The sequence below is a fragment of the Aquamicrobium terrae genome, from assembly GCF_040545735.1.
Taxonomy (GTDB): domain Bacteria; phylum Pseudomonadota; class Alphaproteobacteria; order Rhizobiales; family Rhizobiaceae; genus Mesorhizobium; species Mesorhizobium terrae_A.
The window spans coordinates 226116-450646 of the sequence record NZ_JBEPML010000001.1 but is presented as its reverse complement, the minus strand read 5'-3'; the positions used below and the strand labels follow the sequence as shown (position 1 = coordinate 450646).

Genomic DNA, 224531 nt, shown 5'->3' with positions numbered 1-224531 from the left:
GCAGGAATGTCGTCGACGACAAGGATGCGTGCGGTCATGCATCCCCCAGATAGGATTTAATCGTCTCGATGAAACGCGGCACCGAGATCGGCTTGGAAATATAGGCCTCGCACCCGCCCTGGCGGATGCGTTCCTCGTCACCCTTCATGGCGAAGGCGGTGACGGCGATGACGGGAATGACGTGGAGTTCGTCATCCTCCTTCAGCCATTTGGTCACTTCCAGCCCCGACACTTCGGGAAGCTGGATATCCATCAGGATCAGATCGGGCTTGTGGGTGCGCGCCAGTTCGAGCGCCTCGAGGCCGTTGCGCGTGCGCACGGTCTCGTAGCCACTGGCCTCGATGAGGTCGCGGAAGAGCTTCATGTTGAGCTCGTTGTCTTCGACGATCATTACTTTCTTCGGCATCGACTTCCCGTCCCGACAGCCATTCCCTCGAATGACGTCGCCCCTGCGCCCAGCCGGACCGCACCAAACCCGACTGCCACGCTATCCCAAGATGATTGATGAAACGGAAATCAACCGTCGAAAAAGCGTCGGATCGGCCAGCCTTCCACAGGCGGCGTGCAAAACTTGCCGTGCGTGGCAATTGGCATACCCTGCCGGAACGATTCGACCATCCCGGCAGGAAGAAGGGTAACAATGGCAGACAAGGCGTCAATGCACCAGAACGCGGAGGCGTTGGCCATCGAAGCGCTTGGCTTCATTGCGGCCGACCCCGAACTTTTGCCACGTTTCCTTGCCATCACCGGCATCGGCGCGGATTCGATCCGGCGCGCGGCCCGCGAACCCGGCTTTCTGGCTGGAGTCCTCCAGTTCATACTGGCGCATGAGCCCACCCTGATGCGTTTCTGCGACGCAGCGGGAATACCTCCCGCTGCGGTAGGCCAGGCGCTTCGCCACCTGCCACTAGGCGACACCAACTATGAAAGTTCGATATGAGCGTCGATCCCGAAACCCTTCGCCAGATTGAAGAACTCTCCTCCGACGACAGGCCTCTCCTGATCCTCGACGTGGATGACGTTCTGCTGGAGTTCATCCGCCCCTTTCCCCGCTTTCTCGAAAAGCGCGGCCTGCACCTGACCATGGCTTCCTTCCGGCTCACCGGCAATATCGCCGAGAGGACGACCGGCAGGCTGGTCGAGCAGGCCGAGGTCACCGCCCTGCTCGACGATTTCTTCACCGGCCAGGCGGATTGGCAAAGCATCACCGATGGAGCACCGGAAGCGCTGGCCAGTTTCGAGGACCGCGTCGAGATCGTGCTTTTGACGGCAATGCCGCACAAGCACCGCGAGGCGCGCCGGGCGCATCTCGATGCGCTTGGCCTGTCCTATCCGCTGCTGACCACGGAAATGGCCAAGGGCCCCGCCGTCGCAAGGCTACGCGGGCCAAGCAACCGGCCCATCGCCTTCGTCGACGACCAGCCGCCAAACCTGATTTCGGCGCGCGAGTCCGTGTCAGATGCCAATCTTTTCCACCTGATGGCCGACAACAGCCTGCGCGAGTTCCTGCCCCCGCTGCCCGACGACATCACGGTCGTGCACGACTGGCATGACGCCAGGCCGAAGATCGCCACGGCGCTCGGTTTCTGAACGCAGAAAGCAGCCCGGATTTCAATCCAGCGGGTGTTCGGCGTAGAACTCCACCACCCGTTTCTTGAACGTCTTGTCGCCCACGGCCAGCATGTGGTCACGCCCTTCGATGGGGAACGGCGTGGCATTCGGCATCAACGCCGCGAGTTCCTCCGCCGAACCGCCGATATCGTCCCTGGTGCCGACGGCGACCAGCGTCGGCTGGGTGATGCGCGACATGTCTTCCTCGGTGAGCAGTTCGCGCGAGGTGGTGATGCAGGCGGCCAGCGCCCGGCGGTCGCTGCGCGTCTGGTCGGCGAAGGCACGGAAAGACCGGCCCTGCGGATGGGTGATCTTCGAAGGGTCCTCCGCAAGCAGGGCCGCCGCAATCGGGTCCCAGTCGCCCACACCGTCAATCATGCCGATGCCGAGCCCGCCGAACACCAGCGTCGCGACCCTTTCCGGCGCTTCCAGTGCGAGGAAGGCGGAAACGCGCGCGCCCATCGAATAGCCCATGACATGGGCCTTATCGATGCCCAGATGATCGAGCAGGGCGACCGCATCGGAGGCCATTTTCGTCGGCGTGTAATCGGCCTCGTCATAGCTCTTGGACGATGCGCCATGGCCGCGATTGTCCAGCGCGATTGCCCGGTAGCCGGCATCGTTCAGGGTCTTGAACCAGCCCGGCGACACCCAGTTCACATAGTGGCTGGAAGCGAAGCCATGAATGAGCAGGACGGGATCGCCCTTTCCCCTCGCCGGCTGGCGGTCGAGAAAGGCCAGATCGAAACCATCGTGCGCGAAAAACTGCATGCTTACACCCGTTCTGCTTCAGCCGCCCGACGAGGACTGTCCTGACCCGGACGCCATCACCCTCGGATGGTTGACGACATCACCCTCGGCAATGCCTTCTCTTTCGGCCGTTCCGGCCTTGAGTTCAAGCACATAACGGGCGGGTTTGCCCGGCGATATGGGAGCGATCGAATAGGGCTGTCCCGGCAAGACCGCCTCGATGCGGCCATTCTCCGCGATGAACACGAGATCGAGCGGCATCGGCGTGTTCTTCATCCAGAAACTGACCGGCCGGGTTTCCTCGAAGACGAACAGCATGCCGCGGTCGTCCGGCATGGACTGGCGATGCATCAGCCCCGCCGCGCGCTCGGAAGCATCCGCCGCCACCTCGATGGTGAAAGAACGCGGGCCGGCCTTTGTCGCGATCACCAGCGGTTCGGGATCGACAGGCAGGAGCATGGGTTGCTGAACGGCATCGCCCGAATTCTGGGCAAAAGAGGGCGGCGGAGCGCTCACCAGAACCGCCAGCCACGCCAGAGCGCCGGCCACCGAACTCCAACGCCTTGCGGTCATGAAACGCCTCGCTCGCAAACTCTCGGCCGCATTCTAAAGCACTTTTACAGCCAAGGGACAGGCTCGGCATCGCATAAATGCGGCTCAAATAAAGGGTTAGCGCGATTATCCGATCCAGCCTGACCGCATCCTGCTCAAGGAAGCGGCAGAAGCGCCAACCGGCTTCAGTGCGATACCGGCAGGGTGCCTACATCGGGGTGGATCTCGGCCGCCATCAGGCCCTTGTCCCCGCGCCCGAAACGCACCAGAACCACCTGACCCGGCCGCAGTTCGGTCACGCCGAAGCGGCGCAGTGTCTCCATGTGGACGAAGATGTCCTCGGTGCCTTCCCCGCGCGTGAGAAAGCCGAATCCCTTGGTGCGGTTGAACCATTTGACCAGCGCGCGCTCAAGGCCGCTCTCCGGCGTCACCGTCACATGGGTGCGCTGGCTCGGCAGCTCGGTGGGGTGCACGGCGGTGGACATGTCCATCGACAGCACCCGGAACGCCTGTAGCCCCCGCTCGCCCTGCTTGACGAGGCAGACCACGCGCGCGCCTTCCTGCGCGGTCTGGAACCCGTCGCGGCGCAGGCAGGTGACATGCAGAAGAATATCGCCGAGATGGGCGTCATCCGGCAGGATGAAGCCATAGCCCTTGGCGACGTCGAACCATTTTATGGCCCCGGAAACCTCGGTCAGATCGGTATTCGCACTGCCGTCCTGCCCTGCGGCAGTATCGACCTCGCTTCGACTCCGATCTGTGAAAGAGGCCTTTTCCCCCATAAGAATGCCCCCTTTGTATCTAGCACGCGCAACTGATTCTTCTTTGGAAGGATAGCATTGCCGCTTCGCATCTGTGCAAGAGCCGAGATGCATTTTGCACGTATCATTCGGTTGCGGCGCAAGCGCCCGTGGTTGCCGCCCGGTGCGAGCGACCCTATGTTGCGGCTCCGTTCAGGAGGTTTTCATGCGTTATCTGCACACCATGGTCCGTATCGCCGACATCGACGCCGCGCTCGATTTCTACTGCAACAAGCTGGGCATGAAGGAAGTGCGCCGGCAGGAGAACGAGCAGGGCCGCTTCACCCTCATATTCCTGGCAGCCGCACATGATGAAGCCAGCGGCCGCGCCGACAAGGCGCCTCTGCTGGAACTCACCTATAATTGGGATTCCGAGGCCTATTCGGGCGGCAGGAATTTCGGCCATCTCGCCTATGAGGTCGATGACATCTATGAAACCTGCCAGCGGCTGGTGGATCAGGGCGTGACCATCAACCGCCCGCCGCGCGATGGCTACATGGCGTTCATAAAGTCGCCGGACGGCATTTCGATCGAATTGCTGCAAAAGGGCGCGGCGAAGGAAAAGGCCGAACCCTGGGCCTCGATGCCCAACACCGGAAGCTGGTAACAAAAAAGGCCGCTGCATTCACAGCGGCCTTCGAATGCGGTTGGTGCCGGTTCAGGCGCGTGCCATGCACACGGATGTATGGCCCGAACGGATGAAGCCGAGCTGGCTTGCCGCTCCCTTGGACAGATCAAGCACCCTGCCCTTCACGAACGGGCCGCGGTCGTTGATGCGCACGACGACGCTCTTGCCGTTTTTCTTGTTGGTCACCTTGAGGCGGGTGCCGAACGGCAGCGTGCGGTGGGCGGCGGTCAGCGCCGAGGGGTTCATCCGCTCGCCCGAAGCGGTCTTGGAATGCAAGGCGTACCACGACGCGCGGCCACACTGCATCGCCGCCGAGGCATCAGTCGTGGAAGCAGCCATCATCATGCCCGCGGCAATGGCGGCCAAGGCCAGCGCCTGCCCTCTCCTTCTTGTCATTAAAATTGCTCCATTAATCGTGTGGAGCCACTAGACAAGGAATGAGGCGGCAAATAAGGCGTTCAACCCCCTGATTCGCCGCGTCGGCACACTTTTGGAGACCGGTCGAAACAGTTTGTCAGGGTGCCGGCCGAGATCGGCTCTCACCGCAGTTGGCGATATTAATCAAGTATTAATATGCGATATTTCCAACACCCTGGGGCAGTATTTCCATCCGCCGAAAGTTATTCTTTGGAACTATTACACACCAAGCGATTTAAGCTTTCGATGCAGCGCAGACCGCTCCATGCCGATGAACTCGGCGGTGCGCGAGATATTGCCGCCGAACCGGTTGATCTGGGCGATGAGATAGTCCTTCTCGAACTGCTCGCGGGCCTCCCGCAGCGGCAGCGCCATGATGTGCTGATCCGACTGGCCGGGCGTGCGCGGCATCACGTCACCGATCTCGGCCGGCAGGAGATCGGCGGTGATCGGCGCCTCGATGTCGTCGCCGCGCACGAGGATCATCAGCCGCTCGATGTTGTTGCGCAACTGGCGCACATTGCCGGGCCAGTTGTGGGCCTGAAGCACCGCCATGGCATCGTCACCGATGCGGCGCGGCTTCATGCCCACCTGCCGGGCCACCTGCTTCATGAAGTGATCGACCAGATAGGGAATGTCCTCGCGCCGTTCGGCAAGGCCGGGCACCATCACCGGCACCACGGCAAGGCGGTGGTAGAGATCCTCGCGGAAGCGGCCGTCGGCGATCATCGCCTCGAGGTTCTGCGCAGTGGAGGAGATGATACGCACATCGACCTTGACGCGCTTGGTGCCGCCGACGCGCTCGAACTGCTGCTCGACCAGAACGCGCAGGATCTTGTTCTGCGTCTCGCGCGGCATGTCCGCCACCTCGTCGATGTAGAGGATGCCGCGATGCGCCTCCTCCAGCGCCCCGACCTTGCGCTCGGTGCCGTTGGACTCGGTGCCGAACAGCTCGATCTCCATGCGCTCGGGCGTGATGGTGGCGGCGCTCAGCGTCACGAACGGACCGCTCTTGCGCGACGACAGCGCATGGATGGCGCGGGCCGTCAGTTCCTTGCCGGAGCCGGAGGGGCCGATGATCATGACGCGGCTGTTGGTCGGCGCCACCCGCTCGATGGTCTGGCGCAACTGGCTCATGGCCGACGACATGCCGATGAGATCGAACGTCTCGCCGCTGCGCTGCTTGAGGTCGGAAACCTCGCGCCGCAGCTTCGAGGTCTCCAGCGCCCGCTCCGCCACCAGGATCAGGCGGTCGGCCTTGAACGGCTTTTCGATGAAATCATAGGCGCCGCGGCGGATGGCCGAAACCGCGGTTTCGATATTGCCGTGGCCGGAAATCATCACCACCGGCAGGTTGGGATGCAGCGTCTTGATCTCGTCGAGCAGCGCCAAGCCGTCCAGCCGCGATCCTTGTAGCCAGATATCGAGGAAGATCAGGCGTGGCGCGCGTTCCGCTATCGCCGCCAGCGCGCTGTCGGCGTCATGCGCCGTGCGCGTCTCGTGGCCTTCGTCGCTGAGGATGCCCGCAACCAGCTCGCGAATGTCTTCTTCGTCGTCGACGATCAGAATATCAGACGCCATTTTCGACCTTTACAGCTTCTTTTTCAGAGGGTGGGTTGCCGGAGGCGGGGGCGATATCTCCGGCGGCCGGTAGAATGATGGAGACCATGGCGCCCTTGCCGCCATGGAATTCCTGTGGTGCGTCGTGGAGTTCCAGGCGCCCGCCATGGTCTTCCACGATCTTCTTGACGATAGCGAGGCCGAGCCCGGTGCCCTTGTCGCGCGTCGTCATATAGGGCTCGAGCAGCCTTTGGCGATGCTCGCGCGGCAGGCCCTTGCCGTTGTCCATCACGTCGATCCGGATGCCCTCGCCCTGGCGGGCAGCGCGTATCCGGATCGTGTTCGGCGTGCCGTCCGGGCGCTCGACGCCCTCCATGGCCTCGGATGCGTTCTTGATGACATTGCCGAAGGCCTGCGATAGAAGCCGGCTGTCGAAGGTGCCGTAAAGCGGCTCGCTGCCGAAATCGCGCTCGAACCTGATGTCAGACCGGCTGACCTCGACAAGGAACGAGGCTTCGCGCAGCGGCTCGCGCAGGTCCAGCGGCTTCATGTCCGGCTTGGGCATGCGGGCGAAGGACGAGAATTCATCGACCATGCGCCCGATATCCCCCACCTGCCGGATGATGGTGTCGGTGCACTGGTCGAAGACCTCGCGGTCCTCGGTGATGACCTTGCCATAGCGGCGCTTGATGCGCTCCGCCGATAGCTGGATCGGGGTCAGCGGGTTCTTGATCTCATGCGCGATGCGGCGCGCCACGTCCGCCCAGGCGGAGGAGCGCTGCGCCTGCACAAGATCGGTGATGTCGTCAATCGTCACCACATAGGACTTGGAGGCGTCGTCCTCCTCTTCCTCTTCCATGGTGACCTGGATGTTGAAGGTGCGCTCGGCCCCGGCCCGGTAGAAGGTCACCTGCTCGCGGTAGACCGGCTTGTCGGACTTGCGCCCGATCTCGAAGGCCCGGCCGACGAGCGGCAGCAGAACGGAGAGGTTCTGGCCGATGGCCGTCTCCGCATCGATCGCCAGCATGGTCTCGGCCGAACGGTTGACGATGGTGACGATGCCTTCCGCATCCACACCGATGACGCCGGCCGTCACGCCTTCCAGAACCGCTTCGGAGAAGCGCCGGCGCTCATCGATCTGGTCCTTGGCCGTCAGCAGTTCGTTGCGCTGTGACTTCAGTTCCAGCAGCATGTTGTTGAAGGTGGCGCCGAGCGAGGCGACATCGCCATCGGAAGGCCGCACCGGAACCGAGACGTCGAGATTGCCGGTGGCCACCTCATCGGCCGCGCCGATGAGTTGGCGGATCGGCCGCACCAGCCGGTCGGCGACGGCAATGCCGGTCCAGACGGCGGACAGGATGATGATGAGCGTCATCGAAAGGTAAGGCAACGCGAAGGCGATCTGCGAGGGACGCCGGTTGGATTCCAGCCCCCGATATTCATCGACATTGGACCGCACGATCTGCCGGGCCTTGATGACCTCGGGATCGATCACCCGGATCGTGTAGAGGAACAGCCCTTCCAGTTCCCTGAGCTTGACGATGGCGCCCATGATGTTGCGGGTTTCGGGTGCGATCAGCAGCGGCGGCCCGTTTTCCGCCTCCTGGATGGCGCCTTCGGGCGGCTCGGGCATGGCGAAATCGGCACGGGTCTGCGCGCTCATGACGAAGGAGCCGTCGGAGCGCACCAGCGCCGCATGGGCAAGCCCCCGGCCGGCCGCCTCCTTGTTCATGAGGTCTAGAAAGCCGGTGCGGTCGAGCCCGTAGAGCGTGCGCGCATTGTCGAGGTCGTAGGCCATGGACAGCGTGGTGCCCTGCAGGTTGCGGGCATTTTCCTGCACATAGGCGTCGGCGATCGACAGCGAGGAATTGATGATGGTCTTGGTGCGGATCTCGAACCAGCGGTCGAGCCCGACATTGAGCGTGATCGAGGCAACGATGGCGACCATGATCGCCGGGATAGCCGCCACCAGCGCGAACATGGTGACGATGCGCACATGCAGGCGCGACGCCGCCTTGCCGACCCGCCTTGCCAGCACGATGCGGTGGATCTCGCGGCCGATCAGCGCCGTCAGAACCAGGATGAAAAGGGCGTTGGCGGCGATCAGCGTGAGCGTGATCTGGCTGTCCGGCACGATCGGCGTCGCACCGACAAGGATCGCGAACGATACGCCGGCCGTCAGCAGCGCACCCAATATTGCGAGGATACCCGGCAACGCAAGCAGCCGCCGTCCCTCCTGGGCACGGCTTTTCGGCAGGCGCACTCGGCCGGTGCTGAGTATGTGAGTCGTCATACCGCCTATGGCATCATGAATCGCGTTACATGTATGCAACAATGTGGCGATTATGCAACAAAACAGGCGACATTGTGGCTCGCTCTCCGGATACTATCCGTGCGCGGCGAATGCCGGATCAGCCGGCCGATTTGTAGACGCTGATGCCCAGTTCGCGGATCTTCTTGCGCAGCGTGTTGCGGTTGAGGCCAAGCAGTTCCGCCGCCTTGATCTGGTTGCCGCGTGTCGCCGTCATTGCCGCCAGCACAAGCGGGTGCTCCACCTCCGCCAGAATGCGCTGATAGAGCCCGGCCGGTGGCAGAGACGGGCCGTAGGAGGCGAAATAGCGTTGCAGATAGTGCTCCATCGCCTGTCCGATGGAGAGGTTTTCCGGGATAAGGGCAACGCCCGCCACAGGGTCAGGCCTCTCGCCAGCGCTCAGTTCGGCATCGACGATATCGGCGGAAATCTCGTCCTGCGCATAGAGCGCCGCAAGGCGGCGCACCAGGTTTTCCAGTTCGCGCACATTACCCGGCCATGGATAGCGCTTCATCGCCTCGATCCCGGCCGGGGCAATGCGCTTGGCCTGCAAGCCCTCCTTCTCGCCCTGCTTGAAGAAATGCCGCACCAGATCGGGAATATCCTCGGACCGCTCGCGCAGCGCCGGCAGCCGCAGCGGCACGACATTGAGCCGGTAGAACAGGTCCTCGCGGAACAGGCCCTGATTGATCAGGGCGCGCAGATCCTTGTTGGTGGCGGCGACGATGCGCACATCCGTGCGGATCGGCGTGCGGCCGCCGACGGTCGTGTATTCGCCCTGCTGGAGAACGCGCAGCAGCCGTGTCTGCGCCTCCATCGGCATGTCGCCGATCTCGTCGAGGAACAGGGTGCCGCCCTCGGCTTGCTCGAAACGGCCGGTCGAGCGGTTCTGGGCGCCGGTGAAAGCTCCCTTCTCGTGGCCGAACAGTTCGGATTCGATCAGGTCGCGCGGGATCGCGGCCATGTTGATCGCCACGAAAGGCCCGTTGCGGCGGCGGCCATATTCATGCAGCGCCCGCGCCACCAGTTCCTTGCCGGTGCCTGATTCGCCGGTGATCATCACCGTGAGGTCCGTCTGCATCATGCGCGCCAGCATGCGGTAGATGTCCTGCATGGCGGCGGAGCGGCCGACCAGCGGCATGGTGTCGGGCTGGTCCTCCAGCCGCGGCTCGGCTTTCGGCCGGCGCGGCTCGGCCAGCGCGCGCTGCACGATGCCGAGCAGTTCGGTCAGGTCGAAGGGTTTCGGCAGATATTCATAGGCGCCGGCTTCCGAGGCGCGGATCGCGGTCATGAAGGTGTTCTGCGCACTCATCACCACCACGGGAAGTTCCGGCCGTGCCTTGCGGATGCGCGGCAGCATGTCGAAGGCGTTCTCGTCCGGCATCACCACGTCGGTGATCACCAGATCGCCCTCGCCCGCCGCCACCCAGCGCCACAGCGTGGCGGCGTTGGACGTGACGCGCACCTCGTGCCCGACCCGCGACAGCGCCTGGTTGAGAACGGTGCGGATCGCAGCATCGTCGTCAGCGACAAGGATCTGGCCATGCACGCTCATCTGTTACTTCCTTCGCCAAGGTCCTGTTCGTCCGGCACCGTCTCCTTCCATGCCGGCATCAGCACGCGAAAGGTCGTTCCGCGCGGGTTCGACTCGCATTCGACGATGCCGCCATGCTCGCCCACGATCTTGGCGACCAGTGCGAGGCCGAGCCCCGAGCCGTTCGGTTTCGTGGTGATGAAGGGGTCGAACAGGATCGGCAGCAGGTCTTCGGCAACGCCCGGCCCGTTGTCGCGCACGCAGAACTCCAGCGGCAGCGACACCCGCTCCTGCGTGCCGGGCACCGACATGCGGATACCCGGGCGAAAGGCGGTCGTCAGCACGATCTCGCCCAGCGGATCGCTGCCCACCGCCTCGGCCGCGTTCTTGATCAGATTGAGGAACACCTGGATCAACTGGTCGCGATTGCCGTAGACCGGCGGAAGCGACGGGTCGTAGTCCTCGACAATGGTGAGGCCCCTTGCGAAGCCATTCCTGGCGATCGCCTTCACCCGGTCGAGCACGACATGGATGTTGACCGGATAGCGGTCGATCGGCCGCTCGTCGGAAAACACCTCCATGCGGTCGACCAGCGCCACGATGCGGTCGGTCTCCTCGGTGATCAGCCGCGTCAGCGCCCTGTCCTCGTCCGAGGCCGACTGTTCGAGCAGTTGCGCGGCGCCGCGTATGCCCGAAAGCGGGTTCTTGATCTCATGCGCCAGCATCGCGGCAAGGCCCGTCACCGAGCGCGCCGCCCCGCGATGGGTCATCTGGCGGTCGATCTTGTCGGCCATCGAGCGTTCCTGGAACATCACGACCACCGACCCCTGGAACTCCGGAACCGGCGCGACATAGAGGTCCACCATCTTCTCGATGCCGAGGCGCGGCGAGGAGATATCGACGCGGTATTCGTTGACCGGCGCGCGGCGCTCGCGCACCTGATCGACAAGGGCAAGCAAAGGGCTGCCGAAGGGAATGAGCTTCGACAACGTGCTGCGCGCCAGAACGGAGGCGCTGGAACGGAAAAAATCCTCGGCATCTGCGTTGGCGAAGGAGATGTAGCCCTCCGGATCGACCATGATCACCGGCCGCCGGATGGTGTTGAGCAGGATCTGCGCGGCGTCGTCCATATCCCCCGGCTGGATCGGCAGCGCGCTCATGCCGCACTCCTCATATTGCTGTCCTGCCCGGAAAAAATATGGCGAAGCAGGGTAACGACCGCCCCAGGCTCGCCGGACGTCAGCAAGGCCTTGCGCTGCTCCGGCGCGACGGTCGGCGCATGGCGGTCGAGATACCAGCCAAGGTGCTTCCGCGCCTGCCGCAAGCCGCTTTCAGTGCCGTAGAGCGACAGCATGTCCTCGTAATGCGCAGTCACGTAGTCCGCGAGTTCGTCGCGCGCGTGGGGGATACCGGACATGGATGCGCCGGAGACGTCGGCCAAGATCTCGCCTGCCGTCCACGGTGCGCCGTAATGGGCGCGGCCGACCATGATCGCATCGGCGCCGGACTGTTCAAGGATGGCGGCGGCATCGCTGGACGATCCGACATCGCCATTCGCCACCACGGGAATGGAAACGGCAGCCTTGATGCGCGCGATCGCCCGCCAATCGGCCTTGCCGTTGTAGAACTGGCAGCGGGTGCGGCCGTGCACGGTCACCATCCGCACGCCGGCCTCCTCGGCGCGGCGCGCCAGGATGGGTGCATTCAGCACGTTCTCGTCCCAGCCAAGCCGCATCTTGACCGTGACCGGCACCTCGACGGCATCGACAACCGCTTCGATCAGCGACAACGCATGGTCGAGATCGAGCATCAGGGCCGATCCGGCATAGCCGCCGGTCACCTTCTTGGCAGGGCAGCCCATATTGATGTCGACGATGTCGGCGCCCTCGCCCACGGCGATGCGCGCCGCCTCCGCCATATGTGCCGCCTCGCGCCCGGCAAGCTGAACCATATGCACCGGCAGGCCGGAATGGCGGATACGCAGGTTGAAGCCGGCGCGCCCCCTGGCCAGTTCACCGCTGGCAACCATTTCGGAAACGACGAGGCCCGCCCCATGGGCATAGGCCCGCTTGCGAAAAGGCTCGTCCGTGACACCCGACATCGGCGCCAGAAAGACGCGATTGCGAATTTCGACACCACCAATATTCAAAGGCGTGGACAGGATTGCCCGCTCAGGCATGCACAAAAACCATGCAAATAATTTTGATGCCCATTGTTTAAACAATCCTCGGAAATGATGCAATGCACAATCACGCCTGTTCCGCATCGGGCGCGTGAAAAGACTGGCCTTCCGGCCGTCGCCCGACTAAGCCTCCGCAATGGCTGAGGGAACCGACATTTCCGTGGGACAAGAAAAATGCCGGATCGCGGCGGTTATCGTCGCCGCCGGCCGCGGTGAGCGGGCCGGACAGGCCGATGGCCCCAAGCAATACCGTCTCATCGGCGGCCGCGCCGTCATTGCCCACACGCTGGAAACGTTCCTCTCCCACCCTCAGGTGGACACGGTGGTCGTCGCCATCCACGCCGACGACGGTGAACTGCTGCGCAAGGCGGCGGAGGATTACCACGATCGCATCACCATCGTCATTGGTGGGCCGACGCGGCAGGAATCGGTGCGTCTCGGCCTTCTCGCCCTTCATGAGCAAGCACCCGCCAAGGTCTTGATTCACGACGCGGTGCGCCCGTTCTGCGATCTGGAACTGATCACCCGCACCATCGACACGATCACCGAGAAGCAGGGCGCCTTGCCCGCACTTCCCGTTGCCGACACGCTGAAGCGGGAAGCGTTCGGCGGCATGGTGGGCGAGACGGTGCCGCGCGCCGGCCTGCACGGGGCGCAAACACCGCAGGGCTTTCCCTATGGGCCGATCGTCGCGGCGCATGAACAGGCACATGCGCTCGGCCGCCACGACTTCACCGACGACGCGGCCATCGCCGAATGGGCGCGCCTGCCGGTCATGCTGGTGCCGGGCTCGCCGGACAATGTAAAGCTCACATGGGCAAGGGATATTTCAATGGCAGACCAAAGGCTTAAAGGCACCGGCTCAAGCTTTCCCGATGTGCGCACCGGAAATGGCTACGACGTGCACTCCTTCGAGGCCGGCGACCATGTGGTGCTCTGCGGCGTCTCCATCCCGCACAATCGCAAGCTGTCCGGCCATTCCGACGCCGATGTCGGTCTCCATGCCCTCACTGACGCCCTGTTGGCCACCTGCGGGGCCGGCGACATCGGCACGCATTTCCCACCCTCCGATCCCCAGTGGAAAGGCGCGGCCTCACGCCGGTTCGTGGAACATGCCGTGGCGCTGGTGCGCGCACGCGGCGGCCGCATCGCCAATGCCGACGTGACGCTGATCTGCGAAGCCCCCAAGGTCGGTCCGCATCGCGAGGCGATGGTGGCGGAACTATCATCCATGCTGGGCATTGCGGGTGAGCGCATCTCCATCAAGGCCACTACCAATGAGAAGCTGGGTTTTGTCGGCCGCGAGGAAGGCATCGCCGCGATCGCAACGGCCAGCGTCATCTATCCGGGGGAGGTTCCCGCATGACCGAGGCAGGTGTCGGAGAAGTCAAGCAGGCTGATGTCGGCGAACTGGCCGACCACTTCCTGAAGGCGTGCCAGCGCAGCGGCATACTGGCTGCCACCGCGGAGAGTTGCACCGGCGGCCTCATCATCGCCGCCATGACCGATATCCCGGGCTCCTCCTCCATGGTCGACCGCGGTTTCGTCACCTATTCCAACGAAGCCAAGATGGAGATGCTGGGCGTATCGGAACAGACGTTGCGCGACCATGGCGCGGTGTCGGCCGAAACGGCCGCCGAAATGGCTGAAGGCGCCCTCGCCCATTCGCGCGCCGGCATCGCGCTTGCCGTCACCGGCATCGCCGGGCCGGACGGCGGCAGCGCGGAAAAGCCGGTCGGGCTTGTGTGGTTCGGACTGGCGATGACGGATCGTCCCGTCCATGTCGAAAAGCGCATCTTCGACAATCACGGCCGCGACTTCATCCGCCGCGAGACGGTGAAGCATGCGCTGAACATGGGTCTCAAGGCGTTGGGGTAGAGCAATTCCGGTGGGGGTGGCACTGCCTGCCTTCTACTCCTTGCTATCCGTCATCCCGGCCAAGGGAGCGATAGCGACCGCGAGCCGGGATCCATTCCGTAACCTTCGAGGGTCTGGCATGGATTCCCTACACTCTCCATTCGCTTCTCTCATTTCGAGGCCGGGAATGACGGAAAGGTTTTATCCTCGTCATTCTCGACTTTGGAGCGACCGGCGAACCTTGAGGGCCGCAACCCTTCAGGCCGTCTCCGCCGAGCGCCCGTAAATCGCATCGGCGCGCTTTTCGAAGGCTTCCGCGAACATGCGGAAGGCACGGTCGAACATGGAGCCCATCACCGCGCTGAGCAGGCGGCTCTTGAATTCGTAATCGATGAAGAAGCGCACCAGGCAGCCGGCGCCGTCCGGCTCGAATATCCAGATATTGCTGAGGTATTTGAATGGACCGTCGATATATTTGACGTCGATCGCCCGCTCGGCCGGCTTCAACAGCACCTGCGTGGTGAACGTCTCGCGGATCGCCTTGTAGCCGACGCTCATCGAAGCCACGAGCAGCGTCTTGCCGTCGCGCTCGCGGCGTGACTGGACAGTCAGCGCCTCGCACAGCGGCAGGAATTCCGGATAACGCTCGACATCGGCCACGAGTGCAAACATCTCGTCAGGCGAATGGGCGACTTGGCGGGTGGCCTCGAACTTGGGCATGAAACGGAAAGCTTAGGCCGACTTCCGAAGCGCGGCTTCGCGGGCCGCCTTCAGCCGCGCGAAGTCCTCGCCGGCGTGGTGAGAGGAACGCGTCAGCGGGCTCGACGACACCAGAAGGAAGCCCTTGGTCTTGCCGACGGTTTCGTAGGATTTGAACTCCTCCGGCGTCACGAAACGCTTGACCGGGTGATGCTTGCGGCTCGGCTGGAGGTACTGGCCGATGGTCATGAAATCGACATTGGCGGTGCGCAGGTCGTCCATGAGTTGGAGCACTTCGTTGCGCTCCTCGCCGAGCCCCACCATGATGCCGGACTTGGTGAAAATGGATGGATCGAGTTCCTTCACCCGCTGCAACAGGCGGATGGAGTGGAAATAGCGCGCGCCGGGGCGCACCGTCAGATAGTTGGACGGCACGGTTTCCAGGTTGTGATTGAAGACGTCGGGCTTGGCGGCAACCACGATCTCCAGCGCATTGGCTCCGTCCTTGCGCAGGAAGTCCGGCGTCAGGATCTCGATGGTCGTGGCGGGCGATGCGGCACGGATGGCATGGATCACATCGGCAAAATGCTGCGCCCCGCCATCCGGCAGGTCGTCGCGGTCTACCGAGGTGATGACGACATGCGTGAGCCCCATCTGGCGCACCGCATGGGCCACCCGCTCGGGCTCGTTTCCGTCGAGCGCGGTCGGGATGCCGGTGGCGACGTTGCAGAAGGCGCAGGCGCGCGTGCAGATCTCGCCCATGATCATGAAGGTGGCGTGCTTCTTGTCCCAGCACTCGCCGATATTGGGGCAGCCGGCCTCCTCACACACCGTCACCAGCTTGTTGGACTTCACGATCTCGCGGGTTTCGGCATAGCCCTTGGACACCGGCGCCTTGACGCGGATCCATTCCGGCTTGCGCAGAACCTCCTGGTCCGGGCGATGCGCCTTCTCGGGGTGCCTTACGCGCGGCGGATTTGCGATATTGTCGAGAATGGTGACCATGTCCGATCCAATTCTGTACCGGGGCGGAGAACGTCCGCGCCCACTGTCATCTAGGACGTTTTGCCGGAATAAGAAAGGCCATGGCGGAGGGTGCCGCCATGGCCTCGTCTGAACGCAGATCGGACGGAAGCGCTACTGGCGCACCATTCGTCCCACGAAAATGAGAATACACGCGCCGATGAAGCCTGTGATGAGATAGGCCAGCCAGCCGACGCCGAAGGAGCCGATGTTCAGAGCCTGCAATATCGCGTTCAGCACTATCGCGCCGACGATCCCCAGAACGATGTTCATGAGGACGCCCATGTTGCTTTTCATCACCATTTCGGCCAGCCAGCCGGCGACCCCGCCGACCACTATCGCCGCGATCCAGCCCACACCGTTGACGTCCATATGAATGGTCCTTCCGCAAAGGATTAGAATTCATATGCAACGTCTTGCCTCGCATCTTGTTCCACCGCCGGCCGGAGCATCGGGCTGAAAAGTGGCGTCCGCTTTTCGGCTCGTTCCGATGCCCTTCGAAGGCCGGCTCAGGCGTTCAACGCACGCCCATAGGCGTCGAGCACGCTTTCCTTCATCATCTCCGACAGGGTCGGATGCGGGAACACCGTGTGCATCAGCTCCTCCTCGGTGGTTTCGAGGTTCATCGCCACCACGAAGCCCTGGATGAGTTCGGTCACTTCCGCGCCGACCATGTGGGTGCCGAGCAGCTCGCCGGTCTTCTTGTCGAAGATGGTCTTGATCAGGCCCTGGTCCTCGCCCAGCGCGATGGCCTTGCCGTTGGCGGCGAACTGGAAACGGCCGACACGGATGTCACGGCCTTCCGCCTTGGCCTTGGCTTCGGTGAGACCGACGGAAGCGACTTGCGGGCTGCAATAGGTGCAGCCGGGGATCTTCGACTTGTCGAGCGCATGCACGCCCGGCACGCCGGCGATCTTCTCCACGCAGATCACGCCTTCATGCTCGGCCTTGTGCGCCAGCATGGGCGGGCCGGCGACATCGCCGATGGCGTAGATGCCCGCCACATTGGTGCGGCCATAGCCGTCCACCGCCACGCAGCCGCGGTCGGTCTTCACGCCGAGCGCTTCCAGCCCGAGATTCTCGATATTGCCGACCACGCCCACGGCCGAAATCATGCGGTCGGCGGTGATCTTCTCGACCTTGCCTTCCTTGGTCTCGACATGGGCGGTGATGGAGTTGGCGCCCTTCTCGACCTTGGCGACCTTGGCCTCGAGCAGGATCTTCATGCCCTGCTTTTCGAACTGCTTCTGGGCGAATTTGGAGATTTCGGCATCCTCGACGGGCATGACCTGCGGCAGCACCTCGACCACGGTCACCTCGGCACCCATGGCGCGATAGAACGAGGCGAACTCGATGCCGATGGCGCCGGAGCCCATGACCAGCAGCGATTTGGGCATTTCCTTCGGCACCATGGCCTCGAAATAACTCCAGATCAGCTTGCCGTCCGGCTCGATGCCGGGCAGCGCGCGCGGCCTCGCACCGGTGGCGACGATGATGTGCTTAGCCTGGTACGTGCCCTCGCCCTTGACGCCTTTTGGAACCGGCGGCTGCGGCTCCATGGGCTTCTTGGAGCTTTTTGACACCACGATCTCGCCGGCTTTTCCTTCAGCGGGAGCCTTGGAAAGCTTCGCTTCGCCCCAGATCACGTCGACCTTGTTCTTCTTCATAAGGAAGGCGACGCCGCCGTTCAGCCGGCGCGACACGCCGCGCGAGCGCTCCACCACGGCACCGATGTCGGCGCTGACCTTGCCATCGATCTTCAAGCCATAAGCGCCGGGATTTTCGGCATAGTGCTTGATCTCGGCCGAGCGCAGCAGCGCCTTGGTGGGAATGCAGCCCCAGTTGAGGCAGATGCCTCCCAGATGCTCGCGCTCGACGATCGCCGTCTTGAGGCCGAGTTGCGCAGCACGCACGGCCGTGACGTAACCGCCCGGACCGGAACCGATGATGATGACGTCGTAAGTGTCGGCCATGGATATCTGCCTTTCCTCAAGCAGCGCTGCGCGTCAGCAGCACCCAATCATGTTGCTTGCCGTTTTCGGAGAGCGGCACGGCCGGCCGCCGCATCACCTCCGAAAATCCGTTGGATTTGTAAAGTCCGAGCGCGGTTTCATTGTCGCTTTCGGTTATGAGGCTGACCGGCCTCTCCCCACCACGCGCGATCTCGTGGGCAAGCAGCCGCTTGCCCAGCCCCTTGCCGCGCTGGTGCCGATAGACGCCGAGGCTGTCGATGAACCAGTGGCCCGCGATCGTCTTCTGCAATTCCAGGATCGGCTCCACCACCGGATGCGGGGCCTTCTCATCCATGATGGACGGCTCGATCGGATGGCCGATGATCACACCGGCGATCTCGTCTCCGACCATCGCGACGCTTGCGTCCTTCCAGGCGGCCGCAAGCGTGTCGGAGCGCATGAAGCAACGGCCCTGCTCGAAGGCGGTTTCCTTGGTTCCGTCCAGAACCGCGCCATACCAGAACCACGAGGCGAAGCCGTGCGAGGAAATATCTACCAGTATGGCCAGTTCAGCCGCATCGCTTTTCTCGGCCGGCCGGATGATGGTGTCCTGCGACATGCTCAAAGCTCCAGCATGACGCGCACGACGGGCGCCAGCGCCTCGCCGAGCTTGCGCGTGTTCTCGGCATCGAGATGCACGCCGTCGAGAGGCGTCACGCCGGCAGCGGCGGAAGCGTCGAAAAAACCGCAGCCCGTTTCATCGGCTAGGTTTTCGTAGTAGCCGGCGAGTTCCCCCATGCCCTTTTCGCCCGGCGCGGCGACGGGAGGGGCCACGATGAGGATTTTCGGCTCGGGATGACCCAGCGGGTCGTCATGGCCGCGCACGATGCCGATCAGGCGGCGCATGCCCTGCCGGGCCGCGAAAGGCTGGCCATGGATCCACGGCTTCATGTCGTTGGTGCCAAGCAGGAAGATCACCAGATCGAGCGGCGCATGCGAAGACAGCACCGTCGGGAGGAAGCGGGCGCCGTTGCGATCGGCGCCGGCCAGATGATCGTCGAACGCGGTGGTGCGTCCGTTCAGCCCCTCGGCGACGACATGAACGCCCTCGCCGAGTTCCCGTTGCAAGACGGTCGGCCAACGGTCCTCCAGTGCGTGGCGCGACGGACCTTCGACATTGTAGCCCCAGGTCAGCGAGTCGCCATAGCAGAGGACCGTCCGCATGCGTTGCTACACCACCAGGCTCATCGGGTTTTCGATGAGGCGCTTGAAGGCGCCGACGAGTTCGGCGCCGAGCGCCCCGTCCACCGCCCGGTGGTCGGTCGACAAGGTCACCGACATCACCGTCGCGACCTTGACCTCGCCACCCTTCACCACCGCCCGCTGCTCGCCCGCGCCGATCGCCAGGATCGTCGCATGCGGCGGGTTGATGACGGCGGCGAAGTCCTTGATGCCGAACATGCCCAGGTTCGACACCGCCGTGGTGCCACCCTGATACTCTTCCGGCTTCAGCTTGCGGGTCCGCGCCCGCGCCGCCAGGTCCTTCATCTCGTTGGAGATCGACGACAGGCTCTTTTCCTCGGCCTTGCGCACGATCGGCGTGATCAGCCCGCCGGGGATGGAGACGGCCACGCCGACATCGGCATGCCGGTGCTTGACCATCGCGCCCTCGGTCCACGACACGTTGGCGTCGGGCACCTCCTTGAGCGCCAGCGCCAGCGCCTTGATGATCAGGTCGTTGACGGAGAGCTTGTAGGCCGGCTCCTCGCCCTTTTCGGTCTTCTTCACCGGGGCGGCGTCGTTGAGCTGCTTGCGCAGCGAAAGCAGCGCATCCAGCTCGCAGTCCAAGGTGAGGTAGAAGTGCGGCACGGTCGACTTCGCCTCGACCAGCCGCCGTGCGATGGTCCTGCGCATATTGTCGTGCGGGATCAGCTCGTAGGAGCCTTCCTCGAACAGCTTGAGCACCGCCTCGTCCGACATCGGCTTGACAGCCGGCGCGGCTGCGGCAGGCGCGCCGGCTTCCGCAGCCGGAGCGGCAGCCTTGACCCCGCCGCCGGCAATCGCAGCTTCCACGTCGGCCTTGACCACCCGCCCCTGCGGACCCGAACCCGAAATCCCCGAAAGGTCGAGGCCGGCATCCTTGGCGATGCGGCGGGCCAGGGGCGAGGCGAACACGCGATCCGTCTCCTTGGCCGCGGCCTTCGCCTCCGGCTTGGCGGGCGCGGAAGCCGCCGCCTTGGGTTCTTCGGCCGGAGCGGGCGCGCTTTCGGTCTTGGCCGCTTCCGCCTTCGGTGCATCGGCCTTGGCCGGCGCACCGCCGGCGGCCTTGGCGGCCGCTTGCGCATCCTCGCCGTCTTCGGCCAGAACGGCGATCAGTGCATTGACCTTCACGCCTTCGGTTCCGGCAGGCACGACGAGCTTGGCCACGGTGCCCTCATCGACCGCCTCGACCTCCATGGTCGCCTTGTCGGTCTCGATCTCGGCGATCACGTCGCCGGGTGAGACCTTGTCGCCTTCCTTGACCAGCCACTTGGACAGGTTGCCCTCTTCCATCGTCGGGGAGAGCGCCGGCATGGTAATGTTGATCGGCATATCGTCCTCCCTCGCGCCTTACCGGTAGGTGACGGCTTTGACCGCCTCGACGACCTCATCGACGTTCGGCAAGGCCAGCTTTTCGAGATTGGCCGCATAGGGCATCGGCACATCCTTGCCTGCGACGGTGATGACCGGCGCGTCGAGGAAATCGAAAGCCTGGCGCGACACCTGATTGGCGATGAAATCGCCGACCGAGGACTGCGGATAGCCTTCCTCCACCGTCACCAGCCTGTTGGTCTTCCTGACCGATGCGATGACGGTATCGAGGTCCATCGGCCGGATGGTCCTGAGGTCGATGATCTCGGCATCTATGCCCATCTTGGCGAGTTCCGCCTCGGCCTTGATCGCATAGGTCATGCCGATGCCCCACGAGACGATCGTGACATCCTTGCCGACCTTGTGGATACGCGCCTTGCCGATCGGCAGCACGAAATCATCCAGCTTCGGCACATCGAAGGAATGGCCGTAGAGGATTTCATTCTCGAGGAAAATGACCGGGTTGGGGTCGCGGATCGCCGCCTTGAGCAGACCCTTGGCGTCGGCCGCCGTGTAGGGCTGGATGACCCTGAGGCCGGGAATATGGCTGTACCAGGCGGCATAGTCCTGGCTGTGCTGGGCTGCGACGCGGGCCGCGGCACCGTTCGGCCCGCGGAAGACGATCGGCGCGCCCATCTGGCCGCCCGACATGTAGAGCGTCTTGGCCGCCGAATTGACGATCTGGTCGATCGCCTGCATGGCGAAGTTGAAGGTCATGAACTCGACGATCGGCTTGAGGCCCGCGAAAGCGGCGCCGACGCCGACGCCGGCGAAGCCGTGCTCGGTGATCGGGGTGTCGACCACGCGGCGGTCGCCGAACTCCTGCAACAGCCCCTGCGTGACCTTGTAGGCGCCCTGATATTCCGCGACCTCCTCGCCCATGACGAAGACGTCCGCGTCGCGGCGCATCTCCTCGGCCATGGCATCCCGCAGTGCCTCGCGCACCGTCATCGACACCATCTCGGTGCCGGCCGGGATATCGGGATCGGCGGCGACTTCGACCTTGGGCGCGGCGGCGACCGGGGCCGGCTTCGCGGCTTCCGGCTCAGACTTCTCTTCGGCCTTCGGCGCCTCGGCCTTGGCAGGAGCGGCCGCATTGCCGATATCGCCGGCGCTTTCGCCGTCCTGCAACAGGACCGCGATCGGCGTGTTGACCTTGACGCCCTCGGCGCCGGCCGGGATCAGGATCTTGCCCAGCGTGCCTTCGTCGACCGCCTCGACCTCCATGGTCGCCTTGTCGGTTTCGATCTCGGCGATCACGTCGCCGGCGACGACCTGGTCACCCTCGTTTTTCAACCATTTGGACAGATTGCCCTCTTCCATCGTCGGCGAGAGAGCTGGCATGAGAATTTCGATCGGCATGTGCCCCCTCCCTTAAAGGACGATGTCCGTCCAGAGCTCGGAGGCATCCGGCTCGGGATCGTTCTGTGCGAATTCGGCGGCGTCGGCGACGATGTCGCGCACCTCCTTGTCGATAAGCTTCAACTCGTCCTCGCTCGCCCACTTCTTGGCGAGGAGACGCGCCTTCACCTGCTCGATCGGGTCGTGCTCGGAGCGCATCTTCTGCACTTCTTCCTTCGAGCGGTACTTGGCCGGATCGGACATGGAGTGGCCGCGATAACGGTAGGTGTTCATCTCCAGGATGATCGGGCCGTTGCCGTTGCGGCACCATTCCACCGCCATGTCGGAGGCGGACTTGACCGCGCGCACATCCATGCCGTCGACCTTGACGCCGGGGATCTTGAAGGAGGCGCCGCGTTGCGAGAAGTCGGTCTCGGCCGAGGAGCGCGTCACCGACGTGCCCATGGCGTAGCGGTTGTTCTCGATGATGTAGACCACCGGCAGCTTCCACAGCGAGGCCATGTTGAAGCTCTCGTAGACCTGGCCCTGGTTGGAGGCGCCGTCGCCGAAGAAGGTCAGCGACACGTTCTTGTTGCCGCGATAGCGGTTGGCGAAGGCAAGGCCGGTGCCGAGCGGCACCTGCGCGCCGACGATGCCGTGGCCGCCATAGAACTGCTTCTCCTTGGAGAACATGTGCATGGAGCCGCCCTTGCCCTTGGAGTAGCCGCCCTGGCGTCCGGTCAATTCGGCCATCACCCCGCGCGGCGACATCTCCATGGCCAGCATATGGCCGTGGTCGCGATAGGCGGTGATCATCTGGTCACCCTCGATCAGCGCCATCTTCATGCCGGTGACGACGGCTTCCTGACCGATATAGAGATGGCAGAAGCCGCCGATGAAGCCCATGCCGTAAAGCTGGCCGGCCTTCTCCTCGAAACGCCGGATAAGCAGCATCTCGCGATAGGCGGAGAGTTCCTGTTCCTTGCTGAATTCCGCCGGCTTGGGCGCGGCTATGGTCGGCGACTTGCTGTCGCCCTTCGATCTGGCAGGCGCTTTTCTGGCTGCGGTGGCCATATACTTCTCCCTAAGGGCGTCTCTTGTCGGACTTGCGGGAGATTTCCTCCCCACTGATAGAGCGGGAAGCTATCATGCATATCTGCATTTCGCCATGTAGAAAATGCATGGCTGACATGCAGCTAAGCATTTATATTTATTGAAATTTATAGTGATTAACCCAAATTCGGTTAACTGGCTTTTCAGCGCAGCATGATGATCACTTCGTCCGGGTTGGACAGATTCAGCGCCTTGCGCGCCAGTTCGTCCAGCATGTCTTTTTCCAAGGTCCCATCATGCAACAGGCGCACCCGCTTCTCAAGCTCCGCGCGCTCGGCCTGCAACTTGCCGAGTTGAGCCTGCAGGCGCGCGGTCTGCTCCTCCATGCGCTCGCGAGAATTGATGCCGTACTGGCCGTGATAGGCATGGAAGCCGAAATAGGCGACAAAGGCCGCGCACAGGACGGGAATGATCAGCCGTCCGGTCTTTCTCTGCTTGTACTGACGCGTCCACATGGTTCGGCTCAAGGTCCCTTTCACCTTCTTGTCGCCGATTGTGCTTAATGGACGGTTACGCCGCGTGCCCGCAGCACATACGGGCAATGAAAAAGGGCGGGTTGCCCCGCCCTTTTCGATCCGTCGCTATGGAAGTGTGTCTGGCTCAGCCCTTGAGGATCGAGCTGCCGGCGTAACGCGCCTGACGGCCGAGTTCTTCCTCGATGCGGATGAGCTGGTTGTACTTGGCCGTACGGTCGGAGCGCGCCAGCGAGCCGGTCTTGATCTGCCCGCAATTGGTCGCCACGGCGAGGTCGGCGATGGTGGAATCCTCGGTCTCGCCCGAGCGGTGCGACATGACCGCGGTGTAGGCCGCCTTGTGCGCCGTCTCGACCGCGTCCAGCGTCTCGGACAGCGAGCCGATCTGGTTGACCTTGACCAGGATCGAGTTGGCGACGCCCATGCGGATGCCGTCGCGCAGGCGCGCCGAATTGGTCACGAACAGATCGTCGCCGACGAGCTGCACCTTCTTGCCGATCAGGTCGGTCAGGTACTTCCAGCCTTCCCAGTCGTCCTCGGCCATGCCGTCCTCGATCGAGATGATCGGGTAGTCGGCCGCCAGCTTGGCCAGGTACTTGGCCTGCGCCTTGGGATCGCGGGTCTTCTTCTCGCCCTCGTAGACGTAGTTGCCGTCCTTGAAGAACTCGGTCGAGGCGCAGTCGAGCGCCAGCGCCATTTCCTCGCCGGGCTTGAAGCCGGCCTTCTCGATGGAGGCCATGACGAAGTCCAGCGCGGCCTGGGCGCTCTTCAGGTTCGGCGCGAAGCCGCCCTCGTCGCCGACATTCGTGTTGTGGCCGGCTTCCTTGAGGCCCTTCTTGAGCGTGTGGAAGACTTCCGAACCCCAGCGCACCGCCTCGCGGACGGACGAGGCGCCGACCGGCATGATCATGAATTCCTGGAAATCGATCGGGTTGTCGGCATGGGCGCCGCCATTGATGATGTTCATCATCGGCACCGGCAGCACATGCGCCTGCGCACCGCCGACATAGCGGTAGAGCGGCAGGCCGGCGGACTCGGCCGCGGCCTTGGCAACGGCGAGCGACACGCCGAGAATGGCGTTGGCGCCGAGGCGGCCCTTGTTCGGCGTGCCGTCCAGCTCGATCATGGTGCGGTCGATGTGGATCTGGTCCTCGGCCTCCAGTCCGCCGATGGCCTCGAACAATTCGCCGTTGACGGCCTCGACCGCCTTCTCGACGCCCTTGCCGAGATAGCGCGGCCCGCCGTCGCGCAGCTCGACGGCCTCATGCGCGCCGGTGGAGGCTCCGGAAGGGACGGCGGCGCGGCCCATGGAGCCGTCTTCGAGCACGACATCGACTTCGACGGTCGGGTTGCCCCGGCTATCGAGAATCTCGCGGCCTACGACGTCGACAATAGCGGTCATTCGAAATCCCCGTTCCGGCTGTTGAAAAGATGGGCCACGTCATAGCCAATGAGGAGGCCAAAAGGCAATCGCTTCCTGAAGGACTGCCCGCCGCTTTCGGGCGAAACAGTTCAACCCTTGGCGATGCTGTCGAACGCCATCAGCTTTTCGAGGAGCGGCGGCAGGTCCTTCAACGGCACCATGTTCGGGCCGTCGGAAGGCGCATTGTCGGGGTCCTGATGGGTCTCGATGAACACGCCGGCGACGCCCACGGCCACCGCCGCGCGCGCCAGCGTTTCCACGAAACGCCGCTCGCCGCCGGAGGAACCGCCCTGCCCGCCGGGCTGCTGCACCGAATGGGTCGCATCGAAGATCACCGGCGCGCCGAGTTCGGCCATGATCGGCAGGGCGCGCATGTCCGACACCAAAGTGTTGTAGCCGAAGGAGGCGCCGCGTTCCGTCACCAGCACGTTGGGATTGCCGGAGGCCACGATCTTGGCCACCACGTTCTTCATGTCCCAGGGCGCGAGGAACTGGCCCTTCTTGACGTTCACCACCTTGCCGGTGCGCGCCGCCGCGATCAGCAGGTCGGTCTGGCGGCTGAGGAAGGCCGGGATTTGCAGGATATCGACATGCGGCGCGACGATGGCGCATTGCTCCTCGGTGTGGATGTCGGTCAGCACCGGCAGTCCGAATTCCTTGCGGATGTCGTCGAAGATCGGCAGCGCGGCTTCCAGCCCGGCCCCACGCTTGCCCGAAAGCGAGGTGCGGTTGGCCTTGTCGTAGCTCGTCTTGTAGACGAGGCCGATGCCGAGCTTTCCGGTCATTTCCTTGAGCGCGCCGGCCATGTCGAAGGCATGCTGCCGCGTCTCCAACTGGCAGGGGCCGGCAATCAGCGCCAGCGGCGCGCGATTGTCGAAGGTGACGGCTCCGGCTTTCACCGCGGCGTTTGGCGTGCTCATGAATGCTCCTCGAAAATAAAGGCTGCGCCCTGTCCCGGCGCGGCTGCAGCGACGATGCGATTGCCCCGCATGTCGTGATCGATATTGCCCGACGCAAGGTGCGTGCGCAGGAAGGTGATGTCGCGCACCGAAAACACCACGGCGGCAAAGGCAAGGCTGCCGTGCGGATCGCATGGCAGGCCGAAACGCTGGCTATAGCGATCGGGCGTCAGTGTGGCGATACGGGCATTCGGCAGTTCCAGAATGCCGCTGCCGTTAGCCGCCGAACCATCCGCATCGGCGGCAACGCGCAGGAAGTCCGCCATCCCGGCCGGGTCGCCGCTCACCGCGACGATTTCCGCGATCCCCGTTGCGCCATTGGCATGAGCCTGAAGGGCCGCGCGATCGACACGCGGCGCATTGACCCGCTGGCAGGCAAAGACGAAGGTGCCGCGCATCCCGGGCTCCGCCGCGAAGGCAAGCCGAAAGGAAGCGATGTCGCTTTTGCCGGACGCATCGACGAAGGGTCGGGAAAAATCCAGTCGGTCGCCCGCCGAAATACCCGACTCGACATAGCGGCGGTGATCGTCGTCCGCGTCCTCGCTACCGAAGACGACGGCGGAAAACCCCTCAGGGCCGAAACTCTCGCGATAGAAGCGGTCGCGCGCGACGAAGACGTTGCCGGTCTTCGCTGCCGCAGCAGCGGCGGCTTCATCCGCCACGGCCAGCGGCTCGATGAAAGTGCCGCCCTCGAAATAGACGCAGCAATTCTCGGTGCCGAAGGGGTGCACGCCGCGCGGCGCCACGGTGAAGCCCAGACGGCCCAGCCGCTCGCGCGCGATCTCCAGATCGGCGGTCGGCAGAACGAGGTGATCGAGAGGGCGAGCCATTCCCGGCGGTGTGCCTCATTCCGGCGCGCCGTTCAAGCCGGCACGCGCCACGACCCCGTGGAACCTGCCGGAATGTTCAGGCCGCGCGGGCCTGTTCCAGCACTTCCTGATAGGTGTCGAGATCGACATAGAATACGCGGATGATCTCCCTGATCAGCTCGTCGTCCTGATATCCCTGCGATTTCAAGATATTGATAGCTGTGAGTATATCGAACCGGTCCGTCAGCCGGCGTTTCTGATAATCCTCGACAAAACGATCCATCCCTTTTCCCCTGCCCGTTTGTCCAACCCCATGAACAACTCCCAGACACGGAACGAATCCTAGGCAGACTTGCTTGCGCGGAACTTGCAGGCGCCTGAAACGCCTCCCCCAATCCATTCCCGGTTGACGCGGAAAATCAGCCGACTCACAGTGGCTGGAAAAAGGATAGCATGCATTCGCCGACACGCCACAGTTGCACCGAATGGCGCGATTGGCCTTGCGCGGCAGCGCTGCTATCGAAGGGAGGAACAGTCGGAAAAGGCAATGAAGATCTTTCTGCCGCTTGCAACCAGCCTCGCAATGGCCTGCGCGATCGCCTCGCCGGCAGACGCCGTCGAGCGATTGCCGGACGGCGTCTATCATTGCGAGGTCTATCTGCTCGGGCAGTTCCTCAGCCTCGGCGACATCACCATCAAGGGCAACGTCTATACCGGGCCGAGCTATTTTCCGGTCCCGCAGCAGGGCTACAACTACCAGATCGAGCCGAACGACGAGATTTCCTGGCTCGGCCCGCTTGGCGGCTTCACGTCGGGCGGCAACAGCATTTCGCTGACGCAGGTGACCTCGCGGGACCCGCGCAGCGCCTCCTTCGACATCATCATGCGCCAGCCGGACGGCGCCTTCACTGCCTCCACCTGCACGATCCGCTGAGCAAAAAGAGACCCGGAACCTTGGGGTGTCCGGGTCAATCGGCGGGAGGGTTTTCAGATGTTGTTCGCCGCCATCTCCTGGGCAATGTAGTCGGCCTGCCGGATCGCCAGCGTCACGATGGTCAGCGTCGGGTTCTCCGCGCCGCCGGTGGTGAACTGACTGCCGTCCGAAACGAACAGGTTCTTGATGTCGTGGGTCTGCCCATGCTTGTTCACCACGCCGTCGGATGCCTTCTCGCTCATGCGGTTGGTGCCGAGATTGTGGGTCGAGGGATAAGGCGGCGTCGGCATGGTGCGCGTCGCGCCGACGGCATCGTAGATCGCCGCGCCCTGCCGGAACGCATGATTGCGCATAGCGATGTCGTTCGCATGATCGGTGAACCACACATCCGCCACCGGCATGCCGTGCTGGTCCTTGAGCGTGGGATGCAGCTTGATGGCGTTCTGCTCCTGCGGCATGTCCTCGCCGACGATCCACATGCCGGCGATATGGTCGTAATGGTCGAGCGCCGTGGTGAAACCGCGGCCCCAGCAGCCCGGATTGAGGAAGGCCGCCATGAACGGAATGCCGAGCGCCAGCGTCTCCAACTCATAGCCGCCGACGAAACCGCGCGAGGGATCGTGGCGCGCCTCATCGCGGACGATGCCGGCCATGGTCGTGCCACGGTAGAAATGCACCGGCTTGTCGAAGATGGCATAGACCGAGCCGGTGGTGTGGCGCATGTAGTTCTTGCCGACCTGCCCAGATGAATTCGCCAGACCGTCCGGGAATTTCGCGGAGGCCGAGTTCAGCAACAGGCGCGGGCTTTCGATGGAGTTGCCGGCCACGCATACGATGCGCGCCTTCTGCTCCTGCAACTTGCCGTCCTTGTCGGCATAGACGACGCCGGTGACCTTGCCGCTGTCGTCATGCTCGATCTTCACCACATGGCTGTTCGGGCGCACCTCCAGCTTGCCCGTCGCCTCGCCCTTGGGGATTTCGGTGTAGAGCGTCGACCATTTCGCACCCCATTTGCAGCCCTGGAAGCAGAACCCGGTCTGCTGGCAGGCCATGCGGTCGTCGCGGTCGGCCGAATTGATGGCCATGTTGCCGGTGTGGCATTCCTTGTAGCCAAGCTTGTCGGCGCCGGCCTTCATGATCTTGAAATTGTTGTTGCCCGGCAGGCCTTCGATGCCGTGGGTGCGGGTCACCCCCATCTTGTCCTCGGCCTTGTCGTAATAGGGCTCCAACTCGGCAAGCGTCAGCGGCCAGTCGAGAAGGTTGGCGCCTTCCACCTTGCCGTAATGGGTCAGCGTCTTGAACTCATGCTCCTGAAAGCGCAGCGAGGCTCCGGCCCAGTGGGTGGTGGTGCCGCCCACCGCCTTGACGATCCACGCCGGCAGGCCGGGAAAATCCTTCGCCACCCGCCAGCCGCCCGATGCGGTGCGCGGATCGCCCCATGAGAGCTGGGCGAAGCTGTCCCATTCGTCGTTGATGAAATCCTCGTATTCGATGCGGCTGCCGGCTTCCAGGATGACGACGTCGACGCCCTTCTGTGCCAGTTCGTTGCCCAGCGTTCCGCCGCCGGCGCCCGAGCCGATGATGACGACCACGCTGTCGTCGTTGAGATCATAAGGTGCTGCCATGGTTTCCTCCCATGTATCCGTATTCGAGCTTCAGGGACCGGAGCGGCGCTAGAGCCACTCGATGTCGTCGAAGCCGCGGGTGATGTAGCCGCCCTTCGAATAGGACTCGCCCTCGTAGCCGAAGATCGGCCACAGCTCTTTCTGGTTGTAGAGGCCCACCACGAGCCCGCCCCGGATCGCCTGGAAGAATGGCGTCTCCTCGATCTGCTTGAGCACCTCGACGCGCTCTTCCTCCCAGCCGAGCCTGCGATAGCCGCCCTCGCCGGCGCGCTTGTCGAGATCGGCGATGCCGCTTTCGATGAGGTCCTTGTGCGCGGTGTCCTTGCCGGCCTGCTCGTCATGGGTCTTGACGGCAATGGCGTAGAACCTGTCCGGCACCTGGTCGTGCGGGTAGATGTCGCGCGCCATCTGGATCAGCGTCGCCATCGTCTCCGGCTTGAGCGCCGAGGTCTCCAGCCCCCACGCATGTTCGGGGCTGATGACAGCGCTGCCGGTGATGACCAGCAGCGCACCGACGCCACCGCGCTTGAGCAGTTCACGCCGTGAAAGCCCCTGCTCGCGCCTGTAAACCGTTACCATTTTCTCCTCCCTTGCTTGCTGAAGCGCCTTGGAAAGGCGCTGTGGCTGGCGCCGCGTCTCCCGCGCGGCACGACCTCCTATTTGAAGCGGCCTCCCCGCTGCAAAACCTCGATCTTGTAGCCGTCCGGGTCCTCGATGAAGAAGAACCGGGCTAGCAGCGTGCCGTCGCGGTTGAACTCGACGATGTTCTTCGGATTGAGGCCGAGTGCGCCGAGCCGGTCGTGCTCGCTGTCCAGGTCGACAACCGAAACGGCCAGATGGCCGTAGCCGTCGCCAAGCTGGTAGGGCTCCTCGCGCCCCTTGTTGACGGTGAGCTCGAGCTCGAAACCGGTCTCCGTGTTGCTGAGATAGATCAGGGTGAAACTCTCGAAATCGAGCCGCTCCGCGACGTCCAGCCCGAAGGCCTTGTTGTAGAAGTCGACCGACCGGGCCTCGTCGAGCACCCGGATCATGCTGTGGATTGCCTTCGCCAAAGCGCGCTCCGCCTTTCACCTGCGTTTGTCGTTGCACGGATTATGCGACCGCCCCGGCAAAGATGGTGGCAGCGGGTTACCACGGGGCATGAAACTCGAAAGTGTGATTGCCGTTTGGGATTTTTGGACCCAGAATGGGCGCAAGAAGGCAAAATGGTGCCTTTGAGAGACCAGAGAACTGATCCTGCGCGGCCGTGCCAAACAAAATCCGGTGGCCAGGATGGAATGACAGGGAGGCCTGATCATGTGCAGGGTTTTTGCCGGCCAGGATCCGGAGGGTTATCGCCAGATCAACAGGTCGATTCGCATCGGCGGACATTCCACCAGCATCCAGCTCGAAGCGACCTTCTGGACATTGCTGGACGAAATCGCCGAGAGCCAGGGGCTGACGACCCCCAAATTCATCTCGAAGCTCTATGACGAAGCGATCGAAATTCGCGGCGAAGTGCCGAACTTCGCATCGATGCTGCGTACCACCTGCGCGCTCTATCTGCGCGGGGCGCGGCCCACGGCTGAAGAAGCGATAGCCCTGAAACGCGAAGCGGCCTGAGCCGCCTCGCCCTAGGCTTCCAGAACTTCCTTCACGACAGTCGCCAACTGCTTGAGCGAGAACGGTTTCGGCAGGAAGCCGAACTGGGCGTCTTCCGGCAGGTTCTTGGCGAAGGCATCCTCGGCATAGCCCGAAACGAACACGAACTTGACATCGGGCTGGCGCTTGCGCAGTTCGCCGAGCAGGGTCGGTCCGTCCATCTCGGGCATGACCACGTCGGACACGACGATGTCGACCCGGCCCTCGAGAGATTCGAACAGTTCCAGCGCCTCGACGCCCGAGGAGGCTTCGTGCACCGTATAGCCGCGCGAGGTGAGCGCCCTCACACCCCCCATGCGCACCGCATCCTCGTCCTCCACCAGCAGCACGGTCGCCGACCCGGAAAGGTCCTTCGCCGTGTCGGCGGGCTTGGCCGGCGCTGCCGCCGCGGCATCGGCGCCATTGGCCGCCGGCTTCTGCTCCGCCGCCCCCGCGGGCTGCGCGACCGCGACAGGAATGTGGCGCGGCAGGAAGATGCGGAAGGTGGTGCCCTTGCCGACTTCCGAATCGCAGAAGATGAAGCCGCCCGTCTGCTTGATGATGCCATAGACCATGGAAAGGCCGAGGCCGGTGCCCTTGCCGACTTCCTTGGTGGTGAAGAACGGCTCGAAGATCTTCTTCAGCACATCCGGCGGGATGCCGCTGCCGGTATCCTCGACCTCGACCAGCACATAGTCGCCGGCTTCCAGTTCGCGATAGGGGAAAGCCTTCGCCTCGTCCGTCGCCACATTGCGGGTGCGCACGGTCAGTTCCCCGCCGCCCGGCATGGCGTCGCGCGCGTTGACAGCCAGATTGACCACCACCTGCTCGAACTGGCCGATATCGACTTTCACCGGCCACAGGTCGCGGCCGTGATCGATGCGAAGCTTTATGTCGTTGCCGACGAGGCGGGCAAGCAGCATGCGCAGGTCGGCCAGCACATCGGTCAGCGTCAGCACTTCCGGGCGCAGCGTCTGCTTGCGCGAGAAGGCCAGCAACTGCCGCACCAGCGAGGCGGCGCGGTTGGCGTTCTGCTTGATGTTCATGATGTCCGGGAAGGACGGGTCGGACGGCCTGTGATTGGTCAGCAGAAGGTCCGAGGCCATGATGATGGCGGTAAGCACGTTGTTGAAGTCGTGCGCGATGCCGCCGGCAAGCTGGCCCACGGCCTGCATCTTCTGGCTTTGCGCCATCTGCGCTTCCAGCGCCTTCTGCTCCGTCGTGTCGACGGCATAGACGATCGCCGCCTCCTCGGCACCGTCGCCATCCGCCACGGCATTGACGTAGAAGCGGATATGCCGCTCCTCGTTGTCCGGCAGCACCGTGTCGATGGGCGCAATGTCGGCCTGCCGCTGGCGCGCCTTCTCCAGCGCCGCCTCGAAGGCGGGCCGGTCGCGCTCATGGATGACGGTATCCAGCCGCACCCGCCGGTCGAGCGCGTCGCTGTCCACCGCCGACGCGAACAGCGACAGGAACGGCGCATTGGTGCGCAGGATGCGCCCGGCCTGGTCGACACCGGCAATGGCCATCGGCGTCGAATTGAAAAAGCGGGTGAAGCGAACCTCGGAAGCTCTTAGATCGGCGGAAGAATCGTCGCCTTCCGTACGGTTCAGCACGATGGTGCGTGTCGGGCCGGTGTGGCCGTCCCGGCTTGCAGTTGCCCGGTGCAGGAAGCGCACCGGCAGGGCTTCGCCCTTCATGGTGGTGAGGTCGAGGTCGATCACCGCATTGCGGGCCGTGCCGGGATCGGGCCGCACGGAGCGGACCAGCGCCATGCCGTCCCCGGCCACGATATCCGAAAGCGTCACCGCACCCGGCGTGAAGCTGGCCAGGTCGATGCCGAGCCATTCCGCCAGCGTCGCGTTGACATAGGTGACGCGCCCGTCCTCGTCGGTCGAGAAGAATCCGGCCGGGGCATTGTCGAGATGATCGATGGCCTTTTGCAGGTCGAGGAAGAAGCGTTCCTGCTCCTCGCGCTCACGCGAGATATCGGCCAGTTTCCACGCATTGAAAGGCTGGCGCTGGCCCGGAATCCGGAACGGGCGGGCCTCGACGCGATACCAGCGCGCACCGGGCTCGGCGCCGGGCCGGATCGACTGGTTGAGCCTGAACTCGCCGTCGCCCTGCTGGCCGTCGCGCAGGCCGGACGCCAGCCGATAGATGACGGAAGATGCCTCCGGCGCATCCGACAACAGCCCTTCCACGGTCCTTATGTCCGCCGCGGAGGCCGCCCCGGTCATGTCGGCATAGGCACGGTTGGCGTAGATGATGCGGTTCTTCGCATCCGTGACCACGAGGCCCTGCGCCATCGAATCGACGAAGGCCTTGGAAAGCTCGTCACCGGTGGAGCGCGGCGCCACCTGGATGAAACCGATGGCGGTGGCGAACAGGAAGCCGACGCCGATCATCGCCAGCACGCCCAGCATGCCGAGCAGGAAGGGATCGCCGAAGCGCTCGCGGAACAGGCCGAAGACGACCGCCGAGGCGATAAGGATCAGGATGAAGATGATGAGCCGCGTGACCGTTCCCGGCCGCGTGCTGTGGTCCACCATCGGCATCGGATAGAAATCGGCGCGCGCGTCCTTGGCCATTTGCCCCCTGCTTACGATTCCTGCCCTTCGCCGAACCGAACCGGTTGAATCACATTCTCCTTGCCCGGAAAAGGCCCGAGGGGCAACTGTAAGCGGAAAATGACGCCAGTTTGGCGGTCAGGAAGGGCAGATCGCGGTGCAGTCCGCCCGAAAGCCGGGAACGGCAACTTGCAGTTCCGCGTTGCAGCGTTCTACTGTCCTGCCAGTTTCCATGATCGTGCTCTCGGGGGTGCCGATGTTTGAGTTTCTCGATAGTGCCGGAGGAGCCGGATATGGCACTGCCATTTTCTGGGTTCTGGCTGCGCTGGTGCTGTTCGCGGTGGTGCTGCTCATCGTCAAGACGATCCGCAGCATGAATTTCGGCACCTTCGTCGCCGGCGGACGCAACCGCAAGACGCGGCTTGCAGTCATGGACGCCACGGCCGTCGACAGCCATCGCCGTCTTGTCCTCGTCCGTCGGGACGATGTCGAACACCTGATTCTCATCGGCGGGCCGACCGATGTGGTGGTGGAGCGCGACATCCGCCTGGCGGCTTCCAGGCGCGCCGCCGCGCCGCTCAGCGAACCGGCGCCCGTACCCCACCAGCCGTCAAGAGCACCGGTGCCGCCTGCCCCGCCTCGCGCCGCGCCGCCGCAGGCACCGGTTTCAGCGCCCGCGCGCCCGGCTCCCATCGCGCCGCAACCTCCCGCGGCAAGGCATGTCGAGCCGGCCCCGCCGCCGGTTGCGGACCCTTCGCCACGGGCGAACATCCCCGTACAGCCGCGCCAGCCGGTCCAGTCGGTCGACGACGCGCTCGACGATTCGCTGGCCAGCGAACTGGCCCTGTCGCTTGACGATCCGGCTCCCGCCAGGCCCGGGCCGTCGCTGGACGACGAGATGTCGAGGCTGCTCGGCGAACTGTCGACCGGCAAGCGCTAGCCCCGGCCTCCCCCAATGCCATGACCGCAATGAAAAAGGCCGCCTTCCGGCGGCCTTTTTCATTGTTTGCCTGAGAACAGGTTGCTCAATCGTCGCGATAGACTTTTTCGCGACGCTCGTGGCGTTCCTGCGCCTCGATGGACAAGGTCGCGATCGGCCGCGCATCGAGCCGTTTCAACGAAATCGGCTCGCCCGTTTCTTCACAATAGCCGTAGGTGCCCTCGTCGATCCGCTGCAATGCCGAGTCGATCTTCGAGATCAGCTTGCGCTGACGGTCGCGCGCCCTGAGCTCGATGGCACGGTCGGTCTCCGAGGAGGCGCGATCCGCGAGATCGGGAAGGTTGGCATTTTCCTGCTGTAGGATTTCAAGCGTTTCGCGCGCTTCGCGCAGGATATCGTTCTTCCAGGCGATAAGCTTGTTGCGGAAGTAAGACTTCTGCCGTTCGTTCATGAACGGCTCGTCTTCGGAGGGTACGTAATCGGCAGCAAGGTTTTGATTCATTCGACTCACCCGACAGCCCCAAGAATTGGCGCCTATATATTCGCGCATGCAGGGCCGCACAAGCCTTTGTCTGCCCTCATCACACGATCGTATAAGATCGCCCTCTTCTCCCCGGCGTTGCGCTTGGTTCCGTCAATCGGTAATCCTGTGAATAAGGGACAAACGGGAGGGCTGGTGGCCAGACTCTATCTCCTGAGACACGCCAAAGCCGGTTGGGCACAGCCGGGAATGCGTGATTTCGACCGTCCGCTCGATCCAACCGGCATGGAGGAAGCGGCAGCCACAGGCGCGATCATGCGCAACTGTGGCTATGAACCCGACCTGACGCTGTGCTCCAACGCCCGCCGCGCCAGGGAAACGCTGGCCGGAATAGCCAACGGCGTGGACACCGGCCGCGTGGTCTTCCTCGACACGCTCTACACGGAAGACGCCGCCTTCTATCTCGATGCCGTCAGAACGCACGGTCATGTGGGCTCGGTGCTGGTTATCGGCCACAACCCGATGATGGAGGATCTGACCGTCGCCATATCCGGCAATGGCGAGGCCGGCGCGCTCGACATGCTGAACTATGGTTTCCCGACCTCGGGACTGGCCGTGTTGCGCTTCGAAGGCAGTCTGGCGCAGGCAGCACCCGGCAAGGGCTATCTGGAAGCCTTCCTGACGCCCGTCACCATCTGACCGGGCCTTGCCCTATTGCTAGGCCGGCCCCTATTACAAAGCCGGCAACGGCGCCCTATATCGGGCAGGATATCGAATGCGGCCCTTCATCGCGATCCGTCGGGAAACGCGTAATCTCAAGTAGTTGGACAAGGTTCGGGAACCGGATTGGCAAGCTCGCTGACCACATTCACCGACGAGGCGCGCATTGCGCTCGACACGCTTTCAGGCCGCGCCGCCGGGCTGTTTTCGCCCACCTTGCGCCTTGGCGTCACCGGCCTCTCGCGCGCCGGCAAGACCGTCTTCATCTCGGCTCTTGTGCACAATCTGCTCCATGGCGGCCGCCTGCCCCTGTTCGAGGCGCAGAAATCCGGCCGCATCGCACGGGCCTATCTGGAGGAGCAGCCGGACGACGCGGTGCCCCGCTTCCAGTACGAGGATCATATCGCCACGCTGGTCGAACAGCGCCTGTGGCCGGATTCCACCCGCGCGATCTCCGAGCTGCGGCTCACCATCGAGTATGAATCCGCTTCCGGCTGGGGCCGCATGTTCTCCGCCGGCAAGCTGTCGCTGGACATCGTCGACTATCCCGGCGAATGGCTGCTCGACCTGCCGCTGCTTGGAAAGTCTTACGCTGACTTTTCCCGCGAAGCCTTTGAAATGGCAGAGCTTCCGGTACGTACGGACCTTTCGAAGGACTGGCGGACGCTTTCCGCTGCCATCGATGCGGATGCCGACGCCGACGAGGTCACCGCGCGGCGGCTGGCCGACGGTTTCGCGGCTTATCTCAAGGCCTGCAAGCTCGATGACCGCGCCCTGTCCACCCTGCCGCCGGGCCGCTTCCTGATGCCGGGCGACCTCGAAGGGTCGCCAGCGCTGACCTTCGCGCCCCTGCCGCCCGGCGAAGAACGCCGCGCACGGCCCGGATCGCTGCGCGCCATGATGGAGCGCCGCTACGAAGCCTACAAGACCCATGTCGTGAAGCCGTTCTTCCGCGAGCACATCACCCGGCTCGACCGCCAGATCGTGCTGATCGATGCGCTGCAAGCGCTCAACGCCGGCCCCGGCGCGATGGCCGACCTGGAGCGCGCCGTCACGGAAATCCTCGCCTGCTTCCGCCCCGGCCGCGGCAATTTCCTGACCGACCTCGTATCGAGGCGCATCGACCGCATCCTCATCGCGGCCACAAAGGCCGACCATCTCCATCATGAAAGCCACGACCGTTTGCAGGCCATCGTGCGGCGGCTGGCGGACAGGGCCATCGCACGCGCCAATTTCACCGGCGCCGACGTTGACGTGGTCGCCATGGCCGCCGTTCGCGCCACCCGCGAAGGCACCGTCAAGCAGGGGCGCGAAACCCTGCCCGTCATTCTCGGCACGCCGCTGGCCGGAGAAACCATCGGTGGCCAGGCCTTCGACGGAAAGACGGAAACAGCCATATTTCCCGGTGACTTGCCGGAAAAAGTTGATTCCGTCTTTGAAACGTCGAACGGCCACAGGCAGGACGATGTCGATCCGGCGATCCGCTTCGTCCGCTTCCGTCCGCCGAAGCTGGAACGCACGGCCGAGGGCGTTACCCTGTCCCTGCCGCACATCCGGCTCGACCGCGCCTTGCAGTTCCTGATCGGAGACAGGCTGGCATGAGCAGCACGCCCCGCAAACCCTCCGCATTTCCCATTGCGCCGGAGCCGGCGGAGAGCGCCGAAGAGAAGGCGAAGGTCCGGCAGGCACCGACAATGACCGCTCCGCGCAAGCCGCGTGCCGCGCCAGTCGAACTCGCCGTGGCCGTGGCTGCCGAGCATGATGTTTTCGACGAGCCGGATCTCGCCGTGGCCGAGCCGCCGCCTGCCACAGCGCCGCGCAAGCGCTCGCTGGCCGCGCGCATCCTGCTCAGCGCGCTGGGCATATTGGTGTCGCTGGCGGTCGGCCTGTGGGTCGATGGCCTGATCCGCACCCTTTTCGAGCGCACCCCATGGCTCGGCTGGCTGGCGGCGGGCGTGGCCGCGATCGGCGCGATCGCCCTCGTCATCGTGCTCGCCCGCGAGTTCTGGGCCATCGCCCGCCTGGCCGAGGTCGAGAAGATGCAGCGCCGCGCGCTGGACGCCCTCGCCCGCAACGACCCCAAGGCCGCGCGCGCCGTGGTGGATGAACTGTCCGCCTTCGTGGCCTCCAAGCCGGAAACCGCCGCGGGCCGCCGTGCGCTGGATGCGCTGCGCAGCGAGGTCATCGACGGCGCCGACCTCGTGCGGCTGGCCGAAGCCGAGATCCTCGCCCCGCTCGATGCCCGCGCCAAGGTCATGATCCTCGACGCCGCCAAGCGTGTCTCGCTGGTCACGGCGGTGAGCCCGCGCGCCGTGGTCGACATCGCCTATGTCGCCTTCGAGGCGGCGCGGCTGATCCGGCGGCTTTCCGAGCTGTATGGCGGCCGCCCCGGCACGCTGGGCTTCTTCCGGCTGGCGCGCGGCGTGCTCGCCCATCTGGCCATCACCGGCTCCATCGCGCTGGGCGACGGCTTCGTCCAGCAGATACTGGGCCACGGCCTCGCCGCGAGGCTGTCGGCCAAGCTGGGCGAAGGCGTGGTCAACGGCATGCTGACCGCCCGCATCGGGTTGGCCGCCATGGACACCACCCGACCCCTGTCTTTCCAGGCGCTCAAGCGGCCCGGCATGAGCGATTTCCTGTCGGCCCTGGCCTCCTTCGCCGGCAAGGAAAACCGCGGGAAACCGCAAGAAGACGCGCAGCGCTGACACACTTTGTGACGCCACGGAAGCTGACGAAAATTCGAATTGTCCGGCATATGGTGAGAAACCGTTAACCATTCTTGTTCATGGTTCGAGCAAGGTTCCTCTCAGTATTTCGTTGCCGGGTATCCTCGATGAAAAGCGTGATCGTGTCTTCCGTGCTGCCGCTGGCCCTGGCCATGTCGGCAACCGCAATGCTCCCGGCAACCGCTTCGGCAGGCGAGCGCGACAAGCAGTTCTTCCAGTCGGTCGAAGGCAAATGGGTCGGCCCGGGCGAGATCGTCGCCGGCAAGTACAAGGGCACCAAGTTCACCTGCACCTTCACCGGATCGACGCCTGAACTGAAGGTCGGCATGACGCTCGACGGCTCATGCCGCGTCGGCGTCTTCACCCAGCAGATGACGGCGACGGTCGAGCACAAGGGCCGTGGCGGCTACAAGGGCTCGTTCATGGGCGGCTCGTCCGGCAACGGCCTCGATATCGTGGCCGGCAATGTGGTCGACACCCGCAAGGTCGTGTTCGCCATCAACCGCAACCAGCTCAACGGCGTGATGCAGGCCCGTATCCCCGACGACCAGTCGATGGTCGTCACCGTTTCGGTCAAGGTGGACAAGCAGGTGGTGCCGGTGATCGGCATGAACCTCAAGCGCGTCGATGGTGCACCTGTCGGCAAGCTCGCCAAGAACTGACGAGCCTGCCAAGGATCGCTTAAAGCGCGTCGCGATCTTCCAGATTCGCTCCTTGCGCTTTAAGCTGCTGTTTTTACGCATATCGTTATCCCGAAACCGGTTCCCACTTTCGGGCAACATGCTTTAAGCGGCGTTGGCGCCCGATTCCTTGTCGAGAACCATGTAATCGAGCGGCAGCTCGGTGGTGTTCTTGATCTGCTCCATCGCAAAAGCCGACGACACGTCGCGGATTTCGATCTTGGCGATCAGGCGCTTGTAGAACGCGTCATAGGCCGCGATATCAGGCACCACCACCCGCAGCAGATAATCGACATCACCGCTCATGCGGTAGAATTCGACGACTTCCGGAAATTCCTGGATCACCTCGGAAAAGCGGCGCAGCCATTCATGGCTGTGCGAATTGGTGCGGATCGAGACGAAGACGTTGACCCGCACATTCACCCGCACGGGATCGAGCAGCGCCACGCGGCGCTTGATGACCCCTTCCTCCTCCAGTTTCTGGATACGCCGCCAGCACGGCGTGGTCGACAGGCCGACCTTCTTGGCGACATCGGCCACGGCAAGCGTGGCATCCTCCTGCAAGAGGCGCAGAATTTTTCGGTCGAGGCGGTCCATGAGCGCTCCTTGTAGAAAAGATGCCCAATTTTCCGCCAGAACACGCCGTTAAACAAGAAAGAAATTCCGATATATCGGCGAAAGACGAGTGATAAATTCTCAAAACCTCAGCCAATCCGTTGCCGGATTTCCGTCTTGAGGAATGGCAGCAATTCCATTTCGAACCAGGGATTGCGCTTAAGCCAGCCGGTATTGCGCCAGGAAGGGTGCGGCAAGGGCAGAACCTTGACCCTGCCTTCCGCCTGCCAGATCGCCCGCCAGTCCTTCACCGTGTCGGTCAGCGAAGGCTTGCGCAACGGGCCCATGTGCCAGTTCTGTGCATAGATGCCGATGGTGAGGATGAGGTCGAGCTGCGGCATCAGTTCCATCAGCGGCGCACGCCATGCCGGCGCGCATTCGCGGCGCGGCGGCAGGTCGCCACCCTTGGCGTCCTGGCCGGGGAAGCAGAAGCCCATCGGCACGATGGCGAATTTTACGGGATCGTAGAACTCGCAACTGGTGACACCCAGCCAGGAGCGCAACCGGTCGCCGGAAGCATCGGTGAACGGCACGCCGCTCAGATGCACCTTTGTGCCGGGCGCCTGGCTGGCAATGAGGATGCGCGCCGTGGAAGACGGCACCAGCACCGGGTGCGGCTCGTGCGGAAGCGGCTTGCCGAGCGGCCGTTCCACGCAGATGCGGCAGGCCCGCACCCGCGCCGTCAGCCGGGCGAGATCGTCGCCGACGACCGGTGGCCGCTCGCTTATGTCCATGGTCAGGCAGCGGCGCTCGGCCGGGCCGAGACAGCCTCATGCCAGCGCCGCACATTCGCGCACTCGTCCGGCACCTGTATGCGGGCGGGCTTCATGAAATCGACGGCGATCAGGCCGGTGATATCGGCGATCGAATAGGCATCGCCGGCAATGAATTCCCGGCCCGCCAGTTCACCGTCGATGAACCGGAGGAAGTCGATGACCTTCGGCTTGTTCGCTTCGCCCCATTCCGGCACCTGCGGCACCTCCCACTCCTTCATGGCGGGATGGATGTGGCGGAAGGCATGCGCCACCCGCATCATCAGTTCCAGTTCCATGCGCCGCTGCCACATCTCAACCTGCGCCTTGCCGAGCGCACCCTGTCCAAACAGTGGCGGCTGAGGCTGAAGCTCCTCGAAATAGCGGCAGATGGCGACGGATTCGGTCAAGATGGTGCCGTCGTCCAGTTCCAGAACCGGCAGGCGCTGCAAGGGATTGCGCACGCGTATCTCGTCGGCGCGATGGCCCATCGCGCCCATGTCGACCGGAACGAGTGGCACCTTCATGCCTTTTTCCGCGAGAAATACGCGCACCCGGCGCGGATTGGGCGCCCGCCCGCCATCGAACAGCTTCATCGACTTCTCCCTGTCATCGGCATGCCCGCAATATAGGGCTGCCCTCACCAGAAACGAAACAATTGCCGCAGCCAGTCACCGATGCCGGCCAGAACATCATGCTCCGGCTCGGGCTGGCCGCCCTGCCGGTCACGCCAATGCCGGGGCCGCTCGAACTCGCCGGCCCAGACGCCGCGTCCGGCAGCCCGTGCGGCCGCCTCCTCCCGTTCGAAATCGCCATAGGCGACAGCCCAGCCGGCCTCCACCTGGGCCCGGTTGAGGTCGATGCCATCCGCCGTGCAGTCCCCCAGAAGCCGGCCGTACTGATCGTTGCGCCAGCCGCTGCAGACCACCGTTTTGTTCTGCGTCAGCCGCAAGAGCGCATTCCGCGATTCCCGGCCGCAGGCAAACTCCGTGCCTTCGCGCGTGCAGTTCTGCCTATATTCCGGCGCGTCGATCCCACGCAGCCGCACGCGCTGCCCGCCAAGCTCGATGGAATCGCCATCGACGATCCTGGCCATGCCCTGCTCGGTTCGGGTGTTGACCGCGTCCAGCCGCGCCACGAGGAGCGCCAGCAACGCGAAAAGGGCGATGGTGAGCCCATAGTCGAGCCACCGCCGTGCCGGGCTGCGCCGACGCTGGCTCCGGCGCCGATCTCCGTTACGCCAACGCGATCTGCTCATATGGAAAACAAAGTCTTAAGCATTGGATCGTAGCGTGTCGGCTGAACCTGCTGGCCGCATAGATTGAACCCATTGATGCCGTTGCAACGCTCAACCACAGCGGACAAGAATATTGTGGACCGCCGCCGACCGCATCGCAACAGCGATGTGGCGCGCGCTGTGCGCAAGACCCGCGACCGTCTGGCGCAACAGGCCGGCAATCCCGATTTCGACCGCGAGATGCTGAAACTGCACGCCCGCGCCATGATGGGCGGCGCGCTGTTCATCCCGGTATTGATCCTGGTCGTCATGCTCGCCGGCGTGGCAGCCGGCGTCGGCAGCCAGATACTGGTGTGGGGCGGGCTGGCGCTGCTCTTCAACACGGCGCTGATCCTGGCGGCACAGAGGATCGACAAGACCGACGCCGCCCTCGTCAAGCCCAGGGCCGAAAAGCGCAACTTCCTGCTCGCGCACCTGCTTGCCGGCCTCGGCTGGGCGCATTTCGCCGTGCTGGGATGCGCATCCTGTGCGGTCGAGCAGTTCCATATCGTCAAGGCGGTGACGCTCCTGCTGGCCATGGCCGCCACGGCAATCATGACCGCGTCGCTCAGCGGCGCCCTGATCGCAACCTTCGCCCTGCCCGTCGCGGCCTATGCCTACGGCGCCACATGGCCGCTGGCGCCCGTCGAGATGATGATGCTGGGCCTGCTGGTCGTTGCCCTGCCCTTCCTGTCCTACGTCGCGCGGCATCTGAACCGCTCGTCGGTCATGCTGCTTTCCTTCCGCTCGGAAAAGGATGCGCTGATTGCCGAGCTGGAAACCGCGAAGGCCATGTCGGACGAGGCCCGCCACCGCGCCGAGGAGGCCAATCTCGCCAAGTCGCGCTTCCTGGCCTCGATGAGCCATGAACTGCGCACGCCGCTCAACGCCATTCTGGGGTTCTCGGAGGTCATGGCCAACGAGGTGCTGGGTCCCGTCGGCAACAAGACCTATCGCGACTATGCCGGCGATATCCACGATTCGGGCCAGCACCTGCTCAACCTCATCAACGAGATTCTCGACCTGTCGCGCATCGAGGCCGGCCGCTACCAGCTTCAGGAAGAGCCGGTGATCCTTGCCCTGCTGGCCGAAGACAGTTGCCACATGATGGAACTGCGGGCACGCAACAAGGATATCCGCATCGTCCAGGAGTTCGAGCCGACGCTGCCGCGCCTGTTTGCGGACGAGCGCGCCATCCGCCAGATCCTGCTCAATCTCCTGTCGAACGCCATCAAGTTCACGCCGACCGGCGGCGAAGTGCGCGTGCGCGTCGGCTGGACGGCCGGTGGCGGACAGTACATTTCGGTGAAGGACAACGGCCCGGGCATCCCGCAGGACGAAATCCCGGTCGTGCTGTCTGTGTTCGGCCAGGGCGCCATCGCCATCAAGAGCGCCGAACAGGGAACCGGCCTCGGCCTGCCGATCGTGCAGGGCCTCGTCGCCATGCACGGTGGAGAATTCGAGTTGCATTCGCGGCTGCGCGAAGGCACCGAGGCCATCGTCATCTTCCCGCCGTCGCGTGTCATGGAAGAGCTGCCGGCGCTGCCGACCAAGGTCGCCGCCAACGCCGGCTGGTAGGCCCGCAGCGCTCCTGCTCAGCCGCGCTGCGCCACCGCCATGCCCGACGTCATCTGCACCGCGGCCTTCACCAGACCGGCAACCAGCGCCGCGCCCACGCCCTCTCCATGGCCGATGCCGAGATCGAGCAGCGGCTGCAGGCCGATGAACTCGGCGGCCCGCCGATGGCCGGGTTCGGTCGACAGGCTGGCCAGCAGGCAATGGTCGAGCGCGCCGGGATTCGCCTTGTGCAGGACGGCGGCCGCCGCCGTGGCGGCAAAGCCGTCGATGAGGACGGGCACACGCTCGATGCGGGCGGCAAGGATAGCCCCGGCGATGGCCGCGAACTCCCGTCCGCCGACGCGCGCCAGCGCTTCCAGCGGATCGTCGAGATGCGGCCCGTGCAGGGCCAGCGCCTGATCCACGATGGCGGCCTTGCGCGCCACACCCGTCTCATCGGAGCCGCTGCCGGGACCGACCCAGTCCCTGCCCTCGCCTCCGAACAACGCCGCCAGCAGCGCGGCGGCCACGGTGGAATTGCCCACGCCCAACTCGCCGAGGCAAAGCAGGTCGGAACCGCCGGCGATCGCCTCCATGCCGAAGGCCATGGTGGCGGCGCAGCCACGCTCGTTCAGCGCCGGCTCGCGGGTGATGTCGCCCGTCGGCAGATCGAGCGCGAGATCGAACACCTTGAGGCCGAGGTCATAGGTCAGGCACACCTGGTTGATCGCAGCGCCGCCCGCCGCACACAATTCCACCGCTTCGGCCGTTGCCGAAACCGGACGCGGGGAGATGCCCTGCGCCGCGACGCCGTGGGTGCCGGCAAAGATGGCGACCAGCGGACGCGTCACTTGCGGGCGCGCGCGGCCGGTCCAGCCGGCGAACCAGACGGCGATATCCTCCATCCGGCCAAGCGGCCCCTGTGCCAGCGCCGCCTTGGCGAACACCTCGCGGACACTCGCCCCGGCCTGGCCGTCAGGCCCAGGCAGCTTGTCCAAAAGGGTTCGGAAATCTTCAAACGGCAATGCGCTGACCATGGCGCGGCTCCTTGCAAAACTGCCGTCCGCATAGCCCCGTCATGCCCGACTGACAACCGCGATCGCCAAAAACGGCAAAAGGTGACGGCGGCGGAAAGGCTTGCATCGCCCGGCCGGGTGCACCATGTGGAATGGAAGCCTGCTCTTTGTCCGGACATCGGATATTTTTCGAGAACCGATTCCCATTTTCGGTCCGGTGCCCAAGGGAACAACCATGACGGCAATTGAGTCGCCCTGTATTCTCGTCTGCTCCATCGACATGAAAACCGGCTACTGCTTCGGCTGCGGGCGCACGCGCGACGAGATTTCCGGCTGGCTCTCGATGACCCCGCAAGAGCGACGCGACATCATGGCCCTGCTGCCCGCCCGGCTCGAAACCGTGGAACGCAAGCCGCGCCGCGAAACCCGTCGTACCCGCATGGCGCGCGAACGGGCGGAGGCCTCCCGATGAGCCGCGGCCTGTGGATCATCCTCGTCGTCATCGGCGTGGCCGTGGTGCTTTTGATGCTGAACCACGATTCGGGAAGCACGCTCGGCTTCATCAACGAGGATTTCGCCAATCTCATATGGCTTGGCGTGCTCGCCGCGGTGATCGGCGCCGGGATTCTGCGCTCCGGCCACCGCTTCGGCGATATGGCCCGCAGCTTCGGCCTGTGGGTCCTGATCGTGCTGGCCCTGATTGCCGGCTACCAGTACCGCTATGAATTGCAGGACTTCGGCAATCGTGTCACCGCCGGGCTGATCCCCGGCAGCCCGTTGATGCTAGGCGTAGAGGACGGCCGCCCCACCGTGACGCTGGACAAGGGCCGCAGCGGCCATTTCGAGGCCCGGCTGGAGATCAACGGCAGACCCGTGCACGCCGTGGTCGATACCGGCGCCACGACCACCGTGCTCAGCGCCGAGGATGCGCGCGCGGCGGGCTTCGACGTCGTATCGCTGCGCTACACCGTTCCGGTCTCCACCGCCAACGGCATCACCAATGCCTCGGCCGTGCGCGCGGACGAGATCGCCGTCGGCAACATCGTGCGGCGCGACATGCCGATACTGATCGCCGCGCCCGGCGCCCTGCGGCAAAGCCTGCTCGGCATGAACTTCATCGGCTCGCTGTCCGGCTTCGACGTGCGCGGCGACCGCATGATCCTTCGCGATTGAACGGGAGCATCGGATCCGCTTTCCATATCCGATGTTCGATCAAAGACAGGAGCCGACATGGATATTTCGACTGCCGACCCGCATATGGTGACCGATTTCTGGCGTAAATCCGGCCCCGAGGCATGGTTCCGCAAGGACGTTGCCTTCGACGCCAATTTCAGGGCGCGCTTCCTCGAGTTGCACTATGCCGCCGCGCGCCGCGAACTCGACCACTGGATCGAGGAGCCGGAAGGCGCGCTCGCCCTGATGATCCTGCTCGACCAGCTTCCCCGCAACTGCTTCCGCGGCACCGGCCACATGTTCGCGACCGATCCGCTGGCCCGCCATTTCGCGGCAAAGGCCGTGGCGGCCGGGCATGACCTGGCGGTGGACGAGCAGATTCGCGTCTTCTTCTACCTGCCGTTCGAGCATTCGGAAAATCTCGCCGACCAGAAGCTGTCGGTGGAACTCCACAAGGCCAACGCCGCGAGCTATCTCGAATATGCCGTGGACCATCGCGACATCATCGAGCGTTTCGGCCGCTTTCCGCACAGGAATGGCCCGCTGGGCCGCGAGACGACGCCCGAGGAGCAAGCTTTTCTCGACGGCGGCGGTTTCGCCGGCTGAGCCGGAAGGCCGGTCCGCTCAGGCCCGCCACCACTCCCGGCCGGAGGCAAGCCGCTCAATGCCGGCAGTGTCGACAGCCGCCAGCCGCCCGTCGATGCGCCGGCCGCCGACGTCGAGGTCAGGTGCGATCTCGGCGAGCGGCGCCAGCACGAAGGCGCGCTCCAGCATGCGCGGATGCGGCACCTCCAGCCCTGTTTCCTGGATGATACGGTCGCCGAACACCAATATGTCGATGTCGATGAGGCGCGGACCCCAGCGCTCCTCACGCACCCGCTTCAGCTTGCGCTCTGTTTCCAGGCACAGTTCCAGCAATTCATGCGGCTGCAAGGTGGTGGAAAGCTCGGCGGCGGCGTTCAGGAAATCCGGCTGGTCCAGCTTTCCCCACGGCGGCGTGCGGTAGAGCGAGGAGACGGCCCTCACCTCCACCTGCTGATGCGCGTCCAGCAGCCTGAGCGCCGTTCTCATCGATTTTTCCGGATCGCCGAGATTGCCGCCGAGGCTGAGGAAGACGCGGCTATTGGGGCCAGGCAACGGTCACCTCGACATGATCGAGCACGCCGCGCACCGGCGCGTTCGGCTTGCGGACGGTGATTTCGGCGCGCTGGATTTGCGGGAAACGCGCCGCGAGCGCCTTGGCGACCTCATGCGCCAGGGCCTCGATCAGGAAGCGCCGGCGGCCGGTGATGATCTCCTCGATCACCTGGAAGGCCACGCCATAGTCGACCGTGGCGTCCATGGAATCGGCTTCGAGCGGCTTGCTCGGCTCGACATGCAGCACCGCATCGACATAGAAGCGCTGGCCGAGCCTTTCCTCCTCGTCCAGGAGGCCATGCCTTGCGAAGAAGGCGCAATTCTTCATGCGGATGACATACATGTCTATTGTCCAGACCGGGCGGAGAGATGAGCTTGACGCGTCAGCATAGCATCGGCGACGGCCAGGGCATCCATGTTGATTGCGACATCGTGGACGCGAAAAAGCTGCGCGCCCTTGAGGCGAAGGATGACGCTGGTGGCTGCCGTCCCGGCATCGCGATGCGGCGCCTCGCGGCCGGTGACCACGCCGATGAAGCGCTTGCGCGAGGTGCCCGCCATCAGCGGAAAACCCAGTGCATGCAGTTCCTCGAAGCGCGCCATCAGGTCGAGATTGTCTTCCGGCGTCTCCTTGGCGAACCCGAATCCGGGGTCGAGCACGATGCGCTCGTCGGCAATGCCGGCCTCATGGGCGATTTCCAGCGACCGGCGCAGGAACAGGAACTGATCCTCGATCGGGTCGGCAAGCTTCTCGCGCCCGCGCCCGGTGTGCATGATGACCAGCCCGGCCCCGGTTTCGGCGGCGACCCGCGCGATGCCCGGCTCGCGCTGCAGGCCCCAGACGTCATTGACGATATGTGCGCCCGCCGCCACGGCCAGCCGTGCCGTCTCTTCCCGATAGGTGTCGATGGAGATCAGCGTGCCGTGGAGCGGGGCCAACGCCTCGATCACCGGCAAGGCACGCTCCTGTTCCTCGCGCGCGCTGATCGGCGCGGCCGAGGGTCCGGTCGATTCGCCGCCCACATCGATGATCGATGCGCCCTGCTCGACCATCAGGCGCGCCTGTGCCACGGCGTCGTCCAACGAGTTGTAGCGGCCGCCATCCGAAAAACTGTTCGGGGTCACGTTCAATATGCCCATGACCACGGCACGAGCGCCGAGATCGATATGGCGTCCATGCGCCAGATGCCATCGTCTCATCATGCTTGCCGCTCAGTCTGTGGCGAATAGCCGATTTCCGTTGCGCCAAATGCCGCCGTAACGCAAGGTGCGGCCAGAGACAACATTATGAAGAAAATTTTCCTTCCCCTGATGATCCTTGCCGCTATGGCGGCTCCGGCGGCAGCCGAGACGGTTGCCAAAAGCTACAGCTATTTCGGCGTCGGCGGCACCACCTACGACCAGATCGAAAGTGAACTGTCGAAACGCGGGCCGCATGTGAAATCGACCGGACTTCGTCATCCCGGCGCGACGCGCATGAATTTCACCACCAAGATCGGCTACGCCAATGATGGCCGGCACTGCCGCATCGTCTCGGCCGACACCACGGTGAAAGCCCGCGTCGTCCTGCCCAGATGGCGGCAGCGCAGCCGGGCGGATGGGGATGTACGCATCTTCTGGGACACGCTCTTTGCCGACATCAAGCGGCACGAGGACCGCCATGTCGAGATCGCCAAGGCGCATGCCCGCGAGATGGAGCAGTCGCTGAGGAAGGCAGGGCGTTTCAAGTCTTGCGAAGCCGCCGCTGCCAGGGCTAAGGAAATCTCGACCCGGATTCTTGACCGCCACGACAAGGCGCAACTCGAATTCGACCGCGTCGAAACCATCAATTTCGAAAGCCGGCTGCTCCGCCTTCTGCGCTACCGCATCGAGCGCATGGATAAAGCTGGCCGGCAGAGCTAGGGTTCACCAGGAACCACCGCACCAAAAAATCGGAGAATAATAACAATGGACCAGCCGATCGGTGGCCAAACGAAAGGGGCCGTGCCCAGCTTCTCGCTGAGCGAGCGCGAAAAGAACGTCATCATCGCCGGCGTTCTCCTGTCCATGCTTCTGGCCGCGCTCGACCAGACCATCGTTGCTCCCGCTCTGCCCACCATAGCGGCCTCGCTCGGCCATGCCGAATATCTGTCGTGGATCGTGACGGCCTATCTTCTGACGGCGACCGCCGTGGCCCCGCTCTACGGCAAGCTTTCCGATATCTACGGCCGCCGCTCCGTCATCTTCGCGGCGATCCTGATTTTCCTCGCCGGCTCCGTCATATGCGGGCTGGCGCCGAACATGTTCGTGCTGATTGCCGGGCGTGCCGTGCAGGGGCTGGGCGGCGGCGGCCTGTTCGCGCTGACCCAGACCGTGATCGGCGACCTGGTGCCGCCGTTGGAGCGGGCGCGCTATGCCGCCTGGATTTCGGGCACATGGGCGGTGGCCAGCATCGCCGGACCGTTGCTGGGCGGCGGCTTCGCCGAGCATCTGCACTGGTCGCTGATCTTCTGGATCAACCTGCCGCTCGGCATCCTCGCCATCGCCGTAACCAGCAAACCGTTGAAGAAGCTGGCCATAGCCGGCACGACGCACAGCATCGACGGCTGGGGCGCGCTTCTGCTCATCATCGCCACTTCCCTGCTGCTGCTTGCCGTCAACTGGGGCGGAAACCGCTATGCGTGGAGCGATCCGCAGATCATCGGCCTGCTGGCGGGATCGGCCGGGATCTGGTTCCTGTTCGGCCTCCGGCTGCGGATGGCGAACGAACCGCTGGTCTCGCTGGCCGTGCTCGGCAACCGTGTGGTGCTGACGGGAACCTTCTCCATGTTCCTGCTGCAGGCTGGCAGCATCGGCCTTGCCGTCTATCTGCCGGTCTACATGCAGGCGACGCTGGGCATGTCACCGGGCGACACCGGCCTCGCCATGCTGGGCCTGCTGCTTGGCACAGTCGTCGGCGCCGGCATGAGCGGCCGCCTGGTGCCGCGCCTGGTCAATTACAAGCGCATCGCCCATATCGGCATCGCCTGTGCCATTCTGAGCCTGGGCATCCTGGGTTATCTGGCTGACCACGCCGGGCTGCTGGAAGTGGAGATCGCCACGGCAATCGTGGGCGCCGGCATCGGGACCATCTTCCCGGTCTCCACCATCGCGGTGCAGAACGCGGTCGACAGGCAGCATCTCGGCGTCGCAACGGGCCTGTTGACCTTCCTGCGTTCCCTGGGCGGCGCCATCGGCGTGGCGGCGCTGGGCGCCATCGCCCTCGGCAACGATCTGCCGCTGGCCGGCGAAGGCGCGATGGCGGCCGAACTGGCCGGCCCTCACGGTTCGTTTTCGGTGATCTTCCTGGCCACGGCGGCCATGCTGGCGGCAGGGCTGTTGGTCTTCGCTTTCATGCCGCAGAAGCCGCTGCGCGGCTATGACGCCTCGCAGGCGCCGATCATGCCCGAATGAGCTGCCGGCCGCATTGGTGCGACGCCGGGCGATCCCGTCCGGCAGAAAAACCCGTTACCCTTGCCGCTCGGGAACCGACACGACGAGACCGTCGAGCTCGTCCCTGATCCTGATCTGGCACGACAGCCGCGAGTTCGGACGCACGTCATAGGCGAAATCGAGCATGTCTTCTTCCATGGCCTCGGGCTCGCCGACGATGTCCGTCCATTCCTCGTCGACATAGACATGGCAGGTGGCGCAAGCGCAGGCGCCGCCGCATTCGGCCTCGATGCCCGGAACGGAATTGCGGATGGCGTTTTCCATGACGGTGGAGCCGTTTTCGGCTTCGACGTCAAAGCGGGTGCCGTCATGGGCTATGAATGTCAGCTTGGTCATTTAGTCACCTGAGGGGGAAGACACCGCGGAGATAATCACTCCTTCGCCCAAGTCAACTGCGGCGCAAGACCGCCATTCCATGGCGCCAGGAGACAAATTCGCCTAGCCGGGCCGCGAGACGAAAGCCAGGACTTCTTCCATGAGCTCGCCGAGCCGCGCCAGATTGTGCGCCGATCCCGGTTCGCGTTCGATCGCATCGGCACAATCGGCAAGCGCGAAGGCGCCGATGCCGCGCGCGGCGCCCTTGAGCCCGTGCGCCAATGCGGCCCGGTCTTCGGCCGAGGCATCACCGATTCGGGACCACACCATCCTCAGGTGCCCGGCAAACAGGTCCAGCACCTCGCGTTGCAGGTCCCTGTCGCCCATCGTCTGGCGCTCCAGATGGGCAAGATCGATGGGGCCGGAAGGGACTTTCCCACAGCTTTCGTCGGGCTGTCCCGAACTGGCCACATGGCCGCCTTTATTCAAGCTCCCAACTCCCGATCTGCGTCGACCGGCATGGCCGCGGTGGCGCGCAATGTGACAGGAACCGATGGACAGCAGGTTAAGAACCGATGCCCCCGCCTACCGGAAAAACGACCGTTTCCGCGGTTTCGGCCTCACATGGCCGTTAACCTTATATTTAAAGTTTTACGCATCAGCACGAATGCATGTTTTATTTACCCCCCTGTGTCATTACGATACGAGGCTCCATATTTGGCCTCTCCGCAGGGCGTGAAAAACCAAAACAAGACGCTCCACGCAGCTAGTACAGGGTAGCGAAGGCATGGCGAAGAAAACCACGACGGCGAAGTCCCTCGACAAGGACGTGGCCCAGGAACTCGAAAAAGCCCTCGATCTGGAGCTTGATCTGGACACTGCGGATATCGAGGATCTCGATATCGCGGCCTCCATGGAAGACCTGGAGGCGCAGATCGCGGAGGCGGCCGACGAACTGGCACGGGCCAGCCGCACCTCGCAGGAGAAGCAGGAACAGGAAGCCCAGCCGGCCGCTGTCGTTGCCGCGGCGCCCCCGCCTGCCCCCGAGCCCGAGCCCGAACCCGAGCCGCAGCCCCAACCCGCCGATCTTCGCCCCGTGGAAACGCCGGCTACGCAGCCGGCCGCCTTCGCCCCGGCCAACGACGATCGCCAGAAGGACTACAAGTCCCTCCTCCACAATCTGAACCGCCGCGCGCCCAACACCATTTATTGGGTCGTGGCGTTCCTGTCGCTGGCCTGGGTGGCCGGCGCGGCCGCGCTCGCCAATCTGGTGTTCGGCCCCGACGTCTGGCAGGTCCGCTCCTTCGAGCAGTTCCTGGCCCGCCCGCAGCTCATCGGTTTCCTGGTTGCGACTGTGCTGCCGATCGTCCTGTTCTGGGCCTTCGCCGCCATGGTGCGCCGCGCGCAGGACATGCGCCTCGCGGCACAGTCGATGACCGAAATGGCCTTCCGCCTCGCCGAGCCCGAAAGCCTCGCCCAGGATCGCGTCATGATGCTTGGCCAGGCGGTGCGCCGCGAGGTCGCCGCCATGGGCGAAGGTATCGAGCGCACGCTGGCGCGCGCTGTCGAGCTGGAAACGCTCGTCCACAGCGAGGTCAACCAGATCGAACGCTCCTATTCCGAGAACGAGGCGCGCATCCGCTCGCTCGTCGACGGTCTGGGCAGCGAGCGCGAGGCCGTCATCGGCCATGCCGAGCGCGTTCGGGCCTCCATCGCCGGGGCGCATGAAACGCTGCGCGAGGAGATCAATTCTGCGGGCGACGCCATTCGCGAAAGCATCATGGGCGCCTCGACCCAGCTTACGATGACGATCACGTCTTCGGGCGACAGCCTGATCGATCGCATCAACGAAAGCTCCATGACGATCTTTGACTCGGTCGAGAGCCGCCTGGATTCCATCACCGACCGCCTGTCGACTTCGGGCGAGGCCTTTGCCTCCCTGCTCGACACCCGCATCGCCAAGCTGACCGACAGCGCCGACGGCCTGACCCGTTCGCTGACCGAACTGCTGGACGACCGCACCTCCGGCATGGTCTCCCTGCTGGGCGGCGCCGCACGCACCCTCACCTCCGAATTCGAGGCGAGCCTTTCCGGCATCGAGCGCACGCTGGCCGAGCGCGGCCAGGCGCTCATCAGCGAGTTCGAGACCCGCGCCGAGGCGCTGGACACCGGAACGCAGAAGCTCAATGCCGCGCTGGAGGCCCGTGCCCGCCAGATCAACGAGACGCTGGCCGAGCGCACCCGCGATATCGCCGAGGCCTTCACCTCCGGCAAGGATTCGCTGTCTTCGCTCATCGATCAGGGCCGCAGCCAGATCGGCACCGACATGGCCGAGCTGATCTCCTCGACCTCGACCATGCTGGAAGCCCGCGCCAGCGACTTCGCCGGCCGCCTCGAGGCGGCTCGCGACACCGTCTCCTCCGCCTTCGACGCGGACATCGAGAAACTGGCCGATGCCCGCGCCGGCATCGACGAAGCGGTGCGCCAGCACAGCATCGAGATGGCCGAGAGCCGTGAACGCATGGCCGCCGCCCTGCATGACGACCTTGCGAAGTTCGCCGAAGGGCGCGCCGAGATCGACACCATGGTGTCGAACCAGATCGAGAAGCTGGCCGAAGGCCGCAATCTCATCTCGAAGGCGCTCGAAGAAGACCTGCGCAAGGTCAACGAATCCCGCGCCGCCATCGACGCCTCGCTGGGCACCCACCTCGAAACGCTGGAGGTAGGCCGCAGGCGGTTGGCCGATTCCCTGCATGAAGACTCGCAGAAACTCGTGCAAGCTCGTGCAAACATTGATGAAATGGTTGCCGGACATGTCGGCAAGCTGGCCGAGGGCCGCACCATCCTGTCGCGCGCGCTGGAAGCCGACCTGACCAAGCTGGCCGAAAGCCGCTCGAGCATCGACGGCCTCGTCGCCGGACAGGTCGAGAAGCTGGCCGAGGGCCGCGACATCCTGCGCCGCGCCATGGAAGCCGATCTCGCCAACATCAACCGCATGGTCGCCGATCATTCGCAAAAGCTGGCCGGCGACCGTGGCCAGCTCTCGCAGGCGCTCGAAGCCGACATCGCCAGGCTGGAGGAGAGCCGTGCCGGCATTGACGGCCTCGTCGCCGGGCAGATCGAAAAGCTGGCCGAGGGCCGCGATATCCTCAAGGCCGCGCTGGAGGCCGACCTCTCCAATATCAACCAGTTGATCGCCGATCATTCCCAGAAGCTGGCCGGCGACCGCAGCCTGTTGTCCCAGGCCCTGGAAGCCGACATCGCCAAGCTGGAAGAAAGCCGCGCCGGCATCGACGGTCTGGTCGCCAGCCAGGTCGAGAAGCTGGCCGAAGGCCGCGATATCCTCAAGCGCGCCCTCGAAACCGACCTCACCAACATCAACCGCATGATCGCCGATCATTCGGAAAAGCTGGCCGGAGATCGCAACCTGCTGTCGCAGACGCTGGAAGACGACCTTGCCAAGCTGGCCGAGAGCCGCGCCGGCATCGACGGCCTCGTCGCCGGGCAGGTGGAGAAGCTGGCCGAAGGCCGCGATATCCTCAAGGCCGCACTCGAACGCGATCTGGACACCATCCGCAACGTGATTGCCGAGCAGTCGCAGCAGCTCGTCGGCGAGCGCGAGCGCTTCTCGACCTCGCTCGAGGACGACCTGCGCAACGTCAACAGCCTTGTCGGCGCCCATGCCGATCGGCTGGTGCAGGAGCGCGCGGCACTGGCCAAGGCTTTGGAAGAAGACCTTGCCAAGCTGGCCGAAAGCCGGTCGAGCATCGACGGCCTCGTCGCCGCCCAGGTCGAGAAGCTGGCCGAGGGCCGCGATATCCTCAAGCGCGCGCTGGAGGCAGACCTTGCCAAGCTGGCGGACAGCCGCTCGAGCATCGATGGCCTCGTCACCGGACAGGTCGAGAAGCTGGCCGAGGGTCGCGATCTCCTCAAGCGCGCGCTTGAAGGCGACCTCGGCACCATCCAGCAGGCCATCGCCGACCAGGCCGACAAGATGGCCGAGGAACGCGCCAAGCTTTCGCAGGCGCTGGATGCCGAGCTGGCACGCGTCAACACCCTCATCGAGCAGCATGCCGGCCGGCTGGCCATCGACCGCAGCGCCCTGTCGCGCGTGCTGGAAGAAGACCTCGCCAAGCTGGCCGAAAGCCGCGCCGGCATCGACGGGCTGGTTGCCACGCAGGTCGAGAAGCTGGCCGAAGGCCGCAACATCCTGCAGCGCACCCTTGAGGCCGATCTGGAGAAGATCTTCCAGAGCCGCGGCCTGATCGAGGACGCGCTGGCCGGCCAGGTCGACAAGCTGGCGGATGCCCGCCGCGAGATCGATGCCGCCGTCAGTGACCACATCGATCGCATCGCCTCGACCAGCACCCGCATTTCCGACTCGATCACCGGCGACATCACCCGCATCGAGGATGCCTTCCAGCGCCAGACCGGCGTGATCGAGGAACGCACGGGAACCATGGAGCGGGCCCTGTCGCTCGGCGTCGACAACATCCGCGGCGTGCTGGAAAAGAGCGCCGTGTCGGTTGCCAGCGCCCTGCGCGAAAAGGTGCTGGAGGTCACGGCGGCGCTCAACGAGCAGGCCGGCATGGCCTTCTCCGATGCCGATCGCCAGATCGCCGAGCGCGCGGAACAGACGTCCGCCGCCCTGCTCGCCCGGGCGCAGGACATCTCCCGCGCCTTCGAGGAGGCCGAGGGCCGTCTGGCCACGCGTGCGGAAGACACGTCTTCCATGCTGATCGCCCGCGCCGAAGAAACCGCCGACAGCCTGGCCGCCCGGGCCGGCTCCATCGTCGAGAGCTTCGAGGTTGCCGACCAGCGCCTTGCCCAGCGCGCCATCGAGACGGCGCAATCGCTGGCCGCCCGCGCCGGCGACATCCTGCGCAATTTCGAGGATGCCGACGCCCGCCTCAGCACCCGCATCGGCGACTCCGCCGAGGCGCTGGCCGCCCGCGCCGCCGACCTTGGCCGCATCTTCGATGCCGCCGACGAGAAGCTGATCGCCCGCATCGCCGAAGGTTCCGAAGCCCTCACCGGCCGTGCCGCCGAGATGGGCCGCATCTTCGACGCCGCCGACGAGAAGCTGGTGGCCCGCATCGCCGAAGGTTCGGAAGCCCTCACCAACCGTGCGTCCGAGATGGGCCGCATCTTCGACGCGGCCGACCAGAAGCTGACGCAGCGCATCACGGAAGGCTCGGAAACCCTCAGCAGCCGCGCCGGCGAGATCGCCCGCGTGTTCGACGAGGCCGACAACCGCATGGTGTCGCGCATCGCCGAGACGGCTTCGACCATCGGCCAGCACGCCGACAGCATCGTCGGCGCCTTCGCCGAGACGGAGCGGCAGGTGGCCGCGCATGCCAGCGAAACGGGCAAGGCGCTTGCCGATCAGGCCCGTTCGATCGAAGCGGCCCTTGCCGGCGCCGACGAGCGTCTTGCCGCAGGTGCCGAGACGGTCGCCAGCCGCATCGGCGAAAAGGTGGAGAGCGTCGAGAACCGCCTCGCCCGCTCCGCCGAAGCGATGGGCGAGAAGCTCGACGAGCAGGTCGCCCAGGCAGAGAACCAACTGGTGGCGCGCGCCAACACCATCGCCGAAACCTTCAGCGCCGTCGGCCAGCATATCGGCCAGAGCACCAACGAGGCGGCGAAGACCATCGGCACCAACACGCGTGAGCTCAACGAGATGCTGGCCACGCGTTCGGCCGAGATCACCCGCATCCTTGACGAAACGGCGCGTCCGCTGGTCGAGCGTTTCGCCGATGGCGGCTCCGAACTGCAGAAGAGCATGGAGGAAGCGACCGAGCGGGCGACGGAGAAGCTGCGCCAGGAAAATGCAAGGCTGTCCAACGCGCTCGCCAACCGCACGGCGGAAACGCTGTCTGCGGTGGAGAACGCGCGGGCGACCCTCGCGGAGAACATCAACGACCTCATCGGCCGCCTCGGCGCGTCGAGCCAGGGGCTTGGCCAGCTCATCGAGCAGGCCGCTGCCAATCTCGGCGAGATCGACGAAAAGCTGGCCGGCAGCACGCAGAGCTTCGCCGCGACCACCGAAAAGGCCGCGCAGACCTTCGCAAGCTCGGCGCGCCTGGTCGACTCCAACACCTCGCGCCTGACCGAACTGTCGTCCACCACGCTGCGTGAGGTGGCCTCCATCGCCACCAAGTTCGACGAGCACAGCCGCCTGCTGTCCAGCGCGTCCGAACTGCTCAGCTCGGCCCAGAGCAATCTGGAGCACACGCTGGAGCGCCAGACCTCGCTGGACGACCTCGCCGTCGGTCTGGTGAAGAAGTCGGAGGACCTGGAAAAGGTCATGAAGTCCTTCGAGGCGCTGGTGGGACGCACCTTGCAGACCGCCGAAAGCCGCACGCTGGAATCGGCCGACAAGATCCGCTCCTCCATCGGCGACGTGGTGGAGGCCGCGACCAAGCGCTTCGCCGACGCCACCGAGGAGATGCGGCAGACGGCCTCCTCCATCAAGAGCGAGCTGGACCTCACCCGCGCCGAGCTGAAGCGCGGCGTGGTGGAGATGCCGGCCGAGGCCAAGGAATCGACGACGGCGATCCGCCGCGCCGTTTCCGAGCAGATCAACGCGCTCAAGGAACTGTCCGCCATCGTGGCCAAGTCCGGCCGCAGCGTGGACACTCCGCAGTCTGGCAACCTGCGCCCCGCACCGGCCCCTGCCCCGCAACCGGCCGAACCGCCGCGCCGGGCCGCTTCGCCCGCACAGCCGGCAGCCCCGGCCAATCCGCTCGGCGGCACCGCCCTGCGTGGCGCCCTGGACACCGACCAGCGTTCGGAAACGGCCCTGCGCGAAGGCGAAACCCGCCCGCAGCAACAGGGCGGCTGGGTTCGCGACCTGCTGAGCGGCGCTTCGCGGGATGACGGAGCCAAGCCGGCCGATACGGCGCGCGCGGCAAAGCCGGCCGAGCGTTCACCGCTGCACGTGGTGGAATCGCTCAACTCGCTGTCGGTCGACATCGCCCGGGCCATCGACCATGAAGCGTCGATCGAGTTGTGGAACCGCTACCGCCGTGGCGAACGCGACGTGTTCACGCGCCGGCTCTATACGCTCAAGGGCCAGCAGACCTTCGACGACATCCGCCGCAAGTATCAGGCGGAGGCCGAGTTCCGCGCCGCCGTCGACCGTTATTGCGAGGACTTCGAGAAGCTGCTGAAGGATGTTGCCCGCACCGACCGCGACAACATCATGACCCAGACCTATCTCACCTCCGATACCGGCAAGGTCTACACCATGCTGGCCCACGCCAGCGGCCGCCTGCGGTAAGACAACGGATCAGGGAAAACGGAAAGGGCGGGGATTTCCCGCCCTTTTCTTTTGCTCCCGTCAAACAGCAGGCCCTCCCGGGTACGCGCCTCGAATCACCTTCGCAGATCAGCAGCAGGAGCGGTTTTCGGATGAAACGGCCGAAGCCAGAATCACCCCCTCATTCTCCAGCCGGGACCTCCTTCCAGTTCATGGAGAGGAGAGTGGCACGACGCTGATGCCTTCCTCTTCCCGCTTGCGGGCAGAGGATAAGGATGGGGGCCGTTTCCGTAAAAACCAAAAGCGAAGGCACATCCAGCGCGCGGTCGAATCCACCCGACCAGGCAACAAAAAGGGCGGGGAAACCCGCCCATTTTTGTTGCCGGTTCCGGTGCCGCGATCAGGTGAGCGGCGAAAGCTGGATTTCGACACGGCGGTTCTGGGCGCGGCCATCGGCGGTCGCGTTGCTGGCGATCGGCCGGGTCTTGCCGAAGCCGCTGACGGCGAAGCGGCGCTGGTCGACGCCCTGCCCGGCCAGATAGTTTGCCACCGACAGCGCACGGCGCTGCGACAGGTCGAAATTATGCTGGTCGCTGCCCGTCGAATCGGTGTGGCCGTAAACATCGACCAGCGTCTGGTTGTACTTGCGCAGCACCAGCGCCACGGAGTTCAGCACCGGATAGAAGTCGGCGCGCACCGCGTCCTGGTCGACACCGAAGGTGATGTCGGACGGCATGTTGAGCATGATCTGGTCGCCGACGCGGGTGACGCTGACGCCCGTGCCCTGCAACTGGGCCCGCAGCTCGGCCTCGTTCTGGTCCATCTTGGCGCCGACCAGGCCACCGGCGAGCGCACCCACGCCCGCGCCGATCAGCGCGTTGCGGCGGTCGTCACCGCCGGCCAAAGTGCCGAGTGCCGCACCCGCCAAAGCACCGATGCCCGCGCCGCCGGCCGTGTTGGAGATTTTCTGCTGGCCGGTATAAGGATCCGTCGTGCAGGCTGCTGCAAGCGCGCCAACGACGGCCATGGCGATCACGGTTCTGGTCTTCATCAGGATTTGTCCCTCATAAGCTGCGACGCGCGAAGCGCCTCTTGACCCCTTCCGGCCCCTTCTAACACAAAATACGGCGAAATACGGAACCTCCCCGGACAAAAACGGCGGCCACTCGGGCCGCCATCCACTCAGTCCAGATCGGCTACCACCGCCCCCTCGCTGCCGCTGATGCGGTGCGACAGGGACGCTTCCATGAACTCGTCCAGATCGCCGTCCAGCACGTCCGAAGGGCTGGTCGATTCCACCCCGGTGCGCAGGTCCTTCACAAGCTGGTAGGGCTGCAGCACGTAGGAGCGGATCTGATGGCCCCAGCCGATGTCGCTCTTGGAGGATTCGGTCGCATTGGCCGCGGCCTCGCGCTTCTTCAGCTCTTCCTCGTAAAGGCGCGAGCGCAGCATCTCCCACGCCTTGGCGCGGTTCTTGTGCTGCGAGCGTTCCGCCTGGCAGGCAACCGCGATGCCGGTCGGGATATGGGTGATGCGCACCGCCGAATCGGTGGTGTTGACGTGCTGGCCGCCTGAACCGGACGAGCGATAAGTGTCGATGCGCACTTCCGATTCCGGAATCTCGATGACGATCGAATCGTCGATCACCGGATAGACCCATACGCTGGCGAAGGAGGTGTGGCGGCGCGCGTTGCTGTCATAGGGCGAGATGCGCACGAGACGGTGCACGCCCGATTCCGTCTTCATCCAGCCATAAGCATTATGACCCTTGATCAGCACGGTGGCGGACTTGATGCCGGCCTCTTCGCCTTCGTGGACTTCCAGCACCTCGACCTTGAAACGGCGGCGTTCCGCCCAGCGCGTGTACATGCGCAGCAGCATCGAGGCCCAGTCCTGGCTCTCGGTGCCGCCCGCGCCGGCATGGATTTCCAGATAGGTGTCGTTGGTGTCCGCCTCGCCCGAAAGCAGGGTCTCGACCTGCCTGGCCTTGACCTCGCCGCGCATGGAACGCAGGGCGTCCTCCGCCTCCGTGACGATGCTGTCGTCACCCTCTTCCTCACCCATGGCGATGAGTTCGAGATTGTCTTCGAGCGCCTGGGTCAGGCTTTTCACCGCGCCGATGCCGTCCTCGAGGCTCTGGCGCTCGCGCATCAGTTTCTGGGCTTCCTGCGGATCGTTCCAGAGACTGGAATCTTCCGCCAGGACATTCAGGTACTCCAGTCGTTTCAGGGCCTGATCCCAGTCAAAGATGCCTCCTCAGCAGGCTTATGGCCTGCTTGATTTCATCGACGATGTTCTGCGTTTCGGCGCGCATGGCGGGCGCTGTTCCCTTGGCTGTTACGGTGATTTGATTGGTTGGCGCGATACATAGGCAGCAGGGCCACGCCTGTAAAGCGAAATGGGCAGGCGCATGGCCTGCCCAACCGCATGATGCTGCCGGGATGCCGGTCAGTAAAGGCCGCCGCCGCCGGACTGGATGGCCTGGTTGGCCTGCGGCGACAGTGCCTCCCCATAGCCGTTGGAGCCGTCCTCGCCCATGCCGATGACCCAGTAGGAATCGGCGGGGCCGGTGCCGGGCTTGAAAGCCTCGACGATCGTGCCCGGCTGGCCGGGGTTGGCCTGCATGCCGGTCTTGCGGTCGATGGAGACGAGGTTCATGCCGTCCGGCACCTTGAAGTCGACATTGGGCGTGCCTTCCAGCGCCACGCGCATGAAGTCCTTGAAGACCGGGGCGGCAAGACCGCCGCCGGTGGTGCCGCGGCCAAGGCTCTTGGGCTTGTCGAAGCCCATATAGAGGCCGACAACCAGGTTCGGCGTATAGCCGATGAACCAGGCGTCCTTCTCGTCATTGGTGGTACCGGTCTTGCCGGCGATGTGGCGGCCGAGCTCGGCGACCGTGGCGGCGGTGCCGCGCTGCACCGTGCCCACCATCATCGAGGTGATCTGGTAGGCGGTCATCGGGTCGAGCACCTGCTCGGCATTGTCGATCAGCTCGGGCTCGGGCTGGTCCTGCCATTCGCTGGCATTGCACCCTTCGCAACCGCGATCGTCATGGCGGAACACGGTCTTGCCGTAACGGTCCTGGATGCGGTCGATGAGCGACGGTTTGATCGAGCGGCCGCCATTGGCCATGATCGCATAGGCGGACACCATGCGCATCACCGTCGTCTCGCCCGAACCAAGCGACATCGGCAGATAGGGCGCCAGCTTGTCGTAGACGCCGAAGCGTTCGGCATATTCGGCCACCAGCTTCATGCCCATGTCGTTGGCCAGCCGCACCGTCATCAGGTTGCGCGAGCGCTCGATGCCGGAGCGCAGCGTGGACGGGCCGGCGGCGCGGCCGTCATAGTTCTTCGGCGTCCAGGTGGTGTTGCCGCTCTGGATGGTGATCGGGCCGTCCATGATCACGGAAGCCGGCGTATAGCCATTGTCGAGCGCCGCCGCGTAGACGATCGGCTTGAACGAGGAACCGGGCTGGCGCATCGCCTGGGTGGCGCGGTTGAACTCGGACTGGGCGTAGGAGAATCCGCCCACCATGGCCAGCACACGGCCCGTATGGGGGTCCATGGCGATCATGCCGCCGCTGACCTCGGGCAACTGGCGCAGCCTGTAGGCGTTCTCGGAATCCTCGCGCTTTTCGACGAAGATGACGTCGCCTGGCTTCAGCACATCGGCCGGCGACTTCGCCTTGACGAGCTTGCCGTCGACGACATGGCGCATGGCAAACGACATGTCTTCCTTGCTGACCGTGGCCTCCACACGCTCCTTGACCAGATCGCCGGAGACCTGCCGCGCCGGCTTCAGGCCGATGCGCAGGCCGGAATCGGAGCTTTCCAGCACCACGGCCGGGGTCCACTCGGGAACATCGTCCAGGTTCTTGACCTCGCCCAGCGGCACGCCCCAGTCGCCGGAAACGTCGATGGTCGTTACCGGCCCGCGATAGCCGCGCAGCGTGTCGTATTTGATGAGGCCGGTCTGCATCGCCTTGCGGGCGACGCGCTGCAACTCGGGGTCGAGCGTGGTGCGCACCGAAAGCCCGCCCTCGTAGAGCGCGGTCTGGCCGTAGCGGGCGATGATCTCGCGGCGCACTTCCTCGGTGAAATACTCGCCGGCGAACAGATAGGTGCCGTTGCGGCGCGGCTTGACGCCGAGCCCCTCGGCCTTGGCCTTGGCGGCCTCGTCGCGCGAGATGTAGTTGTTCTCGGCCATCTGGTCGATCACCCAGTTGCGGCGCTCGATGGCCCGGTCCGTGTGGCGGAACGGATGATAGTTGGACGGCCCCTTGGGCAGTGCCGCCAGATAGGCGGCTTCCGACGTGGTCAGCTCGCTCACCGACTTGTCGAAATAGGTCAGCGCCGCGCCCGCCACGCCATAGGCGCCGAGGCCGAAGAAGATCTCGTTGAGATAGAGTTCGAGGATGCGGTCCTTCGGATAGGCCTGCTCGATGCGGAACGACAGGATCATTTCCTTGATCTTGCGTTCGTAGGTCTGGTCCGAGGTGAGCAGGAAGTTCTTCGCCACCTGCTGGGTAATGGTCGAGGCGCCGACCTGGCGGCGGCCCGAGCCCATGTTCTGGAAATTGGTAACGACGGCGCGGGCCAAGCCGGTCGGGTCGATGCCCGGGTGATTGTAGAAATTCTTGTCCTCGGCCGACAGGAAGGCGGCCTTGACGCGGTCCGGAACGGCCTGGATCGGTAGGTAAAGGCGCCGCTCATGCGCATATTCGGCCATCAGCGAGCCGTCCGAGGCGTGGATTCGCGTCGTTACCGGCGGCTCGTACTTGGCCAGAACCTCATAGTCGGGCAGGTCCTTCGCCAGATTCCCGACATAAAGGGCCACGGCGCCCGCAACCAGCAGGGCAAGCGCTGTGCCGATGCCGAAAAAATAGCCGATAAGCCGAATCATGCCCGCTCCGTCCGAGAGTCCGCCGCCTCCCCAATGGGCGCGACGGTGCGCGCAAGGCTCCTGGGAGGTCCTAGATCGGGAACCATTGTCGCCCTGATGTGGGTAAAATGCGGCAACGGGCAAACTCGATTCTCGAAGAGGCCCACAATATCGCACTGTGTTGTGCGCTTGCAACGCCGCCTTGCAACGGAAACCGGCATCAGCCGCCCGCCGCCGCCTTGGCCGAAGCGAAGGCGGCAATGGCGTTGATGATGCTGGAGGCTGCCTTGTCGCGCCATTCCGGGTTGATGAGCTGCGCCTCGTCTTCCGGGTTGGAGAGGTAGCCGAGCTCCACCAGAACCGAGGGAACGTCGGGCGCGCGCAGGACCTTGAAGCCGGCGAAGCGGTGCGGATTGTTGATCAGGCCGACGGTGGTGGACAGTTCCCCCACCAGCGTATTGGCGAAGCTCATCGAGAAGGAATGGGTCTCGCGGCGGATGAGATCGAAGAGGATGTCGGCCACCTCGGGGCTGTCCACCTTCACCTCGATGCCGCCCAACTGGTCCGCAAGGTTCTCGCGCTCGGCCAAGGCCTGCGCCTCGGCGTCCGAGGCCTTGTCGGACACGGTATAGACGGTGGCGCCGCGAATGCCCTTCAGCCGGATCGTATCGGCATGGATGGAGATGAACAGATCTGCCTCGTTCTGGCGCGCGATGCGTACCCGCTCGTCCAGCCTGAGGAAGACGTCGCTGTCGCGCGTCAGCATGACGTCATATTTGCGGGTGGCGTCGAGCTTCGCCTTGAGTTCACGCGCAAAGGCCAGCGTAACCTCTTTCTCCTGCGTGCCGCTGATGCCTTCCGCACCGCCATCGACGCCGCCGTGACCGGGGTCGAGCACGACGGTGAACCGGCGCAGCGGTGTTTTGGCCCTGCGGTCGCCCTTGTCGCCCGCCACCGTCGAGGCGGTTGTCAGGGCCTGTTCGGCAAGGGCTTCCTCGAACTGACGGTCGGATGCCGCCGAAATTTCCACCGCGAGACGATGGCCTGCGCCGTCCTCGTTCTCGAGCACGTCGAGCCGGTCGACGAGGAAGGGCCCCTTGCCGGAAATGACCAGGCGGGAATTGCCCTCGCCCGTCTTGCCGTAGCGCACGCCCGCCACCAGCCCCCTCGCCTTGAGGTCGGCGGTGGCGATCTTCATCTCGGTCGAAGGCAGGTCGATGACCAGCCGGTGCGGCGCACGCAGCAGAAACCAGTGCGGCGACGGCTCGCCGTCGAAATTGAGCACGATGCGCATGCGCGTCGCGTCGCCGGCCATCTTGTATTCCGTCGCCGTGAGGCCATCGGCGGCAAGCACCGGCGCCGGCAGCAGGCATTGCAGTCCGGCGAGGAACACCAGCAGCATGAGGGCGGCGCCAAAGCGGCGGCACAGGCCCGCCACCTTGCCGGCTGGCGCATTCGACCCTATATCGTAACGCGTGGCTTCCATTGCGGCGGCTTTGCCTGTCGTTGATCGTTGCGCCGATACGACGCAATTCGATTAACAGTTCGTAGCCAGAGAAGGTTAACCAAGCCTTTTCAGAAGCGACCTTACCCGACGTAAGGCCTATTTGCCGGCATCCGAAAACAGGGTTGCCTTCCACCTCGCCAAATCTTAAAAGCAGCGGTGGACTACCGCAATCTCGGAACCGTCCTATCGTAGCGCGCTGCATTACGGCGAAAGTCGGCAGCCTCCGCGCGGAGACGATGGGTTCGCGGTTGGTCACAAAAGGTTTTCGCAGGCATGAACCCGTGGCGGGGAGTTGTCTGCGTTCAGGAAAACGGCTCGGGTCTGCCCGGCCGGCTCTGGTCAAGAGCAAACAAGCTGGTCCGGTTTCCGGGCTTTGGTTCAAGAGGTCCACTGGCTCAAAATGCCTTCGAGCGCCATCATGGAAAGGTCCGCACCCCACCGCGCCATAACGGCAGCGGGCGGTTCCGCCATTGCGCTTCGAGGACAGCACAGGGACATACAATTATCCGGCACCCTCACCCATTCGAACCGGCAGCGGCGGGCATGGCCCGGCTGCCCGGCGCGGGCGGCTGCCGGGAGGAAACGCAGTAATGCCCAACAACAAGATGCTTATAGATGCCTCCCACCCGGAGGAAACGCGGGTCGTCGTCGTTCGCGGTAACCGCATTGAAGAATTCGATTTCGAATCCCAGGACAAGAAGCAGCTCAAAGGAAATATCTATCTCGCCCGCGTGACGCGGGTCGAACCTTCGCTTCAGGCGGCCTTTGTCGAATATGGCGGGAACCGTCACGGCTTCCTCGCCTTTTCCGAAATCCATCCCGATTACTACCAGATCCCGGTCGCCGACCGGCAGGCGCTGCTGGCCGCCGAGGCCGAGGACGCCCAGGCCGATCACGACGAGGACCATGGCGGCGAGGAACGCAAGGAGCGCGACCGCTCCCGGCGCAACCGCCGGCGCGGCAGCAAGGCCCGCGACCATGGCGAGGAAACGAATCGCGTCGAAGCCGCCAGCAACGAAAACGCTGACGAGACCGAAGCCGATGACACTGCTGGCACCGAGGAAGAAGCTTCCGTTTCCGTCGAGCTGACGGATCTGGCCGACCAGGCCGAGGAAGATGCGCAGGGCGAAGCCGAGGCCGGTGAAGCGCAAGAGGCAGCCGACGAGGCGGAATCCGGCGAGGAAACCGAAGCTTCCGGCGACAAGCCTTCCTCCATCGCGGCCGCCATCGAAACCGACGTGATATCGGAGCCGGTTGCCGAGCAGGGCGCCGCGCCCGAGGCCGAGCATGAAAACGGCGACCGCGGCACCGTCGAGGAAGTCGTTTCCTCCAATGGCGACGACCATGAGGTCGAATCGGTCGGCGCCGAAGACGCGCTGGAAGAGGCCCGCAACCGCCGCAAGCCGCCGCGCCGCCAGTACAAGATCCAGGAAGTCATCAAGCGCCGCCAGATTCTGCTGGTCCAGGTGGTCAAGGAAGAGCGCGGCAACAAGGGCGCGGCTCTCACCACCTATCTGTCGCTGGCCGGCCGCTATTCGGTGCTGATGCCCAATACCGCACGCGGCGGCGGCATTTCCCGCAAGATCACCAATGCCCAGGACCGCAAGCGCCTGAAGGAGATCATGACCGATCTCGAGGTGCCGGAAGGCATGGGCGTCATCCTGCGCACGGCCGGCGAAAGCCGCACCAAGGCCGAGATCAAGCGCGACTACGAATATCTGATGCGGATGTGGGAAAATGTCCGCAACCTGACGCTCCAGTCCACGGCCCCTGCCCTCGTCTACGAGGAAGGCTCGCTCATCAAGCGTTCGGTGCGCGACCTCTACAACAAGGACATCAACGAGGTGCTGGTCGCCGGCGAGGAGGGCTATCGCGAGGCGAAGGACTTCATGCGCATGCTGATGCCCAGCCATGCCAAGGTCGTCCAGCCCTACCGCGACACCACGCCGATCTTCGTACGCTCCGGCATCGAGGGTCAGCTCGACCGCATGGTGCAGCCGCAGGTGACGCTCAAGAGCGGCGGCTACCTGATCATCAACCAGACCGAGGCGCTGGTTTCCATCGACGTCAACTCGGGCCGCTCCACCAAGGAGCACTCCATCGAGGAGACGGCGCTGCACACCAATCTGGAAGCGGCCGAGGAGATCGCCCGCCAGTTGCGCCTGCGCGACCTGGCCGGCCTGATCGTCATCGACTTCATCGACATGGAGGAGAGCCGCAACAACCGCGCCGTCGAAAAGCGGCTCAAGGAGCATCTCAAGAACGACCGCGCCCGCATTCAGGTCGGCCGCATCTCGCATTTCGGCCTCCTGGAAATGTCGCGCCAGCGCATCCGCGCCAGCGTTCTGGAATCGACGATGAAGCCCTGCCCGCACTGCGGCGGCACCGGCCATGTCCGTTCGGATTCCTCCGTTGCGCTGATGGTGGTTCGCGCCATCGAGGAATTCCTGCTCAAGGATTCACGCCACCACATCACCGTGCGCACCCCGGCCACCACGGCGCTCTATGTGCTCAATCACAAGCGCAGCACGCTGATCGAGCTGGAGAAGCGTTTCGGCGTGCTGGTTACCGTCGAGGCCGATGAAAGCACCGCCTCGCAGCACTATGTCATCTCGCGCGGCGCGATCGCCGAAAAGCCGGAAGGTTTTGTCGAGATCCGGCCGCAGACCGGCTTTGCCGATGACGACGAGCTCGACGACGAGATCATCGTCGAAGAGGAGGACGTCGAGGAAGCCGTCGTCGCCCAAGGCGACGAGGCCCAGGGCGAAAGCCAGCGCGACCGCAAGCGCCGCCGTCGCCGCCGTCGTCGTGGCGGGCGTGATCGCGAGCATGGCGAACAGACCCATGAAGCTGGCGCCGACAGCCTGTCGGAAGACGCGGACGAAACCGGAAGCGACGACGACGAGGAGGATGCCACCTCCGAAAGCGAGGCGGCCAAGGCGGACGATGCCCAGTCCAAGAAGCGCCGTCGCGGCAAGCGTGGCGGTCGCCGCAGCCGCAATGGCGAAGACGCCCAGGCCGACGGCGAGACCGCCGAGGCCGTAGAAGCGGTCGCTGTGACGGAAGAGGTTGTCGCCGATACCCAGCCGGAAGTGGCCGAGGCCCCGGCACCCGAAGCGCCGGCGGAAGCGGAAGCCGTTGCCGAAGCAGAGGAAGCTCCCGCGCCGGCCGAAGAGGCTCCGGCGGAAAAGCCGAAGCGCGCACGCCGCACCACCCGCGCCAAGAAGGCCAAGGCCGAAGAGGCTCCGGCGGAAGCAGCCGATGCGCCTGCCCCGGCAGAACCCGCCGCCAAGGCCGAAGCGGCTGCGGATGCGCCCTTGCCGAACGGCGCCGCGGACGCAGAGCCCGCCGAAGCCCCGGCAAAGCCGACCCGCAGCCGCCGCAAGGTAGCCGCAGCCGAGGTGCCGGCCGAACCGGTCGTCTCGTCCGTCGTTGCCAATGAGGATGCCGCCCCGGCGGAAGAAAAGCCGAAGCGCGGCGGCTGGTGGCAGCGCAAGAGTTTCTTCTAAACTCTGATCTTTATTGAGAAAAAAGCCCGGCTGGTCTTTTCCAGCCGGGCTTTTGGTTTAGAACATGATCCCGAAAATCATCTCGCTTCAAAGAGCTTTTCAGGCGCCGAACACCGACCAGTTCATCGCCCGCGCCAGCTTTTCCAATGCCAGTGTGCCCAGCCGCGAATTGCCGTGTGCGTTGAGACCCGGCGACCAGACCGCAACCGAGCCGACGCCCGGCACCGTGCCCAGAATGCCGCCGCCCACGCCGCTCTTGGCCGGAATGCCGACGCGGAAGGCAAAGTCGCCTGAACCGTCATAGTGGCCGCAGGTCAGCATCAGGGCGCTGATGCGCCGCGCCCGCTCCGCCGAGACGACCGAATGGCCGCCGGCGCCACGGCCCCGGTCGGCAAGGAAGCGCCCGGCAAGTGCAAGCTGCCGGCAGTTCATGGCGATGGCGCAATGGTGGAAATAGACGCCCAGCGCCAGTTCCGGCGCGTGATCGAGATTGCCGAACGACTTCATGTAATTGGCCAGCGCGACATTGCGATAGCCGGTGGCGCGTTCCGATGCCGCCACCTGATGGTCGATGACGATGCCGTCATCGTCGGCGAGGAACTGGACGAAGCGCAGGATTTCGCCGATGGCCTCGCGCGGCTGATGGCCGGCCAGCAACATGTCGGCGACGACGATGGCACCCGGATTGATGAAGGGATTGCGCGGCACGCCGGCTTCGTGCTCGAGCTGCACGATCGAATTGAACGGATTGCCGGAGGGTTCCCGCCCGACCCTGCGCCACAGCGCATCGCCCACCTTGCCAAGCGCCAGCGTGAGCGTGAACACCTTGGAAACGCTCTGGATCGAGAAGCTTTCCTCGGCATCCCCCGCCGTCAACACCCGGCCGTCGACAAGCGCGACCGCGATGCCGAACTTGGCCGGATCGATCCTGGCGAGCTGCGGAATATAGGCGGCCACCTCTCCGCGATCCGTGCGCACCGACATTTCCGCGGCGATTTCATCCAGAACGCCCTGAAGATCCGGCACGCCCTGCCTCCCCGTCATTTCAGCCAGCGCTCAAGGCGGGCCAGCGCCTCGATCATGTCGGCATGGCTGCCGGCATAGGAAAAGCGGATGTAGCGATGGCCCTGCTGCGGGTCGAAATCCTTGCCCGGCGTGGCCGCCACATGCGCCTCAGCCAGCATGCGCCCGGCAAACGCCATGCTGTCGTTTGTGTGGCGGCTGACGTCGCAGAAGGCGTAGAAGGCCCCGTCCATCGGCGCGGCCAGCGGAAAGCCGAGTTCCGGCAGGCGGCGCATCAACAGCTCACGGTTCTGCGCATAGCGCGCCTTGACGGCCTCCAGCTCTTCGGTGGCCGAAAACGCCTCGATGGCCGCGATCTGCGACAATTCCGGCGCAGAAATATAGAGGCTCTGGGCGATGCGCTCCACCGGGCGCACCAGTTCTTCGGGAAGCACCATCCAGCCGATGCGCCATCCGGTCATGCAATAATATTTGGAGACGGAATTGATGACCGTGACCTCGCCGCCATAGGCAAGCGCGGTCCTGTCCGGCGCCCCATAGGCCAGCCGATGGTAGATCTCGTCGGAAATCACGGTGATGCCGAGCTCGCGGGCCGTTGCGACGAGTTCGCCCAGTTCGCGCTCGGGAATCACGGCCCCGGTAGGATTGGCCGGGCTGGCGAACAGCACGCCCTTGAGCGGCTTTTGCGCATGAGCCGTTCGAAGATGGGCAGCGTCCAGATAGGGAGCGCCGTCCAGTTCGATCTCGACCACCTCGATGCCAAGCGCCGCCATGATGTTGCGATAGGCCGGATAGCCGGGCGCGGCGATCGCCACGCGGTCGCCGGCATCGAACATGGCAAGGAAAGCGAGGTTGAAGGCGGCCGACGACCCCGTCGTCACAGCGATCCGGGCCGGCGACACCTCGACGTCATAGTGTTCCGCGTAGTGGCGCGCGATGGCTTCGCGCAAGCTCATCAGGCCGAGCGCATCCGTATAGCCGATGCGTCCGCGCTCCAGCGCCTCGGCGGCAGCGCGCCGAACCGCGGCGGGAGCCGGATCGGACGGCTGCCCGACCGCCATCGAAACGACGTCGATGCCCTGCGCTATCAGCCGGTTCGCCCCGGCCAGAACGTCCATGGCATGGAACGGCTCGACCGCTCCGCGACGCGACGACGACACATTCATTGGTACCAATCCTCGTTCCGTTCCGGCCCGCCGGTCGGCAGGCAGCGCCGCACAATTGCCCGATTGCTGTGGGGATCACAAGTTCATGAACTTTACGGCGGCGCCTTTTCATCGCACGAAGGCTCAGCTACCAGTGGAGCGGAAATGATGAACCTGCCCATTAACGTCCGGCCTTTTGTCCGGGCCGGCAAGGCGCTGGCCACGATGACGCTTGGCGTCGCCATGCTGGCTTCGACCACTGCGCAGAGCTTTGCCCAGGGCGTTCCGGTCGTCCGCGATGCCGAGATCGAGGCGCTGGTGCGCGACTATTCGCGGCCGATCTTCAAGGCCGCGGGGCTTTCCAAGGCCGGCATCCAGATCGTTCTGGTCAACGACAAGAGCTTCAACGCCTTCGTGGCCGGGCGGCGCATGTTCATCAACACCGGCGCGCTGATGCAGGCCGAAACGCCCAACGAAATCATCGGCGTCATCGCCCATGAAGCGGGGCATCTGGCCGGCGGCCACCAGCAAAGGCTGCGCGACCAGCTCGAACGGGCCAAGACCATGGCCATCATCGCCGGCCTCCTGGGCGCCGGCGCCATCGTTGCCGGCGGCGCTTCGGACAATCGCGGCCTGGCGGGCGCTGGCATCGGCCTTGCCACCGGCGGTAGCGAAGTGGCGCGCCGCAGCCTGTTGTCCTACCAGCGCGGCGAGGAAATGGCCGCCGACCGCTCCGCCATCACCTATCTCGATGCGACCGGCCAGTCCGGCAGGGGCATGCTCGCCACCTTCAAGCGCTTCCAGAGCGCGTTGTCGCTGTCGGGAGCAAGGGTCGATCCCTATCGCGTCAGCCACCCCATGCCGCAGGACCGCATCTCCAACCTGCAAACGCTGATCGAACGCAGCCCGAATTACGGCAAGGCCGATTCGGCCGCCTTGCAGCAGCGCCATGACATGATGCGCTTCAAGATCGCGGCCTACACCCAGGGCCAGGCGGCGGCCTCGCGCATGATCGCCAAGAATCCCGGCACTATGGCCGCCAAATATGGCGACGCGCAGGTCACCTATCTCTATGGCAACCTGCGTTCCGCCCAGAGCAAGGCGGATGCGCTGGTCAAGGCCCAGCCCGGCAATCCCTATTTCCACGAGTTGCGCGGCGATATCCTGATGAAGACCGGCAGGCCGAAGGAAGCCGCCGCCGCCTATGGCAAGGCGATCCAGCTCGATCCGGCCAAGTCCGGCCTGCTGCCGGTCATGCAGGGGCAGGCGCTGCTGGCTATCGGCACGCCCGATGCCGTGAAGCAGGCCGTGGCGCAGATCAACAAGGGGCTGGAGCGCGACCGCGAGAACATCTCCGCCTATCGCTATCTCGCGCAGGCGCAGGGCATGCTCGGCAATGTCGCGGAAGCCGAGCTTGCCACGGCCGAGGGCCACTACTATTCCGGCGCCTATCGGGACGCGGCCGTGTTCGCCGCCCGTGCCCAGACACGGCTGAAGCCCGGTTCCCCGGCCTGGCTGCGCGCGCAGGACATCATCAACCAGGGCAAGTCTGCCCGCAAGTAACGCCATGCCGCGCCACGCCGCGCACCAGAAAGGACGATCCCCATGAAGAGAACAGGCCTGCTCGGCGCCACGGCCCTGGGCCTTGCGTTGCTTGCAACCGGCTACATGGCCGGCAATCGCGGCCTTGACGTCGCGCCCGCCGCCCATGCCGAAACGCTGGATCGCGCGACCGTCGAGAAGATCGTGCGCGACTATCTGCTGGCCAACCCGGAAGTCCTGCTTGAAGCACAGGAAGCGCTGGAGACGAAGCAGCAGGAGCAGCAGCGCCTCGCCCATCTCGACACCATCAAACAGAACAAGGACGCCATCTTCAATTCCAGCTTCGACGGCGTCGTCGGCAACCCGGACGGCAAGGTCACCATCGTCGAGTTCTACGACTACAATTGCGGCTACTGCAAACGCGCCATGGACGACATGGAAGCGCTGACCAAGGAAGATCCCGACCTGCGCTTCGTGCTCAAGGAATTCCCGATCCTGAGCGCGGACTCGCAGAAGGCCAGCATCGTTTCCATGGCCTTCCACCTCATGCAGCCGGAAAAATATGGCGATTTCCACCGCGCCCTGATGAGCGGCGAAGGCCGCGCCACGGAAGAGGAGGCCATCAAGGTCGCGCTGTCGCTAGGTGCCGACGAGGCCGAACTGCGCGCCAAGATGAAGGATCCCTCCATTCCGCAGGCGCTTTCGGCGACCTACGAGCTGGCCACCAAGCTCTCCGTCAGCGGCACGCCCTCCTATGTGGTGGGCGAGGAAGTGATCTACGGCGCGCTTGGCAAGGAAGTGCTGGCCGAGAAGATCGCCGCCGCCAAGGAAGCGCTCTGACCCCGGAACGGGACTTTTGCGGACAGAGCCTGCTGTGGACAGGCAAAGAAGCGGCTTGCGCTCTTTTCGCACCGGTTTAAGCGCATTATAGAAGGTCCGGCGTGGGTGATCGACTTCCGCCACAGGACAAGGTCGGCATATTGAAAACTGTTTTCATTCTGAACGGTCCCAATCTCAACATGCTTGGAAAGCGGGAGCCGTCCATTTATGGGACGCAGACGCTTGACGGCATCGCCGACCAGTGTCGCGAGGCGGGCCGCGCGCTCGGCCTCGACGTGGATTTCCGCCAGACCAACCATGAAGGCGTATTGGTGGACTGGATCCACGAGGCCGCCGACAAGGCTGCCGGCATCGTCATCAATGCCGCCGCCTATACCCACACCTCGATCGCCCTCCTCGACGCTGTCAAGGCTATCCAGCCTCTGCCGGTGGTGGAGGTGCATCTTTCCAACATACACGCCCGCGAACCGTTCCGGCACGTCTCGATGATCGCGCCGAACGCCGTGGGAATGATCTGCGGCTTCGGCCCCCTCGGCTATACGCTGGCGTTGCAGGCGCTCGCTGCGCGACTGTAACCGGCACACAACAAGAAGGCTCGACCATGACAAACAAGAAAACCGGTGTTGACCAGCAACTGATCCGCGATCTGGCGGGAATCCTGAACGACACCAACCTGACCGAGATCGAGGTCGAGAACGAGGAATTCAAGGTGCGCATCTCGCGCCACACGCAGACGGTCCATGCCGCCGTCGCCGCGCCGGCCTATGCGCCCGCCCCGGCCCCGCAGGCCGCGCCCGCGGCTCCGGCGGCGCCGGCTGCCCCCGCCGCGCCCGACCTTTCGAAGAACGCCGTGCCTTCGCCCATGGTCGGCACCGCCTATCTGGCACCGGCCCCCGGCGCCAAGCTGTTCATCGAGGTCGGCCAGAAGGTGAGCGAAGGCCAGACGCTGCTCATCATCGAGGCGATGAAGACCATGAACCAGATTCCCGCCCCGCGCGGCGGCACCGTCACCGCAATCCTGATCGAGGACGCGCAGCCGGTCGAATTCGGCCAGCCTCTGGTCGTGATCGAGTAGGCCCTTGGGCATGTTCCAGAAAATCCTCATTGCCAATCGCGGCGAGATCGCGCTTCGGGTGCTCAGGGCCTGCAAGGAGCTCGGCATCCAGACCGTCGTCGTCCATTCGACCGCCGATTCCGACGCCATGCATGTGCGGCTTGCCGACGAGAGCGTTTGCATCGGCCCGCCGCCCTCGCGCGACAGCTACCTCAACATCCACCAGATCGTCGCCGCCTGTGAAATCACCGGCGCCGACGCCGTGCATCCCGGCTACGGCTTCCTGTCGGAGAACGCCAAGTTCGCCGACATCCTCGCCGCCCACAACATCACCTTCATCGGCCCCTCGGGCGACCACATCCGCATCATGGGCGACAAGATCGAGGCCAAGCGCACCGCCAAGCGCCTCGGCATTCCTGTCGTTCCGGGTTCGGACGGCGCGGTCAGCGAGGAGAGCGAGGCCAAGCGCATCGCTGCCGACATCGGCTATCCGGTCATCATCAAGGCTTCCGCCGGCGGCGGCGGGCGCGGCATGAAGGTGGCGCGTTCCGAGGACGAACTGGAAGTGGCGCTGGCCACCGCACGTTCGGAAGCGGGCGCCGCCTTCGGCGACGATGCCGTCTACATCGAGAAATTCCTGGAAAAGCCGCGTCACATCGAGCTTCAGGTGTTCGGTGACGGCGCCGGCAAGGGCGTGCATTTCGGCGAGCGCGACTGTTCGCTGCAACGCCGCCACCAGAAGGTGTGGGAAGAGGCGCTGTCCCCTGCCCTCAACGAGGCCCAGCGCGAGCGCATCGGAACCATCTGCGCCAACGCCGTGGCCGAGCTTGGCTATTCGGGCGCCGGCACCATCGAGTTCCTCTACGAGAACGGCGAGTTCTATTTCATCGAAATGAACACCCGCCTGCAGGTGGAGCATCCGGTGACGGAAGCCATCACCGGCATCGACCTGGTTCACGAGCAGATTCGCGTGGCCTCCGGCGGCGGACTGTCGGTGACGCAGAAGGACATCCGCTTCCACGGCCACGCGATCGAGTGCCGCATCAACGCCGAGGACCCGCGCACCTTCACGCCGTCACCGGGAACAATCACCCATTTCCACACGCCCGGCGGCCTCGGCATTCGCGTCGATTCCGGCGTCTATTCCGGCTATCGCATCCCGCCCTATTACGACAGCCTGATCGGCAAGCTGATCGTGCACGGCCGCAACCGCGTCGAATGCATGATGCGCCTGCGCCGCGCGCTGGACGAATTCGTCGTGGACGGCATCAAGACGACGCTGCCGCTGTTCCGCGACCTCGTCGGCAACCACGACATTGCCGACGGCAACTATGATATCCATTGGCTGGAAAAGTACCTGGCCAAGGGAGAGTAGCTTGCCGACGGCGCCAGACAGGGCCCGCTATTCCACCCCCCTCGCCGAGGGGGGTGTTTTCGAACAAGCGACCTGCCGGAGGGGGCGGCCATGATCCGCCCATTCGCACCCGGCTTCCGCATCCCGACCGATCTCCTGCTGAAGGCCTATGCCTCGGGCGTGTTTCCGATGGCGGAAAGCGAAACGGACCCGGAAGTGTTCTGGGTGCGGCCCGAGATTCGCGGCATCATCCCTCTCAACGCCTTCCATATTCCCAAAAGCCTCGCCAAGAAGCTGCGGCACAACCCGTTCGATGTGCGCTTCGACACCGATTTCGAGGCGGTTATCGACGCCTGCGCGGAGAAACGCGACGACCGCCCCTCGACATGGATCAACGGGCCGATCCGCGAGGCCTATGTGCAACTCCACTATATGGGCCACTGCCATTCGGTCGAGGCCTGGCGCGAAGGCAGGTTGGTCGGCGGCCTTTACGGCGTTTCGCTGGGGCGTGTCTTCTTCGGCGAAAGCATGTTCTCCAAGGAAGTCGATGCCTCCAAGGTGTGCCTCGTCGCGCTGGTCGAGCGCCTGCGCCAGCAGGGCTACCAGCTTCTCGATACCCAGTTCACCACCGAGCACCTGAAGCGCTTCGGCGCCATCGACGTCCCGCGTGCCGAATATGAGACCATGCTGGCCGAGGCACTGGTCGGCACCGTGACCTTCACGCCGAACGCCGGCCGTTGAAGCGCCGCCGCCGCTGGCGTAGGATGCCACACGTTCCTCGTATGTTCGACCGATGCGCGCTGCCGTCAATCACCCCGACCACGGCTTCTGCCGTGACTGCCTGACGCCGCAACAGAGCGGCGTGCGCCGCTGCGCGCATTGCGGCAGCCCGCGGCTCGTGCGCCATCCCGAACTGTACAAGCTGCATCTGGCCCATATCGATTGCGACGCCTTCTACGCCGCCGTGGAAAAGCGCGACAACCCGAGCCTGAAGGACAAACCCGTCATCATCGGCGGGGGAAAACGCGGCGTCGTCTCGACCGCCTGCTACATCGCCCGCATCAACGGCGTACGCTCGGCCATGCCGATGTTCAAGGCGCTGGAGGCTTGCCCCGAGGCGGTCGTCATCAAGCCCAACATGGAGAAGTACGCCCGCGTCGGGCGCGAGGTGCGGGCGATGATGCAGGCGCTCACTCCGCTGGTCGAGCCGATCTCTATCGATGAGGCATTCCTCGATCTCGCCGGCACCGAGCGGCTGCACGGCATGCCGCCGGCGCTGGTTCTGGCGCGTTTTTCACAGGCGCTGGAGAAGGAAGTCGGCATCACCGCCTCGGTCGGCCTGTCCTATTGCAAGTTCCTCGCCAAGGTGGCCTCCGATTTCCGCAAGCCGCGCGGCTTTTCGATCATCGGCGAAGCCGAAGCCACCGGTTTCCTTGCCGAACAGCCGGTCACGCTGATCTGGGGCGTCGGCAGGGCCTTCGCTTCCGTGCTGGAGCGCGACGGGATCCGCCTGATCGGCCAGCTCCAGAAAATGGATCAGGCCGAACTGATGCGCCGCTATGGCAGCATGGGCAGCAGGCTCTATCATCTGTCGCGAGGCCAGGACGAGCGCGTGGTCAGCGCCGACCGCGATTCCAAGAGCGTATCGGCCGAAACCACCTTCGACATGGACCATTCGCAGCTCGACGATCTGGTGCCGGTGTTGCGCGCCTTGTCGGAGAAAGTCTCCGCGCGCCTCAAGAAGGCGAGCCTCGCTGGCCGTACCGTGGTGCTCAAGCTGAAATCGAGCGATTTCAGGATCCGCACCCGCAACCGCCAGCTCGGCGATCCGACCCGTCTTGCCGACCGCATCTTCACCACCGGCCTCGAACTGCTGCGCAAGGAAATCGACGGAACGCGATATCGCCTGCTGGGCATCGGCGTGGCCGACCTGTGCGATTCCGGAAAGGCCGACCCGCCCGATCTGGTCGATACGCTCTCCCACAAGCGCGCCTTGGCCGAGGGCGCGATGGATGCACTGCGCGACAAGTTCGGCCGCAGCGCCGTCGAAACCGGCTACACCTTCGGCAAGGGCCATCGCGGCAAGCCCGCCCGCCCCGGCGAGGAAGACGAGCCGGAAGTCCGCCACCCATGGGAACGCATCTGAGACCGGGTGTCCCGGGTCAGTCGTTGTCGTCGGGAATATTGAGGATATGGCCGCAGGCCTTGCAATGCACGGCATCGGGCTCGTGCCGCTGCAAACCGCAGCGCGGACAGGGAAAAAAGACCTTGTTCGGCCGGAACAGCGCCCTTGCCAGCCGCACGAACAGCGTGATGCCGATGATCATGGTGACGATGGCTGTCAGCTTGCCGGCGACGCCCGGCAGCACGATATCGCCGAAGCCTGTCGTGGTGACGGTCGCCACTGTCACATACATGGCATCGACATAGCCCTCGAAGCCGGACCCGTTGCGGAAGAAGAAGGTGTAGACGAAGCCTGTGACGACGAACAGGAACGTCACCAGATTGACCACCGCGTGACTGGCCTCACGCCATGGCCGCAGCCGCTTCATCTCGAAGTGACGCCACAGGGAGCCGCTGCGCGACAGCGACCACAGCCGCAATATGCGCAGGAACGCCAGATTGGCCAGCGCCTGCGGGAACAGCAGCGTGAGCAGGATGAACATGTCGATCCATGACGTGGGCTGGCGGATCAGCCGCACCATGTCCGTGGAAGCGAGCAGCCTGCCCGCCATATCCACGGCAACAAGGGCCGCGACCAGATAGTCGATCCACAGGAAGCTCGGCGTCTCCTGCAACACCGGCGTCAGGATGAAGAAGACGATGATCGCCAGATCGATCAGGATCGTCGCGATCCGGAAGCGGAATGCGGCGGGCGAACTTCCGTGATAGAGTTTGCGCAGGCGGTCCCTAAGCCCTGCGCCCCCCGTCAACTGCTCTGCTTCGGCATGCTTGGTCATCGCCAAGCGATAGAGCATTTTGCCATCAAGTGGAATCACCTGGCGTTGCACAAATCCGGCGAAAACAACCGGATAGAGCAACATCGGACAGTCGGACTGTTGCTCCAGCCTGCCGCAGCGGGCCGGTCCAGTGACGCCGCCTATACCAGCTCGACGTCGACCACGCCGGGCACGGCACCGATGGCCGAGGCGATGCGCGGATCGATGCGGTAGCGGTTGGGCAGCGCCACTTCGACCTCGCCCTGCCCTTCCTCCTTCAGCACCACGATGCTGACCTGCCCCTCGCCGCTTTGCGAAAGACGCGCAGCCACCGAATCCACCGGCGCTGCCCCGCGCACGAAGATGCGCAGCAGCTTCTGCACCTGACTGGCGGCATCGTCCAGCGATCGTACGGCCTGGATGCGCAGATTGACGCCTTCCGGCCGGTCCTCCGCGCCCACCTCGATGACCACCGATTTGCCGGCCTCCAGAAAGTCGCGATACTGCGCCAGCGTTTCGGAGAACATCACCGCCTCGAACTGGCCGGTGGTGTCGGAGAAATTGACCACGCCCATCTTGTTGCCGGTGCGCGTCTTGCGCTCCTGCTTGGAGGTCACCGTGCCGGCAAGCCGCCCGGCCGATGCGCCGCGCTTCACCGCCGCGGCGAAGTCGGCCCAGTTCTGCACCCGCATCTTCTCCAGCACCTGCTTGTATTCGTCCAGCGGATGCGCCGAGAGATAGAAGCCGACCACCTGGAATTCGCGATGCAGGCGCTCCGCCGGCAGCCATGGCTCGACCACCGGCAGGTGCAGCGCATTCGACTGCGCGCCGAGCGAGGCGCCGAAAATATCGCCCTGCCCCGAGGTCGCATTCTGCTGGGCGAGTGCGGCCAGCCCCATCATGCGCTCGACGCCGGCCATCATGGCGGCGCGCTCGTGGCCGAAGCAATCGAAGGCGCCGGCCATGATCAGGCTTTCGAACACCCGCTTGCCGACGATCTTCGGGTCGATGCGCTCGCAGAAATCGGCAAGGCTGCGGAACTGGCCTTCCTTGCGCTTCTCCACGATGTGATCGACGGCGGCCTCGCCCACGCCCTTCAGCGCGGCCAGCGAATAGAAGATCCTGTTCTCGCCCACCTCGAAGTCGCGATAGCTGGTCAGCACCGAAGGCGGCACCACCTCGATGCCGAGCCGCAAAGCGTCCTGCCGGAAATCGGCGAGCTTGTCGGTGTTGTTCATGTCGAGCGTCATCGACGCCGCCAGGAACTCGACCGGATAGTGCGCCTTGAGGTAGGCCGTCTGGTAGGACACCACGGCATAGGCGGCGGCGTGCGACTTGTTGAAGCCGTAGTCGGCGAACTTGGCGAGCAGGTCGAAGATGAAGTTGGACTGCGGCTTGCTCACGCCCCGCTCGACCGCACCCGAGACGAAGCGCTCGCGCTGCTTGTCCATCTCGGCGCGGATTTTCTTGCCCATGGCGCGGCGCAGCAGGTCGGCTTCGCCGAGCGAATAGCCGGCCAGCTCCTGCGCGATCTGCATGACCTGCTCCTGGTAGACGATGACGCCTTGCGTCTCCTTCACCAGATGGTCGATTTTGGGGTGGATGGAGGCCGTTTCCTCCTCGCCGTGCTTGCGGGCGTTGTAGGTGGGAATGTTCTCCATCGGGCCGGGTCGATAGAGCGCCACCAGCGCGATGATGTCCTCGATGCAGTCCGGGCGCATGCCGATCAGCGCCTTGCGCATGCCCGCCGATTCCACCTGGAACACGCCGACCGTCTCGCCACGCGACAGCATGGCATAGGTCTGCTGGTCGTCCAGCGGCAGTTTGGACAGGTCGATCTCGACCCCGCGCCGGCGGATCAGCTTCACCGCCGTCTCCAGCACGGTCAGCGTCTTGAGGCCGAGGAAGTCGAACTTGACCAGCCCGGCATCCTCCACCTTCTTCATGTTGAACTGGGTGACCGGCATGTCCGAGCGCGGATCGCGGTACATCGGCACCAGTTCCCACAAGGGGCGGTCGCCGATGACGATGCCGGCAGCGTGGGTGGAAGCATGCCGGTAGAGCCCTTCCAGCTTCTGCGCCATGTCGAGCAGGGTCTGGACGATGGGCTCCTTCTCCACCTCCTCGGCAAAGCGCGGCTCGGCCTCGATGGCGTCCTTGAGCTTGACCGGATTGGCGGGGTTGGCCGGCACCATCTTGCACAGCCGGTCGACCAGACCGTAGGGCATCTGCAGCACGCGCCCCACATCGCGCAGCACCGCGCGCGCCTGCAGCGTTCCGAAGGTGATGATCTGCCCCACCTGCTCGCGGCCGTATTTGCCCTGCACATAGCGGATCACTTCCTCGCGGCGATCCTGGCAGAAGTCGATGTCGAAGTCCGGCATCGACACGCGGTCGGGGTTGAGGAATCGCTCGAACAGCAGCGAGAAGCGCAGCGGATCGATGTCGGTGATGGTCAGGGCATAGGCGACCAGCGAGCCCGCACCCGAGCCACGGCCCGGCCCCACCGGAATATCATGCGCCTTGGCCCACTTGATGAAGTCCGCGACGATGAGGAAGTAGCCGGGAAACTTCATCCGCTCGATGACGCCGAGCTCGAACTCCAGCCGTTCCTGGTAGTCCTCGACCGTGTGGCCGGCGGTCGGCCCATGCGCATCGAGGCGGTGCGCAAGACCCTCGCGCGCCTGACGTTTCAGCTCTTCCGATTCCGCCTTTTCGGCAGCCTCGGGGTCCTCGACATCGGCACCGGCGAAGCGCGGCAGGATCGGCTTGCGATTCTTGGGATAATAGGAGCAGCGCATGGCAATCTCGACGGTATTGTCGAGCGCCTCCGGCAGGTCGGCGAACAGTTTCGCCATCTCGGCCTGCGATTTCAGATAGTTGTCGGGCGAAAGGCGGCGGCGGTCGTCGACCGCGATCACCGAACCTTCGGCAATGGCAATCAGCGCATCATGCGCCTCGTAGTCTTCCCGCTCGAGGAAAAAGGCTTCGTTGGTGGCCACCAGCGGCAGTTCGTGCCTGTAGGCAAGCTCAATCGTGCGCTGTTCCACGCCGCGATCATAGCCGGACACGCGCTCCAGTTCGACATAGAGCCGGTCGCCGAACATGTCCTTCAGGAACAGGAGCCGCGATTCGGCAAGTTCGTGCCGGTCAGCCTTGAGCGCACCGCCGATCGGCCCGCGCGGCCCGCCTGTGAGGCAGATCACGCCTTCGCAGTATTGGGCCAGCATGTCGCTGGTGACATGCACCGGCTCGCCGGAAGGCGTGTCCAGATAGGCATGGCTGACCAGCCGCACCAGATTGGCATAGCCTTCCTCGTTGGCGGCGATCAGCACCACCGGCGCCATTTCCGGCCCTGCCCGGCGCCGATCGCGCGGGCCGTCCGCCGGCTCGCCCGAAAAGCTGAGGTCGACCTGGCACCCCATGATCGGCTGGATGCCGTCCTTGGTCGCCTTCTGGGCGAATTCCAGTGCACCGAACAGGTTGTTGGTGTCGGTAACGGCAACCGCCGGGCAATTGTCCTTCAGCGCATGGCCGACGATGGCGCCGAGCTGCAATGCGCCTTCCAGCAGCGAATAGGCCGAGTGCACGCGCAGATGGATGAACATCCGCCCGGAAACCGCGGCCGGCAGGGCCATCATCTTTTCACTCACGGATTGATCGTCGCTCATATGTCGCAAACCGGGGATTCGTTCACAGAGCTTTATAGTCGGGATCGGGACGGCGCGAGTCCAGCCCGTCCCTGTTCACAACCTGTGTCCCGCAGGCGGCTGAGTGTCCCAGCGTCATGCGGCGGCTTGCACGCCTGCCTCTTGCTGCTAGTTTGGCGGCAACCAGATTTGCGTTGCAGGGAGGAACTCAATGAAAACGCGTGCCGCTGTAGCCGTTGGAGCGGGCAAGCCTCTGGAGGTGATGGAGGTTGACCTTGAGGGCCCGCGCGAGGGCGAGGTGCTGGTCGAGGTCAAGGCGACGGGCATCTGCCACACCGACGAGTTCACCCTGTCGGGCGCCGATCCCGAAGGCATCTTCCCGGCCATCCTCGGCCATGAGGGGGCCGGCGTGGTGGTCGATGTCGGCAAGGGCGTGACCAGCCTGAGGAAGGGCGACCACGTCATCCCGCTCTACACGCCCGAATGCCGGTCCTGCCCGTCGTGCCTGTCGCGCAAGACCAACCTGTGCACGGCCATCCGCGCCACCCAGGGGCAAGGCTTGATGCCCGACGGCACCTCGCGCTTTTCGGTGGGCGGCGAAAAGATCCACCACTATATGGGCTGCTCGACCTTCTCCAACTTCACCGTGCTGCCCGAGATCGCGCTGGCCAGGGTCAACCCGGACGCGCCCTTCGACAAGATCTGCTACATCGGCTGCGGGGTGACGACCGGCATCGGGGCGGTGATCAACACCGCCAGGGTGGAGATCGGGGCGACGGCGGCGGTGTTCGGGCTGGGCGGCATCGGTTTGAACGTCATCCAGGGGCTGCGGCTGGCCGGGGCCGACATGATCGTCGGCGTCGATCTGAACAACGACAAGAAGGCCTGGGGCGAGCGGTTCGGCATGACCCATTTCGTCAACCCGAGCGAGGTCGAGGACGTGGTGGCCGAGATCGTCAACCTGACCAGGCGCGGGGCCGATCAGATCGGCGGGGCCGACTACACCTTCGACTGCACCGGCAATGTCAAGGTGATGCGCCAGGCGCTGGAGGCCTCGCATCGCGGCTGGGGCAAGTCGGTGGTCATCGGGGTTGCGGGGGCGGGCCAGGAGATCGCGACGCGGCCGTTCCAGCTGGTCACCGGGCGCAGCTGGATGGGCACCGCCTTCGGCGGCGCGCGGGGCCGCACCGACGTGCCGCGGATCGTCGACTGGTACATGGAGGGCAAGATCCAGATCGACCCGATGATCACCCACACCATGCCGCTCGACGACATCAACACCGGCTTCGACCTCATGCACAGGGGCGAAAGCATCCGAAGCGTCGTGATATATTGAGGAGCGAGGCATGGCGCCGGTGATCTACGTCGATGCCGACGCCTGCCCCGTCAAGGCCGAGGTCGTGCGGGTCGCCGAACGCTTCGACCTCGAGACCGTCTTCGTCGCCAATGGCGGATTGCGCCCCTCGCGCGACCCGAAAATCCGCAATGTCGTGGTTTCGTCCGGTGCCGATGCGGCCGATGACTGGATCGTCGAACATGCGCAGCAGAACGACGTCGTCATCACCGCCGACATCCCGCTGGCCGCGCGCACCGTTGCCCTCGGTGCGCATGTGCTCGGCCCCACGGGGCGCCCCTTCACGCAGGAGACCATCGGCATGGCGGTTGCCATGCGCGACCTCAAGCAGCATCTGCGTGAAACCGGCGAAAGCAGGGGTCTCAATGCCGCCTTCTCGCCGCGCGACCGCTCCCGGTTTCTCGGCGAACTTGACCGCATCGTGCGGCTGGCGCTGAATTCGGGATCACGGCCATGAGCGGACTGCCGTCAGGCTCCGGCTGGCTGCCCATCCACAGGCATGCGCTGTTCGGCATTTCGGCGGTGGTCGGCTTCATCGCCCTTGCCGCCGCACTGTTCCTGAAGGCCTCCCTGGCCTATTCCATCGGCGCCAACGCGTTCTTCGCCGTCTACAGCGCATTGGTGCTGGCCGAGATGCCGCTGCTCAGCGCCGGATATCTCAGCCGCAAGGCCCGCGAGACGGACCAGCCCGTGGCCGTCATCTTCATCGTCACCTTGGTTGTGGTCGGCGTGGCCGTCGGCGCCCTTTTCCAGGTCATCAACAACCAGGGAACGGATCCGGCCAGCCTCGTCTTCGCGCTGGCTTCGATCCCGCTCGGCTGGTTCACCATCCACGCCATGACGGCGCTGCACTATGCACATATCTACTGGATGGACGATGCCGGCTCCGATCAGGAGAAGAGAGTGCCCGCCGGCGGCCTCGAGTTTCCCGGCACGAAACGCCCGCAAGGCTGGGATTTCCTTTATTTTTCCACCGTCATCGGCATGACGGCACAGACCTCCGACACCGACGTCACCACACCGCATATGCGACGCATCGTGCTTGCGCACTCCATCGTATCCTTCTTCTTCAACACGGTGATCGTCGCGGCGGCCGTCAACCTTGCCGTCAGCCTGGGAAGCTGACGGCAAGCCGGGTTATACTGCCCTTCCCGGCCCAACCAACGCGGCATCGGGGAAGTGGCTGCGGAACGCGGCAGCGGCCTTGCCGACCCGGATGTCATCCGCCCGCAGGACGCTCACGAACACTTCGGCGCCCTCCAGGCCCAGCCGGCCCACGCCCCGCAAATCGGCCGGACCGCACTCCACCACGACGAGGTCGTAAGCCCTGGCCAAAGAGTGCAGGATGGCCGGAAGACGGTTCGCCGCCCGCATGGCCCGCACAGGGTCGGCCGTGCCGACCGGCAGGATGTGGCAGTTCGAATAGTGGTCGGCATGGATGACGTCGCTGAACCGGGCCTCGTCGGCAAGCAGGTCGGTGATGCCCGGCATGGCGGCATCATCGAGCATGGGCCGCGATGCCGCCCCTGACGCGGTCAGGTCGACCAGGGCGACGCGCAAGCCAAGATCGGCGGTTTCGCGCGCCACCATGATCGCGCTGGCTGCTGCCTCGTCCCCCTCCGGCGAGATGAAAACCGCAGAGGCCGCACCGCCATCGACCAGCTTGCGCACGACAGATTCGATGGTAAGCGGCTCCAATCCGGCCTTTTGGGATTCGGCGGCAAGGACAGGTTCGGAGGACTCATCCCTTGGTATAGATTCGCCGGAAGACGGAGAATCGGCCGTTTCCGCTTTCGGTGCATCATCGTTTGCCAAGATTGCCGAAGCTTCAGGCGCTGGCTCACGAGCACCCGGCGCTTCCGGCTCCGGTTGCCGGGCCCGGCGTCGCCGCAGTACGAAGAACGCGACGGCAACGAGTATGCCGGCCAAGGCGCCGGCAAGCAGCGGCATCATCGGCGGGCAAGGCTCCTCCGGTTTTGCAGCCTGTCCACCAGCCGTGGTTTCCGCCCCAGAAGTCTCGGGACCGCTGGCCTGGGCCATGGCGGGAGCACGTATATCCGCCGGCAAGCTCGCCTCGGCCTGCTGCCCGAGCGCTCCGGCAAGCAAGAAGGCCAGCACCGCGAGACCCGGCAAAAGGGCAGCGCGCCATCTGCGGATCGCATTGGCGGGCCGACACCTGCTATCGCTCACATCGGCCGGGGCCGACCGGGGTCCTGACATGCACCCTGCTCCGGTAACGGACACGTCACTGTAGACAGTCGCGGTAACCCTGCTGTTAAGATCGGCACAACGCCGTCTCCATCCTCCCGGAACAGAAGCGCATGCAGCCAAGGCCGGGCAAGGACTTTGCGAATTTTACCGGCCATTAACCCTAATGGGAGGATAACGGAGCCGGTTCCAAAGGTTGCCCATACACGGGCAATCGAAACTGTCGAGTCGTTCATGAGCAAACCCGCCCTCTTGCTGAGCGCCCTGATCGCCGCTTCCGCGATCCTGTCCGGCTGCTCCAGCTACAGGCCCACCCCGGCGGCGTTCCACGAGATGCTCGACCAGCCCTATCAGCTCGGCGCCGGAGACCGGGTGCGCGTGACCGTGTTCGAGCAGGAGGGCCTGACCAACACTTACAGCGTGGACCAGTCCGGCTATATCTCATTCCCGCTTGTCGGCGCCATTCCGGCTCGCGGCCACACCGCGCAACAGCTCGAGAAGCAGATCGCGAACAAGCTGCGGCAAGGCTTCCTGCGCGACCCGGACGTGTCTGTCGAGATCGACCGCTACCGCCCGATCTTCGTCATGGGCGAAGTGGGTGCGGCCGGCCAATATTCCTATGTGCCGGGCCTGACCGTCCAGAAGGCCATTGCCATTGCCGGCGGCTACTCGCCGCGCGCCAACCAGGAAAGCGTCGATGTCACCCGAGACATCAACGGCAAGGTCATAACCGGCCGGGTCCCGACATCCGACCCGATCCTGCCGGGCGACACCGTCTACGTGCGCGAGCGCCTGTTCTGACTTCCCGGCCCTTGACGTTGCCTGATCGATAGCGACAACTCGACTCTGCCACTCAACGGTTTCTTAGCTCCGCCCTGCTATGGAACCCGTGACTGGACAGGCTGCCTATGAACGATATCGATCCGGCACGCCGCTTCTCGCCGGAAGCCGTGCGCAAACTCAGGGACTCCACCGAGAGCGACCGGCCGGCCGCGCTGAACGAGATGGCACGGCAGGTTGCCGCCCAGCTCGGCCATGAAACGATAACGCCGGTGATGGTCAGCGGCACGCTGCGTATCCTGGAATTCGCCGTTCTGCTGGCATCCGGCGTTGTGCTTTACTGGTTCCTTGTCGCGCCGAACCAGATGGCCACCGACTATTGGCTGGTCATCGCCGCCGGCTCGCTGGCCGCCGTGACGTTCATGGAATTCAGCGATTGCTACCAGATAGCGGCGCTGATGCGGCCCTTCGCCACCTTCTCGCGCATCCTGCTGGTGTGGGCCGCAACCTTCGCCCTGATGGCGCTCACCGGCTTCATGCTCAAGGTCAGCGCCGATTTCTCGCGGCTGATGTTCGGCATGTGGTTCCTGGCCGGCTTCGTCGCCATCTTTGCGCTGCGCCTCGTCATGGCCCGGCTGATCCGCAGATGGGCGCGCAACGGCCGCATGGAACGCCGCGCCGTCATCGTCGGCGGCGGCAAGGCGGCAGAGGACCTGATCCGCGCCGTCGAGCAGCAGCCCTACAACGATATCCGCATCTGCGGCATCTTCGACGACCGCGACGACAAGCGCTCTCCGCCTCTCGTCGCCGGCTATCCCAAGCTCGGCACCGTCTCGGAACTGATCGAATTCGCGCGCATCGCCCGCATCGACATGCTGATCGTCTCCCTGCCGATCACCGCCGAACAGCGGGTGCTGCAACTGCTCAAGAAGCTGTGGGTGCTGCCGGTGGACATCCGCCTGTCCGCCCATTCCAGCTCCCTGCAGTTCCGGCCACGCGCCTACTCCTATATCGGCTCGGTACCGCTGCTCGACATCTTCGACAAGCCCATCAACGATTGGGATTCGGTCGCCAAGCGAGCTTTCGACATCGTCTTCAGCCTCATCGGCATCGTGCTGTTCTCGCCGATCATGGTCGCCACGGCCATCGCCATCAAGCTGGATTCCAAGGGGCCGATCCTGTTCAAGCAGAAGCGTCACGGCTTCAACAACGAGGAGATCGAGGTCTACAAGTTCCGCTCCATGTATGCGGACCAGTCGGACCCGACTGCGAAGAAAACCGTGACCCGCGACGATCCTCGGGTGACGCGTGTCGGCCGCTTCATCCGCAAAACCTCGATCGACGAGCTGCCGCAGTTCTTCAACGCCCTGTTCGGATCACTGTCGCTGGTGGGGCCGCGACCGCATGCGGTGGCCGCCCAGTCCCACAATCTGCTCTATGCCGAGGTCGTGGATGGCTACTTCGCCCGCCACAAGGTCAAGCCGGGGGTCACCGGCTGGGCTCAGATCAATGGCTGGCGCGGCGAGATGGACACCAATGAGAAGATCCGCATGCGCACCGAATACGATCTCTACTATATCGAGAACTGGTCGTTGCTGTTCGATCTGAGGATCCTGCTGCTGACGCCGATCCGCCTGCTCAACACCGAGAACGCCTATTGAGATTGCTGCCCGCGATCATCCAGCCGGCCTTTGAAGGCCATGTCCGGAGAGTCGCCACATTTTCCGGTCAAGGTCTTTGCCCGGCAAGGCGATCTTACCCCGCATACGCCGCCAACCCCTATAGCGGACCGAAAGCAGCCAGCCCCTGATGCAAGACAGAGCATTCATCAGCGCCGCCAAAATCTACGGGCGCATCATAGTTTCCGTTCTTGCCGTCATCGGCATGGTCAGCCTCGGCGCCATGCAAGGGGGCTGGCTGGTCGCGACAGCGGATGCCGATGCCCACACCAATGATGCCGGGCAGGTCCCTACGGTCACCGGCGAAGCGGCGCCTCTGTCCGGCAACGGACCCACCACCGTCACCTCGCAGCTGATACCGGTCGACCCCTCCCTCACCTACGATCTTTCGGCCGAGGTGCGCAGCCTTGCCGCCAAGGGCGACGATCGGAAAGGCGCCAGGACCTATCTGGGAGTGGTTGCCTACGACAAGGACGGCAGGCGCCTGTCCTCGAAGCCCACTCCCAATCGCTACGTTGCGGCGGACGACTATTACCTCGTCGCCGCACGAGGCTGGGCGCCCTTGTCTGGAACCGTCGGCGGCGAAGGCAACGACGTCCACAGCCAGTTCCAGCCGGGAACCCGCTTCGTTCGCGTGATAGCGCTGCTGAACCACCGGGACGAAACGATGAAAAGCGAGATTCGCAACATTCGTTTCACGCCACGCCTGCAAATGGGCATGAAATAGAAAGTCTGTCCCGCCTGGGATGATGCGGACCAGGAAGCGGCTGCCATAAAGCCCTTCGCCCGGCCGGAACCGGGCGAAGGGCTCAAATACGGGACCAGTTTCAGGCGGCAGGCGCGCCTTCGTGGATCGCCTTTCTGATTTCGGAGCGGAACTCAGGAGTATCATGCTCCCCATGCACCGAAATCGCATGTTGCACAGCGGCCTCTATCAATTCGTCTTCACCATCGGCCGAAATGGCAACCGTGCACTTCATCTCACTCGGGAATTCGCGGCAGTCGATATATTTCCTCGCCATAACATTCCTCCCGAAGTCAAAGCCCCTCCTGCCGCCACTATAAATTCGTGCCGGAAAGCCACAAAATCACAAGATATGCACGCAGCCGATTCCCGGCCTCTCGCGACAAGAGGCACAGGCTGGGGCTTCCCGGCGCCATGGCGCCACGGAAAGCTACAATTCACCGCAAATGATGGGCTTGTGTTCGTGAAAGGCGTTTTAGCCCTTGCGCCGCAAGTGCGCAGAATATAAGGCTTCCCCCGGTTCGGAGTGTAGCGCAGCCCGGTAGCGCACTTGACTGGGGGTCAAGGGGTCGTGGGTTCGAATCCCGCCACTCCGACCATTTTTCTCTTTATGATCGAAGAAGGCAGGTCCGGCCGCCGAAGCGGCCGGAACGATGATTTCATCGCCTGGAAAGCAAAAGCGAAGCGACCAGCCCAAGCACGATCAGGCCTACGGCCGCCGTGGTCGCCGGATGCTCGCGGGCGCTGTGCTCGATAGCCCGGGCCCTCTTGCGCAGATCGGGAAGATGTTCGCCGATGCGGCCGGAAATCTCGTCATAATAGTCCGAGATCGTGTCGCGATAGTCGGAAAGCGCCTCGCGGCCTTCATCGTAATAGCGATTGCCGCGCTTCGAGAGCTGCTTCTTCAGCGAAGTCAGCTCCTTCGAAAGCTGCGCAACCTGCTTTTCGAGGTCCATGTCGGAAAGGGACGAGAAAGACGCCATGCTGTTTCCTTCTTTCTGAAAACTGGAAAGAAGGACAACGACCCTCGTCGTGATTTGTTCCGATGGAGCGGCGGCCGCTGTTTCCGCTGTCAGCGCACCTGGTCCAGCAGGCGTTTGCATTCCAGAAGGTCGAACAGCGCCTCCTGCAAAAGCGCCCGGTTGTCGCGCGAAAGCCGGCCGCCATCGGCCTGCACCGGCCCGTCGTCATCGGCCTTGCCGAGCCCGAAGAACCGGCGGCTCGGCTTGGCCTTGGGCTGGCCGACCAGCTGCTCCTCCTCGCCCGGGCGCGGCTGCGAGGCGGGCGTGAGCTCCACGGCCTCGGTCTGCTTGCGCTGGGCGATGGCCTCGACGGCGGCCAGATCGCCGTTGCCGATCGCCACCAGGAACTGGTTGCCGTTCTCGCGCAGCAGCTTTTGAACGCCCTTGATGGTATAGCCCTGGTCATAGAGCATGTGCCGGATGCCCTTGATGAGCTCGACATCCTGCGGCCGGTAGTAACGACGCCCGCCGCCGCGCTTCATCGGCTTGATCTGCGTGAAGCGGGTTTCCCAGAAACGCAGCACATGCTGCGGCAGGTCGAGTTCTTCCGCGACTTCGCTGATGGTGCGAAAGGCGTCGGGGCTCTTTTCCATGGCCGATCCTCACGAAAATGCGTCAAGCAAGCGGGGCGCAAAGGCAAAGGCGGCGTGTCCCGCTGTCAGGCGGCCGGCCCGAATCGATTCACCGGCCGGCACCTGAACCGGACTTCATTCCAACCGTTTATGGATCAACATTCAAGCCCGACGAAAAGACGGGCGCATCTGTCCGGAACTTTTGCAGGCAAAAAAGCTACTTGCCGCTCTTTTCCCGGTTCTGGTGGGAGCGCAGGATGCGGTTCTTCAGCACGTTGGAGGCCTTGAAGGTCATCACCCGGCGCGGCAGGATCGGCACTTCCTCGCCGGTCTTGGGATTGCGCCCGATGCGCTCGTTCTTCGAGCGCACCTGGAAGGTGGCGAAGGAGGACAGTTTCACGGTCTCGCCGCGCACGATGGCTTCGCAGATCTCGTTGAGGACCGCCTCGACCAGTTCGGCAGACTCCGTCCTCGACAGGCCCACCTTGCGGTAAACAGCCTCGGCAAGATCGGCGCGCGTAAGCGTCTTTCCCCCCATGCGTCCGTCCAATCCGTTAAAACAATGATCACAAGAAACGACGGCGGAGCCTAAGTAATTGATCCGTAAAGGTCAAGACCGTTTGGACAGGGTTGCATGACCGCTACCAGCGCAGCAACACCGCGCCCCAGGTGAAGCCCCCGCCCATCGCCTCCAGAAGCACGAGGTCGCCGCGCTTGATGCGGCCATCGGCCACCGCGACGGAAAGCGCCAGCGGCACCGAGGCGGCCGACGTGTTGCCGTGCCGATCGACGGTGATCACCACCTTTTCCTCGGCAATGCCAAGTTTCTTGGCGGAAGCGTCGATAATGCGCTTGTTGGCCTGGTGCGGCACGAACCAGTCGAGGTCCTCGGCGGTGATTCCAGCCTGCGCGAAGGTCGCCTCGATCACGTCAGTGATCATGCCGACCGCATGCTTGAAGACCTCGCGGCCCTCCATCTTCAGGTGCCCGACGGTGCCGGTGGTCGAGACGCCGCCGTCGACATAGAGCTTTTCCTTGTGCTGCCCGTCCGAGCGCAGCGCCGCGGCCAGCACGCCGCGATCGGCAATCGTGCCCTCGCCTTCGCCGGCCTCCAGGACGATCGCGCCGGCACCGTCGCCGAACAGGACGCAGGTCGAGCGGTCGTCCCAGTCGAGCAGACGCGAGAAGGTTTCCGAGCCGATGACCAGCGCCCGCCTGGAAAGCCCGCAGCGAATATAGGTATCCGCCGTGGTGACGGCGTAGACGAAGCCCGAGCACACCGCCTGCATGTCGAAGGCGAAACCGTGATGCATGCCAAGCCGGTTCTGGATCTCGACGGCGGTGGCGGGAAAGGTGTTGTTGGGCGTGGAGGTGGCCAGCACGATCAAATCGATGTCGTCCGGCGTCAGTCCGGCATGGGCAAGAGCGGCGCGCGCCGCAGCCTCGCCCAGCGAAGCAGTGGTTTCGTCCTCGGCCGCGATATGGCGCTGACGGATGCCGGTGCGCTGTACGATCCATTCGTCCGAGGTTTCCACCATGCCCTCGAACTCGGCGTTCTTCATGATGCGACGGGGCAAGGCCGAACCGATGCCGCGCACGACTGATCTGATCAAGGTCTACCTATCCTTCTTCGTCGGTCTCGACGACGGGTTTGCTGGTCTCGGTCGCCTGGCTTTGCGGGTTGTGGGCATGGAACAGATCTATGTCGGCCTGGACACGCTCCAGCAGCCTGTTGCGGACCATGTCATAACCAAGCTCCACGGCCGCTGCAAATCCGGCCGAATCGGCACCGCCATGGCTTTTCACCACGATGCCGTTGAGGCCCAGGAACACACCGCCATTGGAACGGCTGACATCCATTTTCTCGCGCAACTGGTCGAACGCGCCCTTGGCCAGAATATAACCGATGCGCGACAGCAGGGAGCGCCCCATGGCGGCCCTGAGATAGCCGGCAATCTGGCGCGCGGTGCCTTCGGCCGTCTTGAGCGCGATATTGCCGGAAAAGCCTTCGGTGACCACCACGTCGACCGTGCCCTTGCCGATGTCGTCGCCCTCGACGAAACCGCGATAGTCGAGCGAGGAGAGCCCGGCCTCGCGCAGCATGCGCCCGGCCTCCTTGACCTCCTCCTGGCCCTTGACCTCCTCGACGCCGACATTGAGCAGGCCGACCGTCGGGCGTTCTATGCCGAACAGGGCACGCGCCATGCCGGTGCCCAATATGGCGAAATCGACCAATTGCTGGGCGTCGCCGCCAATTGTCGCGCCCACGTCCAGCACCACGCTTTCGGCCCGCACATTGGGCCAGATCGCGGCAATGGCCGGACGGTCGACATTGGCCATGGTGCGCAGGCAGAACTTGGCCATCGCCATCAGCGCACCGGTATTGCCGGCCGAGATGCAGGCATCCGCCTGCCCGTTCTTCACCGCCTCGATGGCGTTCCACATCGACGAGGTGCCGCGCCCGTGGCGCAGCGCCTGGCTCGGCTTATCGTCCATCTGGACGGCAACCTCGCAATGGACGAACTCGCTCGCCGCAGCCAGCGTGGGAAATTTCGCGAGTTCGGGGCGAACCGCGTCTTCACGACCATAGATGATGAACTTGATGTCCGGACGCCGGGCCGCGACAGTCGCCAGGGCGGGGATCACCACGCTTGCGCCATGATCACCGCCCATCGCATCGATCGAAATTCTGATCACGCCGTCCCTATCTCACTATTGGTTGTCGGGCAGGTTTGTTCGCTGGCCGGAATTTTTGGCGAAAATAGCGTTTTTGCTCGGCCACACAACTGGCTTTTGCGATATGGCCCGGCTTTCAGTCTTTTCCGAGAAGGCCACGCAATTTTTTGCGGAACTCGTTTTCTTCCGGCTCGTCCGAGCCGGAAGCCTCCAGCGTGACGCCCGGCTTGCGCGGATAGGGATCGATGGCCAGCCCGAAAAATTCTTCCGCCAGGGCGCCGGCATCGATGGTGTCGCCGGTGAACGTCTCGGGGCTGTCTGGCCCGTCCGCATCCAGCACCATTTCTCCCTGCTGCTCCAGCCGGGCGAGTTTCGAATCCTGCGGCAGGAAAAGGCCTTCGACCGCTTCGTCAATATGAGCCTTGAGCGGCTCCAGGGTCACCACGCATGCCTGCGTGATATCGGCGGCGACATGTCCGGAAACCTTCACGCCATTGCGCTTCCAGGCCGTGACCAGCATTTCGGCCCTGTAGCTGTCGACCGAAAGCAGCCCATGCGCCTCGGCCAGCGCCTTGCGCTGTGCTTCGTCGGCCTCGATGACCACCGGCAGGCCCTTCTGCGGCAGGCGCGCGACATGCACCGGGAAGGAAACGGGGCTTTTTTCTTCTGTGTCTTTCATCTCATTGTCCTTCCTCGCCCGCACGTGGGAACTGCAGCTTGCCGGCGCAGATGGCCTCGGCGGGCTGTGCGGCAAGGCCCGCGACGGCCGTTTTCACATAGGCGGCGAGCCGTCGCGATTCGGCCCATTCCTCATCCGGGCGGATGTTGCGCCCCAGCGCGGCCACCAGCGCCTCGTCGTCCCGCCTCTCCAGTGCATCGGCATAGGCTGCGGTGCGGCCGTAATACATCTTGGCCAGGCGTTTCATGCGCTTCGGCACCCCGACATCGCTGATCCCAAGCTCACGCAACGAATGGTCGACATCGAGGAAGAACTCGTCGATGAGAACCTGCGCGACCTCCTGCGCCATCCCTTCCGTGCCATGCAGGCGGTGCTGGAGAAGGAACATGTGCAGGGACAGCATCTCGAAGCGGCCAAGCGGCGTATCCGGCACGTTCCAGTGCGAATAGAAGTGCGGCTGCCGCGCCGCTGCCACGATTTCCCCGTAGAGCGCGTCGGTGATTTCGCGATTTGCCTGGCGCTTGGCGCCGAACAGACGCTTGAACATGGAAAAGACGGTCTCCCGGGGACCCTTGTTTGGATGGCCTTGTTGCATCGGCGGCTAAGCTGGTTTACCGCTTTTGCGGCCTCGCGCAAGCGGGCGTGCAAGGCTGATTGGATGGAGTTGTCGTTGCGCGTGAAGAGATTCAAGTCGACATTTTCGTCGCGCCCTGCCGGGCTCGCATCGCTGCTGGCTGTCGCCGCCGTGCTTTCGGCCTGCAACAGTTCGAAGATGATCGGCGACCTCAACCCCGGCGAAACGCTGCATCAGGGGTATGTCGTCGACCAGCAGTCGCTGGACATGGTGCCGGTCGGCTCCAGCCGCGAGCAGGTGCTGCTGGCGCTGGGAACGCCCTCCACCACCGCCACCTTCGACAATGAAGTGTTCTACTACATCTCCCAGACCCGAAAGCGGCCGGTCGCCTTCGCCAACGCCAAGGTGGTGGAGCAGAGCGTGCTTGCCGTCTATTTCGGCGATGACGGCCGTGTCAGCAACATTGCCAACTACGGCTTGAAGGACGGCAAGGTGTTCGACTTCATCAGCCGCACCACCCCGACCGCCGGCAAGGACCAGAACTTCCTCGCCCAGGTCATCAGCGGCGCCGGCAAGCTCAACCCCGGCCAGGTCGGCAGCATGATCGGCGGCTCCGGCAACTGATCGCACGCGACCGCTGCGCCCGGGCATCGGAACGATCCGATGCCGGATTTCGGTTCTTTCACAAAAAACCCGCGGAGATCGCTCCCCGCGGGTTTTTTTCCGGGATGACAGCCGGAAGGCCGAATCAGCCGTGCGCCAGAACCGCCAGCAGCAGCAGGGCGACGATGTTGGTAATCTTGATCGCCGGATTGACGGCCGGGCCGGCCGTATCCTTGTAGGGATCGCCGACCGTATCGCCGGTCACCGATGCCTTGTGCGCTTCGGAACCCTTGAGGTGCTTGACGCCGTCCTTGTCGGTGAAGCCGTCCTCGAACGACTTCTTGGCGTTGTCCCAGGCGCCGCCGCCGGAAGTCATCGACACGGCCACGAACAGGCCGTTGACGATGACGCCGAGCAGCGAGGCCCCGAGCGCGGCAAAGGCCGAAGCCTTGGAACCCGAGATCAGCAGCACGCCGAAATAAACCACCAGCGGCGCCAGCACCGGCAGCAGCGAAGGAATGATCATTTCCTTGATCGCCGCCTTCGTCAGCAGATCGACGGCGCGCGCATAGTTCGGCTTCGAGGTGCCCTGCATGATGCCGGGATCCTCGCGGAACTGCTTGCGCACCTCCTCCACGATCGAGCCCGCCGCACGGCCGACCGCCGTCATGGCGATGCCGCCGAACAGGTACGGGATCAGGCCGCCGAAGATGAGGCCGGCCACCACATAGGGGTTCGAGAGGTCGAACGAAACCGTGCCGAGGTCCGAGAAGTAGGGATACTGGTCGGCATTGGCCGCGAAATATTGCAGGTCGTTCGAATAGGCCGCGAACAGCACCAGCGCGCCGAGGCCGGCCGAGCCGATGGCGTAGCCCTTGGTCACCGCCTTGGTGGTGTTGCCGACGGCGTCGAGGGCGTCGGTGGACTGGCGCACCTCCTTGGGCAGGCCCGACATTTCGGCGATGCCGCCGGCATTGTCGGTCACCGGGCCGAAGGCGTCGAGCGCAACGATCATGCCGGCAAGGCCGAGCATGGTCGTCACCGCGATCGCCGTGCCGAAGAGGCCGGCAAGCTGGAAGGTGGCGATGATGCCGCCGACGATGACGATGGCCGGCAGCGCCGTCGATTCCAGCGATACCGCAAGGCCCTGGATGACGTTGGTGCCGTGGCCGGTCACCGAGGCCTGGGCGATGGAGTTCACCGGGCGCTTGTTGGTGCCGGTGTAGTATTCGGTGATCACCACGATCAGCGCCGTCACCAGCAGGCCGATCAGGCCGCACGCGAACAGATTGCCGCCGGTAATGACCATGCCGCTGACGGTGCCGACCTCGCCCCAGCCGATGGTCAGCTGGTTGGCGATGGCCAGGCCGACGATCGACAGCAGGCCGGTAACGATCAGGCCCTTGTAGAGCGCGCCCATGATCGAGCCGTTGGAGCCCAGCTTGACGAAGAAGGTGCCGGCGATGGAGGTGATGATGCAGGCGCCGCAGATGACCAGCGGATAAAGCATCATCTCGCCGAGATTGGGCGCATTGCCGAAGAAGATGGCGGCGAGCACCATGGTCGCCACGACCGTGACGGCATAAGTCTCGAACAGGTCGGCGGCCATGCCGGCGCAGTCGCCGACATTGTCGCCGACATTGTCGGCGATGGTGGCCGGGTTGCGCGGATCGTCCTCGGGAATACCGGCTTCCACCTTGCCGACCAGATCGCCGCCGACATCCGCCCCCTTGGTGAAGATGCCGCCGCCGAGACGGGCGAAGATGGAGATCAGCGACGCGCCGAAGCCGAGCGCCACCAGCGCATCGACCACATCGCGGCTGGCCGGGGCATGGCCGAGCGGCCCGGTGAGTATCCAGTAGTAGACCGACACGCCGAGCAGCGCGAGGCCGGCAACCAGAAGGCCGGTGATCGCGCCGGACTTGAAGGCGATGTCGAGGCCGGCGGCCAGGCTGTTGGAGGCCGCCTGCGCGGTGCGCACATTGGCCCGGACCGACACATGCATGCCGATGAAGCCCGCGGCGCCCGAAAGCACGGCACCGATCAGGAAACCGAACGCGGCGGTCGCGGATAACAGCCACCACGCAAGCACGAAGACGACGACGCCGACGATGGCGATGGTGGTGTATTGGCGGGTCAGGTAAGCCTGCGCGCCCTCGCGGATGGCCGCGGAGATTTCCTGCATGCGTGCGTTGCCCTGGTCGGCGGCAAGCACCGACTGAGTCGCCCAGATGGCGTAAAGGACAGAAAGCAGGCCGCAGGCGATGACGACATAAAGCATGGTCATTGCCGGATTTTCCTCACATGATGGCCCGCAAGAACCCCTCTCCCCGGGCCGTTGCAACCAGACCGAACTGCATTGTGCAGTGCGACCTAATGTAGCGGCTTAGGCGAAACCGGCTGCCAAGGTCAAGATATTGTTGAGCTTTTGCCCCGGTTTCGCCCGAAAGTATCATTTCGCGCCGCAAAAGGACGGAATCGTCAGCCCTTTTTCAGATCCCGGTCGGGCAGATCACGCCGCGCGGTGGCGACGGTCGGCAATGGTTTGCAGGACGAGCATGACGAGACACAGGCCCGAAAGCGGGAACAGTATCCAGGCGAGCATGTCCCAGCCCCAGGCATTGTAGACCGCGCCCGACATCAGCGAAGCGAAGGCGACGCTGGTGAACAGCACGAAATCGTGGAAGCCCTGCACCTTGCCCTTCTCTTCCGGCGTGTAGCATTCGGCCACGATGGCGGTGGAGCCGATGAAACCGAAGTTCCAGCCAAGGCCGAGCAAAATCAGGGCCGTCCAGAACTGCCAGAGCTGGATGCCGGACAGCGCCACGAGGCCGCAACCGATGAGCAGCGCAAAGCCGATGGCAACGATGGTCGGCGCGCCGAACCGGCTGATGAGTCTGCCGGTGAAGAAGCTCGGCGCGAACATCGCCATCACGTGCCAGGAAATGCCGAGCGTCGCCTCGTCCGAGGTGAAACCGCAGCCGACCATGGCCAGCGGCGCGCCGGTCATCACGAAGGTCATCATCGCATAGGAACCGACGGCGCAGGTCAGGGCCGTGATGAAACGCGGCTTTGCGATGATCTCGGTCAGTGGCCGTCCGCTCGACACGGCCTCATGCGCCTTCTCGACGAGAGGACGCGGGCGCAATTGGGCAAGAACCAGCGCACCGATGCCCGCAAGCACGATCAGCGCGGCGAAGGCCCCCGCGAACATCACCGGTTCGAGCAGGTCCTTGGTGAAGATCACCACCTGGGGGCCGATCATGGCGGTGAACACGCCGCCCGCCAGCACGAAGGAGATGGCGCGGGCCTTGAAGGCCGGCGGCGCGTTGTCGGCGGCGGCAAAGCGGAACTGCTGCACGAATGCGCTGCCGAAGCCGACCACGAGCAGGCCGAATGCGAATATCCAGAAGCTGGACTGGAACAATGCGATGGTGGCGATCAGGCCGCCAAGCGCCGTCAGGCCGGTTCCGGTCAGGAAGCCGTCGCGCTGGCCGAGCCGGCGCACGATCGCCGCTGCCGGCAGCGCACCGACCGCGACACCGACATTGAAGCCCGTCAGCGGGGCGGTCGCGAGGGACTTGTCGAGACCCAGAAGGTAGTGGCCGGCAAGCGCGCCGAGCGCGAAGCAGATCGGCGCTGCCGAACCGACGATGGCCTGAGCGGCGGCCAGGATCAGCGCTGTCCGGCGTGCCTCCCGCTCGATGGCGGGCGTCTGCGCGCCGGTGGCTGCCTGTCCCGATGCGCTCATGAAGCCTCCTTGCCCTTGCCTCGTCCTTCGCCGCGCACGCGGCGGGAAATGCGGTCGAGCACTGCATTGACGAGCTTGGGCTCGTCTTCTTCATAGAATGCCTTGGCGATGTCGACATATTCCGAGACGATCACGGCGACCGGAACATCGGCGCGCATCATCAGCTCATAGGTGCCGGCGCGCAGAATGGCGCGCAGCGTGGAATCGAGCCGCGACAGCGGCCAGTCCTCGGTCAGCGCCTGGCGGATGATCGGATCGAGCGTCTTCTGCTTCTCCACCACGCCGGCCAGGATGGCCCGGAACCATTGCGCGTCCGCCTCGCGGTAGAGCGCGCCATCGACTTCCTTGCCGAGCCGGAAGGCCTCGTATTCGGCCGTGATTTCCAGCAGCCCGCTGCCGGCGACATCCATCTGGTAGAGCGCCTGCACGGCGGCGAGGCGCGCCGCGCCGCGCTTGTTGGCATGCCGCATCTGCGGGGTCTTGTCAGCAGGTTCCGTCACGAACGTTCAGCTCCAAGCCGATCGCGAACCGCGATCATGGTCAGTGCCGCGCGCGCGGCAAAGCCGCCCTTGTCGCCTTCGCTGCGACGCGCGCGCGCCCATGCCTGCTCCTCGTTCTCGGTGGTGAGGATGCCGTTGCCGATGCAGATCGATTCCTGCACCGACAGGTCCATCAAAGCGCGCGCCGATTCATTGGCGACGATCTCGAAATGGTAGGTCTCGCCGCGAATGACGGTGCCGAGGGCGACGAAACCATCATAGCCCTCGCCCTCATCGTCCTCGGCGTCGAGCGCGAAGGAAATCACCGCCGGAATTTCGAGCGCGCCGGGCACCGTAACCACCTCATATGCGGCGCCGGCTTCATCGAGCGCCGTCTTGGCACCTTCCAGCAGGGCGTCGGCGAGGTCGTCGTAAAAACGAGCCTCGATGATGAGCAGTTTTTTCTTCTTGTCCTGGGTCATGGTCCCTGCGTCTCCGGCCGAGCCGGTCAATTAGGCCGAAGCGCGTGAGTCCGCAAGCCTCACGCGAAGAGGATGCTTTGGGTCAGGCTTTCGCCTTGTCAGTATCCCTGCGCCGCCGCTTCCGACAAGCGTGCAGCATAGCGCGCCATGGTATCGATTTCGAGGTTTACCCGATCGCCGACCTGGCGCTCGCCCCAGGTGGTCACCTGCAGCGAATGGTGGATGAGCAGCACGTCGAAGCGCCTGCCTTCCGCCTTGTTGACGGTGAGCGAGGTGCCGTCCAGCGCCACCGACCCCTTGGGCGCGATGAAGCGGGCGAATTCCGGCGGCGCCTCCAGCGTGAAGCGCACCGCATCGCCCTCGTCCTGCCGCGCCACGATCTCGGCCGTGCCGTCGATATGGCCCGAAACGATGTGCCCGCCCAGTTCGTCACCGATCTTCAGCGCCCGCTCCAGATTGATGTGCGTTCCCGCCTTCCACTGCGCGGCCGTGGTAAGGCGCAGGGCCTCTTCCCATGCCTCGACCTCGAACCAGCGCGCATTGGAGCCGTTTTCAGGCAGTGCGGTCACCGTCAGGCACACGCCGGAGCAGGCAATCGAGGCGCCGATATCGATGGTTTGCGGATCATAGGCGGTGTCGATGCGCAGCCGCACCCCCTCCTTGAGCGGCTCGACCGCGGCAACCTTGCCGACATCGGTGACGATACCCGTGAACATCAGATGGTCCTTACCCACTCTGCAAAGCCGTCCTGGTCGAATTGCATCTCGCGCAGCTTGCGGAAACCTGCCGGGATGGTATCCGGCCCGATGGGCGCGGCAATGCCTTGCCCGCCGACCTCTGTCGGTCCCCGAAACAGCACGATGCGATCGACGAGGCCCTCATCGAGGAATGACTGCGCCACCGACGCTCCGCCCTCGACGATGATGCTGGACATGCCGAGCGCGGCCAGATCCTCCAGCAGTTCAGGCAGCGCGATCTTGCCTTCGTGCACCTCCGTGCCGATGAAGCGCACGCCGTGGCGTTCCAGTAAGGCGCGGCGCTGTCCATCGACCAGCGGGTTGGAGGCGATGTAAAGTGGCACCCGGTCCACGCCCGAAACCAGGCGCGAGGCCGGCGGCAATCTCATCTCGCTGTCGAGCACGATGCGCGCCGGCGAGCGGTTTTCCAGCCCCGGCAACCGCACCGTCAGTTCCGGATCGTCCTCCAGCGCCGTGCCGATGCCGATCAGGATCGCATCCGCCTCGGTCCGCATCAGATGCACCTCGCGGCGCGCCACCTCTCCGGTGATGGGAACCTGTCCCTCGCCCCTGACGCCAATCTTTCCATCGCTGGAAAGCGCCATCTTGAGAATGACCTCCGGCCGTTTCTTCAAGGAACGCATGAGATAGCCGGCCAGCTGGTTCGCCGCTTCCGAGGCCAGCACGCGTTCGGTGACCTCGACACCCGCCTCGCGCAATATGGCGTAACCCTTGCCCGAAACGCGCGGATCGGGGTCGCTGGCGGCACCCACCACCCGCGCGATGCCGGCCGTCACCAGCGCCTCGGCGCAGGGCGGCGTGCGGCCGTGATGCGCGCACGGCTCCAGCGTCACATAGGCGGTGGCGCCGTGCGTCAGCTCGCCGGCCTCGGCCAGAGCTTCCGTCTCAGCATGAGGGCGACCGCCGATGGCGGTGACGCCCGTGCCGACGATCATCGGCCCCGCCCCATCGTCGCGCACGATGATCGTGCCGACCGAGGGATTGGTGGACGTACGGCCGGAATGGCGGCGGGACAGGCGCAGGGCCGCAGCCATGAACCTGCGGTCCAGTTTCTCTTGTGCGGTGTCAGCAGCGCCAGCCATCGCTCAGTCGATATCCTCGTCGACCTTGAGTTCGCCGAGCACGTCGTGGAAATCCTTGGCCTCGCGGAAATTGCGATACACCGAGGCAAAGCGCACATAGGCGACGTCGTCCAGCGACTTCAGCGCCTCCATCACCAGACGGCCGACTTCCGCCGAAGGAATTTCAGTCTCGCCCGAACTTTCGAGCTGGCGCACGATACCGGTCACGGCCCGGTCGATGCGCTCGGGATCGACATTGCGCTTGCGCACCGCGATCTCCACCGAGCGCAGCAGCTTGTCGCGGTCGAAGGGAACCTTGCGGCCCGACTTCTTGACCACCACCAGATCGCGCAACTGCACCCGTTCGAAAGTGGTGAAACGGCCGCCGCAATCGGGACAGACGCGCCGCCGGCGGATGGCCGAGCCGTCTTCGGCGGGGCGCGAGTCCTTCACCTGTGTGTCTTCGGATTGGCAATAAGGACAACGCATGGAAAGCCTTGTTCGCGATTCTGTCGGTGCCGGGAAAGCTAAAGCCTTTCCGCTCAGGTAGGAAGCGCGAAGGCAGAAATCCAACGTCGTCGCGTCCGCAATATGACTTCGCGCGGAAACCTGCCGTCAGGGTACATACACCGGCGAGATCGCCCAAATGAAACGGCTGCCACGCGTTCAGCGCAGCAGCCGCTCCAAAAGCGTGATTACAGGCTTATCCGAGATAGGAATAGAGCGGGAAGCGGTCGGTCAGGTCCACGACCTTCTGCTTCACGCCAGCTTCGACGGCGGCGTTGCCGTCATCGGAGTTGGCCGCCTTCAGCCCGTCGAGAACCTCGGCGATCAGCTTGCCGATCTCGCGGAACTCGGCCTGGCCGAAGCCGCGCGTGGTGCCGGCCGGCGTACCCAGACGCACGCCCGACGTGACGAACGGCTTTTCGGGGTCGAAGGGAATGCCGTTCTTGTTGCAGGTTATGTTGGCGCGGCCAAGCGCGGCCTCGGCCCGCTTGCCGGTGGCGTTCTTGGGGCGAAGGTCGACCAGCATCAGGTGGTTGTCGGTGCCGCCCGAGACGATGTCGAGGCCGGTTTCCTGCAGGCTGGAAGCCAGCGCCTTGGCGTTGGCCACCACATTCTGCGCATAGACCTTGAAGTCCGGCTTCAGCGCCTCTGCAAAGGCCACGGCCTTGGCGGCGATGACGTGCATCAGCGGGCCGCCCTGCAAGCCCGGGAAGACGGCCGAATTGATCTTCTTGGCGATGTCCTCCTCATTGGTGAGGATCATGCCGCCGCGCGGGCCGCGCAGCGACTTGTGCGTGGTGGTCGTCACCACATGCGCGTGCGGCAGCGGAGACGGGTGCATGCCGCCCGCGACGAGGCCGGCGATGTGGGCCATGTCGACCATCAGATAAGCGCCGACGGCATCGGCGATCTCGCGGAAGCGCTTCCAGTCCCAGATACGGGAATAGGCCGTGCCGCCGGCCAGGATCAGTTTCGGCTTCGTCTCGTGCGCCTTGCGCTCGACCTCGTCCATGTCGAGCAGGTGGTCGCCCTCACGCACGCCATAGGAGACGACGTTGAACCACTTGCCGCTCATGTTGACCGGCGAACCGTGGGTGAGATGGCCGCCCGAATTCAGGTCGAGCCCCATGAAGGTGTCGCCCGGCTGCAGCAGGGCGAGGAAGACCGCCTGGTTCATCTGGCTGCCCGAATTGGGCTGGACGTTGGCGAACTTGCAGTCGAACAGCTTCTTCGCCCGCTCGATGGCCAGTTCTTCCACCACGTCCACATACTGGCAGCCGCCATAGTAGCGCTTGCCCGGATAACCTTCGGCGTATTTGTTGGTCAGGACGGTGCCCTGCGCCTCCATCACGGCGCGCGAGACGATGTTCTCCGAGGCGATCAGCTCGATCTCGTGGCGTTGACGGCCAAGCTCGTTGCGAACAGCGTCAAAAATCTCGGGATCGGCATCCGCGAGGGTGGTCTCGAAGAAGGAATTGAACGAACTGGATGCAGCCGACTGTATCGCCATTACCGGAAGTTTCCCTAACTGGAGTAGACCCGGGGGCGCATTAGCACAGTTGCCCTGCCCTAGCCACTTTCACCGCGAAATTACCTGGCCCTATTGCGCCGGTTATCGATAGCCCAGGCGGTCAATTCCGGCCCGCCTGTAGAAAAGGGCCGCCACACGGACAGCCCTTTTACGATATGCTCTGGTATTTCCCGGCTACAGGGCCGAAGAAATCTTCAGTTCATCGACCCCGTCCCAACCATAGATGTCGTCACGGAATTGCGCGACGCCGTCGCCGGTCGACCAGGCCGAGACATAGAGGAAATGCACGGGGACCGGGTTGGTCACGGCCACCGGAACGGTCTCGCCACTCTTGATGGTCGCCTCGAACTGCTGCCGGCTCCAGCCGGGTGTATCGCGCAGCACCCAGGTCACCAGGTCGCGCACGTTCTGGACGCGCACGCAGCCCGAGGAGTCGAAACGCATCATCTGGCCGAACAGGCTCTGCTGCGGCGTGTCGTGCATGTAGACGCCGTCCGGGCTCGGGAAGTTGATCTTCACCGAGGCCATGGCGTTGTTGGTTCCCGGCTCCTGCCGGAAACGGTACTTCGCCGCCTCCTCGGTCGACCAGTCCACCATCATCGGATCGACCTCGCTCCCATCGGGGGCGAACAGGCGGATCTTGCTGTCCTTGAGATAGTTGGGGTTCTTGCGCATCAGAGGAATGATGTCCTTGCGCACGATGGAGGTGGGCGCCGTCCAGTAGGGATTGACGATGATCTCGTTGATCTTGGAGTTCACGATCGGCGTCTGGCGGTCGATCTTGCCGACGATTGCCGTATGACGCAGCACGACGCGATCGTTCTCCACCGCCTCGATCTGGGCTGCGGGAATGTTGACCAGCACATAGCGATTGCCGAGCGTGCCGACCTTCTCGCGTAGACGGACGAGATTGGTTTCGAGCTGGCCAAGCCGGGTCTGGGCGTTGATGTTCATGGCCAGATAGCTGTATTTGCCCAGCACGCCGTCAGCCGGCAGGCCGTGGCGCATCTGGAAGCGCTTCACCGCCGCGTCGACATAGGAATCGAAGGATTCCGACAGGCCGGCATTCTGCGGAAGATCGCCCGAAACCATCAGCCGCCGGCGCAGCGGCACCACGTCCGGATCGATCACGCCGATCTTGAGCTTCTTGGTGTCCGGCACCGGCTGCCAGCCGCCCTGGGCAACGAGGTTGCTGTATTGGGCGATGGCCTGTTCGGTATAGGCGATGGTCTGCTGGCTGAAGATGGGGCGCGTCGACAGAACCTTGGCGCTGCCGCTGGAACGCGCGTCGAACGTGTCGCGCCAGCCGCCCTGCCCCGCGGCCCTGAGAATATCGCCGACCGCATCCTGGGCGCGCGCGCCGCCCGCGATCATCGAGGCGGCAAGGGCCGAAGCCCCGGACAGAAACAAACGACGGTTCGTCTTCATGGGCGTTCCAGACATTCTTCCAGTCAGTGTTCAGGCAATGCCGCCGGGCACTCTAGGGTTGCGACCTTAACAATTCGCCAACCATGCCATCGCTTTGGCGCCGAGAAGGCGCCGCGCCTGAACGGGGTTCCTTATCGCCGGACATTCGCGCCCGATCTGCTGACATTCTCGCTTCCATCCGAATATGGCGGCAACGTGGCGCAGCCCTGCTTTCAGCCCCGCCGCAAATGACAAAGGCCGGGTCTTGTGCCTTTCCGGCACCGCCCGGCCAGTCAACGGATCACGCGATCCGTGTGCGCGACGAAATCCTACATGCGATAGGCGATGGTGTCGTTCCAGAAGCGGTCCAGGCGCTGCAAGGCCCGGTTCATCTGCTTGAACTCGTCGGTGTTGATGCCGCCGACCTGCTCGATGGAGCCGACGTGCCGCTCGTAGAGCCGCGCCACCACATCCGCCACGTCCATGCCCTTGTCGGTCAGGCTGATGCGCACCGAACGGCGGTCGAGCTTGGAGCGCTGGTGATTGATGAAGCCCAGATCGACCAGCTTCTTGACGTTGTAGGAAACGTTCGAGCCGAGATAGTAACCGCGGGAGCGAAGCTCGCCGGCAGTCAGTTCGGCATTGCCGATATTGAACAGAAGCAGCGCCTGGATGGCATTGATGTCGGAGCGGCCCGCCCGTTCGAACTCGTCCTTGATCACGTCAAGAAGACGGCGATGCAACCGTTCAACAAGCTGAAGCGATTCCATGTACAGCGAACGGATACCTTCCTGGCTTTCATTCGATACATTAGCGGGCTTCGCCGCCGAGCGCTGGTTGTTCATTGTCTTTGCCTCTCGTTTGTCGCCTGGTGATTTTTTGTTTTTCTCACCTTGATCGCGACACTATCGAATACTCATAAAATTCGACTTAAACACCAAGGCTAACAAGAGCTTACCAGCGACAGCCGTCGAAGACGCTTAATGAATAGTCACGCCTCACGGGACAATTAACCTAAAAAATGAGCTAACGGTTCGGCGGGCCCGGCAGGGCCGGCCCGCGCCTATTGCACGGCTTCGGCGCGCCGGCGCCTCTGCATCGCCGCGCGGAAGCCGCAATAGATCGCGGCGACCACCGCATGCGTGACGACGACCGAAGGCCGGTGGCCGAAATATTGCGGAAAGCCGGCATGCATGGCGATCTCGCCGGCCGCACACAGGAACCAGATGACCGGCCCCCAGGACGCAAGCATCCACAGGCCGGCGGCCGCGAAGGGAAACAGCACCGCCAGCACCGAGGCGGCGATCTGCCATTGCACCGGCATCAGGTCGAAGCGGTACAGATCGCCCGGATAATAGCCGATCAGCCGGATCCAGTAGAGAACGCCGGACACAAGGCACAGGCAGGCGATGAGGCGCAGGAACACGGCAAAGGCGATCTCGATCGTCCCTGGCTCCAAAGCGGCGCGGCCTGGAAGCTCCTCCCTCACAGGATCAGTTCCCGGTCTCCCAGCGGCGCGAAATAGGCTTCGGCCGCGGCATCGCTCACACCGTCCAGCGTCGGCGGGTTCCAGACAGGCGTCGAGCCCTTGTCGACGAGCACGGCCCGGATGCCCTCATAGAAGTCATGGCCGTCCAGCATGCGGTTGAGCACCCGGAACTCCATGCGCATGCAATCGTCCATGGAAAGGTCCGCCCCTCGCCTGATCTCGCGCCACGCCACTTTGAGGCTGGTCGGCGAGCGCGACAATATGGTCGCGAGCGTCTTCGACGCGAACGCGTCGCCCGCCCCCGCTTCCTCCTTCAGGCTGGCGAGGGCCGCTTCCAGCGTCTCCTGCGAGAAATGGCGCTCGATGGCGGCGAAGGTCGCGGCATCGGTCTCGGCCGGCACCGCGACATGAAACCGCCTCAACACCTCCTCCACCTCGCCGGAGGCCGTGAGTGCTTCGACAAACTCCTGCTGGCTCTCCGATCTGATGGTTTGCGTGGCAAGCCCGACGGCCAGCGCATCGCCCTGGCGCACGCGGTTTCCGGTCAGCGCCATATACATGCCGAAAGCGCCGGGAAGCCGCGACAGGACATGGCTGCCGCCGACATCGGGAAAGAAGCCGATGCCGACCTCGGGCATGGCGACGATGGCGTTCTCGGTCATCACCCGGTGCGAGCCGTGGGCGGAAATGCCGACGCCGCCGCCCATGACGATGCCGTCGATCAATGCGACATAGGGTTTGGGAAAGCGCGCCAGTTGGGCGTTCATCCGGTATTCGTCCGCGAAGAATTCGACATGGCGCTCACCCGCCCTGCCGGCGCGATAGACATCCATGATGTCGCCGCCGGCGCAGAAGGCCCGTCCTTCGCCCCGGACCAGCACGAGGCGGACGGAAGCGTCCTTTTCCCAGGCATTGAGGGCGGCCGCCAGCGCGTGGACCATCTGTCCGGTGAGGGCATTGAGGGCCTTGGGACGCGTGAGCGTCACCACGCCGGCCTGCCCCATGGTCTCGAAGCGGATTTCATCGCCGCCGCCAAAATCCATCGTCACAGATTCCCTCTCAAACGCTCTCAGGCGAAAGTGCTAAGGGCCACATGCAGGCGCGTCAATGCCGGCCGGCCATGAGGGGCGCGCACGATTGCGCCGTCGCACAATGATGTCGCATTGGTCAGCGACGGCAGCCATGTTAGAACGCTTCTGGAAAACGGCCTCGCTGGAGGCCCACCGGTTTGCGCAAGAGAAGGACCGGGACTGGCATGTGAAGCCGCTCCCGGGAGATTGGCCATGAACAGGTTCGCACCCACCAAAGCGGCAGGTACACGCACCGTCGACGACGTCACCGGCTCCAGAAGGCTCAGGCGCATGCGCAAGGCCGCGTGGTCGCGGCGGCTGGTGCAGGAGAACCATCTCACCGTGGACGACCTGATCTGGCCGATCTTCCTGGTCGAGGGCGAGAACGTGCAGGAGCCGATCGCCGCCATGCCGGGCGTCTTCCGCCTCTCCGTAGACGTGGCGGTGCGCGAGGCCGAGCGCGCGGCAAGGCTCGGTATCCCGGCGATCGCCACCTTTCCCAAGGTGGATGTCTCGCTTCGCGACACCACCGGCTCGCTGATCCTCGACCCCGACAACCTCACCAACCGCGCCACCCGCGCCATCAAGGAGGCGGTGCCGGAAATCGGCGTCATCACCGATGCCGCGCTCGACCCCTTCACCAGCCACGGCCATGACGGCGTGCTGCGCGACGGCATCATCGTCAATGACGAGACCGTCGAGCAGATCGCGGCCGGCGCGGTGCTTCAGGCCGCGGCCGGGGCCGACATCATCGCCCCTTCCGACATGATGGACGGCCGCATCGGCGTCATCCGCTCGGCGCTGGACGAGAACGGCTTCCAGGACGTGGCCATCATGTCCTATGCGACCAAGTTCGATTCCGCCTTCTATGGTCCCTATCGCGACGCCATCGGCACCGCCGGCCTGCTGCAGGGCGACAAGAAGACCTATTACATCAACGCCGCCAACTCCGCCGAGGCCCTGCGCGAAACCGAGCAGGACATCCTCGAGGGCACGGATATGGTGATGGTCAAGCCCGGCCTGCCCTATCTCGACATCATCCGCCAGATCAAGGACAGCTTCGCCCTGCCCACCTTCGCCTATCAGGTGTCGGGCGAATATTCGATGATCAAGGCGGCAGCCGCCAATGGCTGGATCGACGGCGACCGGGCAATGATGGAATCGCTCCTCGCCTTCAAGCGCGCCGGCGCCGACGGCATCCTCACCTATTTCGCGCCGACCGTGGCCGAGATGCTGAAAGGGTGAGCGGCCCGGGACCCGCCACAGCGACAGCCACAGAGCCATCCGACAACACCGCGGCGACGGCACATGACCGTCACTGGCGGCGCAATCTCGCCGTCTGCTTCGCCGGTTCCTTCTCCACCATCGTGGCGATGACCCTGCTGCTTCCCTTCCTGCCGCTCTATGTCGAGCAGCTCGGCGCGCATGGCCATGCCAGCATCGTGCAATGGTCCGGCATCGCCTATGGCGCCACTTTCCTGGCCGCGGCGCTGGTGGCGCCGCTCTGGGGCAGGCTCGGCGACCGCTACGGCCGCAAGCTGATGCTGGTGCGCGCCAGCTTCGGCATGGCGGTGTGCATGTCGCTGATGGGCATGGTGCAAAGCGTGGAACAGCTCGTGCTGCTGCGCCTGGCTGTCGGGCTGGCCGGCGGCTATGCATCGGGCTCCACCATCCTCGTCGCCATGCAGACACCGAAGGAGCGTTCCGGCTGGGCGCTCGGCGTCCTGTCGGCCGGCATCATGGCCGGCAATCTCGTCGGTCCGCTGATCGGAGGCTTGCTGCCGCCGCTGATCGGCATCCGCGCCACCTTCCTGCTTTCCGGCGGCGTCATCTTCCTCGCCTTCCTGGCCACGGCCCTGTTGGTGAAGGAAGAACACAGACCGCAGCAAGGCAGCGCGGAAAGGCCGGCCGGCGCATGGGCCGCCATTCCGGACAAGCGGCCGGTTGTCGCCATGCTGGTAACCGGCATGCTGCTGATGCTGGCCAACATGTCGATCGAACCGATCATCACCGTCTATGTCGCGCAACTCCTCGAGGATCAGGCCCATGTCACGCTGGTCGCCGGCGTCGTCATGTCGGCGGCGGCGCTCGGCAGCATCGTGTCGGCAACCTGGCTCGGCAAGCTCGCCGACCGCGTGGGGCACTGGAACGTGGTGGTGGGCGCGCTGGCCGTCGCCGCCCTGCTTCTGGTCCCGCAGGCTTTCGTCACTGCGGGCTGGCAACTCATCGTGCTGCGCTTCCTGATGGGGCTGGCGCTCGGCGGCCTGCTGCCGTCGATCACCAGCGTCATCCGCCATAACGTGCCCGACGGCGTCGGCGGCAACGTCCTCGGCTATTCGATCTCGGCCCAATATGCCGGACAGGTGGTCGGGCCTCTGCTCGGCGGCTTCGTCGGCGGCCATATCGGCATGCCGGCCGTTTTCCTCGGCACGGCGGCACTTCTGGCCGGCGGCGCGGCCTGGAACCGGCTGGCGCAAACCCGGCACGGCAATTTGCAGCATTGATTTGCCCGCCCCCAGGCACAAGGTGCCGGCGGATCGGAAATCCCGCCGACCTGATTCTTGCAGGAGCAAACGCCGATGAACAACCGTCTCCTCGTTTTTGCCGCCGGCACCAGCGGCGCGGCCGGCGTCGCCCTTTCGGCGGCCGCATCGCATGGCGGCGGCCCCTTCACCGGCACCGCCGCCTCCTTCCTCGTCATGCATGCGCCTGCCCTGCTGGCCATCGGCCTGCTCACCGCCAGCCGCACCCTGCACGCGGCCGGCCTGCTGCTTCTGCTCGGCCTTTCCATCTTCTGCGGCGATCTGCTGGCGCGCGACTTCCTAGGCACGCGGCTGTTCCCCTTCGCCGCGCCGACCGGCGGCACGCTGCTCATCGCCGGCTGGCTGGCTGTCGCCCTGGCAGCGCTTCGCGGCGTCAAACCCACTGATTGACGCGAAAATCTTGAAAACGCGCGCCCACCCACCATCTGAAGCCTGTAACGACGTGCAAACGGAAAGGCTCGGAAACGCCCATGAACGCTCGCGTGCTCGACGGCGAGATCATCACCACGAGGCAGGACGACGTGCGCGCCTATGACGGCGTGCGCACACGCCGCGTGCTGGCCTTCGTCATCGACTATATCATCGTCGGCCTGCTCACGATCCCCTTCGCCATTCTGGTTCTGCTGCTCGGCCTGCTCACCTTCGGGCTCGGCTGGGCGCTGTTCGGCATTCTCGTGCCGCTGGTGGCGCTCACCTATGTGTGGTTCACGCTGGGCAGCAAGGACCAGGCCACCACCGGCATGAAGCTGATGAGCCTTCGCCTTGAACGGCTGGATGGCCGCCCGGTCGACAGCATTTTCGCGGTGGTGCATTCCGTGCTGTTCTGGGCCGGCAACGTGATCCTGACCCCGCTGATCCTGCTGGTCACGCTGTTTGCCGACCGCAAGCGCACCCTGCACGACCTGCTGCTCGGCACCGTCGTCATCCGCACCGACCGGTGACAGGCTTGCGTGAGCCGTCCATACGGCTTACGCTAAAAGGGAAATGGGGATGGAGCTCCCCGAAACCGCCGGACCCGGCTGATGGCTCCTGTCGCAACGAAACCGCGGCAGGGGTACGTCTTGAAGAAGCCCCGCCGCATGGCGGGTTTTTTTTATGCCCGCCTGGTCAGAAGGAATTGACGCCGATGTCTTTCACATCCTGCCTCGCCGTGGCCTTCGGGGGCGCTGTCGGGAGCCTGGCTCGCTACATGCTGTCCGCCGCCGCCCAGCCGATCAGCGGCTCGCTGCCCTGGGGCACGATCCTCATCAATATCCTCGGCTCCTTCATCATCGGCCTGTTCGGAACGCTGACACTGGCCCATGGCCGCTATCCCGTTTCGGAGAACGTGCGCCTGCTGGTCATGGTCGGCGTATGCGGCGGCTTCACCACCTTCTCCTCCTTCAGCCTCCAGACGCTGGACCTGCTGCGGTCCGGCGCCATGGGCAGGGCGGCGATCAACATCATCGCCTCGGTCGTGCTGTGCGTCGGTGCGGTCGCGGTCGGCCATTTCGCCGCCACCTGGTTCAACCGCGATGTGCGCATCGTTCAACTGCCGATCGAGGAAGAAACAGGACCTGCGCAAACGTCTTGAATTTTTTGGAGAACGGGCCAAGCTATTCATATCTTGGAGTTCGCTTGCAGATGACGCAGCACCTGACCCAATCGCCGCAGTTCTTCCTGACTGCGCCTTCGCCCTGCCCCTATCTGGAGGGCCAGTTCGAACGCAAGGTCTTCACCCATCTCGTGGGCAACAAGGCGGCGGAAATGAACGACCTGCTGACGCAGGGCGGGTTCCGGCGCTCGCAGAACATCGCCTATCGCCCGGCCTGCGAAACCTGCCGGGCCTGCGTGTCGGTGCGCATCCTGGCACAGGAATTCACGCCCAGCCGCAACATGCGCCGGGTGCTGCAGCAGAATCAGGACCTCGTCGGCACCATGCACGACGCCCAGCCCTCGACCGAGCAATATTCCCTGTTCCGTTCCTATCTCGACGCCCGCCACCGTCTTGGCGGCATGTCCGACATGACCGTGCTCGACTATGCGATGATGGTCGAGGACACCCATGTCGAGACCAAGATCATCGAATACCGCCGGCGCGGGCCGGACAGTTTCATCACCGGCAAGGGCGAAGGCGAGCTGATCGCCGTCGCCCTCACCGATCGCATGGCCGACGGGCTGTCCATGGTCTATTCCTATTTCAACCCTGACATGGAGGAGCGCTCGCTCGGCACCTTCATGATCCTCGATCACATCGAGCGTACCCGCGCCATGGGCCTGCCCCATGTCTATCTCGGCTATTGGGTCAATGGCTCACGCAAAATGAGCTATAAGATGCGCTTCCAACCGCAGGAGCATCTCGGCCCCAAGGGCTGGGACCGCTACCAGGTGAAATAAGCGGGGCCCGTCCCTCCGGCCTGCCGGACACGCAAAACGCCCGAATGACGGGCCGCTCTGCCGTAATATTCCAGAAATTTTTAGAGCATGTCGCCCGAAGTGGGAACCGGTTTCGGGGTAACGACATGCGTAAAAATACAGACTTACAGCGCCCGCCGGAGTTTTTGCCTTGCCCACAAACAGCGATCATCACACCAGAGGCCTGCTTCTCACCGCTTTCGGCGGCCTGGCCCTGACAGTCGACATTCCCCTGATCCGGCTGGCCGACGGAGATACATGGTCGATCCTGTTTGTCCGCAGCGCCATGACCTTCGTCGCCGGCATCGTCATGTGGGCCGTGTGGCGCTTCTTCTCTGCCGACGCGCCGAAGCTCGTACCCGGCCGCGCCGGCCTGATCGTGGCCGGCCTCTACGGCATCGGCACAATTTTCTTCGTCACCGCCGTCTTCAACACTTCGACGGCCGATCTCGTCTTCATCCTTGCCTTCAACACCATGTTCGCGGCGCTGTTGTCATGGGTGTTCCTGAAGGAGCGGCCACGTCCGCAGACGCTGCTCGCCATGGCGCTGATGTTCGCCGGCATCGTCATCATCGTGGGGTCCTCGCTCGGCACCGGCAAGCTGCTCGGCAACCTGCTGGCCATGGGGTCGGCCTTCAGCGTTGCCAGCGCCATCACCATCTCCCGCTCCAGCGGGCAGGACATGGGCTTCACCGCGCTGGTGGGGGTGATCATGCCCTGCATCCTCGCCGGCTTCATGATCTGGAAAAACGGCTTCTACATCGCCGAGCCGGGCTGGATCCTCTTCAACGGCGCGGTGGTCATGCCCATCTCGTTCTTCTGCCTCGCCAACGGTCCGAAATATATCTCGGGCCCGGAAGTCGCGATGTTCTACCTGCTGGAAACGGTTCTGGCGCCGGTCTGGGTGTGGATGATCTTTTCCGAAACACCCACCCGCAGCAGCCTGATCGGCGGCGCGATCCTCGTCATCACGCTCATCGCCCATTCTCTGTGGCAATTGCACGAAGGCCGCAGGCGCCGCGCCACCCTGGCGCTCCGCCATCCGGCCTGAAGCGCGGCTTCACCGGGGAAATCAGCTCTCCACGGCCGCCGATCGACCCGTCCTGTAGCGCTGGGCGGCGGAAGACCCCTCTTCCTCCACGATGGCCTCCGCCGTCACCACCGGAACCACGGACGTCTCCGTCAGGTCGACCTCGTGCTGCCATTCGCGCCAGATGGCCACCAGAAGCGCCATCAGCACCGGACCGACGAACAGACCGACAAAGCCCATCGTCTTCACCCCGCCGACCAGGCCAAAGAAGGTCGGCAGGAAAGGCAGCTTGATCGGCCCGCCGACCAGCTTGGGCCGCAGCGTCTTGTCGACGATGAACAGTTCGACCGACCCCCACAAGAACAGAGCCACGCCGGCGAAGGGCGAACCGCTGGCGACCAGGTAAAGCGATACCAGCGTGAAGGAGAGCGGCGCACCGCCGGGGATGAGCGCCATCAGGCCGGTCAGCGCACCGAGCGTCACCGGAGACGGCACGCCGGCCAGCCAATAGGCCGTGCCCAGCACCACGCCTTCGCCGATGGCGATCAGCGTCATGCCGGTGACCGTCGAGCTGATGGTGGCCGGCACGACGCGCGATATGCGTTCCCACCGCGCCGGCAGGATGCGCTCGCCGATGCGGTCGATCTGCGCCGCGAAGGCCTCGCCGTCACGATAGGTGAAGAACAGGGCGATCAGCATGAACAGCAGGGCAAGCAACAGGCTGAAGGCGCTGCCGCCGGCCGCCACCACGCCCCGGTAGATGCTGCCGATATTGGCGCCGCTGACGAGCTGGATCAGTTCGCCGATGCCGCCCGGATGATCGATGGTGGTCGACCATTGCTGGGCGAGCCACTCGCCGATGACCGGCAGCGCAGCGATCCATTCGGGCGCCGGGGCGCCGTGCCGGTTGGCCTCGACGGCCCATGCCACCCATTCATGGATCTCGTTGAACGCATACATGCCGGCAAACACCACCGGCACGATCAGGAAGGTGAGGATGAGCAGCAGCGCGCAGGTCGCCGCCACGGTGCGGTTGCCGCCGACGGCCGCCAGCAGGCGCCGGTAGAGCGGCCAACTGGCGAAGGCGATGATGAGGGCGGCCAGAACCGGAACCAGGAAGCCGTGGAAGAAATAGACGCCAGCCGCGACAATAAGGATGAGCAGCCAGCGCGCCGCCGACAGCGGCTGGATGACCGCCGCCCTGACCGGTGCGGCGCGGCCCATGAGGCGCAACTCGCGACCGTTCTTCTGACTGTCCTGTTCTTTCAAACGTCGTGCCTCCAGCCGAGTCGGCTTGCCCGAGCCCCAGTCTGCACCAGCATAGTGCAGCAATCATTACGACAATCCAATAACCACGAAAGTGGAGAAAGATATTGGCGGAAGCGTGTTCACGACACGTTCCCCCAAGCCGGAACGCCACAACCGATCATGATTCCGGACTGCAGGATTGCCCTGCAGGCCATTGGAACCAGACAACGCTTCTGAAACCTAGAGCAGCGGGCGTCCCGACGAACGCACCCGCTGCTCCAGCCTGGTTTTTCCGGCCGCATTTGTGCAACGCCAGACGATTCCGTCCGGCTGCGAAATGCGTTAGCCGAACTTACCGGTGCGCGGGAATCCCTTGGGCACCATGCGCCCGGCCGTGGCTCGCGAGCCGATCCATTCGGAAAGCTCCGCCTGCGTGCGGGTGAAGGTGCGGTCGGCGGAATCCTGCCAGGTCAGGCCGGCTTCCATGGCGAAGGTCTTGAGGTCGAGCACACCGCCGGACTTGTATTTTTGCAGCCGCACGCCCTTGCCGCGCGTCATCTCCGGAATTTCCGACAGGGCAAACACCAGCAGCTTGCGGTTCTCGCCCACGATGGCGACATGATCGCCCGTTGTCGGAATGCAGAAACGGGCTTCATCGGGGTTCTTGACGTTCATCACCTGCCTGCCCTTGCGGGTGTTGGCGACCGCCTCGTCCTCCGAGACGAGGAAACCGTTGCCCTGATGCGAGGCGAGCAGAAGCTTGCGCTTCGGCTCATGCACGAAGGCAGTGACGATGTCCTGGTCGGTTTCCATGTCCACCATGATGCGGATCGGCTCGCCATGGCCGCGCCCGCCCGGCAGCCGGTCGGCGCCGATCGTGTAGAACTTGCCGCCCGTGGTAAAGACCAGGATCTTGTCGGTCGTCTGGGCGTGGAAGGCCAGCTTCAGGCTGTCACCCTCCTTGAAGGAGAGCTGCGAATAGTCGCCGAGATGCCCCTTCATGGCGCGCAGCCAGCCTTTTTCGGAGACGACCACGGTGATCGGCTCCTTCTCGATCATCGCCTGCGCGATGTCGGTGAGGTCGTGCTCCGGCGCCTCGGCGAAGGTGGTGCGGCGCGGCCCGAGTTCCTTGTTCTCCTCCGGCCCGAAATCGCGGCGGATGGTCTGGATTTCCCAGGCGATGGTGTTCCACTGCTTCTGCTCGTCGCCGAGCAAGGCCTCGATCTGCTGCTTCTCCTCGGTGAGGGCGTCGAATTCCTTGCGGATTTCGAACTCCTCCAGCTTGCGCAGCGAGCGCAGCCGCATGTTGAGGATGGCTTCCGCCTGCGTGTCGGTAAGCTCCCACCGCGCCATCATGACGGGCTTGGGCTCATCCTCCTCGCGGATGATGCGGATCACCTCGTCGATGTTGAGATAGGCGATGAGATAGCCGGCGAGGATTTCCAGCCGCCGCTCGATCTCGGCCAGCCTGTGGCGCGAACGGCGCAACAGCACTTCGCGGCGATGGTCCAGCCATTCGCGCAGCACGCTTTTCAGCGACAGCACGTTCGGCACCTTGCCGCGCGACAGCACGTTCATGTTGAGCGAGAAGCGGCTTTCAAGCTCGGTCAGCTTGAACAGCGATTCCATCAATATGCCCGGATCGACGGTTCGGCTCTTGGGCACCAGCACGATGCGGATGTCTTCCGCACTTTCGTCGCGAATGTCTTCCAAAAGCGGCAGCTTGCGGGCGATCAGCAGTTCGGCGATCTTCTCGATCAGCCGCGATTTCTGGACGCCGTAGGGAATTTCGGTGACCGCGATCACCCAGGTGCCGCGGCCTTGGTCTTCCTGATGCCAGCGCGAGCGCACGCGGAATGAGCCCCGGCCCGTGCGGTACGCCTCGGCGATCGAAGCGCGGCTGTCGATGACGATGCCGCCGGTCGGGAAATCCGGCCCCTGCACGAAATCCATCAGGCGGTCGCCGGAGACCTCCTGTCCGGACTTGATGCCGTCGATCAGGCAGAGCGCGGCATCGCACAATTCGGCCGCGTTGTGGGGCGGTATCGAGGTCGCCATGCCGACCGCGATGCCGGAGGAGCCGTTGGCCAGCAGATTGGGGAACGCGCCCGGCAGGACGACCGGCTCCTCGTCCTCCTCGTTGTAGGTGGGGCGATAGTCGACCGCATCCTCGGTGATGCCCGCGAGCAGTTCGGTCGCCACATCGGTCATGCGCGCTTCGGTGTAGCGCATGGCGGCGGCGTTATCGCCGTCGATATTGCCGAAATTGCCCTGCCCGTCGACCAGCGGGTAGCGCATCGAAAAGCTCTGCGCCAGACGCACCAGCGCATCGTAGATGGACTGGTCGCCATGCGGGTGGAACTTGCCCATCACCTCGCCGACGATGCGCGCGCATTTGGCGAAGCCCTGGTCGGGGTTCAGCCGCAGCAGCCGCATGGCGTGCATGATGCGGCGGTGGACCGGCTTCAGCCCGTCGCGCACATCCGGCAGGGCACGATGCATGATGGTCGACAGCGCATAAGCGAGATAGCGCTCCTCGAGCGCCTGCTTGAGGTCGACCGGTTCGATGTGATCGCCGCCATCACCGGGCGGCAGAAGGCTCTTTCCCATGGGGGTTGACTAACCGAGGCGCCGATTCGCGGCAAGGGCAAGTCGACCGTCAAGTGCCATTCCGATCACCGAAAAATGCAACCGCTCTTGCTATTTTGACGTGAATTTCTACCAATGGGTCAAAATTGGCCTTGCTCCCGCCTTTCTAGTGCGGGCAGATGCGGGCATCCTCCCTCATGAATCCTGGAGCCTATGATGAGCCTTCACAGCAGAACCTGGCACAAGCTCGCCGTCTCGACCATTCTGTTCGGCATGGCCCTCGCGCCCGCTTCGGCACAGGACACGGGCGATGTGGCGGCAAGACTGAAGGCCACGCTCGCCGAGCAGGGCTTCGATCTGGAATGGACCGGCATTTCGGGCGACGCCTCCTCCATGTCCCTGCAAGGCGTCTCCATGAAGCCGGCCGGCACCAAGGAGGGCTTCACCGTGGGCGAGGTGAAGCTGGAAGGCATCACCGAGGCCGACGGCGGCTACAAGATCGAGACCGTCTCCACGCAGGCCTATTCGCGCAACGAGGGCGATCTGGGCATCGAGATGAGCCCCTTCATCATGCACGGCGTGGTTCTGCCGGCGGAAGGCAGCAACACCGCGCTGGGCGGCCTGATGTTCTACCGCTCCGCCGAACTGGCCAACCTCGTCATCAAGTCCGAGGGCAAGACCGCCTTCTCCGTCGACGACATAGCCATCGAGGTGACGGAGCCGGCAAGCGGCCAGCCGATGACCTTCACCGGCACCGCGCCGAAGTTCACCGGCGATCTCACGCTGGTCAAGGACCCCAAGTTCAAGGACGCCATCGAGGCGCTGGGCTACCAGAACATTTCCGGCAACATCGCGCTGGCCGGCCTATGGAACCCCGAAGACGGCCGCATGGACTTTTCCAAATATGACATCACGGTCGACGGCGCCGGCACCTTCGGCATGACGTTCAGCCTCGGCGGCTACACGGCCGAGCTCGTCAAGTCGATGCAGGAACTGCAGAAGAAGATGGCGGAGGCACCGGAAGGCGCCGACAATTCGGCCCAGGGCATGGCCATGCTCGGGCTCATGCAGCAGTTGAGCTTCAACAGCGCCTCGATCCGCTTCGCCGACGATTCGCTGACCAACAAGGTGCTCGACTATGTCGGCAAGCAGCAGGGCATGTCCGGCAAGGATGTCGCCAACCAGGCCAAGGCGATCGTGCCCTTCGGCCTTGCCCAGCTCAACAATCCGGACCTGACGACGCAGGCTTCGGCCGCCGTGAACCAGTATCTGGACGATCCCCGCAGCCTGGAAATCATGGCCAGCCCGACCTCGCCGGTACCCTTCGCCATGATCATGGCCGACGCCATGTCCAATCCGGTCAACCTGACCAAGACACTTGCCGTCCAGGTCAAGGCGAACGAGAACTGATCGGGCAGGAAAACCGAAAACGAAAAGGCCGCATCGGTGACGATGCGGCCTTTTTGATTCTGGATCAGGCGGGTCGGACCTCAGGCCGGCTGGAGCGCGCCATGCTCCGGCACGGCGCCAGCCGCCAGCAAGCCCACCGGCATCAGCGGGTCGAGACGGATGGTTCCCACCGTCTCGCCGTCCTCGAACACCAGTTTGGCATTGTAGCGCCGGGCCAGAGCCCGCATGGCCCTGTTCTGCGGGTGGGTGGTGACCAGAAGCTTGGTATAGCCGAAGCCCCTCGCCTGCTCGATCAGGCGCTCGAACAGCTTGCCGCCAAGCCCCTGATGCTGGAGATGGCGTTCGACACTGAAGGCGATCTCGGCGGTCGGCTGGCTTTCCTCGGGGCGCTCGTGCAATTCGGCAGCGCCCAGCACCTTGTCGCCCTCGACATAGCCGATCACCGTGGTGCCGGCGGCAAAGGACCGATAGACATAGGTGGAAATGAAACGGTCGTCGGCAAATCCGTTGAAGCGGTCACGCCGGCTTTCCGCATCGAGCCTGAGAAGATGCTCGCGGAACCTCGACAGGTCCGAGGGTCTTAGCTGGCGTATGGTGCCCGTCAGGCGAACGGGGCTGTAAAGGGTCTGCTCCATGTCGCACTCCTCTGGGTTCCTCCCTGAGTCGCTTTCGACATGCCTGATATTGTGCAATGCAGCATAAATATCAAGTGCTTGATGAGGCTTGCAGGCCGGCAAGAACGGGAAGCTGCCATGCGAATTTGGATGGCTCGATCCGAGGGTTTTTCCCGGCCATACCGCAATAAAAGCGCATGCCCCGCCGCATCGCCACAAAAGCGCTTGTTTAAAGGTGAGAAAAAGGTTCAAAATTTTTTCTGTGGGCTTGTCTAGAATTATTCCAAGGTATACGCCATATATACCGCACAGCTTTCCTGCGAGGATGGATCATGCGACTCACGCGCCAGACCAATTACGCCATACGCATCCTGATGTATTGCGCGACCAACGAAGGCCAGTTGAGCCGCATTCCGGAAATCGCCTCGGCCTACACCGTATCGGAACTCTTCCTGTTCAAGATCCTGCAGCCGCTGGTCGAGAACGGACTGGTTGAAACCGTGCGCGGCCGCAATGGCGGCGTGCGTCTCGGCAAGCCGGCCGACGAGATCAGCCTGTTCGATGTGGTACGCGTCACCGAGGACAATTTCTCGATGGCGGAGTGCTTCGACAGCGACACGGCAGACTGCCCGCTGATCGACAGCTGCGGGCTCAACGCGGCCCTGCGCGAGGCGCTGGGTGCCTTCTTCACGGTCTTGCAGCGCCACACCATTGCCGACCTGATCGCCGCCCGCCCGAACATGCGCGAGGCGCTCGGCATCGATCATCTGGAACCGCGCAAGTCGGAGCCGCGCAAAGTGGAAGCCCGCAAGCCGGCAGCGGAGCACCGCGCACCCGCGGCCTGAAGGGCGCGGCAATTGCAGCGAACAATCTGATTATCAGCGACCGGCTTTGGCCGGTCGTTCTTTTTTACACGGCCGATTGCGGGAGGACGAAAGGCGCGTTGCCGGCCGGCACGGCCCCCACCCGCAAGCGGCAGCCGAACACCCGCTCGATCATCGAGTCGCTCAGCACATCCTGCGGCGCGCCTGCCGTGTCGAGCGTGCCGCGATGCATCACATGGATGCGGTCGGCATACATGGCCGCAAGGTTGAGGTCGTGCAGGATGGCCACCACCCCACCCCCGTTGCGGGCGAAATCGCGGGCGATATCCATGATGATGAGCTGATGCCGGATGTCGAGGCTGGACACCGGCTCGTCGAGGAACAAATAACGCGCCTGCCCGTCCAGAACCGGCATCCACACCTGGCACAGCACGCGTGCAAGCTGCACGCGCTGCTGCTCGCCACCGGACAGCTCCTGATAGAAACGTCCGGCGAACCCCTCCAGGTCGACGCGCGCCAGCGCCCGCTCCGGCAGGTGCTGCGCCTCCTGCGCCGCCACGCCGGAGCGGCCGCCGGTCAGGCCCATCTTGACGATCTCGTGCACCGTGAAGGGAAACGACAGCGACGTCGCCTGCGGCAGCACGGCGCGCAGGCCGGCCGCCTCGACGGGCTTGAGCCTCGCCAGATCGCGGCCGTTCAGCATGATCCGCCCCTGATAGGCGAGTTCGCCGCACAGCGCCTTGAGCAGGGTCGTCTTGCCCGAACCGTTGGGGCCGACAATGACGACCAGTTCGCCCGGCCGCGCGTCGAGGTCGACGCCGTGGAAGATGCGTTTCGTCCCGATATGAACGGATACGTCCTGCGCTTCGATCATACCGGCCTCACAGATCGATCACGCCGCGCTTGCGCAGCAGTATCCACAGGAAGAAGGGCGCGCCGGCAACGGCGGTAACGATGCCGATCGGCAGTTCCGCAGGCGCCACGATGGTGCGCGCCACGGCATCCGCCAGCAACAGCAGCGAGGCCCCGAGCAGCGCCGAGGCCGGCAGGAGGTAGCGATTGTCAGGCCCCATGGCCAGACGCAGCAGATGCGGCACGACGATGCCGACGAAGCCGATGCCGCCGCTGACCGCCACCGAGGAGCCGACGGCAGCCGCCACGCTGACGATGGCGACGTATTTCAGCTGCTGGATCGGGATGCCGAGATGGGTGGCCGTGGCCTCGCCCAGCGCCAATGCGTTGAGGCCCCGCGCCAGAAAGGGTGTCGCCGCCATTGCCACCACCATGATCGGCGCGACGGCGCCGATCTTGAGCCAGGTGGCGCCGGCCAGCGATCCCAGTTGCCAGAAGGTCAGGTCGCGCAACTGCCGGTCGTCGGCCACGAAGATCAGAATGCCGGTGATGGCGCCGGCGAGCGCGGCCAGCGCGATGCCGGCCAGAAGCATGGTCGCCACCGAGGTCCGGCCCTGCCGCGTCGCCACCTTGTAGAGCACCATCGTCGTCACCAGGCCGCCGAAAAAGGCGGCGATAGGCAGCGAGAATGTGCCCAGCACCTGGGTGAACGGCACAAGCATGGTGCCGCCCAGCACGATGATCAGCACCGCGCCGAGGCTGGCGCCGGCCGAAACGCCGATCAGGCCGGGATCGGCCAGCGGATTGCGGAACAGACCCTGCATGACCGCGCCGGATACGGCCAGCGAGGCCCCGACCAGCGCCCCCAGCACCACGCGCGGCAGGCGTATGTCGTTGATGATGATGCGGTCGCGCACGCTCAGCGCGTCCTCGGCGCCGCCGAACAGCCATCCGCGCACGACAGCCATGGCCGACGCATCGGAGGCGCCGGAGGCCAGGCTGAACAGGACGGTCAGCCCCAGCAGGATGAACAGAAGCACGATGACCAGGCGGGCAAGCGCCGAACGGTCGCCCGCGGCAACGGAGTTTTTCACGCCGGACAGACCGGCAACAGCATGATCGGCCATGTCAGGGCAGCGCTCAATCGGCGAGCGCGTCGCCATAAAGGGCGACCGAGACATCATGGATCGCATCGGCGGTGCGGGGGCCGAAGCCCAGCATATAGGCGCCGTCCATCCGCACGATCTTGCCGGCCTGCCCGGCCGGCGTGGAAGCGATGGCCGGGTGGGCCAGGATCTCGCCATCGGCCGCCGCATGGTCGCCGGCACGGCTCATCATCAGGATGACGTCGGGGCGCGCCTCGACGATCGCCTCCTCGGTAAGCTGCTTGTAGCCGGAATAGCCCTCGACCGCGTTCACCGCGCCGGCAAGGGTGATGATGCCGTTCGCCGCGGTATCGACGCCGGACGCCATGATCTTTCCGCCCTGCATCGACAGGATGAACAGCACCCGCTTGCGCTCCTTGACGGAGGCGGTGCGCGCTTCGGCCTGGCCCAGCTTGGCGTCCACGTCCGCCGCGAGCGCCTCGGCCTTCCCGTCCACGCCCAGCGCCTTGCCCACGGCCCGGATCTTGGTGAGGATGCCCCCATGGTCGAAGGTCTCGGGCACCTCGATATAGGGCACGCTGGCCTTCTTCAGGACGTCGATCGTTTCCTTCGGGCCGCTGCCCTCGAGCGCCAGGATGCCGCCGGGATTGACCGACAGCACGCCTTCCGGTGAAAGCTGGCGCATATAGCCGACATCCGGCAACTCCATGGCTTCCGGTGGAAAGACGCTCGTGGAATCGCGCGCGACCAGACGATCCTGCTCGCCGAGCGCGAAGACGATCTCGGTGATCGAGCCGCCGATGGCGGCGATGCGCGAGGGATCGTCGAAGCTCCCGTCCGCCTCCCCGGCCTGAGCGGAAAACGAAATGAATGCGGCCATGCCGAGCAGCATGGCCGCACGCACTGCGAAACGGGAAAGAACTGTCATTGCAACACCTTCACGCCGGAACAGGAACCGGCACCTTGGGAAGATTCTCGGCAAGGAAGCGCCAGTCGTCGCGCTCCATTTCGCCCTCGTGGCGCTCACCGAAGAACTGGATGATCATCCTGCCCTGGGTATCGTAGGCTTCGATGGAAGTGACAAAACCGTCGCGCGTCGGCTTGCGCACGCCCCATGCTTCCGCGATCTGGTCCAGACGCAGATGCAGGTGGAAGGTCTCGTCCATGACGTTCAGCCACGGCCCCATCGGCTTGACCGTGCTGATCGGCCCGGAATGGATCTGGATGCAGCCGTGATTGCCGACGAAGCACATGATCGGCAAGGTTTCGGCAGCCGCATGATGCATCAGCGCCGCGACCGCATCGTTGTCGACCCGCCACGCATAGTCGGGCCCGACCATGCGCATGGCCTGCAGGCGGCCGATCTTCAATGACCGCAACATGCCGAAGAACTGGTGGACGTCGGTAAGAGAGCCCCAGCGCTCGCGCAGATCCTCGACGGCGACCGACGCCTCGTCGGCGGGTTCCGCGGCAGCCACGGCGGCGGGCTCGATATCGATGGCCGGATCCTGCCCGGCGGCCTGCAGTTCCTCCACCAGCTTGTGATAGGCATAGAGGTTCGAGGCGTTGCGCAGATGGACCTTGTGGACCGCATATCCCGCGCTGTCGAAGAATTGCAGGCTGTGGCGCACCTCGTCGCCGTTGCGCTTCTCGACGGCGAAACCATGCGCCCAGACCTTCGGGAAAATCCGCAGATCGATATCGCGATTGAGGACCACGCCGCTGTGTTCCCCGATCGAGATCTTGTCGTAGACGCCGACCTTCTCGTGCACGGCGCTTTCGTTGCGGGTCAGCGCCATGACCTCGCCGACACCCCTCAGGCCTTCCAGGACCGTGCGGACCTGCGCCTCGATCCGCACGACGCCGTGGCCGCAATGCGCGGCCAGCAGTTCGGCCTCCGAAATGCCGAGCTGGGCCGACAGGTCGCGTTCACGCATCTTGGGATTTTCGGTTCGAGCCCGCCTGATCTCATGCGGGCTCGGCTTCACGCGCTGATCCATTCTCTGTCCCTTGGCTATCCCGTTCAGGAGTCGCTTACTTGTTGAGGATCAGCTTGCCCTGCCGGGTGATCTTCAGCCGGTAGAGGGCACCATGATGCTCGATGCCGATCTCGTGCTCGCCCTGGAACAGGCTGTTGGAAGACAGCGTCCGGACCGAAAAGGGCGTACGCTCGACCCTGACAGGAACGGGCTGTTCCGCGCGGCGGAAGCGATAGCGGAAATCGTTGGGAGTGTGCGCAGTCATCGATTTCGATCCCTCTCTTGGGTGCTTAGGCTGCTCGAACACGATCCTTCATTTCTTGACTTGAATGATCATGTTTTATAACCACTGCAATACAGGACCAAATTAGTCAACATTAAAGGTCCCTATCACACCAAAAAATGCCCGGCCAGCCCCCATCTGCCGGCATTCGCGAGTGTTTGGAGTGCGAACATGCGATTGGCGCCGGCAGGGCCCGTTCCGGCCTGCGCCATATGCCCGCATGCCTGTGCTCTCGACAATCGAATCCGAACCGGGCAGGACTTAAATACTTGACGATCCGGTTCCAGTTCTGAATCCATATCCGGAACTTCACGACATGCGGCCATCCCGCCGCGGCATGGCGCCATGAATGGCAAGAAAGGTGACGATGACCGTGAAACGCCCCGCCCTCTTCTCCATCGCGATCCTGGCCTCGGCCTGCGTCATGGCCTCGCCGGCTTTGTCGCAGGAAGCCGCCCCGAAGGAAGCAGCCTCGCAGGAAACGCCGGCCCTTTCGCTCGAACTCAACGCGGCCCAGCCTTCGGACAAGGGCTGCCGGCTGACCTTCGTGGTCAACAACAGGCTGGGCTCGGACCTGAGCAAGGCGGCCTACGAGATCGCGCTGTTCAACGATTCGGGCGTGGTCGACCGCATGACCGTCCTCGACTTCAAGGAACTGCCGGCCGGCAAAACCAAGGTCACCCGCTTCGACCTTGCCGGGACCGATTGCAGCAAGATTTCACGCGTGCTCGTCAATGGCGCCAATGATTGCGCCGGCGACGGCATCGACCCCTCCGCCTGCATGAAGGCGCTCAGGCCCAGCACCAAGGCCGAGATTGCCTTCGGCGTCTGACACCACACCGCATTCCGCTTTTTTTGAAAGGAAAATCATGTACATCGCCATGAATCGCTTCAAGGTCCAGAAGGGCATGGAGTCGGACTTCGAAGACATCTGGAAGAACCGCGAATCGAAGCTCGACCAGATGCAGGGCTTCCGCACCTTCCATCTGCTGCGCGGCCCGGAAAACGAGGCCGAAAACTACACGCTCTATGCCTCGCACACGGTCTGGGAGACCCAGGACGACTTCATCGCCTGGACGAAGTCGCAGAGCTTCCGCGATTCCCACAAGAACGCCGGCACCGGCAAGGTGACGACCATGGGGCACCCGCAGTTCGAAGGCTTCTCGCCGGTCGAAGGCGCCTGATCCGCCGCATCACGGCAACAAGCAAGGCTCCGGGCGTTCCCCGGAGCTTTTTTGCGTCACGCGCTCGCCAGAAGGCTGGCATTGCCGCCGGCGGCGGTGGTGTCGACGCAGACGGCGCGTTCATGCGCATAGGCCGCCGGATAGATCACGTCCGTGACCAGCGGCACCACCGGCCCGGCGCGTCCCGCCAGCGCGCGGCGGATGGCCCGGGCTTCCTCCCCCGTGCCTGAAAACGCCACGACATCGAGGCCCAACGAACCGAGTTCCGCCACATCGAGCCGTGCGTCCAGCGCCGCCAGGGGCAGACCCTTGCCCGTCAGCGCCGAAAGTGCCGCCGATGCACCGGGCGCCACCGCCAGCACGGCATTACCCGCCGCCAGCGCCTGGATCGCCTGTGCAAGCAGCGTCTCGGCATCCGGGCCGAGGGCCAGCACCCGGCCGCGCGGCACCAGCGCCAGCGTATTCGCCTCGCCGGTCGGGCCCGGCAGATCGACCTGCCCGAATTCCAGCCCGGCCGCGGCGGCCACCGCTGCCGCCCCCTTGCCGCGCAGGTGCTTGCGCAGGATGGCGATACGGTCCGGCCGCGCCGCCCAGCCGCCGAGCGACGGATCCGGCATATTGTCCTTCAGTTCCCTGGCCGTGGCCGCGCGCGCCTCGACCGGTTCGGTGCCGGCCTCGGCGCCCTTGCGGAAGCGGCGCAGATAATGCGGCCCGCCGGCCTTCGGGCCCGTGCCCGACAGCCCCTCGCCGCCGAAGGGTTGCGAGCCGACCACGGCGCCGATCTGGTTGCGGTTGACGTAGATGTTGCCGGCATGAATGTCGTCGACAAAATGCTGGGCACGGCCCTCGATACGGGTGTGCAAACCGAAGGTCAGCCCGTAGCCGCGCGCGTTGATCGCGCCGATCACCGCGTCGATCTTGTTGGCGGCGAAGGTGGCGACATGCAGCACTGGACCGAAGACCTCGCGTTCGACCTCCTCCATGCCGCGCACCGAAATGACATGCGGCGCGACGAAACGGCCGCCCTCCGGCGCATCCAGCTTCGCCACCACCTTGCCGCGCGCTTCCATCTCGCGGCAATAGCCGCCGATGGCATCCTGCGCTTCGGCATCGATCAGCGGGCCGACATCGGTGGCGATCGACCACGGATTGCCGAGCTGCAGCTCCTTCATGGCGCCGGTGAGCATCTCCTGCACCTTCTTTTCCACGTCCTTCTGGACGTAGAGGATGCGCAGCGCCGAGCAGCGCTGGCCGGCGCTCTGGAAGGCGGAAGCGAGAATGTCGCGCACCGCCTGTTCCGGCAGCGCGGTGGAATCGACCACCATGGCGTTCAGGCCGCCGGTCTCGGCGATCAGCATGGCATCGGGCGCGGCCGTCTCGGCCAGTTGCTTTTCGATGAGCTTCGCGACCTCGGTCGAGCCGGTGAAGCAGACGCCGGCGATGCGCGGATCGGCGGTCAGCGGCGCGCCGACCGAAGGCCCGTCGCCGGGCAGGAGTTGCAGCACGTCCTCCGGTATGCCGGCCTTATGCAGCAAGCCTACAGCGTGGCAGGCGATCAGCGGCGTCTGCTCGGCCGGCTTGGCGATGACCGCGTTGCCGGTGACGAGTGCGGCCGCGATCTGGCCGGTGAAGATGGCGAGCGGGAAATTCCACGGCGAGATGCAGGCGATCACCCCGCGCGCCTCCGTGCCTGCCTCGGCATTGGCGGCCTCCGACGCGTAGTAGCGCAGGAAATCCACCGCCTCGCGCACCTCGGCCACGCCGTCGGCCAGCGTCTTGCCGGCCTCGCGCGTGGCCAGCGCGAAGAACTCGGCCGCGTTGGCCTCGTAAAGGTCGGCGGCCTTGCGCAGCATGTCGGCCCGCTCGGCGACCGGACGCGCCGCCCATGCCGGCTGCGCCTTGACGCCAATGCCCATGGCCTCCTTCACCTGCGCTTCGGTGGCCTCGACCACCGTGCCGACCACTTCATCGATACGGGCGGGATTGACGATATCGCGCGCGCTTCCCTTGCCCTTGGCACGGGTCAGCGGCCTGGCCTGCCATGTGTGAGGCGGTGCGAAAGCCGCCCTTGCCTTCTCGATTTCCGCCAGCGTCACGGCGTCGGTAATGTCCCAGCCTTTCGCATTGCGCCGGCCGGCGCCGAAGATCGCGGACGGCTTGGCGATATTCGGATTGGCCGCCGGCCCCTGCGTCTCGACGATTTCCAGCGGATCGCGGGCAATCACGTCCGGCGACACCGCCTCGTCGGTCAACTGGTGGACGAAGGAGGAATTAGCGCCGTTCTCCAGCAGCCGCCGCACCAGATAGGCGAGCAGGTCCGAATGCGCCCCCACCGGCGCATAGATGCGGCAGCGCGTGCCCTCGGCCTTGCGGACCGTTTCATGCAACTGCTCGCCCATGCCGTGCAGGCGCTGGAACTCGAAGCAATCACGGTCAGGCGCCATGGACAGGATCGCTGCAACCGTATGGGCGTTGTGCGTGGCGAACTGCGGATAGATGCGGTCGGTCATCGACAGCAACTTCTTCGCGCAGGCCAGATAGGACACGTCCGTGTTGGCCTTGCGGGTGAAGACCGGATAGCCGGAAAGGCCCATCACCTGCGCCCGCTTGATCTCGGTGTCCCAATAGGCACCCTTGACCAGCCGCACCATGATGTTGCGGTCGAGCTTCCTGGCCAGCGCGTAGAGCCAGTCGATGGCGAAGGCGCAGCGTGGTCCGTAAGCCTGCACCACGACGCCGAAACCGTTCCAGCCCGCGAGGCGCTCGTCGGCCAGCACCTGTTCGATGACGTCGAGAGACAGGTCGAGCCGGTCGGCTTCCTCGGCGTCGATGTTGAGGCCCATATTGGCCTTCTTCGCCGCAAGGGCCAGCGACAGCAGGCGCTCGGCCATCACCGGCAGCATCTTTTCCTTCTGCGCCACCTCGTAGCGCGGATGGATGGCCGAGAGCTTCACCGAAATACCGTGGTTCTTGCGGATGTCGGGGCCATTGGCGGGCGTGTCGAGCGCGGCGATGGCGTCGGCATAGGCCTTGAGATAGCGCAGCGCATCGGCCTCGGTGCGAGCCGCCTCGCCCAGCATGTCGAAGGAATAGAGATAGCCCTTGTCGGTCATCGACTTGCCGCGCTTCATCGCCTCGGCGATGGTGCGGCCGAGCACGAACTGCTCGCCCATCTCGCGCATCGCCGCCGCCACCGCCTTGCGGATGACCGGCTCGCCCAGCCGCCGCACCATGGAGCGCAGCGTCTTCTCGATGCCGCCCTCGCCCTCGTCCAGAACGCGCCCGGTCAGCATCAGCGCCCAGGTCGAGGCGTTGACGAAGATGGAGGACGACGAGCCCGAATGGGCCGACCAGTCCTGCGGGGCGATCTTGTCGGCGATCAGGTCGTCCATGGTCTCGGCATCGGGCACGCGCAGCAGCGCCTCGGCCAGGCACATCAGCGCCACGCCTTCCTTGGTGGAGAGCCCATAGGCCGAGAGGAAGACCTCCATCAGCCGCGGGTCGGACGAGCCGCGCACCGTCCTGACCAGTTCCACCGCCCGGCGGGTGATGGCGGCGCGCTCCTCGGGCGAAAGAGCAACCGCCTCGACCAGCCGCTTCACGGCGGCATCCTCGTCGGGCAGGTAATTGGCGCGGATTTTCTGGCGGATGGAGGCAAGGGTCGGCATGACGATCCTGTCGAAACGAAGACAAATCTCATCGGTCCGGCGGCCGCCATGACCGAGAACAAAAACCTAGCATGAGCCTTCCGGCTTGGCCGGTCCAAAGAATTCGACGACATGGTTCGGATAAGCTATGATATGGCTCATTCCCCGACCAATCGAACTGCATGAAAGACTATGGAAGACCATCCGGACCGCATCGATCGCAACATCCTCGCCGCGCTGGCCAGCGACGGACGGCTTTCCATGGCCGAACTGGCGGCGAAGGTCGGCCTTTCCAAAACCCCGGTGCAGGCGCGCGTCAAGAAACTGGAGCGCGACGGCTTCATCCGCGGCTACAGCGCCGTCATCGACCGCGAGCGCATGGGCGAAGGCCATGTCGCCTTCGTGCAGGTGAAACTGTCGGACACGCGCTCGGCGGCGCTGGATGAGTTCAACCGGGCGGTTCAGGGCGTCCGGGAGATCGAGCAGTGCCACATGATGGCGGCGAGCTTCGATTACCTCCTGAAGGTCCGCACCCGCGACATCGCCAGCTATCGTCGCGTGCTCGGCGAGCGCATCTCGGCCCTGCCCCACGTCGCCCAGACGTCGACCTTCGTCGCCATGGAGACGGTCAAGGACCGGTAGATTCCTGAGTTTTCAATCCGTTACAGGACGACGTTGAAGACCACTGTATCGGTTCCCGAGGCCGCGAAGATCCACAGGCGCAACTGCCACCAGCCGGATGCCGAGAACTTCACGCCCTCGATGCGGTAGCGGCCGTTTCCGAGATAGCCGGTCGCCTGCGGGCTGGTCGGCAGGCCATGGCCCTGTTCGGGCATGCCGCCCGATATGTGGAGCGCCGCGTTTTCGACCGGCTCTCCGGATGTCGACTTGATCGTCACCAGCCAGGACTGTGTCTCGCCCCGCCGCACCGCCCCCTTCTCGGGCTGCATGGAAACGCTGAACAGGCCGTTTTCGCTCTGCTTGGCACGCGCCAGTTCCCGGCCGCCCTCATCCTGCCCCAGCCCCGACAGGTAGACGGCGGCAAGGATGCCGATCAGCACGGCCACGACGCCGGTCGCGGCCAGAAAATAACGCCCCAAGGATGTCAAACCCGCTCCTCGGTCGAAGAACAAACCGACCGCCCGGCAAAATGGCCGGATCACAATGCCAAGACTATAGCCGGGCCGTCTCGATCCAGAAGCCCAAATCTACAGCCCGAAACGAAACGGGCGCGCCGAAGCGCGCCCGTGAACTCAACCCATCGGCTGCATCAGAGGCCGAGACCGCCGATGCACACATATTTGGTGTCGAGATAGTCGTCCATGCCCTGATGGCCGCCCTCGCGCCCAAGGCCCGATTCCTTGACGCCGCCGAACGGCGCTTCCGGCGTGGTGATGATGCCTTCGTTGACGCCGACCATGCCGTATTTCAGGCCTTCCATGACACGGAAGGCGCGGCCCAGATCACCCGTATAGAAGTAGCAGGCCAGGCCGAACTCGGTGTCGTTGGCGAGCGCGACGGCCTCTTCCTCGGTCTCGAACTTGAACACCGGTGCCAGCGGCCCGAAGATTTCCTCCTTCATGAACTTCATCTGCGCGGTGGCGCCGGCGATGACGGTGGGCTCGAAGAAGGAGCCGCCCAGTTCGTGGCGCTTGCCGCCGGTGACGACCTTGCCGCCCTTGGTCACGGCGTCCTCGATGAATTCCTCGACCTTCTCGACAGCATTGACGTCGATCAGCGGGCCCTGCTGTACGCCCTCGTTCAGTCCCGGCCCCACCTTGAGCTTGGCGGAAGCCTCGGCCAGCTTCTCCACGAAGGCATCGTGGATGCCGGCCTGCACGAAAAAGCGGTTGGTGCACACGCAGGTCTGGCCGGAATTGCGGAACTTGGCCGCGATGGCGCCCTGCACGGCGCGGTCGATGTCGGCATCGTCGAACACCAGGAACGGCGCGTTGCCGCCCAGTTCCATCGACACCTTCTTCACCGTCGAGGCGCATTTCTCGATCAGCATCTTGCCGACCTCGGTCGAGCCGGTGAAGGTCAGCTTCTTGACCAGAGGATTGGCGCACAATTCGTCGCCGATGGCGCCGGCCGAGCCGGTCACGATGTTGACCACGCCCTTGGGGAAGCCCACTTCCTCGCACAGCGCGCCCCAGGCAAGGCCCGAATAGGGCGTCTGCGAGGCCGGCTTGACGACGGCCGTGCAGCCGGCCGCAAGAGCGGGCCCGAGCTTGCGCGACAGCATCGAGGACGGGAAGTTCCACGGCGTGATGGCAGCGATGACGCCGACCGGCTCCTTGGTCACCAGCACGCGGCGATCCCTCCACGGAGACGGCACCACGTCGCCATAGGCGCGGCGCGCCTCCTCGGCGAACCACAGCACATAGGCGGCGGAAGAACCGACCTCGCCCCTGGCCTCGGTCAGCGACTTGCCCTGCTCCATGGTCAGCAGTTCGGCAAGCGCGTCCTGGTTGTCCATGATCGCGTCGTGCAGCTTGCGCAGCAGCGCGGAACGCTCCAGCGCCGAGGTCTTGCGGAACGACTGGAACGCCTCTTCCGCCGCCTCGATGGCGCGGCGGGTTTCGGCGGCGCCCGACTTCGGCACGGTGCCGATCTTCAGGCTGGTGGCCGGGTTGATGACGTCGACGGTCTGGCCGGAATCGGCCTGCACCCATTCGCCATTGATGAGATTGGCCTGCTTCATGAAGTGGCTGGTCTTCTGGAGCATGATTTTGCCTCCGCTGGGCGCTCTCCAAAGCGCCATTATCAGGAAATTCGTGGAACCTGCGCATGGGAGATGCGCATGCGCACCGGTCTTATCGCAGGCAAACTACACCGATCAACCGCCGCCGCCTACCTTTACGCTGGTCCAGAGCATTGGGCCTCAGCCAAAGATCTCGCCGGCAACGATCAGCCACAGCGACGTGGTGACGACCGCCGCCAGCGTGGAAAGCGTCATCTGGTTGGAGGCCAGGCCCTGTCCGGTGCCGAACTGAGTGGCGATGAGGTAGGAATTGACGCCGGCCGGCAGCGACGCCGCCACCACCACGACCTTGGCGGTCAGCGGCGGCAAGCCGAGCCCCCAGGCGAACAGCAGCGCGAAGGCCGGCATCAGCACCAGCTTGACGACGGAAAGCACCATGGCCGGGCGCACATTGCCGGAAATGCCGAAGGCGGCCAGCCCCGCTCCCATGGAAAACAGCGCCACCGGCCCGGCAACATCGGCCAGCGCGTCCACCAGCCTTGCCGCGACGGAGGGCAGTTGCAGGCCGGTGGCACGCCAGACCAGCCCCGCCAGAATGCCGACGATCAGCGGATTGGCGAACAACTTGCCGAGGAAATTGACCAAGATGCGCGCCGGGTGCACCTCGCCGTCGGTGCTGGCGAAGCTCTCGAACAGGATGATCGAGGCCATCATCATGATCGGCAGATGCACCGAGATCAGCAGAGAGAGCACGTCGACGCCCGGCTGGCCGAAAACGCCGAGCAGGAGCGGGATGCCTAGCAGCACCAGGTTCGAGAAGGACGACGACACGCCGCCCACCACGCCGGCACGTGCATCCCGGCCCAGCCAGCGCGTGACCAGCAAATGGCCGGCCACCCAGCTCAGCGCAATGGCGCTGAAATAGGCGGCCCACAGCGACCAGGGCGCGGCCCCGTGAAAGTCGACTTTCGACAGCGTACGGAACAGCAGCACCGGCATGGCCACGCCGACCGCGAACTGGCCGAGCACTTCGCCGGCGCCGGCCTTCAGATAGCCGCTCACCGCGGCGATATAGCCGAGCGCCACGAGGCCGAACACGAAAAGGATGGTTTCGATCAGGGACGACATGGAGTTCCAGGACCAGCGCGTGGCATCATGCAAAAGTGGTCCCTTGCCGCAACCGCAAGGTGCCGGTCAACGAATAGTTGATTCGCCGGCGAAACCGGCCCGCTTGTTTTTCAGAGGGCTTTGGCATCCCTATATGCCTCGAATCGAAATAGGAACGCTCATGCTCCGGTCCTTCGCCGCCTTGCTGCTCCTGCTGCTGGTTCTGCCCGCCCACGCCACGGATGCGGGCTGGGCGGCGCTGCGCGAGGGCGGGCATGTCGTGCTCCTGCGGCACGCCATGATCAGCGGCACTACCGAGCCGGCCACTTTCGACATCGAGAAATGCAACACGCAGCGCAACCTGTCGGATCGCGGTCGGCAGCAGGCGCGCAAGATCGGTGCCCTGTTCGGCGCGCGGGCCGCCCCCGTCGAGCGAATTCAGTCGAGCCGCTATTGCCGCTGCCTGGAAACCGCCCGCCTCGCCTTCGGCAATCAGCCGGACCCGTTTCCCGCCCTCGACCCGCTGAGCGACGATCCTGCCGACCGTGACCGCCAGCGCGGGGAAATCCTCGAGGAAATCCGTACCTATTCCGGCTCGGACCTGCTGGTTCTCGTCACCCATCTGGAAAACATACAGGACCTCACCGGCGTATCGCCCCGCGAGGGCGAGGCGGTGATCGTCGCCCCGCAAGGCGACGGCGTGCGGGTGCTGGGCCGCGTGGTGTTCTGAATTTGGCGGGCTGTCCTCACGCCTCCACGGCGACGAATTTCAACACACCGACGACGCCCGATCCGCTGCGCTTGCCGTCCGAGGGATGGTTGATGCCATCCGTCACCAGGACTTCCTCGAAGTCGAAGGGACTTACGCCTTCGAGGCAAGCGGCGTTGACGCCATATTCATTCGGGTTGGAGCGCCTCTGGTGATGGGTATAGATGCCACAGACCGAGCAGAAATAGTGCTTCGCCGTGCCGGTGTTGAACTGGTAGAGCGTCAGCTTCTCCTGTCCCTCCAGAATTTGCAGGTCGCCGAGTTCGGCGGTCACCGCCACCGCGCCGCGCATGCGGCAATAGGAGCAGGTGCAGCGCCGCGCCGAGCGCAGCCCGTCGCGCAACCGCACATGGAACCGAACCGCCCCGCAATGGCAGACGCCATGGGCTTCGTTCATATCCGGATCGGGCATCGCAATCTCCTTCATTTGAGCTGCTGCGAGGCTACCATGAAATGCGCTGCATATGCGCCGCCGCCCGCGCTTGCGGCACATTCGGCCTTTTCCTGCTGGCAAAAACCGATTAGACAGCGCCCAAACGTCTGAATTCAGCATTCGCCGCAGAATCGAAGGAAAATCCCTTGTCCACCACGTTCGATAAAGTCGCCAAGATCATCGCCGATACCAGCGAGATCGACCTTGCCACGATCACGCCCGACAGCCACACCATCGACGATCTGGGCATCGACAGCCTCGACTTCCTCGACATCGTGTTCGCCATCGACAAGGAATTCGGCATCAAGGTTCCGCTGGAGAAGTGGACGCAGGAAGTCAATGACGGCAAGGCCTCCACCGACGAATATTTCGTCATGAAGAACCTCTGCGCCAAGATCGACGGGCTGATCGCCGCCAAGGGCGCCTGAACCCAGAGAGCGGCCCGAAGGATCGGCAACAGCACATGAGCGCCCGCGACGTCGTCATCACCGGCATCGGTCTCGTCTCCTCGCTGGGAGAGGGCACCGATGCGCACTGGCAGAAATTGTCGACGCCCGGCACCCTGCCGGTGCTCGATGCGGAGCGCTTCGCGCCCTACACCATCCACCCGTTGCCTGAAATCGACTGGAGCCTGCAGATCGCCAAGCGCGGCGACCAGCGCCAGATGGAAACCTGGCAGCGCCTCGGCACCTATGTCGCCGGCCTCGCCCTGGCCGATGCCGGCATCAAGGACAATGAGGAACTGTGCGCCACCATGGACATGGTGGTGGCGGCAGGCGGCGGCGAGCGCGACGTGGCGGTCGATTCCGACATTCTGGCCGCCTCGGCGCAGCGCGACGATTTCGACGTGCTGCTCAACGAGAAGCTGACCACGGAGTTGCGCCCCACCCTGTTCCTGGCCCAGCTTTCCAATCTGCTGGCCGGCAACATCTCCATCGTCCACAAGGTCACCGGTTCCTCGCGCACCTTCATGGGCGAGGAAGGCGCCGGCGTTTCGGCCATCGAGACGGCGGCCGCGCGTATCCGCTCCGGCCAGTCCACGCACATACTGGTCGGCGGCGCCTTCCAGACCGAGCATCCCGACATGCTGCTGGGCTACGAGCTTGCCGGCTACCTGCATCGCGGCGAATGGAAGCCGGTCTGGCAGCGGCAGGGCGCGGAAGGCGGCGGCATCGTCTCCGGTTCCGGCGGCGCGTTCCTCGTCCTGGAAAGCCGCGAACATGCCGAGAAGCGCGGCCAGCGCATTTATGCGACCCTAGGCCCCGTTGCCTCCGGCCGTGCCCGCCGCGGCAGGGACGAACTGGCGGCCGGCATCGATAGGCTGCTCGATACGGTCGACGCCACCGAAACCGGATTGCTTGCCATTTCCGGCGCGTCGGGCGCTCACAAGGCGACCGCGGCCGAAAAGGCCGTACTGGACGCCAGGACCGACATCGCCGCGCGCGCCTTCTCGACGCTGACCGGCCACCTCAAGGAAGCGCAGTTTCCGTTCGCCGTGGCGCTGGCAGCGCTGGCGGTCAGCAACAAGGCCCCCTATCCGCCCTTCGAGGCCGGCGAAAAGGCTTTTGACGGATCGTTGAAATCCGTACTGGCAACCACCATCGGCTATCACCATTTCGAGGGCGCGGCGCTGGTCAGCGCAGCAGATTGAAGCCCGGAGCCCGTGACATGACGAAGTTCAAGGATCATCTCGGCAGGCCCGTCGTAGCCGTCACCGGCATCGGCGTGGTGACCTCGCTCGGCGTCGGCAAGAAGGACAACTGGGAAGCCCTGACCGCCGGCAAGTCCGGCATCCACCCGATCACCCGCTTCCCCGTCGACCAGCTCAACACCCGCATCGCCGGCACCGTGGATTTCCTCGCCTCCAGCTCCAGGGGCGCCAGCGCCCTGACCTATGAGCTGGCCGAGACCGCCGCCGGGGAAGCCGTTGCGGAAGCGGGCCTTGCGATCGACAATTTCGGCGGGCCGCTGTTCCTCGCCTCCCCGCCGGTCGAGCTCGACTGGCACGATCGCCTTGCGCTCTACAAGGGCGGCGAGCGCGAGCCGGCCTCCGACCGCCTGCTGGAGGTCGCGCGAAACCTCAATTCGCTGGAGATGTTCGACTCCTCGCAATTCGCCTCCATCGCCGACCGTCTGGCCGACCGTTTCGGCGCGACCGGCCTGCCGATCACGCTGTCGACCGCCTGTGCCTCCGGCGCCACCGCCATCCAGCTCGGCGTCGAGGCGATCCGGCGCGGCGAAGCGCAGCGCGCGCTGGCCATCGGCGCCGACGGTTCGGCCACCGCCGAAGCGCTGATCCGCTTTTCGCTGCTGTCGGCGCTTTCAACCAGCAACGACGTGCCGGAAAAGGCTTCAAAGCCCTTCTCGAAGGACCGCGACGGCTTCGTGCTGGCGGAAGGGTCGGCTGCGCTCGTGCTGGAATCGCTGGAGTCCGCCACCGCCCGCGGCGCGACGGTGCTCGGCATCATCCGCGGTTGCGGCGAGAAGGCCGATGATTTTCACCGCACCCGCTCCAAGCCGGACGGCTCGCCCGCCATCGCGGCGGTGCGTGCGGCCCTAGCCGACGCCGGCCTCGGCGAGGACGGCATCGACTACATCAACGCCCACGGCACCTCGACGCCGGAAAACGACAAGATGGAACACCTGTCGCTGTCGACCGTGTTCGGCGAGCATATGAGCCGCATCCCGATTTCGTCCAACAAGTCGATGATCGGTCATACGTTGTCCGCCGCCGGCGCCATCGAGGCCGCCTTCTCGCTGATGACCATGCGCGAGGGCGTCATCCCGCCGACCATCAACTACGACAATCCCGATCCGGCGATTGCGCTCGACGTGGTGCCGAACGTGAAACGCGAGGCCAGGGTGGGCACGGTCCTGTCCAATTCCTTCGGCTTCGGCGGCCAGAACACCTGCCTTGTCATGGCAAGGGAACCTGTCTAATCCCCCTGTAGTGAAACTGAATGCACGAATGGGGCGGCGCCGCCGCCCGTTCCGTTGCCTTTGCTGAAATGGAGCGTCGTTCGATGCGCGCACTGCAACTCATCGAAGATCGCCGTCTGGAGACGGTCGACATCGCCCCGCCGCCCGCCCCCGCACAGGGCGAGGTGACGCTGCGCATCAAGGCCGTCGCTCTCAACCATATCGACGTGTGGGGCTGGCGCGGCATGGCCTTCGCCAAGCGCAAGCTGCCGCTCACCGTCGGCGCCGAGGCTTCCGGCGAAGTGGAAGCGGTCGGCCCCGGCGTATCGAACCTGCTTCCGGGTCAGCTCGTCTCCATCTATGGCGCGCGCACCTGCGGCCTGTGCCGCGCCTGCCGCGAAAAGCGTGACAATCTGTGCGAGCACGTCTCGGGCGTGCACGGTTTCCATCTCGACGGCTTCGCGCAGGAAAAGATCAACCTGCCCGCCCGTCTGCTGGTCCCTGCCCCGCCCGGCGTGGATGCCATAGGTGCCGCCGTCGCGCCCGTCACCTTCGGCACGGTCGAGCATATGCTGTTCGACAATGCGAAGCTCGAGCCCGGCGAGACGATCCTCGTCCATGCCGGCGGCTCCGGCATCGGCTCGGCCGCCATCCAGCTTGCCAAGAAGATGGGCTGCACGGTCATCACCACGGTCGGCTCGAACGACAAGATCGAGAAGGCCAAGGCGCTGGGTGCCGATCACGTCATCAACTACCGTGAGGACCGCTTCGAGGGCGTCGTGCGCAAGCTGACGAAGAAGAAGGGCGTCGACGTGGTGTTCGAGCATGTCGGCAAGGACACCTGGGCCGGTTCCATGCTGAGCCTGAAGCGCGGCGGCCGCCTCGTCACCTGCGGGTCGACCTCCGGCGTGTCGACCGAAATGAACCTGATGATGCTGTTCCAGCAGCAGTTGAAGCTGCTCGGCTCCTTCGGCTGCCGCATGGAGAACATGGCCGATGCCATGCAGAAGATGGCGGCGGGGCTGGTCCATCCGGTCATCGACACGGCTGTCGATTTCGACGGCATCGATGCGGCGCTGAAGCGCATGGAAGGCCGCGACGTGTTCGGCAAGATCATCCTCAACGTCGGCTGAGGGATTTTTCGCCTTGGCCTCCGGTTCGACCGGCAACTGGCGGCGTGAGCTGAAGTTCCGCACCGCCCTGCGCTTCCGCAAGATGCGCCATTGGCTGGTGGCGAAGCTCGCCATCGGCGTCATGTCGGTGCTGCGCCTGCTACCGCCGGACAGCGCGCTGAACTTCGCCGACCGTGTCGCCCGCCGTGTCGGTTCGCTGACCGGTCGCCATCGGCTAACGCTGGACAATCTGCGCCAAGCCTATCCCGAAAAGAGCGAAGCCGAGATCGAGACCATCGCCCTCGACATGTGGGGCAACATGGCGCGGCTCGGCGCCGAATACATCTTTCTCGACAAACTGTTCGACCTCGACCCCTGGTCGGACACACCCGGCCGCATCGAGGTGTCGCGGGAAAGCATCGCGCTATTCGAGCGCATCGCCGCCGATGATCGTCCGCACATCATCTTCACCGGCCATCTCGGCAATTTCGAGTTGCTGCCGGTCGCGGCGGCGACCTTCGGCATGAAGGTGACGGCGCTGTTTCGCCCGCCCAACAACCCCTACATCGCCGAATATATCCAGTCGATGCGCTCATCGAACATGGGCGGGCTGCTGCCGTCGCTCAGCGGCGCCTCCTTTGCGCTGGCCTCCATTCTCGACCAGGGCGGCAATGTCGGCGTGCTGGTCGACCAGAAATTCATCAGCGGGCTGGAGACGACCTTCTTCGGCCGCACCTGCCAGACCAACCCGCTGCTCGGCATGCTCGCCCGCCACTATGACTGCGACGTCTACCCCGCGCGCTGCGTGCGCCTCCCGGGCAACCGTTTCCGTCTGGAAATCGAGGAAAAGCTCGACCTGCCGCGCGGGCCGCGCGGCAATGTGGACGTCAAGGCGACCACGCAGCTCGTGACCGATGTCATCGAGCGCTGGGTGCGCGAGGACCCGGGCCAGTGGATGTGGTTCCACAAGCGTTGGCAGCTCAGCGGTCGCCGCCGCACCATTCGCGGCCGCAACTGACCTGACCGTGACATTCCGTCACGTCACTTCACCTTCTTCGGCGATGTGTTACACTGCGTGTACGATGCTTGTGAGGGAGGCTTGAATGAGAACGGTTACCGACAAGAACCGCCCCCCGATGCTGTGGACGCCGTGGGGCGAGCAGAAGATCACCCAGCCTGGCGAGAAATTCGCCGCGCTGCGCCGGCTGGCGCTCAGGATACGCAAGGCACACCAGCCCAAGCCCGTGCGCGAAAAACAACCGGCGACCTGAAGTCCGGATACGGCCTGCCGACGATGTATCGGCAGGCAAGGCCGACACAGGCACGATCCGGCCTTTGATCGCCTCTATTCGCCACCGTAGTAGTTCATCACCGCGTGGCGGGCTTCCGCGAAGAACAGCCAGCGCTCCGTCAACACTCCCGCCACGAAGGCCAGAAGCGCGCCGGCCGCCACAGCGACATCACCGGCGCCGCCCGGCCCCATTGCCGACAAGAGCAGCATCAGCACCGCCGGCACGACCGCCCCTGCGGCCAGCGCGATCTTCCACAGCTTGGCCGCATGTTTGCGGCCGACCCGAAAACCCATCTCGCGGGTGAGATAGTTTTCGGTCATGTGCGGCTTCTCGAACAGCCGGACGCGACCGAGATAACCAAGGCCGGTTGCGCTTTCCGGTGTCGAGAGGGGCGAAAGTTCCCGCGTGCGTGCGCGCCATTGCGCCTTGACCCACCATGCCACGGCCAGCACGACCAAGGCCGCAAGCGGCAACAGTGGCGAAAGCGCAGCCGAACAGGCGGCGAAGAACGCGCTCGCCACCAGACCGCCGGCGGCCGCGAACAGCACATAGCAGGCCGGCGTCAGGCGCGTGTGCCACGCCTGCACCGATTTGAGCGAAGCATAGATCATCGCCGTGCAGAATACGGTCACGAAGCTCATCGCCGTGCCGAGCAGCCCCGGCAGCCAGTAATAGCGGCCTTCGATCACGGCGAGCCAGGCCGACCATGTGAGCGGCACGAACGTGGCGAGCGCCATCACGCCCTCGCGCGACAACCAACTCGTTCGCCATTGGCTGAGTGCCCGCCAGGCACGCTGCGGATTGCCGAGATGCGCGGTGGACGACAGCAAACCGGCCGAAATGAGCGCCAGCGCAAGCACATGGGCGAGCTTCGTCGCGATGTTGGCCGGATCAAGCAGGCCGAGGCCGAGCATCGCCGCCAGCCCGTAGCCAAGGCCCGACAAGGTGGTGAACAGGATGATCGACGGCGCCGGATGCAAATTTCAGATCCTGTCCAGCATCTTGTCCAGCCATCCGAAGAAGCCGGTGGCGTCGCTTGTGTCTTCTTCCAGCATGCCCGCGCTCGCCGAAAGCGGCGTGCGCCGGCGCGGCGGCAGGTACTTGTTGACCGGTCGCGTGCCCTGTTCCGGCATCAGGTCGATGCCGCCGCGTGCCGCCACCAGCTTCGAGACCTCCGAATGCGGATCGCCGAGATCGCCGAAATGGCGGGCATTGGCCGGGCAGGTGCGCACGCAGGCCGGGGTGCGGTCCCGCTCCTCCAGCGTCTCGTTGTAGATGCGGTCGATGCACAGCGTGCATTTCTTCATCACGCCGGCGGCAAGGTCCATTTCGCGCGCGCCATAGGGACAGGCCCAGGCGCACAGGCCGCAACCGATGCACATGTCCTCGTCCACCAGGACGATGCCGTCATCGGCGCGCTTGTAGGAGGCGCCGGTGGGGCACACGGTCACGCAGGGCGCATTCTCGCAATGCAGGCAGGATTTGGGAAAATGCACGATGCGCGCGTCGCCCGCCTCGGCCACCACGTCGCCTTCCTGCGGAACCACCTCGAACGAATGGACGCGGTTGAGCCAGGCTCCCGAAACGTCGGCTCCATAAGGGTCCTGGTCGGAAAGCGCGGCACCATAGCCGCCGGTGTTCCACTCCTTGCAGTTGACCACGCAGGCATGGCAGCCGACGCAGGTGTCGAGATCGATGACGAGGCCGAGCTTTTTCGGGGTGGGGAGAGAGGGCAGGCTGGTCATTTCGATTGCCCCCGCAATCTACCCCTCTCTGGCCTGCCGGCCATCTCCCCTACAAGGGGGGAGAGCAGCCTTCGCGCCGGCTTTCGCCAATCGTCAGCGTCGCAGGAATAACGGAGAGATTGAAGCTGCCGGTCTCCCCCCTTGTAGGGGAGATGGCCGGCAGGCCAGAGAGGGGTAGGACCACATGTCATCCGGCAAGTAAGTGAATTCATTGCGCCCACTCCTGCCCGTAGCGCAGTTCCGTCGGATGCGGTTCCGGCTCGGGTTGCGCGACCGGCGGCAGGTGCGGCTCGCTGACCGGCCCGACCTCCGCCTTCTCGATGTGCACCCGAAGGTCGTACCACGCCGCCTGCCCGGTAACGGGATCGGAATTGGAAAGCCGCAATCCGTCCTCGCGCGGCGGCAGAAGTTCATGGATCAAGTGATTCAACAGGAAGCCTTTTCTGGCTTCCGGCACATTCCGGTCCAGCGCCCATGTCCCTGCCCGCTTGCCGATGGCGTTCCACGTCCACAGGGTGGACGCGTTCACCGCCTCCATGCGCGCCACCTCGACCTTGATGCGGCCGTGATGCGAACTCACCCACGCCCAGTCGCCATCCTTCAGACCAAGCTCGTCGCAGATCGGACCCGGCACATAGAGCGGATTGCGCGTATGGATCTGCCGCAGCCATGCATTCATCGAGCCCCATGAATGATACATGGCCGCCGGCCGCTGGGTGACGGCGTGATAGGGATATGCGGAGCGGTCGACCATCGCCTCGCCGAGCGGCCGATACCACACCGGCAGCGGATCGAAGGCCTGCATGATCCGCTCGCGGTGCGTCTCGGGCGCGACCGGCTCGCGCAGCCCTTCGGCCGACAGGCGGAACTTCTGCAAGGCTTCCTGATAGAGCTGGAAAGTCACCGGCTGCGGCGTATCGAAGAAGCCCATGCGCACGGCAAAATCCTGATAGGCTTGGTTCGCGTGCTTGAAGAACTGCGCTTCCATGGGGATATGCGCTGAAAAGAACGAGCCATTCTCGATATAGCGCTCCATTTGCCGGCGGTTCGCCGCGCCCCTGCCCGCTCTTTCGCCGTTGAGGCCCCTGAATCCGGCGAGCGGACCGATGCCCGGCCGCCGCTCATGGCGCACGATATAGTCCGCATAGTCCTTGTAGAGCGCCCTGCCGTGACCATCGGAAAAGCCCGGCAGATTGAGCCGCGCGCCGAGATCGAGCAGCACGGTCTGGAACGCCCGCACGTCGCGGTCCGGTTCCAGAACCGGCCAGCGGATGGCGTCCTGCACCGCATCCGGCTCGGAAATCGGCCGGTCGAGCAGCGAAATGCAGTCGTAGCGTTCCAGATAGGTGGTATCGGGCAGCACGAGGTCGGCATAGGCGACCATCTCCGAGGCATAGGCATCGGCATAGATGATCTTCGGAATGCGGTATTCGCCGGTGGCCTCGTCCTTTTCCTCCAGCATTTTGATGGTGCCGGCCGTGTTCATGGACGAGTTCCACGCCATGTTGGCCATGTACATGAACAGCACATCCACCGGATACGGATCGCCGGCATGGGCATTGGCGATCACCATATGCATCATGCCGTGCGCGGCGATCGGCGCATCCCAGGAGAAAGCCTTGTCTATGCGGGTCGGCCTGCCCTGGGAATCGACCAGCAGATCCTCCGGACCGCGTGGAAAGCCGAGATGCGGGCCGGAAAGCGGCGTGTTGGAGCCGAAATGCTCGGCCTTGCCGTGCGGCGTCGGGTGCGCCGACAAGGGCTTCGGGTAAGGCGGCTCGAAACGGAAGCCGCCGGGGCAATCGATGGCGCCGATCAGCACCTGAAGCATGTGCAGGGCGCGCGTCGTCTGGAAGCCGTTGGAATGGGCCGAAAGGCCGCGCATGGCGTGGAAGGAAACCGGCCGCCCCACATAACCCTGATGGCGCTGGCCGTTCATGTCGGTCCACGGCTGCTCGACAAAGATTTCCTCTTCGAACGCCACGCGGGCGATTTCGGCCGCCAGTCCGCGGATGGTCTCCGCCTTTACGCCCGTTTCGGCCGCCACCGCCTCCGGCGCATATTTTTCGTCCAGGTATTTTTCGGCCAGAAGCTGGAACGACGGCACGGCGAAGCGCCCGTCGTCGAGCTGCACACGGCCCGACAGCGCCGCCCGCGCGCCCTTGGTGCCGAGCGGCACGATCTGTTCCGTCACCGTCTCATGCACCAGCGGCTTGCCTTCGCCGTCCCGCGCGAACAGGCCGTGCTCGGCCGTTCCGGGCGCATCGATCACCAGCCAGGTGGCGTTGGTGTAGCGCACCAGATAGTCGACATCGATCCTGCGCGCCTTCAGCAGCTCATGCACGACCGACAGGATCAGCAGCCCGTCCGTACCCGGCCGGATGCCGATCCAGTTGTCGGCCACCGCCGAATAGCCGGTACGGATCGGATTGACCGAGACGAAGCGCGCGCCCCGCTTCTTCAGCTTGGCGATGCCCATCTTGATCGGGTTGGAATCATGGTCCTCGGCCACGCCGAACATGACGAACAGCTTGGTACGCTCCCAGTCCGGAGCACCGAACTCCCAGAACGCCCCGCCGATGGTCATGATGCCGGCCGCCGCCATGTTGACCGAGCAGAAGCCGCCATGGGCGGCATAGTTGGGCGTGCCGAACTGCTGCGCCCAGAAACCGGTCAGCGACTGAGACTGGTCGCGCCCGGTGAAGAAGGCGAGCTTCTTAGGGTCATCCGCGCGCACCGTTCCCAGCCACTCGACCGCAAGCGACAGCGCCTCCTCCCACGAAATCTCCTGGAACTGGCCGGACCCGCGCGGCCCTACCCGCTTCAGCGGCGCCCGCAGCCTTGCCGGCGCATAATGCTGCATGATGCCGGCCGAGCCCTTGGCGCACAGCACGCCCTTGTTCACCGGATGATCGCGATTGCCCTCGATGTAGCGGATCTTGCCGTCCTTGATGTGGACATTGATGCCGCAGCGGCACGCGCACATGTAGCAGGTGGTCTTGCGCACCTCGTCTGCGACCGGCCTTGAAAGCGCGACACGCTCTCTGGGTTTCATCGGCAATGCTCCTCGCCACCAGTGGTAGCCGGGCGCGGCCGGAAAGGGAATGCCGGCCGGCGTTCATCAAAAGCAAAATGAAGCGAAGGCGGTTCGGGTTGCACGATCTCAATTGGTGACGACGATGCGGGTGTTGCCCATGCCGACCTCGCGCACCAGCGCATAGAAGGCCGCCGCATTGGCCGTTTGCAGCCGCACGCAGCCATGCGAGGCCGGGCGACCGAGCTGCTTCACCGCCCCGGTGCCGTGGATGGCATAGCCGCCGTGGTAGAAAACCGAATAGGGCATGGGCGACATGTCGTATTTGCGCGAATACCACATCCTGTGCATACGCTTGGGCCGCCATGAGCCGCGCGGCGTGACATAGCCCTTGCGCGCGGTCGAAACCTTCCAGCGATAGAGCACGCGCCCATGCTTCCTGACCGTCATGGTCTGGGTGGAGAGGCTCACCCGCGCCTCAAGCACATTGGCAAAACTCTGGACCGGCGAACCCAGTATCATCGCCGCCAGCGCAGCCGTCATGAGCATGGTCTTCTTCATCGATCCAAACCCCTTTGCAGCCCTATGCCAATGCAATCTCCGGATTTTCTTGGCTTGCCAAAGCAGATCATGAATGATCCACGCTATTGATTGACATTTTACTGACGAGAGACGCGGCATTAATGCTTTCTGCCTGGCACGACATACATCTTGCCAAGCAGGCCCGAAGCTTGCTCAACTGGCGCCATGGACAATCGACTCCCCCTGAACGACCGCCTGCTGGAGGCCGTGGAGGCCCGGCGCGAGGAAGTGATCGCGCTGACGGCGGAGCTGATCCGCTTTCCCACCGTCAACCCGCCCGGTGAGGCCTACACGCCGTGCGCCGAATTCGTCGGCGATTACCTGAAGCGGCACGGCTTCGAGGTCGAATATATCCGGGGCGAAGGCGCGCCCGGCGACACCGACCGCTACCCCCGTACCAATGTGGTGGCGCGCTTCGACGGGCGCGTGGCCGGCCCCACCGTGCATTTCAACTCGCATATCGACGTGGTCGAGGCTGGCGACGGCTGGACGCTCGATCCCTTCGCCGGTGTCGTGAAGGATGGCCGCGTCTACGGACGCGGCGCCTGCGACATGAAGGGCGGCCTCGCCTCCTCCATCATCGCCGCGCTCGCCTTCATGCAGGTCTATCCGGATTTTCCCGGCGCCATCGAGATTTCGGGCACGGTGGACGAGGAATCCGGCGGCTTCGGCGGCGTCGCCCATCTGGCGAGGCTCGGCTATTTCTCTAAGCCGAAGGTCGATCACGTCATCATCCCCGAGCCGCTCAACAAGGAGCGCATCTGCCTCGGCCATCGCGGCGTGTGGTGGGCCGAGATCGAGACGAAGGGCGAGATCGCGCACGGCTCCATGCCTTTCCTCGGTGACTGCGCCGTGCGCCACATGGGCGCGGTGCTGCAGGCCTTCGAGGACGAGCTTTTCCCGGCGCTGGACGCCAAGCGCACGGCAATGCCGGTGGTGCCGGAGGGCGCACGGCGCTCGACCATGAACATCAACTCCATCCATGGCGGCCAGACCGATGACTTCCGCCCCGGCCTGCCCTCGCCCAACGTGCCGGACCGCTGCCGGCTGACCATCGACCGCCGCTTCCTGCTCGAGGAGAAGATTGACGAGGTCAAGGGCGAGGTCGTGTCGATCCTCGACCGGCTGAAACGCGACCGCAGGAAATTCGACTACGAGATCCGCGACCTGATGGAGGTGCAGCCGACCATGACCGAGCGCGACGCGCCGGTGGTGAAGGCCGTCGCCAAAGGCATCATGGAGATCTTCGACCACGAGCCGGACTACGTGATCTCACCCGGCACCTACGACCAGAAACATGTCGCCCGCCTCGGCCATCTCTACGATTGCATCGCCTATGGCCCCGGCATCCTCGACCTCGCCCACCGCCCGGACGAATGGGTCGGCATCGACGACATGGTGGACGCGGCCAAGGTGATGGCCATCGGCCTCAACGTGCTGCTGCGCGGCGGGGCGCGGTGACCGCCCCCTCCCGCAATGCACAAGAAGCACGACAAAGGCGATTTACTCTTTAGGCATTCCGCGCTTTGATCCGCCTCGATCGGGAGACAGGGAGCAGGCCGATGAAATCCTGGATATCTTTCCTTGTGGCGGCAGCGATGGCCACGGCGATCAGCCTGCCGGCCCTGGCGGCGCGTACCGATCTCGTCATCGGCATTCCGCTGGAGCCGCCGCATCTCGACCCGACGGCGGGCGCTGCCGCGGCCATCGACGAAGTGCTCTACGCCAATGTGTTCGAAGGCCTCACCCGCATCGGCCCCTCCGGAGAGGTGCTGCCGGCGCTTGCCGAAAGCTGGGAAATTTCCGAGGACGGCAAGGTCTACACCTTCAAGCTGCGCAGCGGCGTGAAATTCCATGACGGCAGCGATTTCGAGGCCGGGGACGTGAAGTTCTCGCTCGACCGCGCCCGTGCCGACGATTCGGTCAACGCCCAGAAGATCCTGTTCGAGGCCATCGACAACGTCGAAGCCGTCGATCCGGCCACGGTGAAGATCACGCTCAAGCATCCGCAGGGCGCGTTCCTCTACAATATGGGCTGGGGCGACGCGGTGATCGTGGCCCCGGAATCGGCCGGCACCAACAAGGAAAAGCCAATCGGCACCGGCCCCTTCCGCTTCGAGAACTGGGCCAAGGGCGCTTCCATCCGGCTCGCCAGGGCCGACGGCTACTGGGGCGAACCGGCCTATCTCGACAAGGTCGAGTTCCGTATCGTGCCCGATGCCGCCGCCGCCGTGCCGGCATTGCTCTCGGGCGACGTGCAGGCCTTCCCCTTCTTCCAGCCGGATGGCGTTTCGCAGATCGAGGGCGATCCGCGCTTCAAGATCGAGGTAGGCGCCACCGAAGGCGAGACGCTGCTGTCGATGAACAACAAGAAGGAGCCTTTCGACAAGCTGCAGGTGCGGCAGGCCATCTCCTATGCGCTCGACCGGCAGGCGATCATCGACGGCGCTTCGGCCGGGCTCGGAACGCCCATCGGCTCGCACCAGTCGCCGGCCTCCAAGGCCTATGTCGACCTCACCGGCACCTACTCGCATGACATCGCCAAGGCCAAGGAGCTGCTGAAGGAGGCAGGCCTCGAAAACGGCTTCAAGACCACGCTGAAACTGCCGCCGCCCTCCTATGCGCGTCTTGGCGGCGAGATCATCGCCTCGCAGCTGCGCGAGATCGGCATCGAGGCCGAGATCATTCCGGTGGAATGGGCGCAATGGCTCGATCAGGTCTTCACCCGCAAGGATTTCGACCTCACCATCGTCTCGCACACCGAGCCGAACGACATCGATATCTATGCGCGCAAGGATTATTACTTCAACTACGACAATCCGGCCTTCGACAAGGTGATCGAGGAACTGAACCTCACCTCCGACGAGGCCAAGCGCAACGAGCTGCTCGGGCAGGCGCAGAAGATCCTCGCCGACGACGCCGTGGTCGGCTTCCTCTACGAACTGCCGAAGGTGGGCGTATGGGACGCGAAACTCGAAGGCTTCTGGAAGGACGCTCCCATTCAGGCCAACGACGTGACCAGGGTGCGGTGGACGGAGTAGCGGGAATGCTTCGCCCGTAATCCGGCAGCAGGCCAATGGATATGATGACTCGCTCGGGCCTGCTCCCCATCGTCTTTGGTGGGACATCCAAGAGCGCTGCTATCGAATCATTTCGGATTCCGGCTGAAACGGCCCCTCACCCTTACCCTCTCCCCGCCCGCGGGGAGAGGGAGACGTCAGCGTTGAGGACAGCATCCTTCTTGCCGTTTACGGGAAGCCGGTCGCATCTGGCATTGCCGCCACCCCTGCCCCCTCCCCACAAGGGGGAGGAGAATTTTGCAACGCCAGCATCCCCCATCCAATGTCAAAGATTTTGGCAACGACAACGGCGAAATCATCCACCTCCCCCTTGTTGGGAGGGGTCAGGGGTGGGGGTATTGCCCCGCCGGAACGAAAGCGCCGCCGCATGACGGCCTATCTCGCGAAGCGCCTCGCCATCGCCGCCATCACGCTGGCGCTGGCGTCCGTGGTGGTGTTTTCGGTGCTGGAGATCGTGCCGGGCGATCCGGCGCGCGTCATGCTCGGCATGAACGCCAGCGAGGCGCAGGTCGAGCAGTTGCGCCAGCAGATGGGCCTCGATGGCTCGCCGGTGCAGCGCTACCTGCACTGGGCGGGCAACCTTCTGTCGCTCGATTTCGGCCGCTCCTACACCTATTCGGTGCCCGTCATCGACCTGATCGCGGAGCGGCTTGCCGTCTCGCTGCCGCTGGCGCTGATCGCGCTGGCGCTCTCCACCGCCATCGCCATTCCGGTCGGGCTCTACGCCGCCTCGCGGCGCGGCAAGGCCGGCGATGCGATCTCGATGGGCGCGGCGCAGCTTGGCGTGGCGGTGCCCAATTTCTGGTTCGCGCTGCTGCTGGTCTATCTGTTCGCGGTGTGGCTGCGCTGGCTCCCCGCCGGCGGTTTTCCGGGCTGGAGCGCCGGCGTCTGGCCGGCCCTCAAGGCGCTGATGCTGCCGGCGCTGGCGCTCGCCCTGCCGCAGGCGGCGATCCTCGCCCGCGTCACCCGCTCGGCGCTGGTCGATGTGCTGTCGGAAGACTACATCCGCACCGCCCGCGCCAAAGGCATGCCGTGGCGCAAGGTGCTGTGGGGGCATGCGCTGCGCAATGCGCTGATCCCGGTCGTCACCATCATGGGCCTGCAATTCGCCTTCCTGCTGGCCGGCACCATCATCATCGAGAACGTGTTCTACCTGCCGGGCCTCGGACGCCTCATCTTCCAGGCGATCACCCAGCGTGACCTGATCGTGGTCGAAAGCGTGGTCATGCTGCTGGTCGCCACCGTCATCGCCGTCAACCTGATCGTCGACCTGTCCTACGCGCTGGTCGATCCGCGGCTCAGGAGCCGGGCATGAGGGCGCTCGCCAACCGGCCGCTGGTTGCAGGTTGCCTGATCACCGGGCTCGTCGCCCTGATGGCGCTCGCCTCCTTCCTGTGGACGCCCTATGACGTGACGAAGCTCGTCGTGGCGGACAGGACGCAGGCCCCTTCCTTTACCCACTGGTTCGGCACCGATCATTTCGGCCGTGACATCGCCTCGATGATCATGGTGGGCGCGCGCAATTCCATCGCGGTGGCGCTGGTGGCGGTCGGCATCGGCATGGGGATCGGCGTGCCGCTCGGCCTGTTCGCGGCGGCGCGCGGCGGCCTGCTGGATGAGGCGCTGATGCGGTTGAACGACCTCGTCTTCGCCTTTCCGGCGCTGCTGTCGGCGATCATGATTACCGCCATTTTCGGTCCCGGCGCCATCAACGCCATCATCGCCATCGGCATCTTCAACGTGCCGGTGTTCGCCCGCGTGGCGCGTGCCGGCGCGCTGTCGGTGTGGCCGCGCGAATTCATTCTGGCCGCCCGCGCCGCCGGCAAGGGCCAGACGCTGATCACCGTCGAGCACATATTGCCGAACATCGCCAATCAGTTGCTGGTGCAGGGCACCATCCAGTTCGCGCTCGGCATATTGGCGGAAGCCGGCCTTTCCTATCTCGGGCTCGGCGCGCAGCCGCCCATGCCGAGCTGGGGGCGCATGCTGTTCGACGCCCAGACGCGCATGACGATCGCCCCCTGGATGGCGCTGTTTCCCGGCATGGCCATCGTCATCACCGTGCTGGGGCTGAACCTTCTGGGCGACGGCATCGCCGACCTGCTCGATCCGAAATCGAGGCGGCGCCGATGAGCCTGCTCGAGATCGAAAACCTGTCGCTCTCCATCGGCACGGTCCCGGTTTTGAACGGCATCGACCTGTCGGTGCGTCAGGGCGAGATCATGGCGCTGGTCGGCGAATCCGGCTCCGGCAAGTCGATGACGGCGCTGACCGTCATGCAGCTTCTGCCCCATGCCGCCCGCACGTCCGGCCGCGTGCTGTTCGACGGCAACGATCTCGCCACCGCCAGCGAGGAGCATATGTGCACGCTGCGCGGCGACGACATCGGCATGGTGTTCCAGGAGCCGATGACCGCGCTCAACCCGCTCAAGACCATCGGCGAGCAGGTCGCCGAAGGCATACGCTGGCACACCCGCTCCAGCCGGGCCGAAGCGGAGGACCGCACCCGCCGGATACTCGACCGCGTCGGCCTGCCCGAGGCGAAATTCCCGCTGTCGCGCTATCCGCACGAACTCTCCGGCGGCCAGCGCCAGCGCGTCGTCATCGCCATCGCCTGCGCGCTGAAACCCCGACTGCTGATCGCCGACGAACCGACCACGGCGCTCGATGTGGTGTTGCAGGCACAGGTACTCGATCTGCTGCGCGATCTGGTGGCGGAAAACCGCATGGGCCTGCTTCTGATCTCGCACGACCTCGCCGTCGTGGCCGACATGGCCGACCGCATCACCATCCTGCGCAATGGCAGGGTGATGGAGGACGGCGAGACGGCGCAGGTGCTTTCGGCGCAAACGCATCCCTACACGCGGCAACTGGCGCAAGCCTCCGCCCATGTGCCGGAAATCCGCGCCGCCGCGGCTGCACGCAACACGCGGAAGCCCGAGGACCCCGACAGCCCCCTCCTTTCCGTCCGGAACCTCACCCGCGACTATCCCGGCCGCCGCCTGTCGCTGTTTCGGCGCGGCACGCCGACCCGCGCGGTGGACGATGTGTCGTTTTCCATCGCGCCCGGCCGCTCGGTGGCGCTGGTCGGCCGCTCCGGATGCGGCAAGTCCACGCTGGCGCGCATGGTGCTGGCGCTGGACCGGCCGACCGCCGGCGAAATCCGCTTCCGGGGCGAAACCCTCACCGGCAGGCGCGAGGCCGAGCTGAAGCCGGCAAGGCGCGACATGCAGGTGGTGTTCCAGGACCCCTACGGTTCCTTCAATCCCCGCCAGAAAGTCGGAAAGCTGGTGACGGAACCGCTCCACCTGCTGGAAAAGGCCCCGACACGGGCCGAACGCCGCGAGATGGCGGCTGCCGCGCTGGCCGAAGTCGGGCTGGGGCCGGATGCACTCGACAAATATCCGCACGAGTTCTCCGGCGGCCAGCGTCAGCGCCTGTCCATCGCGCGCGCCATCATCACGAGGCCGCAACTGGTGGTGGCGGATGAGCCGGTGTCGGCGCTCGATGTCTCGATCCGCGCCCAGATCCTCGATCTGTTCGCCGAACTGAACGCCAGGCTCGGCATCGCCTACCTGTTCATCACCCACGACCTGACGGTGGCACGGGCCATCACCGACGAGGTGATGGTGATGAAGGAGGGACGGATCGTCGAGCGCGGCCGCACGCACGAAGTGCTGGACAACCCGCAGTCGGATGCCGCGCAGGAACTGGTCTCGGCCGCGCCCGACCTCAAGCGGGCGCTGGCCGGCAGGCTGCGGGAACAGGGATAGTTCTATCCCCTGCCCCTCACCACATCGGCCGGGTCGATATCGAGCACTTCCAGCGTGCGCTTGAGCAGCCTGATCTCGTTCTCTGCCAGGCTGGCATCCGCCTTGGCGATCTCGGCCATGTGCCCGGCAAGGGTGCGCCTGCGCTCCAGCGGCAGGTCACGGAACAGCGCCACCGCCTGCGCGCCCGTGGTCTCGTAGCCGGCCTCGTTGAGATATTCGACCACCCCGTCGATGCTGGCCTCCGGAATGCCGAACGCGTCGCGGCAGATGCGGCGGAAAGTTTCCATCTCGCTGTCGCTGACCGAACCATCGGCCAGGATCATGCGAAACAGCATCAAGAGTTCCGCCGAAAGCACCGGATCGTCGGCGACCTTGCGCACGCCGGGGTCGCCCTCGAACAGGTTTCGTATGTGGTCCAGAAACGCGAACGCCATGAAATTCCCCTCATGCGCCAATCCGGCCATAGTTAGAGCATCGCAAGGAAAAGGGGAATCCGGCTTTCGTCGTCTTGCATCGAAGCAAGGCGAAGTGTGGCCATTGCGCAATGGCGCTGCATGTGGTGGAAGCTGCCTCGAAACTTTTCCTCCCGCCGGTTCAGCCTCATGATCGAATTTACCGCCGATACCGTCGCCATGCTGGCGCTGGCCGCCTTTCTCGCCGGCATCATCGATTCCATCGCCGGCGGTGGCGGGCTCGTCACCATTCCCGCCTTGCTGCTGGCCGGCATGCCGCCGGTGGAAACGCTGGGCACCAACAAGCTGCAAGGCCTGTTCGGCTCCGGTTCCGCCACGCTCGCCTATGCCAGCAAGGGCCATGTCGATGTGCGCAAGCAATTGCCGGCGGCCGGCTTCGCCTTCCTCGGCAGCGCCCTCGGCGCGCTGGCGGCAACGGTCGTTCCGGCCGAAATCATGCAGGCGGCGCTGCCGGTCCTGCTGGTGGCGATCGCGCTCTATTTTGCCCTCAAGCCCAATATGGGCGACGTGGACCGCGCCGAGCGCCTGTCACCCTTCCTGTTCGGCCTCACCATCGTCCCGATGATCGGCTTCTATGACGGCTTGTTCGGTCCGGGCACCGGCTCGTTCTACATGCTGGCCTTCGTCACCCTGGCAGGCTACGGCGTGCTGAAGGCCACGGCCCACACCAAAATGCTGAACTTCGCCACCAATATCGGCGCCTTCGCCGTTTTCGCCATGGCCGGCGTGATCCACTGGAAGATCGGCCTGATGATGGGCGTCGCCCAGTTTCTCGGCGCGCGCCTCGGCGCCACGCTGGCCATGCGCATCGGCGCCGGCCTCATCAAGCCGCTTCTGGTGGTGGTATGCCTGGCGCTGGCGGTGAAGCTGCTGGCCGACCCGGCCAACCCGCTGCGCCTGGTCCTTGGGGTTTAGATTCTACCGAGCCAGCGCGAAAATGGCGTCGCAGTCGAGGCATGTTTCCAGCTCAGCCGCAATGTCGTCCAGCGCCCGCTCCACCTGCGCCCTGTAGTCGAGCCCGCCTCCCTTCACCCCAAGGCTTTCAAGCAGCCGCGCCCGGAACGCGTCGGCTTCGAACAGCCCGTGCAGATAGGTGCCGAACACCTTGCCGTCCGCTGAGGTCGCGCCATCCTCGACACCGTCGATCATGGCGACCGGACGGCCGCAATCGGGACCGGACGTGCGTCCGAGATGGATTTCGTAGCCCGACAGCGGCAGGTCGAAGGCAACCGAGCGGGCGCCGACATTGCGCACGGTCTTTTCAGGCTCCATCACCGTCTCGACATCGAGCAGGCCGAGCCCGTCCGCTTCCCTCACCCCGCCCTCGATACCGTCTGGGTCACGCACCTTGCGCCCAAGCATCTGGTAGCCGCCGCAGATGCCGATGACATGGCCCCCGCGCCTCCGGTGCGCCTCCAGATCGCGGTCCCAGCCGTTCCCGCGAAACTGCAACAGGTCGCCGATGGTCGACTTGGAGCCGGGGATGACCACCAGGCCGGCATCCTGCGGGAGGTGCTGGCCGGGCGGCACGAACACCACCTCGACCTGCGGCTCGGCGCGCAACGGGTCGAGATCGTCGAAATTGGCGATGCGCGACAGCATCGGCACCGCCACCTTGAGCGCCCGCCTCTCGCCGGCGGCGAGCCGTTCCAGCACCACCGAATCCTCCGATGGGAGCCTTGCGGCAGCCTTCAGCCACGGCACCACCCCGAAGCACCGCCAGCCGGTGAATTGTCCAATCGCTTCAATGCCATCGTTGAAAAGGCTGACATCGCCCCGGAACTTGTTGATGAGGTAGCCGGCCACCATTCGCCGATCTTCCTCCGGCAGGATCAGATGGGTGCCGGCCAGCGAGGCGATGACGCCGCCGCGGTCGATGTCGCCCACCATCACCACCGGCACGCCGGCCCCGGTGGCGAAGCCCATATTGGCGATGTCGCGGGCGCGCAGGTTGATCTCGGCCGGCGATCCGGCCCCTTCCACGATGACGAGATCGGCGCCCTCGCCCACCTTCGCCCAGGAATCCATGACGGCGTCCATCAACTGCCCCTTGAGCACCTGATAGTCGCGGGCCCGGGCTTCGCCCAGAACCTTGCCCTGCACCACGACCTGCGAGCCGATATCGGTCTGCGGCTTGAGCAGAACCGGGTTCATGTGCACGCTGGGCGGCGCGCCGCAGGCCAGCGCCTGCAGCCATTGTCCGCGTCCGATCTCGCCGCCGGCCGCCTCGCCCGGAATATCGGCCACGGCCGCGTTGTTCGACATGTTCTGCGGCTTGAACGGCCGCACCTTCAGCCCGCGCCGGTGCGCAGCGCGGCACAGCCCGGCCACCAGCACGGTCTTGCCGACGTCCGAGCCGGTGCCCTGCAACATAACCGCCCGCGCCATCAGCAACATCCTCCGCCGCAAGCCCGGTCATGTATTTGTGCTGACATGCGCTATCTCGATCTTCAAATTTTGCACAGCCGCTCCGCTTATGGTCGGGTTGCGCGGCCTTATCATTGGTCTAGAGTGTCCGCCATCCATAGCCAAGCATTGCCGGCGAGCAAAATGACGGCCCGCCGAGCGGACGGGAGGACGCGATGGACGGTGCTGTTTCAACGCATGGCAACCAGTTCGAACTCACCGAAGACCAGCGTGCGATCCAGGACATGGGGCGCGCTTTCGCGGAAGACCGCGTCGCGCCGAACGCACTGGAATGGGACAGGGAAAAGCGTTTCCCCGCCGATGTGATCCGCGAGACAGGCCCGCTCGGCCTCGGCGGCATCTATGTGCGCGACGATGTCGGCGGTTCGGACCTTTCGCGCCTGGACGCGGTTCTGGTGTTCGAGGCGCTGTCCCACGCCTGCCCGGCCTTCTCGTCCTTCATCTCGATCCACAACATGGCCGCCTCGATGATCGACCGCTACGGCGACGAGGAGCAGCGCCAGCGCTTCCTGCCGAAGCTCACCACCATGGAATGGCTGGCAAGCTATTGCCTGACCGAGCCCGGTTCCGGCTCCGACGCAGCCGCCTTGCGCACCCGGGCCGTGCGCGACGGCGACGACTATGTGCTGAACGGGGTCAAGCAGTTCATTTCCGGCGCCGGCGACAACGACCTCTATGTGGTGATGGCGCGCACCGGCGAGGATGGTGCCAAGGGCATTTCGACCTTCGTGGTCGAGAAGGATACGCCCGGCCTTTCCTTCGGCGCCAACGAGCACAAGATGGGCTGGCACATGCAGTCCACCCGGCAGGTCATCTTCGAGGATTGCCGGGTTCCGGCCCAGAACCGGCTGGCGCAGGAGGGCAAGGGCTTCTCCATCGCCATGTCGGGCCTCGACGGCGGCCGGCTCAACATTGCCGCCTGCTCGCTGGGCGGCGCGCAATCGGCCCTCGACAAGGCCCTCACTTATACGGCCGAGCGCAAGGCATTCGGCAGGAGCATCGACCAGTTCCAGGCGCTGCAATTCCGCCTTGCCGACATGGAGACGGAACTCCAGGCCGCCCGCATCTTCCTCTACGCCGCCGCTTCAAAGCTGGACGCCAAGGCCCATGACGCCTCGAAATGGTCGGCCATGGCCAAGCGCTTCGTCACCGACACCGGCTTCAAGGTGGCGAATGACGCGCTGCAACTTCTGGGCGGCTATGGCTACCTGCACGACTACGGCATCGAGAAGCTGGTCCGCGACCTGCGCGTGCATCAGATCCTCGAAGGCACCAACGAGATCATGCGCGTGATTGTCGCGAGGCATATCATTGGAAGGCAATAGGGGAGTAAGGCAGTAGGGCAGTATGTCAAAGCTGCCTCCCCCTACTGCCCTACTGCCCTACTCCCCTATTCCCCTAACTCCGAAGGAGTTCACCATGACCACCATCGCCTTCATCGGTCTCGGCAATATGGGCAACCCCATGGCCGCCAATCTGGTCAAGGCAGGTCACACCGTCATCGGCTTCGATCTCGTCGCCGAAAATCTGGCCACCGCGCGCGAGCACGGCGTGACCATCGCGGCGGATGCGGCCGCCGCCGTCAGGGAAGCGGAGGTGGTGGTTACCATGCTGCCGGCCGGCAAGCATGTGATCGCGGTCTATGGGGACATCGCGCCGGCCGCGAAGCCCGGCACGCTGTTCATCGATTCCTCCACCATCGACGTCGAGTCGGCGCGCAAGGCGCATGCGCTGGCGGCCGACCATGGCCATGTTTCGGTCGATGCTCCCGTTTCCGGCGGCACCGGGGGCGCCACGGCCGGCACGCTGACCTTCATGTGCGGCGGCGCCGAAGGCGCATTCGCCCGCGCCGAGCCGATCCTGCAGCCCATGGCCGGCCGCATCGTCCATTGTGGCGGTGCCGGCGCCGGCCAGGCGGCCAAGATCTGCAACAACATGATCCTCGGCATTTCGATGATCGGCGTGGCCGAAGCCTTCGTGTTGGCTGAAAAACTCGGCCTGTCGCATCAGGCCCTGTTCGACGTGGCTTCCACCTCGTCAGGCCAGTGCTGGTCGCTGACCACCTATTGCCCGGTGCCGGGGCCGGTGCCCACCTCTCCCGCCAACAACGGCTACAAGCCGGGCTTCGCCGCGGCGCTGATGCTGAAGGACCTGAAGCTTGCGCAGGAGGCCGCCCAGGGCGCCGGCGCGGCGACCCCGCTGGGTGCCGAAGCCGCGCAACTCTACGGCCTGTTCAACGCGCAGGGCGGCGCGGGCACCGATTTTTCCGGCATCATCGAGTTCCTGCGCGGCCAAAAAGGCTGAAGCACCCCGCACTCCGCTGGCCCTGCCGTTTCACCCCGAGGTTGCAATCCGGGCAACCTCGTGCACGCCTGACGATAGGCGCTAAGCTCACAAGAAATATCGCAAATTTAGGTTTGCTTAAGCTCTCGCTAACCGACCGGTAACGATGTCGCTGTAAAACCATAACCCGAAGGCGGGCGACCGCCCTACGCTCCGGATCAGGTTGTGCGTACCGGAGCGCGAAGTTTGAGTGAACGAGTGTGGTTTCGCAGCGTTCGAGTGGCGAAACATCCTGCGTATCCGGCAAGACCGCGTTCCGAAAGGAGCGCGGTTTTTGCTTTCCGGACAGGTCTTTGCTTTCCGGCACCGGGCGGAGAACCTGCCGCACAAGGAGCGGCAGGTCCGTGATGGCTCAGCCGAACAGGTCCTTCTCGGCCAGATCGAGCGCCTTGACGATCCGCTCGCAGGCAAGGTCGATCGTGTCGCGCGTCCAGATCAGCGGCGGCGACAGGATCATGGTGTCGCCGGTGGCGCGCAGCATCAGGCCGTTGGCGATGGCATGGTCGCGCACCACGACGGCCGCGCGGCCGTCGCCCTCGAAGCGCTCCCTGGTCGCCTTGTCCTTGACGATCTCGATAGCGCCCATCAGGCCGAAGGAACGCACCTCGCCCACCAGCCGGTGATCGGCAATGCGCTCGCGCAGCGCCTGGGCGAAATAAGGACCGGTATCGGTCTTCACCCGCTCGACCAGCCCTTCCCGCTCGATGATGTCGAGATTGGCGAGCGCCACGGCGCAGGCCACCGGGTGCCCCGAATAGGTATAGCCGTGGTAGAATTCGCCGCCCTTCTCGATCAGTGTCGAAGCGATGCGGTCGCCGACCAGCAGGGCAGAAAGCGGCTGGTAGCCGGAGGTCAGCGCCTTGGCAGTGGTGATGGTGTCGGGCTCGATGCCGAAGGATTGCGCCGCAAACCATTCGCCGGTGCGTCCATAGCCGGTGATGACCTCGTCCAGCATCAGCAGCACATCGTATTTGCGGCAGATGCGCTGGACTTCCGGCCAGTAGCTCATCGGCGGGATCTTGACGCCGCCGGCCCCCATGATCGGCTCGCCGATGAAGGCCGCGACATTCTCCGGTCCCGCCTCGAGAATGGCGTCCTCGATCGCCTTGGCGGCGCGCAGGCCGAACTCATGGTCGCTTTCGCCGGGCAGCGCCAGCTCATAGGAATAAGGCATCATCACATGGACGATGTTGGGCACTGCGCCGCCAAGCTGCTTGTGCATCGGCTCCATGCCGCCGAGCGAGGTGCCGGCCACGGTCGAGCCGTGATAGGCATTCTTGCGCGAGATGATGCGGTTCTTCTCCGGCTTGCCTTCCAGCGCCCAGTAGTGGCGCACGAGGCGCAGCGCCGTGTCGTTGGCCTCCGAGCCAGACGAACCGAAAAACACCTGGTTGACGCCCTTCGGCGCCAGTTCGGCCAGCCGCTTGGCCAGAAGCACCGGCGTCGGGGTCGAGCACTTGAAGAAGGAGTTGTAGTAAGGCAGCTCCTTCATCTGCTTGTAGGCGGCCTCGGCCAGCTCGTCGCGCCCGTAACCGACATTGACGCACCACAGGCCAGCCATGCCGTCGAGGATCTCGTGGCCTTCGGAATCGTAGATATAGGGCCCTTCGGCCCGCGTGATGATGCGCGATCCCGCTTCCCGCAACTCCCTGTGGTCGGTGAACGGATGGAGGTGATGCGAAGCATCGATCTGCTGAAGCTGCTTCAGCGAATAGTTCTGATAGGTCATGATGTTACCCCTGTTTCCTGAATCTGTCCGGCAACAAGGCCGGGGCGGATTTCAGGCCGGGATGGGCGGAGAATAGCCGATACGGGCGCACAGGCGCAGAAGCTCGGCATGGCGCGTGCGCGGAGACGGCGTCACCGCGACGGACCTTTTAGCAGGATGGATCGCACCCGAGCACATGCATCGATCCTAACAAAGCGTTTTTGGAAACGCCAGTTCGCCCTGTATTCCGCCACCCCAAGCGCATTGACGAGACATAAAGAAATCCTTATGTCTTGTGAAACATTTCCCGAAGGCACAATCATGACGAATCCGATCGAGGCCCTGATTGCCGAAAAGGGCGTGCTGCTTGCCGATGGCGCGACAGGCACCAATCTGTTCGCCATGGGGCTGGCCGCCGGCGAAGCGCCCGAACTGCTCAACGAGACGGCGCCCGACACCATCGCCGCGCTGCACCGGAACTTCGTCGAGGCCGGCGCCGACATCATCCTCACCAATTCCTTCGGCGGCACCCGCCACCGGCTGAAGCTGCACCATGCGCAGGACCGCGTGCACGAGCTGAACAGGCGCGCGGCCGAAATCGCCCGCGCCGTGGCCGACGAGGCCGGCCGCAAGGTCATCGTCGCGGGCTCGGTCGGCCCGACCGGCGAGCTGTTGGTGCCGCTCGGCGCCCTCACATATGAGGAGGCGGTCGAGGCCTTCGCCGAACAGATGGAGGGGCTGAAGGCGGGCGGCGCCGAAGTCGCCTGGATCGAGACCATGTCTGCGCCCGATGAAATCCGCGCCGCCGCCGAAGCCGCCATCCGTGTCGGCCTGCCCTATGTCTATACCGGTTCCTTCGACACTGCCGGCCGCACCATGATGGGCCTGTTACCGAAGGACATCCATGCCGTTGCCGACGGGCTGGCGCAGGCGCCGCTTGGCGTCGGCGCCAATTGCGGCGTCGGCGCTTCGGACATCCTCGCCTCGCTGCTCGACATGACCGAGGCGAAGCCGGAAGCCACCGTCATCGTCAAGGGCAATTGCGGCATTCCCGAATTCCACGGCTCGGAGATCCGCTATTCCGGCACGCCGGAACTGATGGCCGACTATGTGCGGCTGGCGGTCGATGCGGGCGCCCGGATCGTCGGCGGCTGCTGCGGCACCTCCTTCACCCATCTGGCGGCCATGCGCCAGGCGCTGGACGCCCACAGCAAGGCTGCACGCCCCACCCTCGAAACCATCGTGGAGCGCATCGGCCCCCTGCGCAACAAGGCCGCGAGCCCGAACGGCGCCGGAACCGGCGAAGGCCGGCGCGAACGCCGCCGTTCGCGCGCCTGATCAAAACTCCGCGTAGCTGGAAAGCACCGAGGCCTGATCCGCCGCGGGGCTCTCCCCGCGTTGCATCATCATCACGGATTCGCTGGCCCGCGGATCGGAAATCCGCTCCAGCATGGCGCCGAAGCGCGGATTGTTGAGCGCCGACAGGGCCGTCTGCCGCGCGGCCTGCACCGCGCTCATCGCGTCCCCGGAAGCTGTCCGAGGCCCGGCAGTCCCCTCGCGCGCCGCATAGGCGCCCAATCCCGCATTACCGTCAACGCGCATCGCGCCGGCCCCCAATCTCAACCGTCTCCATCATGGACGAGAGGCATTGCGATGCCGTCGCCGGGATCGGTCGCATTTTAGAGATCAAGAAAAAACCGGCGGACGGACCGCCGGCTTTCTCGACGCCGCAGGCCGTCAGTTGCGGCCGGACAGGGCTTCCGCCAGCCGCACCAGCGACAGGAATTCCGCACGATATCCGAACGGGTCGGTCCCTCGTGACTCGGAGGCCATCTGCTGGATGCGGTCATAGCCGAACCCGGCCAGTTCCCCCTCCTCCCGCAGTTTCTGGCCGAAAGCCGCGACCGCCACCGAAAAGCGCTGATCCTCGCCGGCTGCCGCGAACGAGGTTACCTCGTCGGCCGCCGTCACCGGACGGGTGATGAGCTTCGAGGTGTCCTCATCCGGCAACTTGTAGCGGATCTTCACGAAGGCGTATTCATCCGCATTGGCGACGCCACCATTGTCGGTGGAGGCTTCGCCATAGCGCAGCGGGTCGATCTGCTGGGCCGCACCCTTCGGCGTGATCTCATAGATGGCGGTAACCGAATGGCCGGAGCCGATATCGCCGGCATCGATGCGGTCATTGTTGAAATCCTCACGCGCCAGGGCCCGCGTCTCGTAACCGATCAGGCGATATTCCGAGACCTTCTGCGGATTGAATTCGACCTGGATCTTCACGTCCTTGGCGATGGGGAACAGCGTCGAGGCGGATTCCTGTACCAGCACCTTCTCCGCTTCCGCCAGCGTGTCGATATAGGCGGCGGTGCCGTTGCCGTTCTGGGCGATGGTCTGCATCATGCTGTCGTTGAGGTTGCCGCGCCCGAAACCCAGCACCGACAGGAAGATGCCGGCCTTGCGCTCGCCCTCGATCAGGCGCTTGAGATCGCCATCGTCGGTCTGGCCGACATTGAAGTCGCCGTCGGTGGCGAGCATGACGCGGTTCACGCCGCCCCCCACGAAGGACTGCTTCGCCAGCCGGTAGGCCTCGCGGATACCGGCCTCCCCGGCCGTCGATCCACCTGCCTGCAAGCCGTCGATCGCGGCAAGGATCTTTGCCTTGTCCGATGCCTTGGTCGGCTCCAACACCGTTCCCGCCTCGCCCGCATAGGTGACGATGGAGACGGTGTCGTCCGCCTCCAGCCGGTTCACCAGCATGCGGAAGGCCGATTGCAGCAGCGGCAGCTTGTCCGGCTCGTTCATCGAGCCCGAGACATCGACGAGGAACACCAGATTGGCCTTCGGCTTCTCCGCCGGCTGCACGTCATAGCCCTTGATGGCGACATGCATCAGCCTGTGCTCACCGTTCCACGGCGCCGGCATCACCGTCACATCGGCATTGAACGGCGTTTCCGCCGATTCGGGCCCCTTCCAGGCATAGGGGAAATAATTGACCATCTCCTCGACCCGCACCGTGTCGGGCTGCGGCAGCACGCCCTGGTTCAGGGAACGGCGCACATAGGCATAGGAGGCCGTATCGACATCGACGGAGAAGGTCGAAACCGGCTGCTCGGCCGCCGAGCGCACGGGGTTGCTGTCGAAGCTGCCGACCTTGTCGCGGTTGGGCTGCGCCGGCACAAAGGGTTCTGGAGCCGGGTGGACCATAATGCTGCGCTGCTGGAGCGAGACGGTGCCCTCCCGCCCCATCTGCTTTTGCAGGTGCGGCGCAGGCCGCGCCGCCGGCATGTCGGCCGATGCCGGGGACGGGGCCTGGGGCGCGGCCATCTCGGTCTCGGCCGCATCTTCGCGCACGGCATTCTCCAAAGCTTCGGTCTTCATCTCCGCACGTTCGCGGACGACCTCGCCCGCCGGCGCTTCGGCCGGCGGCGTGTCGTGCCGGGCAGAGGTGAAGTGCGAGCCCTGCACCAGGTAAAGCGCGGTGTAGCCGGCGATCGGCAGGGCGACGAGGCCGGCAAGGGCCGGCGCGGCAATCAGTTTCTTCTGCATCATGTCTCTCCAGAGCTTGCGTGCTCGGCCGGTGAGACGATGCCTGGCGGCCATTCCTTGGGGGGCGGCCGAAATTTCTTCCTGCGCGTCAAAGGCCTGCATGGCCGCGTGCAGGGCCTGCACCCTGGCTTGCGGGCTCGCCTTGGGGACGTCCATCCCGCCCAGCCTTCGGAGTTCCTTGTCGTCGACCATGGTCACACTTCCCCGGCCTGGCGCACGAGCACCTTCAGCCGCTTCTTCGCTTCATGGATGTGCCAGGAAACCGTCGCTTCCGAGATCGCCATGACCTCGGCGGCGGCGCCATGGGCCAGCCCCTCGCCATAGACGAGCAGAACCGCGTCGCGCTGCTTGTCGGGCAGGCGGCGCACGGCATGCCACAGCGCTTCGAGCTGCTCGTCCGCCGCGCTGTCCGGCCCGGCCATGGCCAGCATCTCGACGCCATAGGCCTGCGCCTTGACCGTCTCGCGGGCAGCCTTGCGGGCCATGTCGCGCACCGCGTTGAGCGTCAGCGCGTAGAGCCACGTGGTAAAGCTGCCGTCGCCGCGATAGGTGCGGATCGAGCGGCCCATGCGCACGCAGACATCCTGCGCGATATCCTCGGCATTCGTACGGTCGCCGCTCCAGCGCCAGGCGAGCCGGTGCACGAAATCATAGTGCCGTTCGACCAGTGCGCCGAAAGCCGCCCTGTCTCCGTCCCTCGCCCGGCCGATCAGATCGGCGTCGGAGGCATCGCCATCATCCAGCATCATCGCCATCATCGTGCCTTGGACGACGTCGTTTGGCCATTCCTTGGGTATCGGCGAAAATTTTTTCGGAAAATCAGGTTTTGCGGTCGTCGAGCTTCACCGTCCGCGCACCGACATGCAGCGCCCGGCCCGCACCGGCCCCGGCCAGCCCGGCGCCCAGCCCCAGCGCCACGATGAGCAAGGCCGCCGCATCGAAACTGCCGGTCCAGCTCCTGATCAGCCCCAGGAACAGCGGCCCTATCGCCGCCAGCACATAGCCGACGCCCTGCGCCATGCCCGACAGATGCGCCGCGACATGCGAATCCGACGACCGCAGCACGATGACAATCATCGCCGCCGCAATCAGCCCGCCCTGCCCGATGCCTTGCAGCACGGCCCAGAACAGCACCGACCACGCGGGCGCGAACATCAGCCCGATCAGGCCGATGGTGGCACAAGCCACCAAGGCAATGTTGACGCCGCGCTGGTTCCTGCGCCGCACCGCGAAGGACGGCACCCCGAGGCAGGTCACCACCTGCACCATGACCGACAGGGAGACGATGCCGCCGGCAACCGTCGGTTCGAAGCCGCGTTCGCGCAGCATCGGCGCCAGCCAGCCGAACACGCAATAGGCCAGCGCCGATTGCAGGCCGGTGAACAGCGTCACCTGCCAGGCCAGCCGGTCGCGCCACAGGCCCTCGACCCGAAAGCCGGTATGGGCGGCCTGCGGCTTCACCCTCAGCGCCTGCGGCACGAAGAGGGCCAGCATCAGGATCGCCGGCACCGCCCAGGCGGCCAGGGCAGCCTGCCAGGAGCCCAGCACATGCTCCATCGGCAGGGTAAGGCCGGCCGCGGCCGCGGAACCGGCACACAAGGCCATGGTGTAGAGACCCGTCATGATGGCCGCGCTTTCGGGAAAGTCGCGCTTGACCACACCGGGCAGGAGCACATTCGAGACGGCGATCGCGGCACCGGCGGCAAAGGTGCCGAAGAACAGCAGGGATACCGAATCGAATCCGCGCAATCCCGTGCCGAGCGCCAGCAGGACCAGCGCCCCTGCAAGGGTACGCTCGGCACCGAAGCGTTGTGCCAGCCGGGGCGCGAAGGGCGCGAACACCCCGAGGCACAGCACCGGCAAGGTGGTCAGCAGGCTGGCCCCGACCGTCGACAGGCCGGTGTCGCGGATGACTTCCGGCAGCACCACTGAAAGCGACGAAAACAGCGGCCTGAGGTTGAAGGCGATCAGCACGAGGCTGGCGGCGAACAGCAGCTTGGCCGCGCGGCTGGCGAATTTCGGCGGCGACGGCGGCGGCAGGCTGTCGGCCTCGGCATCGACGAGTTGTTCATCGAGCGCGTTGGCCGCTGCGTGGGAGGCCGACGCGCCGGGGAGCGAAGTGCTTATGGTCATGAAGAAAGAAGCCGCCCGAGTTGGAGGAGGATGGGCGCCATGAAGACGCGGACAGAAGCGGCGGCTCGGTCGGGGTCGCCGGAGGCGATGGCCTCCACGATCTCGGCGTGGGCCTGCGTATCGGGCTCAGGCACTTCTCCGCGCAGCGTGGACTTTATGGCGTCGGTGATGGCGGCGGTGAAGAAATCGTAGATCTCCACCATGGCCTCGTTGCCGGACGCCTGCACCACCGCACGGTGAAAGGCTATGTCGCGCTGCACGAAGACCTCGCGTCCGACCTCCGCCACCGTCCGGCGCTCGGCCAGCAACTTGCGCAGCCGCGCGATGTCCTCGGGCTTATGCCGCAGCGCGGCCAGCCGGGCGGCCTCGACATCCAGCAAGGCCCGGACCTCCCACTGGTCGCGCAGGCAGGTCTGGCGGACGCGGTCGAGCGCGGCGGCGGGGTCGGCCGTCGCCCGCACATAGGTGCCCGAACCCTGCCGGGTTTCGAGCAGGCCTTGCGAGACCAGCGCCCGGACGGCTTCGCGCACGGTTCCGCGGCTCACGCCCAGCATCTCGACGAGCGTCGCTTCATTGGGGATGCGCTCGCCGACAGTCCACCGGCCGCCCGTAATCTCGGCACGCAGATTGCCGGCCGCGCTGTCGGCCAGATTGGTTCGGATCGCCTGTTTCATAGGATCATCAAATCATCAGATGACTTTCCCTAATGGCGACGCAGACCGGTGTCAATCGTCAAAACTGTGCCGGCAAGCCGCCGGCAAAACAGCGCCGCCTCGGTGCTCAAGCCGGCGGGGCAAAAGCGGCCATATGAAAGGCCTGGACCTCGGCGGGATAGCGATAGGCCAGCCCGTGCGGACAGGCATTGCGGTCGAGGCAACCGCCGGTCATGCAGCGCTCGCCCTGCGCGCCGCGCACATGCGCGAGGCAGGCGGCATAGTCGAAACCGGCTGGCGAATAGGCATTCGCCGGACAGGCTTTCAGGCAAGGTTTTCCGATACATAAGTCACAAAGGTGAATCACCTTCTCAGCCTGCCGGATCGGAATTTCATGGTCGAACAGCAGGGCCCCGCGATAGGCGTGCCAGAGCCCGTATTCAGGATGCATGAGGATGCCGAGCGGCGACGGCTTCAACCCTTCGGCCCGCATCGCCCATTGCTGGAACGGCAGGAACGGCCGGTCATTGGGCGAAACCGCGCGTGCGCCGAACCGCCCGGCAACGTCGCCGATGACCTCGCGCGACCAGCTATCGAGCGGATTTTCACGAATCTCGGGCCGTGCCTGCCGCCAGCGCAGGAAATGCGGCCAGGGTTCCGCGCCCGCCTGCCCGACAAGAAGCACCGCACGCGCCGGCCTGCCCTCCGGGCCGGGCGGTGCATCTTCCCCGACACTGAAATTGAAGCCGCCGCGCAGCAACAGCCCATGCGCGGCAAGTGCGTCCTTGATCAGCCCGTCATAGGTCACGGCGTCAGCGGGTTGCGGCTGTCGGCGAGGATGCGGCCGCCGATCAGGATGAAGCACGCGCCAGCCATCCTTTCGATCCAGTGCCGGGCACGGCCGAAGCTGCGCATGACCGGCGCCGACGACATGAACAGGCTGACGATGGAATACCAGATCAGCGAGCTTGCCATGACCAGCGCGATCATCGTCGCCATCAGCCAGCCGGGCGTCGCCGCCGTCACCGAGGTGGCGAACACGGAGGCGAACAGCACGATGGCCTTGGGATTGGTCAGCGTCACGCCGAGGCCGAACAGCAGCGGGTTGCCGCCCCTCGCCTGCCCGTCAAGCTTGACGGTTTCCGGTTTGGCGAACAGCAGCTTGATTCCGAGATAGACGAGATAGGCACCGCCGGCGACGCGGATCAGCCATGCCAGCCATTCGAAACGCACCAGAACCGCCGAAAGCCCCGCAAGGCCCAGCGTGGCATAGAAGCCGAGCCCGATCGACACGCCGAGGGCGGTGAGCAGGCCGGCCCTTGCACCGCGCGTCATCGAAGAGCGCACCACGCCGATGAAATCCGGCCCCGGCAGGATGAGGGCTGGGATGAAGATGGCGAAGACACTGACAAGGACAACGGTCGGCTGCATGCTGAAACCCTCCGGATCGCCATGCGTTCGACACGGCACAAAGGCGATCCACCACTTTGATCGGACATCGAACCGGACACCGGTTTCTCCACATCCCGATGCTCGGAAACCCCGAGAAGAAATCACCGGGCGCGCGCGCCTGCAAGCAGGAATTTCAGCCCTGCCCGGCCGCCTTCGGCCCCATGCTATTTCCGTTCCGGATCGGAGAAAGCGCTCCGCCAGACTTCCTTGTGGATGATGTTGGCCACTTTAGCCCGGCCTGTCTCGGGCTCCTTTCAAGTGAAGGCGTCCGGCATCGACTCCTTCTTGCGGGCCATGAAGTCCTTCAGGCCGTCGTCGATGCCCGGATCGAGGAACGGCGCCTCGTAGCTTTCCAGCCAGTGCCGTGCGAGCTGGTTGGCGCGCTGCGGCGCGGTCTTCTCGCCTTCCGCCAGCCACTGCTCGTAGGAATTGTTGTCGGCGATGGACGAACGGTAGAACGCGGTCTGGAAATTGGCCTGCGTGTGGTCACAGCCGAGATAATGGCTGCCCGGCCCCACCTGGCGGATCGCGTCCATGGCCTGCCCGTTCTCGGACAGGTCGACGCCCTCGCAGAACTTCTGCTGCATGCCGAGCTGGTCGATATCCATCATGAACTTCTCGTAGCAGGAGGCCAGGCCGCCCTCCAGCCAGCCGGCCGCGTGCAGCACGAAGTTGGTGCCGGCCAGAACCGTGGAATTGAGCGTATTGGCGCTTTCATAGGCCGCCTGCGCGTCCGGAACCTTGGAGGCGCACAGCGAGCCGCCGGTGCGGAACGGCAGGCCGAGCCGCCGCGCGAGTTGCGCCGCGCCATAGGAAACCAGCGACGGTTCGGGCGTACCGAAGGTCGGCGCACCCGACTGCATGGATATGGACGAGGCGAAGGTGCCGAACAGCACCGGCGCGCCGGGCCGCACGAGCTGGGTAAAGGAAGCGCCGGCCAGAACTTCGGCGAGCACTTGAGTCAGCGTACCGGCAACCGTCACCGGGCTCATCGCTCCGGCAAGGATGAAGGGCGTGACGATGCAGGCCTGGTTGTGGCGGGCATAGACCTTGGCCGCGCCCAGCATGGTCTCGTCGAACACCATCGGCGAATTGGCGTTGATGAGGCTGGTGAGCACCGTGTTGTTCTCGACGAAATCGTCGCCGAACACGATCTTGGCCATGGCCACCGTGTCCTCAGCCCGTTCCGGCGCGGTGACGGAACCCATGAACGGCTTGTCCGAGTAGCGGATATGGGAATAGACCATGTCCAGATGGCGCTTGTTGACCGGCACGTCCACCGGCTCGCACACCGTGCCGCCCGAATGGTGGATCGACGGCGCCATATAGGCGAGCTTCACGAAATTGCGGAAATCCTCGATCGTCGCATAGCGGCGGTTGCCGTCGAGGTCGCGCACGAAGGGCGGGCCGTAGACCGGCGCGAACACGGTGGCCTTGCCGCCGATCTGCACCGAGCGCTCGGGGTTGCGCGCATGCTGGACATAGGTGGACGGCGCGCTCTTGAGCAGCGACCGGCACAGGCCCTTGGGGAAGTGCACGCGCTCGCCGCGCACGTCGGCGCCGGCTTGCTTCCACATCTCCAGCGCCTCGGCATCGTCGCGGAAGATGATGCCGGTTTCCTCGAGCACCGTGTCGGCATTTTTCTCGATCAGCGCCAGACCTTCCTCGTCCAGCACCTCGTAGACGCCCATCTTGCGGGTGATGTAGGTGAGCTGGGTGCCCGGCCCTCCGCCTGAACGCGCCGCCCGGCGGGCGGCCGCGCCGCCGCCGGCACCGCGGCCGGCGCCACGCCCCCGACGCCCGCCTGCCGCTTCCTGATCGACTGCCGCACTATCGCTCATGGTTCTGTTCCTTGAAAGCTGCGCCGGCCGCGCAGGCCGCCGCTCCTTGCCGGATCGTAGTCATGGCCCGTGCGCGAAACGGCCACACAGCGCCAAGGACTGTCGCAAAATCGACACAAGCCCGGGCCATTTCCCGGTCGCTTTCCCATTGTCGGAAGTCGCAAATCAGCCATGGCGGAAACCACGCCGGCTGTAGGTATTGGGAAGCGATCATTGCCCGTGACAAAGGCGGCAACTGGGGCGCGGCAACCTGGAGTAGGACTATGGCCGACGACGACGAGATCATCCTTTCCGAACTGTCCGACGACGAACTCGTCCAGCAGATGCATGACGACCTTTATGACGGACTCAAGGAGGAGATCGAGGAAGGAACCCAAATCCTCCTGGATCGCGGCTGGATGCCCTACAAGGTGCTGACCGAGGCGCTGGTGGAAGGCATGCGCATCGTCGGCGAGGATTTCCGCGACGGCATCCTGTTCGTGCCGGAAGTGCTGCTCTCCGCCAATGCCATGAAGGCCGGCATGGCCATCCTGCGCCCGCTTCTGGCCGCCACCGGCGCGCCCAAGCAGGGCAAGCTGGTGATCGGCACGGTCAAGGGCGACATCCACGACATCGGCAAGAACCTCGTCGGCATGATGATGGAAGGCGCCGGCTTCGACGTCATCGATCTCGGCATCAACAATCCGGTCGAGAAATACCTTGAGGCGATCGAGGAGCATCAGCCCGATATCGTCGGCATGTCGGCCCTGCTCACCACCACCATGCCCTACATGAAGGTGGTCATCGACACGATGAAGGAAAAGGGCATCCGCGACGACTACGTGGTCCTGGTCGGCGGCGCGCCGCTGAACGAGGAGTTCGGCAAGGCCGTGGGCGCCGACGCCTATTGCCGCGATGCCGCCGTGGCGGTGGAGACGGCCAAGGACTTCATGAACCGCAAGCACAATCTGCGCGCTTCGGCCTGACGCATATACGGAAAAGGCCGCTCCTTGCGGCGCGGCCTTGCCGTTCCCAGATAGGGAAAAGGTCAGTTGACGGTGTCCTCGACCGCATTGGCGGTCGACTGGACGTCCCGTCCCACTCCGCGAACGGTATTGGCGCAGGCGGCCAATGCAAGGGCGCAGATGAGGACGGCAACAGGCGCAAGACGTGACATGAATGGTGTCTCCCTCGTTCGGTAGTTTCGCCTGAATCCAACGAAAAGCGGTCGTACTGGTTCCATGGCAACCGCGCAAAAACAGGAAAGAATGCCTGGGGCCCGCCCCGAGCGGGTGCTCGTCATCGCCTGTGGCATGATCGCGCGCGAGGTGCTGGCCGTTAAGGAGCAGCTCGGCCTCGGCCACCTCGATCTCACCTGTTTGCCGGCGGAATACCACTTCTACCCCGACCGCATCGCGCCGGCCATGGACGAGGCCATCGAACAGGCCAGGTCCGAGGGCTACCGGCACATCTTCGTCGGCTATGCCGATTGCGGCACCGGCGGCCTGCTTGACCGCATCTGCGAGAAACATGGCGTGGAGCGCATGGCGGGGCCGCACTGCTTTGCCTTCTATCAGGGGCTGGAGGCCTACGCGAAGGTCGGGGACCTGGACATGATGTCGTTCTACATGACCGACTTCCTGTGCCGGCAGTTCGAGGCGTTCTTCATCAAGCCGCTGGGCCTCGACCGCCACCCGGAATTGGTTGCCGACTATTTCGGCAACTACGAGAAGCTGATCTATCTGGCCCAGACAGACGATCCGGCGCTCGACAAGGTGGCCGAGAACGCCGCCAGAATGCTCGGCCTTGCCTATGAGCGGCGCTCCACCGGCTATGGCGATCTTGTCCCCGGCCTCGCGCAGGCTACTTCTTCGGTAGCGGATGGGCGCACCGGACAGGACGAACCATGAAACTTGCCATTCTGACGCTCGCTTCGGCGCTCGCCACCACCCCGGCCCTTGCCGATGGCGAGGTGCAAAGGCTCATTACCGCCGCCGACAAGGCCCGGCTCGAAAATTATGAAACCACGCGCGAGGCGGCGCTGAAGGAGGCCCGCGGCGGTAACCCCACCGATGTCGCCGTGCTGGACGAACTCCTTGCCCGTCCGACCGTGAGTTTCTCTGACAAGGAACTGACCGGCGACTGGCAGTGCCGCACCATCAAGGCGGGCGGCCTCGGCGCACTGGTCGTCTATGGCTGGTTCCGCTGCCGGGTAACCGACGACGGCTCCGGCTGGATGCTGGACAAGACCAGCGGCTCGCAGCGCACACGCGGCCGCCTCTACGACGATGGCGAAAAGCGCGCCATCTATCTCGGCTCGCTTCGCTATAACGACGATCCTGCCGTGGACTATGCCGCCGATCCCGAGATGGATCAGGTCGGCTATGCGTTCCGCACCGGCGCCGACCAGTGGCGGATCGAATTCCCCCGGCCCCAGCGGGAATCCCTGCTCGACATCCTCGAACTGCGGCGCTGAGCTTCTGAGCCCGCCGTTCGTACCGGGCATGACCACGGTGCGTTCGGGGCCACATCGTGCAGTTCGGCAAGCCGTTTTCCTTTTTGCGGCATCACGCTCAGCGATGTCGCATTCAGCGTCGTTTTTGAATGGTCGCGCGTCGTCCCATGAGAAGCGGGATCATGCCGGTTGCGGCAATGCTCGGAGCCAGAGCATGTCTCCCCGATGCAGGGCCAAGGACATGTGCCGAAACACAAGAGTGCTGCCCATGGCTGATCTGGTCGTCCTCTACTGGCGCGATATCCCCGCCCAGGTCATCGTTCGCAAGGGGCGCCAGAACGCCAAGCGCGAGTTGTCACTGCGCTTCACCGAAGCGATCGACATGGCCGCGATGCGGTCCGGGGCGGCGGAGAGCGGCGACTATCTCGCCGAATGGCGCAAGGCCGACCCTGTCCCGGTCGGCGACGACCTGGATGCGGAGGCCGACAAGGCGGCGGCGGAACTCGAGGCGCAATATGACCGGGAGCGGCTGGTCGCTCTTGCCAAGGCCGGCGGCAGGGAAAATGTCTGATACCCCGATCCAGCCCGCCTCGACCACGGCGACCGGTCCCGCCACCGATGCCCCGCCAGTGATTCCGCCGACGGCGACAGGCACGACGACGCAGGCGACCATGGTGAAGAAAACCGCGCCGAAGAGCGACTACAAGCCGGCCGACGTGTCGCCGCAACGGCGCGTGCAGCGTTCCTATTCGGTGCGGCTGTGGTCGATCCGCCATTCGCGCCTGCTGGAGTGGGTCTATGCCCGCTTCGCCGATACCTTCCTGACCCTGCATCCGCTGTGGAAGGCGATCGGCTATGGCCGCGTCGAGGCCCCGGTCAAGTTCGTCGAGAAGCGGGTGAAGGGCTTCATGTTCGATTGCCGCATGTGCGGCCAGTGCATCCTCTCCTCGACCGGCATGTCGTGCCCGATGAACTGCCCCAAGCAGTTGCGGAACGGGCCCTGCGGCGGCGTGCGCGCCAACGGCAATTGCGAAGTCGAGCCGGACATACCCTGCGTCTGGGTCAAGGCGTGGGAAGGCTCGCGCAACATGGTGAAGGGCGACGCCATCCTCAACGTGCAGAACCCGGTCGACCAGTCGCTGCGCGAAACCTCGGCCTGGCTGCGCGTCACCGCCCAGGCGGCCGCCGCCCGCGAGCAGGCCCGCTCCGCATCGCCTCCCGGAGCCACGGCATGAGCGATCCCTCCCGCCATCCCGACGAAAACCCGGCCGGCGCCCACCTGCCGCTGGAGCCACAGACCGGCCATTCCTCGCGCGGCAGGCTGGAGCGAGTGCTGCGGCGCGGCGAATTCGCGGTGACCACCGAACTCAATCCGCCCGACAGTGCCGATCCGGAGGACGTCTACAACCGGGCAAAGATCTTCGACGGCTGGGTCGACGGCATCAACGCCGTGGATGCCTCCGGCGCCAACTGCCACATGTCGTCGGTCGGCATCTGCGCCCTGCTGACCCGCATGGGCTATGCGCCGATCATGCAGATCGCCTGCCGCGACAAGAACCGCATCGCCATCCAGGGCGACGTGCTGGGTGCGGCCGCCATGGGCGTGGCCAACATCCTGTGCCTCACCGGCGACGGTGTGCAGGCCGGTGACCAGCCGGGAGCCAAGCCGGTCTTCGACCTCGATTCCATGTCGCTGCTGGAAACGATCCGCGTCATGCGCGACAACGGCAAGTTCCTGTCCGGCCGCAAGCTGACCACGCCGCCGCAGGTCTTCCTCGGCGCCGCCGTCAACCCCTTCGCCCCGCCCTTCGACTTCCGCCCGATACATCTGGGCAAGAAGATCGCCGCCGGCGCGCAATTCGTACAGAGCCAGTATTGCTTCGACGTGCCGATGTTCAGGGAGTTCATGCAGCGCGCCCGCGACCTCGGCCTGACCGAGAAGGTGTTCATCCTGTGCGGCGTCGGCCCCCTCGCCTCGGCCAAGACGGCCAAGTGGATCCGCTCCAACGTGCCCGGCATTCACATTCCCGACTCCGTCATCAAGCGGCTGGAAGGCGCGCAGGACCAGAAGGCGGAAGGCAAGCGCCTGTGCATCGACATCATCAACGAGGTGAAGGAAATCCCCGGCGTTTCCGGCGTGCACGTCATGGCCTACCGGCAGGAGGAATATGTCGCCGAGATCGTCGATGAATCGGGCGTGCTGAAGGGCCGCCGGCCCTGGAAGCGCGAGGCCCGCGCCGACGATGCGCTTGTCGCGGAGCGGCTGGAACATATTCTCGGCGAAGACGTGACCGAAAAGCAGGTGGACATGGTCAAGAGCGCGCACTGAAACCGGCGGCTTGCGCGCCCGCCGTTACGAGGCTCAACAAGACACTCTCAATGGAGATATTTGCATGACCCGCACGATCGTCGCCTCGGCGACCAGGGAAATCGTCATCGGCTTCGACCAGCCCTTCTGCGTCATCGGCGAACGCATCAACCCGACCGGGCGCAAGAAGCTCGCCGCCGAGATGATCGAGGGCAATTTCGAGACCGTGAAGAAGGATGCGCTGGAGCAGGCAGCCGCCGGCGCCACGATGCTCGACGTCAATGCAGGCGTCACCGCCGTCGATCCGAACGCCACGGAACCCGCCCTTCTGGTGCAGACGCTGGAGATCGTGCAGAATCTCGTCGACCTGCCTCTGTCCATCGATTCCTCCGTGACGGCGGCCATCGAGGCCGCGCTGAAGGTCGCCAAGGGCCGGCCGCTGGTCAACTCCGTAACCGGCGAGGAGGAGAAGCTGGAAGCCATCCTGCCGCTGGTGAAGAAATACAACGTGCCGGTGGTCGCCATTTCCAACGACGAGACCGGCATTTCCATGGACCCCGACGTGCGTTTCGCCGTGGCGAAGAAGATCGTCGAGCGCTGCGCCGACCACGGCATCCCCGCCCATGACGTGGTGGTCGATCCGCTGGTGATGCCGATCGGCGCGCTGGGCGATGCCGGCCGTCAGGTGTTCGCCCTGCTGCGCCGTCTGCGCGAGGAACTGAAGGTCAACACCACCTGCGGTCTTTCCAACATCTCCTTCGGCCTGCCGCACCGCCACGGCATCAACGCCGCCTTCATCCCCATGGTCATCGGCGCCGGCATGACCTCGGCCATCATGAACCCTTGCCGTCCCCAGGAAATGGAGGCCGTGCGCGGCGCCAACGTGCTGGCCGGGACGGACAAGGACTGCATGACCTGGATCAAGACCTACAAGGACTACAAGCCGGGTGTCCACGTCGCTCCCGCGCCTGTGGCGGTCAACGCGCCGTCGGCCGATGGCGCGGCATCGGCCGGCAATGGCGGACGCCGGCGCGGTGGGCGCGACGCGCGCCGGGCGGCGGGCTAGGAAATAATTTAATGCTCGTCCGGGCTCTCGCGGAACCGGTCCGCAAGAAGTCCGGATGAGAGCAATTCAGGTAGCAGGCAGGCAGGAATTGAACGCACCGCTCAACAAGACCGACCCACTCGTGCTGTTCATGCCGTCCGGCAAGCGCGGGCGTTTTCCTGTGGGAACCCCAGTCCTCGATGCCGCGCGCCAGCTCGGCGTCTATGTGGAAAGCGTGTGCGGCGGTCGCGCCACCTGCGGCCGCTGCCAGATCGAGGTGCAGGAAGGCAATTTCGCCAAGCACCAGATCGTCTCGACCCTCGACCACATATCGCCCAAGGGGCCCAAGGAAGAACGCTACGAGCGCGTGCGCGGCCTGCCCGAAGGAAGGCGCCTCTCCTGCTCGGCCACGATCCAGGGCGATCTGGTGGTGGACGTGCCGCAGGACACGGTCATCAACGCGCAGGTGGTGCGCAAGGCCGCCGTCGACCGGCACATCGACCGCAACCCCGCGGTCCAGCTCTGCTATGTCGAGGTGGAAGAGCCCGACATGCACAAGCCGCTGGGCGACCTCGACCGCATGAAGCTGGTGCTGGAGAAGGACTGGGGCTGGAAGGACCCGCTGATCGCCGCCCATATCGTGCCGCAGGTGCAGGCCATATTGCGCAAGGAGAACTGGGGCGTCACCGTCGCCATCCACCGCGACATGGACATTTCGCGTCCCTTCATCATCGCCATGTGGCCGGGGTTGAAGAACGAGGCCTACGGCATCGCCTGCGACATCGGCTCGACCACCATCGCCATGCATCTGGTGTCGCTGCTTTCGGGCCGCATCGTCGCCTCCTCCGGCGCGCCCAATCCGCAGATCCGCTTCGGCGAAGACCTCATGAGCCGCGTCTCCTATGTGATGATGAACCCGGACGGGCGCGAAGCCATGACCAAGGCCGTGCGCGAAGCCGTCAACGGCCTGATCGGCAAGGTGTGCGAGGAAGGCGGCGTTGACCGCCACGACATTCTCGACGCCGTGTTCGTGGCCAACCCGATCATGCATCACCTGTTCCTCGGCATCGACCCGACCGAGCTCGGCCAGGCGCCCTTCGCGCTCGCCGTTTCAGGTGCCATGCACTATTGGGCGCATGAACTCGACATCGACATCAACCGTGGCGCGCGCCTTTACACCCTGCCCTGCATCGCCGGCCATGTCGGGGCCGACGCGGCGGGCGCGGCCCTGTCGGAAGGTCCCTATCGCCAGGACAAGATGATGCTGCTGGTCGATGTCGGCACCAATGCCGAGATCATCCTCGGCAACCGCGCGCGCGTCGTCGCCGCCTCCTCGCCCACCGGCCCGGCCTTCGAGGGCGCGGAGATTTCATCCGGCCAGCGCGCCGCCCCCGGCGCCATCGAGCGGGTGCGCATCGATCCCGATACGCTGGAACCGAAATTCCGCGTCATCGGCGTCGACAAATGGTCCGACGAGGCAGGCTTCGAGGAAGCCGCCGGCGCGGTCGGCGTCACCGGCATCTGCGGCTCGGCCATCATCGAGGTGGTGGCGGAAATGTATCTGTCCGGCATCATTTCCGAGGACGGCGTGATCGACGGCGACATGGCCGCGCGCTCGCCGCGCATCTTCCAGAACGGCCGCACCTTCTCCTATCTGCTGCGCGACGGCGAGCCCCGCATCGCCGTCACACAGAACGATGTGCGCGCCATCCAGCTCGCCAAGGCCGCGCTCTATGCCGGCGTCAAGCTGCTGATGGAAAAGCAGGGCATCGATCATGTCGACCTGATCCGCTTCGCCGGCGCATTCGGCTCCTTCATCGATCCGAAATACGCCATGGTGCTCGGCCTGATCCCCGATTGCGACCTTGCCGACGTCAAGGCGGTGGGCAACGCTTCGGGCACCGGGGCGCTGATGGCGCTGCTCAACCGCGACCACCGGCGCGAGATCGAGGACGAGGTAAAGAAGATCGAGAAGATCGAGACCGCGCTGGAGCCGCATTTCCAGCAGCTCTTCATCAACGCCATGGCGCTGCCCAACAAGGTCGATCCATTCCCGAAGCTTTCCGAGGCGGTGAAGCTGCCGCCGAGGAAGACACCGAGCGAGGGTGACGGCGACATGTCCGCAGGCGCCGCGCCGCGCCGCCGCTCGCGCGAGGAACGCGCCGCCCGCCGCAGGGGTTAGAGCTTACCGGTCTGGCGCAGCACCTCGAAGGTTGCCCTGATATGGTCGGCAACCGCCTTGACCGGCGCGCTGGCCTCCGGCGCCACCACCATGGCCAGTGAATAATTGCCGATGTCCGGCAGGCCGTCGGCAGGCCCGAGCTCGACCATGTCTTCGCCCAGGAAAGACTTGGGCAGCGGCGCCACCGCAAGATCGGCCATGATCGCGGCCCGCTGGCCGGCCGTGTGCGCACTCATATAGGCGACGCGGTAATCGCGCCCTTCCCTGCCGAGCGCCTCGAGCGCACCGGCCCGCCACACACAGCCCTCTTCCCAGATCGACACCGGCAGCGGCTCGCGCATATGGGCGCAGCCGCCCTTGGCGCCGGCCCACACGATCGGTTCGGTGAGCAACACTTCAGCGCTGTCGGCGCTCGCCTTGCAGGAATTCGTCAGCAGGGTCAGGTCGAGCGCCCGGTCGTCCATGCGCCGGCGCAGGTTGACGCTCTGGTCGATGGTCACATCGACGGCGATGGCCGGGTGCGACTGGGCGAAACGCTTCAGCACATGCGGCAGCACCCGCTCACCGTAGTCGTCCGGCGAACCCAGCCGCACCACGCCGACGATGTCGGGGATGATGAACTTGGACACCGCCTCGCGATTGATCGCCAGCATGCGCCTTGCATAGCCGAGCAGCATCTCGCCATCGGTGGTCAGCTTCACCGAGCGCGCATCGCGCGAGAACACCGAACGGCCCAGCACGTCTTCCAGCTTCTTGATCTGCATGGAAACGGCTGAGGGCGTCCGATAGACCGAACCTGCAGCGGTGGTGAAGCTTCCCGTCTCGGCTATGGCCACGAAGGTGCGCAGCACATCAAGATCGAGCAGCGGCAGGGGATGATTGAGGGGAGCGTTCATCGATCCAACCTTCAGTATTTCTGAACACAAAGATCATTCCATTTCGTTTGATTGAACATCAAACACGCCTCATAGTCAACTCCATCAAGACAGGGCCGGCGGTTCGCCACCTCCCGCAGACGGGCCGCCAAACGCGAAGAAAGGAGACAGACATGCTCGCACTGCCCTTCATCACCCGCACCGTGCACAATTTCACCACGGCGCGCGCCCGCCACAAGACAGAGCGCCTGTTGCGGGCCCTGCCATTGGAAATCCAGAAGGACATCGGTTGGCCGGAAGCCGCCGATTCAAGGATCACCACGATGGAGGTTGCTTCCGCCAACAGCCTCGGCATCTTGGCCAGGCACGGCTGAATGGCTGCCGCCAATACTTGGAACGCCATTATTGCCGCACTTGCGGCCTCCGCCGGCTCGCCAGCAGGGACGAGCCGGCGAAATATCTTGTTACCGACATCCTACCCGATTGACAGGAAATAATTTTCCTGATGACGCTATGCTGTAAGCGACGTTCCACACGCGCCTTGGCACCGGGAGGGTACCTTGAACGCCGTAAAGCAGCCGATCAAAAGATCCTTCGTCTTCTTTCTCGTGCCCGACTTCACGATGATCGCCTTTGCGACGGCGCTGGACCCGCTGCGTTCGGCCAACCGCATGCTCGGCTACGAAGCCTATAGCTGGCGCCTCGCCAGCCTCGACGGCAAGCCGGTGCGCGCCTCCAACGGGGTGGAATGCGCGGTCGACACCTCGCTGGAGGAAGAGCGCAAGAAGATGTCCGGGCCGGACCGGCCCTCCATGGCCATCGTGTGCAGCGGCCTCGACGTCGAGAAATATTACAACAAGTCGGTCTTTGCCTGGCTGCGCGAGGAATACAATCGCGGCGTGGCCATCGGCGGCCTGTGCACCGGCGCCCACATACTGGCGGCCGCCGGCCTGCTGTCGAACAAGCGCTGCGCCATCCATTGGGAGAACCTGCCGGGCTTCTCCGAAGCCTTTCCCAAGGTGAACGTGTTCGCCGACCTGTTCGAGGTCGACCAGAACGTCTACACCTGCGCCGGCGGCACCGCCGCGCTCGACATGATGCTCAAGCTGATCGGCGAGGATTTCGACGAGAACGTCGTCAACCGGGTCTGCGAGCAGGTGCTGACCGACCGCGTGCGCAGCCCCACGGATCGCCAGCGCCTGCCGCTGCGCGCCCGTCTCGGCGTACAGAACTCCAAGGTGCTGACCATCATCGAACTGATGGAAGCCAACCTCTCCGAGCCGCTGTCGCTGATCGAGATCGCCGATCATGTCGACCTGTCGCGCCGGCAGATCGAGCGTCTGTTCCGTTCCGAGATGGGCCGTTCCCCGGCACGGTACTATCTGGAGATCAGGCTCGACCGCGCCCGCCATCTGCTGATCCAGTCGTCCATGCCCGTGGTGGAGGTGGCCGTCGCCTGCGGGTTCGTCTCGGCCTCGCATTTCTCCAAATGCTACCGGGAGCTTTATGCACGCTCGCCACAGCAGGAGCGCGTCGACCGCAAGCAACTGGTCGCGGCCTGAAGCTGCGGCTTCCCGGCTGGAGCCTATTGCGCGTCCATCATCCAGTAGCGGTTGCGCCACATCTTCTCACCGGCAAGGCAATCGCTGTCCGACATCGCCTGCGCCAGGATCACCGGCGGGTTGGACAGTTCGGCATGCTCGGTCAGGGGCGGCGTTGCCGCCAGTTCCAGCACCAGCTTGCGCCGCACCGCCTCGGGGAACTGGGTCCAGTCGTTGACCGGGATCATGAAGGCGCCCGGCCCGCCGATCACGCAATTGGAATAGTAGCGGTCGAGATTGGCGATGTCGTAGCCGGAATCGAAACCGCCATTGGTCATCAGCGGCAGCCCGTTGATGGTGATGCCCTGCTTGACCAGCCGGTCGCGGATCTCCGTTACCGGCCCGCCCTGGTTGTTGGGGCCGTCGCCGGAAATATCGATGACCCGCTTCACCCCTTCGAAACCGCTTTCGGCGAACAGGTCGCCCCCGAATTCCAGCGCCGCCGATATGGAGGTGCGCCGCGCGCTGTTGGGCGGATGCACGGAAAGCTGCGCCGCCACCCGCTCCGCATCCTGCCTGTTGGCGATCACCGTCCAGGGCACGACGACATGCTGGGTGGTGACGCCCGCCCACTCCATGTAGGAGACGGCGATGCGGCCATGCGCGCCATCGGCGATGGCCTGAAGGACACTGTCATGGGTAAGAGCGGCGGCATAGCCGCGCCGCTGGATTTCCAGCTCCGCCGGCGACATCGACAGCGATACGTCGACGGCCAGCACCAACTCGATATCGACCGGTTCCGCCTGGGCCGCTCCCGCGCCATAAAAGACCGCGACCGCCAGCGCCGCGCCGGCTGCCAAGGCATGTCGTGCATTGTTCCACAAGGCAGACATGGCCTGAAACTACGCCAGATTGCATCCGGGTAAAAGCAAGGCCCTTGCCGGCGCCCGGTATCTCCCATCACATTTTTGCGAGTGGGATGGACTGCGGCGTCAGCCCACCCCTTGCTCGATCAGCTTCGCGGCTTGAGGTTTTCCGGGTCGTAGAGCGGCTTGTAGCCGACCGCGGCGACCTCGACCGGATAGGTTTCGCCGAAATATTCGACCGCCAGCTTGCGGCCTTCCTGGCAGTAGCTCCACGGCAGGTAGGCGAGCGCGATGTTCTTCGCCAGAGTGGGGCCATAGGCCACCGAGGTGGTGAAGGAGCGGCGGCCGAGTTCGTCGACAAGCGTCTCTCCGCTCGCCGGGTCGATCACCGGCATATTGCCGACCGGATAGCGCGCGACACCCCTGGCATCGACATTGTCGCTCATCACCAGCGTGCACAGCATCGCCGGCTGATGGTCGCGCGCCTTGTATTCAAGATGTTTCGCCTTGCCGCAGAAATCCGCTTCCTTGACTTTCGGGCGGGCAAGATCGGCCTCCAGCAGGTTGTATTCGGTCAGCAGGTCGGCATTCTGCAGGCGCAGGCTCTTCTCCATGCGCCGCGTGTTGGCATAGGTTTCGACGCCCACGGCAATGACGCCGGTCGAGCGCAGCGCATCCCATACGGCCAACCCGTCCTCATAGGCCATGTGCAGTTCCCAGCCCTGCTCGCCGACATAGGAGATGCGGAAGGCGGTCACGTCCTTGCCGGCGATGCGGATCGGCTTGATGGCGGCGAAGGGGAAATTCTCCTGCGAGAGCCCATCCGGATCCTCGACCACCTTTTGCAGAGTCACGCGGGCATTCGGCCCCCAGATGCCCAGCGTGATGTATGTCTCGGTCACGTCGGTGACGGTGACGTCGAAACCCTTATCCTGCGCCACCCGCTTGATGTAGTTGAAGTCGCGCGGCCCGGCGTCGGCGCCATCGACGACACGGCAGCGATCAGCCATGCGGAACACCGTCAGATCGGCGCGCACCATGCCTTCCTCATCGAGGAAGTGGGTGTAGATGCCCTTGCCGATATTGGCGTTGCCGCCGATCTTCGCCGCGCACAGCCATTCCATCAGCGCCACGTGATCGGGGCCTTCGACATCGTACATGGCGAAGTGCGAGAGGTTGATGATGCCGCAATCCTCGCTCAACGCCAGATGCTCGGCATTGGAGACGCGCCAGAAATGGCGGTTGTCCCATTCGTTGGCGCGCACCGGCACGCGGTCACCATACTTCTCGAGCAGATGCTCGTTGGCAGCATAGCCATGGGCGCGCTCCCAGCCGCCCAACTCCATGAAATAGCCGCCCAGTTCCTTCTCCCGCTCATGGAAGGGCGAGCGGCGGATATTGCGGCCACCGGAGAACGGCTCGCGCGGATGAACGGCCGGATTGTAGACCTTCATCGCCGTTTCGGTGCAACGCGCGGCAATGAAGTCTTCCTCAAGCTGGAAGGGCTGGAATCGGCTGTAATCGATGCGGTTATGGTCGATGGGCGTGCGGCCGTCCGTCATCCAGTCGGCGATCAGCTTGCCCATGCCGGGGCCGTCCTTGACCCAGATGCCGACGGCATACCACAGCCCCCTCACCTTCTGGCTCTCGCCCATGGATGGGCCGCCATCGGTAGTGACCTGAAGCAGGCCGTTGAAGGAATGGCTTTCGTTGTAGCCCAGTTCGCCGAGGATCGGCGTCAGTTCCATGGCCCGCTCCAGCGGCGCCAGGATCTGGTCCATGTCGAGGTCGCGCTGCGAGGGCGAAAGCCGCGCCTCCTCCTTCTCGAGCAGGTCGCGCGGATGAACGAGGCGGGGGTTGGTCTCCTCGTAGTAGCCCCACTCGATCTGGCCGCCCTCTGCGGTCTTCGGGTCGCCCGTGTCGCGCATATAGGCCGAGTTGCCCTGGTCGCGCAGCAGCGGCCAGCCGATCTCCTTGCCGGTGCCGGCGAACTCGTTGTAGGGGCCGAAGAAGGTCAGCGGATGGTCGATCGGCATGACGGGCAGGTCCTCGCCCGCCATCTCGGCGATCAGCCTGCCCCACAGGCCGGCGCAGACCACCACATGGTCGGCCATGATCGTGCCGCGGTCGGTCACCACGCCCTTTATGCGCCCGCCCTCGATGACCAGCGAACGCGCCGAGGTGTTGGCGAAGGCCTGCAACTTGCCGGCAGCGACGCCCTGGTCGACCAGCTTGCCGGCGACCGTCTGCGAACGCGGGATGACAAGGCCGGCATCGGGGTCCCAGAGGCCGCCCTGAACCATATCCTCTTCGATGAGCGGAAATTTTTCCTTGATTTCGGCCGGCTCGATGAGGCGGGCGCGGGTGCCGAAGGCCTTGCCCGAAGCCACCTTGCGCCTGATCTCGTCCATGCGGGCGTCGTCGCCGACACGGGCGACCTCAAGGCCGCCGACACGCGCATAGTGGCCCATCTTGTCGAAAAATTCGATGGAATAGAGGGTCGTCCAGCAGGACAGGAAGTCGTGGCTGGTCGTGTAGCAGAAGTCGGACGCATGCGCGGTCGAGCCGATGTCGGTCGGGATGCCGGACTTGTCGATGCCGACGATATCGTCCCATCCGCGCTCGATCAGGTGATGGGCGACAGACGCACCCACGATACCGCCAAGACCGATGATGACGACCTTCGCCTTTTCCGGAAAACCTGCCATTGCCCGCGACTCCACAAAGTGCTGTTGCGACGGGACTATAGGGCGAGACAGGGACCGGCCGCAGCCTGTTTGCGACACGCCCCGCATACAGCGCGACGACGCCCTCGCCCGTTGCGGCCGGCCGGGCGGCCTGCCGAGAGGCAACAACGCCCGGACCGCAAAAAGGCCGGGGCGGGCCCGGCCTTGTCATTTCTCAGCAGGCGTGTCGCGATAGGGCGCTTCGGCCTATTTGACGCGGGCGACGCCGCCCGAAATTTCGACTGTTTCGGAGCCGGTCAGCGCTTCGAGATCGCCATTCGGCAGGGTGACGAAGCAGCCGCTGGCGCAGAATTCGACCGTTTCGCCGGCGCCAAGCGTGAGTTCACGCTTGCTGCTGCCTTCGGTCACGACCAGCGTGCGCGGTTCCGAGTCCTTGTTAACGGCGCTGGCGGCCAGCGCGCTGCCGGCCATGGAAAGAAGGACCGGCACGGCGATCAGCGATTTCCACATTGCGTTTCCGGTGTCACCACCGCCCCTGTTTGCCATTTGCAAGGCATTCCCGCCATTGCAGGCAGCTTATAGGAGAACGAAGCTGAACCGCAACTGAATGCCTCATTCATGTCGCAATCGGGTGTACCGGGGTGCTTCGGCTCATGCAGGATCGGGCTTGCGCGGCCGCCTGCGCCCTTTTTGCGCCTTCTCTTCCTCGGCCTTCAGCCGCTCGCGCTCGGCGAATTCCGCCTCCGTCTTGTCGTCGTCATGCGGCCAGGGGTCCAGCTTCGGCGGCTTGTATTCGGCCCGTGGCGTGGACGGGATTTCGATCCCCTCGCGATCGAAGGTGTCGAGGATCGCGAAGCGGATGTCGTTCTGCACGCTGCCGCTGGCGGTGATGTCGGCCAGGAAGAACCGTATCTCGAATTCGAGTGCAGCCGGGCCGAAATTGGTGAGTTGCACGAAGGGTTCAGGGTTCTTCAGGATGGCGGGATTCCCACGCGCGATTTCGAGCAGGATTTCCTGCACGCGCCTGGCATCGCTGCCATAAGCCACGCCGACCTTGATCTCGACGCGCCCGAGCTTGTTGCGATGGGTCCAGTTGCCGACCGCGCTGTTGATCAGCTCGGAATTCGGCATGATGACCGATTGCCGCTGGAAGGTTTCGATCTCGGTGGCCCGCACGCTGATCTTCTTGACGGTGCCGCTGACGGCGCCGGCCACGATCCAGTCGCCCACCTTGAACGGCCGCTCGGCCAGCAAGATCAGGCCGGAGACGAAGTTCGACACCACGTTCTGCAAGCCGAAACCGATGCCGAGCGACAGGGCACCGGCGACCAGTGCGAGGCTGGAAAGGTCGATGCCGGCGGCGGAGATGCCGACCAGCGCAGCGATCGCTATGCCCGCATAGCCGACGGCAAGGCGGATCGAATTGCGCACGCCGGCATCGACCTTGCCGCGCGCCATGACCGAGCCGTCGAGCCAGCCCTGGAACCAGCGGGTGAGGAAAAACCCGATGGCGAAGACGAGCACGCCGCTGAGGATGCCGACGAGGGATATGGTGACCGAGCCGATGCTGAAGCCCGTCGCCAGCTTCTGCGCCCAAGCCTGGATATCGCCGGGCTGGAAGCCCCACATGAACAGGGTCAAGGGCAGGAAAAGAAGTAGGATCAATATGTTGAGAAGAACACTTAGACCGAGCCCGATCTGATCCACCGTGGTCTCGTCGACATAGCCCTTGCTCATCATCCAGCGGCCCAGCCAGGAGCCGCCGAGCCCGCCCTCCTCGCCGATGGCGCTGGCGCACAGGAAACCGATATAGGCGGTCACCAGAATTGTGCCGGTCATCACCACCTGCAGCGACACGAAGATGGAAAAGCCGATATAGCCGAGCAAGGCCGCCGCGATCGTCACCCCTCCGATCGCGAACAGGGAATAGCGCAGCCACGCCGGCCACGGCTTCCAGCCTCCGTCTTCCGCCCGAAACGGCTTGACCAGCCCGATCAGGACGAGGATGACGCCGACGACAAGGGCGGCAAGGAAGCTGCGCGCGATGGTCAGCGACAGCGGCGACGACATCTGGTCGGCCACCTGCGACAGGAAGTTGTTCAAGGCGACCGCAATCGCCATGGCCGTGCCGAGGCGCACCAGCCAGCGGGCGGCCCGCGATTCCACCGGCACCAGCCGCCAATGCGGCAATTTCGGCGCGAGCGCGGCATTGGCAAGCCGGTTCACCAGGAAGATGCCCACCACCATCTGTATCGCCGCCCGCAGATAGAGGCCGATGTCGCCGCGCAGCACCTGATAGGAATTGAAGAAGAAATAGGTGGCGGCCAGGAACACGGCGAGTGCGGTGGTGGGCAGCAAGGTGGACCAGAACGCCACCGACAGGCGGGTGAGATAAGGCGGCTCCTCGACCGCCGGATCGGCTCTGTAGAGACCGCCCACGAGGCGCCGGCCACCGACCAGAAGCACCACGGCCGCGATGAAGGCCATGAAGGTGGCCGCGACCATGGCGTTGAACTTGTACTTGATGGCGAAGGATACCCAGGAGGCGATCGCGCTGTTGAACCTGGAGAATTCGGCGCCGGTATCCGAAAGCGTCTTGCCGCTCAGCGTCTCGTTGAGCGTGTAGCGCCGGGTCAGCATGTTCCGGAACAGGTCCCTGCGGATGACCGCGATCTGCTCGATCAGCCTGTTGGAACGCAGCGACAGGTTCTGGGCGGTGGCGATGACGCCGTTGATCTCGGTCTTCTCGGCGGACAGCGCCTGCCGCTCCTGCGTTACCGTTTCCGCTTCCGGCGGCTGACCGTCCGCCGGCGGCGCTCCCAACTGCTCCAGGCGCGCATTGATCTCGGCCAGCCGCGGCTTGAAGGCCAAGGCACTCTGCAGCGCATCGGCCGAGGCCGTTTCGAGCTGGAGCCGGATGCGCACCAGATAGGCATCGTCGTCGCCATGCGCGGCGATGTCCTTCTCCAGCCCGTCGAGCGTGGTCGTCAGCGCATTGAGCGTTCCTTGCTGATCCGCGACCAGTTGGGCCGAGGCTGCCGCCGCCATGTCCTGCGCGACGGCAGAATTGGGAACCGCACACAGCACGAGAAACAGCGCCAGAAGAGAGCGGGCAATCTGCAAGAGCATGTCCGGTCCGGATCCCGTTGGTGTGTCAGCAGCGGCTGCCTTGCAGCCGGCGCAGTCGGGCCATTGATAAAGACCAGCGGCACGACCGGCAAGTTACCAGCCTGCCGGGCCCCTTGGCCGGCCGCAGCCCTATTTGCAAAAAGCAGCGCAGGAATGGCGGCATTTTCATCTTTGCGATAAAAGCGGCCCAATCATTCGAACAGGCCGGCCGCCCATCGCGGCGCAGCCGACAGGATCACCGCAGAGTAGAAATGCCCATACCTTCATCGCGAATCACCAGCATCTCGCCGTCCGGCAAGGATGGCTGGGAAGTCCACGTGGCGGCCATGACCCGCCGCAATGCCGGCGAAGACATCGTCGTGCTCTCGGTCGGCGACCATGACTTCCACACGCCTGCCGAAACCGTCGAAGCCTGCGTCCGCGCCGTCCGCGAGGGCCGCCACCATTACACGAACCTTGCCGGCATTCCCCGCCTGCGCGCGGCCATGGCACGCCTGTCCACCCGCAGCTCGGGCATCGAGACGCCGGCCGGGCAGGTCATCGCCACGCCGGGCGGCCAGGCGGCGCTCTATGCCGCCGTTCAGGCGACACTCGACGCCGGCAGCCATGCCGTTGTCGTTGCGCCCTATTACGCTACCTATCCGGGCACCTTCCGCGCCGCCGGGGCCGAGTTCACCGTGGTCGAAACCCGCGCTGCCGACGGTTTCCAGCCCGATGCCGGCGCAATAGAGGCTGCCGTGCGCCCAAACACCCGCGCCATCCTCATCAACACGCCCAACAATCCGACCGGCGCCGTCTACACCCGCGCGGCGCTGGAGGGCATCGCGGACCTGTGCAGGCGCCACGATCTGTGGCTGCTTTCGGACGAGGTCTACTGGACGCTCGGCGCTTGCGAGCACCTGTCGCCCCGCGCCCTGCCGGGCATGGCCGAACGCACCATCGTCATCAACTCCATGTCGAAGAGCCACGGCATGACCGGCTGGCGCATCGGCTGGCTCACCGCACCGGAGCAACTGGTCGGCCTGCTGACCGGCTTCAACCTGGTGTCCACCTACGGCCTGCCGGACTTCATTTCCCATGCCACCGCCGAGGCCATGGAGAACGATTACGGCGTGGCGGAAATCGCCGCCCGCTATGCCGGCCGGCGCACCGTCTTTCTCGACGCCATACGCGGCGCCAACCAGATCCAGGTGCGCGGCTCGGAAGGCGGCATGTATGTGATGCTCGACATATCGGCCATCGAGCCGGACGACGAGGCCTTCGCCTGGGCATTTCTGGAAAGCGAGAAGGTCAGCGTCATGCCGGGCTCCAGTTTCGGCGAATCGGCCGCCGGCCACATCCGCATCAGCCTGTGCAAGCCGGAACCGGTCTTGCAGGAGGCGGCGGCACGGCTGCTCCGCTTCATCTCGACCTATCGAAGGAAAGCCGCCTGACCGTTGGCTGGGCGCATCCGCGTCGACACGATCCTTCGGAAACGGTAGTGATGGACCCGGCCAGACAACCGGAGCGAACGAAAGGGCCTCGATGGTGGCGCAAGGGCGGAAAATCTGGTGGGGGGATTTCAAGGCATCCGATTTCGCCCATATCGACCCGGAGCAGACCATCGCCGTGCTGCCGGTGGCGGCGGTCGAGCAGCACGGGCCACACCTGCCGCTCTCCACCGATACCGACATCATGAACGGCATGCTGTCGACTGTCGCCTCGCTCCTTCCCGATGACCTCGACCTGCGCATCCTCCCGGTTCAGGCGGTCGGGAAATCCGACGAGCATGTCTATGCGCCGGGCACATTATCCTTGCCCGCCGCCAATCTGATCGAGGGATGGAGCGAACTGGGTGCTTCGGTGGCGCGCACCGGCATCCGCAAGTTCATCATCGTCACCACCCATGGTGGCAACGAGGAGGTGATGGGCATCGTCACCCGCAATCTGCGCGTCCGCTTCAACATGATGGCGGTGCGCACGAGCTGGGAGCGCTTCGGGCGGTCCGACACCCTGTTCACCCCTCATGAACTGCGGCGCGGCGTCCATGGCGGCGATGTCGAAACCTCGCTGATGCTGCACTTCCGGCCCGGTCTGGTCGACATGGACAAGGCGCGGAATTTCGCCTCCAGCGCCGACAAGGCCGAGAAGGCATTCGACCTGCTCAACGCGCAAAGCCCGCATGCCTTCGCCTGGATCGCCCGCGACCTCAATCCTGAGGGTGTGGTCGGCAACGCCGCCGCCGCCACGGCCGAAAAGGGCCGCCTCACCGCCGAGCAGCAGGCCAAAGGCTTCGTCACCCTGCTGAACGACCTGCGCAAGGCGAAACTGGCGGACTGGCTGAGCTAGAGCCATTCCGGCTCAGGTGGAATCGCCCCTCATCCCCCTGCCGGGACCTTCTCCCCGCAGGCGGGAGAAGAATGCTGTCCGCAACGTCGATGTCCTCCCTCTCCCCGCCTGGGAGAGGGTAAGGGTGAGGGGCAGCTTCAGAGGCAAGGTGAGGAGCCGTTTCCGTTAAACGCTGAAGGTCTAACCGAACGGGTCGAGCTCGAACGGCTCGCCCTCGAAGGCATCCGCACCGCGCCCGATCCCCTTGATCGCCGCCACCATGCGTCCCTCGCGGCCGAGCAGCGCATCGGCCACGGCGATCAGGCGCGGATTGGGCGTCGCCGACGGCGACAGCCAGCGCAGCATTGCGGCAAGTTCCCCCTCGTCCCGCGCGGGATTGAGGGCGGCGGCGGCGATATAGGCGGCGGCCGTCGAACGGCTGACACCGGCAAAGCAATGGATGACCATCGGCCGGGCGCGATCCCATTCGCAGGCGAAGCCGAGCAGGCGGCGCACATGCTCCTCGCCCGGCATGGTCAGCCCGTCGCGCAACTCGGCAATGTCGTTCATGCGCAGATAAAGATGATCCTGCACCGCAATCGAATCCGGCCGGACCATATCCATGTCGGCAGACAGCAGCGTCACCAGCCGTCCCGCCCCGGTCCGCGAAACGGTCTGCTCCAGCTTCGAAAGCGGGCAGACATGGATCATGGCTCGTTCTTCCATCCGGCCAGCGCCGCCTCCAGCCGCTGCCATTCGTCGTCGCTGCCCGGCAGGCCGGCGCGCAGCACGTTCGGCCGATCCTCGAAATGGCGCAACACTATACCCTGCCGGCCCAGTGCGCGGAACAGCGCGCCGGCTTCCGGGAAATCCATGTGGCGATAGAGCGGCGTGCCGCCCGTCACCTCCACGCCATGGCGCGCGAGCAGCCCGTCGAGCCGCGCCGCTTCTTCCCCGATCCTTTTCCGCATCTCCTGCTGCCAGCGGACATCGGCAAGCGCCTTGATGCCGTATTCCAGCGCCGGGCCGGACACGGCCCACGGCCCGAAGTCGCCGGCAAGCCGTGCAACCGTCGCCCTGTCGGCAAGGGCGAAGCCCAGCCGCAAGCCGGCAAGGCCGAAGAACTTGCCGAACGAGCGCAGCACGGCCAGCCCGCCCTGCTCCACATCGCCGGCAAGGCTCTCCTCGCGCGGACCGGCATCCATGAAGGCCTCGTCCACCACCAGCAGCCCGCCCCTGGCTTTCAGGCGCGTTGCCAGTTCCAGCAGGTCGCGGCGGGAAGCCACGCGGCCGTCAGGGTTGTTCGGGTTGACGACAATGGCAAGGTCGGCATCGCCAAGGGCGCCGAAATCCGAAACCTCCGTCACGTGGTGGCCGGTAATGCGGGCGGCGCGCGCGTGCTCGGCATAGGTGGGGGCCAGCACCATGGCCCTGCCCAGCTTCGCCAGCGCATAGACGCGCGGCAGCAATATCTGCGTGCCCGGCGCGCCCGCCACATTGGCCGGCGACGGTGCGCCATAGGCGGCGGCCGCGATGGCCGCCAGTTCGTCCGCCCGCGCCTGCTCGGGCAGGCGGGTCAAGGCGGTGGCGGGCACGTCGAAAAGCGGATAGGAGTGCGGATTGATCCCGGTTGAGAGATCGACGAACGGTTCCGGTGCCTGCGGAAACAGCGTCCGGGCCCGGCCGAGGCTCCCGCCATGATCGACCGCCGCCAAAACCTCGCCCGGAATATCCATGTCGGTCCTGATCGCCTTCATTTCGCTGGTTGTCGAACGTATCGTCGGATATCCGGATTGGCTTTTTCGCGCCATCGGCCATCCCGTCACCTGGATCGGCAGGCTGATATCCTGTCTCGACCGTATGCTCAACCACGCCTCCCACGCCGACACCACAAGGCGGCTTTGCGGCGTGCTGGCGCTGTTCGTCATCGTCCTGATGCCCGTGGCCATCGCCTTTGCGGTCGAGACGCTGCTCGGCCGCAGCGCTTTCGGCCTCATCGCCACCGCGATACTGGCATCGGCCCTGATTTCGCAGCGCAGCCTCGGCGAGCATGTCGAGGCCGTGGCGAATGCGCTGGAAACCGGGGGTCTTGAAGCCGGCCGCAAGGCGGTGTCGATGATCGTTGGCCGCGATCCCGAACGGCTTGACGAGGCAGGCGTCTCCCGCGCGGCCATCGAAAGCCTTGCCGAGAATTTCTCCGACGGCATCGTGGCCCCTGCCCTGTGGCTCGGCGTGGGAGGGCTGGCCGGAGGTGTCGCCTACAAGGCCGTCAACACCGCCGATTCCATGATCGGCCACCGCACCCCGCGCCATGAAGCCTTCGGCTGGGCCGCGGCGCGCTTCGACGATCTCGTCAACCTGCCCGCCTCGCGGCTGACCGGCCTGTCGCTCGTGGCGGCCGCCTTCCTGATGAAGGAAGGCGATCCCGACGCCAGTTGGCGCGCGATCTGGCGCGATGCGAAGAAGCACCGTTCGCCCAATGCCGGCTGGCCGGAAGCGGCCATGGCCGGCGCGCTCGGGCTGGCCCTTGCCGGCCCGCGCGTCTATGGCGGCGTCACGGTCGAAGACACCTTCATGGGCGAAGGCGGCCGGCGCGAGGCCGAGGCCGCCGACATCAGGCGCGCGCTGAAGCTCTACCGCATAGCCGACACGCTGCTGATCGGCCTGTTCGGGCTGGTTGCGGCAGCGATCTGGCTGAGCTAGGCCGCCGCGCCTCGAAAGTGATGATGCCGGCGCCCTTATGCGGTCTGCCGCCATGCTGGTAATCGCCACAGGCCGTCACCTCGACGAAGCCAGCCGCGCGCAGCGCCAACTCGAATTCCGCCACGCCCCACCAGCGCAGGCCGAACAGGTCGATCTCGCTGTCCACCAGCTTGCCGGCGCGCCAGTGCTCATAGCGCAGGCTGGTCGTGGTGGTCTGCCCCACATAATCCGTGTCGATCCGGTCGGCGGTCAGCGTCAACAGGTCATCGCCTGCCTTCCATGTCCGCACCGAATGCGGTGCATCGAGAAAGCCGTCGATGGCATCGAGGTCGAGGATCAGCCGCCCGCCGGGAGCGAGGTGGTCGTGAAAGCGCTTCAGCACGCCAAATGCCGCTTCATAGTCCGTAACGAGCTGGATGGAACCGAGCGGTACGAGGATGGCCTCGAAGCGCTCGTCATAGGAGAAAGCCTCGAAGCTCTGCCTGCTCAGGCTGGCGGACAAGGAGCGGCTTTCGCAAGCCGCGCGGCAATAGGCCAGCATCTCGTCGGAAGCGTCGAAACCTTTCACGTCCAGCCCTGCCTCCAGCAGCGGCACGAACAGGCGCCCGTTGCCGACAGCCGGTTCGAGCACCGGGCCGCTTACGCCGTTCAGCCGCTCCAGATAGAACTCGACGTCACCAAAAGACCGCCCCACCGGCTTGTCCAGCTCGTAGACCCAGGCGGCCAGCGTCGCATAACGATTTTGCACTAGAACTCTATTCCCTTCTGCGCCTTCACCCCGGCGGCGAAATGATGCTTGGTCGCCCCCATTTCAGTAACAAGATCGGCCGCCTCGACCAGTGCCGGCTTGGCGTTGCGGCCGGTGACCACGACATGCAGGTCTTCACGCCGCGCCTTCAGCGCGGCCACCACCTTGTCGAGGTCGAGATAGTCGTAGCGCAGCGCGATGTTGAGCTCGTCCAGTACGACGAGGCCGATGGCCGGATCGGCCATCAGTTCCAGCGCCCTGGCCCATGCCGCTTGCGCCGCGGCGATATCACGCTTGAGATCCTGCGTTTCCCACGTAAAGCCCTCGCCCATCGTGTGCCAGGAAACCAGATCGCCGAATCGGGCAAGCGCGTCCTGTTCGCCCGAATGCCATGCGCCCTTGATGAACTGCACCACGCCCACCCGCCTGCCATAGCCCAGCATGCGCAGGGCCAGCCCGAAAGCAGCGGTGCTCTTGCCCTTGCCCGGCCCGGTGTTGACGATCAGCAGGCCCTTCTCGACCGTCTTGCCCGCCACCTCGGCATCCTGCACCGCCTTGCGCTTGGCCATCTTGGCGCGGTGGCGTTCGGCTTCCGCCTCGTCGATCGTGCGTTCGTCCGTCATCTCATCTCACCTTCAGCGGCAGCCCGGCTACCATGAAAAGCACGGTGCCGGCTATGGAAGCGACCTTCTGGTTCAGCCGCCCGGCCTCGTCGCGGAAACGGCGGGCCAGCGCATTGTCCGGCACTATGCCCTGCCCCACCTCGTTGGAAACCACGAACCATGGCCCGCGTGGCGACGAAAGCACTGTGGCAAGGCGCACAGCTTCCGCCTCCAGGTCATGCCCGGCGAGCATATGGTTGGTGAGCCACAGCGTCAGGCAGTCGAGCAGCACCGGCTGGCCTTGCGGCTGCGCGGCCAGGGCTCCGGCAAGGTCGAGCGGCGCGTCGACCGTGTGCCAGCCCGCGCCGCGCCGGGCGCGATGCTCGGCGATCCGCTCGCGCATCTCCTCGTCATAGGCTTGCGCCGTCGCGATATAGGTCCATGGTCCCGGCAGCGCCGTGACCATCTCCTCCGCATGCCGGCTCTTGCCGGAGCGCGCGCCGCCAATGATGAATGTCAGGCCGTTCATGGCGGCACTCTTACATCGACTTCGGCACGTAACGCCAGCTTACCACCGCACAACCCACCATCAGCAGGCCGAGCGTGGCGAACACCGAGCCGAGGCCGAAGAAGGCCAGCACGATCGAATAGACCATGGGCGGCGTCAGTTCCGAGAAATCGAGATAGGTGCGGTAGACCGCCGCCATCTGCGAGCGCTCGTAAGGGTGCACGGAGCGCATGAATACGGTGGAGCCCAGCGCATCGATGGCGATGGTGAACAGCGCACCGCACAGAAGCAGCGCGCCGGTGATGAGTGGCGCCGTCGTGCTCACCCAGCCGGCGGCAAACAGGATCACGCCCATGGCGGCGAAGGCGAAGGCAATGGTGGCCCGCGCGCCGAAGCGCTTTCCCGCCCTGCCCCAGTAGATGGCGGTGAACAGCAACGCGTTGCCGGCCGAGATCAGCAGTCCGCCCGCCACCTCGCCCTCGCCAGCAATAACCATGAACAGCGGGCCATAGACGAAGAAGGTCGTCCAGTAGCAGGAGCGGCCGAAGGCGATCAACCATGCCAGCCGCAGCCGCGGCTGGGCGATGAAGCGGCCGATATTGCTGATCGGGTTAAGGGCCCGGCTCCTGCCGGCGGCGATCATCTGGTTGTCGCTCAGCCGGTAATACCAGAACAGCGCCAGCAGGATGAGCGCGAACACCGCCACCGCGCCGTGGGCGGCATAGATGCCGTAGCGGGTGTAGAGCAGGATGCCGAGCGTCGGCCCGCCGGTCCAGGCGAAGGTGGACCATGCCATGCGCAGCGATTCGGAACGGATGAACTCCGTCTTGCGGATATGGTCCATGATGTAGAGGTTGAGCGTGATCGACAGCGCGCTGGCGCCCATCACCCGGCACAGCATGCCGAGCGCCTGGCCGAAAAGCGTGTCGGTGACGAAGAACAGCGAGCCGATGGCCAGCAGGCAGGCCCCGGCGGTGTAGACCCAGCGCCGGGCGAATCGCCTGATCAGCATGGGCATGAACAGCGTCACCGAAAGCCCGAGCAGCGAAACGACCGTATAGAGAACGGAAACCGACTGCTCGCTTTGCAGGATTTCATAAGCCTGGATTGGGATCACGCTCGAGATGGTGGCGCGCGCGAAGGACTCGACCGTATAGAGCGAGGCGAAGGTGCGGGCTCCGGCTGGACGAACCTCCCGCAGCCAGATCGGATGCCGCACATGCGTTGCCATCAAGTCCTCCCGTCGAATCCCACCGCCGGATTCGCCGGGCCGCATTGTGTAGCCTTTGCGGGTGGTTTCAGTAGCGGGAAACCGACCTTCCGGGGCGGAAACGCGAGATAGTCCAAAGACTTTCCCGGACTGGACCAACCCGGTGCGCTTAAATTTGCGCTGCCGCAACCGCCACGGGCATGTTAGAAACCGCAGGCTTACCCCCGCCGGAGTTTCCATGCAGACATCCACGCTCACGGGCAGCATTCCAGCCCCGGCACGCCGTATCGAGGCCATCGACGCAGCGCGCGGCATCGCCCTTCTGGCCATGGTCAGCTACCATTTCACCTGGGATCTGGAATTCTTCGGCTATGTCACGCGCGGCCTGACGGCCTTCGGCGGCTGGAAGATTTATGCCCGCGGCATCGCCTCCAGCTTCCTGTTCCTGGTCGGCGTCAGCCTGATGCTCGCCCATGGCAACGGCATTCGCTGGAACGGATTCGGCAAGCGGCTTGCCATGATCGTCGCGGCGGCACTGGCCATCACGGTCGCCACCTGGTTCGCCACGCCCGGCTCCTTCATCTTTTTCGGCATATTGCACCACATCGCCCTCGCCAGCGTGCTTGGCCTCGCCTTCCTGCGCTTTCCGGTCTGGGCGCTGGGGCTCGCCGCCGTGCTGGTAGCGGCAGCGCCGCAGTTCCTGCGCCTGCCGGCATTCGACCATCCCTCCTTGTGGTGGCTTGGCCTCTCGACGATAAATCCCCGCTCCAACGACTATGTGCCGCTGTTTCCATGGTTCGCGGCGGTTCTGGCCGGCATGGCCGCAGCCAAATTCGCCAAAGCATCCGGCCTGCTCGCGCGCCTTGGCGGACATCTGCCGCAGGCCGCGGCCCGCCCTCTGGTACTGATCGGGCAGCACAGCCTCGCCTTCTACCTCATCCACCAGCCGGTGCTCATCGCCTGCGTGTGGCTGTTCGCACAGGTCTGGCCGGCGCCCGCGCAGAGCCCGCAAGCCGCCTTCGTGCCGGCCTGCGAGGCCTCCTGCCGCGAAGTGCGCGAGCAGGCGTTCTGCACCGCCTACTGCGCCTGCATGCTGGACGCGCTGGACAAGGACGGTGCCCTCGACAAGGTGCTGCGGGGTGAGCAGACTGCCGAGCTAAGCAGCCGTGTCAGCGGGCTCGCTTCCACCTGCACGGTCGAGACCGACATGAGCCTGATGGGGAGAGAGGAATAATGAAAGCAGTTCCCGCGTGGCGCAGGATTCCCTGGCCGCCGCTCATCTATCTTGCGGCCATCGCCGCCAGCGTGGTTCTGGGCCTGCTCGTGCCGCTGCCCCGCATCACCGGGCCGTTCGGCAACGTGCTCTATGCCATCGGCTGGCTCGTCATCATCGCCGTGATCGCCTTGTGGGCAACATCCTTCCGGGCCATGAGACGGGCCGGAACCACGCTCGATCCCTCGGGCGAGCCGAGCCATCTGCTCACCGGCGGTCCCTTCTCCATCACCCGCAACCCGATCTACCTTGCCAACACGCTTCTGCTGTTCGGCGTCGGCTTCATTGCCGGAAACTGGTGGTTCGTCCTGCTGGGCATCGTCGCCGCCATTCTCACCCAGAAGATCGCCATCAAGTTCGAGGAGAAGGTGCTGGCCGAGAAATTCGGCCGCAAATATCGCGACTACACCAAGAAGGTGCGCCGCTGGATCTGACGGCATTTTGCTGGCCGGCCATGCTTGCTTGAAACCGACGGTTGCGGCCCTATCCTTGCGAGAGGCATGGGGCTGCATCTCGTTCCAACAAGCACCGGAGAAAACCATGGCATGGCTCTACCTGATCCTCGCCGGCCTGTTCGAGATCGGCTGGCCGATCGGCCTGAAGCTCGGCTGGACCGGTGCAGGTGCGCAACCGAGATGGATTCTCCTGGCCATCGTCTGCATGACGGTCAGCGGCGCGCTGCTGCTCGTGGCGCAAAGGACGATCCCTATCGGCACCGCCTATGCGGTATGGACCGGCATCGGCGCCATCGGCACATTTCTGGTCGGGGTCTATGCCTTCGGCGACAGCGCCAACCTGTTGCGCTTCCTGGGGGTGGCCCTCATCGCCGGCGGCATCATAACGCTGAAAATCGCCTGAAGCGCGCCGCGATTGCGAAAACCCATCCGGGCGATACGCTTTAGCCGCCGCAGCCTCTACGTAGGGAGCGTCAGGTGTTGACGCCCAGTTCGGCCATGCGCTCCACGCAGGCCTCCTCGGCCTGGTCGAGTTCGGCCAGCGTGTCTTCGAGGTCGCGGCGCTTCTGGCGCAGTTCCTCGCGCTTTTCCTCGATGCGCTTGATCATCAGTTGAAGCTGGCCCACCTCCCCCGGCGGCTCCTTGTACATCTTGATGATCTCGCGGATCTCGTTGATCGAGAAGCCCAGCCGCTTGCCCCGCAATATCTGGCGGATGAGATGACGGTCGGACGGCCGAAACAGCCGCGTCCGTCCGCGCCGGACCGGCTGCACCAGCCCCTCGTCCTCGTAGAAGCGCAGGGTGCGGGTGGAGACGCCGAATTCACGGGTCAGTTCGGTGATGGTGTAATATTCCCGCATCGTCATCCTGCATTGAAAGGCGCCCGTCCGCACCGGATCGTCCGGTCCCGGAGGGACGACCATTCGCGATCCAGATTCTTGTTCGAACACCCTTTTCCGACGCGGAACCGCTGAATCGCTGCGGTCGAGCAAGACCACGAGATTCGCACAGCACTTACGTAAAAGTCAATTAAATCCGTTTAGCCGAAGCCGAACCACAAGGATGCGAGGCCAAGGAAAGCAAAGAAGCCGACCACATCGGTGACTGCGGTGACGAAGACCGCCGAGGCCACCGCGGGATCGACGCCGTAGCGGTCGAGCAGCAGCGGGATCAGGATGCCGGCCACCGCCGCCACGAACATGTTGATGACCATGGCGCTCGCGATGATGCCGCCGAGATAGGGGTCGGAAAACCACGTCGCGGCCACCACCCCGATCAGCAGGGCGAACACGATGCCGTTGATGAAGCCCACGCCCATTTCGCGGCGAATGATGCGCCAGGCATTGTAGATGTCGAGGTCCCTGGTGGCGAGCGCGCGCACCGTCACCGTCATCGTCTGCGAGGCCGCGTTGCCGCCCATGCCGGCCACGATCGGCATCAGCACGGCCAGCGCCACCACCCGCTCGATCGTCTGGTCGAACAGGCCGATGACCGAGGCGGCGAGAAAGGCGGTGAACAGATTGACCAGCAGCCAGGGCACGCGCGAGCGCGAGGCCGCCAAGATGGTGTCGGAAAGCTCCTCGTCGCCGACGCCGCCCATTCGCAGCAGGTCCTCCTCGGCCTCCTGCTGGATGACGTCGACCACGTCGTCGATGGTCAGCACGCCGACCAGCCGCTCGTTCTCGTCGACCACGGCGGCCGACAGAAGGTCGTATTGCTCGAATTCGCGCGCCGCCTCTTCCTGGTCCATGGTGGCCGGGATGGCGTGGCGCGTCTCGTGCATGATGTCCTCGACCTTGACCGCGCGCTTTGTGCGCAGGATCTGGTCGAGATGGACGGCCCCGAGCAGCTTGAAGGTCGGATCGATGACGAAGATCTGGCTGAAGCTGTCGGGAAGGTCCTTGTCCTCGCGCATGTAGTCGATGGTCTGGCCGACGGTCCAGAACGGGGGCACGGCGACGAACTCCGTCTGCATACGACGGCCGGCGCTCTCTTCCGGATAGTCCAGCGAACGCCTCAGCCTGATCCGTTCGGTGAACGGGAGCTGGGCGAGAATCTCGTCCTGGTCCTCCTGGTCGAGGTCTTCGAGAATGTAGACCGCGTCGTCGGAATCGAGTTCCTGCACCGCCTGCGCGATCTGCGCGTTGGGCAGGTTTTCGACGATGTCGAGGCGGATGGCCTCGTCCACCTCGGTCAGCGCCGAGAAGTCGAAGTCCGCGCCCAGCAATTCGACCAGCGAGCGGCGCTGGTCCGGCTGCAAGGCTTCCAGAAGGTCGCCGAGCTCCGATTCGTGAAGGGCGGCGACGTCCTGCTTGAGCGTCAGCGTATCGCGGTCGGCTATCGCCGCACCGATATGAGCAAGAAACGAGGCGAGGATGGCGCCGTCCTCGCCGTAAATGTCGCTGTGCTCCACCTTGGGCGGAGCATCATCGGCAGCTTGTTCGTTCTTACCTTCCAAGACTGCCTCGCGCTGCTTCGATTTGCGGACTGGGTCTCCGTAGCGCAATTCCGGCGGAATTAACAAGAGAGACGAATACGCCGGCACTATCGTCCGCGTGGATGAAGATTTCCGGACAGTCATGACATAGGGCAGTCGCGGCAGAAGGGCAGAGCCACCGCGCGCTTCTATCCGGCAGGCGGTGTGAGCTCCTTCACAGAAGCTGGCGCGGATTCGCGCTATTGTGTTCTCGCGGCTTCTGAGGGGGCCGCGGGCCGGCGCGTCCTCCCGCCCTTAACCGGGTGCGCCGGCCCGTTTTTTTCACGTTGCCAGGTGGCGGGCGGCGGCTAAGATACAGCATGACCGAACCCGGAAGATTGCCAGACGATAAAGCCTCTCGCTCGCGAAAGGGGCGCATGATCGTCTATGTCCTGCTGGCGATAGGCATTGCCGTGTGGCTGGCCATGGGCGATTGATCCGCCGCACCCGCAAACACGCGCGAGGCTCAATTTCTTGATCGACTGGCCGCTGGTACTGATCGCCCTGTTCGGGCTCGGGGTCGCCCTGTTCATCGTCTACTGCATCGGCGTGTTCATCTTCGCGAAGCCGAAAGGCGATCCGGTGGAACCTGTGCAGATAGACACCGTCGACCTGATGATGTTCCACGACACCGACCGGAACTAAACCCCGCAATCGCAAAGCAAGGAACCGGTATCGGCAGCCTTGGCATTTCATTGTATGCTTCCCCAAAGGGAGCGAAGGCCATGAACGTAGCCAACTTGCAACTGGAAGGGCTTTTGATGGCGATTGCCGCCGTCAATCATCTGCTTGTTCAGAAAGGCGTCGTATCCATGCAGGAGATCGACGCCGCCCTTCAAGCCGCGGAAGCCAGCGAAAACAGGTCCGACGAACTGCCGCCGTCCTATCGGGAGGCGATTGCGTTTCCTATCCGGCTGCTGCAACTGGCGAACCAGTGCCAGCCGGAGGCGGAGCTGCCGCCCTTCTCGCAACTGACCAAAATGGTCGGCCAGATGAGATAGGGCTTGCCCCCCGGTCAGGCCTGGATCACGACTACTCGGCTGCCCGGCGTGGCCCTCTCGTAGAGGTCGATCACGTCATGGTTGAGCATGCGGATGCAGCCGCTGGAAACGGCCCTGCCGATCGAATTGGGCTGGTTCGTGCCATGGATGCGGAACATGGTGTCGCGCCCGTTCCGGTAAAGATACAGCGCCCGGGCACCCAACGGGTTGTTCGGCCCGCCAGGCAGGCCACCCGCATACCGCCGATTGCGCGGATCGCGTCGCATCATGTTCGCCGTCGGCGTCCAGCTCGGCCACTGAGCCTTGCGGCCCACCACCGCGTTGCCGCGCAACACCAGACCCTCGCGGCCGACGCCGATGCCGTAGCGGATGGCTCGCCCGTCACCCAGAACATAGTAGAGACGGCGTTCGGGCGTGTTCACCACGATGGTGCCGGCGGGGTGCTCCGTGCCGAATGCGACCTCGGTGCGCCGCAGCTCCGGCCTGATCTGGGAGGCCGGCACCGCCGGAAGCGGAAAGCGCTCATCCGGTATCGCCGCGTAATTGGCATATTCGGAGGTTGCGCAACCTGCCAGAACCAATGGCAGCCCAATGATGAAGCCTCTGCGCGAAATTGGCATGTGCCCGCCCAAATTCAGTTTATGTCTCTGAATTGGTTAGGGCGCTATGGTTAACAAATGATTGCCGCAGGGCGATTTCGCCCCTCGCCCGGTGCAGGGCGATTTCGCCTCTCGCCCGGTAATGTGCCCGGTAACGTGACTGTCGGGGCGCCCAAGCCCCACCCCACCCCGACAGCCCGCCTGACTTCCATCAGGTCGCCGGCACAGCCGACATCTCATCCAATGCATTTCCCGTGCCATGCGGTTCCGTATTGAATTGGAACGAAATGGGCAGGCAATCAGGCAAGCAAGCAGTTGGGCTGGTTCAAAACGGGACTGGCCGGGCTGCCGGATGCTTCAGGAACGATACAGGGTTCCCGCGTCATGACCTGAGCAGCCATCCCTCGTCTAACGGCCTGTCCATGCGTCCCCGGCGACTTGTCGACCCGCGTCAGGTGTGGTTCCTTTTACGCGTGCAACAGAGGGAGGGAACGCATGGCAAGGTCGATTGCACGATGCCCGGTCTGCAAGAAGCCGGCGAAACAGACGGCAACGCCGACGGGAGACCACAACCAGATCGACTGCCCGGATTGCGGTCGCTTCCTGGCGTCGGAATCTTTCAGTCAGGCCGCTTCGGCCCATTCCATATCCGCCAAGCGGCTGGCGCTCGAGCATGCCCGTTTTCGGGCCAGATACGGGGCTTTGCCGGTCATCACGACCTACGACCTGCCGTAAGCGTTGCGCCGCTTGCGACAGGACATGCAGACCTGTGACTCCCACATGCGGCGCAGGATGCGCGCATGACCGAATAAAGGACAGGGAGATGCAATCGACCCCGGAAGGGGGAATGGTGCGGTCGAGAAGACTCGAACTTCCACGGGTTGCCCCACAGCGACCTCAACGCTGCGCGTCTACCAATTCCGCCACGACCGCCCGTGGTAGGAGCCGGACGCATCCGGCACGCGGCGTGTAGCAAATCGCTTACCCCGAAACAAGTGGATGCGTGGGAATAATCGCGCTTTAAATCACAGCCGCGCCGACATACCCGCATCCGCGCCTTCGCGGCTGGACCTTGGGCTTGTTTCTCGCCATATGATTGGATGAAAATCCGGAACAAGCCATGCCTGAACGCAGCCAGACCGCCACGTCGTTTTTCGCCACCCCGGGTTCGGCGCCTGTCGAATGGCGCATCGAGCCGGGCCTTCTCGCCTATCCGGACGCGCTGGCATTCATGGAATCGCGGGCCGAATCGATTCGCAACGGCGAGGCCGGGGAGCTGGTCTGGCTGGTCGAGCATCCGCCCCTCTACACGGCCGGCACCAGCGCCCGCACCGAGGACCTCATCGACCCCGACCGCTTCCCGGTGTTCGCGGCCGGCCGCGGCGGCGAATACACCTATCACGGCCCCGGCCAGCGCGTGGCCTATGTCATGCTCGACCTCAAGCGCCGGCGCGAGGACGTTCGCGCCTTCGTCACAGCGCTCGAGGAATGGATCGTCCGCACGCTGGACACCTTCAACGTGAAGGGCGAACGTCGCGAGGATCGCGTCGGCGTATGGGTGCAGCGGCCGGACCGCCCGCCCCTCTCCAGCGGCTCGATGGCCGAGGACAAGATTGCCGCCATCGGCATTCGCCTGCGCAAATGGGTCAGCTTCCACGGCATCGCCATCAATGTGGAGCCGGACCTGTCGCATTTTGGCGGCATCGTGCCCTGCGGGATTCAGGAATATGGCGTCACCAGCCTGGTCGATCTCGGCCTGCCGGTGACGATGCCGGATCTGGACGTGGCGCTGAAGGCGGCATTCGAGGATGTCTTCGGACCGGCGACCACCACCGGGTCGGCCCGGTCCCTGGAGCCGGCAATCCAAAGACTTGCCGGCTGAGGCCCAACGGCCAGGCAACTACGCCCTGATGGGCCACCCCGGTATCAGCGCTGAAACATGCCCCCGAAAGCGGGCATCACCGGCGGATATCGTCTGATTGCTCCATGTTTCACCAGAAGAACCGGCGTCGGTCAGAGCGCGCCGATCCACATCGCCATCGAAATGAGGAAGGTGCCCATACACACCATCGAGACAACATCCTGAACGAGATCGGTCATGGCTTGCTCCTGTTTTTTATATGTTCTTAATTTGTTCTAATTTTGTTCAAATGTCAATCGACGGATTGCGGCCCTCACCCGAATCGGGCAGCGCCCGGTTTTCAGGGTTAAGGAAAGGTTTTCAGGCGCTGGATAGAAGGCCGTCCGGGGCAGCGGTCAGCCCGGTTTATTTTCACCAGCCAGTTGCCGACACTTGGCGTGGCGCAACTACGCGAAACAGAGGGCTGCCCGATTTTCAGGCGCCCTCGCTCCAGAAATGGAAACATACAGCGGCCTGGCCTGAGCGTCGTGCTCGACCGAACAGGCAATGCCTGCCCCCTGCCAACGACTCAGAAACCACCGCCCGGCACGGCCGGCGGCGGACAAAGCCTCAGAGCGGAACCACCCTGCCCTCGGCCAGCGTCACGCGCCGGTCCATGCGCGAGGCAAGCTCGTGGTTGTGGGTGGCGATCAGCGCCGCCAAGCCCGACTGCCGCACCAGCGCCTCCAGCGCCTGGAAGACATAGGAGGCGGTGACGGGGTCGAGGTTGCCGGTCGGCTCGTCGGCCAGAAGCACCAGCGGCGCATTGGCCACCGCGCGGGCGATTGCCACGCGCTGCTGCTCGCCGCCCGACAGTTCGGACGGCCGGTGCGTGGCGCGCTTGCCGATCTGCATATAGTCGAGCAGTTGCGCGGCCCGTTCGGCCGCCTCGCCGCGCGACAACCCCTTGATGAGCTGCGGCATCATCACGTTCTCCAGCGCGGAGAACTCGGGCAGCAGATGATGGAATTGATAGACGAAGCCGATATCGTTGCGGCGGATCGCGGTGCGATTGTCGTCAGACAGCCGCCCGCAGGCGCGCCCTGCCAGCACCACGTCGCCGCCATCGGGCCGCTCCAGCAGGCCGGCGGTGTGCAGCAGCGTGGACTTGCCGGTTCCGGAAGGCGCCACCAGCGCCACCATCTCGCCCGCATGCAGCGAAAAATCCGCACCGTTGAGGATGGTGAGCCGGCGCTCCGCCTGCTCATAGTGGCGCTCGACGCCCTTCAGTTGCAGAACGGCGCGCACCATCACTCATACCTCAGCGCTTCGACCGGATCGAGCCGCGCGGCCCGCCATGCCGGAAACAGCGTCGCCAGGAACGACAGGACCAGCGCCATCAGGATGACCGAGAAGGTCTCGCTGAAGTCCATCTTGGCTGGAAGCTGGCTCAGGAAATAGAGTTCCGGGTTGAACAGCACCGTGCCGGAAATCCAAGAGAAGAACTGCCTGATGCGCTCCACATTGAGGCAGATGAGAACCCCCAGCACGAAGCCGGCCAGCGTGCCGACCACGCCGATGGCCGCCCCGGTCATCAGGAAGATGCGCAGGATCGCCCCGCGCGTCGCGCCCATGGTGCGCAGGATGGCGATGTCGTGCCCCTTGTCCTTCACCAGCATGACGAGGCCGGAAATGATGTTGAGCGCCGCCACCAGCACGATCAGCGTCAGGATCATGAACATGACGTTGCGCTCCACCTGGAGGGCGGAGAAGAAGGTCTGGTTGCGCTGGCGCCAGTCGCTCATCAGGATCGGCCGCTGCGCCGCCTCCTCCACCCTCGGTTTCAGGGCATCGACGGCGTCAGGATTGTCGACATAGACCTCGATGCTCTGCGCCAGGTTCTCCATGTTGAAATAGAGCTGCGCCTCGCCAAGCGGCATGTAGACGATCGAGCTGTCATATTCCGACATGCCGACCTCGAAGATGGCGGACACGTGGTAGCCCTTCAGCCGCGGCATGGTGCCGAGCGGCGTCACGTCGCCATCGGGGGAAACCAGCGTGATGGTGTCGCCCAGCGCGAGCCCGAGATTGTCCGCCATGCGCGAGCCGATGGCCACGCCTTCCGACGTGTCGAAATCCTCCAGCGAGCCGAAGCGGATGTTGTCGGAGACGATGTTGACCTTGGCGAGGTCCTCGCCCCTGATGCCGCGTACCAGCGCGCCGGTACCGGAACCGATATTGCCTTGTGCCAGCACCTGCCCGTCGATCAGCGGCAAGGCGTATTTCACGCCCGGCACGCCGTTGATGCGGTCTGCCACCTGGGCATAGTCCTCCAGCGGCAGATCGGTGGGCGTGACGATGAGATGGCCGTTGACGCCGAGGATCCGGGTCAGCAATTCGGCCCGGAAGCCGTTCATCACCGCCATGACCACGATCAGCGTCGCCACCCCCAGCATGATGCCGAGGAACGAAATCGAGGCGATGACCGAAATCACCGTCTCCTTGCGGCGCGAACGCAGGTAGCGCCACGCCACCATGCGCTCGAAGCCGGAAAACGGCCCGGCCGCAGCCTTCCGGGTTCCGGCCTTCTGCGTCACGGCGGCGGTCTGGTTCACGCGGCTTTCTCCACCATGGCCAAGAGGTCTTCGATCTTCTTCACGTCGCGCTCGCCGGTCCTGCGGTTCTTGACCTCGACGGTCCCTTCGGCAACGCCGCGCGGGCCGACGATGACCTGCCACGGCAGGCCGATGAGATCGGCGGTGGCGAACTTGGCGCCCGGCCGCTGGTCGGTGTCGTCGTAGAGAACCTCTTTGCCGGCGTTCTCATAGGCGGCGAGAAGCTGCTCGCACAGCGCGTCGCAGCCGGCATCGCCCGGCTTCATGTTGATCAGCGCCACGTGGAACGGGGCGACACTCTCGGGCCAGATGATGCCGTTCTCATCGTGGCTGGCCTCGATGATGGCCGCGATCAGCCGCGAGGGGCCGATGCCATAGGAGCCCATCGAGACGAAATGCTCCTTGCCGTCCGGCCCGGTAACCTTGGCGTCCATCGGCTTGGAGTATTTCTCGCCGAAATGGAAGATATGCCCCACCTCGATGCCCCGGGCCGAAACCTGCTCGCTCTCGGCAATCGCCGCCCATGCGGTTTCGTCGTGCATCTCGTCGGTTGCGGCATAGGGCGTCGTCCACTTCTCGACGATGCCGGCGATTTCCCCGTCATTGGCGAAGTCGACATCCTCGCCGGGCACTTCGAAGCCCAGGTAATCCTTGTGGCAATAGACCTGGCTTTCACCGGTGTCGGCCAGGATGATGAATTCGTGGCTGAGGTCGCCGCCGATCGGACCCGTGTCGGCGCGCATCGGGATCGCCTGCAGGCCCATGCGCGTGAAGGTGCGCAGATAGGCCACGAACATGCGGTAGTAGGCGGCCTTGGCGCCCTCGTAGTCGAGATCGAAGGAATAGGCGTCCTTCATCAGGAACTCGCGCGAGCGCATGACGCCGAAGCGCGGCCGCACCTCGTCGCGGAACTTCCACTGGATGTGGTAGAGATTGAGCGGAAGATCCTTGTAGGACTTCACATAGGCGCGGAAGATGTCCGTCACCATTTCCTCATTGGTCGGCCCGTAGAGCATGTCGCGCTCGTGCCGGTCCTTGATGCGCAGCATCTCCTTGCCATAGGCGTCGTAGCGGCCGCTCTCGCGCCACAGGTCGGCCGACTGGATGGTCGGCATCATGATCTCCAGCGCGCCGGAACGATCCTGCTCCTCGCGAATGATCCGGCAGACCTTGTCCAGGACGCGCTTTCCGAGCGGCAGCCAGGAAAAGCTGCCGGCCCCCTGCTGACGGATCATGCCGGCACGCAGCATCAGCCGGTGCGAGACGATTTCGGCCTCGCGCGGGTTTTCCTTGAGAATGGGCAGAAAGTAGCGCGACAAACGCATAAGCTGTTCCGTGAGAGAAAGGGCGCCACCGGAATCGGCGCGCCGAGGCCTGTTTGCTTCGGCTTCATAGCCATTTCATGGCAAGTTGGAAACCCGCAGCCGCCGCGGGCGTATCGACGCAAGGCGCCTTCATCGTCGAGGATTGCGGAGGTGACTACCGAGCGGGCAATTCATGCCGACTTATTGTGCATTGCAGCACATTTAAGTCCTCTTCTGCGCAAAATTTATAGTGACTTTGCCGGCTCTGTTGGTCTAGTGTTCCCTGCATAATCGAGAGAGCAGAGAGAAATCTGTTCTCCTACGCGGTCTAAAGTCTTGGGAGGATGCGATCTAGGCGCGGTTACTCGCAGCCGCCGAATACCGGAAACAGATCGGACGCGTTTAATTTGCAAGGCTTCCAGCCTTGCATTTTTTTTGTTCAGATTTGAGCAACTGCGGCCCGCACAAGGCCGTCACCGAGTTGATCCATAAGATCAACACAGCCTCCGATCCTTTTGTTTCAGGCTAGTATTCCGGAAGTGATGCTTAGCACAGCGGGCGTTCTGATGAACGCCACCCGCTGCTCAGCAATGATTTATAGCCGAATTTGTGCAACGCCAGACGATTCCGTCTGGCTGCAAAATGCTCAGTCGAAATCCGGCACCATGCGCGGAATGTCGTCGAAGCTGTAGCCCATCCCCCAGGTGACGCCGAAGTAAGTGCCGACGATGAGCGTGGTGATGATGGTCGTCCAGATCACGGCGCGCAGCATATGCGGGCCGCGCGGCGCGCTGGAGACGGTGCCCAGCGTGACATTGTCGTCCTCGTCCTGCGTCGTCACGCCGAACGGCAGGATGGCGAACAGCACCAGCCACCACATGACGAAATAGATGGCGACGAGAGAAACCCAACTCATGACTGTTCCAGTTCGACCAGCGTTCCGCAGAAATCCTTCGGATGCAGGAACAGGACCGGCTTGCCGTGCGCGCCGATCTTCGGCTCGCCATCGCCAAGCACCCGCGCGCCCCCGGTCTTGAGCCGGTCGCGCGCGGCGAGGATGTCGTCGACTTCGTAGCAGACATGATGCATGCCGCCGGCCGGGTTCTTTTCGAGGAAGGCGGCGATCGGCGAACCTTCGCCCAGCGGCTCCAGCAATTCGACCTTGGTGTTGCCGAGATCGACAAACACCACCGTCACGCCGTGCTCGGGCAGCGCCTGCGGCTCGGTGACCGCGCCGCCCAGGGTGTCGCGATAGGTCTCGGTCGCCTTCGCAAGGTCGGGCACCGCGATGGCGACATGATTGAGACGTCCGAGCTTCATTGCCTCACTCCCCAATGCCTGCCCGATAAACGGCTTACGGTCACCGCGTCACGAACACCGTGACCAGCGGCTTCTTGCCCCAGGCCTCGTTGGCGGCGGCGCGCACCGCGCGACGCACGGATTCCTGCACCAGATCGAGGTCTTTTCGGCGCTGGCGCGGGATAGAGTCCACCGCGCCTATTGCCGCATCGAGCATCAGCTCTTCCAGCGGCTCGCCGCCGGCATCGGCTTCCGCCACGCCGATGGCGACGACATCGGGATCGCCGGACAGCTCATAACGGTCGTCCAGCACCACATTGACCGCGACATGGCCGGCATAGGACAGCTTGCGCCTGTCACGGATGCCCATCGCCTCGTCCGTGCCGACCAGCTTGCCGTCCTTGTAGAGGCGGCCGAACGGCACCTGATCGACGATGGTGGCCGCACCCGGCCACAGGCGCAGCATGTCGCCGTCGCGCACCTGCGCCACTTGGCCGATGCCGGACATGGCCATCAGCGAGCCCTGCGCGACCAGATGCGCCGCCTCGCCGTGCACCGGCACGCCGATCTGAGGGCGCACCCATTCATACATGCGCCTCAGCTCGCTGCGACGCGGATGGCCGGAGACATGCACCAGCGCATCGCCGTCCTCGATGATCTTCATGCCAAGGTCGATCAGGCGGTTCTTGATCTCCAGGATGGCCTTCTCGTTGCCGGGAATGGTGCGCGAGGAGAAGATCACCGTGTCGCCGGCCGTCAGCGAAACCGTCTTCATCTCGTCGCGGGACAGCTTGGCGAGCGCCGCAAGCGGCTCGCCCTGGCTGCCGGTGCAGATGATGACCAGTTCGCGACGGTCGATGAAGCCGTAGTCCTCCTCCAGGACGAACTCCGGCAAGCCGTCCATGTAGCCGAGGTCGTCCGCCACCTCGATGACGCGCTTCAGCGAACGGCCGAGCACGAGGCATTTGCGGCCTGCATCGCGGGCGGCGCGGGCGATCGAAAGGATGCGCCCGACATTGGATGAAAATGTCGTTATGGCCACCCGGCCCTGCGCCTGCTCGATCAGCACCTTGAGGCTGGCGCCGACTTCCTCTTCCGAAGGCGAATCGCCATCGCGCAGCGCATTGGTAGAATCGCAGACCAGCGCCAGGACGCCCTTGTCGCCATAGGCCCGGAAGCGTGCCTCGTCGGTCTTGGGCCCCAGCGTCGGCGCGGGATCGATCTTCCAGTCGCCGGTGTGGATCACCGTGCCGGCCGGCGTGGTGATGGCCAGCGACATCGGTTCGGGAATGGAATGGGCAACCGGAATGGCCTCGATCTCGAACGGCCCGACGGTGAACTTCTCGCCGCCACGATAGATGGTGACCGGGATCTTCGGCGCGCCCTGCTCCGACTGCCGCTTGGCTTCGAGCAGACCGGCGGCGAACGGCGTCATCCACACCGGCGCCTGCAGGCGCGGCCAGATGTCGTGCAGCGCGCCATAATGGTCTTCATGCGCGTGGGTGATGACGATGCCGCGCACCTTCTCCAGCTTGTCCTCGATGAAGCGCGTGTCCGGCAGGATGAGGTCGACGCCGGGATGTGCCGGATCGGGAAAGGTCACCCCGACATCGACGATCAGCCATTCGCGCGCGTTCGCCGGCCCATAGCCGTAGAGGCCGAAGTTCATGCCGATCTCGCCCACGCCGCCAAGCGGCACGAAAACCAGTTCGGCATTTTCCGTCGCAGCCATTCCCGTCTCCAAACTATACGGCGTTCAATTCCAGGTAGAGCATTTCGGCTTCTTCTGGAATTCAGTAAACGCCCAATCTTCCTGTTCTGCGCGATTCCGGCTGCAAACCGGCTCCCGCCGTCCTGAAATCGCTACACGGCGCCGGCGCTGGCGACCGCGCCGAAATGCACGTCGCCCGCCGCGATCGTCACCACGCCGCCGTCATGGTCGCGGATCACGAAGCGGCAATCCTCGTCGATGGTTTCGAAAATACCGCGCACGATCCTGTTGTCGACCCGCACCGCGACCTCGCTGCCGATCCCGGCGGCGCGCTCCAGCCAGCGCTTGCGGATGGCCGAAAGGCCCCGCCCCTCGCTCCACAGCCGTGCATTGTCGGCCCAGGCATCGGACAGGGCCAGGAACAGCGTTTCGGCATCGCAGGTCGCGCCGAGCTTGTGCAGGGACGTAGCGGGATAAGGCAGGCCGTCGGGATGGGCGACGACATTGACGCCGATGCCCACGGCGACCGCGAACCGGTTTTCACCCAGCACGGTCGATTCCAGCAGGATGCCGGCAAGCTTTGCGCCGGAGGCCAGCACATCGTTCGGCCATTTCAGCGCGAAACGGTTGCGCGCCCCTTCGCCCGCCCCGCTGCCGGCGTCGATGCCGACTGCGATGCTACCCTTCGGCGTCACCGCATCCAGCGCATCGGCCAGCGCCAGCCCGGCGACGAAGCCGAGCGTCGAGGCAAGCTTCAGCTCGTAGTCGGCAACGACAAGCAGCGTTGCCGCAAGATTCCCCGGCGGCGACTGCCAGGCCCGGCCGCGACGGCCGCGCCCGCTCTGCTGGTTCTTCGAGACCACCCACAGCTTGCCGGGATCGCCGGCACGGGCGTGCTCGAGCGCCTGCGCGTTGGTGGAGCCGACCGTGTCGAGCGCCTCGAGGCGATAGCCTTCGGATGCCGCCGTCGGCGCCAGCGCAAACGCCATCAGAAGAACGTCTTGGCGGCGGCCTGCGCCATGGTGCTGATCGGGCCGCCGATGAGCACGTAGAACACCACGAAGGCGCCGGACAGGCCGAGGATCACCCGCAGCTCGGCGGCCATCGGCTGGAAGCCGCCGGCCGGCTCGTCGAACCACATGATCTTGATGATGCGCAGGTAGTAGAAGGCGGCCACGACCGAGGTCAGCACGCCGATGATGGCCAGCGCGTAGAGGCCGGCATCGATGGCCGCCAGGAAGACGTACCACTTCGCCCAGAACCCGGCCAGCCACGGAATGCCGGCCAGCGAGAACAGCAGGATGGTTAGCAGCGTCGCCATCACCGGATTGGTCTGCGACAGGCCGGCCAGATCGCCGATCTCCTCGACATTCTCGTCATTGCGCCGCATGGCGATGATGAAGGCGAACATGCCGAGCGTCATGGCGACATAGATCAGCATGTAGATGATGACGCCGCGCACGCCCGCCTCGCTGTTGGCAGCGAGGCCGACCAGCGCGAAGCCCATATGGCCGATGGAGGAGTAGGCCATCAGGCGCTTGAAATTGCGCTGGCCGATGGCCGCGAACGAGCCGAGCGCCATCGAGGCGATGGAGACGAACACGATGATCTGCTGCCAGTCGGCGGCCGACGGCTGGAATGCCTCCATGACCAGGCGCAGGATCAGCGCCATGGTGGCGACCTTCGGGGCCACGGCGAAGAAGGCCGTGACCGGCGTCGGCGCGCCTTCGTAGACGTCGGGCGTCCACATGTGGAACGGTGCCGCCGAAATCTTGAAGACGAGGCCGGCGAGGATGAAGACCACGCCGAACAGCACGCCCACCTGCCGCTCCTTGCCCGACAGGGTCGAGGCGATGACCTCGAAGTCGATGGAGCCGGTGTAGCCGTAGACCAGCGAGATGCCGTAGAGCATCATGCCGGTGCCGAGCGCGCCGAGCACGAAATATTTCAGGCCCGCCTCGCTGGAGCGCAGGCTGTCGCGGTTGATGGCCGCGACGATGTAGAGCGCCAGCGATTGCAGCTCGAAGCTGAGGTAGAGCGCGATCATGTCGTTGGCCGAGGCCATCAGCAGCATGCCGACGGTCGAGAGCATGACCAGCACCGGATATTCGAAGGAATCGAACTTCTGGGCGCGGCTGTAACCGATCGACATGACGAGCGCGACCGCCGAGCCGCCGAGGGTGAGCAGCTTCATGAAGCGCGCGAAGGGATCGAGCACGAAGGAATCCCCGAACGCCCTGCCCTCGCCCGTGGCGAACATCAGCCAGGCGCCGGCCGCGGCCATGACCAGAACGGCAAGCGTGGAGACGAGCGTGCTCGGACGGCCGCTTGAGAACACGCCGATCATCAGGAGCACCATGGCGCCTGCGGCCATGATGAGCTCGGGCGTGACGAGCGCGAGACTGGTGGAGAGTTCCGGCGTCATTGTTCCCTAAGTCTCCGGTCAGTTTGCGGCCGCGGTCTGCGCGGCATTGATCGATGCGGTGACGTTGCTCACCAGCGTCTTCACCGACTGGGCGGTCACGTCCAGCACCGGCGCCGGGTAGACGCCGAAGAAGATCGTCAGCACCACCAGCGGATAGAGCACCGCCTTCTCGCGGCCCGAAAGGTCGAGCATGCCCTTGAGGCTGTCCTTGGTCAGCGCGCCGAACACGACGCGGCGGTAGAGCCATAGCGCATAGCCGGCCGACAGGATCACGCCGGTGGTGGCGAACAGCGCCACCCAGGTGTTGACCCGGAACACGCCGAGCAGCGTCAGGAACTCGCCGATGAAGCCGCTGGTGCCGGGTAGGCCGACATTGGCCATGGTGAAGATCAGGAAGGCCACCGCATATTTCGGCATGTTGTTGACGAGGCCGCCATAGGCGTCGATCTCACGCGTGTGCATGCGGTCGTAGATGACGCCGACGCACAGGAACAGCGCCGAAGACACCAGACCGTGCGACAGCATCTGGAAGATGGCGCCCTGGATGCCCTCGGCGTTCATGGCGAAGATGCCCATGGTCACGTAGCCCATGTGGGCGACCGAGGAATAGGCGATCAGCTTCTTCATGTCCTCCTGCATCAGCGCCACCAGCGAGGTGTAGACGATGGCGACGACCGACAGGGTGAAGACGAAGGGCGCGAACATCTCCGAGGCGATCGGGAACATCGGCAAAGAGAAGCGCAGGAAGCCGTAGCCGCCCATCTTCAGCAGGATGCCGGCCAGGATGACCGAGCCCGCCGTCGGCGCCTCCACGTGCGCGTCCGGCAGCCAGGTGTGCACCGGCCACATCGGCATCTTCACCGCAAAGGAGGCGAAGAAGGCGAGCCATAGCCATGTCTGCATATTGGCCGGAAAATCATGCGCCAGCAGCGTCGGGATATCCGTGGTGCCGGCCTGCCAGAACATCGCCATGATGGCGAGCAGCATCAGCACCGAGCCGAGCAACGTGTAGAGGAAGAACTTGAACGAGGCATAGACGCGCCGCTTGCCGCCCCACACGCCGATGATGATGAACATCGGGATCAGGCCCGCCTCGAAGAAGACGTAGAACAGCACGATGTCGAGCGCGCAGAACACGCCGATCATCAGCGTCTCGAGCAGCAGGAAGGCGATCATATACGCCTTCACGCGCTTCTGCACCGATTCCCACGACGCCAGGATGCACAGCGGCATCAGGAAGGTGGTGAGGATGACGAACAGCATGGAAATGCCGTCGACGCCCATATGGTAGGAGATGCCGCTGTCCAGCCACTCCGCCTTTTCCACCATCTGGAAGCCGGCCTGCGAATTGTCGAAGCCGATCCACACGAACAGCGACACCACGAAGGTGAACACCGTCGTCAGCAGCGTGATCGAGCGGATGTTGCGGCGACCGTTCTCGTTGTCGTCGTTGATCAGCAGCACCAGAAGGGCGCCGACCAGCGGCAGGAACGTGACCGTAGAGAGAATGGGCCAGTCGGTCATAGCATCATCCAGGTGGCAAGTGCGGCAACGCCGATCAGCATTGCGAAGGCGTAGTGATAGAGGTAGCCGGACTGCAGCTTGACGACACGCTGGGTGACGTCGATGACGCGCGCCGAAACGCCGTCCGGCCCGAGCCCGTCGATGATCTTCCCGTCACCGGTCTTCCACAGGAAGCGGCCGAGCGCCTTGGCGGAGCGCACGAACAGGAAGTCGTAAAGCTCGTCGAAATACCACTTGTTGAGCAGGAAGGCGTAGAGCCCGCGATGCTGCGCTGCGAGCCGCTTCGGCGTCTCCGGCGAGCGGATGTAGAACTGGTACGAAACGAGGAAGCCGATCACCATCGCCACGAACGGCGACAGCTTCACCCACATCGGCACGCCGTGCATCTCGTGCAGGACGTGGTTGTCGGCCGAGGTGAACAGCGCCGTCTTCCAGAATGCCTCGTAGGCGTCGCCGATGAACTGGTCGTGGAACAGGAAGCCCGCGAACAGCGCGCCGACCGCGAGGATGTAGAGCGGCACCAGCATCACCGGCGGCGATTCATGCACGTGGTGCAGAACCTCCTCGCTGGCGCGCGACTTGCCGTGGAAGGTCATGAAGATCAGCCGCCAGGAATAGAAGGAGGTGAAGCAGGCGGCGATCACCAACAGCGTGAAGGCGAAGCCCGCCACCGCATTGTGGCCGACGAAGGCGCTTTCGATGATGGCGTCCTTGGAGAAGAAGCCGGCGGTGCCGATGACCGTGGCCGGGATGCCGACGCCGGTCAGCGCGATGGTGCCGATAATCATCATCCAGTAGGTCGCCGGGATCAGCTTGCGGATGCCGCCCATGTTGCGCATGTCCTGCTCGTCCGACATGGCGTGGATGACTGACCCGGAGCCGAGGAACAGCAGGGCCTTGAAAAAGGCGTGCGTGAACAGGTGGAAGATCGCCGCGCCATAGGCGCCGACGCCCAGCGCCACGAACATGTAGCCGAGCTGCGAGCAGGTCGAATAGGCGATGACGCGCTTGATGTCGTTCTGCACCAGGCCGACGGTCGCCGCGAAGAAGGCGGTGGTGGCGCCGATGAAGGTCACCACGGTCAGCGCGCTGTGCGACAGCTCGAACAGCGGCGACAGGCGCGCCAGCATGAACACGCCGGCGGTGACCATGGTGGCGGCATGGATCAGCGCCGAAACCGGGGTCGGGCCTTCCATGGCGTCCGGCAGCCAGGTGTGCAGCGGCACCTGCGCCGACTTGCCCATGGCGCCCATGAACAGCAGCAGGCACACCACGGTGATCGCCGCCGTCTTGTCCAGCGAATAGCCGAGGAAGGTCAGCACCGCGCTGCCGTCCGCGGCACCTTCGGCCGGCAGATAGGTGGCGGCGCTGGCGAAGATGGTCGACAGGTTGATCGAGCCGAACAGCACGAACACGCCGAACAGGCCGAGCAGGAAGCCGAAGTCGCCGACGCGGTTGACGATGAAGGCCTTCATCGCCGCAGCGCTTGCAGAGGGCTTCTTGTACCAGAAGCCAATCAGCAGATAGGAGGCGAGGCCAACGCCTTCCCAGCCGAAGAACATCTGCAACAGGTTGTCGGCAGTCACCAGCATCAGCATGGCGAAGGTGAACAGCGACAGATAGGCGAAGAAGCGCGGCCGGTGCGGATCGTGGTGCATGTAGCCGATCGAGTAGATGTGGACCAGCGCCGAGACGGTATTGACCACAACCAGCATGACGACGGTCAGCGTATCGATGCGCAGCGCCCAGGCGGCATCGAGCCCGCCCGATTGCAGCCAGCGCAGCACCGGCACGGTGAAGGTCTCGGTTTCCGAGAAGCCGACCGAGAAGAAGGCGACCCACGACAGCGCGGCCGAAACCACCACCAGGCCGGAGGTGATGTATTCGGATGCCTTGGCACCGAGCGAGGTGCCGAACAGGCCGACGATCAGGAACCCGATGAGGGGCAGGAAGACGATGGCTTGGTACATGGCTGCGCCTCAACCCTTCATCATATTCACGTCTTCCACCGCGATGGAGCCGCGGTTGCGGAAGAAGACCACGAGGATGGACAGGCCGATCGCCGCCTCGGCCGCCGCGACCGTCAGCACGAACAGCACGAAGACCTGCCCCACAAGGTCGTTGAGCACCGAGGAGAAGGCGACCAGGTTGATGTTGGCCGCCAGAAGCAGAAGCTCGATCGACATCATGATGACGATGACGTTCTTGCGGTTCAGGAAGATGCCGAACACGCCGATCGTGAACAGGATCGCCGAAAGTGTCAGATAATGTCCGATGCCGACGGTCATGTCAGATGCCCTTCCCCGTCTCGACCTTGCGCACTTCGATGGCGCTCTCGGGCGTGCGGCCGACCTGTTCGGAGATCGACTGACGCCTGACGCCCTGCTTGTGGCGCAGCGTCAGCACGATGGCGCCGACCATGGCCACCAGAAGCACGATGCCGGCCATCTGGAAGAAATGGATGTAATCCGTGTAGAGGATGTCGCCCAGCGCGGCGGTGTTGGTGCGCTCTGCCAGGTCCGGGATCGGCCTCGCAACCGACGAGCTCAGTTCGGGCGCCAGTACGTAGCCGCCGGTCACGATGATCAGCTCGGCGGCCAGGATCAGCCCGACAATCGCGCCGATGGGCGCATAGTGCAGCGCTCCCTGCTTGAACTCGGCGAAATCGACGTCGAGCATCATGACCACGAACAGGAACAGGACCATGACCGCGCCGACATAGACGATGAGCAGGATCAGCGCCAGGAACTCGGCTCCCGCCAGCAGGAACAGCCCCGCCGCGTTGAAGAAGGCGAGGATCAGGAACAGCACCGAGTGCACGGGATTGCGCGACGAGATGACCATCAAGGCCGACGCGACCGCGACAAGGGCGAAGAGGTAGAAGAAAGCCGCCTCTAGTCCTTCAAGCATGGGGATCCCCCGGGTTTCCAAATCCTGATTCCGTGCCGCCTCCGGTCACGAAACCGCGTGTTCCTTAGACGAGCCGTTGCGGCCAGTCCATGTTTCAAATGCCGATGTCCGGGCCGCGCGCCCGGCATCCGCGCTCAGCGATACGGTGCGTCCATCGCCATGCTGCGCGCAATTTCGCGCTCCCAGCGGTCGCCGTTGGCCAGAAGCTTGTCCTTGTCGTAGTAAAGCTCCTCGCGCGTCTCGGTCGCGAATTCGAAATTCGGTCCCTCGACGATGGCGTCGACCGGGCAGGCTTCCTGGCAGAAGCCGCAATAGATGCACTTCACCATGTCGATGTCGTAGCGCACGGTGCGGCGCGTGCCGTCGTTGCGGCGCGGACCGGCCTCGATGGTGATGGCCTGCGCCGGGCAGATCGCCTCGCACAGCTTGCACGCGATGCAGCGCTCTTCCCCGTTGGGGTAGCGGCGCAGCGCATGCTCGCCGCGGAAACGAGGGCTGATCGGCCCCTTCTCGTGCGGATAGTTGATGGTTTCCTTGGGCTGGACCATCTTCTTGATGCCGAGCAGGTAGCCGGCAACGATATCTTTCAGGATCAGCGACTTCGCCGCTTGAGCAAATGCGGACATCAGGCAAGCCCCGTCAACTTGAGGAAGGCTGCCGTGGCCACGACCATGAACAGCGAGATCGGCAGGAACACTTTCCAGCCCAGCCGCATGAGCTGGTCGTAGCGATAGCGCGGCAGCACCGCCTTGGCCATCGAGAAGATGAAGAACACGAAGCACACCTTGAGCACGAACCAGATGATGCCCGGAACCCAGGTGAGCGGCGCGATATCGAGCGGCGGCAGCCAGCCGCCGAGGAACAGGATGGTCGTCAGCGCGCACATCAGCACGATGGCGACATATTCGCCGAGGAAGAAGAGCAGGAACGCCGTCGACGAATATTCGACCATGTGGCCGGCGACCAGCTCCGACTCGGCCTCGACGAGGTCGAAGGGCGGCCTGTTGGTCTCGGCCAGCGCCGAGATCATGAAGATGATGAACATCGGGAACAGGCCGAGCCAGTGCCAGTCGAGGAAGCTGTTGGGCATGCCGAACATGGTGCCGAGCCCGTCCCTCTGCGCCAGCACGATGTCGGTCAGGTTCAGCGAACCGACGCACAGGAGCACGGTGATGATGACGAAGCCGATAGAGACCTCGTAGGACACCATCTGCGCCGCCGAGCGCAGCGCGCCGAGGAACGGATATTTCGAGTTCGAGGCCCAGCCGCCCATGATCACGCCGTAGACCTCCAGCGAGGAGATGGCGAGCACGAAGAGGATGCCGACATTGATGTTGGCGATGGCCCAGCCTTCATTGACCGGAATAACCGCCCAGGCCGTCATCGCCAGCACCGACGAAACCAGCGGGGCCAGCAGGAACACGCCCTTGTTGGCGCCGGAGGGAATGACCGGCTCCTTGAACACGAACTTGAACAGGTCGGCGAAGGCCTGGAACAGGCCCCAGGGCCCGACCACGTTGGGGCCGCGACGCATCTGCGCGGCCGCCCAGATCTTGCGGTCGGCATAGAGGATGTAGGCGACGAAGATCAGCAGCACCACGAGCAGTGCGAGGGATTTCACCAGGATGATCAGTGCCGGCAGCACATAGAAGGAGAAGAAGCTGTCGTCCATGTCCTATTCCGCCGCCTGCTGGAAGCCGCCCTGCGCCAGCGCCGAGCATTCGGCCATCACGGCCGAGGCGCGGGCGATCGGGTTGGTCAGGTAGAAGTCGCGCACCGGCGACACGAAGCCGGCCTTGTCGAGCTTGCCGCCGAGCGTGGCCACGCCGGCAACCTCCTCGGCCGATCCCGCCTCGATTTCGTCGATGCGGGCAAGATGCGGATATTCGCCATAGAGCGCGGCGCGAAGCTGCACCAGCGAATCGAAGGGCAGCCTGTGGCCGAGCACATCGGAAAGGGCGCGCAGGATCGCCCAGTCCTCGCGCGCATCGCCCGGCGCGAAGCCGGCGCGGCTGGTCTGCTGCACGCGGCCTTCCGTGTTGACATAGGTGCCGGATTTCTCGGTGTAGGTGGCCGACGGCAGGATGACGTCGGCGCGGTGGGCGCCGGCATCGCCATGGGTGCCGATATAGACCACGAAGCCGCTCTTGACCCTGCTCATGTCGATCTCGTCGGCGCCGAGCAGGAACAGCACGTCGGTGCCTTCCAGCATGGCGGCGGCATCCTTGCCGCCCTCGCCCGGCGCGAAACCGATGTCGAGACCGCCGACACGCGCCGCCGCATTGTGCAGCACGGCAAAGCCGTTCCATTCCGCCCCGACGGCGCCGACCGCCATGGCAAGCTTCGCCGCCTGACCAAGCACGGCCGCACCGTCGGCACGCGCCAGAGCGCCCTGCCCCACGATGATCAGCGGGCGCTCGGCCTTCTTCAGCGCCTGGAAGAACTTGCCGTTGCCGTCGGCCAGGTCCTTCAGCGTCTCGGGACCGGCGCCAAGAGCTTCATAATCGTAGCGCAGGTCGCCGAAGTCGCCGATCACGCCGATCGGCAGCGGCCCGGCGCGGAAGCGCTTGCGGATGCGGGCGTTGAGCACCGACGCCTCGAAACGCGGATTGGCACCGACGATGAGGATCGCATCGGCGTCCTCGATGCCCTCGATGGTCGGGTTGAAGATGTAGCTCGCGCGGCCCAGCGCCGGGTCGAGCGCGGCTCCGTCCTGGCGGCAGTCGATATTGGCCGAGCCCAGCGAAGCCATCAGGCGCTTCAGCGCATACATTTCCTCGACCGCGGAAAGATCGCCGGCGATGGCGCCGATCCGCTCCGGCGAGGCCGCGGCAATCGCGTCCTGGATGGCGGCGAAGGCCTCGCCCCAGCTTGCCGGCTTCAGCTTGCCGTCACGGCGCACATAGGGCCGGTCGAGGCGCTGGGTGCGCAGCCCGTCCCAGATGAAGCGGGTCTTGTCGGAAATCCATTCCTCGTTCACCGCGTCGTTGTTGCGCGGCAGGATGCGCATGACCTCGCGGCCGCGCGTGTCGACGCGGATCGCGGAACCCACGGCATCCATGACGTCGATGGATTCGGTCTTGGTCAGTTCCCACGGCCGCGCCTGGAAGGCGTACGGCCGCGCGGTGAGCGCGCCGACCGGGCACAGGTCGATGACGTTGCCCTGCAGTTCGGAGGTCATCGCCTGCTCGAGATAGGTGGTGATCTCGGCATCCTCGCCGCGGCCGATCAGGCCGAGTTCGGAAATGCCGGCCACTTCCGTGGTGAAGCGGACGCAACGCGTGCAATGGATGCAGCGCGTCATGATCGTCTTGACAAGCGGGCCGATATACTTGTCCTCGACCGCGCGCTTGTTCTCATGGAAGCGCGAGGAATCCATGCCGAACGCCATGGCCTGGTCCTGCAGGTCGCACTCGCCGCCCTGGTCGCAGATCGGGCAATCCAGCGGGTGGTTGATGAGCAGGAACTCCATCACGCCTTCGCGGGCCTTCTTGACCATCGGCGTGTTGGTGAACACTTCTGGCAGCTCGCCTTCCGGGCCGGGGCGCAGGTCGCGCACGCCCATGGCGCAGGATGCCTGCGGCTTGGGCGGGCCGCCCTTCACCTCGACAAGGCACATGCGGCAGTTGCCGGCGATCGACAGCCGCTCATGGAAACAGAAGCGCGGCACTTCCGCGCCGGCCACCTCCGCCGCCTGCAGCAGCGTGTAGTGGTCGGGTACCTCGATCTCTTTCCCGTCGACCTTCAGCTTTGCCATCTTGCCTCAACCCCGCAGCCGTGCCGCGATCTCCATTGCGGGCGCCATCGAAACGGCGCCCGGCCTGATTTTCACTTTACCCGTTGCCCGTCCCGCAGCGCCGCCGCCTGCCCGGCCCAGTCATCGCGCCGGATGCGGCCGCGAAATCCGAGCGTGTCGTCCATCCAGGCGATCTCGGCGTCCGACCAGTCCGCGATCTGGCCATATGTCCAGACGCCGTAACCGTTGAGCACCGCCTCAAGCTTCGGCCCGATGCCCGAAATCGCCTTGAGATCGTCCGGCGCGACCGGCTTCTCGATACCATGCGGCTGGCCGCGATCCTTCGCGGCATCGCCTGCCACAGCCGTGCTCACCAGATGCAGCGCCGGCGCCGAACGCGGCGAGCCCGCTTCCTGAGGCGGCTTGTCGTCCAGCGACTGGAGCATGCGCTGCGAAGCCTCGCCCATGCCGCTGAGCGCGCCCAGCCACATGCCGAACGCCTGGCTGGCCAGGCCGAAGCCGAGCGCCGACGCGGCCGCCATCCCGGCGGCCGGATGCACGAACAGGTTGACGGCGCTGGCCATCTCCTTCGGCATCATTTCTGTCGCGTGGTTCTGCATGGTCTCGAAACCGTTAATCCTGCGTGTCAGTGCCGTTCCGGCCGCGCCTACTCGGCAGCGGCCAGCACCGGCTCGACCCGGTGGGCGTTGCGGGTGAATTCGTCGATGCGCCGCTCGATCTCCGGGCGGAAGTTGCGGATCAGGCCCTGCACCGGCCACGCGGCGGCGTCGCCCAGCGCGCAGATGGTGTGGCCCTCGATCTGCTTGCTGACGTCGAGCAGCATGTCGATCTCGCGCTTCTGCGCCTCGCCGCGCACCAGCCGCTCCATCACGCGCCACATCCAGCCCGTGCCCTCGCGGCACGGCGTGCACTGGCCGCAGCTCTCATGCTTGAAGAAGTAGGAGAGCCGCGCGATCGCCTTCACGATGTCGGTCGACTTGTCCATGATGATCATGGCAGCCGTGCCGAACGAAGACTTGCGCTCGCGCAAGCCGTCGAAGTCCATCGGGCAGTCGATGATGTCCTCGGCCTTCACCACCGGGCAGGAGGCGCCGCCGGGAATGACCGCCAGCAGATTGTCCCAGCCGCCGATGATGCCGCCGCCGTGCTTCTCCACCAGTTCGCGGAAGGTGGTGCCCATCTCTTCCTCGACCGTGCAGGGCGTGTTCACGTGGCCGACCAGCATGTAGAGCTTGGTGCCGACATTGTTCGGACGCCCGAAGGACGAGAACCAGGCAGCGCCCCGGCGCAGGATGGTCGGCGCAACGGCGATGGATTCGACGTTATTGACCGTGGTCGGGCAGCCATAGAGGCCCATATTGGCCGGGAACGGCGGCTTGAGGCGCGGCTGGCCCTTCTTGCCTTCGAGGCTTTCCAGCAGCGCGGTTTCCTCGCCGCAGATATAGGCGCCGGCGCCGTGATGGACGTAAATGTCGAAGTCGTAGCCGTTCTTGTTGTTCTTGCCGATCAGCTTGGCGTCATAGGCCTCGTCGATGGCCCGTTGCAGCGCCTCGCGCTCGCGGATGAACTCGCCGCGCACATAGATGTAGGCGGCCACCGCACCCATGGCGAAGCCGGCCAGCAGGCAGCCTTCGACCAGCGTGTGCGGATCGTTGCGCAGGATGTCGCGGTCCTTGCAGGTGCCGGGCTCGGATTCGTCGGCATTGACCACGAGATAGCTCGGGCGGCCGTCGCTCACCTTGGGCATGAACGACCATTTGAGACCGGTCGGGAAGCCGGCGCCGCCACGGCCGCGCAGGCCCGACGCCTTCATCTCGTTGATGATCCAGTCGCGGCCCTTCTCGACGATGCCTTTGGTGCCGTCCCAGCAGCCGCGCGACATGGCGCCCGCCAGCGACTTGTCGAAGCGGCCGTAGATGTTGGTAAAGATGCGATCCTTGTCCTGAAGCATCGTTCTTCCCTCAAACCGGCTTCTTGCCGAAGACGCGGACATATTCGTCCACGCCACCCTTGGCGAGCGCCTTGGCCTGCTTGACCCAGTCCTCGCGCTCGATACGGCCATGGAAATTGAGATAGCCGTCCACCCATTCGCGCTCGGCCTTCTTCCACGAAGCGACCTGCGCATAGGTGAAGATGCCAAGCTCGTGCAGGATCTTCTCGTTCTTCGGCCCGACGCCCGAGATCAGCTTGAGATCGTCGACGCTCGCCGGACGGGCGATGCCGGCCGGGCGGTTCCTATCGTCGAGCGACGGCTTCGCCGCCTTGGCCGGGGCTGCCTTCTTAGGCGCGGCGACGCTGACGGCCTTCTCGGCTTCCGGCGCGGCCTTGACCGTGGAGGGCGTCTTCAGCGCGGGGCTGGTTTCGGGCGCATCCGTCTTCGGCTTGCCGGCGTTGGACGGCGGCACCGGTGCAGCCTCCTCGGCCTTGGCCGGCGTGGCCGCCTTTGCCGCGCGGTCGCGGGTCGATTTCAGCACCGCCTTCTCGTCGGTCAGGCTGGTGAAGCCGCCGGCCGGAGCGGAGAGGAAGCGGTCGATCTGCGGGCCGGTGGGCACGCTGTCGCCCCTGCCCGCCTCGAACTCGTCGATGATCTCGGCCAGGCGCTCGGGCGTCAGGTCCTCATAGGTGTCCTTGAAGATCATGACCATCGGCGCGTTCACGCAGGTGCCCTGGCACTCCACCTCTTCCCACGACAGCGTTCCGTCCTCGTTGGTGTGGAACTGCTCGTGGTTGATCTTGGACCGGCACACATCCATCAGTTCGCCGGCGCCGCGCAGCATGCAGGGCGTGGTGCCGCACACCTGGACATGGGCGCGCGTGCCGACCGGCTTGAGCTGGAACTGGGTGTAGAACGTCGCGACCTCGAGGCCACGAATATAGGGCATTTCCAGCATGTCGCAGATCGATTCGATCGCGGCCTTGGTCACCCAGCCATCCTGCTCCTGCGCCAGCATGAGCAGCGGGATGATGGCCGACTGCTGGCGACCCTTCGGATATTTTGCGATCCACTTCTTCGCAGCCGACGCATTCTCCCTGTTGAAGGCGAATGCTGCTGGCTGGATGCTGGCATCTGCGAGACGGCGGACACTCATTAGCGGTCGACCTCACCAAACACGATGTCGAGGGAGCCGAGGATGGCGGCGACGTCGGCAAGCATGTGCCCCTTGCACAGGAAATCCATGGCCTGCAGATGGGCAAAGCCCGGCGCACGAAGCTTGCAGCGATAGGGCTTGTTGGTCCCGTCCGACACCAGATAGACGCCGAACTCGCCCTTCGGCGCCTCGACGGCGGCATAGACCTCGCCGGCCGGCACCTTGTAGCCCTCGGTGTAGAGCTTGAAGTGGTGGATCAGCGCTTCCATCGAGCGCTTCATCTCGCCACGCTTCGGCGGCACCACCTTGCCGTCGAGATTGGAAACCGGCCCGGTGCTCTCCTTGCCGAGCAGGAGGTCGATGCACTGGCGCATGATCTTCGCCGACTGGCGCATCTCCTCCATGCGGATCAGGTAGCGGTCGAAGCAGTCGCCGTTCTTGCCGATCGGAATGTCGAATTCCATCTCGTCATAGCACTCGTAGGGCTGCGACTTGCGCAGGTCCCACGGAGCGCCCGAGCCGCGCACCATGACGCCGGAGAAGCCCCATGCCCAGGCATCCTCCAGCGACACCACGCCGATATCGACGTTGCGCTGCTTGAAGATGCGGTTGGGGGTCAGAAGGTCATCGAGGTCGTCGATCGTCTTGAGGAACGGATCGATCCACTTGCCGATGTCCTCGATCAGCTTCTGCGGCAGGTCCTGGTGCACGCCGCCCGGCCGGAAATAGGCCGCATGCATGCGCGAACCGGAAGCGCGCTCGTAGAACACCATCAGCTTTTCGCGCTCGACGAAGCCCCACAGCGGCGGGGTGAGCGCGCCGACGTCCATGGCCTGCGTCGTCACATTCAGGATGTGCGACATGATGCGGCCGATCTCGGAATAGAGCACGCGGATGAGCTGGCCGCGTTTCGGCACCTCGATGCCGAGCAGGCGCTCGGCGGCGAGCGCGAAGGCGTGCTCCTGGTTCATCGGCGCGCAATAGTCGAGGCGGTCGAGATAGGGCACGGCCTGAAGATAGGTCTTGTGCTCCATCAGCTTCTCGGTGCCGCGATGAAGCAGGCCGATATGCGGATCGACGCGGTCGACCACTTCGCCGTCCAGCTCCAGAACCAGGCGCAGAACGCCGTGCGCGGCCGGATGCTGCGGGCCGAAGTTGATGTTGAAATTGCGGACGGAGGTTTCAGCCATTTACTGCTTCACCTTTTCATCGCCGGGCAGCACGTAGTCGGTGCCTTCCCACGGCGAGAGGAAGTCGAAATTGCGGAATTCCTGCTTCAGCTCGACGGGCTCGTAGACGACGCGCTTGGCCTCGTCGTCGTAGCGGACCTCCACGAAACCGGTCAGGGGGAAGTCCTTGCGCAGCGGATGCCCCTCGAAGCCGTAGTCGGTAAGGATGCGGCGCAGGTCCGGATGGCCGGAGAACAGCACGCCGTAGAGATCGTAGGTCTCGCGCTCGTACCACAGCGCACCCGGCCACACGCCCGTGACCGACGGCACCACCGTCTCCTCGCCTGCCTGGACCTTGAGGCGCAGCCGCAGGTTCCGCTTCGGCGACAGCAGGTGATAGACGACGTCGAAACGGTCGAAACGGGCCGGATAATCTGCACCGGACACGTCGATCATCGAAACGAAGCCGCACTTTTCGTCGTCGCGCACGAAGCGGGAAATCGTGACGATGTCCTTGGGCGCCACGGTGATCGTCAGCTCGCCATAGGCAAGCTCGCTCCGCAGAATCTCGACGCCGCCTTTCGCTTCGATATGGGCGGCCAGTTCACTGAGTGCTTCACTCATGTCATGTCACCGTTCGATGGTGCCGGTACGGCGGATTTTCTTCTGCAACAGGAGAAGGCCGTACATCAGCGCCTCGGCGCTTGGCGGACACCCGGGCACATAGATATCGACGGGCACGATGCGGTCGCAGCCGCGCACCACCGAATAGGAATAGTGGTAATAGCCGCCGCCATTGGCGCACGAGCCCATGGAAATGACGTAGCGCGGTTCCGGCATCTGGTCGTAGACCTTGCGCAGCGCCGGCGCCATCTTGTTGGTCAGCGTGCCCGCCACGATCATGACATCCGACTGGCGCGGCGAGGCGCGCGGCGCGATTCCGAAGCGCTCGCTGTCGTAGCGCGGCATGGCCGAGTGGATCATTTCCACGGCGCAACACGCCAGCCCGAACGTCATGTACATCAGCGAGCCGGTGCGCGCCCAGGTGATGAGCGCGTCGGCGGAGGTGACGAGGAAGCCCTTGTCGGCCAGCTCGTCATTGATGCCGATGAAGAACGGATCGTCCGACCCGACCGGCTTGCCGGTGCGCGGATCGAGAATGCCCTTGGGCTGCGGCGCGATCAGCGTGCCGGAATTGCTGCTCAATCCCATTCCAGCGCCCCTTTCTTCCACTCATAGATGAAGCCGATCGTCAGCACGCCGAGGAACACCATCATCGACCAGAAGCCGAGCATGCCCATGTCTCCGAAGGAAACCGCCCAGGGGAACAGGAAGGCCACTTCCAGATCGAAGATGATGAACAGGATCGACACCAGGTAGAAGCGGATGTCGAACTTCATGCGCGCGTCGTCGAACGAATTGAAACCGCACTCATAGGCGGACAGCTTTTCGGGATCGGGATCGCGATAGGCCACCAGGAACGGCGCCACGATAAGCGCCAGCCCGATCACCAGTGCCACGCCGATGAAAATGACGATCGGCAGATACGAACTCAGCAATTCGTTCATGCTGCAACTTTCCGTTGGCGGCGGATCCGCCTGAAACTAGCGCAGCCGGCCCTGTTACGGAAGCGTGACAGATTTGCCCCGGAACCCGTTCGGCCCCATGCTGCAACGCGGCGAGGGTTAGCGCAGGCGGATGGACGAAGCAAGTCAAACCTTGCCCGAAACGCCGCACCCTCCACTATATGCGACAAAACTGATCATCTTTGATTTCCTTCACTTTTTACTCCACTTTTACTCCTGACAGCGTTCCCGCCTTTTGCCTGCTAGCCTGCGGGAATCGGGCTGCCGCAAAGCCGGTCCGCTGCTAGGTTGCAAACGCATGGCAGATAGGCTGCAAACGCATGACGGAAACCATTTCGCCCACCCTGGCACGACGCATTGCACTGGCCGCCCAGGGCTTCGGCGCGCGGCGTCCGTCGCCCGGCGCCATCGACCGGCGGCACCTTTCGCGTTTCCTCGCACGCACCGGCCTTTTGCAGATCGACTCGGTCAGCGCCGTCGTGCGGGCGCATTACATGCCGCTCTATTCGCGCCTCGGGCCCTACCCGCTTTCGCTGGTCGATGACGCCGCCCGGCCGCGCCGGCGCCTGCTGTTCGAATACTGGGCGCACGAGGCCTCGTTCCTGCCTCTGGAGACATGGCCCCTGCTGCGCTGGCGCATGGAGCGCGCGGCGCGCGGCGAGGAAATGTATCGGGGGCTGGCGAAATTCGGCCGCGAGCGTTCGGACTTCATCGAGGAGATTTATCGCGAGGTGGAGACGCGCGGCCCGATCGCGGCATCCGACATGGATGGCCACAAGGGGTCCGGCGGCTGGTGGGGCTGGAGCGACGCCAAGGCCGCCTTCGAATGGCTGTTCTGGGCCGGCCGCATCACCACCGCCTTTCGCCGCGGCTTCGAGCGCGTCTACGATCTTCCCGAGCGGGTTCTGCCGCGCAACATCCTCGACCTGCCCGTTCCCGCGACGCAGGACGCCCAGCGCGAACTGTTGCGTATTTCCGCCCGCGCCCACGGCATCGCCACCGTCGCCTGCCTGCGCGACTATTTCCGCCTTTCCGCAACGGAAACCGTGCCGCGCATCGCCGAACTGGTCGAGGAAGGCGAACTGATTCCCGTGCGCATCAAGGGCTGGTCGCGGCAGGCCTATCTGCATCGGGACGCGCGCCTGCCGCGCAGGAT

217 protein-coding genes, 2 tRNA genes and 1 riboswitch (2 of these 220 cut by a window edge) are annotated in these 224531 nt (G+C 64.7%); of the genes, 84 read left to right on the top strand and 135 right to left on the bottom strand.

Annotated features, from left to right (window positions below):
• On the bottom strand, positions 1-38 hold the start of the coding sequence (locus tag ABID37_RS02135) for a PleD family two-component system response regulator (RefSeq protein WP_354192342.1). The gene continues 1339 nt to the left of window position 1, outside the view; only the first 38 of its 1377 coding nucleotides appear in the window; the start codon lies at positions 36-38; its stop codon lies beyond the left edge, outside the window.
• The gene (locus ABID37_RS02130; RefSeq protein ID WP_348779628.1) at positions 35-391 is read right to left on the bottom strand and encodes a response regulator; all 357 of its coding nucleotides are present in this window, start codon (positions 389-391) and stop codon (positions 35-37) included. The genes ABID37_RS02135 and ABID37_RS02130 overlap by 4 nt, the downstream gene beginning before the upstream one ends.
• Positions 392-640: 249 nt before the next feature.
• Here ABID37_RS02130 and ABID37_RS02125 point away from each other — a divergent pair, with 249 nt between their 5' ends.
• A complete protein-coding gene (locus tag ABID37_RS02125; RefSeq protein ID WP_354192341.1) occupies positions 641-940 on the top strand; it encodes a DUF3572 domain-containing protein in 300 nt (99 codons plus the stop codon).
• On the top strand, positions 937-1590 hold the full coding sequence (locus tag ABID37_RS02120; protein WP_354192340.1) for a hypothetical protein: 654 nt from the start codon (positions 937-939) through the stop codon (positions 1588-1590). The genes ABID37_RS02125 and ABID37_RS02120 overlap by 4 nt, the downstream gene beginning before the upstream one ends.
• Before the next feature lie 21 nt (positions 1591-1611).
• On the opposite strand, the gene ABID37_RS02115 is transcribed toward ABID37_RS02120, so the two are convergent.
• The 3 genes from ABID37_RS02115 to ABID37_RS02105 all read right to left on the bottom strand — a co-directional run bounded on the left by ABID37_RS02115 (position 1612) and on the right by ABID37_RS02105 (position 3695).
• Positions 1612-2382 (bottom strand): alpha/beta fold hydrolase, encoded by a 771-nt coding sequence (locus tag ABID37_RS02115; protein ID WP_354192339.1) that lies wholly within the window; start codon positions 2380-2382, stop codon positions 1612-1614.
• Between the two features lie 18 nt (positions 2383-2400).
• Complete coding sequence (locus ABID37_RS02110) at positions 2401-2934, bottom strand: DUF192 domain-containing protein (protein ID WP_354192338.1); 534 nt, start codon at positions 2932-2934, stop codon at positions 2401-2403.
• A gap of 164 nt (positions 2935-3098) precedes the next feature.
• Entirely contained in the window at positions 3099-3695 is a 597-nt protein-coding gene (locus ABID37_RS02105) for a cold-shock protein (protein WP_354192337.1), read from the bottom strand.
• A 184-nt stretch (positions 3696-3879) separates the two neighbouring features.
• Here ABID37_RS02105 and gloA point away from each other — a divergent pair, with 184 nt between their 5' ends.
• Positions 3880-4320, top strand: a complete 441-nt coding sequence (gloA, locus tag ABID37_RS02100; protein WP_354192336.1) for a lactoylglutathione lyase — start codon at positions 3880-3882, stop codon at positions 4318-4320.
• A gap of 51 nt (positions 4321-4371) precedes the next feature.
• On the opposite strand, the gene ABID37_RS02095 is transcribed toward gloA, so the two are convergent.
• From ABID37_RS02095 to dusB, 6 genes are all read right to left on the bottom strand, one after another.
• Positions 4372-4737: a septal ring lytic transglycosylase RlpA family protein gene (locus ABID37_RS02095; RefSeq protein ID WP_354192335.1), complete on the bottom strand. Its 366-nt coding sequence runs from the start codon at positions 4735-4737 to the stop codon at positions 4372-4374.
• A 240-nt stretch (positions 4738-4977) separates the two neighbouring features.
• On the bottom strand, positions 4978-6339 hold the full coding sequence (ntrX, locus tag ABID37_RS02090) for a nitrogen assimilation response regulator NtrX (RefSeq protein ID WP_354192334.1): 1362 nt from the start codon (positions 6337-6339) through the stop codon (positions 4978-4980).
• On the bottom strand, positions 6329-8611 hold the full coding sequence (locus tag ABID37_RS02085) for a sensor histidine kinase NtrY-like (RefSeq protein ID WP_354192333.1): 2283 nt from the start codon (positions 8609-8611) through the stop codon (positions 6329-6331). The genes ntrX and ABID37_RS02085 overlap by 11 nt, the downstream gene beginning before the upstream one ends.
• A 118-nt stretch (positions 8612-8729) precedes the next feature.
• The gene (gene ntrC / locus ABID37_RS02080; protein WP_354192332.1) at positions 8730-10184 is read right to left on the bottom strand and encodes a nitrogen regulation protein NR(I); all 1455 of its coding nucleotides are present in this window, start codon (positions 10182-10184) and stop codon (positions 8730-8732) included.
• The gene (locus tag ABID37_RS02075; protein ID WP_435521524.1) at positions 10181-11293 is read right to left on the bottom strand and encodes a two-component system sensor histidine kinase NtrB; all 1113 of its coding nucleotides are present in this window, start codon (positions 11291-11293) and stop codon (positions 10181-10183) included. Before ABID37_RS02075 ends, ntrC begins: the two co-directional genes overlap by 4 nt.
• Positions 11294-11319: 26 nt before the next feature.
• On the bottom strand, positions 11320-12342 hold the full coding sequence (gene dusB / locus ABID37_RS02070; protein WP_354192330.1) for a tRNA dihydrouridine synthase DusB: 1023 nt from the start codon (positions 12340-12342) through the stop codon (positions 11320-11322).
• Between the two features lie 139 nt (positions 12343-12481).
• Between dusB and ABID37_RS02065 the strand changes: the two genes are divergently transcribed.
• Both ABID37_RS02065 and ABID37_RS02060 read left to right on the top strand, forming a co-directional pair.
• Positions 12482-13711 carry a bifunctional 2-C-methyl-D-erythritol 4-phosphate cytidylyltransferase/2-C-methyl-D-erythritol 2,4-cyclodiphosphate synthase gene (locus tag ABID37_RS02065; RefSeq protein ID WP_354192329.1) on the top strand — a complete coding sequence of 410 codons (1230 nt, stop codon included), beginning with the start codon at positions 12482-12484 and terminating at the stop codon, positions 13709-13711.
• Positions 13708-14223, top strand: coding sequence for a CinA family protein (locus ABID37_RS02060; protein WP_354192328.1), 516 nt, complete (start codon positions 13708-13710; stop codon positions 14221-14223). Before ABID37_RS02065 ends, ABID37_RS02060 begins: the two co-directional genes overlap by 4 nt.
• Positions 14224-14460: 237 nt before the next feature.
• On the opposite strand, the gene ABID37_RS02055 is transcribed toward ABID37_RS02060, so the two are convergent.
• The 14 genes from ABID37_RS02055 to ABID37_RS01990 all read right to left on the bottom strand — a co-directional run bounded on the left by ABID37_RS02055 (position 14461) and on the right by ABID37_RS01990 (position 26908).
• A complete protein-coding gene (locus tag ABID37_RS02055) occupies positions 14461-14922 on the bottom strand; it encodes a type II toxin-antitoxin system RatA family toxin (RefSeq protein WP_354192327.1) in 462 nt (153 codons plus the stop codon).
• A gap of 12 nt (positions 14923-14934) precedes the next feature.
• The gene (gene lipA / locus ABID37_RS02050; protein WP_354192326.1) at positions 14935-15906 is read right to left on the bottom strand and encodes a lipoyl synthase; all 972 of its coding nucleotides are present in this window, start codon (positions 15904-15906) and stop codon (positions 14935-14937) included.
• Positions 15907-16038: 132 nt separating this feature from the next.
• Positions 16039-16296: a GlsB/YeaQ/YmgE family stress response membrane protein gene (locus tag ABID37_RS02045; protein WP_354192325.1), complete on the bottom strand. Its 258-nt coding sequence runs from the start codon at positions 16294-16296 to the stop codon at positions 16039-16041.
• A 137-nt stretch (positions 16297-16433) separates the two neighbouring features.
• Positions 16434-17897, bottom strand: a complete 1464-nt coding sequence (gene lpdA, locus ABID37_RS02040; RefSeq protein WP_354192324.1) for a dihydrolipoyl dehydrogenase — start codon at positions 17895-17897, stop codon at positions 16434-16436.
• Positions 17898-17913: 16 nt separating this feature from the next.
• Positions 17914-18495 carry a GNAT family N-acetyltransferase gene (locus ABID37_RS02035; RefSeq protein ID WP_354192323.1) on the bottom strand — a complete coding sequence of 194 codons (582 nt, stop codon included), beginning with the start codon at positions 18493-18495 and terminating at the stop codon, positions 17914-17916.
• Between the two features lie 2 nt (positions 18496-18497).
• A complete protein-coding gene (locus tag ABID37_RS02030; RefSeq protein ID WP_354192322.1) occupies positions 18498-19100 on the bottom strand; it encodes an SGNH/GDSL hydrolase family protein in 603 nt (200 codons plus the stop codon).
• Positions 19101-19106: 6 nt separating this feature from the next.
• Positions 19107-20468 (bottom strand): pyruvate dehydrogenase complex dihydrolipoamide acetyltransferase, encoded by a 1362-nt coding sequence (locus ABID37_RS02025; RefSeq protein WP_354192321.1) that lies wholly within the window; start codon positions 20466-20468, stop codon positions 19107-19109.
• A gap of 18 nt (positions 20469-20486) precedes the next feature.
• Positions 20487-21869 carry a pyruvate dehydrogenase complex E1 component subunit beta gene (locus tag ABID37_RS02020; RefSeq protein WP_354192320.1) on the bottom strand — a complete coding sequence of 461 codons (1383 nt, stop codon included), beginning with the start codon at positions 21867-21869 and terminating at the stop codon, positions 20487-20489.
• 12 nt (positions 21870-21881) lie between these two features.
• A complete protein-coding gene (gene pdhA, locus ABID37_RS02015) occupies positions 21882-22922 on the bottom strand; it encodes a pyruvate dehydrogenase (acetyl-transferring) E1 component subunit alpha (protein WP_354192319.1) in 1041 nt (346 codons plus the stop codon).
• A gap of 182 nt (positions 22923-23104) precedes the next feature.
• Positions 23105-23416: an FtsB family cell division protein gene (locus ABID37_RS02010; protein WP_354192455.1), complete on the bottom strand. Its 312-nt coding sequence runs from the start codon at positions 23414-23416 to the stop codon at positions 23105-23107.
• A 145-nt stretch (positions 23417-23561) separates the two neighbouring features.
• Positions 23562-24836, bottom strand: coding sequence for a phosphopyruvate hydratase (eno, locus tag ABID37_RS02005; protein WP_354192318.1), 1275 nt, complete (start codon positions 24834-24836; stop codon positions 23562-23564).
• A 110-nt stretch (positions 24837-24946) separates the two neighbouring features.
• Complete coding sequence (gene kdsA / locus ABID37_RS02000) at positions 24947-25777, bottom strand: 3-deoxy-8-phosphooctulonate synthase (protein ID WP_354192317.1); 831 nt, start codon at positions 25775-25777, stop codon at positions 24947-24949.
• On the bottom strand, positions 25774-26646 hold the full coding sequence (locus ABID37_RS01995) for a VOC family protein (protein WP_354192315.1): 873 nt from the start codon (positions 26644-26646) through the stop codon (positions 25774-25776). Before ABID37_RS01995 ends, kdsA begins: the two co-directional genes overlap by 4 nt.
• Positions 26647-26722: 76 nt before the next feature.
• Positions 26723-26908, bottom strand: coding sequence for a hypothetical protein (locus tag ABID37_RS01990; RefSeq protein ID WP_354192313.1), 186 nt, complete (start codon positions 26906-26908; stop codon positions 26723-26725).
• A gap of 264 nt (positions 26909-27172) precedes the next feature.
• On the opposite strand from ABID37_RS01990, the gene ABID37_RS01985 reads away from it, so the two are divergent.
• Positions 27173-27559: a hypothetical protein gene (locus tag ABID37_RS01985; RefSeq protein WP_354192312.1), complete on the top strand. Its 387-nt coding sequence runs from the start codon at positions 27173-27175 to the stop codon at positions 27557-27559.
• A gap of 53 nt (positions 27560-27612) precedes the next feature.
• On the opposite strand, the gene ABID37_RS01980 is transcribed toward ABID37_RS01985, so the two are convergent.
• The 3 genes from ABID37_RS01980 to ABID37_RS01970 all read right to left on the bottom strand — a co-directional run bounded on the left by ABID37_RS01980 (position 27613) and on the right by ABID37_RS01970 (position 30236).
• Complete coding sequence (locus tag ABID37_RS01980; RefSeq protein ID WP_354192311.1) at positions 27613-29184, bottom strand: GMC family oxidoreductase; 1572 nt, start codon at positions 29182-29184, stop codon at positions 27613-27615.
• A gap of 48 nt (positions 29185-29232) precedes the next feature.
• Positions 29233-29763, bottom strand: coding sequence for a gluconate 2-dehydrogenase subunit 3 family protein (locus tag ABID37_RS01975; RefSeq protein ID WP_354192310.1), 531 nt, complete (start codon positions 29761-29763; stop codon positions 29233-29235).
• Between the two features lie 77 nt (positions 29764-29840).
• On the bottom strand, positions 29841-30236 hold the full coding sequence (locus ABID37_RS01970; RefSeq protein ID WP_354192309.1) for a VOC family protein: 396 nt from the start codon (positions 30234-30236) through the stop codon (positions 29841-29843).
• 244 nt (positions 30237-30480) lie between these two features.
• On the opposite strand from ABID37_RS01970, the gene ABID37_RS01965 reads away from it, so the two are divergent.
• A complete protein-coding gene (locus ABID37_RS01965; protein ID WP_354192308.1) occupies positions 30481-30786 on the top strand; it encodes a ribbon-helix-helix domain-containing protein in 306 nt (101 codons plus the stop codon).
• 11 nt (positions 30787-30797) lie between these two features.
• Here the strand turns inward: ABID37_RS01965 and cckA are convergent, their stop codons facing one another.
• Positions 30798-33395: a cell cycle histidine kinase CckA gene (cckA, locus tag ABID37_RS01960; protein ID WP_354192307.1), complete on the bottom strand. Its 2598-nt coding sequence runs from the start codon at positions 33393-33395 to the stop codon at positions 30798-30800.
• Between the two features lie 235 nt (positions 33396-33630).
• Here cckA and ABID37_RS01955 point away from each other — a divergent pair, with 235 nt between their 5' ends.
• Positions 33631-34314: a hypothetical protein gene (locus ABID37_RS01955; protein ID WP_354192306.1), complete on the top strand. Its 684-nt coding sequence runs from the start codon at positions 33631-33633 to the stop codon at positions 34312-34314.
• Positions 34315-34399: 85 nt separating this feature from the next.
• Here ABID37_RS01955 and dksA read toward each other — a convergent pair whose 3' ends face one another.
• A complete protein-coding gene (gene dksA, locus ABID37_RS01950) occupies positions 34400-34816 on the bottom strand; it encodes an RNA polymerase-binding protein DksA (RefSeq protein WP_354192454.1) in 417 nt (138 codons plus the stop codon).
• A 174-nt stretch (positions 34817-34990) separates the two neighbouring features.
• On the opposite strand from dksA, the gene ABID37_RS01945 reads away from it, so the two are divergent.
• The 4 genes from ABID37_RS01945 to ABID37_RS01930 all read left to right on the top strand — a co-directional run bounded on the left by ABID37_RS01945 (position 34991) and on the right by ABID37_RS01930 (position 38903).
• Positions 34991-35494 carry a SixA phosphatase family protein gene (locus ABID37_RS01945; protein WP_354192305.1) on the top strand — a complete coding sequence of 168 codons (504 nt, stop codon included), beginning with the start codon at positions 34991-34993 and terminating at the stop codon, positions 35492-35494.
• A gap of 147 nt (positions 35495-35641) precedes the next feature.
• Positions 35642-37117, top strand: a complete 1476-nt coding sequence (locus ABID37_RS01940) for a YcjX family GTP-binding protein (protein WP_354192303.1) — start codon at positions 35642-35644, stop codon at positions 37115-37117.
• On the top strand, positions 37114-38220 hold the full coding sequence (locus ABID37_RS01935; RefSeq protein ID WP_354192302.1) for a YcjF family protein: 1107 nt from the start codon (positions 37114-37116) through the stop codon (positions 38218-38220). The genes ABID37_RS01940 and ABID37_RS01935 overlap by 4 nt, the downstream gene beginning before the upstream one ends.
• A gap of 128 nt (positions 38221-38348) precedes the next feature.
• Positions 38349-38903: a hypothetical protein gene (locus ABID37_RS01930; protein ID WP_354192300.1), complete on the top strand. Its 555-nt coding sequence runs from the start codon at positions 38349-38351 to the stop codon at positions 38901-38903.
• A gap of 123 nt (positions 38904-39026) precedes the next feature.
• Here ABID37_RS01930 and ABID37_RS01925 read toward each other — a convergent pair whose 3' ends face one another.
• The 4 genes from ABID37_RS01925 to ABID37_RS01910 all read right to left on the bottom strand — a co-directional run bounded on the left by ABID37_RS01925 (position 39027) and on the right by ABID37_RS01910 (position 41546).
• Positions 39027-39518: an Lrp/AsnC family transcriptional regulator gene (locus ABID37_RS01925; RefSeq protein ID WP_354192298.1), complete on the bottom strand. Its 492-nt coding sequence runs from the start codon at positions 39516-39518 to the stop codon at positions 39027-39029.
• Between the two features lie 107 nt (positions 39519-39625).
• Positions 39626-40270, bottom strand: a complete 645-nt coding sequence (locus ABID37_RS01920; protein WP_354192296.1) for a uracil-DNA glycosylase family protein — start codon at positions 40268-40270, stop codon at positions 39626-39628.
• A 2-nt stretch (positions 40271-40272) separates the two neighbouring features.
• Positions 40273-40884 (bottom strand): glutathione S-transferase, encoded by a 612-nt coding sequence (locus tag ABID37_RS01915; protein ID WP_354192295.1) that lies wholly within the window; start codon positions 40882-40884, stop codon positions 40273-40275.
• A 44-nt stretch (positions 40885-40928) separates the two neighbouring features.
• Complete coding sequence (locus ABID37_RS01910; RefSeq protein WP_354192294.1) at positions 40929-41546, bottom strand: thermonuclease family protein; 618 nt, start codon at positions 41544-41546, stop codon at positions 40929-40931.
• 75 nt (positions 41547-41621) lie between these two features.
• Between ABID37_RS01910 and ABID37_RS01905 the strand changes: the two genes are divergently transcribed.
• A complete protein-coding gene (locus tag ABID37_RS01905; protein ID WP_354192292.1) occupies positions 41622-43142 on the top strand; it encodes a sensor histidine kinase in 1521 nt (506 codons plus the stop codon).
• 17 nt (positions 43143-43159) lie between these two features.
• Here the strand turns inward: ABID37_RS01905 and ABID37_RS01900 are convergent, their stop codons facing one another.
• Positions 43160-44158 carry a nicotinate-nucleotide--dimethylbenzimidazole phosphoribosyltransferase gene (locus ABID37_RS01900; RefSeq protein ID WP_354192291.1) on the bottom strand — a complete coding sequence of 333 codons (999 nt, stop codon included), beginning with the start codon at positions 44156-44158 and terminating at the stop codon, positions 43160-43162.
• A gap of 214 nt (positions 44159-44372) precedes the next feature.
• On the opposite strand from ABID37_RS01900, the gene ABID37_RS01895 reads away from it, so the two are divergent.
• From ABID37_RS01895 to ABID37_RS01885, 3 genes are read left to right on the top strand one after another with little or no spacing between them, the layout of a single operon-like run.
• Positions 44373-44609 carry a DUF1289 domain-containing protein gene (locus ABID37_RS01895; RefSeq protein ID WP_354192290.1) on the top strand — a complete coding sequence of 79 codons (237 nt, stop codon included), beginning with the start codon at positions 44373-44375 and terminating at the stop codon, positions 44607-44609.
• Complete coding sequence (locus ABID37_RS01890) at positions 44606-45310, top strand: TIGR02281 family clan AA aspartic protease (RefSeq protein WP_354192289.1); 705 nt, start codon at positions 44606-44608, stop codon at positions 45308-45310. The genes ABID37_RS01895 and ABID37_RS01890 overlap by 4 nt, the downstream gene beginning before the upstream one ends.
• Before the next feature lie 57 nt (positions 45311-45367).
• Positions 45368-45916, top strand: coding sequence for a DUF924 family protein (locus ABID37_RS01885; RefSeq protein WP_354192288.1), 549 nt, complete (start codon positions 45368-45370; stop codon positions 45914-45916).
• Between the two features lie 18 nt (positions 45917-45934).
• Here the strand turns inward: ABID37_RS01885 and folK are convergent, their stop codons facing one another.
• Genes folK through folP form a run of 3 tightly spaced genes read right to left on the bottom strand, consistent with a single transcriptional unit; the run spans position 45935 to position 47650 of the window.
• Positions 45935-46447 (bottom strand): 2-amino-4-hydroxy-6-hydroxymethyldihydropteridine diphosphokinase, encoded by a 513-nt coding sequence (gene folK, locus ABID37_RS01880; protein ID WP_354192287.1) that lies wholly within the window; start codon positions 46445-46447, stop codon positions 45935-45937.
• On the bottom strand, positions 46431-46790 hold the full coding sequence (folB, locus tag ABID37_RS01875) for a dihydroneopterin aldolase (protein ID WP_354192286.1): 360 nt from the start codon (positions 46788-46790) through the stop codon (positions 46431-46433). Before folB ends, folK begins: the two co-directional genes overlap by 17 nt.
• A gap of 2 nt (positions 46791-46792) precedes the next feature.
• Positions 46793-47650, bottom strand: a complete 858-nt coding sequence (folP, locus tag ABID37_RS01870; protein WP_354192285.1) for a dihydropteroate synthase — start codon at positions 47648-47650, stop codon at positions 46793-46795.
• 84 nt (positions 47651-47734) lie between these two features.
• On the opposite strand from folP, the gene ABID37_RS01865 reads away from it, so the two are divergent.
• Both ABID37_RS01865 and ABID37_RS01860 read left to right on the top strand, forming a co-directional pair.
• On the top strand, positions 47735-48349 hold the full coding sequence (locus tag ABID37_RS01865; RefSeq protein WP_354192284.1) for a DUF922 domain-containing Zn-dependent protease: 615 nt from the start codon (positions 47735-47737) through the stop codon (positions 48347-48349).
• A gap of 45 nt (positions 48350-48394) precedes the next feature.
• Positions 48395-49879 (top strand): MDR family MFS transporter, encoded by a 1485-nt coding sequence (locus tag ABID37_RS01860; protein WP_354192283.1) that lies wholly within the window; start codon positions 48395-48397, stop codon positions 49877-49879.
• 54 nt (positions 49880-49933) lie between these two features.
• On the opposite strand, the gene ABID37_RS01855 is transcribed toward ABID37_RS01860, so the two are convergent.
• Together ABID37_RS01855 and ABID37_RS01850 are read right to left on the bottom strand one after the other, a co-directional pair.
• A complete protein-coding gene (locus ABID37_RS01855) occupies positions 49934-50254 on the bottom strand; it encodes a 2Fe-2S iron-sulfur cluster-binding protein (RefSeq protein ID WP_354192282.1) in 321 nt (106 codons plus the stop codon).
• 102 nt (positions 50255-50356) lie between these two features.
• Complete coding sequence (locus ABID37_RS01850; RefSeq protein WP_354192281.1) at positions 50357-50722, bottom strand: Hpt domain-containing protein; 366 nt, start codon at positions 50720-50722, stop codon at positions 50357-50359.
• Between the two features lie 298 nt (positions 50723-51020).
• Here ABID37_RS01850 and ABID37_RS01845 point away from each other — a divergent pair, with 298 nt between their 5' ends.
• The gene (locus ABID37_RS01845; RefSeq protein ID WP_354192280.1) at positions 51021-57515 is read left to right on the top strand and encodes an apolipoprotein A-IV repeat region-like domain-containing protein; all 6495 of its coding nucleotides are present in this window, start codon (positions 51021-51023) and stop codon (positions 57513-57515) included.
• Between the two features lie 379 nt (positions 57516-57894).
• Here the strand turns inward: ABID37_RS01845 and ABID37_RS01840 are convergent, their stop codons facing one another.
• The 4 genes from ABID37_RS01840 to ABID37_RS01825 form a co-directional block, all read right to left on the bottom strand.
• Positions 57895-58545, bottom strand: a complete 651-nt coding sequence (locus ABID37_RS01840) for a YiaD family glycine zipper/OmpA-like lipoprotein (RefSeq protein ID WP_354192279.1) — start codon at positions 58543-58545, stop codon at positions 57895-57897.
• A gap of 131 nt (positions 58546-58676) precedes the next feature.
• Positions 58677-59808, bottom strand: a protein-coding gene (gene prfB / locus ABID37_RS01835) for a peptide chain release factor 2 (protein ID WP_354192277.1) whose coding sequence is annotated in 2 segments (ribosomal slippage) — positions 58677-59741 and positions 59743-59808 — 1131 coding nt in all. Because the reading frame shifts where the segments join, the coding sequence is not laid out codon by codon here.
• Positions 59809-59942: 134 nt separating this feature from the next.
• Positions 59943-62399 carry a penicillin-binding protein 1A gene (locus tag ABID37_RS01830; RefSeq protein WP_354192276.1) on the bottom strand — a complete coding sequence of 819 codons (2457 nt, stop codon included), beginning with the start codon at positions 62397-62399 and terminating at the stop codon, positions 59943-59945.
• A 199-nt stretch (positions 62400-62598) separates the two neighbouring features.
• Positions 62599-63864, bottom strand: a complete 1266-nt coding sequence (locus ABID37_RS01825) for an N-acetylmuramoyl-L-alanine amidase (RefSeq protein ID WP_354192275.1) — start codon at positions 63862-63864, stop codon at positions 62599-62601.
• A 611-nt stretch (positions 63865-64475) separates the two neighbouring features.
• On the opposite strand from ABID37_RS01825, the gene ABID37_RS01820 reads away from it, so the two are divergent.
• Entirely contained in the window at positions 64476-67394 is a 2919-nt protein-coding gene (locus tag ABID37_RS01820) for an Rne/Rng family ribonuclease (protein WP_354192273.1), read from the top strand.
• Between the two features lie 99 nt (positions 67395-67493).
• On the opposite strand, the gene ABID37_RS01815 is transcribed toward ABID37_RS01820, so the two are convergent.
• Both ABID37_RS01815 and ABID37_RS01810 read right to left on the bottom strand, forming a co-directional pair.
• The gene (locus ABID37_RS01815; protein WP_435521519.1) at positions 67494-68438 is read right to left on the bottom strand and encodes a glutaminase; all 945 of its coding nucleotides are present in this window, start codon (positions 68436-68438) and stop codon (positions 67494-67496) included.
• Complete coding sequence (locus ABID37_RS01810) at positions 68435-69583, bottom strand: pyridoxal phosphate-dependent aminotransferase (RefSeq protein ID WP_354192271.1); 1149 nt, start codon at positions 69581-69583, stop codon at positions 68435-68437. Before ABID37_RS01810 ends, ABID37_RS01815 begins: the two co-directional genes overlap by 4 nt.
• 147 nt (positions 69584-69730) lie before the next feature.
• On the opposite strand from ABID37_RS01810, the gene ABID37_RS01805 reads away from it, so the two are divergent.
• The 7 genes from ABID37_RS01805 to ABID37_RS01775 all read left to right on the top strand — a co-directional run bounded on the left by ABID37_RS01805 (position 69731) and on the right by ABID37_RS01775 (position 76498).
• On the top strand, positions 69731-71125 hold the full coding sequence (locus tag ABID37_RS01805; protein WP_435521518.1) for a M48 family metalloprotease: 1395 nt from the start codon (positions 69731-69733) through the stop codon (positions 71123-71125).
• A 42-nt stretch (positions 71126-71167) separates the two neighbouring features.
• Positions 71168-71944, top strand: a complete 777-nt coding sequence (locus ABID37_RS01800; RefSeq protein ID WP_354192268.1) for a DsbA family protein — start codon at positions 71168-71170, stop codon at positions 71942-71944.
• A 140-nt stretch (positions 71945-72084) separates the two neighbouring features.
• Positions 72085-72519 (top strand): type II 3-dehydroquinate dehydratase, encoded by a 435-nt coding sequence (gene aroQ / locus ABID37_RS01795; protein WP_354192453.1) that lies wholly within the window; start codon positions 72085-72087, stop codon positions 72517-72519.
• 26 nt (positions 72520-72545) lie between these two features.
• The gene (gene accB / locus ABID37_RS01790) at positions 72546-73019 is read left to right on the top strand and encodes an acetyl-CoA carboxylase biotin carboxyl carrier protein (protein ID WP_354192267.1); all 474 of its coding nucleotides are present in this window, start codon (positions 72546-72548) and stop codon (positions 73017-73019) included.
• A gap of 10 nt (positions 73020-73029) precedes the next feature.
• Positions 73030-74373, top strand: coding sequence for an acetyl-CoA carboxylase biotin carboxylase subunit (accC, locus tag ABID37_RS01785; RefSeq protein WP_354192266.1), 1344 nt, complete (start codon positions 73030-73032; stop codon positions 74371-74373).
• Between the two features lie 90 nt (positions 74374-74463).
• Complete coding sequence (gene aat / locus ABID37_RS01780) at positions 74464-75093, top strand: leucyl/phenylalanyl-tRNA--protein transferase (RefSeq protein WP_354192265.1); 630 nt, start codon at positions 74464-74466, stop codon at positions 75091-75093.
• Positions 75094-75145: 52 nt separating this feature from the next.
• Positions 75146-76498 carry a DNA polymerase IV gene (locus tag ABID37_RS01775; RefSeq protein ID WP_354192263.1) on the top strand — a complete coding sequence of 451 codons (1353 nt, stop codon included), beginning with the start codon at positions 75146-75148 and terminating at the stop codon, positions 76496-76498.
• Between the two features lie 16 nt (positions 76499-76514).
• On the opposite strand, the gene ABID37_RS01770 is transcribed toward ABID37_RS01775, so the two are convergent.
• Positions 76515-77330: an ion transporter gene (locus tag ABID37_RS01770; protein WP_354192262.1), complete on the bottom strand. Its 816-nt coding sequence runs from the start codon at positions 77328-77330 to the stop codon at positions 76515-76517.
• Between the two features lie 122 nt (positions 77331-77452).
• Positions 77453-80962 (bottom strand): DNA polymerase III subunit alpha, encoded by a 3510-nt coding sequence (dnaE, locus tag ABID37_RS01765; RefSeq protein WP_354192261.1) that lies wholly within the window; start codon positions 80960-80962, stop codon positions 77453-77455.
• Between the two features lie 190 nt (positions 80963-81152).
• Between dnaE and ABID37_RS01760 the strand changes: the two genes are divergently transcribed.
• From ABID37_RS01760 to ABID37_RS01750, 3 genes are read left to right on the top strand one after another with little or no spacing between them, the layout of a single operon-like run.
• Positions 81153-82277, top strand: coding sequence for an S-(hydroxymethyl)glutathione dehydrogenase/class III alcohol dehydrogenase (locus tag ABID37_RS01760; RefSeq protein WP_354192260.1), 1125 nt, complete (start codon positions 81153-81155; stop codon positions 82275-82277).
• A 10-nt stretch (positions 82278-82287) separates the two neighbouring features.
• The gene (locus ABID37_RS01755) at positions 82288-82752 is read left to right on the top strand and encodes a YaiI/YqxD family protein (RefSeq protein WP_354192258.1); all 465 of its coding nucleotides are present in this window, start codon (positions 82288-82290) and stop codon (positions 82750-82752) included.
• A complete protein-coding gene (locus ABID37_RS01750) occupies positions 82749-83420 on the top strand; it encodes a DUF1345 domain-containing protein (RefSeq protein WP_354192257.1) in 672 nt (223 codons plus the stop codon). The genes ABID37_RS01755 and ABID37_RS01750 overlap by 4 nt, the downstream gene beginning before the upstream one ends.
• Before the next feature lie 12 nt (positions 83421-83432).
• Here ABID37_RS01750 and ABID37_RS01745 read toward each other — a convergent pair whose 3' ends face one another.
• Complete coding sequence (locus tag ABID37_RS01745) at positions 83433-84248, bottom strand: tyrosine-protein kinase family protein (protein WP_354192255.1); 816 nt, start codon at positions 84246-84248, stop codon at positions 83433-83435.
• 489 nt (positions 84249-84737) lie between these two features.
• Between ABID37_RS01745 and ABID37_RS01740 the strand changes: the two genes are divergently transcribed.
• From ABID37_RS01740 to ABID37_RS01730, 3 genes are all read left to right on the top strand, one after another.
• The gene (locus ABID37_RS01740; RefSeq protein ID WP_354192254.1) at positions 84738-85304 is read left to right on the top strand and encodes a polysaccharide biosynthesis/export family protein; all 567 of its coding nucleotides are present in this window, start codon (positions 84738-84740) and stop codon (positions 85302-85304) included.
• Positions 85305-85411: 107 nt separating this feature from the next.
• Positions 85412-86944 carry an undecaprenyl-phosphate glucose phosphotransferase gene (locus ABID37_RS01735; RefSeq protein WP_354192253.1) on the top strand — a complete coding sequence of 511 codons (1533 nt, stop codon included), beginning with the start codon at positions 85412-85414 and terminating at the stop codon, positions 86942-86944.
• A gap of 148 nt (positions 86945-87092) precedes the next feature.
• Positions 87093-87689, top strand: coding sequence for a hypothetical protein (locus tag ABID37_RS01730; RefSeq protein WP_354192252.1), 597 nt, complete (start codon positions 87093-87095; stop codon positions 87687-87689).
• Between the two features lie 100 nt (positions 87690-87789).
• Here ABID37_RS01730 and ABID37_RS01725 read toward each other — a convergent pair whose 3' ends face one another.
• The gene (locus ABID37_RS01725; protein WP_354192251.1) at positions 87790-87984 is read right to left on the bottom strand and encodes a DUF1059 domain-containing protein; all 195 of its coding nucleotides are present in this window, start codon (positions 87982-87984) and stop codon (positions 87790-87792) included.
• 245 nt (positions 87985-88229) lie between these two features.
• Here ABID37_RS01725 and ABID37_RS01720 point away from each other — a divergent pair.
• Positions 88230-88306 (top strand) — tRNA-Pro (locus tag ABID37_RS01720).
• Between the two features lie 60 nt (positions 88307-88366).
• Here ABID37_RS01720 and ABID37_RS01715 read toward each other — a convergent pair.
• The 7 genes from ABID37_RS01715 to ABID37_RS01685 all read right to left on the bottom strand — a co-directional run bounded on the left by ABID37_RS01715 (position 88367) and on the right by ABID37_RS01685 (position 93203).
• Entirely contained in the window at positions 88367-88690 is a 324-nt protein-coding gene (locus tag ABID37_RS01715) for an ElaB/YgaM/YqjD family protein (protein ID WP_354192249.1), read from the bottom strand.
• Between the two features lie 89 nt (positions 88691-88779).
• Positions 88780-89322 (bottom strand): MerR family transcriptional regulator, encoded by a 543-nt coding sequence (locus tag ABID37_RS01710; protein ID WP_354192248.1) that lies wholly within the window; start codon positions 89320-89322, stop codon positions 88780-88782.
• A 196-nt stretch (positions 89323-89518) separates the two neighbouring features.
• Positions 89519-89839: an integration host factor subunit alpha gene (locus tag ABID37_RS01705; protein ID WP_354192247.1), complete on the bottom strand. Its 321-nt coding sequence runs from the start codon at positions 89837-89839 to the stop codon at positions 89519-89521.
• Between the two features lie 103 nt (positions 89840-89942).
• Positions 89943-90914: a beta-ketoacyl-ACP synthase III gene (locus ABID37_RS01700; protein ID WP_354192246.1), complete on the bottom strand. Its 972-nt coding sequence runs from the start codon at positions 90912-90914 to the stop codon at positions 89943-89945.
• A 7-nt stretch (positions 90915-90921) separates the two neighbouring features.
• The gene (gene plsX / locus ABID37_RS01695; RefSeq protein WP_354192245.1) at positions 90922-91998 is read right to left on the bottom strand and encodes a phosphate acyltransferase PlsX; all 1077 of its coding nucleotides are present in this window, start codon (positions 91996-91998) and stop codon (positions 90922-90924) included.
• A gap of 115 nt (positions 91999-92113) precedes the next feature.
• Positions 92114-92656 carry a YceD family protein gene (locus ABID37_RS01690; RefSeq protein ID WP_354192244.1) on the bottom strand — a complete coding sequence of 181 codons (543 nt, stop codon included), beginning with the start codon at positions 92654-92656 and terminating at the stop codon, positions 92114-92116.
• 1 nt (position 92657) lies between these two features.
• Positions 92658-93203 carry a ubiquinol-cytochrome C chaperone family protein gene (locus tag ABID37_RS01685; protein ID WP_354192243.1) on the bottom strand — a complete coding sequence of 182 codons (546 nt, stop codon included), beginning with the start codon at positions 93201-93203 and terminating at the stop codon, positions 92658-92660.
• 123 nt (positions 93204-93326) lie between these two features.
• Between ABID37_RS01685 and ABID37_RS01680 the strand changes: the two genes are divergently transcribed.
• Complete coding sequence (locus ABID37_RS01680) at positions 93327-93854, top strand: outer membrane protein assembly factor BamE (RefSeq protein ID WP_354192242.1); 528 nt, start codon at positions 93327-93329, stop codon at positions 93852-93854.
• 124 nt (positions 93855-93978) lie between these two features.
• Here ABID37_RS01680 and ABID37_RS01675 read toward each other — a convergent pair whose 3' ends face one another.
• The 12 genes from ABID37_RS01675 to ABID37_RS01620 all read right to left on the bottom strand — a co-directional run bounded on the left by ABID37_RS01675 (position 93979) and on the right by ABID37_RS01620 (position 106341).
• A complete protein-coding gene (locus tag ABID37_RS01675; RefSeq protein ID WP_354192241.1) occupies positions 93979-96120 on the bottom strand; it encodes a sodium-translocating pyrophosphatase in 2142 nt (713 codons plus the stop codon).
• Positions 96121-96345: 225 nt separating this feature from the next.
• The gene (locus ABID37_RS01670; RefSeq protein WP_354192240.1) at positions 96346-97584 is read right to left on the bottom strand and encodes an MFS transporter; all 1239 of its coding nucleotides are present in this window, start codon (positions 97582-97584) and stop codon (positions 96346-96348) included.
• Positions 97581-98084: a transcription antitermination factor NusB gene (gene nusB / locus ABID37_RS01665; protein WP_354192238.1), complete on the bottom strand. Its 504-nt coding sequence runs from the start codon at positions 98082-98084 to the stop codon at positions 97581-97583. The genes ABID37_RS01670 and nusB overlap by 4 nt, the downstream gene beginning before the upstream one ends.
• Positions 98081-98545 (bottom strand): 6,7-dimethyl-8-ribityllumazine synthase, encoded by a 465-nt coding sequence (gene ribH / locus ABID37_RS01660; RefSeq protein ID WP_354192237.1) that lies wholly within the window; start codon positions 98543-98545, stop codon positions 98081-98083. Before ribH ends, nusB begins: the two co-directional genes overlap by 4 nt.
• A 98-nt stretch (positions 98546-98643) precedes the next feature.
• Positions 98644-99261, bottom strand: coding sequence for a riboflavin synthase (locus ABID37_RS01655; protein ID WP_354192236.1), 618 nt, complete (start codon positions 99259-99261; stop codon positions 98644-98646).
• On the bottom strand, positions 99261-100385 hold the full coding sequence (gene ribD, locus ABID37_RS01650; RefSeq protein ID WP_354192235.1) for a bifunctional diaminohydroxyphosphoribosylaminopyrimidine deaminase/5-amino-6-(5-phosphoribosylamino)uracil reductase RibD: 1125 nt from the start codon (positions 100383-100385) through the stop codon (positions 99261-99263). The genes ABID37_RS01655 and ribD overlap by 1 nt, the downstream gene beginning before the upstream one ends.
• Positions 100386-100388: 3 nt before the next feature.
• On the bottom strand, positions 100389-100853 hold the full coding sequence (gene nrdR, locus ABID37_RS01645) for a transcriptional regulator NrdR (RefSeq protein WP_354192234.1): 465 nt from the start codon (positions 100851-100853) through the stop codon (positions 100389-100391).
• Between the two features lie 214 nt (positions 100854-101067).
• On the bottom strand, positions 101068-102381 hold the full coding sequence (gene glyA / locus ABID37_RS01640) for a serine hydroxymethyltransferase (RefSeq protein WP_354192233.1): 1314 nt from the start codon (positions 102379-102381) through the stop codon (positions 101068-101070).
• Between the two features lie 195 nt (positions 102382-102576).
• Positions 102577-103830, bottom strand: a complete 1254-nt coding sequence (locus ABID37_RS01635) for a L,D-transpeptidase family protein (protein WP_354192232.1) — start codon at positions 103828-103830, stop codon at positions 102577-102579.
• A 308-nt stretch (positions 103831-104138) separates the two neighbouring features.
• Positions 104139-104654 (bottom strand): transcriptional regulator LdtR, encoded by a 516-nt coding sequence (gene ldtR, locus ABID37_RS01630; protein WP_354192231.1) that lies wholly within the window; start codon positions 104652-104654, stop codon positions 104139-104141.
• Between the two features lie 218 nt (positions 104655-104872).
• The gene (locus ABID37_RS01625) at positions 104873-105298 is read right to left on the bottom strand and encodes a DUF6163 family protein (protein WP_354192230.1); all 426 of its coding nucleotides are present in this window, start codon (positions 105296-105298) and stop codon (positions 104873-104875) included.
• Positions 105295-106341 carry an enoyl-CoA hydratase/isomerase family protein gene (locus ABID37_RS01620; protein ID WP_354192229.1) on the bottom strand — a complete coding sequence of 349 codons (1047 nt, stop codon included), beginning with the start codon at positions 106339-106341 and terminating at the stop codon, positions 105295-105297. Before ABID37_RS01620 ends, ABID37_RS01625 begins: the two co-directional genes overlap by 4 nt.
• Before the next feature lie 240 nt (positions 106342-106581).
• Between ABID37_RS01620 and hemB the strand changes: the two genes are divergently transcribed.
• From hemB to ABID37_RS01585, 7 genes are all read left to right on the top strand, one after another.
• Positions 106582-107613, top strand: a complete 1032-nt coding sequence (gene hemB / locus ABID37_RS01615) for a porphobilinogen synthase (protein ID WP_354192227.1) — start codon at positions 106582-106584, stop codon at positions 107611-107613.
• Complete coding sequence (locus tag ABID37_RS01610; protein WP_354192226.1) at positions 107610-108872, top strand: MFS transporter; 1263 nt, start codon at positions 107610-107612, stop codon at positions 108870-108872. Before hemB ends, ABID37_RS01610 begins: the two co-directional genes overlap by 4 nt.
• A gap of 75 nt (positions 108873-108947) precedes the next feature.
• On the top strand, positions 108948-109301 hold the full coding sequence (locus ABID37_RS01605; protein ID WP_354192225.1) for a DUF423 domain-containing protein: 354 nt from the start codon (positions 108948-108950) through the stop codon (positions 109299-109301).
• Between the two features lie 80 nt (positions 109302-109381).
• Positions 109382-109852, top strand: a complete 471-nt coding sequence (locus ABID37_RS01600) for an RDD family protein (protein ID WP_354192224.1) — start codon at positions 109382-109384, stop codon at positions 109850-109852.
• Between the two features lie 36 nt (positions 109853-109888).
• Positions 109889-109950: riboswitch (Fluoride riboswitch) on the top strand.
• Positions 109951-110037: 87 nt separating this feature from the next.
• Positions 110038-110484 (top strand): fluoride efflux transporter CrcB, encoded by a 447-nt coding sequence (gene crcB, locus ABID37_RS01595; RefSeq protein ID WP_354192223.1) that lies wholly within the window; start codon positions 110038-110040, stop codon positions 110482-110484.
• A 50-nt stretch (positions 110485-110534) separates the two neighbouring features.
• The gene (locus tag ABID37_RS01590; protein WP_354192221.1) at positions 110535-111287 is read left to right on the top strand and encodes an arginyltransferase; all 753 of its coding nucleotides are present in this window, start codon (positions 110535-110537) and stop codon (positions 111285-111287) included.
• Positions 111288-111456: 169 nt separating this feature from the next.
• Complete coding sequence (locus tag ABID37_RS01585) at positions 111457-112356, top strand: DMT family transporter (RefSeq protein ID WP_354192220.1); 900 nt, start codon at positions 111457-111459, stop codon at positions 112354-112356.
• Between the two features lie 21 nt (positions 112357-112377).
• On the opposite strand, the gene ABID37_RS01580 is transcribed toward ABID37_RS01585, so the two are convergent.
• The gene (locus ABID37_RS01580) at positions 112378-113559 is read right to left on the bottom strand and encodes an AI-2E family transporter (protein WP_435521523.1); all 1182 of its coding nucleotides are present in this window, start codon (positions 113557-113559) and stop codon (positions 112378-112380) included.
• Positions 113560-113925: 366 nt separating this feature from the next.
• Entirely contained in the window at positions 113926-116193 is a 2268-nt protein-coding gene (gene parC, locus ABID37_RS01575; RefSeq protein ID WP_354192217.1) for a DNA topoisomerase IV subunit A, read from the bottom strand.
• A 195-nt stretch (positions 116194-116388) separates the two neighbouring features.
• Here parC and ABID37_RS01570 point away from each other — a divergent pair, with 195 nt between their 5' ends.
• Complete coding sequence (locus ABID37_RS01570; protein ID WP_435521517.1) at positions 116389-117582, top strand: aq_1923 C-terminal domain; 1194 nt, start codon at positions 116389-116391, stop codon at positions 117580-117582.
• Between the two features lie 80 nt (positions 117583-117662).
• Here the strand turns inward: ABID37_RS01570 and ABID37_RS01565 are convergent, their stop codons facing one another.
• A complete protein-coding gene (locus ABID37_RS01565; protein ID WP_354192215.1) occupies positions 117663-118217 on the bottom strand; it encodes a GNAT family N-acetyltransferase in 555 nt (184 codons plus the stop codon).
• 311 nt (positions 118218-118528) lie between these two features.
• Here ABID37_RS01565 and rirA point away from each other — a divergent pair, with 311 nt between their 5' ends.
• Positions 118529-119041 carry an iron-responsive transcriptional regulator RirA gene (gene rirA, locus ABID37_RS01560; RefSeq protein ID WP_354192214.1) on the top strand — a complete coding sequence of 171 codons (513 nt, stop codon included), beginning with the start codon at positions 118529-118531 and terminating at the stop codon, positions 119039-119041.
• A gap of 64 nt (positions 119042-119105) precedes the next feature.
• On the opposite strand, the gene ABID37_RS01555 is transcribed toward rirA, so the two are convergent.
• Genes ABID37_RS01555 through hemP form a run of 5 tightly spaced genes read right to left on the bottom strand, consistent with a single transcriptional unit; the run spans position 119106 to position 123222 of the window.
• On the bottom strand, positions 119106-119894 hold the full coding sequence (locus ABID37_RS01555; protein ID WP_354192212.1) for a heme ABC transporter ATP-binding protein: 789 nt from the start codon (positions 119892-119894) through the stop codon (positions 119106-119108).
• A gap of 7 nt (positions 119895-119901) precedes the next feature.
• Positions 119902-120999: a FecCD family ABC transporter permease gene (locus ABID37_RS01550; RefSeq protein WP_354192211.1), complete on the bottom strand. Its 1098-nt coding sequence runs from the start codon at positions 120997-120999 to the stop codon at positions 119902-119904.
• A gap of 13 nt (positions 121000-121012) precedes the next feature.
• The gene (locus tag ABID37_RS01545) at positions 121013-121906 is read right to left on the bottom strand and encodes a heme/hemin ABC transporter substrate-binding protein (protein ID WP_354192210.1); all 894 of its coding nucleotides are present in this window, start codon (positions 121904-121906) and stop codon (positions 121013-121015) included.
• A 10-nt stretch (positions 121907-121916) separates the two neighbouring features.
• A complete protein-coding gene (locus tag ABID37_RS01540) occupies positions 121917-122978 on the bottom strand; it encodes a hemin-degrading factor (RefSeq protein WP_354192209.1) in 1062 nt (353 codons plus the stop codon).
• A 34-nt stretch (positions 122979-123012) separates the two neighbouring features.
• Positions 123013-123222, bottom strand: coding sequence for a hemin uptake protein HemP (gene hemP / locus ABID37_RS01535; RefSeq protein WP_354192208.1), 210 nt, complete (start codon positions 123220-123222; stop codon positions 123013-123015).
• 385 nt (positions 123223-123607) lie between these two features.
• Between hemP and ABID37_RS01530 the strand changes: the two genes are divergently transcribed.
• Both ABID37_RS01530 and hmuQ read left to right on the top strand, forming a co-directional pair.
• Complete coding sequence (locus ABID37_RS01530) at positions 123608-124072, top strand: hypothetical protein (protein ID WP_435521516.1); 465 nt, start codon at positions 123608-123610, stop codon at positions 124070-124072.
• Positions 124073-124109: 37 nt separating this feature from the next.
• Positions 124110-124424 (top strand): heme-degrading protein HmuQ, encoded by a 315-nt coding sequence (gene hmuQ / locus ABID37_RS01525; RefSeq protein ID WP_354192207.1) that lies wholly within the window; start codon positions 124110-124112, stop codon positions 124422-124424.
• 56 nt (positions 124425-124480) lie between these two features.
• On the opposite strand, the gene putA is transcribed toward hmuQ, so the two are convergent.
• The gene (putA, locus tag ABID37_RS01520) at positions 124481-128092 is read right to left on the bottom strand and encodes a bifunctional proline dehydrogenase/L-glutamate gamma-semialdehyde dehydrogenase PutA (RefSeq protein WP_354192205.1); all 3612 of its coding nucleotides are present in this window, start codon (positions 128090-128092) and stop codon (positions 124481-124483) included.
• Positions 128093-128263: 171 nt separating this feature from the next.
• Here putA and ABID37_RS01515 point away from each other — a divergent pair, with 171 nt between their 5' ends.
• Positions 128264-128713 (top strand): Lrp/AsnC family transcriptional regulator, encoded by a 450-nt coding sequence (locus ABID37_RS01515; RefSeq protein ID WP_354192204.1) that lies wholly within the window; start codon positions 128264-128266, stop codon positions 128711-128713.
• A gap of 20 nt (positions 128714-128733) precedes the next feature.
• Here ABID37_RS01515 and ABID37_RS01510 read toward each other — a convergent pair whose 3' ends face one another.
• The 3 genes from ABID37_RS01510 to ABID37_RS01500 all read right to left on the bottom strand — a co-directional run bounded on the left by ABID37_RS01510 (position 128734) and on the right by ABID37_RS01500 (position 131903).
• Positions 128734-129171, bottom strand: a complete 438-nt coding sequence (locus tag ABID37_RS01510) for a FixH family protein (RefSeq protein ID WP_354192203.1) — start codon at positions 129169-129171, stop codon at positions 128734-128736.
• A 170-nt stretch (positions 129172-129341) separates the two neighbouring features.
• Positions 129342-130799 carry an NAD-dependent succinate-semialdehyde dehydrogenase gene (locus ABID37_RS01505; RefSeq protein ID WP_354192202.1) on the bottom strand — a complete coding sequence of 486 codons (1458 nt, stop codon included), beginning with the start codon at positions 130797-130799 and terminating at the stop codon, positions 129342-129344.
• Positions 130800-130955: 156 nt separating this feature from the next.
• Positions 130956-131903, bottom strand: coding sequence for an AEC family transporter (locus ABID37_RS01500; protein ID WP_354192201.1), 948 nt, complete (start codon positions 131901-131903; stop codon positions 130956-130958).
• Positions 131904-132063: 160 nt separating this feature from the next.
• On the opposite strand from ABID37_RS01500, the gene ABID37_RS01495 reads away from it, so the two are divergent.
• Positions 132064-132612: a histidine phosphatase family protein gene (locus ABID37_RS01495; RefSeq protein ID WP_354192200.1), complete on the top strand. Its 549-nt coding sequence runs from the start codon at positions 132064-132066 to the stop codon at positions 132610-132612.
• Between the two features lie 16 nt (positions 132613-132628).
• Here ABID37_RS01495 and ABID37_RS01490 read toward each other — a convergent pair whose 3' ends face one another.
• Positions 132629-133063: a GFA family protein gene (locus ABID37_RS01490; protein WP_354192199.1), complete on the bottom strand. Its 435-nt coding sequence runs from the start codon at positions 133061-133063 to the stop codon at positions 132629-132631.
• 167 nt (positions 133064-133230) lie between these two features.
• Here ABID37_RS01490 and ABID37_RS01485 point away from each other — a divergent pair, with 167 nt between their 5' ends.
• The 6 genes from ABID37_RS01485 (at position 133231) to ABID37_RS01460 (ending at position 138386) form a co-directional block, all read left to right on the top strand.
• Positions 133231-133512 carry an acyl carrier protein gene (locus tag ABID37_RS01485; RefSeq protein WP_035023736.1) on the top strand — a complete coding sequence of 94 codons (282 nt, stop codon included), beginning with the start codon at positions 133231-133233 and terminating at the stop codon, positions 133510-133512.
• Positions 133513-133547: 35 nt separating this feature from the next.
• Positions 133548-134735 carry a beta-ketoacyl-ACP synthase gene (locus tag ABID37_RS01480; protein WP_354192197.1) on the top strand — a complete coding sequence of 396 codons (1188 nt, stop codon included), beginning with the start codon at positions 133548-133550 and terminating at the stop codon, positions 134733-134735.
• Positions 134736-134752: 17 nt separating this feature from the next.
• Positions 134753-136024, top strand: coding sequence for a beta-ketoacyl-ACP synthase (locus tag ABID37_RS01475; RefSeq protein WP_354192196.1), 1272 nt, complete (start codon positions 134753-134755; stop codon positions 136022-136024).
• 83 nt (positions 136025-136107) lie between these two features.
• Entirely contained in the window at positions 136108-137136 is a 1029-nt protein-coding gene (locus ABID37_RS01470) for a zinc-binding dehydrogenase (RefSeq protein ID WP_354192195.1), read from the top strand.
• A 13-nt stretch (positions 137137-137149) separates the two neighbouring features.
• Positions 137150-138133 carry a lipid A biosynthesis lauroyl acyltransferase gene (locus tag ABID37_RS01465; RefSeq protein ID WP_354192194.1) on the top strand — a complete coding sequence of 328 codons (984 nt, stop codon included), beginning with the start codon at positions 137150-137152 and terminating at the stop codon, positions 138131-138133.
• A gap of 85 nt (positions 138134-138218) precedes the next feature.
• Positions 138219-138386: a hypothetical protein gene (locus tag ABID37_RS01460; RefSeq protein ID WP_354192193.1), complete on the top strand. Its 168-nt coding sequence runs from the start codon at positions 138219-138221 to the stop codon at positions 138384-138386.
• A 74-nt stretch (positions 138387-138460) separates the two neighbouring features.
• On the opposite strand, the gene ABID37_RS01455 is transcribed toward ABID37_RS01460, so the two are convergent.
• The 4 genes from ABID37_RS01455 to ABID37_RS01440 form a co-directional block, all read right to left on the bottom strand.
• Positions 138461-139387 carry a dimethyl sulfoxide reductase anchor subunit family protein gene (locus tag ABID37_RS01455; RefSeq protein WP_354192192.1) on the bottom strand — a complete coding sequence of 309 codons (927 nt, stop codon included), beginning with the start codon at positions 139385-139387 and terminating at the stop codon, positions 138461-138463.
• Positions 139388-139390: 3 nt separating this feature from the next.
• On the bottom strand, positions 139391-140152 hold the full coding sequence (locus ABID37_RS01450; protein ID WP_354192191.1) for a 4Fe-4S dicluster domain-containing protein: 762 nt from the start codon (positions 140150-140152) through the stop codon (positions 139391-139393).
• Positions 140153-140360: 208 nt separating this feature from the next.
• Complete coding sequence (locus ABID37_RS01445; protein ID WP_354192189.1) at positions 140361-143207, bottom strand: molybdopterin oxidoreductase family protein; 2847 nt, start codon at positions 143205-143207, stop codon at positions 140361-140363.
• Positions 143208-143315: 108 nt separating this feature from the next.
• Positions 143316-143747 (bottom strand): L,D-transpeptidase, encoded by a 432-nt coding sequence (locus tag ABID37_RS01440; protein WP_354192188.1) that lies wholly within the window; start codon positions 143745-143747, stop codon positions 143316-143318.
• Positions 143748-143951: 204 nt separating this feature from the next.
• Here ABID37_RS01440 and ABID37_RS01435 point away from each other — a divergent pair, with 204 nt between their 5' ends.
• From ABID37_RS01435 to ABID37_RS01415, 5 genes are all read left to right on the top strand, one after another.
• Positions 143952-145229, top strand: a complete 1278-nt coding sequence (locus ABID37_RS01435; RefSeq protein WP_354192450.1) for an acetylornithine deacetylase/succinyl-diaminopimelate desuccinylase family protein — start codon at positions 143952-143954, stop codon at positions 145227-145229.
• A gap of 101 nt (positions 145230-145330) precedes the next feature.
• A complete protein-coding gene (locus ABID37_RS01430) occupies positions 145331-146809 on the top strand; it encodes an ABC transporter substrate-binding protein (protein WP_354192187.1) in 1479 nt (492 codons plus the stop codon).
• Between the two features lie 406 nt (positions 146810-147215).
• Entirely contained in the window at positions 147216-148163 is a 948-nt protein-coding gene (locus ABID37_RS01425) for an ABC transporter permease (RefSeq protein WP_354192185.1), read from the top strand.
• Entirely contained in the window at positions 148160-148981 is an 822-nt protein-coding gene (locus ABID37_RS01420) for an ABC transporter permease (RefSeq protein WP_354192184.1), read from the top strand. Before ABID37_RS01425 ends, ABID37_RS01420 begins: the two co-directional genes overlap by 4 nt.
• On the top strand, positions 148978-150621 hold the full coding sequence (locus tag ABID37_RS01415; protein WP_354192183.1) for an ABC transporter ATP-binding protein: 1644 nt from the start codon (positions 148978-148980) through the stop codon (positions 150619-150621). The genes ABID37_RS01420 and ABID37_RS01415 overlap by 4 nt, the downstream gene beginning before the upstream one ends.
• Positions 150622-150623: 2 nt before the next feature.
• On the opposite strand, the gene ABID37_RS01410 is transcribed toward ABID37_RS01415, so the two are convergent.
• Positions 150624-151055: a tellurite resistance TerB family protein gene (locus tag ABID37_RS01410; protein ID WP_354192182.1), complete on the bottom strand. Its 432-nt coding sequence runs from the start codon at positions 151053-151055 to the stop codon at positions 150624-150626.
• A 168-nt stretch (positions 151056-151223) separates the two neighbouring features.
• Here ABID37_RS01410 and ABID37_RS01405 point away from each other — a divergent pair, with 168 nt between their 5' ends.
• Entirely contained in the window at positions 151224-152009 is a 786-nt protein-coding gene (locus ABID37_RS01405; RefSeq protein ID WP_354192181.1) for a TSUP family transporter, read from the top strand.
• A gap of 3 nt (positions 152010-152012) precedes the next feature.
• Here the strand turns inward: ABID37_RS01405 and ABID37_RS01400 are convergent, their stop codons facing one another.
• Positions 152013-153482, bottom strand: coding sequence for a cobyric acid synthase (locus tag ABID37_RS01400; protein ID WP_354192180.1), 1470 nt, complete (start codon positions 153480-153482; stop codon positions 152013-152015).
• A 194-nt stretch (positions 153483-153676) separates the two neighbouring features.
• On the opposite strand from ABID37_RS01400, the gene ABID37_RS01395 reads away from it, so the two are divergent.
• Both ABID37_RS01395 and mmsB read left to right on the top strand, forming a co-directional pair.
• Positions 153677-154846, top strand: a complete 1170-nt coding sequence (locus ABID37_RS01395) for an isobutyryl-CoA dehydrogenase (RefSeq protein ID WP_354192179.1) — start codon at positions 153677-153679, stop codon at positions 154844-154846.
• A 94-nt stretch (positions 154847-154940) separates the two neighbouring features.
• Positions 154941-155825: a 3-hydroxyisobutyrate dehydrogenase gene (mmsB, locus tag ABID37_RS01390; RefSeq protein WP_354192177.1), complete on the top strand. Its 885-nt coding sequence runs from the start codon at positions 154941-154943 to the stop codon at positions 155823-155825.
• A 391-nt stretch (positions 155826-156216) separates the two neighbouring features.
• Here the strand turns inward: mmsB and ABID37_RS01385 are convergent, their stop codons facing one another.
• Positions 156217-157593 carry an aspartate aminotransferase family protein gene (locus ABID37_RS01385; protein WP_354192176.1) on the bottom strand — a complete coding sequence of 459 codons (1377 nt, stop codon included), beginning with the start codon at positions 157591-157593 and terminating at the stop codon, positions 156217-156219.
• Positions 157594-157893: 300 nt separating this feature from the next.
• Between ABID37_RS01385 and bmt the strand changes: the two genes are divergently transcribed.
• Positions 157894-158910, top strand: a complete 1017-nt coding sequence (bmt, locus tag ABID37_RS01380; RefSeq protein WP_354192175.1) for a betaine--homocysteine S-methyltransferase — start codon at positions 157894-157896, stop codon at positions 158908-158910.
• On the opposite strand, the gene ABID37_RS01375 is transcribed toward bmt, so the two are convergent.
• From ABID37_RS01375 to ABID37_RS01340, 8 genes are all read right to left on the bottom strand, one after another.
• Entirely contained in the window at positions 158911-159090 is a 180-nt protein-coding gene (locus tag ABID37_RS01375) for a hypothetical protein (RefSeq protein WP_354192174.1), read from the bottom strand.
• A 219-nt stretch (positions 159091-159309) separates the two neighbouring features.
• On the bottom strand, positions 159310-161310 hold the full coding sequence (locus ABID37_RS01370; protein WP_354192172.1) for a vWA domain-containing protein: 2001 nt from the start codon (positions 161308-161310) through the stop codon (positions 159310-159312).
• Between the two features lie 2 nt (positions 161311-161312).
• Positions 161313-161873, bottom strand: a complete 561-nt coding sequence (locus ABID37_RS01365) for an RNA polymerase sigma factor (protein ID WP_354192170.1) — start codon at positions 161871-161873, stop codon at positions 161313-161315.
• Between the two features lie 64 nt (positions 161874-161937).
• Entirely contained in the window at positions 161938-163251 is a 1314-nt protein-coding gene (locus tag ABID37_RS01360; protein ID WP_354192169.1) for a CynX/NimT family MFS transporter, read from the bottom strand.
• On the bottom strand, positions 163248-163925 hold the full coding sequence (locus ABID37_RS01355; protein ID WP_354192168.1) for a FadR/GntR family transcriptional regulator: 678 nt from the start codon (positions 163923-163925) through the stop codon (positions 163248-163250). Before ABID37_RS01355 ends, ABID37_RS01360 begins: the two co-directional genes overlap by 4 nt.
• Positions 163926-164031: 106 nt before the next feature.
• Positions 164032-164712, bottom strand: coding sequence for a hypothetical protein (locus ABID37_RS01350; protein ID WP_354192166.1), 681 nt, complete (start codon positions 164710-164712; stop codon positions 164032-164034).
• Positions 164709-165335, bottom strand: a complete 627-nt coding sequence (locus tag ABID37_RS01345) for a LysE family translocator (RefSeq protein ID WP_354192165.1) — start codon at positions 165333-165335, stop codon at positions 164709-164711. The genes ABID37_RS01350 and ABID37_RS01345 overlap by 4 nt, the downstream gene beginning before the upstream one ends.
• Positions 165336-165610: 275 nt before the next feature.
• Positions 165611-167197 carry a trimethylamine methyltransferase family protein gene (locus ABID37_RS01340; RefSeq protein WP_354192164.1) on the bottom strand — a complete coding sequence of 529 codons (1587 nt, stop codon included), beginning with the start codon at positions 167195-167197 and terminating at the stop codon, positions 165611-165613.
• Positions 167198-167460: 263 nt separating this feature from the next.
• Here ABID37_RS01340 and ABID37_RS01335 point away from each other — a divergent pair, with 263 nt between their 5' ends.
• Positions 167461-168162 carry a corrinoid protein gene (locus ABID37_RS01335; RefSeq protein ID WP_354192162.1) on the top strand — a complete coding sequence of 234 codons (702 nt, stop codon included), beginning with the start codon at positions 167461-167463 and terminating at the stop codon, positions 168160-168162.
• Between the two features lie 62 nt (positions 168163-168224).
• Here ABID37_RS01335 and ABID37_RS01330 read toward each other — a convergent pair whose 3' ends face one another.
• A complete protein-coding gene (locus tag ABID37_RS01330; protein WP_354192161.1) occupies positions 168225-168353 on the bottom strand; it encodes an EncA/B family entericidin in 129 nt (42 codons plus the stop codon).
• 91 nt (positions 168354-168444) lie between these two features.
• Here ABID37_RS01330 and ABID37_RS01325 point away from each other — a divergent pair, with 91 nt between their 5' ends.
• From ABID37_RS01325 to ABID37_RS01295, 7 genes are all read left to right on the top strand, one after another.
• Positions 168445-169086 (top strand): DUF1638 domain-containing protein, encoded by a 642-nt coding sequence (locus ABID37_RS01325; protein ID WP_354192160.1) that lies wholly within the window; start codon positions 168445-168447, stop codon positions 169084-169086.
• A complete protein-coding gene (locus ABID37_RS01320) occupies positions 169083-169652 on the top strand; it encodes a DUF4893 domain-containing protein (RefSeq protein ID WP_354192159.1) in 570 nt (189 codons plus the stop codon). The genes ABID37_RS01325 and ABID37_RS01320 overlap by 4 nt, the downstream gene beginning before the upstream one ends.
• A 247-nt stretch (positions 169653-169899) precedes the next feature.
• Positions 169900-170202 carry a virulence factor gene (locus tag ABID37_RS01315; protein ID WP_354192157.1) on the top strand — a complete coding sequence of 101 codons (303 nt, stop codon included), beginning with the start codon at positions 169900-169902 and terminating at the stop codon, positions 170200-170202.
• A gap of 100 nt (positions 170203-170302) precedes the next feature.
• Positions 170303-170866: a methylenetetrahydrofolate reductase C-terminal domain-containing protein gene (locus ABID37_RS01310; protein WP_354192449.1), complete on the top strand. Its 564-nt coding sequence runs from the start codon at positions 170303-170305 to the stop codon at positions 170864-170866.
• Positions 170863-171960, top strand: a complete 1098-nt coding sequence (locus tag ABID37_RS01305) for a methylenetetrahydrofolate reductase (RefSeq protein WP_354192156.1) — start codon at positions 170863-170865, stop codon at positions 171958-171960. The genes ABID37_RS01310 and ABID37_RS01305 overlap by 4 nt, the downstream gene beginning before the upstream one ends.
• Before the next feature lie 64 nt (positions 171961-172024).
• The gene (locus ABID37_RS01300) at positions 172025-173005 is read left to right on the top strand and encodes a methyltetrahydrofolate cobalamin methyltransferase (protein WP_354192155.1); all 981 of its coding nucleotides are present in this window, start codon (positions 172025-172027) and stop codon (positions 173003-173005) included.
• A 55-nt stretch (positions 173006-173060) separates the two neighbouring features.
• Complete coding sequence (locus ABID37_RS01295) at positions 173061-175166, top strand: ASKHA domain-containing protein (RefSeq protein ID WP_354192154.1); 2106 nt, start codon at positions 173061-173063, stop codon at positions 175164-175166.
• Here ABID37_RS01295 and ABID37_RS01290 read toward each other — a convergent pair.
• Positions 175163-176062, bottom strand: a complete 900-nt coding sequence (locus ABID37_RS01290) for a LysR substrate-binding domain-containing protein (RefSeq protein WP_354192153.1) — start codon at positions 176060-176062, stop codon at positions 175163-175165. The genes ABID37_RS01295 and ABID37_RS01290 overlap by 4 nt on opposite strands.
• Positions 176063-176214: 152 nt before the next feature.
• Here ABID37_RS01290 and ABID37_RS01285 point away from each other — a divergent pair, with 152 nt between their 5' ends.
• Together ABID37_RS01285 and ABID37_RS01280 are read left to right on the top strand one after the other, a co-directional pair.
• Complete coding sequence (locus ABID37_RS01285; protein WP_354192152.1) at positions 176215-176415, top strand: hypothetical protein; 201 nt, start codon at positions 176215-176217, stop codon at positions 176413-176415.
• Positions 176416-176664: 249 nt separating this feature from the next.
• Positions 176665-177603: a GlxA family transcriptional regulator gene (locus ABID37_RS01280; protein WP_354192447.1), complete on the top strand. Its 939-nt coding sequence runs from the start codon at positions 176665-176667 to the stop codon at positions 177601-177603.
• A 23-nt stretch (positions 177604-177626) separates the two neighbouring features.
• Here ABID37_RS01280 and ABID37_RS01275 read toward each other — a convergent pair whose 3' ends face one another.
• From ABID37_RS01275 to ABID37_RS01260, 4 genes are all read right to left on the bottom strand, one after another.
• Positions 177627-178475 (bottom strand): DUF1194 domain-containing protein, encoded by an 849-nt coding sequence (locus ABID37_RS01275; protein WP_354192151.1) that lies wholly within the window; start codon positions 178473-178475, stop codon positions 177627-177629.
• 119 nt (positions 178476-178594) lie between these two features.
• Positions 178595-181156: a GcvT family protein gene (locus ABID37_RS01270; RefSeq protein WP_354192150.1), complete on the bottom strand. Its 2562-nt coding sequence runs from the start codon at positions 181154-181156 to the stop codon at positions 178595-178597.
• Between the two features lie 225 nt (positions 181157-181381).
• Positions 181382-181645, bottom strand: a complete 264-nt coding sequence (locus tag ABID37_RS01265; RefSeq protein ID WP_354192149.1) for a hypothetical protein — start codon at positions 181643-181645, stop codon at positions 181382-181384.
• Between the two features lie 141 nt (positions 181646-181786).
• On the bottom strand, positions 181787-184264 hold the full coding sequence (locus ABID37_RS01260; RefSeq protein ID WP_354192148.1) for a mechanosensitive ion channel family protein: 2478 nt from the start codon (positions 184262-184264) through the stop codon (positions 181787-181789).
• Positions 184265-184515: 251 nt separating this feature from the next.
• Between ABID37_RS01260 and ABID37_RS01255 the strand changes: the two genes are divergently transcribed.
• Both ABID37_RS01255 and ABID37_RS01250 read left to right on the top strand, forming a co-directional pair.
• Positions 184516-185697 (top strand): pyridoxal phosphate-dependent aminotransferase, encoded by a 1182-nt coding sequence (locus tag ABID37_RS01255; RefSeq protein ID WP_354192147.1) that lies wholly within the window; start codon positions 184516-184518, stop codon positions 185695-185697.
• Between the two features lie 91 nt (positions 185698-185788).
• The gene (locus tag ABID37_RS01250; RefSeq protein ID WP_354192146.1) at positions 185789-186592 is read left to right on the top strand and encodes a creatininase family protein; all 804 of its coding nucleotides are present in this window, start codon (positions 185789-185791) and stop codon (positions 186590-186592) included.
• Between the two features lie 180 nt (positions 186593-186772).
• On the opposite strand, the gene ABID37_RS01245 is transcribed toward ABID37_RS01250, so the two are convergent.
• Complete coding sequence (locus ABID37_RS01245; RefSeq protein WP_354192145.1) at positions 186773-187282, bottom strand: tyrosine phosphatase family protein; 510 nt, start codon at positions 187280-187282, stop codon at positions 186773-186775.
• A complete protein-coding gene (cobD, locus tag ABID37_RS01240) occupies positions 187279-188328 on the bottom strand; it encodes a threonine-phosphate decarboxylase CobD (RefSeq protein WP_354192144.1) in 1050 nt (349 codons plus the stop codon). Before cobD ends, ABID37_RS01245 begins: the two co-directional genes overlap by 4 nt.
• Between cobD and cbiB the strand changes: the two genes are divergently transcribed.
• Positions 188306-189274 carry an adenosylcobinamide-phosphate synthase CbiB gene (gene cbiB, locus ABID37_RS01235; protein ID WP_354192143.1) on the top strand — a complete coding sequence of 323 codons (969 nt, stop codon included), beginning with the start codon at positions 188306-188308 and terminating at the stop codon, positions 189272-189274. The genes cobD and cbiB overlap by 23 nt on opposite strands.
• On the opposite strand, the gene ABID37_RS01230 is transcribed toward cbiB, so the two are convergent.
• Genes ABID37_RS01230 through ABID37_RS01215 form a run of 4 tightly spaced genes read right to left on the bottom strand, consistent with a single transcriptional unit; the run spans position 189186 to position 192363 of the window.
• Positions 189186-190022, bottom strand: a complete 837-nt coding sequence (locus ABID37_RS01230; protein WP_354192141.1) for a class I SAM-dependent methyltransferase — start codon at positions 190020-190022, stop codon at positions 189186-189188. The genes cbiB and ABID37_RS01230 overlap by 89 nt on opposite strands.
• A complete protein-coding gene (cobO, locus tag ABID37_RS01225) occupies positions 190022-190645 on the bottom strand; it encodes a cob(I)yrinic acid a,c-diamide adenosyltransferase (protein ID WP_354192140.1) in 624 nt (207 codons plus the stop codon). Before cobO ends, ABID37_RS01230 begins: the two co-directional genes overlap by 1 nt.
• Before the next feature lies 1 nt (position 190646).
• Positions 190647-191153 (bottom strand): bifunctional adenosylcobinamide kinase/adenosylcobinamide-phosphate guanylyltransferase, encoded by a 507-nt coding sequence (gene cobU, locus ABID37_RS01220; RefSeq protein ID WP_354192139.1) that lies wholly within the window; start codon positions 191151-191153, stop codon positions 190647-190649.
• Between the two features lie 10 nt (positions 191154-191163).
• A complete protein-coding gene (locus tag ABID37_RS01215) occupies positions 191164-192363 on the bottom strand; it encodes an MFS transporter (protein WP_354192138.1) in 1200 nt (399 codons plus the stop codon).
• A 217-nt stretch (positions 192364-192580) separates the two neighbouring features.
• Here ABID37_RS01215 and ABID37_RS01210 point away from each other — a divergent pair, with 217 nt between their 5' ends.
• From ABID37_RS01210 to ABID37_RS01200, 3 genes are all read left to right on the top strand, one after another.
• A complete protein-coding gene (locus ABID37_RS01210; protein ID WP_354192137.1) occupies positions 192581-193576 on the top strand; it encodes a heparan-alpha-glucosaminide N-acetyltransferase in 996 nt (331 codons plus the stop codon).
• The gene (locus ABID37_RS01205; protein ID WP_354192135.1) at positions 193576-194049 is read left to right on the top strand and encodes a methyltransferase family protein; all 474 of its coding nucleotides are present in this window, start codon (positions 193576-193578) and stop codon (positions 194047-194049) included. The genes ABID37_RS01210 and ABID37_RS01205 overlap by 1 nt, the downstream gene beginning before the upstream one ends.
• Before the next feature lie 106 nt (positions 194050-194155).
• Complete coding sequence (locus ABID37_RS01200) at positions 194156-194473, top strand: DMT family transporter (protein WP_354192134.1); 318 nt, start codon at positions 194156-194158, stop codon at positions 194471-194473.
• 70 nt (positions 194474-194543) lie between these two features.
• Here the strand turns inward: ABID37_RS01200 and ABID37_RS01195 are convergent, their stop codons facing one another.
• A complete protein-coding gene (locus tag ABID37_RS01195) occupies positions 194544-194930 on the bottom strand; it encodes a MerR family transcriptional regulator (protein WP_354192133.1) in 387 nt (128 codons plus the stop codon).
• A 179-nt stretch (positions 194931-195109) separates the two neighbouring features.
• A complete protein-coding gene (gene mgtE / locus ABID37_RS01190; protein WP_354192132.1) occupies positions 195110-196528 on the bottom strand; it encodes a magnesium transporter in 1419 nt (472 codons plus the stop codon).
• 492 nt (positions 196529-197020) lie between these two features.
• Here mgtE and ABID37_RS01185 point away from each other — a divergent pair, with 492 nt between their 5' ends.
• Positions 197021-197191, top strand: coding sequence for a hypothetical protein (locus ABID37_RS01185; protein WP_354192131.1), 171 nt, complete (start codon positions 197021-197023; stop codon positions 197189-197191).
• Positions 197192-197271: 80 nt separating this feature from the next.
• Positions 197272-197547, top strand: a complete 276-nt coding sequence (locus tag ABID37_RS01180; RefSeq protein ID WP_354192130.1) for a hypothetical protein — start codon at positions 197272-197274, stop codon at positions 197545-197547.
• A 14-nt stretch (positions 197548-197561) separates the two neighbouring features.
• On the opposite strand, the gene ABID37_RS01175 is transcribed toward ABID37_RS01180, so the two are convergent.
• The gene (locus ABID37_RS01175; RefSeq protein ID WP_354192129.1) at positions 197562-198167 is read right to left on the bottom strand and encodes a L,D-transpeptidase; all 606 of its coding nucleotides are present in this window, start codon (positions 198165-198167) and stop codon (positions 197562-197564) included.
• A gap of 474 nt (positions 198168-198641) precedes the next feature.
• Here ABID37_RS01175 and ABID37_RS01170 point away from each other — a divergent pair, with 474 nt between their 5' ends.
• A complete protein-coding gene (locus tag ABID37_RS01170) occupies positions 198642-198881 on the top strand; it encodes a hypothetical protein (RefSeq protein WP_354192127.1) in 240 nt (79 codons plus the stop codon).
• A gap of 113 nt (positions 198882-198994) precedes the next feature.
• Here the strand turns inward: ABID37_RS01170 and ABID37_RS01165 are convergent.
• Positions 198995-199079: transfer RNA gene (locus tag ABID37_RS01165), tRNA-Leu, on the bottom strand.
• Between the two features lie 187 nt (positions 199080-199266).
• On the opposite strand from ABID37_RS01165, the gene lipB reads away from it, so the two are divergent.
• A complete protein-coding gene (lipB, locus tag ABID37_RS01160; RefSeq protein ID WP_354192126.1) occupies positions 199267-200028 on the top strand; it encodes a lipoyl(octanoyl) transferase LipB in 762 nt (253 codons plus the stop codon).
• 588 nt (positions 200029-200616) lie between these two features.
• Here the strand turns inward: lipB and ABID37_RS01155 are convergent.
• The 22 genes from ABID37_RS01155 to ABID37_RS01050 all read right to left on the bottom strand — a co-directional run bounded on the left by ABID37_RS01155 (position 200617) and on the right by ABID37_RS01050 (position 223357).
• Positions 200617-201297, bottom strand: coding sequence for an ABC transporter ATP-binding protein (locus ABID37_RS01155; RefSeq protein ID WP_354192125.1), 681 nt, complete (start codon positions 201295-201297; stop codon positions 200617-200619).
• Positions 201297-202523 carry a lipoprotein-releasing ABC transporter permease subunit gene (locus ABID37_RS01150; RefSeq protein WP_354192446.1) on the bottom strand — a complete coding sequence of 409 codons (1227 nt, stop codon included), beginning with the start codon at positions 202521-202523 and terminating at the stop codon, positions 201297-201299. The genes ABID37_RS01155 and ABID37_RS01150 overlap by 1 nt, the downstream gene beginning before the upstream one ends.
• A gap of 74 nt (positions 202524-202597) precedes the next feature.
• Positions 202598-203926: a proline--tRNA ligase gene (gene proS / locus ABID37_RS01145; protein ID WP_354192123.1), complete on the bottom strand. Its 1329-nt coding sequence runs from the start codon at positions 203924-203926 to the stop codon at positions 202598-202600.
• A 625-nt stretch (positions 203927-204551) separates the two neighbouring features.
• Complete coding sequence (locus tag ABID37_RS01140; protein WP_354192121.1) at positions 204552-204821, bottom strand: DUF1467 family protein; 270 nt, start codon at positions 204819-204821, stop codon at positions 204552-204554.
• Entirely contained in the window at positions 204818-205225 is a 408-nt protein-coding gene (mce, locus tag ABID37_RS01135) for a methylmalonyl-CoA epimerase (RefSeq protein ID WP_354192120.1), read from the bottom strand. Before mce ends, ABID37_RS01140 begins: the two co-directional genes overlap by 4 nt.
• Positions 205226-205265: 40 nt before the next feature.
• Complete coding sequence (locus ABID37_RS01130) at positions 205266-206936, bottom strand: ribonuclease J (protein ID WP_354192119.1); 1671 nt, start codon at positions 206934-206936, stop codon at positions 205266-205268.
• Positions 206937-207067: 131 nt separating this feature from the next.
• Entirely contained in the window at positions 207068-207904 is an 837-nt protein-coding gene (locus ABID37_RS01125) for a biotin--[acetyl-CoA-carboxylase] ligase (RefSeq protein ID WP_354192118.1), read from the bottom strand.
• Complete coding sequence (gene nuoN, locus ABID37_RS01120; RefSeq protein WP_354192117.1) at positions 207904-209340, bottom strand: NADH-quinone oxidoreductase subunit NuoN; 1437 nt, start codon at positions 209338-209340, stop codon at positions 207904-207906. Before nuoN ends, ABID37_RS01125 begins: the two co-directional genes overlap by 1 nt.
• An 18-nt stretch (positions 209341-209358) precedes the next feature.
• Entirely contained in the window at positions 209359-210864 is a 1506-nt protein-coding gene (locus ABID37_RS01115) for an NADH-quinone oxidoreductase subunit M (RefSeq protein WP_354192116.1), read from the bottom strand.
• Positions 210861-212834 carry an NADH-quinone oxidoreductase subunit L gene (gene nuoL, locus ABID37_RS01110; protein ID WP_354192115.1) on the bottom strand — a complete coding sequence of 658 codons (1974 nt, stop codon included), beginning with the start codon at positions 212832-212834 and terminating at the stop codon, positions 210861-210863. The genes ABID37_RS01115 and nuoL overlap by 4 nt, the downstream gene beginning before the upstream one ends.
• 9 nt (positions 212835-212843) lie before the next feature.
• Positions 212844-213152: an NADH-quinone oxidoreductase subunit NuoK gene (nuoK, locus tag ABID37_RS01105; protein WP_035023851.1), complete on the bottom strand. Its 309-nt coding sequence runs from the start codon at positions 213150-213152 to the stop codon at positions 212844-212846.
• A 1-nt stretch (position 213153) separates the two neighbouring features.
• Entirely contained in the window at positions 213154-213774 is a 621-nt protein-coding gene (locus ABID37_RS01100) for an NADH-quinone oxidoreductase subunit J (protein ID WP_354192113.1), read from the bottom strand.
• 134 nt (positions 213775-213908) lie between these two features.
• On the bottom strand, positions 213909-214400 hold the full coding sequence (gene nuoI / locus ABID37_RS01095) for an NADH-quinone oxidoreductase subunit NuoI (RefSeq protein ID WP_354192112.1): 492 nt from the start codon (positions 214398-214400) through the stop codon (positions 213909-213911).
• Complete coding sequence (gene nuoH, locus ABID37_RS01090; protein WP_354192111.1) at positions 214400-215446, bottom strand: NADH-quinone oxidoreductase subunit NuoH; 1047 nt, start codon at positions 215444-215446, stop codon at positions 214400-214402. Before nuoH ends, nuoI begins: the two co-directional genes overlap by 1 nt.
• 3 nt (positions 215447-215449) lie before the next feature.
• The gene (gene nuoG / locus ABID37_RS01085) at positions 215450-217531 is read right to left on the bottom strand and encodes an NADH-quinone oxidoreductase subunit NuoG (protein WP_354192110.1); all 2082 of its coding nucleotides are present in this window, start codon (positions 217529-217531) and stop codon (positions 215450-215452) included.
• 71 nt (positions 217532-217602) lie between these two features.
• On the bottom strand, positions 217603-218109 hold the full coding sequence (locus ABID37_RS01080) for a helix-hairpin-helix domain-containing protein (RefSeq protein WP_354192109.1): 507 nt from the start codon (positions 218107-218109) through the stop codon (positions 217603-217605).
• A 68-nt stretch (positions 218110-218177) separates the two neighbouring features.
• On the bottom strand, positions 218178-219482 hold the full coding sequence (gene nuoF, locus ABID37_RS01075) for an NADH-quinone oxidoreductase subunit NuoF (RefSeq protein WP_354192108.1): 1305 nt from the start codon (positions 219480-219482) through the stop codon (positions 218178-218180).
• Positions 219483-219492: 10 nt separating this feature from the next.
• Positions 219493-220620 (bottom strand): NADH-quinone oxidoreductase subunit E, encoded by a 1128-nt coding sequence (locus ABID37_RS01070; protein ID WP_354192106.1) that lies wholly within the window; start codon positions 220618-220620, stop codon positions 219493-219495.
• Positions 220620-221810 carry an NADH-quinone oxidoreductase subunit D gene (locus tag ABID37_RS01065; protein WP_354192105.1) on the bottom strand — a complete coding sequence of 397 codons (1191 nt, stop codon included), beginning with the start codon at positions 221808-221810 and terminating at the stop codon, positions 220620-220622. The genes ABID37_RS01070 and ABID37_RS01065 overlap by 1 nt, the downstream gene beginning before the upstream one ends.
• Positions 221811-222413, bottom strand: coding sequence for an NADH-quinone oxidoreductase subunit C (locus tag ABID37_RS01060; RefSeq protein ID WP_354192104.1), 603 nt, complete (start codon positions 222411-222413; stop codon positions 221811-221813). It lies immediately after the preceding gene.
• Between the two features lie 6 nt (positions 222414-222419).
• A complete protein-coding gene (locus tag ABID37_RS01055) occupies positions 222420-223001 on the bottom strand; it encodes a NuoB/complex I 20 kDa subunit family protein (protein ID WP_354192103.1) in 582 nt (193 codons plus the stop codon).
• Positions 222992-223357: an NADH-quinone oxidoreductase subunit A gene (locus ABID37_RS01050; protein ID WP_354192102.1), complete on the bottom strand. Its 366-nt coding sequence runs from the start codon at positions 223355-223357 to the stop codon at positions 222992-222994. The genes ABID37_RS01055 and ABID37_RS01050 overlap by 10 nt, the downstream gene beginning before the upstream one ends.
• 338 nt (positions 223358-223695) lie before the next feature.
• On the opposite strand from ABID37_RS01050, the gene ABID37_RS01045 reads away from it, so the two are divergent.
• Positions 223696-224531 carry the 5' portion of a winged helix-turn-helix domain-containing protein gene (locus ABID37_RS01045; protein WP_354192101.1) on the top strand. It continues 367 nt past the right edge of the window, so 836 of the gene's 1203 nt are visible here — the first part of the coding sequence; it begins with the start codon at positions 223696-223698; its stop codon lies beyond the right edge, outside the window.

Coding starts and splice junctions, on each gene's coding strand:
- ABID37_RS01055 (WP_354192103.1), bottom strand. CDS start 223,001: ATGGGATTGAGCAGCAATTCCGGCACGCTGATCGCGCCGCAGCCCAAG.
- ABID37_RS01755 (WP_354192258.1), top strand. CDS start 82,288: ATGGCGCCGGTGATCTACGTCGATGCCGACGCCTGCCCCGTCAAGGCC.
- ABID37_RS01285 (WP_354192152.1), top strand. CDS start 176,215: ATGCTCGCACTGCCCTTCATCACCCGCACCGTGCACAATTTCACCACG.
- lpdA (WP_354192324.1), bottom strand. CDS start 17,897: ATGGCCGACACTTACGACGTCATCATCATCGGTTCCGGTCCGGGCGGT.
- ABID37_RS01505 (WP_354192202.1), bottom strand. CDS start 130,799: ATGCTCCAGAAGACCAGCCACTTCATGAAGCAGGCCAATCTCATCAAT.
- ABID37_RS01365 (WP_354192170.1), bottom strand. CDS start 161,873: ATGGCGATGATGCTGGATGATGGCGATGCCTCCGACGCCGATCTGATC.
- ABID37_RS02085 (WP_354192333.1), bottom strand. CDS start 8,611: ATGACGACTCACATACTCAGCACCGGCCGAGTGCGCCTGCCGAAAAGC.
- dnaE (WP_354192261.1), bottom strand. CDS start 80,962: ATGAGCGACGATCAATCCGTGAGTGAAAAGATGATGGCCCTGCCGGCC.
- ABID37_RS01975 (WP_354192310.1), bottom strand. CDS start 29,763: ATGGTAACGGTTTACAGGCGCGAGCAGGGGCTTTCACGGCGTGAACTG.
- ABID37_RS01715 (WP_354192249.1), bottom strand. CDS start 88,690: ATGGCGTCTTTCTCGTCCCTTTCCGACATGGACCTCGAAAAGCAGGTT.
- ABID37_RS01385 (WP_354192176.1), bottom strand. CDS start 157,593: ATGACCTATCAGAACTATTCGCTGAAGCAGCTTCAGCAGATCGATGCT.
- ABID37_RS01590 (WP_354192221.1), top strand. CDS start 110,535: ATGACGCAGCACCTGACCCAATCGCCGCAGTTCTTCCTGACTGCGCCT.
- ABID37_RS01865 (WP_354192284.1), top strand. CDS start 47,735: ATGAAGAAAATTTTCCTTCCCCTGATGATCCTTGCCGCTATGGCGGCT.
- cckA (WP_354192307.1), bottom strand. CDS start 33,395: ATGGCCAAGGACGCGCGCGCCGATTTCTATCCGATGCCGATGGTGGAC.
- nuoH (WP_354192111.1), bottom strand. CDS start 215,446: ATGGACGACAGCTTCTTCTCCTTCTATGTGCTGCCGGCACTGATCATC.
- ABID37_RS01725 (WP_354192251.1), bottom strand. CDS start 87,984: ATGGCGAGGAAATATATCGACTGCCGCGAATTCCCGAGTGAGATGAAG.
- ABID37_RS01825 (WP_354192275.1), bottom strand. CDS start 63,864: ATGGAAGCCACGCGTTACGATATAGGGTCGAATGCGCCAGCCGGCAAG.
- ABID37_RS01995 (WP_354192315.1), bottom strand. CDS start 26,646: ATGGCTCGCCCTCTCGATCACCTCGTTCTGCCGACCGCCGATCTGGAG.
- ABID37_RS01405 (WP_354192181.1), top strand. CDS start 151,224: ATGATCGAATTTACCGCCGATACCGTCGCCATGCTGGCGCTGGCCGCC.
- ABID37_RS01815 (WP_435521519.1), bottom strand. CDS start 68,438: ATGACGGGGAGGCAGGGCGTGCCGGATCTTCAGGGCGTTCTGGATGAA.
- ABID37_RS01445 (WP_354192189.1), bottom strand. CDS start 143,207: ATGAAACCCAGAGAGCGTGTCGCGCTTTCAAGGCCGGTCGCAGACGAG.
- ABID37_RS01430 (WP_354192187.1), top strand. CDS start 145,331: ATGAAATCCTGGATATCTTTCCTTGTGGCGGCAGCGATGGCCACGGCG.
- ABID37_RS01280 (WP_354192447.1), top strand. CDS start 176,665: ATGATCGCCTTTGCGACGGCGCTGGACCCGCTGCGTTCGGCCAACCGC.
- ABID37_RS01100 (WP_354192113.1), bottom strand. CDS start 213,774: ATGCTTGAAGGACTAGAGGCGGCTTTCTTCTACCTCTTCGCCCTTGTC.
- ABID37_RS01800 (WP_354192268.1), top strand. CDS start 71,168: ATGAAGAGAACAGGCCTGCTCGGCGCCACGGCCCTGGGCCTTGCGTTG.
- folP (WP_354192285.1), bottom strand. CDS start 47,650: ATGATGAGACGATGGCATCTGGCGCATGGACGCCATATCGATCTCGGC.
- ABID37_RS01910 (WP_354192294.1), bottom strand. CDS start 41,546: ATGAGCAGATCGCGTTGGCGTAACGGAGATCGGCGCCGGAGCCAGCGT.
- ABID37_RS01070 (WP_354192106.1), bottom strand. CDS start 220,620: ATGAGTGTCCGCCGTCTCGCAGATGCCAGCATCCAGCCAGCAGCATTC.
- ntrC (WP_354192332.1), bottom strand. CDS start 10,184: ATGAGCGTGCATGGCCAGATCCTTGTCGCTGACGACGATGCTGCGATC.
- ABID37_RS01540 (WP_354192209.1), bottom strand. CDS start 122,978: ATGGATCAGCGCGTGAAGCCGAGCCCGCATGAGATCAGGCGGGCTCGA.
- ABID37_RS01395 (WP_354192179.1), top strand. CDS start 153,677: ATGGACGGTGCTGTTTCAACGCATGGCAACCAGTTCGAACTCACCGAA.
- ABID37_RS01155 (WP_354192125.1), bottom strand. CDS start 201,297: ATGGTGCGCGCCGTTCTGCAACTGAAGGGCGTCGAGCGCCACTATGAG.
- ABID37_RS01750 (WP_354192257.1), top strand. CDS start 82,749: ATGAGCGGACTGCCGTCAGGCTCCGGCTGGCTGCCCATCCACAGGCAT.
- ABID37_RS01635 (WP_354192232.1), bottom strand. CDS start 103,830: ATGAAGACGAACCGTCGTTTGTTTCTGTCCGGGGCTTCGGCCCTTGCC.
- ABID37_RS01840 (WP_354192279.1), bottom strand. CDS start 58,545: ATGAAGACCAGAACCGTGATCGCCATGGCCGTCGTTGGCGCGCTTGCA.
- mmsB (WP_354192177.1), top strand. CDS start 154,941: ATGACCACCATCGCCTTCATCGGTCTCGGCAATATGGGCAACCCCATG.
- ABID37_RS02075 (WP_435521524.1), bottom strand. CDS start 11,293: ATGGACGACGCCGCGCAGATCCTGCTCAACACCATCCGGCGGCCGGTG.
- ABID37_RS01555 (WP_354192212.1), bottom strand. CDS start 119,894: ATGATCGAAGCGCAGGACGTATCCGTTCATATCGGGACGAAACGCATC.
- hmuQ (WP_354192207.1), top strand. CDS start 124,110: ATGTACATCGCCATGAATCGCTTCAAGGTCCAGAAGGGCATGGAGTCG.
- ABID37_RS01305 (WP_354192156.1), top strand. CDS start 170,863: ATGAGCGATCCCTCCCGCCATCCCGACGAAAACCCGGCCGGCGCCCAC.
- ABID37_RS01425 (WP_354192185.1), top strand. CDS start 147,216: ATGACGGCCTATCTCGCGAAGCGCCTCGCCATCGCCGCCATCACGCTG.
- ABID37_RS01345 (WP_354192165.1), bottom strand. CDS start 165,335: ATGCAGCCGACCGTTGTCCTTGTCAGTGTCTTCGCCATCTTCATCCCA.
- ABID37_RS01315 (WP_354192157.1), top strand. CDS start 169,900: ATGGCTGATCTGGTCGTCCTCTACTGGCGCGATATCCCCGCCCAGGTC.
- ABID37_RS02095 (WP_354192335.1), bottom strand. CDS start 4,737: ATGACAAGAAGGAGAGGGCAGGCGCTGGCCTTGGCCGCCATTGCCGCG.
- ABID37_RS01965 (WP_354192308.1), top strand. CDS start 30,481: ATGTGCAGGGTTTTTGCCGGCCAGGATCCGGAGGGTTATCGCCAGATC.
- ABID37_RS01565 (WP_354192215.1), bottom strand. CDS start 118,217: ATGGAGCAGACCCTTTACAGCCCCGTTCGCCTGACGGGCACCATACGC.
- ABID37_RS01830 (WP_354192276.1), bottom strand. CDS start 62,399: ATGATTCGGCTTATCGGCTATTTTTTCGGCATCGGCACAGCGCTTGCC.
- ABID37_RS01745 (WP_354192255.1), bottom strand. CDS start 84,248: ATGATGCCGCTGCTTGCCGGCGCCTTGGCCGGCATACTCGTTGCCGTC.
- ABID37_RS01605 (WP_354192225.1), top strand. CDS start 108,948: ATGAACAACCGTCTCCTCGTTTTTGCCGCCGGCACCAGCGGCGCGGCC.
- bmt (WP_354192175.1), top strand. CDS start 157,894: ATGACGAATCCGATCGAGGCCCTGATTGCCGAAAAGGGCGTGCTGCTT.
- ABID37_RS01130 (WP_354192119.1), bottom strand. CDS start 206,936: ATGGCTGCGACGGAAAATGCCGAACTGGTTTTCGTGCCGCTTGGCGGC.
- ABID37_RS01410 (WP_354192182.1), bottom strand. CDS start 151,055: ATGGCGTTCGCGTTTCTGGACCACATACGAAACCTGTTCGAGGGCGAC.
- ABID37_RS01915 (WP_354192295.1), bottom strand. CDS start 40,884: ATGAAGCTGTTCGATGGCGGGCGGGCGCCCAATCCGCGCCGGGTGCGC.
- dusB (WP_354192330.1), bottom strand. CDS start 12,342: ATGCCTGAGCGGGCAATCCTGTCCACGCCTTTGAATATTGGTGGTGTC.
- ABID37_RS02035 (WP_354192323.1), bottom strand. CDS start 18,495: ATGTCGCAGGACACCATCATCCGGCCGGCCGAGAAAAGCGATGCGGCT.
- hemB (WP_354192227.1), top strand. CDS start 106,582: ATGAACAGGTTCGCACCCACCAAAGCGGCAGGTACACGCACCGTCGAC.
- aat (WP_354192265.1), top strand. CDS start 74,464: ATGATCCGCCCATTCGCACCCGGCTTCCGCATCCCGACCGATCTCCTG.
- dksA (WP_354192454.1), bottom strand. CDS start 34,816: ATGAATCAAAACCTTGCTGCCGATTACGTACCCTCCGAAGACGAGCCG.
- ABID37_RS01860 (WP_354192283.1), top strand. CDS start 48,395: ATGGACCAGCCGATCGGTGGCCAAACGAAAGGGGCCGTGCCCAGCTTC.
- ABID37_RS01450 (WP_354192191.1), bottom strand. CDS start 140,152: ATGACCAGCCTGCCCTCTCTCCCCACCCCGAAAAAGCTCGGCCTCGTC.
- ABID37_RS01060 (WP_354192104.1), bottom strand. CDS start 222,413: ATGAGTGAAGCACTCAGTGAACTGGCCGCCCATATCGAAGCGAAAGGC.
- ABID37_RS01885 (WP_354192288.1), top strand. CDS start 45,368: ATGGATATTTCGACTGCCGACCCGCATATGGTGACCGATTTCTGGCGT.
- ldtR (WP_354192231.1), bottom strand. CDS start 104,654: ATGAACAACCAGCGCTCGGCGGCGAAGCCCGCTAATGTATCGAATGAA.
- ABID37_RS01690 (WP_354192244.1), bottom strand. CDS start 92,656: ATGAAAGACACAGAAGAAAAAAGCCCCGTTTCCTTCCCGGTGCATGTC.
- ABID37_RS01255 (WP_354192147.1), top strand. CDS start 184,516: ATGCCCATACCTTCATCGCGAATCACCAGCATCTCGCCGTCCGGCAAG.
- ABID37_RS01490 (WP_354192199.1), bottom strand. CDS start 133,063: ATGCCCGATCCGGATATGAACGAAGCCCATGGCGTCTGCCATTGCGGG.
- lipB (WP_354192126.1), top strand. CDS start 199,267: ATGCCTGAACGCAGCCAGACCGCCACGTCGTTTTTCGCCACCCCGGGT.
- ABID37_RS01990 (WP_354192313.1), bottom strand. CDS start 26,908: ATGGATCGTTTTGTCGAGGATTATCAGAAACGCCGGCTGACGGACCGG.
- ABID37_RS01705 (WP_354192247.1), bottom strand. CDS start 89,839: ATGGGGGGAAAGACGCTTACGCGCGCCGATCTTGCCGAGGCTGTTTAC.
- ABID37_RS01920 (WP_354192296.1), bottom strand. CDS start 40,270: ATGGACATAAGCGAGCGGCCACCGGTCGTCGGCGACGATCTCGCCCGG.
- ABID37_RS01115 (WP_354192116.1), bottom strand. CDS start 210,864: ATGACCGACTGGCCCATTCTCTCTACGGTCACGTTCCTGCCGCTGGTC.
- ABID37_RS01730 (WP_354192252.1), top strand. CDS start 87,093: ATGCAAGACAGAGCATTCATCAGCGCCGCCAAAATCTACGGGCGCATC.
- ABID37_RS01980 (WP_354192311.1), bottom strand. CDS start 29,184: ATGGCAGCACCTTATGATCTCAACGACGACAGCGTGGTCGTCATCATC.
- ABID37_RS01480 (WP_354192197.1), top strand. CDS start 133,548: ATGAGCGCCCGCGACGTCGTCATCACCGGCATCGGTCTCGTCTCCTCG.
- ABID37_RS01495 (WP_354192200.1), top strand. CDS start 132,064: ATGCTCCGGTCCTTCGCCGCCTTGCTGCTCCTGCTGCTGGTTCTGCCC.
- ABID37_RS02115 (WP_354192339.1), bottom strand. CDS start 2,382: ATGCAGTTTTTCGCGCACGATGGTTTCGATCTGGCCTTTCTCGACCGC.
- kdsA (WP_354192317.1), bottom strand. CDS start 25,777: ATGAGCACGCCAAACGCCGCGGTGAAAGCCGGAGCCGTCACCTTCGAC.
- crcB (WP_354192223.1), top strand. CDS start 110,038: ATGTCTTTCACATCCTGCCTCGCCGTGGCCTTCGGGGGCGCTGTCGGG.
- ABID37_RS01855 (WP_354192282.1), bottom strand. CDS start 50,254: ATGACCAAGCTGACATTCATAGCCCATGACGGCACCCGCTTTGACGTC.
- ABID37_RS01475 (WP_354192196.1), top strand. CDS start 134,753: ATGACGAAGTTCAAGGATCATCTCGGCAGGCCCGTCGTAGCCGTCACC.
- ABID37_RS01905 (WP_354192292.1), top strand. CDS start 41,622: ATGCCGTTGCAACGCTCAACCACAGCGGACAAGAATATTGTGGACCGC.
- ABID37_RS01710 (WP_354192248.1), bottom strand. CDS start 89,322: ATGGAAAAGAGCCCCGACGCCTTTCGCACCATCAGCGAAGTCGCGGAA.
- ABID37_RS01775 (WP_354192263.1), top strand. CDS start 75,146: ATGCGCGCTGCCGTCAATCACCCCGACCACGGCTTCTGCCGTGACTGC.
- ABID37_RS01195 (WP_354192133.1), bottom strand. CDS start 194,930: ATGCGGGAATATTACACCATCACCGAACTGACCCGTGAATTCGGCGTC.
- ABID37_RS01330 (WP_354192161.1), bottom strand. CDS start 168,353: ATGTCACGTCTTGCGCCTGTTGCCGTCCTCATCTGCGCCCTTGCATTG.
- ntrX (WP_354192334.1), bottom strand. CDS start 6,339: ATGGCGTCTGATATTCTGATCGTCGACGACGAAGAAGACATTCGCGAG.
- ABID37_RS01810 (WP_354192271.1), bottom strand. CDS start 69,583: ATGAATGTGTCGTCGTCGCGTCGCGGAGCGGTCGAGCCGTTCCATGCC.
- ABID37_RS01080 (WP_354192109.1), bottom strand. CDS start 218,109: ATGATGCCGAAGGAGATGGCCAGCGCCGTCAACCTGTTCGTGCATCCG.
- nuoK (WP_035023851.1), bottom strand. CDS start 213,152: ATGACCGTCGGCATCGGACATTATCTGACACTTTCGGCGATCCTGTTC.
- ABID37_RS02130 (WP_348779628.1), bottom strand. CDS start 391: ATGATCGTCGAAGACAACGAGCTCAACATGAAGCTCTTCCGCGACCTC.
- proS (WP_354192123.1), bottom strand. CDS start 203,926: ATGCGTTTGTCGCGCTACTTTCTGCCCATTCTCAAGGAAAACCCGCGC.
- nuoG (WP_354192110.1), bottom strand. CDS start 217,531: ATGGCAAAGCTGAAGGTCGACGGGAAAGAGATCGAGGTACCCGACCAC.
- ABID37_RS01580 (WP_435521523.1), bottom strand. CDS start 113,559: ATGGGCCGCGCCGCACCGGTCAGGGCGGCGGTCATCCAGCCGCTGTCG.
- ABID37_RS01925 (WP_354192298.1), bottom strand. CDS start 39,518: ATGGACCGCCTCGACCGAAAAATTCTGCGCCTCTTGCAGGAGGATGCC.
- hemP (WP_354192208.1), bottom strand. CDS start 123,222: ATGACTGCGCACACTCCCAACGATTTCCGCTATCGCTTCCGCCGCGCG.
- ABID37_RS01570 (WP_435521517.1), top strand. CDS start 116,389: ATGAGCCTTCACAGCAGAACCTGGCACAAGCTCGCCGTCTCGACCATT.
- ABID37_RS01325 (WP_354192160.1), top strand. CDS start 168,445: ATGCCTGGGGCCCGCCCCGAGCGGGTGCTCGTCATCGCCTGTGGCATG.
- nuoN (WP_354192117.1), bottom strand. CDS start 209,340: ATGACGCCGGAACTCTCCACCAGTCTCGCGCTCGTCACGCCCGAGCTC.
- ABID37_RS01360 (WP_354192169.1), bottom strand. CDS start 163,251: ATGACCATAAGCACTTCGCTCCCCGGCGCGTCGGCCTCCCACGCAGCG.
- ABID37_RS01050 (WP_354192102.1), bottom strand. CDS start 223,357: ATGAACGAATTGCTGAGTTCGTATCTGCCGATCGTCATTTTCATCGGC.
- ABID37_RS01355 (WP_354192168.1), bottom strand. CDS start 163,925: ATGAAACAGGCGATCCGAACCAATCTGGCCGACAGCGCGGCCGGCAAT.
- ABID37_RS01310 (WP_354192449.1), top strand. CDS start 170,303: ATGGTGAAGAAAACCGCGCCGAAGAGCGACTACAAGCCGGCCGACGTG.
- ABID37_RS01300 (WP_354192155.1), top strand. CDS start 172,025: ATGACCCGCACGATCGTCGCCTCGGCGACCAGGGAAATCGTCATCGGC.
- ABID37_RS01985 (WP_354192312.1), top strand. CDS start 27,173: ATGAAGATCTTTCTGCCGCTTGCAACCAGCCTCGCAATGGCCTGCGCG.
- ABID37_RS02105 (WP_354192337.1), bottom strand. CDS start 3,695: ATGGGGGAAAAGGCCTCTTTCACAGATCGGAGTCGAAGCGAGGTCGAT.
- ABID37_RS01250 (WP_354192146.1), top strand. CDS start 185,789: ATGGTGGCGCAAGGGCGGAAAATCTGGTGGGGGGATTTCAAGGCATCC.
- ABID37_RS01820 (WP_354192273.1), top strand. CDS start 64,476: ATGCCCAACAACAAGATGCTTATAGATGCCTCCCACCCGGAGGAAACG.
- cobD (WP_354192144.1), bottom strand. CDS start 188,328: ATGAAGGCGATCAGGACCGACATGGATATTCCGGGCGAGGTTTTGGCG.
- parC (WP_354192217.1), bottom strand. CDS start 116,193: ATGGGAAAGAGCCTTCTGCCGCCCGGTGATGGCGGCGATCACATCGAA.
- ABID37_RS02060 (WP_354192328.1), top strand. CDS start 13,708: ATGACCGAGGCAGGTGTCGGAGAAGTCAAGCAGGCTGATGTCGGCGAA.
- ABID37_RS01685 (WP_354192243.1), bottom strand. CDS start 93,203: ATGTTCAAGCGTCTGTTCGGCGCCAAGCGCCAGGCAAATCGCGAAATC.
- ABID37_RS02010 (WP_354192455.1), bottom strand. CDS start 23,416: ATGTGGACGCGTCAGTACAAGCAGAGAAAGACCGGACGGCTGATCATT.
- ABID37_RS01600 (WP_354192224.1), top strand. CDS start 109,382: ATGAACGCTCGCGTGCTCGACGGCGAGATCATCACCACGAGGCAGGAC.
- ABID37_RS02120 (WP_354192340.1), top strand. CDS start 937: ATGAGCGTCGATCCCGAAACCCTTCGCCAGATTGAAGAACTCTCCTCC.
- ABID37_RS01890 (WP_354192289.1), top strand. CDS start 44,606: ATGAGCCGCGGCCTGTGGATCATCCTCGTCGTCATCGGCGTGGCCGTG.
- ABID37_RS01930 (WP_354192300.1), top strand. CDS start 38,349: ATGAAAAGCGTGATCGTGTCTTCCGTGCTGCCGCTGGCCCTGGCCATG.
- ABID37_RS01175 (WP_354192129.1), bottom strand. CDS start 198,167: ATGCCAATTTCGCGCAGAGGCTTCATCATTGGGCTGCCATTGGTTCTG.
- ABID37_RS01140 (WP_354192121.1), bottom strand. CDS start 204,821: ATGAGTTGGGTTTCTCTCGTCGCCATCTATTTCGTCATGTGGTGGCTG.
- ABID37_RS01675 (WP_354192241.1), bottom strand. CDS start 96,120: ATGACCATGCTTTATGTCGTCATCGCCTGCGGCCTGCTTTCTGTCCTT.
- folB (WP_354192286.1), bottom strand. CDS start 46,790: ATGTATGTCATCCGCATGAAGAATTGCGCCTTCTTCGCAAGGCATGGC.
- accC (WP_354192266.1), top strand. CDS start 73,030: ATGTTCCAGAAAATCCTCATTGCCAATCGCGGCGAGATCGCGCTTCGG.
- ribH (WP_354192237.1), bottom strand. CDS start 98,545: ATGACCCAGGACAAGAAGAAAAAACTGCTCATCATCGAGGCTCGTTTT.
- nuoI (WP_354192112.1), bottom strand. CDS start 214,400: ATGTCCGCATTTGCTCAAGCGGCGAAGTCGCTGATCCTGAAAGATATC.
- ABID37_RS01265 (WP_354192149.1), bottom strand. CDS start 181,645: ATGTGGAAATCGCTGATCGCCGTGCCGGTCCTTCTTTCCATGGCCGGC.
- ABID37_RS02030 (WP_354192322.1), bottom strand. CDS start 19,100: ATGCGGACGGTCCTCTGCTATGGCGACTCGCTGACCTGGGGCTACAAT.
- ABID37_RS01210 (WP_354192137.1), top strand. CDS start 192,581: ATGCAGACATCCACGCTCACGGGCAGCATTCCAGCCCCGGCACGCCGT.
- ABID37_RS01735 (WP_354192253.1), top strand. CDS start 85,412: ATGAACGATATCGATCCGGCACGCCGCTTCTCGCCGGAAGCCGTGCGC.
- ABID37_RS01295 (WP_354192154.1), top strand. CDS start 173,061: ATGAGAGCAATTCAGGTAGCAGGCAGGCAGGAATTGAACGCACCGCTC.
- nuoF (WP_354192108.1), bottom strand. CDS start 219,482: ATGCTTCAGGACAAGGATCGCATCTTTACCAACATCTACGGCCGCTTC.
- ABID37_RS01200 (WP_354192134.1), top strand. CDS start 194,156: ATGGCATGGCTCTACCTGATCCTCGCCGGCCTGTTCGAGATCGGCTGG.
- ABID37_RS01845 (WP_354192280.1), top strand. CDS start 51,021: ATGGCGAAGAAAACCACGACGGCGAAGTCCCTCGACAAGGACGTGGCC.
- ABID37_RS02125 (WP_354192341.1), top strand. CDS start 641: ATGGCAGACAAGGCGTCAATGCACCAGAACGCGGAGGCGTTGGCCATC.
- accB (WP_354192267.1), top strand. CDS start 72,546: ATGACAAACAAGAAAACCGGTGTTGACCAGCAACTGATCCGCGATCTG.
- ABID37_RS01415 (WP_354192183.1), top strand. CDS start 148,978: ATGAGCCTGCTCGAGATCGAAAACCTGTCGCTCTCCATCGGCACGGTC.
- ABID37_RS02110 (WP_354192338.1), bottom strand. CDS start 2,934: ATGACCGCAAGGCGTTGGAGTTCGGTGGCCGGCGCTCTGGCGTGGCTG.
- gloA (WP_354192336.1), top strand. CDS start 3,880: ATGCGTTATCTGCACACCATGGTCCGTATCGCCGACATCGACGCCGCG.
- cobU (WP_354192139.1), bottom strand. CDS start 191,153: ATGAACGGCCTGACATTCATCATTGGCGGCGCGCGCTCCGGCAAGAGC.
- ABID37_RS01550 (WP_354192211.1), bottom strand. CDS start 120,999: ATGGCCGATCATGCTGTTGCCGGTCTGTCCGGCGTGAAAAACTCCGTT.
- ABID37_RS01370 (WP_354192172.1), bottom strand. CDS start 161,310: ATGGTCGACGACAAGGAACTCCGAAGGCTGGGCGGGATGGACGTCCCC.
- ABID37_RS02025 (WP_354192321.1), bottom strand. CDS start 20,468: ATGCCGATCAACATTACCATGCCGGCGCTCTCCCCGACGATGGAAGAG.
- ABID37_RS01530 (WP_435521516.1), top strand. CDS start 123,608: ATGACCGTGAAACGCCCCGCCCTCTTCTCCATCGCGATCCTGGCCTCG.
- ABID37_RS01290 (WP_354192153.1), bottom strand. CDS start 176,062: ATGAACGCTCCCCTCAATCATCCCCTGCCGCTGCTCGATCTTGATGTG.
- rirA (WP_354192214.1), top strand. CDS start 118,529: ATGCGACTCACGCGCCAGACCAATTACGCCATACGCATCCTGATGTAT.
- nrdR (WP_354192234.1), bottom strand. CDS start 100,853: ATGCGTTGTCCTTATTGCCAATCCGAAGACACACAGGTGAAGGACTCG.
- ABID37_RS01215 (WP_354192138.1), bottom strand. CDS start 192,363: ATGGCAACGCATGTGCGGCATCCGATCTGGCTGCGGGAGGTTCGTCCA.
- mce (WP_354192120.1), bottom strand. CDS start 205,225: ATGAAGCTCGGACGTCTCAATCATGTCGCCATCGCGGTGCCCGACCTT.
- ABID37_RS01955 (WP_354192306.1), top strand. CDS start 33,631: ATGTTTGAGTTTCTCGATAGTGCCGGAGGAGCCGGATATGGCACTGCC.
- ABID37_RS01125 (WP_354192118.1), bottom strand. CDS start 207,904: ATGGCGTTTGCGCTGGCGCCGACGGCGGCATCCGAAGGCTATCGCCTC.
- ABID37_RS01895 (WP_354192290.1), top strand. CDS start 44,373: ATGACGGCAATTGAGTCGCCCTGTATTCTCGTCTGCTCCATCGACATG.
- ABID37_RS01655 (WP_354192236.1), bottom strand. CDS start 99,261: ATGTTCACGGGTATCGTCACCGATGTCGGCAAGGTTGCCGCGGTCGAG.
- ABID37_RS01740 (WP_354192254.1), top strand. CDS start 84,738: ATGAGCAAACCCGCCCTCTTGCTGAGCGCCCTGATCGCCGCTTCCGCG.
- ABID37_RS01420 (WP_354192184.1), top strand. CDS start 148,160: ATGAGGGCGCTCGCCAACCGGCCGCTGGTTGCAGGTTGCCTGATCACC.
- ABID37_RS01900 (WP_354192291.1), bottom strand. CDS start 44,158: ATGGTCAGCGCATTGCCGTTTGAAGATTTCCGAACCCTTTTGGACAAG.
- pdhA (WP_354192319.1), bottom strand. CDS start 22,922: ATGGCCACCGCAGCCAGAAAAGCGCCTGCCAGATCGAAGGGCGACAGC.
- ABID37_RS01340 (WP_354192164.1), bottom strand. CDS start 167,197: ATGAGCGATAGTGCGGCAGTCGATCAGGAAGCGGCAGGCGGGCGTCGG.
- nuoL (WP_354192115.1), bottom strand. CDS start 212,834: ATGTACCAAGCCATCGTCTTCCTGCCCCTCATCGGGTTCCTGATCGTC.
- ABID37_RS01275 (WP_354192151.1), bottom strand. CDS start 178,475: ATGTCTGCCTTGTGGAACAATGCACGACATGCCTTGGCAGCCGGCGCG.
- ABID37_RS01150 (WP_354192446.1), bottom strand. CDS start 202,523: ATGGTGGCGTGGCGCTACCTGCGTTCGCGCCGCAAGGAGACGGTGATT.
- ABID37_RS01205 (WP_354192135.1), top strand. CDS start 193,576: ATGAAAGCAGTTCCCGCGTGGCGCAGGATTCCCTGGCCGCCGCTCATC.
- ABID37_RS01400 (WP_354192180.1), bottom strand. CDS start 153,482: ATGGCGCGGGCGGTTATGTTGCAGGGCACCGGCTCGGACGTCGGCAAG.
- ABID37_RS02045 (WP_354192325.1), bottom strand. CDS start 16,296: ATGGACGTCAACGGTGTGGGCTGGATCGCGGCGATAGTGGTCGGCGGG.
- ABID37_RS01440 (WP_354192188.1), bottom strand. CDS start 143,747: ATGAAGAAGACCATGCTCATGACGGCTGCGCTGGCGGCGATGATACTG.
- ABID37_RS01760 (WP_354192260.1), top strand. CDS start 81,153: ATGAAAACGCGTGCCGCTGTAGCCGTTGGAGCGGGCAAGCCTCTGGAG.
- ABID37_RS02065 (WP_354192329.1), top strand. CDS start 12,482: ATGGCTGAGGGAACCGACATTTCCGTGGGACAAGAAAAATGCCGGATC.
- ABID37_RS01620 (WP_354192229.1), bottom strand. CDS start 106,341: ATGGATTTTGGCGGCGGCGATGAAATCCGCTTCGAGACCATGGGGCAG.
- ABID37_RS01270 (WP_354192150.1), bottom strand. CDS start 181,156: ATGGCAGGTTTTCCGGAAAAGGCGAAGGTCGTCATCATCGGTCTTGGC.
- ABID37_RS01170 (WP_354192127.1), top strand. CDS start 198,642: ATGGCAAGGTCGATTGCACGATGCCCGGTCTGCAAGAAGCCGGCGAAA.
- ABID37_RS01460 (WP_354192193.1), top strand. CDS start 138,219: ATGAGAACGGTTACCGACAAGAACCGCCCCCCGATGCTGTGGACGCCG.
- ABID37_RS01335 (WP_354192162.1), top strand. CDS start 167,461: ATGGCCGACGACGACGAGATCATCCTTTCCGAACTGTCCGACGACGAA.
- ABID37_RS01670 (WP_354192240.1), bottom strand. CDS start 97,584: ATGAGCGCATCGGGACAGGCAGCCACCGGCGCGCAGACGCCCGCCATC.
- glyA (WP_354192233.1), bottom strand. CDS start 102,381: ATGGCGATACAGTCGGCTGCATCCAGTTCGTTCAATTCCTTCTTCGAG.
- eno (WP_354192318.1), bottom strand. CDS start 24,836: ATGACCGCTATTGTCGACGTCGTAGGCCGCGAGATTCTCGATAGCCGG.
- ABID37_RS01375 (WP_354192174.1), bottom strand. CDS start 159,090: ATGAGCGCGGTGCAGGCCGCGCGGCAGACGGCCCTGTCGGCGCTCAAC.
- ABID37_RS02020 (WP_354192320.1), bottom strand. CDS start 21,869: ATGCCGATCGAAATTCTCATGCCAGCTCTCTCGCCGACGATGGAAGAG.
- cobO (WP_354192140.1), bottom strand. CDS start 190,645: ATGACGGACGAACGCACGATCGACGAGGCGGAAGCCGAACGCCACCGC.
- ABID37_RS01545 (WP_354192210.1), bottom strand. CDS start 121,906: ATGACAGTTCTTTCCCGTTTCGCAGTGCGTGCGGCCATGCTGCTCGGC.
- ABID37_RS02055 (WP_354192327.1), bottom strand. CDS start 14,922: ATGCCCAAGTTCGAGGCCACCCGCCAAGTCGCCCATTCGCCTGACGAG.
- ABID37_RS01260 (WP_354192148.1), bottom strand. CDS start 184,264: ATGCTCTTGCAGATTGCCCGCTCTCTTCTGGCGCTGTTTCTCGTGCTG.
- ABID37_RS01935 (WP_354192302.1), top strand. CDS start 37,114: ATGAGCAGCACGCCCCGCAAACCCTCCGCATTTCCCATTGCGCCGGAG.
- cbiB (WP_354192143.1), top strand. CDS start 188,306: ATGTCGGTCCTGATCGCCTTCATTTCGCTGGTTGTCGAACGTATCGTC.
- ABID37_RS01805 (WP_435521518.1), top strand. CDS start 69,731: ATGAACCTGCCCATTAACGTCCGGCCTTTTGTCCGGGCCGGCAAGGCG.
- ABID37_RS01320 (WP_354192159.1), top strand. CDS start 169,083: ATGAAACTTGCCATTCTGACGCTCGCTTCGGCGCTCGCCACCACCCCG.
- ribD (WP_354192235.1), bottom strand. CDS start 100,385: ATGGCTGGCGCTGCTGACACCGCACAAGAGAAACTGGACCGCAGGTTC.
- ABID37_RS01470 (WP_354192195.1), top strand. CDS start 136,108: ATGCGCGCACTGCAACTCATCGAAGATCGCCGTCTGGAGACGGTCGAC.
- lipA (WP_354192326.1), bottom strand. CDS start 15,906: ATGGTCACCATTCTCGACAATATCGCAAATCCGCCGCGCGTAAGGCAC.
- ABID37_RS01245 (WP_354192145.1), bottom strand. CDS start 187,282: ATGATCCATGTCTGCCCGCTTTCGAAGCTGGAGCAGACCGTTTCGCGG.
- ABID37_RS01180 (WP_354192130.1), top strand. CDS start 197,272: ATGAACGTAGCCAACTTGCAACTGGAAGGGCTTTTGATGGCGATTGCC.
- ABID37_RS01500 (WP_354192201.1), bottom strand. CDS start 131,903: ATGTCGTCCCTGATCGAAACCATCCTTTTCGTGTTCGGCCTCGTGGCG.
- putA (WP_354192205.1), bottom strand. CDS start 128,092: ATGCCGACCCTTGCCTCCATCCGCCAGAAAATCCGCGCCAATTACCTG.
- ABID37_RS01770 (WP_354192262.1), bottom strand. CDS start 77,330: ATGCTCTATCGCTTGGCGATGACCAAGCATGCCGAAGCAGAGCAGTTG.
- ABID37_RS01515 (WP_354192204.1), top strand. CDS start 128,264: ATGGAAGACCATCCGGACCGCATCGATCGCAACATCCTCGCCGCGCTG.
- ABID37_RS01065 (WP_354192105.1), bottom strand. CDS start 221,810: ATGGCTGAAACCTCCGTCCGCAATTTCAACATCAACTTCGGCCCGCAG.